226 protein-coding genes, 4 tRNA genes, 1 pseudogene and 2 riboswitches (2 of these 233 running past the window's edge) are annotated in these 223542 nt (G+C 69.9%); of the genes and pseudogenes, 90 read left to right on the forward strand and 141 right to left on the reverse strand.

Translation table 11 applies throughout. The features are described from left to right. The 4 genes from pstA to JOB34_RS09485 form a co-directional block, all read left to right on the forward strand. A protein-coding gene (gene pstA, locus JOB34_RS09470) for a phosphate ABC transporter permease PstA (protein WP_208052497.1) crosses the window boundary here: on the forward strand, positions 1–154 show its end. Its footprint begins 800 nt before the window's first position; only the last 154 of its 954 coding nucleotides appear in the window; the start codon falls outside the window, past its left edge; it ends in the stop codon at positions 152–154. 32 nt (positions 155–186) lie between these two features. Then, on the forward strand, positions 187–963 hold the full coding sequence (pstB, locus tag JOB34_RS09475; RefSeq protein ID WP_208052498.1) for a phosphate ABC transporter ATP-binding protein PstB: 777 nt from the start codon (positions 187–189) through the stop codon (positions 961–963). Positions 964–1296: 333 nt separating this feature from the next. Continuing rightward, a complete protein-coding gene (locus JOB34_RS09480; protein WP_208052499.1) occupies positions 1297–1563 on the forward strand; it encodes a hypothetical protein in 267 nt (88 codons plus the stop codon). A 303-nt stretch (positions 1564–1866) separates the two neighbouring features. Then, on the forward strand, positions 1867–2475 hold the full coding sequence (locus tag JOB34_RS09485; protein ID WP_208052500.1) for a flavin reductase family protein: 609 nt from the start codon (positions 1867–1869) through the stop codon (positions 2473–2475). Between the two features lie 121 nt (positions 2476–2596). On the opposite strand, the gene JOB34_RS09490 is transcribed toward JOB34_RS09485, so the two are convergent. The 5 genes from JOB34_RS09490 to JOB34_RS09510 form a co-directional block, all read right to left on the reverse strand. Further along, complete coding sequence (locus JOB34_RS09490) at positions 2597–3223, reverse strand: hypothetical protein (protein ID WP_208052501.1); 627 nt, start codon at positions 3221–3223, stop codon at positions 2597–2599. 6 nt (positions 3224–3229) lie between these two features. Continuing rightward, positions 3230–4963 (reverse strand): malto-oligosyltrehalose trehalohydrolase, encoded by a 1734-nt coding sequence (treZ, locus tag JOB34_RS09495; protein ID WP_208052502.1) that lies wholly within the window; start codon positions 4961–4963, stop codon positions 3230–3232. Beyond that, complete coding sequence (gene treY / locus JOB34_RS09500) at positions 4963–7371, reverse strand: malto-oligosyltrehalose synthase (RefSeq protein ID WP_347813810.1); 2409 nt, start codon at positions 7369–7371, stop codon at positions 4963–4965. Before treY ends, treZ begins: the two co-directional genes overlap by 1 nt. A 79-nt stretch (positions 7372–7450) precedes the next feature. Further along, positions 7451–9991, reverse strand: a complete 2541-nt coding sequence (locus JOB34_RS09505) for a DEAD/DEAH box helicase (protein WP_208052503.1) — start codon at positions 9989–9991, stop codon at positions 7451–7453. 53 nt (positions 9992–10044) lie between these two features. After that, positions 10045–11319 carry an alpha/beta hydrolase-fold protein gene (locus JOB34_RS09510; RefSeq protein WP_208052504.1) on the reverse strand — a complete coding sequence of 425 codons (1275 nt, stop codon included), beginning with the start codon at positions 11317–11319 and terminating at the stop codon, positions 10045–10047. 212 nt (positions 11320–11531) lie between these two features. On the opposite strand from JOB34_RS09510, the gene JOB34_RS09515 reads away from it, so the two are divergent. Then, positions 11532–11604, forward strand: a tRNA-Lys gene (locus tag JOB34_RS09515). Positions 11605–11866: 262 nt separating this feature from the next. Here JOB34_RS09515 and JOB34_RS09520 read toward each other — a convergent pair. Together JOB34_RS09520 and JOB34_RS09525 are read right to left on the reverse strand one after the other, a co-directional pair. Next, positions 11867–13024 carry a site-specific integrase gene (locus JOB34_RS09520; protein WP_208052505.1) on the reverse strand — a complete coding sequence of 386 codons (1158 nt, stop codon included), beginning with the start codon at positions 13022–13024 and terminating at the stop codon, positions 11867–11869. After that, entirely contained in the window at positions 13017–13520 is a 504-nt protein-coding gene (locus tag JOB34_RS09525; RefSeq protein WP_208052506.1) for a helix-turn-helix transcriptional regulator, read from the reverse strand. The genes JOB34_RS09520 and JOB34_RS09525 overlap by 8 nt, the downstream gene beginning before the upstream one ends. A gap of 154 nt (positions 13521–13674) precedes the next feature. Between JOB34_RS09525 and JOB34_RS09530 the strand changes: the two genes are divergently transcribed. The 10 genes from JOB34_RS09530 to JOB34_RS09575 all read left to right on the forward strand — a co-directional run bounded on the left by JOB34_RS09530 (position 13675) and on the right by JOB34_RS09575 (position 21037). Further along, positions 13675–13860, forward strand: a complete 186-nt coding sequence (locus tag JOB34_RS09530; protein ID WP_208052507.1) for a helix-turn-helix domain-containing protein — start codon at positions 13675–13677, stop codon at positions 13858–13860. 2 nt (positions 13861–13862) lie between these two features. Further along, positions 13863–14111 carry a helix-turn-helix domain-containing protein gene (locus tag JOB34_RS09535; protein WP_208052508.1) on the forward strand — a complete coding sequence of 83 codons (249 nt, stop codon included), beginning with the start codon at positions 13863–13865 and terminating at the stop codon, positions 14109–14111. Positions 14112–14413: 302 nt separating this feature from the next. Next, a complete protein-coding gene (locus JOB34_RS09540; protein WP_208052509.1) occupies positions 14414–14770 on the forward strand; it encodes a hypothetical protein in 357 nt (118 codons plus the stop codon). Then, the gene (locus JOB34_RS09545; protein ID WP_208052510.1) at positions 14767–16164 is read left to right on the forward strand and encodes a hypothetical protein; all 1398 of its coding nucleotides are present in this window, start codon (positions 14767–14769) and stop codon (positions 16162–16164) included. Before JOB34_RS09540 ends, JOB34_RS09545 begins: the two co-directional genes overlap by 4 nt. A gap of 606 nt (positions 16165–16770) precedes the next feature. After that, a complete protein-coding gene (locus JOB34_RS09550) occupies positions 16771–17163 on the forward strand; it encodes a hypothetical protein (RefSeq protein ID WP_208052511.1) in 393 nt (130 codons plus the stop codon). Between the two features lie 489 nt (positions 17164–17652). Next, complete coding sequence (locus tag JOB34_RS09555) at positions 17653–18069, forward strand: helix-turn-helix domain-containing protein (protein WP_208052512.1); 417 nt, start codon at positions 17653–17655, stop codon at positions 18067–18069. Next, positions 18066–18623 carry a hypothetical protein gene (locus JOB34_RS09560; protein ID WP_208052513.1) on the forward strand — a complete coding sequence of 186 codons (558 nt, stop codon included), beginning with the start codon at positions 18066–18068 and terminating at the stop codon, positions 18621–18623. The genes JOB34_RS09555 and JOB34_RS09560 overlap by 4 nt, the downstream gene beginning before the upstream one ends. Next, a complete protein-coding gene (locus JOB34_RS09565) occupies positions 18608–18853 on the forward strand; it encodes a hypothetical protein (RefSeq protein WP_208052514.1) in 246 nt (81 codons plus the stop codon). The genes JOB34_RS09560 and JOB34_RS09565 overlap by 16 nt, the downstream gene beginning before the upstream one ends. Before the next feature lie 2 nt (positions 18854–18855). Beyond that, positions 18856–20379, forward strand: coding sequence for a terminase family protein (locus JOB34_RS09570; protein ID WP_208052515.1), 1524 nt, complete (start codon positions 18856–18858; stop codon positions 20377–20379). 214 nt (positions 20380–20593) lie between these two features. Continuing rightward, the gene (locus JOB34_RS09575) at positions 20594–21037 is read left to right on the forward strand and encodes a hypothetical protein (protein ID WP_208052516.1); all 444 of its coding nucleotides are present in this window, start codon (positions 20594–20596) and stop codon (positions 21035–21037) included. Here the strand turns inward: JOB34_RS09575 and JOB34_RS09580 are convergent. Beyond that, complete coding sequence (locus JOB34_RS09580) at positions 21021–21317, reverse strand: hypothetical protein (RefSeq protein ID WP_208052517.1); 297 nt, start codon at positions 21315–21317, stop codon at positions 21021–21023. The two genes, JOB34_RS09575 and JOB34_RS09580, sit on opposite strands and share 17 nt — an antisense overlap. 4 nt (positions 21318–21321) lie before the next feature. After that, positions 21322–21930: a sensor histidine kinase gene (locus tag JOB34_RS09585; RefSeq protein ID WP_208052518.1), complete on the reverse strand. Its 609-nt coding sequence runs from the start codon at positions 21928–21930 to the stop codon at positions 21322–21324. Positions 21931–22768: 838 nt separating this feature from the next. Here JOB34_RS09585 and JOB34_RS09590 point away from each other — a divergent pair. The 3 genes from JOB34_RS09590 (at position 22769) to larC (ending at position 26267) form a co-directional block, all read left to right on the forward strand. Further along, a complete protein-coding gene (locus JOB34_RS09590) occupies positions 22769–23791 on the forward strand; it encodes an Abi family protein (protein WP_243757907.1) in 1023 nt (340 codons plus the stop codon). A gap of 64 nt (positions 23792–23855) precedes the next feature. Further along, on the forward strand, positions 23856–24224 hold the full coding sequence (locus JOB34_RS09595; protein ID WP_208052519.1) for a helix-turn-helix domain-containing protein: 369 nt from the start codon (positions 23856–23858) through the stop codon (positions 24222–24224). An 813-nt stretch (positions 24225–25037) separates the two neighbouring features. Beyond that, entirely contained in the window at positions 25038–26267 is a 1230-nt protein-coding gene (gene larC, locus JOB34_RS09600) for a nickel pincer cofactor biosynthesis protein LarC (protein ID WP_347813811.1), read from the forward strand. 18 nt (positions 26268–26285) lie between these two features. Here the strand turns inward: larC and larB are convergent, their stop codons facing one another. Genes larB through JOB34_RS09615 form a run of 3 tightly spaced genes read right to left on the reverse strand, consistent with a single transcriptional unit; the run spans position 26286 to position 29125 of the window. Continuing rightward, positions 26286–26984, reverse strand: coding sequence for a nickel pincer cofactor biosynthesis protein LarB (gene larB, locus JOB34_RS09605; RefSeq protein ID WP_208052520.1), 699 nt, complete (start codon positions 26982–26984; stop codon positions 26286–26288). Next, positions 26977–27813, reverse strand: coding sequence for an ATP-dependent sacrificial sulfur transferase LarE (gene larE, locus JOB34_RS09610; protein ID WP_208052521.1), 837 nt, complete (start codon positions 27811–27813; stop codon positions 26977–26979). Before larE ends, larB begins: the two co-directional genes overlap by 8 nt. A 4-nt stretch (positions 27814–27817) precedes the next feature. Further along, the gene (locus JOB34_RS09615) at positions 27818–29125 is read right to left on the reverse strand and encodes a lactate racemase domain-containing protein (RefSeq protein WP_208052522.1); all 1308 of its coding nucleotides are present in this window, start codon (positions 29123–29125) and stop codon (positions 27818–27820) included. Positions 29126–29215: 90 nt separating this feature from the next. Between JOB34_RS09615 and uxaC the strand changes: the two genes are divergently transcribed. The 3 genes from uxaC to JOB34_RS09630 all read left to right on the forward strand — a co-directional run bounded on the left by uxaC (position 29216) and on the right by JOB34_RS09630 (position 33347). Next, positions 29216–30649 (forward strand): glucuronate isomerase, encoded by a 1434-nt coding sequence (uxaC, locus tag JOB34_RS09620; protein WP_347813812.1) that lies wholly within the window; start codon positions 29216–29218, stop codon positions 30647–30649. Beyond that, positions 30646–32031, forward strand: a complete 1386-nt coding sequence (locus tag JOB34_RS09625) for a mannitol dehydrogenase family protein (RefSeq protein WP_208052523.1) — start codon at positions 30646–30648, stop codon at positions 32029–32031. Before uxaC ends, JOB34_RS09625 begins: the two co-directional genes overlap by 4 nt. Positions 32032–32291: 260 nt before the next feature. Then, positions 32292–33347, forward strand: coding sequence for a M15 family metallopeptidase (locus tag JOB34_RS09630; protein WP_208052524.1), 1056 nt, complete (start codon positions 32292–32294; stop codon positions 33345–33347). Between the two features lie 68 nt (positions 33348–33415). Here the strand turns inward: JOB34_RS09630 and JOB34_RS09635 are convergent, their stop codons facing one another. Further along, positions 33416–34279 (reverse strand): oxidoreductase, encoded by an 864-nt coding sequence (locus tag JOB34_RS09635; protein ID WP_347813813.1) that lies wholly within the window; start codon positions 34277–34279, stop codon positions 33416–33418. Between the two features lie 59 nt (positions 34280–34338). On the opposite strand from JOB34_RS09635, the gene JOB34_RS09640 reads away from it, so the two are divergent. Further along, a complete protein-coding gene (locus JOB34_RS09640; RefSeq protein WP_208052525.1) occupies positions 34339–35628 on the forward strand; it encodes an alpha-hydroxy-acid oxidizing protein in 1290 nt (429 codons plus the stop codon). Between the two features lie 67 nt (positions 35629–35695). On the opposite strand, the gene JOB34_RS09645 is transcribed toward JOB34_RS09640, so the two are convergent. The 4 genes from JOB34_RS09645 to JOB34_RS09660 form a co-directional block, all read right to left on the reverse strand. Beyond that, on the reverse strand, positions 35696–36163 hold the full coding sequence (locus tag JOB34_RS09645) for an SRPBCC family protein (RefSeq protein WP_208052526.1): 468 nt from the start codon (positions 36161–36163) through the stop codon (positions 35696–35698). A 43-nt stretch (positions 36164–36206) separates the two neighbouring features. Continuing rightward, the gene (locus tag JOB34_RS09650) at positions 36207–37217 is read right to left on the reverse strand and encodes an NAD(P)H-binding protein (RefSeq protein ID WP_208052527.1); all 1011 of its coding nucleotides are present in this window, start codon (positions 37215–37217) and stop codon (positions 36207–36209) included. A 19-nt stretch (positions 37218–37236) separates the two neighbouring features. After that, positions 37237–37983 (reverse strand): CPBP family intramembrane glutamic endopeptidase, encoded by a 747-nt coding sequence (locus JOB34_RS09655; protein ID WP_208052528.1) that lies wholly within the window; start codon positions 37981–37983, stop codon positions 37237–37239. A gap of 195 nt (positions 37984–38178) precedes the next feature. Then, positions 38179–38487: a DUF1330 domain-containing protein gene (locus JOB34_RS09660; RefSeq protein ID WP_243757951.1), complete on the reverse strand. Its 309-nt coding sequence runs from the start codon at positions 38485–38487 to the stop codon at positions 38179–38181. A 154-nt stretch (positions 38488–38641) separates the two neighbouring features. On the opposite strand from JOB34_RS09660, the gene JOB34_RS09665 reads away from it, so the two are divergent. From JOB34_RS09665 to JOB34_RS09675, 3 genes are read left to right on the forward strand one after another with little or no spacing between them, the layout of a single operon-like run. After that, positions 38642–39874 carry an MFS transporter gene (locus JOB34_RS09665; protein ID WP_208052530.1) on the forward strand — a complete coding sequence of 411 codons (1233 nt, stop codon included), beginning with the start codon at positions 38642–38644 and terminating at the stop codon, positions 39872–39874. A 10-nt stretch (positions 39875–39884) separates the two neighbouring features. Next, the gene (locus JOB34_RS09670) at positions 39885–40364 is read left to right on the forward strand and encodes a hypothetical protein (protein ID WP_208052531.1); all 480 of its coding nucleotides are present in this window, start codon (positions 39885–39887) and stop codon (positions 40362–40364) included. A gap of 2 nt (positions 40365–40366) precedes the next feature. Further along, positions 40367–41332, forward strand: coding sequence for a threo-3-hydroxy-L-aspartate ammonia-lyase (locus tag JOB34_RS09675; RefSeq protein ID WP_208052532.1), 966 nt, complete (start codon positions 40367–40369; stop codon positions 41330–41332). 131 nt (positions 41333–41463) lie between these two features. On the opposite strand, the gene JOB34_RS09680 is transcribed toward JOB34_RS09675, so the two are convergent. Continuing rightward, on the reverse strand, positions 41464–41928 hold the full coding sequence (locus JOB34_RS09680; protein ID WP_208052533.1) for a hypothetical protein: 465 nt from the start codon (positions 41926–41928) through the stop codon (positions 41464–41466). Positions 41929–42254: 326 nt separating this feature from the next. On the opposite strand from JOB34_RS09680, the gene JOB34_RS09685 reads away from it, so the two are divergent. The 6 genes from JOB34_RS09685 to JOB34_RS09710 all read left to right on the forward strand — a co-directional run bounded on the left by JOB34_RS09685 (position 42255) and on the right by JOB34_RS09710 (position 44693). Then, positions 42255–43292 carry a PHP domain-containing protein gene (locus tag JOB34_RS09685; protein WP_208052534.1) on the forward strand — a complete coding sequence of 346 codons (1038 nt, stop codon included), beginning with the start codon at positions 42255–42257 and terminating at the stop codon, positions 43290–43292. A 95-nt stretch (positions 43293–43387) separates the two neighbouring features. Next, positions 43388–43460, forward strand: a tRNA-Glu gene (locus JOB34_RS09690). A 28-nt stretch (positions 43461–43488) separates the two neighbouring features. After that, a tRNA-Asp gene (locus tag JOB34_RS09695) sits at positions 43489–43562 on the forward strand. 15 nt (positions 43563–43577) lie between these two features. After that, positions 43578–43650, forward strand: a tRNA-Phe gene (locus JOB34_RS09700). 101 nt (positions 43651–43751) lie between these two features. Next, positions 43752–44351: a copper resistance protein CopC gene (locus JOB34_RS09705; protein ID WP_208052535.1), complete on the forward strand. Its 600-nt coding sequence runs from the start codon at positions 43752–43754 to the stop codon at positions 44349–44351. A 135-nt stretch (positions 44352–44486) separates the two neighbouring features. Further along, a complete protein-coding gene (locus tag JOB34_RS09710; protein WP_179483024.1) occupies positions 44487–44693 on the forward strand; it encodes a DUF3073 domain-containing protein in 207 nt (68 codons plus the stop codon). Positions 44694–44800: 107 nt separating this feature from the next. Here the strand turns inward: JOB34_RS09710 and purM are convergent, their stop codons facing one another. The 3 genes from purM to JOB34_RS09725 form a co-directional block, all read right to left on the reverse strand. After that, entirely contained in the window at positions 44801–45913 is a 1113-nt protein-coding gene (gene purM / locus JOB34_RS09715; RefSeq protein ID WP_208052536.1) for a phosphoribosylformylglycinamidine cyclo-ligase, read from the reverse strand. 185 nt (positions 45914–46098) lie between these two features. Continuing rightward, a complete protein-coding gene (gene purF, locus JOB34_RS09720; RefSeq protein WP_208052537.1) occupies positions 46099–47700 on the reverse strand; it encodes an amidophosphoribosyltransferase in 1602 nt (533 codons plus the stop codon). Between the two features lie 33 nt (positions 47701–47733). Then, the gene (locus JOB34_RS09725) at positions 47734–47973 is read right to left on the reverse strand and encodes a hypothetical protein (protein WP_179483030.1); all 240 of its coding nucleotides are present in this window, start codon (positions 47971–47973) and stop codon (positions 47734–47736) included. Between the two features lie 69 nt (positions 47974–48042). On the opposite strand from JOB34_RS09725, the gene JOB34_RS09730 reads away from it, so the two are divergent. Then, entirely contained in the window at positions 48043–49926 is a 1884-nt protein-coding gene (locus tag JOB34_RS09730; protein ID WP_208052538.1) for a hypothetical protein, read from the forward strand. A 59-nt stretch (positions 49927–49985) separates the two neighbouring features. Here the strand turns inward: JOB34_RS09730 and JOB34_RS09735 are convergent, their stop codons facing one another. Then, positions 49986–50849: an LLM class flavin-dependent oxidoreductase gene (locus tag JOB34_RS09735; RefSeq protein ID WP_208052539.1), complete on the reverse strand. Its 864-nt coding sequence runs from the start codon at positions 50847–50849 to the stop codon at positions 49986–49988. Between the two features lie 9 nt (positions 50850–50858). Beyond that, on the reverse strand, positions 50859–51227 hold the full coding sequence (locus JOB34_RS09740; protein ID WP_208052540.1) for a sterol carrier family protein: 369 nt from the start codon (positions 51225–51227) through the stop codon (positions 50859–50861). Positions 51228–51336: 109 nt separating this feature from the next. Here JOB34_RS09740 and JOB34_RS09745 point away from each other — a divergent pair, with 109 nt between their 5' ends. Further along, positions 51337–52134, forward strand: a complete 798-nt coding sequence (locus tag JOB34_RS09745) for a fused MFS/spermidine synthase (protein WP_208052541.1) — start codon at positions 51337–51339, stop codon at positions 52132–52134. A 64-nt stretch (positions 52135–52198) separates the two neighbouring features. Here JOB34_RS09745 and JOB34_RS09750 read toward each other — a convergent pair whose 3' ends face one another. Continuing rightward, on the reverse strand, positions 52199–52489 hold the full coding sequence (locus JOB34_RS09750; protein ID WP_179483039.1) for a putative quinol monooxygenase: 291 nt from the start codon (positions 52487–52489) through the stop codon (positions 52199–52201). A 122-nt stretch (positions 52490–52611) separates the two neighbouring features. On the opposite strand from JOB34_RS09750, the gene JOB34_RS09755 reads away from it, so the two are divergent. Next, a complete protein-coding gene (locus tag JOB34_RS09755; RefSeq protein ID WP_208052542.1) occupies positions 52612–53031 on the forward strand; it encodes a PPOX class F420-dependent oxidoreductase in 420 nt (139 codons plus the stop codon). Positions 53032–53065: 34 nt separating this feature from the next. On the opposite strand, the gene purL is transcribed toward JOB34_RS09755, so the two are convergent. The 4 genes from purL to JOB34_RS09775 all read right to left on the reverse strand — a co-directional run bounded on the left by purL (position 53066) and on the right by JOB34_RS09775 (position 57261). Continuing rightward, entirely contained in the window at positions 53066–55354 is a 2289-nt protein-coding gene (purL, locus tag JOB34_RS09760) for a phosphoribosylformylglycinamidine synthase subunit PurL (protein WP_208052543.1), read from the reverse strand. Between the two features lie 16 nt (positions 55355–55370). Next, complete coding sequence (gene purQ / locus JOB34_RS09765) at positions 55371–56042, reverse strand: phosphoribosylformylglycinamidine synthase subunit PurQ (RefSeq protein ID WP_208052544.1); 672 nt, start codon at positions 56040–56042, stop codon at positions 55371–55373. Next, complete coding sequence (purS, locus tag JOB34_RS09770) at positions 56039–56296, reverse strand: phosphoribosylformylglycinamidine synthase subunit PurS (protein WP_179483050.1); 258 nt, start codon at positions 56294–56296, stop codon at positions 56039–56041. The genes purQ and purS overlap by 4 nt, the downstream gene beginning before the upstream one ends. A gap of 65 nt (positions 56297–56361) precedes the next feature. Continuing rightward, positions 56362–57261 carry a phosphoribosylaminoimidazolesuccinocarboxamide synthase gene (locus tag JOB34_RS09775; RefSeq protein ID WP_243757909.1) on the reverse strand — a complete coding sequence of 300 codons (900 nt, stop codon included), beginning with the start codon at positions 57259–57261 and terminating at the stop codon, positions 56362–56364. A 108-nt stretch (positions 57262–57369) separates the two neighbouring features. Between JOB34_RS09775 and JOB34_RS09780 the strand changes: the two genes are divergently transcribed. Then, the gene (locus JOB34_RS09780) at positions 57370–57582 is read left to right on the forward strand and encodes a CsbD family protein (RefSeq protein ID WP_347813814.1); all 213 of its coding nucleotides are present in this window, start codon (positions 57370–57372) and stop codon (positions 57580–57582) included. An 82-nt stretch (positions 57583–57664) separates the two neighbouring features. Here the strand turns inward: JOB34_RS09780 and purD are convergent, their stop codons facing one another. Continuing rightward, positions 57665–58930, reverse strand: coding sequence for a phosphoribosylamine--glycine ligase (gene purD / locus JOB34_RS09785; RefSeq protein ID WP_208052546.1), 1266 nt, complete (start codon positions 58928–58930; stop codon positions 57665–57667). Between the two features lie 358 nt (positions 58931–59288). On the opposite strand from purD, the gene JOB34_RS18110 reads away from it, so the two are divergent. The 3 genes from JOB34_RS18110 (at position 59289) to JOB34_RS09800 (ending at position 62953) form a co-directional block, all read left to right on the forward strand. Beyond that, a complete protein-coding gene (locus JOB34_RS18110) occupies positions 59289–60332 on the forward strand; it encodes a LuxR C-terminal-related transcriptional regulator (protein WP_208052547.1) in 1044 nt (347 codons plus the stop codon). A gap of 85 nt (positions 60333–60417) precedes the next feature. Further along, complete coding sequence (locus JOB34_RS09795) at positions 60418–62631, forward strand: UvrD-helicase domain-containing protein (protein ID WP_347813815.1); 2214 nt, start codon at positions 60418–60420, stop codon at positions 62629–62631. Further along, positions 62624–62953 (forward strand): chorismate mutase, encoded by a 330-nt coding sequence (locus JOB34_RS09800; protein ID WP_208052548.1) that lies wholly within the window; start codon positions 62624–62626, stop codon positions 62951–62953. Before JOB34_RS09795 ends, JOB34_RS09800 begins: the two co-directional genes overlap by 8 nt. Positions 62954–62985: 32 nt before the next feature. Here JOB34_RS09800 and lysS read toward each other — a convergent pair whose 3' ends face one another. Next, the gene (gene lysS, locus JOB34_RS09805; RefSeq protein WP_347813816.1) at positions 62986–64740 is read right to left on the reverse strand and encodes a lysine--tRNA ligase; all 1755 of its coding nucleotides are present in this window, start codon (positions 64738–64740) and stop codon (positions 62986–62988) included. A 142-nt stretch (positions 64741–64882) separates the two neighbouring features. Between lysS and JOB34_RS09810 the strand changes: the two genes are divergently transcribed. Beyond that, positions 64883–65743 carry an NAD(P)-dependent oxidoreductase gene (locus tag JOB34_RS09810; protein WP_208052550.1) on the forward strand — a complete coding sequence of 287 codons (861 nt, stop codon included), beginning with the start codon at positions 64883–64885 and terminating at the stop codon, positions 65741–65743. A gap of 24 nt (positions 65744–65767) precedes the next feature. Here the strand turns inward: JOB34_RS09810 and JOB34_RS09815 are convergent, their stop codons facing one another. From JOB34_RS09815 to JOB34_RS09845, 7 genes are all read right to left on the reverse strand, one after another. Then, positions 65768–66919, reverse strand: coding sequence for an MFS transporter (locus tag JOB34_RS09815; RefSeq protein WP_208052551.1), 1152 nt, complete (start codon positions 66917–66919; stop codon positions 65768–65770). 12 nt (positions 66920–66931) lie between these two features. After that, positions 66932–67177, reverse strand: a complete 246-nt coding sequence (locus JOB34_RS09820) for a hypothetical protein (RefSeq protein ID WP_179483070.1) — start codon at positions 67175–67177, stop codon at positions 66932–66934. Then, entirely contained in the window at positions 67174–68481 is a 1308-nt protein-coding gene (locus JOB34_RS09825) for an adenylosuccinate synthase (protein ID WP_179483073.1), read from the reverse strand. Before JOB34_RS09825 ends, JOB34_RS09820 begins: the two co-directional genes overlap by 4 nt. Positions 68482–68639: 158 nt before the next feature. Beyond that, positions 68640–69596, reverse strand: a complete 957-nt coding sequence (locus JOB34_RS09830; protein WP_208052552.1) for a helix-turn-helix domain-containing protein — start codon at positions 69594–69596, stop codon at positions 68640–68642. A gap of 51 nt (positions 69597–69647) precedes the next feature. Next, positions 69648–70052: a DUF3151 domain-containing protein gene (locus JOB34_RS09835; RefSeq protein ID WP_179483079.1), complete on the reverse strand. Its 405-nt coding sequence runs from the start codon at positions 70050–70052 to the stop codon at positions 69648–69650. A gap of 63 nt (positions 70053–70115) precedes the next feature. Then, positions 70116–71141 (reverse strand): class II fructose-bisphosphate aldolase, encoded by a 1026-nt coding sequence (gene fbaA, locus JOB34_RS09840; RefSeq protein WP_208052553.1) that lies wholly within the window; start codon positions 71139–71141, stop codon positions 70116–70118. A gap of 121 nt (positions 71142–71262) precedes the next feature. Continuing rightward, a complete protein-coding gene (locus JOB34_RS09845; protein WP_347813837.1) occupies positions 71263–71889 on the reverse strand; it encodes a TrmH family RNA methyltransferase in 627 nt (208 codons plus the stop codon). Positions 71890–72020: 131 nt separating this feature from the next. Here JOB34_RS09845 and JOB34_RS09850 point away from each other — a divergent pair, with 131 nt between their 5' ends. From JOB34_RS09850 to JOB34_RS09860, 3 genes are all read left to right on the forward strand, one after another. Then, positions 72021–72629: a TM2 domain-containing protein gene (locus tag JOB34_RS09850; protein ID WP_208052555.1), complete on the forward strand. Its 609-nt coding sequence runs from the start codon at positions 72021–72023 to the stop codon at positions 72627–72629. A 55-nt stretch (positions 72630–72684) separates the two neighbouring features. After that, a complete protein-coding gene (locus JOB34_RS09855) occupies positions 72685–73962 on the forward strand; it encodes a GNAT family N-acetyltransferase (RefSeq protein WP_208052556.1) in 1278 nt (425 codons plus the stop codon). A 197-nt stretch (positions 73963–74159) separates the two neighbouring features. Beyond that, a complete protein-coding gene (locus tag JOB34_RS09860) occupies positions 74160–74843 on the forward strand; it encodes a VTT domain-containing protein (protein ID WP_208052848.1) in 684 nt (227 codons plus the stop codon). A gap of 30 nt (positions 74844–74873) precedes the next feature. On the opposite strand, the gene JOB34_RS09865 is transcribed toward JOB34_RS09860, so the two are convergent. The 5 genes from JOB34_RS09865 to JOB34_RS09885 form a co-directional block, all read right to left on the reverse strand. Beyond that, a complete protein-coding gene (locus JOB34_RS09865) occupies positions 74874–75608 on the reverse strand; it encodes a (2Fe-2S)-binding protein (protein WP_208052557.1) in 735 nt (244 codons plus the stop codon). After that, a complete protein-coding gene (locus tag JOB34_RS09870) occupies positions 75605–76471 on the reverse strand; it encodes a CbtA family protein (RefSeq protein ID WP_208052558.1) in 867 nt (288 codons plus the stop codon). The genes JOB34_RS09865 and JOB34_RS09870 overlap by 4 nt, the downstream gene beginning before the upstream one ends. A gap of 24 nt (positions 76472–76495) precedes the next feature. Continuing rightward, positions 76496–76723 (reverse strand): CbtB-domain containing protein, encoded by a 228-nt coding sequence (locus JOB34_RS09875; RefSeq protein WP_179483096.1) that lies wholly within the window; start codon positions 76721–76723, stop codon positions 76496–76498. Between the two features lie 7 nt (positions 76724–76730). Continuing rightward, positions 76731–76882: riboswitch (adenosylcobalamin (AdoCbl) riboswitch) on the reverse strand. Beyond that, positions 76876–77058, reverse strand: coding sequence for a hypothetical protein (locus JOB34_RS09880; RefSeq protein WP_208052559.1), 183 nt, complete (start codon positions 77056–77058; stop codon positions 76876–76878). Its footprint overlaps the riboswitch before it by 7 nt. Before the next feature lie 131 nt (positions 77059–77189). Continuing rightward, a complete protein-coding gene (locus JOB34_RS09885) occupies positions 77190–78440 on the reverse strand; it encodes an MFS transporter (RefSeq protein ID WP_208052560.1) in 1251 nt (416 codons plus the stop codon). A 46-nt stretch (positions 78441–78486) separates the two neighbouring features. Here JOB34_RS09885 and JOB34_RS09890 point away from each other — a divergent pair, with 46 nt between their 5' ends. Further along, positions 78487–79416 (forward strand): LLM class F420-dependent oxidoreductase, encoded by a 930-nt coding sequence (locus tag JOB34_RS09890; protein ID WP_208052561.1) that lies wholly within the window; start codon positions 78487–78489, stop codon positions 79414–79416. Between the two features lie 3 nt (positions 79417–79419). Then, positions 79420–79980, forward strand: a complete 561-nt coding sequence (locus JOB34_RS09895) for a helix-turn-helix domain-containing protein (RefSeq protein ID WP_208052562.1) — start codon at positions 79420–79422, stop codon at positions 79978–79980. A gap of 106 nt (positions 79981–80086) precedes the next feature. On the opposite strand, the gene JOB34_RS09900 is transcribed toward JOB34_RS09895, so the two are convergent. Genes JOB34_RS09900 through JOB34_RS09910 form a run of 3 tightly spaced genes read right to left on the reverse strand, consistent with a single transcriptional unit; the run spans position 80087 to position 82158 of the window. Continuing rightward, positions 80087–80824 carry a CbiX/SirB N-terminal domain-containing protein gene (locus JOB34_RS09900; RefSeq protein ID WP_347813817.1) on the reverse strand — a complete coding sequence of 246 codons (738 nt, stop codon included), beginning with the start codon at positions 80822–80824 and terminating at the stop codon, positions 80087–80089. Beyond that, complete coding sequence (gene pyrE / locus JOB34_RS09905) at positions 80788–81354, reverse strand: orotate phosphoribosyltransferase (RefSeq protein WP_208052563.1); 567 nt, start codon at positions 81352–81354, stop codon at positions 80788–80790. Before pyrE ends, JOB34_RS09900 begins: the two co-directional genes overlap by 37 nt. 21 nt (positions 81355–81375) lie before the next feature. Beyond that, positions 81376–82158, reverse strand: a complete 783-nt coding sequence (locus JOB34_RS09910; RefSeq protein ID WP_208052564.1) for an SDR family oxidoreductase — start codon at positions 82156–82158, stop codon at positions 81376–81378. A 155-nt stretch (positions 82159–82313) separates the two neighbouring features. Between JOB34_RS09910 and JOB34_RS09915 the strand changes: the two genes are divergently transcribed. Both JOB34_RS09915 and JOB34_RS09920 read left to right on the forward strand, forming a co-directional pair. Further along, positions 82314–84425, forward strand: coding sequence for a hypothetical protein (locus JOB34_RS09915; RefSeq protein WP_208052565.1), 2112 nt, complete (start codon positions 82314–82316; stop codon positions 84423–84425). After that, on the forward strand, positions 84422–85045 hold the full coding sequence (locus JOB34_RS09920; protein ID WP_208052566.1) for a hypothetical protein: 624 nt from the start codon (positions 84422–84424) through the stop codon (positions 85043–85045). The genes JOB34_RS09915 and JOB34_RS09920 overlap by 4 nt, the downstream gene beginning before the upstream one ends. Positions 85046–85128: 83 nt before the next feature. Here JOB34_RS09920 and JOB34_RS09925 read toward each other — a convergent pair whose 3' ends face one another. From JOB34_RS09925 to JOB34_RS09935, 3 genes are all read right to left on the reverse strand, one after another. Continuing rightward, positions 85129–85536 carry a hypothetical protein gene (locus JOB34_RS09925; RefSeq protein ID WP_208052567.1) on the reverse strand — a complete coding sequence of 136 codons (408 nt, stop codon included), beginning with the start codon at positions 85534–85536 and terminating at the stop codon, positions 85129–85131. Next, positions 85533–85766 carry a hypothetical protein gene (locus tag JOB34_RS09930; RefSeq protein ID WP_208052568.1) on the reverse strand — a complete coding sequence of 78 codons (234 nt, stop codon included), beginning with the start codon at positions 85764–85766 and terminating at the stop codon, positions 85533–85535. The genes JOB34_RS09925 and JOB34_RS09930 overlap by 4 nt, the downstream gene beginning before the upstream one ends. Before the next feature lie 220 nt (positions 85767–85986). Continuing rightward, positions 85987–86835, reverse strand: coding sequence for an SDR family NAD(P)-dependent oxidoreductase (locus JOB34_RS09935; RefSeq protein ID WP_208052569.1), 849 nt, complete (start codon positions 86833–86835; stop codon positions 85987–85989). 63 nt (positions 86836–86898) lie between these two features. Between JOB34_RS09935 and JOB34_RS09940 the strand changes: the two genes are divergently transcribed. The 3 genes from JOB34_RS09940 to JOB34_RS09950 all read left to right on the forward strand — a co-directional run bounded on the left by JOB34_RS09940 (position 86899) and on the right by JOB34_RS09950 (position 89472). Then, positions 86899–87864, forward strand: a complete 966-nt coding sequence (locus JOB34_RS09940) for a LysR family transcriptional regulator (protein WP_208052570.1) — start codon at positions 86899–86901, stop codon at positions 87862–87864. 176 nt (positions 87865–88040) lie between these two features. After that, positions 88041–88829, forward strand: a complete 789-nt coding sequence (locus JOB34_RS09945; protein WP_208052571.1) for an exodeoxyribonuclease III — start codon at positions 88041–88043, stop codon at positions 88827–88829. Positions 88830–88893: 64 nt separating this feature from the next. Further along, positions 88894–89472 (forward strand): superinfection immunity protein, encoded by a 579-nt coding sequence (locus JOB34_RS09950; protein ID WP_208052572.1) that lies wholly within the window; start codon positions 88894–88896, stop codon positions 89470–89472. An 18-nt stretch (positions 89473–89490) separates the two neighbouring features. Here the strand turns inward: JOB34_RS09950 and JOB34_RS09955 are convergent, their stop codons facing one another. From JOB34_RS09955 to JOB34_RS09965, 3 genes are all read right to left on the reverse strand, one after another. Continuing rightward, positions 89491–90510 (reverse strand): DUF2891 family protein, encoded by a 1020-nt coding sequence (locus JOB34_RS09955; RefSeq protein ID WP_208052573.1) that lies wholly within the window; start codon positions 90508–90510, stop codon positions 89491–89493. Positions 90511–90597: 87 nt separating this feature from the next. Next, positions 90598–91098 (reverse strand): hypothetical protein, encoded by a 501-nt coding sequence (locus tag JOB34_RS09960; protein WP_208052574.1) that lies wholly within the window; start codon positions 91096–91098, stop codon positions 90598–90600. Between the two features lie 86 nt (positions 91099–91184). Further along, positions 91185–92366 carry an alpha/beta hydrolase-fold protein gene (locus JOB34_RS09965; protein ID WP_208052575.1) on the reverse strand — a complete coding sequence of 394 codons (1182 nt, stop codon included), beginning with the start codon at positions 92364–92366 and terminating at the stop codon, positions 91185–91187. Between the two features lie 107 nt (positions 92367–92473). Between JOB34_RS09965 and JOB34_RS09970 the strand changes: the two genes are divergently transcribed. Continuing rightward, positions 92474–93985 carry an NAD(P)/FAD-dependent oxidoreductase gene (locus JOB34_RS09970; RefSeq protein WP_243757910.1) on the forward strand — a complete coding sequence of 504 codons (1512 nt, stop codon included), beginning with the start codon at positions 92474–92476 and terminating at the stop codon, positions 93983–93985. Here the strand turns inward: JOB34_RS09970 and JOB34_RS09975 are convergent. Next, positions 93940–95598, reverse strand: coding sequence for an MFS transporter (locus JOB34_RS09975; RefSeq protein WP_347813818.1), 1659 nt, complete (start codon positions 95596–95598; stop codon positions 93940–93942). The genes JOB34_RS09970 and JOB34_RS09975 overlap by 46 nt on opposite strands. Before the next feature lie 52 nt (positions 95599–95650). Next, positions 95651–96379: an LppX_LprAFG lipoprotein gene (locus JOB34_RS09980; protein WP_208052577.1), complete on the reverse strand. Its 729-nt coding sequence runs from the start codon at positions 96377–96379 to the stop codon at positions 95651–95653. Between the two features lie 155 nt (positions 96380–96534). Between JOB34_RS09980 and JOB34_RS09985 the strand changes: the two genes are divergently transcribed. After that, a complete protein-coding gene (locus JOB34_RS09985) occupies positions 96535–97356 on the forward strand; it encodes an alpha/beta hydrolase (protein ID WP_208052578.1) in 822 nt (273 codons plus the stop codon). A gap of 79 nt (positions 97357–97435) precedes the next feature. Here JOB34_RS09985 and clpB read toward each other — a convergent pair whose 3' ends face one another. Further along, positions 97436–100009, reverse strand: coding sequence for an ATP-dependent chaperone ClpB (gene clpB / locus JOB34_RS09990; protein ID WP_208052579.1), 2574 nt, complete (start codon positions 100007–100009; stop codon positions 97436–97438). Between the two features lie 201 nt (positions 100010–100210). Beyond that, positions 100211–101317 carry a hypothetical protein gene (locus JOB34_RS09995; protein WP_208052580.1) on the reverse strand — a complete coding sequence of 369 codons (1107 nt, stop codon included), beginning with the start codon at positions 101315–101317 and terminating at the stop codon, positions 100211–100213. Positions 101318–101549: 232 nt separating this feature from the next. Here JOB34_RS09995 and JOB34_RS10000 point away from each other — a divergent pair, with 232 nt between their 5' ends. The 5 genes from JOB34_RS10000 (at position 101550) to JOB34_RS10020 (ending at position 106513) form a co-directional block, all read left to right on the forward strand. Next, positions 101550–103520, forward strand: coding sequence for a primary-amine oxidase (locus tag JOB34_RS10000; RefSeq protein WP_347813819.1), 1971 nt, complete (start codon positions 101550–101552; stop codon positions 103518–103520). 41 nt (positions 103521–103561) lie between these two features. Next, positions 103562–104668 carry an SGNH/GDSL hydrolase family protein gene (locus JOB34_RS10005; RefSeq protein WP_208052582.1) on the forward strand — a complete coding sequence of 369 codons (1107 nt, stop codon included), beginning with the start codon at positions 103562–103564 and terminating at the stop codon, positions 104666–104668. 193 nt (positions 104669–104861) lie between these two features. Continuing rightward, positions 104862–105008 carry a hypothetical protein gene (locus JOB34_RS10010; RefSeq protein ID WP_208052583.1) on the forward strand — a complete coding sequence of 49 codons (147 nt, stop codon included), beginning with the start codon at positions 104862–104864 and terminating at the stop codon, positions 105006–105008. Positions 105009–105174: 166 nt separating this feature from the next. After that, on the forward strand, positions 105175–105651 hold the full coding sequence (locus JOB34_RS10015) for an SRPBCC family protein (RefSeq protein WP_208052584.1): 477 nt from the start codon (positions 105175–105177) through the stop codon (positions 105649–105651). Between the two features lie 58 nt (positions 105652–105709). Continuing rightward, a complete protein-coding gene (locus tag JOB34_RS10020; RefSeq protein WP_208052585.1) occupies positions 105710–106513 on the forward strand; it encodes a trypsin-like serine protease in 804 nt (267 codons plus the stop codon). An 18-nt stretch (positions 106514–106531) separates the two neighbouring features. Here the strand turns inward: JOB34_RS10020 and JOB34_RS10025 are convergent, their stop codons facing one another. The 4 genes from JOB34_RS10025 to JOB34_RS10040 all read right to left on the reverse strand — a co-directional run bounded on the left by JOB34_RS10025 (position 106532) and on the right by JOB34_RS10040 (position 109161). Beyond that, positions 106532–106795, reverse strand: coding sequence for a ribonuclease E inhibitor RraB (locus JOB34_RS10025; RefSeq protein WP_208052586.1), 264 nt, complete (start codon positions 106793–106795; stop codon positions 106532–106534). Positions 106796–106859: 64 nt separating this feature from the next. Further along, positions 106860–107678, reverse strand: coding sequence for a PfkB family carbohydrate kinase (locus tag JOB34_RS10030; protein WP_208052587.1), 819 nt, complete (start codon positions 107676–107678; stop codon positions 106860–106862). 56 nt (positions 107679–107734) lie between these two features. Further along, positions 107735–108445: an SDR family NAD(P)-dependent oxidoreductase gene (locus JOB34_RS10035; RefSeq protein WP_208052588.1), complete on the reverse strand. Its 711-nt coding sequence runs from the start codon at positions 108443–108445 to the stop codon at positions 107735–107737. Next, a complete protein-coding gene (locus tag JOB34_RS10040) occupies positions 108442–109161 on the reverse strand; it encodes a hypothetical protein (RefSeq protein ID WP_208052589.1) in 720 nt (239 codons plus the stop codon). The genes JOB34_RS10035 and JOB34_RS10040 overlap by 4 nt, the downstream gene beginning before the upstream one ends. A 54-nt stretch (positions 109162–109215) precedes the next feature. On the opposite strand from JOB34_RS10040, the gene JOB34_RS10045 reads away from it, so the two are divergent. Continuing rightward, complete coding sequence (locus tag JOB34_RS10045; RefSeq protein WP_208052590.1) at positions 109216–109674, forward strand: MarR family transcriptional regulator; 459 nt, start codon at positions 109216–109218, stop codon at positions 109672–109674. Positions 109675–109678: 4 nt separating this feature from the next. Here the strand turns inward: JOB34_RS10045 and JOB34_RS10050 are convergent, their stop codons facing one another. After that, complete coding sequence (locus tag JOB34_RS10050; protein WP_208052591.1) at positions 109679–110272, reverse strand: TetR/AcrR family transcriptional regulator; 594 nt, start codon at positions 110270–110272, stop codon at positions 109679–109681. A gap of 92 nt (positions 110273–110364) precedes the next feature. On the opposite strand from JOB34_RS10050, the gene JOB34_RS10055 reads away from it, so the two are divergent. Next, on the forward strand, positions 110365–111639 hold the full coding sequence (locus JOB34_RS10055; protein ID WP_208052592.1) for an MFS transporter: 1275 nt from the start codon (positions 110365–110367) through the stop codon (positions 111637–111639). 24 nt (positions 111640–111663) lie between these two features. On the opposite strand, the gene JOB34_RS10060 is transcribed toward JOB34_RS10055, so the two are convergent. Next, entirely contained in the window at positions 111664–112518 is an 855-nt protein-coding gene (locus JOB34_RS10060) for an alpha/beta hydrolase-fold protein (protein ID WP_208052593.1), read from the reverse strand. A 53-nt stretch (positions 112519–112571) separates the two neighbouring features. On the opposite strand from JOB34_RS10060, the gene JOB34_RS10065 reads away from it, so the two are divergent. After that, the gene (locus JOB34_RS10065) at positions 112572–113615 is read left to right on the forward strand and encodes a S66 peptidase family protein (protein WP_208052594.1); all 1044 of its coding nucleotides are present in this window, start codon (positions 112572–112574) and stop codon (positions 113613–113615) included. A gap of 57 nt (positions 113616–113672) precedes the next feature. Here the strand turns inward: JOB34_RS10065 and JOB34_RS10070 are convergent, their stop codons facing one another. From JOB34_RS10070 to JOB34_RS10095, 6 genes are all read right to left on the reverse strand, one after another. After that, positions 113673–114107 (reverse strand): helix-turn-helix transcriptional regulator, encoded by a 435-nt coding sequence (locus JOB34_RS10070; RefSeq protein ID WP_179483151.1) that lies wholly within the window; start codon positions 114105–114107, stop codon positions 113673–113675. A gap of 5 nt (positions 114108–114112) precedes the next feature. Continuing rightward, the gene (locus tag JOB34_RS10075; RefSeq protein WP_208052595.1) at positions 114113–115102 is read right to left on the reverse strand and encodes a DnaJ C-terminal domain-containing protein; all 990 of its coding nucleotides are present in this window, start codon (positions 115100–115102) and stop codon (positions 114113–114115) included. 117 nt (positions 115103–115219) lie between these two features. Continuing rightward, entirely contained in the window at positions 115220–115957 is a 738-nt protein-coding gene (locus tag JOB34_RS18115) for a nucleotide exchange factor GrpE (protein WP_208052596.1), read from the reverse strand. Further along, on the reverse strand, positions 115954–117843 hold the full coding sequence (gene dnaK / locus JOB34_RS10085; protein WP_208052597.1) for a molecular chaperone DnaK: 1890 nt from the start codon (positions 117841–117843) through the stop codon (positions 115954–115956). The genes JOB34_RS18115 and dnaK overlap by 4 nt, the downstream gene beginning before the upstream one ends. Before the next feature lie 305 nt (positions 117844–118148). Next, a complete protein-coding gene (locus JOB34_RS10090) occupies positions 118149–119384 on the reverse strand; it encodes a cysteine desulfurase-like protein (protein ID WP_208052598.1) in 1236 nt (411 codons plus the stop codon). A gap of 47 nt (positions 119385–119431) precedes the next feature. Further along, positions 119432–119905 carry a DUF1801 domain-containing protein gene (locus tag JOB34_RS10095; RefSeq protein WP_208052599.1) on the reverse strand — a complete coding sequence of 158 codons (474 nt, stop codon included), beginning with the start codon at positions 119903–119905 and terminating at the stop codon, positions 119432–119434. Between the two features lie 232 nt (positions 119906–120137). Here JOB34_RS10095 and JOB34_RS10100 point away from each other — a divergent pair, with 232 nt between their 5' ends. The 3 genes from JOB34_RS10100 to JOB34_RS10110 all read left to right on the forward strand — a co-directional run bounded on the left by JOB34_RS10100 (position 120138) and on the right by JOB34_RS10110 (position 122299). After that, positions 120138–120593: a DUF4440 domain-containing protein gene (locus JOB34_RS10100; protein WP_208052600.1), complete on the forward strand. Its 456-nt coding sequence runs from the start codon at positions 120138–120140 to the stop codon at positions 120591–120593. Positions 120594–120628: 35 nt separating this feature from the next. Continuing rightward, positions 120629–121768, forward strand: a complete 1140-nt coding sequence (locus JOB34_RS10105; protein WP_347813838.1) for an epoxide hydrolase family protein — start codon at positions 120629–120631, stop codon at positions 121766–121768. 96 nt (positions 121769–121864) lie between these two features. Continuing rightward, on the forward strand, positions 121865–122299 hold the full coding sequence (locus JOB34_RS10110; protein ID WP_208052602.1) for a VOC family protein: 435 nt from the start codon (positions 121865–121867) through the stop codon (positions 122297–122299). 21 nt (positions 122300–122320) lie between these two features. Here JOB34_RS10110 and JOB34_RS10115 read toward each other — a convergent pair whose 3' ends face one another. Then, positions 122321–123175, reverse strand: a complete 855-nt coding sequence (locus JOB34_RS10115) for a PRC and DUF2382 domain-containing protein (protein WP_208052603.1) — start codon at positions 123173–123175, stop codon at positions 122321–122323. A 154-nt stretch (positions 123176–123329) separates the two neighbouring features. On the opposite strand from JOB34_RS10115, the gene JOB34_RS10120 reads away from it, so the two are divergent. Further along, positions 123330–124427 (forward strand): hypothetical protein, encoded by a 1098-nt coding sequence (locus tag JOB34_RS10120; protein WP_208052604.1) that lies wholly within the window; start codon positions 123330–123332, stop codon positions 124425–124427. Between the two features lie 12 nt (positions 124428–124439). On the opposite strand, the gene JOB34_RS10125 is transcribed toward JOB34_RS10120, so the two are convergent. Then, entirely contained in the window at positions 124440–125012 is a 573-nt protein-coding gene (locus JOB34_RS10125) for a hypothetical protein (RefSeq protein WP_208052605.1), read from the reverse strand. Positions 125013–125144: 132 nt separating this feature from the next. Between JOB34_RS10125 and JOB34_RS10130 the strand changes: the two genes are divergently transcribed. Then, positions 125145–126710, forward strand: coding sequence for a nucleobase:cation symporter-2 family protein (locus tag JOB34_RS10130; RefSeq protein ID WP_208052606.1), 1566 nt, complete (start codon positions 125145–125147; stop codon positions 126708–126710). Between the two features lie 34 nt (positions 126711–126744). Here the strand turns inward: JOB34_RS10130 and JOB34_RS10135 are convergent, their stop codons facing one another. From JOB34_RS10135 to JOB34_RS10180, 10 genes are all read right to left on the reverse strand, one after another. Beyond that, positions 126745–127071, reverse strand: coding sequence for a lycopene cyclase domain-containing protein (locus JOB34_RS10135; protein WP_208052607.1), 327 nt, complete (start codon positions 127069–127071; stop codon positions 126745–126747). Continuing rightward, positions 127064–127426: a lycopene cyclase domain-containing protein gene (locus JOB34_RS10140; RefSeq protein WP_208052608.1), complete on the reverse strand. Its 363-nt coding sequence runs from the start codon at positions 127424–127426 to the stop codon at positions 127064–127066. The genes JOB34_RS10135 and JOB34_RS10140 overlap by 8 nt, the downstream gene beginning before the upstream one ends. Positions 127427–127515: 89 nt before the next feature. After that, positions 127516–128394 carry a phytoene/squalene synthase family protein gene (locus JOB34_RS10145; protein WP_208052609.1) on the reverse strand — a complete coding sequence of 293 codons (879 nt, stop codon included), beginning with the start codon at positions 128392–128394 and terminating at the stop codon, positions 127516–127518. Further along, a complete protein-coding gene (gene crtI, locus JOB34_RS10150) occupies positions 128391–129872 on the reverse strand; it encodes a phytoene desaturase family protein (protein WP_208052610.1) in 1482 nt (493 codons plus the stop codon). Before crtI ends, JOB34_RS10145 begins: the two co-directional genes overlap by 4 nt. Beyond that, positions 129869–130558: a DUF998 domain-containing protein gene (locus tag JOB34_RS10155; protein ID WP_208052611.1), complete on the reverse strand. Its 690-nt coding sequence runs from the start codon at positions 130556–130558 to the stop codon at positions 129869–129871. The genes crtI and JOB34_RS10155 overlap by 4 nt, the downstream gene beginning before the upstream one ends. Further along, positions 130555–131676 (reverse strand): cytochrome P450, encoded by a 1122-nt coding sequence (locus tag JOB34_RS18120; protein WP_208052612.1) that lies wholly within the window; start codon positions 131674–131676, stop codon positions 130555–130557. Before JOB34_RS18120 ends, JOB34_RS10155 begins: the two co-directional genes overlap by 4 nt. Next, entirely contained in the window at positions 131673–132752 is a 1080-nt protein-coding gene (locus JOB34_RS10165; protein ID WP_208052613.1) for a glycosyltransferase family 2 protein, read from the reverse strand. Before JOB34_RS10165 ends, JOB34_RS18120 begins: the two co-directional genes overlap by 4 nt. After that, complete coding sequence (locus JOB34_RS10170; protein ID WP_208052614.1) at positions 132749–133405, reverse strand: 1-acyl-sn-glycerol-3-phosphate acyltransferase; 657 nt, start codon at positions 133403–133405, stop codon at positions 132749–132751. Before JOB34_RS10170 ends, JOB34_RS10165 begins: the two co-directional genes overlap by 4 nt. After that, positions 133402–134028, reverse strand: coding sequence for an isopentenyl-diphosphate Delta-isomerase (gene idi / locus JOB34_RS10175; protein ID WP_179483171.1), 627 nt, complete (start codon positions 134026–134028; stop codon positions 133402–133404). Before idi ends, JOB34_RS10170 begins: the two co-directional genes overlap by 4 nt. A 225-nt stretch (positions 134029–134253) precedes the next feature. Further along, complete coding sequence (locus tag JOB34_RS10180) at positions 134254–134412, reverse strand: hypothetical protein (RefSeq protein ID WP_208052615.1); 159 nt, start codon at positions 134410–134412, stop codon at positions 134254–134256. Between the two features lie 299 nt (positions 134413–134711). On the opposite strand from JOB34_RS10180, the gene JOB34_RS10185 reads away from it, so the two are divergent. Beyond that, positions 134712–135119: a hypothetical protein gene (locus JOB34_RS10185; protein WP_208052616.1), complete on the forward strand. Its 408-nt coding sequence runs from the start codon at positions 134712–134714 to the stop codon at positions 135117–135119. 21 nt (positions 135120–135140) lie between these two features. Here the strand turns inward: JOB34_RS10185 and JOB34_RS10190 are convergent, their stop codons facing one another. Then, a complete protein-coding gene (locus tag JOB34_RS10190; protein ID WP_208052617.1) occupies positions 135141–135716 on the reverse strand; it encodes a GNAT family N-acetyltransferase in 576 nt (191 codons plus the stop codon). 116 nt (positions 135717–135832) lie between these two features. Here JOB34_RS10190 and JOB34_RS10195 point away from each other — a divergent pair, with 116 nt between their 5' ends. Then, the gene (locus JOB34_RS10195; RefSeq protein ID WP_208052618.1) at positions 135833–136966 is read left to right on the forward strand and encodes an ABC transporter permease; all 1134 of its coding nucleotides are present in this window, start codon (positions 135833–135835) and stop codon (positions 136964–136966) included. An 11-nt stretch (positions 136967–136977) separates the two neighbouring features. Here the strand turns inward: JOB34_RS10195 and JOB34_RS10200 are convergent, their stop codons facing one another. Further along, a complete protein-coding gene (locus JOB34_RS10200; protein ID WP_208052619.1) occupies positions 136978–137466 on the reverse strand; it encodes a MarR family transcriptional regulator in 489 nt (162 codons plus the stop codon). Between the two features lie 99 nt (positions 137467–137565). Here JOB34_RS10200 and JOB34_RS10205 point away from each other — a divergent pair, with 99 nt between their 5' ends. Continuing rightward, positions 137566–138114 carry a YceI family protein gene (locus tag JOB34_RS10205; RefSeq protein WP_179483184.1) on the forward strand — a complete coding sequence of 183 codons (549 nt, stop codon included), beginning with the start codon at positions 137566–137568 and terminating at the stop codon, positions 138112–138114. A gap of 85 nt (positions 138115–138199) precedes the next feature. Here JOB34_RS10205 and JOB34_RS10210 read toward each other — a convergent pair whose 3' ends face one another. The 4 genes from JOB34_RS10210 to JOB34_RS10225 all read right to left on the reverse strand — a co-directional run bounded on the left by JOB34_RS10210 (position 138200) and on the right by JOB34_RS10225 (position 140418). Next, the gene (locus JOB34_RS10210; RefSeq protein ID WP_208052620.1) at positions 138200–138823 is read right to left on the reverse strand and encodes an MSMEG_1061 family FMN-dependent PPOX-type flavoprotein; all 624 of its coding nucleotides are present in this window, start codon (positions 138821–138823) and stop codon (positions 138200–138202) included. 119 nt (positions 138824–138942) lie between these two features. Next, the gene (locus JOB34_RS10215) at positions 138943–139281 is read right to left on the reverse strand and encodes a tetratricopeptide repeat protein (protein ID WP_208052621.1); all 339 of its coding nucleotides are present in this window, start codon (positions 139279–139281) and stop codon (positions 138943–138945) included. A gap of 46 nt (positions 139282–139327) precedes the next feature. Beyond that, entirely contained in the window at positions 139328–139849 is a 522-nt protein-coding gene (locus JOB34_RS10220) for an OsmC family protein (protein ID WP_208052622.1), read from the reverse strand. 38 nt (positions 139850–139887) lie between these two features. Beyond that, entirely contained in the window at positions 139888–140418 is a 531-nt protein-coding gene (locus JOB34_RS10225) for a winged helix DNA-binding protein (RefSeq protein ID WP_208052623.1), read from the reverse strand. A 48-nt stretch (positions 140419–140466) separates the two neighbouring features. Between JOB34_RS10225 and JOB34_RS10230 the strand changes: the two genes are divergently transcribed. Beyond that, a complete protein-coding gene (locus JOB34_RS10230; RefSeq protein ID WP_347813820.1) occupies positions 140467–141339 on the forward strand; it encodes a class III extradiol ring-cleavage dioxygenase in 873 nt (290 codons plus the stop codon). Positions 141340–141360: 21 nt separating this feature from the next. Here JOB34_RS10230 and JOB34_RS10235 read toward each other — a convergent pair whose 3' ends face one another. Together JOB34_RS10235 and JOB34_RS10240 are read right to left on the reverse strand one after the other, a co-directional pair. Beyond that, entirely contained in the window at positions 141361–142899 is a 1539-nt protein-coding gene (locus JOB34_RS10235) for a S53 family peptidase (protein ID WP_208052625.1), read from the reverse strand. Between the two features lie 108 nt (positions 142900–143007). After that, positions 143008–143811 (reverse strand): DeoR/GlpR family DNA-binding transcription regulator, encoded by an 804-nt coding sequence (locus JOB34_RS10240; RefSeq protein ID WP_179483190.1) that lies wholly within the window; start codon positions 143809–143811, stop codon positions 143008–143010. 312 nt (positions 143812–144123) lie between these two features. On the opposite strand from JOB34_RS10240, the gene JOB34_RS10245 reads away from it, so the two are divergent. The 4 genes from JOB34_RS10245 (at position 144124) to JOB34_RS10260 (ending at position 148806) form a co-directional block, all read left to right on the forward strand. Next, positions 144124–145206, forward strand: a complete 1083-nt coding sequence (locus JOB34_RS10245; protein WP_208052626.1) for an ABC transporter substrate-binding protein — start codon at positions 144124–144126, stop codon at positions 145204–145206. A 71-nt stretch (positions 145207–145277) separates the two neighbouring features. Further along, positions 145278–146834, forward strand: a complete 1557-nt coding sequence (locus JOB34_RS10250) for a sugar ABC transporter ATP-binding protein (protein WP_208052627.1) — start codon at positions 145278–145280, stop codon at positions 146832–146834. Next, positions 146831–147805 carry an ABC transporter permease gene (locus tag JOB34_RS10255; RefSeq protein ID WP_179483193.1) on the forward strand — a complete coding sequence of 325 codons (975 nt, stop codon included), beginning with the start codon at positions 146831–146833 and terminating at the stop codon, positions 147803–147805. Before JOB34_RS10250 ends, JOB34_RS10255 begins: the two co-directional genes overlap by 4 nt. After that, complete coding sequence (locus JOB34_RS10260) at positions 147802–148806, forward strand: ABC transporter permease (RefSeq protein WP_243757912.1); 1005 nt, start codon at positions 147802–147804, stop codon at positions 148804–148806. The genes JOB34_RS10255 and JOB34_RS10260 overlap by 4 nt, the downstream gene beginning before the upstream one ends. Before the next feature lie 25 nt (positions 148807–148831). On the opposite strand, the gene JOB34_RS10265 is transcribed toward JOB34_RS10260, so the two are convergent. Further along, positions 148832–150121, reverse strand: coding sequence for an MFS transporter (locus JOB34_RS10265; protein ID WP_208052852.1), 1290 nt, complete (start codon positions 150119–150121; stop codon positions 148832–148834). A 102-nt stretch (positions 150122–150223) separates the two neighbouring features. On the opposite strand from JOB34_RS10265, the gene JOB34_RS10270 reads away from it, so the two are divergent. Then, on the forward strand, positions 150224–150880 hold the full coding sequence (locus JOB34_RS10270) for a hypothetical protein (RefSeq protein WP_208052628.1): 657 nt from the start codon (positions 150224–150226) through the stop codon (positions 150878–150880). Positions 150881–151003: 123 nt separating this feature from the next. Here the strand turns inward: JOB34_RS10270 and JOB34_RS10275 are convergent, their stop codons facing one another. Further along, the gene (locus JOB34_RS10275; protein ID WP_208052629.1) at positions 151004–153271 is read right to left on the reverse strand and encodes a heavy metal translocating P-type ATPase; all 2268 of its coding nucleotides are present in this window, start codon (positions 153269–153271) and stop codon (positions 151004–151006) included. Positions 153272–153416: 145 nt separating this feature from the next. On the opposite strand from JOB34_RS10275, the gene JOB34_RS10280 reads away from it, so the two are divergent. Continuing rightward, complete coding sequence (locus tag JOB34_RS10280; protein WP_208052630.1) at positions 153417–155093, forward strand: fatty acid--CoA ligase; 1677 nt, start codon at positions 153417–153419, stop codon at positions 155091–155093. Positions 155094–155163: 70 nt separating this feature from the next. Here the strand turns inward: JOB34_RS10280 and JOB34_RS10285 are convergent, their stop codons facing one another. The 3 genes from JOB34_RS10285 to JOB34_RS10295 all read right to left on the reverse strand — a co-directional run bounded on the left by JOB34_RS10285 (position 155164) and on the right by JOB34_RS10295 (position 158216). Next, positions 155164–155583 (reverse strand): hypothetical protein, encoded by a 420-nt coding sequence (locus JOB34_RS10285; protein ID WP_179483201.1) that lies wholly within the window; start codon positions 155581–155583, stop codon positions 155164–155166. Between the two features lie 147 nt (positions 155584–155730). Beyond that, entirely contained in the window at positions 155731–156852 is a 1122-nt protein-coding gene (locus tag JOB34_RS10290) for a hypothetical protein (protein ID WP_208052631.1), read from the reverse strand. Positions 156853–157019: 167 nt separating this feature from the next. After that, entirely contained in the window at positions 157020–158216 is a 1197-nt protein-coding gene (locus JOB34_RS10295; protein ID WP_208052632.1) for a S53 family peptidase, read from the reverse strand. A 238-nt stretch (positions 158217–158454) separates the two neighbouring features. Here JOB34_RS10295 and JOB34_RS10300 point away from each other — a divergent pair, with 238 nt between their 5' ends. Then, positions 158455–159249, forward strand: a complete 795-nt coding sequence (locus JOB34_RS10300; RefSeq protein WP_208052633.1) for a thioesterase family protein — start codon at positions 158455–158457, stop codon at positions 159247–159249. A gap of 42 nt (positions 159250–159291) precedes the next feature. Here the strand turns inward: JOB34_RS10300 and JOB34_RS17565 are convergent. From JOB34_RS17565 to JOB34_RS10315, 4 genes and pseudogenes are all read right to left on the reverse strand, one after another. Further along, positions 159292–160278, reverse strand: a pseudogene (locus JOB34_RS17565) (phosphatase PAP2 family protein); the annotation flags it as partial. Then, the gene (locus JOB34_RS10305; protein ID WP_208052634.1) at positions 160244–161251 is read right to left on the reverse strand and encodes an ABC transporter ATP-binding protein; all 1008 of its coding nucleotides are present in this window, start codon (positions 161249–161251) and stop codon (positions 160244–160246) included. The pseudogene JOB34_RS17565 and the gene JOB34_RS10305, both read right to left, overlap by 35 nt. After that, positions 161251–162909, reverse strand: a complete 1659-nt coding sequence (locus JOB34_RS10310) for an iron ABC transporter permease (RefSeq protein WP_208052635.1) — start codon at positions 162907–162909, stop codon at positions 161251–161253. Before JOB34_RS10310 ends, JOB34_RS10305 begins: the two co-directional genes overlap by 1 nt. Positions 162910–162919: 10 nt before the next feature. Continuing rightward, complete coding sequence (locus tag JOB34_RS10315) at positions 162920–163981, reverse strand: thiamine ABC transporter substrate-binding protein (RefSeq protein WP_347813821.1); 1062 nt, start codon at positions 163979–163981, stop codon at positions 162920–162922. A 17-nt stretch (positions 163982–163998) separates the two neighbouring features. Then, a riboswitch (TPP riboswitch) is annotated at positions 163999–164102 on the reverse strand. Between the two features lie 88 nt (positions 164103–164190). Between JOB34_RS10315 and JOB34_RS10320 the strand changes: the two genes are divergently transcribed. Further along, entirely contained in the window at positions 164191–164511 is a 321-nt protein-coding gene (locus JOB34_RS10320) for a DUF4235 domain-containing protein (protein ID WP_208052636.1), read from the forward strand. Positions 164512–164524: 13 nt separating this feature from the next. On the opposite strand, the gene JOB34_RS10325 is transcribed toward JOB34_RS10320, so the two are convergent. From JOB34_RS10325 to hutH, 10 genes are all read right to left on the reverse strand, one after another. Next, the gene (locus tag JOB34_RS10325; protein ID WP_208052637.1) at positions 164525–164830 is read right to left on the reverse strand and encodes a hypothetical protein; all 306 of its coding nucleotides are present in this window, start codon (positions 164828–164830) and stop codon (positions 164525–164527) included. 39 nt (positions 164831–164869) lie between these two features. Continuing rightward, on the reverse strand, positions 164870–165748 hold the full coding sequence (locus tag JOB34_RS10330; protein ID WP_347813822.1) for an oxygenase MpaB family protein: 879 nt from the start codon (positions 165746–165748) through the stop codon (positions 164870–164872). A gap of 82 nt (positions 165749–165830) precedes the next feature. After that, on the reverse strand, positions 165831–166865 hold the full coding sequence (locus JOB34_RS10335) for a hypothetical protein (RefSeq protein WP_208052639.1): 1035 nt from the start codon (positions 166863–166865) through the stop codon (positions 165831–165833). A gap of 43 nt (positions 166866–166908) precedes the next feature. Further along, positions 166909–168078, reverse strand: a complete 1170-nt coding sequence (locus JOB34_RS10340; RefSeq protein ID WP_208052640.1) for a hypothetical protein — start codon at positions 168076–168078, stop codon at positions 166909–166911. A gap of 217 nt (positions 168079–168295) precedes the next feature. Further along, on the reverse strand, positions 168296–168676 hold the full coding sequence (locus JOB34_RS10345; RefSeq protein ID WP_179483212.1) for an ankyrin repeat domain-containing protein: 381 nt from the start codon (positions 168674–168676) through the stop codon (positions 168296–168298). A gap of 21 nt (positions 168677–168697) precedes the next feature. Beyond that, positions 168698–169861, reverse strand: coding sequence for an imidazolonepropionase (gene hutI, locus JOB34_RS10350; RefSeq protein ID WP_208052641.1), 1164 nt, complete (start codon positions 169859–169861; stop codon positions 168698–168700). Further along, the gene (locus tag JOB34_RS10355; RefSeq protein WP_208052642.1) at positions 169858–171177 is read right to left on the reverse strand and encodes a formimidoylglutamate deiminase; all 1320 of its coding nucleotides are present in this window, start codon (positions 171175–171177) and stop codon (positions 169858–169860) included. The genes hutI and JOB34_RS10355 overlap by 4 nt, the downstream gene beginning before the upstream one ends. Further along, positions 171174–172346, reverse strand: coding sequence for an allantoate amidohydrolase (locus JOB34_RS10360; RefSeq protein WP_208052854.1), 1173 nt, complete (start codon positions 172344–172346; stop codon positions 171174–171176). The genes JOB34_RS10355 and JOB34_RS10360 overlap by 4 nt, the downstream gene beginning before the upstream one ends. Positions 172347–172385: 39 nt before the next feature. Next, positions 172386–174041 (reverse strand): urocanate hydratase, encoded by a 1656-nt coding sequence (gene hutU / locus JOB34_RS10365; RefSeq protein WP_208052643.1) that lies wholly within the window; start codon positions 174039–174041, stop codon positions 172386–172388. Between the two features lie 52 nt (positions 174042–174093). Beyond that, a complete protein-coding gene (gene hutH, locus JOB34_RS10370; RefSeq protein ID WP_208052644.1) occupies positions 174094–175653 on the reverse strand; it encodes a histidine ammonia-lyase in 1560 nt (519 codons plus the stop codon). A gap of 112 nt (positions 175654–175765) precedes the next feature. Here hutH and JOB34_RS10375 point away from each other — a divergent pair, with 112 nt between their 5' ends. After that, positions 175766–176533, forward strand: a complete 768-nt coding sequence (locus tag JOB34_RS10375; RefSeq protein WP_347813823.1) for an IclR family transcriptional regulator — start codon at positions 175766–175768, stop codon at positions 176531–176533. A gap of 89 nt (positions 176534–176622) precedes the next feature. On the opposite strand, the gene JOB34_RS10380 is transcribed toward JOB34_RS10375, so the two are convergent. Together JOB34_RS10380 and JOB34_RS10385 are read right to left on the reverse strand one after the other, a co-directional pair. Continuing rightward, positions 176623–176991 (reverse strand): DUF427 domain-containing protein, encoded by a 369-nt coding sequence (locus JOB34_RS10380; protein WP_179483218.1) that lies wholly within the window; start codon positions 176989–176991, stop codon positions 176623–176625. Positions 176992–177047: 56 nt separating this feature from the next. Beyond that, positions 177048–177515 (reverse strand): SRPBCC family protein, encoded by a 468-nt coding sequence (locus JOB34_RS10385; RefSeq protein ID WP_208052646.1) that lies wholly within the window; start codon positions 177513–177515, stop codon positions 177048–177050. A gap of 121 nt (positions 177516–177636) precedes the next feature. Here JOB34_RS10385 and JOB34_RS10390 point away from each other — a divergent pair, with 121 nt between their 5' ends. Next, complete coding sequence (locus tag JOB34_RS10390) at positions 177637–178209, forward strand: NTP transferase domain-containing protein (protein ID WP_208052647.1); 573 nt, start codon at positions 177637–177639, stop codon at positions 178207–178209. Further along, the gene (locus JOB34_RS10395) at positions 178206–179183 is read left to right on the forward strand and encodes an NAD(P)H-quinone oxidoreductase (RefSeq protein WP_208052648.1); all 978 of its coding nucleotides are present in this window, start codon (positions 178206–178208) and stop codon (positions 179181–179183) included. The genes JOB34_RS10390 and JOB34_RS10395 overlap by 4 nt, the downstream gene beginning before the upstream one ends. Before the next feature lie 77 nt (positions 179184–179260). Here JOB34_RS10395 and JOB34_RS10400 read toward each other — a convergent pair whose 3' ends face one another. The 3 genes from JOB34_RS10400 to JOB34_RS10410 are packed head-to-tail and all read right to left on the reverse strand — an operon-like array spanning position 179261 to position 182657. Then, complete coding sequence (locus JOB34_RS10400) at positions 179261–179773, reverse strand: NUDIX domain-containing protein (RefSeq protein WP_208052649.1); 513 nt, start codon at positions 179771–179773, stop codon at positions 179261–179263. A gap of 3 nt (positions 179774–179776) precedes the next feature. Further along, entirely contained in the window at positions 179777–180961 is a 1185-nt protein-coding gene (locus JOB34_RS10405; RefSeq protein WP_208052650.1) for an AI-2E family transporter, read from the reverse strand. A 28-nt stretch (positions 180962–180989) separates the two neighbouring features. Beyond that, positions 180990–182657 (reverse strand): FAD-binding dehydrogenase, encoded by a 1668-nt coding sequence (locus JOB34_RS10410; protein WP_208052651.1) that lies wholly within the window; start codon positions 182655–182657, stop codon positions 180990–180992. Positions 182658–182757: 100 nt separating this feature from the next. Here JOB34_RS10410 and JOB34_RS10415 point away from each other — a divergent pair, with 100 nt between their 5' ends. Continuing rightward, positions 182758–183576: a hypothetical protein gene (locus JOB34_RS10415; RefSeq protein WP_208052652.1), complete on the forward strand. Its 819-nt coding sequence runs from the start codon at positions 182758–182760 to the stop codon at positions 183574–183576. Between the two features lie 27 nt (positions 183577–183603). Here the strand turns inward: JOB34_RS10415 and JOB34_RS10420 are convergent, their stop codons facing one another. From JOB34_RS10420 to JOB34_RS10430, 3 genes are all read right to left on the reverse strand, one after another. Further along, positions 183604–184419, reverse strand: a complete 816-nt coding sequence (locus JOB34_RS10420; protein WP_208052653.1) for a hypothetical protein — start codon at positions 184417–184419, stop codon at positions 183604–183606. Between the two features lie 208 nt (positions 184420–184627). Continuing rightward, the gene (locus JOB34_RS10425; RefSeq protein WP_208052654.1) at positions 184628–185173 is read right to left on the reverse strand and encodes a hypothetical protein; all 546 of its coding nucleotides are present in this window, start codon (positions 185171–185173) and stop codon (positions 184628–184630) included. Positions 185174–185219: 46 nt separating this feature from the next. Then, positions 185220–186125 (reverse strand): alpha/beta hydrolase, encoded by a 906-nt coding sequence (locus JOB34_RS10430; RefSeq protein ID WP_208052655.1) that lies wholly within the window; start codon positions 186123–186125, stop codon positions 185220–185222. Positions 186126–186153: 28 nt separating this feature from the next. Between JOB34_RS10430 and rraA the strand changes: the two genes are divergently transcribed. Continuing rightward, positions 186154–186630: a ribonuclease E activity regulator RraA gene (gene rraA / locus JOB34_RS10435; protein WP_208052656.1), complete on the forward strand. Its 477-nt coding sequence runs from the start codon at positions 186154–186156 to the stop codon at positions 186628–186630. A 77-nt stretch (positions 186631–186707) separates the two neighbouring features. Here the strand turns inward: rraA and JOB34_RS10440 are convergent, their stop codons facing one another. After that, positions 186708–187448 (reverse strand): histidine phosphatase family protein, encoded by a 741-nt coding sequence (locus JOB34_RS10440; protein WP_347813824.1) that lies wholly within the window; start codon positions 187446–187448, stop codon positions 186708–186710. 60 nt (positions 187449–187508) lie between these two features. Here JOB34_RS10440 and JOB34_RS10445 point away from each other — a divergent pair, with 60 nt between their 5' ends. Together JOB34_RS10445 and JOB34_RS10450 are read left to right on the forward strand one after the other, a co-directional pair. After that, positions 187509–187799: a hypothetical protein gene (locus JOB34_RS10445; RefSeq protein ID WP_208052657.1), complete on the forward strand. Its 291-nt coding sequence runs from the start codon at positions 187509–187511 to the stop codon at positions 187797–187799. A gap of 41 nt (positions 187800–187840) precedes the next feature. Then, complete coding sequence (locus JOB34_RS10450; protein WP_208052658.1) at positions 187841–188560, forward strand: histidine phosphatase family protein; 720 nt, start codon at positions 187841–187843, stop codon at positions 188558–188560. A 21-nt stretch (positions 188561–188581) separates the two neighbouring features. On the opposite strand, the gene JOB34_RS10455 is transcribed toward JOB34_RS10450, so the two are convergent. Next, complete coding sequence (locus JOB34_RS10455) at positions 188582–190354, reverse strand: long-chain-acyl-CoA synthetase (protein WP_208052659.1); 1773 nt, start codon at positions 190352–190354, stop codon at positions 188582–188584. A gap of 860 nt (positions 190355–191214) precedes the next feature. Here JOB34_RS10455 and JOB34_RS10460 point away from each other — a divergent pair. Together JOB34_RS10460 and JOB34_RS10465 are read left to right on the forward strand one after the other, a co-directional pair. Continuing rightward, complete coding sequence (locus JOB34_RS10460) at positions 191215–192126, forward strand: sigma-70 family RNA polymerase sigma factor (protein WP_243757914.1); 912 nt, start codon at positions 191215–191217, stop codon at positions 192124–192126. 632 nt (positions 192127–192758) lie between these two features. After that, a complete protein-coding gene (locus JOB34_RS10465; RefSeq protein WP_208052661.1) occupies positions 192759–193295 on the forward strand; it encodes a hypothetical protein in 537 nt (178 codons plus the stop codon). 93 nt (positions 193296–193388) lie between these two features. Here the strand turns inward: JOB34_RS10465 and JOB34_RS10470 are convergent, their stop codons facing one another. From JOB34_RS10470 to JOB34_RS10485, 4 genes are all read right to left on the reverse strand, one after another. After that, entirely contained in the window at positions 193389–194153 is a 765-nt protein-coding gene (locus JOB34_RS10470) for a GAF and ANTAR domain-containing protein (RefSeq protein ID WP_208052662.1), read from the reverse strand. Between the two features lie 51 nt (positions 194154–194204). Then, positions 194205–194921: a GAF and ANTAR domain-containing protein gene (locus tag JOB34_RS10475; protein WP_208052663.1), complete on the reverse strand. Its 717-nt coding sequence runs from the start codon at positions 194919–194921 to the stop codon at positions 194205–194207. Between the two features lie 361 nt (positions 194922–195282). Further along, entirely contained in the window at positions 195283–197103 is a 1821-nt protein-coding gene (gene glmS, locus JOB34_RS10480; protein WP_208052664.1) for a glutamine--fructose-6-phosphate transaminase (isomerizing), read from the reverse strand. Between the two features lie 12 nt (positions 197104–197115). After that, on the reverse strand, positions 197116–197376 hold the full coding sequence (locus JOB34_RS10485) for a hypothetical protein (RefSeq protein ID WP_243757915.1): 261 nt from the start codon (positions 197374–197376) through the stop codon (positions 197116–197118). Positions 197377–197520: 144 nt separating this feature from the next. Here JOB34_RS10485 and ligD point away from each other — a divergent pair, with 144 nt between their 5' ends. Next, positions 197521–198495 (forward strand): non-homologous end-joining DNA ligase, encoded by a 975-nt coding sequence (ligD, locus tag JOB34_RS10490; RefSeq protein WP_208052665.1) that lies wholly within the window; start codon positions 197521–197523, stop codon positions 198493–198495. A gap of 22 nt (positions 198496–198517) precedes the next feature. Here ligD and JOB34_RS10495 read toward each other — a convergent pair whose 3' ends face one another. After that, complete coding sequence (locus tag JOB34_RS10495) at positions 198518–199348, reverse strand: dolichyl-phosphate beta-glucosyltransferase (RefSeq protein ID WP_243757916.1); 831 nt, start codon at positions 199346–199348, stop codon at positions 198518–198520. Between the two features lie 37 nt (positions 199349–199385). Then, positions 199386–201476, reverse strand: coding sequence for a glycosyltransferase family 39 protein (locus JOB34_RS10500; protein WP_208052666.1), 2091 nt, complete (start codon positions 201474–201476; stop codon positions 199386–199388). A 238-nt stretch (positions 201477–201714) separates the two neighbouring features. Between JOB34_RS10500 and JOB34_RS10505 the strand changes: the two genes are divergently transcribed. Next, entirely contained in the window at positions 201715–202119 is a 405-nt protein-coding gene (locus JOB34_RS10505; RefSeq protein WP_208052667.1) for a hypothetical protein, read from the forward strand. 58 nt (positions 202120–202177) lie between these two features. Here the strand turns inward: JOB34_RS10505 and JOB34_RS10510 are convergent, their stop codons facing one another. From JOB34_RS10510 to JOB34_RS10535, 6 genes are all read right to left on the reverse strand, one after another. Next, a complete protein-coding gene (locus JOB34_RS10510) occupies positions 202178–203053 on the reverse strand; it encodes an SDR family NAD(P)-dependent oxidoreductase (RefSeq protein ID WP_208052668.1) in 876 nt (291 codons plus the stop codon). Positions 203054–203083: 30 nt separating this feature from the next. Beyond that, on the reverse strand, positions 203084–203389 hold the full coding sequence (locus JOB34_RS10515) for a DUF1905 domain-containing protein (RefSeq protein WP_208052669.1): 306 nt from the start codon (positions 203387–203389) through the stop codon (positions 203084–203086). Between the two features lie 17 nt (positions 203390–203406). Next, on the reverse strand, positions 203407–206667 hold the full coding sequence (locus tag JOB34_RS10520; RefSeq protein WP_347813826.1) for a DEAD/DEAH box helicase: 3261 nt from the start codon (positions 206665–206667) through the stop codon (positions 203407–203409). Between the two features lie 135 nt (positions 206668–206802). Beyond that, positions 206803–207300 (reverse strand): hypothetical protein, encoded by a 498-nt coding sequence (locus JOB34_RS10525; RefSeq protein ID WP_208052670.1) that lies wholly within the window; start codon positions 207298–207300, stop codon positions 206803–206805. Further along, complete coding sequence (locus JOB34_RS10530) at positions 207284–209329, reverse strand: NAD(+) synthase (protein ID WP_208052671.1); 2046 nt, start codon at positions 209327–209329, stop codon at positions 207284–207286. Before JOB34_RS10530 ends, JOB34_RS10525 begins: the two co-directional genes overlap by 17 nt. Before the next feature lie 302 nt (positions 209330–209631). Then, positions 209632–210186, reverse strand: coding sequence for a DoxX family protein (locus JOB34_RS10535; RefSeq protein WP_208052672.1), 555 nt, complete (start codon positions 210184–210186; stop codon positions 209632–209634). Between the two features lie 186 nt (positions 210187–210372). On the opposite strand from JOB34_RS10535, the gene JOB34_RS10540 reads away from it, so the two are divergent. Both JOB34_RS10540 and JOB34_RS10545 read left to right on the forward strand, forming a co-directional pair. Continuing rightward, complete coding sequence (locus tag JOB34_RS10540) at positions 210373–211590, forward strand: MFS transporter (protein ID WP_208052673.1); 1218 nt, start codon at positions 210373–210375, stop codon at positions 211588–211590. Between the two features lie 36 nt (positions 211591–211626). After that, positions 211627–212142 (forward strand): GNAT family protein, encoded by a 516-nt coding sequence (locus JOB34_RS10545; protein WP_208052674.1) that lies wholly within the window; start codon positions 211627–211629, stop codon positions 212140–212142. 49 nt (positions 212143–212191) lie between these two features. Here JOB34_RS10545 and JOB34_RS10550 read toward each other — a convergent pair whose 3' ends face one another. From JOB34_RS10550 to JOB34_RS10575, 6 genes are all read right to left on the reverse strand, one after another. After that, positions 212192–212752: an NUDIX hydrolase gene (locus JOB34_RS10550; RefSeq protein WP_208052675.1), complete on the reverse strand. Its 561-nt coding sequence runs from the start codon at positions 212750–212752 to the stop codon at positions 212192–212194. After that, positions 212749–213540 carry a crotonase/enoyl-CoA hydratase family protein gene (locus JOB34_RS10555; RefSeq protein ID WP_208052676.1) on the reverse strand — a complete coding sequence of 264 codons (792 nt, stop codon included), beginning with the start codon at positions 213538–213540 and terminating at the stop codon, positions 212749–212751. The genes JOB34_RS10550 and JOB34_RS10555 overlap by 4 nt, the downstream gene beginning before the upstream one ends. 4 nt (positions 213541–213544) lie before the next feature. Beyond that, entirely contained in the window at positions 213545–214819 is a 1275-nt protein-coding gene (locus JOB34_RS10560; protein WP_208052677.1) for a low temperature requirement protein A, read from the reverse strand. Between the two features lie 39 nt (positions 214820–214858). Continuing rightward, on the reverse strand, positions 214859–215308 hold the full coding sequence (locus JOB34_RS10565; protein ID WP_208052678.1) for a cysteine dioxygenase family protein: 450 nt from the start codon (positions 215306–215308) through the stop codon (positions 214859–214861). A 224-nt stretch (positions 215309–215532) separates the two neighbouring features. After that, positions 215533–216147: a nitroreductase family protein gene (locus tag JOB34_RS10570; protein WP_208052679.1), complete on the reverse strand. Its 615-nt coding sequence runs from the start codon at positions 216145–216147 to the stop codon at positions 215533–215535. A 9-nt stretch (positions 216148–216156) separates the two neighbouring features. Beyond that, positions 216157–216915: a dienelactone hydrolase family protein gene (locus JOB34_RS10575; protein WP_208052680.1), complete on the reverse strand. Its 759-nt coding sequence runs from the start codon at positions 216913–216915 to the stop codon at positions 216157–216159. A 110-nt stretch (positions 216916–217025) separates the two neighbouring features. Here JOB34_RS10575 and trxA point away from each other — a divergent pair, with 110 nt between their 5' ends. After that, a complete protein-coding gene (trxA, locus tag JOB34_RS10580) occupies positions 217026–217382 on the forward strand; it encodes a thioredoxin (protein ID WP_208052681.1) in 357 nt (118 codons plus the stop codon). A gap of 6 nt (positions 217383–217388) precedes the next feature. Here the strand turns inward: trxA and JOB34_RS10585 are convergent, their stop codons facing one another. The 7 genes from JOB34_RS10585 to JOB34_RS10615 form a co-directional block, all read right to left on the reverse strand. Then, the gene (locus tag JOB34_RS10585) at positions 217389–218984 is read right to left on the reverse strand and encodes an APC family permease (protein WP_208052682.1); all 1596 of its coding nucleotides are present in this window, start codon (positions 218982–218984) and stop codon (positions 217389–217391) included. Between the two features lie 214 nt (positions 218985–219198). Continuing rightward, positions 219199–219750: a type 1 glutamine amidotransferase domain-containing protein gene (locus tag JOB34_RS10590; RefSeq protein ID WP_208052683.1), complete on the reverse strand. Its 552-nt coding sequence runs from the start codon at positions 219748–219750 to the stop codon at positions 219199–219201. A 74-nt stretch (positions 219751–219824) separates the two neighbouring features. Further along, positions 219825–220916 carry a CoA transferase gene (locus tag JOB34_RS10595; RefSeq protein ID WP_208052684.1) on the reverse strand — a complete coding sequence of 364 codons (1092 nt, stop codon included), beginning with the start codon at positions 220914–220916 and terminating at the stop codon, positions 219825–219827. A 29-nt stretch (positions 220917–220945) separates the two neighbouring features. Beyond that, positions 220946–221422 (reverse strand): DUF2599 domain-containing protein, encoded by a 477-nt coding sequence (locus JOB34_RS17570; RefSeq protein WP_243757917.1) that lies wholly within the window; start codon positions 221420–221422, stop codon positions 220946–220948. Continuing rightward, a complete protein-coding gene (locus JOB34_RS10605) occupies positions 221391–222002 on the reverse strand; it encodes a class I SAM-dependent methyltransferase (RefSeq protein ID WP_208052686.1) in 612 nt (203 codons plus the stop codon). Before JOB34_RS10605 ends, JOB34_RS17570 begins: the two co-directional genes overlap by 32 nt. Further along, a complete protein-coding gene (locus JOB34_RS10610; RefSeq protein WP_208052687.1) occupies positions 222002–223063 on the reverse strand; it encodes a prenyltransferase in 1062 nt (353 codons plus the stop codon). Before JOB34_RS10610 ends, JOB34_RS10605 begins: the two co-directional genes overlap by 1 nt. Continuing rightward, positions 223060–223542, reverse strand: partial view of a class I SAM-dependent methyltransferase gene (locus JOB34_RS10615; RefSeq protein ID WP_208052688.1) — the 3' portion only. The gene runs 228 nt beyond the window's last position; only the last 483 of its 711 coding nucleotides appear in the window; its start codon lies beyond the right edge, outside the window — the gene reads right to left on this strand; the stop codon is at positions 223060–223062. Before JOB34_RS10615 ends, JOB34_RS10610 begins: the two co-directional genes overlap by 4 nt.

A 223542-nucleotide genomic window follows, 5' to 3' on the forward strand; every position in this document is an offset into this window, starting at 1 on the left:
GCTGCCGACCCTGGTTTACAACCAATCCGCCTACATCAACATCCCGGTCTCGGCGGACCGCGTCTGGGGTGGTGCTCTGACCCTCATCCTGCTCGTCCTCGCCATCAACCTGCTCGGCCGGCTCATCGGTCGCCTCACCCGGGTCAAGCGCTGACCTACCTCGACGAAAGCGATTGAATCAACCTCATGGGCAAGCGAATCGACGTTCAGGACCTGAACGTCTACTACAGCGCCTTCAAGGCCGTCGAAGACGTCACGATGACGATCGAGCCGCGATCCGTGACGGCCTTCATCGGGCCGTCGGGCTGCGGCAAGTCGACCTTCCTGCGCACCCTCAACCGGATGCACGAAGTGACCCCCGGTGGCCATGTCGAAGGCAAGGTGCTGCTCGACGACACCGACCTCTACGCGCCCGGCGTGGATGCCGTCGGCGTACGTCGCACCGTGGGCATGGTCTTCCAGCGGCCCAACCCCTTCCCCACCATGTCCATCCAGGACAACGTGACGGCGGGTCTGCGGCTCAACGGCATCAAGGGCAAGAAGCTGCTCGAGGAGAAGACCGAGCAGTCGCTGCGCGGCGCCAACCTGTGGAACGAGGTCAAGGACCGTCTCGGCAAGCCCGGGGCCAGCCTGTCCGGTGGTCAGCAGCAGCGGCTGTGCATCGCGCGGGCCATCGCGGTGGAGCCGCAGGTGCTGCTGATGGACGAGCCGTGCTCGGCGCTCGACCCCATCTCGACGCTGGCCATCGAGGACCTGGTCACCGAGCTGAAGGACCGCTACACGATCGTCATCGTCACCCACAACATGCAGCAGGCGTCGCGGGTGTCGGACAAGACGGCGTTCTTCAACCTCGCTGCGACCGGCAAGCCGGGTCGCCTGATCGAGATGAACGACACCCAGAAGATTTTCAACAACCCCGAGGTGAGTGCGACGGAGGACTACATCTCCGGTCGCTTCGGCTGACCTGAGGAGCGCGCAGCGAAGGGTGGGCCGAGCGAAGCGAGGTCCCGCCCGCAGCGGAGCGCGACGAAGGTCAGCCGAGAAGGCGCGGCTGACCTCGTCAGGAGCAGCGCTCCGCCGCAGCCCTCCTATGTATAGCGAGGTGCGCGGTTTGCGTCGGTGGCCAGTGCTGCAGCACTGGCCGAGAACGCAAAACCCCCACGGGCCGAGCGACGTACGACGGTGTGCGCGGTTTGCGTCGGTGGGCAGGGCGGCAGCACTGGCCGAGAACGCAGAACCCACACCTCGGCCTACGGGCCGTGACGGGCAGGCCGCAGCGGCGTGCACAATTGCGGGGTGGCGAAGGACAAGTCCAAGGAAAAGGACAAGGACAAGAAGAAGCGGAAGAAGTCAGCTTCTTCTGAGGATCCCGCCCCTGTCGTCGAGCCCGACAGCTCCACCAAGGACGACGGCAGCTTCGCCTACGGATTCTGCAAGAGCTGCGACTGGCGCGGCCGGGCGCGCCGCTCGCGGGACAAGGCCAGGGCCGACGTCAAGGACCACGAGCAGTCCTGCAAGGGCACCCACAAAGTCAAGCTGAAAACAACCGACCATCGCAACTGACGGGTGCGCCGTCGGGGCGGTCCCCCACGGCCTGAGCAAGGCTGCGAACGCCCCACACGCGGTGCAGGGAGGACGCTCCGGCGAGGAAGTGTGCACGTCGGGCCGGGAGCGCCTCACGGCGCGTGGCCGCTCGTAGCGGCTTTATTTGGGACCCGGGGCTGCCGCGGCCCGACGCACACCAGAGCCTAACCGGGTCACCGCTTCGGATGTTCCCCACCGGGCCGGTCTGTGGACGAAGCAGTCCAGGTCGCGCATCGGGGTCCGGCCGATTCCGGCTGGAATGGCGGCGCATACGGTTACGGCATGCGAACCGTGATGCGCCCTGGTGACGATGGCGTCAAGTCCTATCCGCTGCTCAACTCGCTCGTCGTACCGCGTCCCATCGCCTGGGTGTCGACGGTGTCCGGCGAAGGTGTCGGCAACCTTGCGCCGCACTCGTTCTTCACGGTGGTGTGCGCCGACCCGCCTATGGTCGCCTTCTCCTCGGTCGGCGAGAAGGACACGGTCCGCAACGTGCGCGAGACCCGCGAATTCGTGGTGAACGTCGCGACCGAGCGGCTGAAGCACGCCGTCAACAACAGCTCGGCGCGCTTCGACCCCGCGGACGACGAGGCCGCTGAGCTCGGCCTCACCATGGAGGACAGCGACACGGTGCGGCCGCAGCGGGTGGCCGCCTCGCCGGCGTCGATCGAGTGTGTGATGCACACCATGCTCCAGCTCGGCGACTCCACCCTGATCATCGGCCGGGTGACCGCGTTCGCGATCGATCCGGACATCCTGGACGGCGACCACCCCACCTTCGAGGGGCTGGCACCGATGTCGCGGCTGGGCATCAACGAGTGGGGTATGCCCCCGGAGGTCATCCGCCTCGACCGGCCCGGACCGCCGTCGGACATCCACCAGTTCGACTGACCGGCAGGATCACGAAGCCGCACGCTGACGGCGTTGGCGACGGTTGACGGCGTTCGAACACCGTCAATGAACGCAAACGCCGTCAGCGTCGTACAGCACCGCGCCTGCCGCCTGCCTGCCGTCAGTCGAGCTTGCCCGCCCTCCACAGCGCGGCACAGCGGGACAGGTCGGATGCGGTGGTGAGCAGCGCGGCCGCCCGAGTGGTCTGTGTGGACGCCGTGCTGTCCTTGTCGTCGACCCGGTGGGCGCGGCCGACGGAAACGACCCTGCAGAACGCCGATGCCCGCTCGAGCGCGACCGCCAGGTCCCCCTCGAAGACGCCCGCAAGGATCTGATCGGTCAGCTGCTGGAGGGCCTCCGGCGTCGGCGGCTCGGCCGAACCGGCCACCGCGTGCGCGACCTCCGCGCTCCCGCGGCCGGCCTCGTAGTCACGCGCCGCGCCGACCGGGTCACGACGCACCCACTCCCGCAGCGTGTAGAGACGCCACAGAGCCCCGGGCAGACTCGTCGCCGGCCGGTCCGCCCACAGTTCGGCCAGCGTCGAGATGCCCAGCTCGTCCACCAGGTTGACCAGCTTCGCGGTCACCTGCGGGTCGTGCGCCGCCCGGCCCGTGCCCACGAGGGCGGATGCCGTCTCGTGCGCGGCCTCGGACAACTGCGCGGGATCACTCGAACCGGCGTACGCCTCCAACTCTCCCGACGAACGCAGAGCAGGACGCCGTGGCGGGCGAGAATCATTGTCGGACAATCGATCTCACTCCTCCATAAGAGGTCCGTAGATGGCTGATCCGTCCGCCGCGACGGTCAAAACGCCGTCGCCGGCCTCGGCGTCCCATCCAGCCAGGAGGTGGCTAGTCCCGTCGAGAGGATGCGCAATCTCCGCGGTAGACAGATTGACGACGACTGTATAGCCGCCTCGCGCGTACGTGAGCACATCGCCGTCACGGCGTACGTCGGTCACGCCCAGCGCGGGATCGGCGAGGGCGGGCACCGCTCGACGCAATCGGAGCAGCTCGCGGTACCACTCGAGCAACCGCGCATGCTCCGGCTGCGACACCTCGTCCCACCGGAGCGTCGAGTCATGAGCGGTCGAGGCCGCTTGCGGATCGGGCACCGCGTCGCCCCATCCGTGCTCGGCGAATTCCCTGCGGCGCCCCTCGGAGACGGCCTCGGCAAGCTCCGGCTCCTGGTGGTCGGTGAAGTAGGCCCACTTCGTCGAGGCACCCCACTCCTCCCCCATGAAGAGCATCGGCGTGTACGGCAGGGTCAGCAGCAGCGTCGCCCCGGCGGCCAGCCTGCTGCGGCCGACCAGTTGCGACAGCCGCTCGCCGGTGGCCCGGTTGCCGACCTGGTCGTGCGTCTGCAGGGAGGCCACGAACTTCCACCCCGGAGTGAGGGCGGGTACGACGGGCCGGCCGTGGTCACGCTGGCGGAAGCTGGACCAGGTGCCGTCGTGGAAGAACGGTGTGCGCCCGATCTTGGCGAAGGCACCTGGGTCGGTGAAGTCGGCGTAGTAGCCCTGCGACTCCCCGGTCAACAGCACGTGCAGCGTGTGGTGCACGTCGTCCGCCCACTGGCCCGCCAGACCGAAACCACCGTCTCCCCCGTCGGCGCGGGCCGTGACGGTGGCAGGGTCGTTGCGGTCCGACTCTGCGATGAGCGTCAAGGGTCGACCCGAAGACGTTGCCAAATCGTCGGTTTCGGCGGCAAGCTGCTCGAGCATGTGGACAGCCCGCTCGTCCACCAGCGCGTGCACCGCGTCCAGCCGGAGGGCATCAAGGTGGTAGTCGCGGAACCACATCAGCGCGTTGTCGATGATGAAGCGGCGCACCTCATCGCTACCAGGAGCGTCCAGGTTGACCGCTGCTCCCCACGGTGTCTGGTGCCGGTCGGTGAAGTAGGGCCCGAACTCCGAGAGGTAGTTGCCGCTGGGCCCCAGATGGTTGTAGACGACGTCCAGGCACACCCCGAGACCCTGCGCGTGGCAGGCGTCGACGAACCGCGCGAGGGCCTGCGGACCGCCGTACGCCGCGTGCACCGCGTAGAGGTCGACCCCGTCGTAGCCCCAGCCGCGGTCGCCCGGGAACGTCGCGACGGGCATCAGCTCGACCAGCGTCACCCCGAGGTCGACGAGGTGGTCGATCCGCTCGATCGCCGAGTCGAGTGTGCCATCCGCGGTGAAGGTGCCGATGTGCAGCTCGTAGATCACCGCGGTCTCGAGCGCAACGCCTTGCCACGCGTTGTCGGTCCAGGCGAAGGTCGTCGGGTCGACGATCTGCGACGGGCCGTTCGGCCCCTCGGGCTGATACCTGGATCGGGGGTCCGGGAACGGTCCCGCGCCGTCGACCCGGTAGGAGTACCGCTGGCCGTCCGCCGCCGCACGGTCGGTCGTCCACCGGTCGCCCGCCCGCGTCATCGCGACCGTCTCCTCCGGCAGCACGAGCTCCACGCGCTCGGCGGCCGGTGCCCACACGTCGAAGCTCGGCATCAGGCGACCTTCTCCAGGAAGAGGACAGGCGTCCCAGCGAAAAGATCTGCCGCAGTGACGCGTTCGTCGACATCGAACGACCGGCCACTCAACAGATCGGTCCAGGTGCCGGACTCCAAGGTCACCGTCTCACCGGTGAAACCGCCCTCGCGCTCCCACCGCGAGGGCGCGCGCAGCACCAGGGTCGCGAACGTGGCCCGACGGCCACGGTGCAGCACCCCGGACACCAAGCCCGGTGCGTGGGCGCGTACGAACCCCACCACGTGTTCGGAGTCGGACTGGACCGGTGTGTACGACGACTCGGCACCGAACGCGGCCGGCTCGCGGCGACGCGCGGCGAGCACGGCCGCCACCAGCTGCAGTTTCTCCACAGCCAGGTCGGAACGGTCCGTAGCGGCCAGAGCCTGCGCGCGTGCTGCGTAGTCGACGGGGCGCCGGTTGTCCGGATCGACCAGGGACAGGTCCACGGACTCGCACCCCTGGTAGGTGTCGGGCATCCCCGGCATCGTCAGCTGGATCAGCTTCGCGCCGAGGGTGACGGCCCGGATCGCGCCGGCGTTGGCGGCGACGGCACGATCCAGCGCATCGTGCAGTGGCCCCTCGCGCATCGCGGTCGTCGCGAAGTCGATGACGCGCTGCTCGTACTTCTCGTCGCCGTCGACCCAGGCGGTGTGCTCCTTGGCCTCGCGCAGCGCCTTCTGCAGGTAACCGCCCAGCCGCTCGTCACCGATGTCACCGACCCCGAGGAGGGTCTGCCACACCAGGTGCGCCGTCGGCAGATCGACATCCGCCGTGACGGCGAGTTCTCTTGCGATCCGCGATAGTTCGGACCACGCCGCGGGGTCGCCGGCGACGGCGAGGATGCGTGCGCGGGTGTCTTCGCTGCGCTTGGTGTCGTGGGTCGACAGGGTGGTCATCGTGTGCGGCCAGTGCTCCTGCTGCCACGCCGCCCAGTCGTGCAGTGCCGTCGGCGAGGCATCACCGAGCACGGTCGGGTCGCTACCGACCTCGTTGAGCGCGACGAGGCGATGCCACCGGTAGAACGTCGTGTCCTCGATGCCCTTGGCCATCACCGGACCCCAGGTCTGCTGCAGGCGCACCGCGAAATCCGTTGCCGCGTCGTCGTCCTCAGCCATCACGGTGAGGGGCACGAGGGCCTCGAGCGTGGCCGCGAGATCGGGCCGGGCCTCCATGGCGCGCCCGAAGGCCTCCGCCAACCGTTCGCGCGCGACCCTGCTCATCCGGTGTTCCGGCCGCACGTACGCGCGGTAGACCTCGCCGGCGACGAGCAATTCCACGATCGCCTCGCGCAGCGGCTCCGTCTCCAGGTCGGGCAGCGCCTCGCGTGCCCGACGGATGAGGCGCTCGACCTCGGGAGCCAGCGACTGCGCCACGACCTGACGCTTCGCGGCGAGCACCTCCTCCTCGAAGTCGGCGTCGCCGCCGGTGGCGGCCCACTCCTGCGCGATCACTGGCGCGGCCACGGGATCGGTCAGGGCCGCCTGCAGCACGCGCAGGCCGTCGTACCCGGTGGTGCCGGTGCACGCCCAGTTGCTCGGCAGGCGTTCGTCGCCCTCGAGGATCTTCTCCACCCAGATCGGCGTGCCACTTCGGCAGGCGCGGGTGAGTCGCTCGAGGTACTCGACCGGGTCGGCGAGGCCGTCCGGGTGGTCGATGCGGAAGCCGTCGATGAGGCCGCGGTGGTGCAGCTGCAGCAGCAGCGCGTGGGTCGCGTCGAAGACCTCCTGGAGCTCCACGCGTACGGCGATCAGTCCGTCGACCTCGAAGAACCGGCGGTAGTTGAGCACCTCGTCCTTCTCGCGCCAGCTCGCGAGCCGGTAGTGCTGCCGGTCCAGCAGGGCGGCACAGTCCTCGATGTGCTCCGAGCCGAGTGCCAACGGGAAGACGTGGTCGAAGTAGCGCAGCACCGGCTCGCCGTCGAGCTCGTCACGGGTGATCTCCCCCGCGTCGATCACCTCTTGGAGCGACGACCCGAGGATCGGCAGGCCGAGACGACCGCCGCCGGCCTTCCAGTCCACGTCGAACCACTCCGCGGTGGGGGCGTCGCGTCCGTCGCGCAGCAGCTCCCAGACCGGGTGATTGACGTTCTCGGGCGCCACGAACGACATGTGGTTGGGCACCACGTCGACCACGATGCCGAGGTCGTCCGCGTGCGCCGCGGCCACCAGGGCCTCGAAACCCGCGAGCCCGCCGAGATCCGCGCTGATGCGCGAGTGGTCCACGACGTCGTAGCCGTGCATCGAGCCCGCGGCCGCCTGCAGGATCGGCGACAGGTAGAGGTGGGAGACGCCGAGGGAGCGCAGGTAGCCCGTCTGCTTCGCTGCGTCCGCGAAGGTGAAACCGGCGTGCAGCTGCAGGCGATAGGTGGCGGTGGGGGTCGGGCTCACATGTCCTCCGGTTGAATGCTGCGCGGATCGCTCGATGCTGCCCGCACCTGCCACGGCGCGCTCGTCGCCTCCACCACGTTCAGTGGTCGAGCCGGTTGAGGCCGAGGACCACGACGACCGCGGTGCCCGCATCGTCGCACGCGGCAATGGGCAGCTGGGCATCGATGCCCCAGTCGTGGTCACCCGCGGGATCGTCGATGACCTGGCGCACCTCCCAGGTGTCCTTACCCTCGCGGATCTGCAGGTATGCCGGCCCGCGTGCTGCCGGCCCCGCTCCCATCTCGTCGTGATCGGCGAAGTACGCCGCGAGATCCTCGACCCACGCCTGCTCGTCCATCACGATCTCGGTGGGCGGCTCGGTGGCCGCAGCCGCGTCCCGGTCCAGGGCGGCGAGCGCGACGATGTCCCGACGCGCGGCGAGCTGAACCCTGCGGAACATCGCGTTGCGGATCTGGACTCGGAACGCCCTGGGATTACTGGTGATCGACCGCTTCTGCGGCGGCGCGGGGGTCGCGTCGAGGAGCTGAGCGGCGGGATCGTTCAGGCGGTCCCACTCGTCGATGAGGCTGGAGTCGGTCTGCCGGATCACCTCGCCGAGCCATTCGATGAGGTCGGCCAGCTCCGGGGTCTTGCGGGAGTCCGGCACCGTCTGGCGCAGTGTGCGATAGGCGTCGGTGAGGTAGCGCAGCACGATCCCCTCGGACCTGCTGAGTTCGTACTGCTTGACCAGGTCGGCGAAGGACCACGCGTACGAATACATCTCGCGTACGACGGCTTTGGGTGAGAGCGCGTTGTCGCCCACCCACGGCTGGTTGCTCCGGTAGGTCTCGAACGCTGCGTCGAGCAGCTCCGCCAGCGGCCGGGGCCAGGTGACCTCCTCCAGCAGCTCCATCCGCTCGTCGTACTCGATCCCCTCGGCCTTCATCCGGGCCACCGCCTCGCCCCGGGCGCGGAAACGCTGCCCCATCAGGATGGGTCGGGGATCCTCCAGCACGGCCTCGATCACCGAGACCGCGTCGAGCGCGTACTCGTCGGACTCGGGGTCGAGCAGCTCCAGCGCAGCGAGCGCGAACGGCGCCATCGGCTGGTTGAGCGCGAAGTTGTCCTGCAGGTCGATCGTGAGCCGCACCCCGCGTCCGTCGACCTCGGGGGTGTCCAGCCGCTCGACGACACCCGCTGCCAGGAGTTCGCGGTAGAGGTCGATCGCCTTGCGGGACAGACGTGCCCGCCGTCGCGGGTCCTCGTGGTTCTCCCGCATGAGCCGGCGGACACCGGCGAACGGGTCGCCGTCGCGTGCGATGACGTTGAGCAGCATGGAGTGCGTGACGCGCATCCGGGATTGCAGCGCCTCGGGCTCGGCGCCGACGAGACGCTCGAACGTCTCCTCGGTCCAGTTGACGAAGCCCTCCGGCGGCTTCTTGCGTTGCACCTTGCGCAGCTTCTTGGGGTCGTCGCCGGCTTTGGCGACCGCCCGGGCGTTCTCCACGGTGTGCTCCGGGGCCTGGACGACGACCGACCCGCTGGTGTCGAAGCCGGCGCGCCCCGCGCGGCCGGCGATCTGGTGGAACTCCCGCGCCTTCAGCACCCGCTGGCGCGACCCGTCGTACTTGGTGAGGCCGGTGAAGAGCACGGTGCGGATCGGCACGTTGATGCCGACACCGAGGGTGTCGGTGCCGCAGATGACCTGCAACAGTCCCGCCTGGGCCAGGGTCTCGACGAGGCGGCGGTACTTCGGGAGCATCCCCGCGTGATGTACGCCGATCCCGTTGCGCACCAGCTTGTTGAGCGTCTTGCCGAAACCGGCCGAGAAGGGGAAGTTGACGATCGCCTCGGCGATGCGCTCCTTGTCGGTTTTGCTGGTGATGGTGATGCTCAGCAGCGCCTGGGCCCGCTCCAGCGCCGAGGCCTGGGTGAAGTGCACGACGTAGACCGGCGCCTGGTGGGTGCTGAGCAGCTCCTCGATCGTCTCGTGGATCGGGGTCATCGCCCAGGAGAACGACAGCGGCACCGGACGGTCGACGCCGGTGACGACGGCGGTCGACCTGCCGGTGCGGGCGGTCAGCTCGCGCTCGAAGAGCCCGACGTCGCCGAGCGTCGCCGACATCAGGACGAACTGCGCCTGCGGCAGCTCCAGCAGCGGCACCTGCCAGGCCCAGCCGCGCTCGGGCTCGGAGTAGAAGTGGAACTCGTCCATCACGACCATGCCGACGTCCGCCTTCGCGCCCTCGCGCAGGGCGATGTTGGCGAGGATCTCCGCGGTGCAGCAGATGATCGGGGCGTCGGCGTTGACCGACGCGTCACCGGTGAGCATCCCGACCTGGTCGGCGCCGAAGACCTCGCAGAGCGCGAAGAACTTCTCCGACACCAGCGCCTTGATGGGCGCGGTGTAGAAGGACACTCGGTCGTCGGCGAGCGCCGCGAGCAGCGCGCCCGTGGCGACGAGGGACTTCCCGGAGCCGGTGGGGGTCGACAGGATGAGATTGGCACCGGCCAGGATCTCGACGACGGACTCGTCCTGATGCGGATAGAGCGTCAGTCCCTGCTGGGTGGCCCAGGTGGTGAACGTGGCGTAGACCTCGTCGGGCCCGGCGTCGGGCGGAAGGGCGTCGAGGAGGTTCATCACCCCCAGTTTCCCCTACCTGCAGCGCCCCGCGGACCACTCAGGCAGCCGGATCAGGCGGGTCGCGCGTCTTCCTTGCGTCCGCGCAGCACCAGACGGTCGTCGCTGCGCGCACGCGGCGTGCCGTGTGTCACCCCGTCCCCGATGACCCCGTGGAAGCCGGGCTCGGCGTGGCTGAGCCACTCCAGTGCGACCGGCATCACCGCCTGCCACACGTCGAACCGGTGACCGGCCCCGGGCAGATACACCGACGTCACCGACATCCGCCCGTGCGCAGCGTTGATCAGACTCCTGCTCGGGGGCCCCGCGAAGCGATCACCCTCGGACACCTCGATCCACACGTCGACGGGGGGCGGGGTCTGTCGCACGACGTTGAGCATGGAGTAGCGCGCCGGCCAGATGCTCCGACGACCGTAGGGCGTCCAGTTGCCCCAGCTGGGGTTGTTGTAGGTACCGAAGAGCATCACCGACCCGTACTGCTGGGGGTGCAGGAACGCGCTCACCTCGGCGCAGAAGCCGCCCGCGCTGAAGCCCATCACGGACCACGACTCCTTGTCGGGACGCACCCGCAGGTGTCGCACGGTCCACGCGGGGACCGTCTTGGTGAGCCAGGTCTCCATGTCGATGCCGCCGCTGTTGGTGCACTCGGTGTCGATGCCGGACGGCGTGTAGTCCGGCACCACGACCACCGGCTCGATCAGGCCGGACTTCTGGTGGGCTCGCACGATGATGTTCTGCAGGCCCATCCGCTTCTGGTAGTCCGCCGGACTGCCGGGAATGCCGGCATACGCCTCGATGACGGGGTAGGTCGCCTGGGAGGGCCCGTCGACGTACGCGGGCGGCAGCCAGATCATCGCCTTCCCGGCGCCACGCCCTGCCGCCTTGCCGAGACCGGGGATGACGACGTGCACCCACTGGCCGTGCGGACCGGGCGCGACATGCAGTTTCGCGTCGCGCACGAACACTGCGCGCTCCGGACCGAACAGCCGCTGCGCGCGCAGGTCGGCCTCGGCGGCGGCACTCGCGCTGTACTGCCCGGCCGTCTGCAGGTCACCCTTCACCGCCACCCGCTGCACCGAGGGCGGCGTACCCATCAGGTCGCGACCCAGATCGGTCCAGGTGCCGTACCAGCCGTTCTGCTGATTGAGGGTCGCCGCGGCCGCGAGCACGACCAGGGCCGAGGCACCCACCTGGGTACCGAGCCTGCCGAGCAGCGCCAGCGGACGACGCCGCGCCAGTCTCGGCCACAGCACGACGACAGCGACCACCGCGGCCGCGAACGACACCCACAGCAGCACCACGAGTGCCACGCTGTTCGGCTCCAACATCTCAGGGGACCCCGCCTCGATCTGCGCGCCTCGTCGCGCACGACGACATGCTCACTCGGATACCTGAGAAAAAGGTGGGTGCGCGCTGCATGAACGGCGACCTCGTCGGGACGTGCGCGGCGTCCCCCGGTGAGCCCGGCGATGTTCCCGGCCACGGGGTTTCGCGGCGGCGAACGGGTGCAACTACGCTGTCGGGGCGCTACACGCGTCACGGGCCTTTAGCTCAATTGGTAGAGCTGCGGACTTTTAATCCGTAGGTTCCGGGTTCGAGCCCCGGAGGGCCCACCTACATAACCGCAGGCCAGAGCCCTACGCAGGGGATTCGAGCCGGGCGCCTGGCGCGTCTCTGCTAACAAACTGCTAACAACCGCCTCGAACGGGCGTGCGGGCAGTCATCGAGGCTCTTCTGAGGCGCCGGGCGCGGGCCGCCCCTACTCGGTGCGTTGCGACGCCTCGCGTAGGTCGTGCGCAAGGTCACATAGGACTCGGTCGGGTATCGGGCCGTGTCCGGCGATGGCCCGGGAAGCCCATTCCTACGCGGTCTCGCTCATGCGCCCCACACCGCTCTGGAGAACGTATCCACTGCGCGGCCGTCGTCGTCAGGCACAGCGTCGGCGTACACGTTGAGAGTCACCGAAGGGTCACGGTGCCCGAGACGCTTCGCGACGATGTGCACCGGGGTGCCGTCGCGCAGCAGAATCGTCGCGTGCGTGTGGCGCGCCTCGTGCAGCTTCAACCGACCCAGCTCTGCGCCAGCCTGGGCGGCGATGAACGCCTTGGAGACGTAGTCCGGCGGGACCGGGGTGCCGTTCTCCCAGGTGAAGGCCACCGGATCGCTGCCGTCGTACGCGGCGCCCCAGGCGAGCCGCTCCGAGGTCTGCGTCTTGCGCCATGCCCTCAGCCCGGCCACGGTGCGCGCGTCGATCGTCACGTCCCGCCGCTCGTGATTCTTTGGGGTTGAGTAGATGCGCGTAGTGGCCTGTACGGTCACCGACCGCTCTACGTGGATGACACCGGCCTCTAGGTCGACATCGGACCACCGCAGGGCGCAAAGCTCGCCCCGGCGCATGCCCGTCGCGAGGGCCAGCGTCCACAACGCCTCGAACCGAGCGCCGGCGACGTGCTCCAGGAATGTGTGCGCCTCAGCGCCGGTCCACGTCGAGTGCTTCGGCTTGTGCACCCGCGGCCGCTTCGTCCCCACAACCGGATTGACCTCGATGATCCGGTCGAGCATCGCGTCCTGCATAGCGCGCCGCAGCACAGACCGGGCGAACTCCACCGTCCGCGGCGACAAGGGCTTGCCGCCCTGCCCGCCGTGCTCGTGTAGGTCCTTGAACACCACCGACAGCCTGGTCGGCGACAGTGCCTGCAGCCGCTCGGACCCGATGGCGGGCTTCAGATAGCGCTCGATGTTGTCCCGGTAGGACTTCTCCGTCGACGGCTTCAGCTCCACAGCATGCGCAACAATCCACCGGTCGAGGTACGCGCTGACGGTCGTGTCCTGCGGAGGGACCCACGTCCCGCGGTGCACGTCGTGGCGGGCCTTGTCGCGGGCTTCCTTCGCCGCCCTGATCGTGGGGAATCCTCCGACCCAGCGGGGCCTGGTCTTGCCCGTCGCGTGGTCCTTCTCGCGCACCACGTAGGAGTAGGTGCTCCCCCGCTTGATGACACCGTCCCGCATGCCGGGCCGCGTCGCGTCAGCCATCACTCTTCCTCGTCTTCTCCAAACGTACGTTCACGTCGTGGGCAAACTTGAGTTCGTCCTTATGGCCCAACCCGTCTGCATGCTTCTGCTCCAATTCCGCGAGCGCATCGCTGAACGCTGGGAGCAAGGACGCGTGCTCGTCCGCGAGTTCACGCGCAAACTCGCGCACTTCGCTTTGGTATCGCTGTTGAACCGCTGCCACCGAGACTGCCGAGCGTGCGCCGCGGGCGATTACCTCGTTTACGACATCGCCTGGGTCGGTGTCGAGTCGCGGCTCGAAGAGGTCAGCGGGCTTGATCAGCAGCGCAGTCGCGAGTGCAACCACCTCGGCCGCGGCGAATGCGCGTCCGCCAGCCTCGGCTGCCGAGACCGCTTGACGCGTCCACGACTTGCCGAGAAGGCCCTCCATGTCCACGCCGAGATCACTCTGAGAAATCCCCAGCGCCTCCCGTGCCTGCCGCACGTTCGCGCCAATCCGTTCTTCAATCTTGCCCACTGCTACCCCTCAGCCCTCGCCGCCATGTCATGACTCATCATGACACGAACTGCCAAGCTTGACAAGAAATCCCAACGGTGCAACTCTGTCAATCGGGAGAGTTACAGGACTCTCCAGCAATGACATCATCAGCTCGGACGGAGTGCCTCTCCTGATGGATCACCACCTACTCGACACACAAAGCGCGGCCGATCTCCTCGGCATCAGCGTTCGGAGCATCTACCGCCTAAGCGCATCAGGCCAGTTGCCGCAATACCGAGTCGGCCGGCAGCTGCGTTACGACGAGGCCGAACTTCGCGCCGTGCTGAAGAGCCGACACGCCCGACCGACGGCCGTCTAACCATGACACCCACGCTGCCGGACTGGCTTGACGGCCGGCTCACGATCACAGTCCCCCAGGCTGGCGAGCTGCTCGGCATCGGTCGTGACGCGGCATACAGGGCAGCCGCGACCGGCGACATCCAATGTCTTTCCCTTGGCCGGCGTCTCGTTGTCCCCGTCGCGCCACTGCTTGCGCTTCTTGGCTTCGACATCACCCAGCGTGCACCGATCTGGCCTGCCGACCCGGACGACGCACCCCCGGCCGCCTGACCCCAGACATACGGAAGGCCCGCGCACCACCGCGAGCCCACCGCCACCCACGAGGAGAAAGACCCTCGCATGATCAGCATGCCACGCGTGGCCGGGCGCGCAGGACTCAAATCCGCTCAATCAGGGCCCCTCCCGGGTCCAATCTGGGCAGTCACCAGTGTCCGGCTCCACGCCGGTCACCCGGAGAAGCTCACCCGGCTATTTCGCCACCGCGCCGCTGCGGACAGGTACGCGCGTCGCCAACAGGCAGTCGGGCACGTCCCGGTGGCGCTCTGGTCAACAGGCACTCAGTGGGTGCGGCCATGAGCGACGACGCTCCAATCGACATTGCCGATCTCGACGCGCGTGACTGGCGGCTTTGGATGGACGGATTCACCGTGGGGAACGCTCGCGGCGTCGAGTCCGGCTATGAGCGGGGCCGCGAGGCCGCCGACGCAGACGCTTGCGCTCGATACACGGCCGCAGCCGCTGTCCTCACGGGCGCATCGGCTCGCCCACCCCTGGACGGCACCGAGCGGTTGATGACGGACACCAGCCAGCAGCTCGCCGCCGCCGCGGTGGAGCGACGCGCCGCCAGCATCCGCCGCTTCCGAGAGGCGAATGGACGCCGTCGCGCCGAGCACCCAACCCCCCACCGCGAACCGCAGACGAGCCGATGACCGCCCAGCAGTCTCACGAGCCATGGAGCGACCTCGCGGACCTGGACGACCTCGCGCAGCGACAGGCCGAAGCGGACGCCGAACGCCATCATGAGCCCCCCACACCTGCACTCGCGTTCGACTTGGAGCGTCCGGAGTTCTGGGAATCCCGCCCAGAACTGGCCCATCTGCACCAATTCGCTCGCTCCCGTATCGCCTCCCCCTGGGCCGTCCTTGGTGTCGCCCTGGCCCGCGTCATCGCCCACGTCGCGCCGCACTACACGCTGCCGCCCATCGTGGGAGCCGAAGGATCGCTCAACACGTTCTACGCACTCACCGGCGCCTCAGGAAGCGGGAAGGGCGCAGCCACCGCGTGCGCGGGCGACGCGATCACCTTTGGCTCCCTCGCGCGGCCCGAGGAGCCCAGTCTCGGCACCGGTGAGGGCGTTGTGGCCACCTTCGTGCGACGGGTCAAACCCATCGGCGGGCAACCCGGCGGCGTTGAACAACACACCACCCGCGCACTGTTTCACTGCGCTGAGGTAGACACGCTCAGCGCGCTCAAAGGTCGGGTCGGCTCCACCGTCACATCCGTGCTCCGGAGCGCCTGGAGCGGCGAGCAGCTGGGATTCCAAAATGCCGACCTAGAGCGTCGCCTGGTCGTAGGCCGCCACGCCTACCGGCTCTGCCTCGTCGTCGGCGTGCAGCCCGAGCGGGCGGGTGTCCTGCTCGACGAGGCGGACGGCGGGATGCCCCAGCGGCTCGTATGGCTGCCCGCAACCGACCCCGGCATGCCCGACCAGCGTCCACCCGAGCTTGGCCCGATCGAATGGCGGCACCCCGACCCCACGGGGCACGTCGCGCACCCCGGCACCGGCCGCTACCGGCTACCCGTCTGTGACGCCGCGACCACCGCCATTGAGCACGCCGCCCGCGCTCGTGCGCGCGGCCAAGTCGACGCACTCGACGGACACGCACTGCTGTGCCAGCTGAAAGTCGCCGCCGCGCTGGGGTTCCTCAACGGCCACGCCGAGGTAAGTGACGACGACTGGGACCTTGCGGGCGTCGTCATGGCCGTCAGCGACCACACCCGCGGCCAGATTGTCGCGACACTCAGCGCGAAATTTCGCGCTGCCTCAGACGCCCGCGGACGCGCCGAAGGGCAACGCGCGATCGCCTCCCAGGAAGTCGTGGATGAGGCCGCTACGAAGCGCGTCGCACACCGCCTACGAGCCAACCTCACCGACGACTGGACCACCCGGTCGACAGCCCGGCGGCTCCTCCCCAGCCGCGACCGGGACCACTTTGAGGACGCCATCGACTCACTCCTCCGCGTCGGCGACATCGATGTCGAGGAGGCCGACTTCCGGGGTCAATTGCGGACTCATTACCGGCTCGCACGGGGTGCCCGTTGAGAGGGCCACTAAGGGGTGGACGGGTGGACATTGTCCACCCCTACCTCCCGGGAAACAGGAGGCCAGACACTGAAAAACCCTCTAAAACACTGAAACTCCATCCCCACGGGGGGAGAGAGCGCCGTAGGCAGGGGTGGACATGTCCACCTGTCCACCCCTTAACCGGTTTTGCCCTCTCCCGACCCCTCCACGGGAGCACCCCGAAGCCGCACTTGCGACAGGGAGAAACACCGACGCACACCACCGCCCGCACGCTCACGACAAGACATCCCGACACCCCTCGCGGCCCATCCCGCGCCGACCTCCACGGGCTTCACGCCAGCCTCGGCAACTACCACAAAGGAGCACCCATGACCCCCCATCTGCATCCCCCACAGCTACCGCCCGCCGCCTGGTGCGCCATGTGCCCGGCCGTGGTTGATGAACCTCATGTAATTAGGGGGCGGGCTGATGCCTGAGTGCGGTGCGATGTCTCACCGGCCTGGTGAGCCGTGTCATGCGTGGGCGATCCGGGGAACCGATCCCCCAAGGTGTCGTCATCACCTTGGAAAGCGCTCGGCGACAGTGATCGCTGAGAGGGACATCCGGGAGGGTGCGCAGCGGGCCTTGGCGAAGCTGGGCGAGGCAGCTCCGATCGTGGACCCGCTCGGCCGGCTGCTGGACCTGGCCGCTGAAGCCGCGCAATGGCTCGACGTGATCCGGGAGCGCGTCAAAGTGCTCCAGGACGTCCGCTATGAGGCTGTGGGTGCCGGGGAGCAGGTCCGCGCGGAGATCGTCCTGTACGAGCGTGCGCAGGACCGGCTCGGCAAGTTCCTGACGGATGTTGCCCGTCTAGGCATCGAGGACCGCCTGGCGCGGGTGTCGGAGGTGCAGACGGCGGCGATGTTCGCTGGGGTCACCGGCGCCTTACGCGAGCTGGGCGTTGATTACCGAGACGACCAGGTCCGGCAGCTGTTGCGCAAGCACATCGACCTGGCGTCGAGAGGGCGGTCGTCGTGAGTCGGCGGACTAATGATCCGTTTACAGGTGCATCACCGCAGGTCAGGCGGGGGCCTGCTAACACCCTGCTACGCACCCACCCGCCTGAATTCGCCATCTGTGGGGCATCACGGGTCGCCCACCGGGTAGATAAACCTATTCGCAGGCGCTCGCGAGCATCCTGCGCCGCCTGGACGCCTCACAGCACGCCCCGAAGCTCACGCACCGCCCTGAGGCGGCCGTACGGCGCCCGTTGGTCTTGCGGCGCGTCCTGGCGGGCGTGCAGCGCGTCCTGGCCGCGGGGCGGTCCATCGTGACCACGACCGAGGCGGACTACTACGTCATATGCCGACCGTGCGGTCGCCGCTTCGAAGATGTGACGGCCCGGACCGGTCATCGGGTCCTGCTGAGGGCACGCGCTGGTGGTCACGGACCGAGATGGCGGTGCCTGCATCCCGGCTCCTACCGGGTCGGCCAGCACCTCTGTGGCGGCGTCTGGGGGTGGTGGGAATGACCAGCGGCCCTTTGACCGGGTTCGCCATCCCGTCGGACCAGGTTGCGTTGGTGGCACTGGCGCTGCAGAAGCTCGCCGCCGAGCGCAAACGGAACGGGTCGCCGCTGCCTGCTGATGCGCTCGCCCTGGTGGTGGACCTCGCGGCGGCTGCAACTGCACGCGCTGCCGCGGGCGGCAGTGATTCGACGCCGACTGCGGCAATGGCTCCATCCTCAGTGTCGAGGCCGCTGGAGATCACCACACGCCAAGCCGCTGACTTGCTGCATGTGCAGCCACGGCGGGTCCGGCAGCTGTTGGAATCCGGCGAACTGGCAGGGCAAAAGGTCGGCGGGTCATGGCTCACCGCCCGGCAGGACGTACGGCACTACCAACAGGGAACATCCGGCATCGACAACGAAAGGAGCAGCGCATGAGCACTCTGACAGAAGTTCGAGAACGAGAGCAGCGCCTAGCCGGTGCTGCGGCGCAGGTTGCCAGCAACGTCACCAGCGCCCGCCAACGGGTAGCTGACGCGAACACGGCAGCGGCTGATGCGGTGGCGTCGTTCGACACAGAGGCCGGGACAACGGCCCATGAGCAGCGCGCCGACGCCGAGAGGGTGCTAGCCCAGCACGAGGCGCACGCCGCGCAGATTAAAGCCGAGCAGGCACGGGTGGTGGCAGAACGGGGCGTGTTGGAACGGGCAGGCCGCGCTGATGCGCTGCGGGCCCAGATCGCCGTCGCGGCAGACCGAGTAACCGAGCAGGTGGCAGAAGCCAAGCTGCAGGCCGCCGCGGCGCTTGCGTCGGTGCGCGCTGCTGAGCGGGGAGTGGAGTCGGCTGGTCGCCTGGCCAGGGAGCTGGAGTCCTTGGACGCTTTGGCCGAGGGTCGCGCGGCACGCCAGTTCGTGAGCAACCCGGTCGTGAAGGCGTTCGACCCGGTTGGGATCGACCCGCTGCTGCAGTCGCTGCTGTGGGCGTCGCGATGAGCGCGGGCGGCTTCGACCCCGACAAGTTCGCTGCAGCGCTCCAGCGGGCACAGGCGGACGGTGCCGTCGCCGATGCTGCCGCGGCCCTGGACTCGGCGTCACGCCAGGAGGTGTGGGACGCCCGCGGGGATGTGGTGGCCGCGGCCCTGCTGGCCCCGGACGGGCGGGGAACTGCGTTCGATGATTGGGCGGCGCAGGTGGCCGCGGACGAGCAGAAGGGCAGGAGCTGACCGTGTCCGCGTCGGGGAGTGACCCGCTGGCCGGTTTGGCTGCGCTGTTGGACCCGGTGGATGTGACTGCGGATGTGTTCGCGGCCATCGGGTACACCCCCACGCCGTTGCAGCAACGGTTCCACGACGCCACTGAGCACGACGTGCTCTTCGGTGGCGCGGCCGGCGGTGGCAAGTCGGCCGCGCTGGTCGCGGATGACTTGCGGGACGCGGTCCGGTACGCCGGTGTGCGTATCGCGGTGTTCCGTCGCTCCTATGACGAGCTGAACGAGTCGGTAATCCGGCAGTTGGCGTCGTTCGGGTTCGGGGAGGCGCTTGGGGCTTCCTGGAACGCGTCGGATCGGGAGCTGAAGTTTAAGAACGGCAGCGTGATTCGGTACCGGTACGCGGAGACCCTGGTGGACGCCAGCCGCCGACAGGGTGGCGAGTTCCAGAAGCTGTCTCTGGATGAGCGGACACTGTTCGCGCCGGGCATTGTGGACATGTTGCAGGAGCGGCTGCGGTCTGGGTCTGGCATGCCGGTGATCGGGGTGCGGTCTACGACTAACCCGGGTGGGCCCGACCATGCTGCGGTGCGGGCCCGGTACGTGGACGCCACCGACCACGGCGCGAATGTCGTGCGTGATGGGCAGGGCCGCAGCGTGCGGTTCATCCCCGCCAAGGTTGGGGATAACCCGCACGTGGACGCTGGCTACCGCAGGCAGCTGGAGGCGATCCCTGACCCGGCGCGGCGCGCGGCGATGCTGGATGGGTCGTGGGACCAGTTCTCGGGGCAGTTCTTCACCGAGTGGGACAGGGACCGCCACCTTGTACCGACCTTCGAAGTTCCCCAGTCCTGGGCGCGGTGCGCTGGGATCGATTGGGGGTACGCGGCCCCCTGGGGATGCCTGTGGCTGGCGATGGACGAGGACGGTCGTGCGTACGCCTACCGGGAGCGCTACGGGGCCAAGGTCGGGGAGGTGGAGCAGGCCCAGCAGGTCCTCGCGGCCGAGGACGAGGACGAGGACGTGGTGCGGTTCGCTGACGACGCGATGTGGACGTCCCGTGGGTCGGCCAAGTCTGTTGCCGAGGTCTACGCCGAGCAGGGTTGCCACATCATCACCGCGCACAAGGGTGAGCGGGCCAGCGGCTGGGCGCGAGTGCATTCCTACTTGGGTGAGGCCCCAGCGTGCCTGTATCACCGGGAGATGGGGTGGGAGACGTGCCCGAAGCTGCACGTCCTGGACGGCAGGTGCCCGAACCTGGTGCGGACATTGCCTGCGATGTGTCACGACCCCCGCAAACCTGAGGACCTGGACACCCGCGGCGACGATCACATCATCGATTGCCTGCGCTACGCACTGATCAACGTCGCACGGCCAACCATCGAAGGTTTCCTGATGCCCGAGCCGGCCGCTCCCCTGTCCGAGTGGTCTCCCAGCACCCCCGAGGAGGACTACTGGGCGTTGCGGGCGGCATGGGGCACTGAGGGTGACCCCGTCTACCCACCCGACACCGGGTGGCAGCACCTGTTCCATCAGTGGTAGCGAGACGCAGCAGCCGCGGGTGCCTTGCAACACCGAGGCTGGCCCGCCAACATGACCACCCACCGGGTGGCGGCCTCACCTCACGGGTCTGATGCCAGGAGACCACGATGACGCCGCCTGACGGTTAGATTGAAATGCGGGGTCAAACTACACTCACCCGCACGCGGTGTTTTGCACGCGTGGGGATGTTCCGACTGCGCAGGGGGCCTGAACGGTGAGTATGTGGGATGTCGTGGTCGGCGGGGGCCTTACTCTTGCCGGCACGGTCGTCACACAAACTGTGGCGGCGCGGATCGCGACGAAATCTAGAAGGGCTGAACGCCGAGCAGCTAGCGACGAGTACGACCGAACCGCCATCGCCCTCGTCCAGGACGCTGCCAAGGATTACCGGAGCGCACTCGTCCGCTACAACACCCCGGTCATCAGCGGTGAAGTAGACCCCGATGCCGAATCCGAGCTGAAGGCGGCTCGCATGGGTTTCCAGGCGGTCCTGCATCGAGCGCCACCCAAGGTCGTTGCCAGGCTCGAACGTTGGCTCGCTGTTGCGCTCAAGTGGTCGCAGGAAGAGCAGTCGGCCGAGACTGAGGCAGCGACATGGGATGCGGCCATGAAAGCTTGCGGCGCAGCCGTTCGCTCGACTCTCAGTTCACGAAAGTGATCGACGCACTGACGTCGAGGTCCCTCGCGGCATCTTGTAGGTAGCCTCCGAACGCAGGTCCGGCGTACTCGACGACGAGTCTGTCGGCGCCACCCTCCAGCAGCACGCGCCGCACGATCTCGTCGGCGAACGACGCCGTGCCTGCAACCAACTGCCTGCAGTCCAAGCGGACCTGCTGCTCGCGCATCCTGCCCTGCAATGGGCTAGCCAGCGCACGAGCCCGCGCGCGGCCGCCACTGAGTTGGGGCATCTTCACCGAAGGAAGAACCTGGGTACTCATGCTGTCAGTCTCCCACCTGCCGACGGAGCCGTGCTTGGGCCACCGTACCCAGAAACGGATTGTCCGTCACGGTGACTCGCGGATCCCAGTTGCCACCAACGAATTCGCCGTAAGCGGTCCCGCTCACCATGGTCATAGCGCCGTGATTCTTCCCAGTCAGCTCGATCACCTCGGTGATGCCCCGTCCGCGACCCGGCTCAGACTTGCTGGTGGCGTACTTCCGTGCCGCTTTCCCGATTGCGGCCTGGTCGGTCGCAGAACCCAGCCGGGACCGTAGGCCTACACCGGAGTCACCCACGGCGAAGGCGACGTCCTCTGTCTTTGGATAGGACTGCAGCGCAACAAACCCACCGCCCTGTCCACTGTGCTGCACCGCGTTCACGGCCAGCTCGAAAAGACAGCTGTATAGCGTTTGCACGACACCCCACCCGGCATCTCGGTAGAGACGCACGATGGTTTCTGCAACCTCTTCGAGCTCGTCCTCGCTATCAAAACGCCGAAGCTCGCACAACTGGTGGCCGACGTCGTGGGACGTCACAACGCCGAGATCGTGCCGAATATCAAGGCCGTCCAGGTGAGCGCCCAACTGCATCCGCGCAAGGTAGTTGCGCACGTCGCTGTTCCTCGGTCCCCGCACCTGCACACGAGTGCCCTCGCGAATGGCACGATCTACCCCCGCGGCAATCGCAACGATGCCAGCTGGTTCTACGAACCTGGCGTTTCGCAGGTCAACCTCGTACGTGCCCAGCGTCGGCACACACGCCGCTCCTATGGACGCTGCTGTGAGCTTTCCGGACGCAGGAACAACTATGCTCACCCGCGGGCGCCATAGAAAGACAAGGCCGAGGCTCGGTGCACGCCGTCATCCTAGGCACATCCTGGCATTGCGGCTGCCTGTGAATCATTCCGATGTACGTCCTCAGCGTCAACCCACACTCCCTGCACGGGTGCCACGCGTACGTGCCACATCAGCACCCAGACGCACCTCCCTTGCCACCGTGCGGCCCGTCCCACGACGTACTCGTCGCCATGAGGCCACTGCAGCCGCACCCGCACCGGGATCGGCACAGCGGCGCGCGTAGCTGTCCTGGGGTGCGGTGGCCAGCACGCGTTGAGCGGCTCTTCCGGGCCGTCGGGATGTCCTCCAGTGCCTGAACCGATCACCTGTCACAGCCTATTTATCGCCCATGACAACCACGCCCGGGTCTACCGCGGAGCCCCGCCGTGGAGCTTCCTGCAGCGCGCCGCAATCCATGAGCAACGCCGCGCGAGTGAACGACACTGTGGGTACGACGTCACGGCACACCGAATCGGCAACTGAGCGCACCCCCTCCATCGGTCCGCTTCTCTCAGCCCAACGCCCGTCGCTCGCGTGTTACGTTTTACGCACTACATCCCCCACGCCTCTCCACGATGCGCACTTGGGGGATTTTTAACGCCTAGGAGACGCATTGGTCCACAGCCGCAGCCGCGAACGCGGTGGCGCCCGCTACGCCAAGCCGCCTCTGACCCACAAGATGCTGGTCGAGCGGATGGTCGAGCGGGGACTGCTGGTGCCCGACGCAGCGCGCGCAACCCGGTACGTGCGTCACCTGGGCTACTACCGGTTGTCCCCGTATCTGATCCCCCTGCGAAACCCTCACTTGGAAACCTTCAGAGCAGGCACGACGTTCGACCAAATGCTCGATCTGTACGTGTTCGACCGTCACCTGCGGTTGTTGGTTCTGGATGCGCTGGAGAGGGTCGAAGTAGCTGTCCGATCTGCTCTGACTGACCACATGTCGCTGCAACGAGGTGGTCCCTTTTGGTACGCAGACCCCACGCTCTTTCGAGACAGGCAACGTCACTCGCAGTTCATCGACCTGGTTCAGAAGACGTGTCGCACCCAGCTCGATTCTGCCCCTGAGGTCGCTGACGGCGCCTACGTGCATCGCTCCGCCCTGGAGCACTATTTGGTCACCTACGCGGATCCACTTCCGCCATCCTGGTTGATGGTCGAAACGCTTACGATGGGCCAGCTGGACCGACTTGTGCAGAACTTGGCAGTACGGGCAGACCGAAGCGCGGTTGCGAAGCCCCTCGGGATCACGGAACCGCTCCTTCTGTCGTGGATGCGATCGTTTGTGCGGGTGCGCAACATCTGCGCGCATCACGGCCGGTTGTGGAACGCTGCCTTAGGCGTATACCCAGCGTTGCCCCAATCGTCGAACGTTGCTTGGCTTGATGATGCATCGGCGCTGACAAACGACACTTACCGCAGCAAGCGGCTCTACCCCGTCCTCGTCGCGCTTCAAAGCATCCTGGCGACGGTGTCGCCCCGCAGCACCTGGGCACAGCGATTGAGCGACATTTTGGACAAGCATCCCGATGTGCCACTTTCGGCCATGGGCGTTCCCGAGACCTGGCGACAGGACAGCTTCTGGTCTATGCGTCTCGATGCCAGGACCGAACCGTTAAACGCATCTGGTGCCTGAACGAAGAGACCTCCAAAGTTTCGTACGGCCGCCACAAGTAGTCATCCCGCATTACGGTGCGTCGATGGACTCCCGCGGCCGCGGCCGGCCACCGATCGAGCACTTCCCCTCGGACCCGAGCGGTGCCGCATGGCCAGAACAGAGCGTGCGGGACTGGATGCCCATCGAGGAGTCGCTGACCCTCGCGCGGAAGTTCGCGGTGCTCGCGACCGCCGGCCGTCTCTATGTGCTCGGCATCCTCGCCCGGCAGGGCCCGCTCACACTGCCGCAGCTGGCCGAGCTCGCCCAGATGACAGATGTAACCACCCGGCGGTGTCTGCACGACTTGCGACGGGTCGGGCTCGTCGAGCAACTCGGTCTGCCGAGCAAGTACCGACGTTCGTGGACTGTCACTGATGGCGCGTCGGAGCGACTCGCGGACTACCTGCGGTGACGGAGTCAACGGTCACGGTTCATTCGCATGGGCATCCTGTCCCCACTGCTTTCACACTCGCGGACGCACTCTTCATGCCCTGCGATGTCGACATCAATCACTGGATCGTTCGCGGTTCCAGGGCCAAAGTAGCTAACCACCCTGGCCCGTATTGACCGCCCGCACATCGGGCACGTCCGGACCTCAAACCTTTCGCTCCCCATCAGCTCCCGGCTTCAGTCTCGAAAGCCCGCTTGGCCTGCGCTTCCAGCTGCGCTTTCCAAGCTCGGAGAGACTCCGAGCCCTCATTTCCACCGCATGCCAGAGCGGTGTGGCCGCCAGCGTAGTCGACTCGGTTGATCTGCTGCCGGCCCGTACCACCTGCCATCGACACGTCGAACTTGCCGAGGAACGTCTGACCGTCAGTGGGGCACGTCACCCAAGTTGAGCGATTCATCCGGCCATCATTCCAGGGCCGGCGAGGGCTACACGCCCATGTCACAGCGCTCCACGATGACCTGCTCGGCCCACTCTTCGAGCATTTGATGTGACATTGCCACCCTTCCGTCGGGGTTTGCCGGGCGGCCAGCTTGCTAACACTTTGCTACGCGACCCCCACGTATGGGGTGCCACTAGCGCGGATGTAGTGGACCGCAAACCGCGCCATTCCGGGCCAGGACGCGCCAATCCCAACAGCTCGGGATGGGAGCAAAGCGCCTTTTAATCCGTAGGTTCCGGGTTCGAGCCCCGGAGGGCCCACTTCAACCGGTCCCGAGTGGCCGGTGCGCCGCCCAGTTCGGCCAGGGGGCGGGGCGTCGACGGTAGTTTGGCGGCGTGGCTGAGCCCGGACGGCACGCGTGGATCGACGCCGGAGCCGGCATCGCCGGCGACATGCTGCTCGGCGCCCTGGTGGACGCCGGGGCACCCGTCTCTATGGTCCAGGATGCCGTGGACGCCTTCGCGCCAGACGCCGTGCGGGTGACCGCGCGCGAGGTCACCCGTGCCGGCCAGCGCGCCACGAAGGTGGACGTCGCACCGGTCGCCGCCGACCAGCCGCACCGCCGGTGGAGCGACATCCGGGACCTCATCGATCGGGCTCCCCTCGAACCGGCCGTCGCGGCATCGGCGCAGCGGGTCTTCGAGACGCTGGCAGCCGCCGAGGGCCGCGTCCACGGGGTGGAGGCCACGCAGGTGCACTTCCACGAGGTGGGCGCCTGGGACTCCATCGCCGACGTGGTCGGGGTCTGCGCGGCCCTGCACTGGCACGCCGTGCGGTCCGTCAGCGCCGGACCGATCGCGGTCGGATCGGGCCGGGTGACCGGCGCGCACGGCGACCTGCCCGTGCCGGTGCCCGCGGTGCTCGAGCTCGGCACCGGTTGGGAGTTGCGGGCGGGCGGCACCGGCGAACTGGCCACTCCCACTGGCGTCGCCCTCGTACGCGCCCTCGCGGCGACCTGCGAACCCCTACCGCCGATGCGGGTGCGGGCGGTCGGCGTCGGCGCGGGCTCACGGGACACTCCCGGGCGGGCGAACGTCGTACGCGTCTGCATCGGCGAGCGCACCGAGACGGCCGGACAGCCGGCCACCGAACAGCTGTGGGTGCTCGAGGCGAACGTCGACGACCTCGACCCCCGGGTGTGGCCCACGGTCCTGACGGCGCTGCTCGAGGCCGGCGCCGCGGACGCCTGGCTGACCCCGATCCTGATGAAGAAGGGGCGACCCGCGCACACGTTGTCCGTCCTGTGCGCCGGCGGTGACCGGTCGCGGATGGGCGACCTCGTCCACTCGCTCACCAGCACCTTCGGCAGCAGGTCATACGCGGTCGATCGTGTTGCGCTGCAACGTGACTGGCGCATCGTTCAGGTCCACGGCCACTCGGTGCGGATCAAGATGTCGCTCGACGGCTCCGGGCGGATCGTGCATGCGACGCCGGAGTTCGAGGACGCCGCGACGGCCGCCCGAGCCGTCGGGCTGCCCGTTCGGAGACTGCTCGACGACACCGCGGCGACTGCGACAGCACAGGGCCTTCGGGCCGGCTCGCTCCTCCCGCCGATCGACTCCTAGGAGCGATCGGCCTGGTGGTCAGTCGGAGGATGCAGCGGGCGCGGCGATCTGCGCGGCCAGGTGGCCCGCGCCGTACCCGTTGTCGATGTTGACCACGGCGACTCCCGGGGCGCAGGCGTTGAGCATGGCCAGCAGCGGTGCGATGCCGCCGAACGCCGCGCCGTACCCGACCGAGGTCGGCACGGCCACGACCGGCGCCGACACCAGCCCCGCGACCACGCTCGGCAGTGCACCGTCCATGCCCGCGACGACCACGATGACCCGCGCGGCCCGCAGCACCGGCAGCCGCGCGAGGATCCGGTGCAGCCCGGCGACTCCGACGTCCACGACGAGTTCGCAGTGCCGTCCGAGGTAGGTGGCGGTCAGCAACGCTTCGCGCGCGACCGGTAGATCCGAGGTGCCGGCGCACACCACGACGACCGGGCCACCGACCGGCGCGGGCGGCGCCGACGGCCAGGCGGCGAGACGCGCGGTCTCGTCGATGGCCGCGTCCGAGAAGACGTCCGAGAGCACGTCCAGATGGTCGTCCGAACACCGGGTGAACAGCGTTGCTCCACCTGGCTTCTCACCCTGATCGGCATCTCGCACCGCCTCGGCGATCGCGCGCACCTGGTCCGGCGTCTTGCCCTCGCAGTAGACCGCCTCGGGGTATCCCCTGCGCGCCGCCCTCTGCAGGTCGAGCTCGGCCACTCCCTCCAGGGGATCGGGCTCACCCACCGGTTACCGCCACGAGCGGCAGGCTGAACGCGCCGGACTGGATCCCCACGAGGTCGAGCGCCACGAAATCGAACCCGGCCGCCCGCCCGGCGGCCACCACCTGCTCGCGCAGCGGCGAGGCGACCGCTCGGATCAGGTCGTCAACGGTCACCTCGACGCGGGCGACCTCCCCGTGATGACGCACCCGGCAGTCGGCGAATCCGAGCTGCCGCAGCGTGTGCTCGACCGCCTCGACCTGGGCGAGCTTTGCCGGGTCGACGGGAGTGAAGTGCGGGATGCGCGACGCCAGGCAGGGCGCGGCGGGTTTGTCGGCGTTGGGAAGTCCCAGCTCGTGCGCCAGCGAGCGTACGTCGGCCTTGGTGAGTCCGAGGTCGGCGAGCGGCCGCAGCACGCCGTGCTCGGTCGCTGCGCGCGAGCCCGGCCGATCCGGGCGACGGGTGTCGTCGGCGTTCTCGCCGTACGCGACGGCTGTCAGGCGGTGAGCGGCGATGACATCGCTCCCGATCCGGGTGAAGAGCTCGTCCTTGCAGTGGTAGCAGCGGTCAGGGCCGTTGGCCCGGTACGCCGGGTTGTCGCCCTCGTGCGTCGCGATCTCGACGACGGGTACGCCGATCGCGGCAGCGACGTCATGCGCACCGGCGCGTTCGTCCGCGGCCAGCGACGGGGAGACACCGAGGACCGCGACCACCCGGTCCGGGCCGAGCGCGCGCACGGCCAGCGCGAGCAGCAGGGAGGAGTCGACGCCGCCGGAGTAGGCGACCCCGAGGCGTTGCACACCGTCGAGCGCGCGCTCGACCTGCGGGGTGATCGACGCCAGATCTCGATTCATGACCTCAGCCTCCCTGATGCCCTGGGGTGAGCCGGAAGAGCACCTCCCCGGCGTCGGGCACGACGAAGCTGCCGGCGGCGATCTCCGCGTCCAGGTCGATCGAGTCCGGGTCCAGATAGCCGAGATTCGCGGCGCGACACACCTCCTCCGGGATCCGGGTCGCGAGGGAGACGTTGACGCGGAACCGCTCCGTACCGGTCTCGGGGTCGTAGCTGCCCGCGCCTCTCAGGTGGGTGGAGTGGGCCAGGGTGCTCCAGTGCACGTCCTTGAAGCGGTCCCACTGCTTCACGAAGTAGTCGCGGCAGTGGTAGCCGATGGTGTCGATCTCCGGGTGGCTGGCCGAGATCTGCGTGATGTGAGGGGCATAGAGCATCACCTCGCCGCCGTCGGCGACCGCGGGCTCGAGCTTGTAGAAGCCCTTCGCGCCGGTCCAGATGTCGTCGTACATGGTCGGCACCAGCGAGATGACGCGCCGCACCGGCTCGTCGAGGTACGTCACGTGGGTGGCGGCACAGACCTCCGCGGAGTCGGCCCACGCCGAGATGGTGTCGCCGAAGGAGATGGAGTGCAGGTCGTGGGTGCCGGCGGCTCCGACGAAGCAGAACGCGAGCTTCTCGGCCGGCACCAGCGCTGCGCCCTCGTTGATGAGGGCCCGGACCGGGGTGACGTCCGTCGTGCCGATGATCTCGGCCGAGGTGATGAGTGCGCCGATCCAGTGGGACACGTCGATGATCTGCTGACCAGCGACGCCCGGGAAGAAGTACTTGTTGCCGCCGGAGATGCCCACGACCTCGTGGGGCAGCACCGGGCCCACGACCAGCGCGACGTCGTGCTCGACCACCGCCTTGTTCAGCAGCACCGGCACATCGAGGCTGAGCCGGCCCTCGGACAGTTCCTCGAGGCGCGCGGCCGGGATCGTCCCGAGATCGGCGAAGGTCTCCGGTCGCCACCACTCGTGGTTCAGCACGGTCATCCCCGGATAGGTGTCCTGCAGGGCACCCGGTGCGTACCCCAGGTGCCGGGCGATCGACTCCTCGCTCATCGCCTGGTGGGTGCCGAGGGCGATCAGCACCGTCATCCTCTCCACCCGACCGGCGAGCGCGCTGTGGACGGCGCCGAGCAGCAGCGGCAGTGGGCAGGTGCGGGTCCCGTCCGGCACCAGGACGCAGACGCTGCGCCCGTCGAGATCCACCGAGTCGAGCCGTTCCCGGACGAACCGGCGCACCTCGTCCTCGCCCAGCACACCCTCGACGCCCCCGACCCGCGTGGCCGGCAGGTGGGTCTGTGCGGGTCCGTCGGCGAGGCTCGTCATGCGACCACCTTCACCCGCCACCCCGTCGGCGGCAAGCACGACAGGCGACCCGTCGCCCTCCAGCCGGGCGGCAGGGCGACGATGGGCGTCATGACGTCCATGCCCGCGCCCGCGGATCGACTCACGCTCTCACCCGACCGGCTCCTCCCCGCCGACCCCGGCACCCGGGCGATCGCGCGGCGGCTGTACGCCGCGGTGCGTGACCAACCGATCATCTCCCCGCACGGTCACGTGCCCGCGCAGTGGCTGGCCGACGACGTACCGTTCGAGGATCCGGCCTCGCTCCTCCTGTCGCCGGATCATTACGTCTTCCGGCTCCTGCACGCACAGGGCATCCCCCTGGAGCAGCTCGGGGTCGGCCCGGGCAGCACCCTGGACACGGACAGCGCACGTCATGCCTGGCGGTTGTTCTGCGGTCAGTGGGGTGCCTTTCGCGGCACGCCGAGCCGGTTCTGGATGGAAACGGTCCTCGCCGACGTCTTCGGGGTGGCGGACCGCCCGTCGGCGGAGTCCGCCGACGCGATCTACGACCGGATCGCCGACGCCCTGGGGCGCCCGGAGTTCCGGCCGCGGGCGTTGATGAACCGATTCGCCATCGACGTCCTCGCCACGACGGACGACCCCGTCGACGACCTGAGCTTCCACGCCGCATTGCAGCAGGACAGCGGGTTCTCCCACCGGGTGGTGCCGACGTTCCGCCCGGACAAGTACCTGGAGCCCGCCCGGCCGGACTTCCCCGCGCTGATGGACGCGCTGGCGCGGGCGTCGGCGATCGACACCGGCTCGTACGCCGGGTACGTCGCGGCGCTGGCGGACCGGCGCCGCTATTTCAAGGATCACGGCGCCGTCTCCTCCGACCACAGCCACCTCGACGTGGTCACGCTGACCCTGGACGACGCCGAGGCGACCCGGATCTACAGCGACGCGATCGCCGGGCGCGTGAGTCCGCAGGACGCCACGGCCCTGCGTCGGCACATGCTCGTGGAGATGGCCCGGATGGCCACCGAGGACGGCCTGGTGATGACGCTGCACCCCGGCGTCCACCGCGGCCACCACACCGAGACGACGCGGCGCTTCGGCCCGGACACCGGCAGCGACATCCCGGTGGGCGTCGAGTTCACCCGCGGGCTGCAGCCGCTGCTGGACGAGTTCGGGACGACGCAGGGCTTCCACCTGATCCTCTTCACCCTCGACGAGACGGTGTTCTCCCGCGAGATCGCACCGCTGGCCGGCTTCTACCCGAGCGTCTACGCCGGAGCTCCGTGGTGGTTCCTCGACGCGCCGGACGCCGTGCGCCGCTTCCGTGCCGCCACGACGGAGACCGCCGGTTTCTACCGCACCTCCGGGTTCGTGGACGACACCCGGGCGTTCCTGTCCATCCCGGCCCGACACGACATGTCGCGCCGCCTGGACGCGGGGTATCTCGCCCGGCTGGTCGCCGAGCATCAGCTCGAGGAGGACGAGGCGCTGGAGACCGCCCTCGACCTCGTCACCACCGTGCCGACCACGGCCTTCAAGCTGTGAGCGCGTCGCTGCGCGCGCTCGACCGGCGCAAGGACGGTCGCCCCCCTGCGCCCGTGCGGCTGCTGCACCTCGGGCTCGGCAACTTCTTCCGTGCGCACGCCGCCTGGTACACCGAGCATGCCCCCGATGCAGCCGCATGGGGCATCGCCGCATTCACGGGCCGGTCGCCGGCGGCCGCGGTCGCCCTACGGGCACAGGACGCGCTCTACACGCTGCTCGTCCGCGGCCCGGACGGCGTCCGGCCCGAAGTCGTCTCGAGCGTGAGCTCGGTACACGCGGCCGACGACCTGGTGGCGCTGCGGGCGTACTTCGCGAGCACCGATCTGGCGGTCGTCACGGCGACCGTGACGGAGGCGGGCTACTGCCGGTCGTCGTCTGGCGACCTCGATACGGGGTTGCCGGCCGTCCGTCGCGACATCGCGGCGCTGGCCGCCGACCCGGTCGCCGGGCCGGCCGACACCGTTCCGGGACGCGTGGTAGCCGGACTGCTCGCCCGACGGGCTGCGGGCGCCGGCCCGCTCGCCATCGTCTCCAACGACAACCTCCCCGACAACGGTCAGGTCATGGCCCGTGTCGTGAGCGGACTCGCCGTAGCCGTCGATCCCACCCTTCTCCCCTGGATCGAGGACACCGTCTCGTTCGTCACCACCGTGGTCGACCGCATCACCCCCCGCACCACGGACGAGGACCGCGCCGAGGTGTCCCGGCAACTCGACGTCGACGATCCCGAGGTCGTGCCGACCGAACAGTTCACCGAGTGGGTCCTCGCCGGGGACTTCCCGAACGGCCGGCCCGCCTGGGAGGGCGCCGGCGCGCGATTCGTCCGCGATGTGCGCCCCTTCGAGCAGCGCAAGCTGTGGCTGCTCAACGGAGCGCACTCGCTGATGGCGTACGCGGGGTCGATCCGCGGCCACGAGACCGTCGCCCAGGCGATCGGCGACCCCGTGGTGCGCGGGTGGATCGAGGAGTGGTGGAGCTGCGCCTGCGCCCACCTCGAACTGCCCGCCGCCGAACTCGACGACTACTGCACGAGCCTGCGGAGCCGTTTCGGCAACGCCGCCATCCGGCACCTGCTTGCACAGATCGCCGCCGACGGTTCGCAGAAGGTGCCGGTCCGCGTGGTGCCGGTGGTCCGCGCCGGACTGGAGGACGGCCGGGTCGACCCCGGCGCGACCCGTCCGGTCGCAGGCTGGATCGCGCACCTGCGCGGCCACGGCGCCCCGGTCACCGACGTACGCGCGGACGAGGTGACCGACCTGGCGAGAGGCACCACGCAGGAGGCGGTCGCCCGGGTGCTGAGGTGGCTCGGTGTCACGGACGAACGGGTGACGCGGATCGTCGCCCTCCAGGTGGCCGATCTGGAACAGCCCTCGAGGGCGTGACGGAGACCTCGCGAACGAGGTGCTGCGATGCCCTCGACCGACGCGCCGGACCGCGATACTTGACGAACCGTATTCCATCCTGTACTGCGAAGATGAATCTGCCGTCGGTCAACCGCAAGTAAAGAGGGCATACAACCAGTCCGAATTCCACGCGACACGCCGATAACCGCCCAATTCACCAGGATTACAACGGCTATCAATGCGCTTCCGCTCCTTAGGTTTCGTGACCTCACCAGTCACGCCCGCCTCAAGGAGCATCAATGGTCATCGCCATCCGCCGCGCCGCCGGCGCGGCCATCGGCATCGCCGCCCTCACCGCACTCGCAGCCGGCCCGGCCCAGGCCGCACAGCCCCACCCCGACGCCAGCACGCAGACCGCAACCGCACCCGCGGCCGTCCGGCACTCGGACTCGCAGGTGTGGACGCTCTACACCGGAAGCGCGGGCGCCTCGTTCCGCGCGAACTCGTCCAACACCGCGACCTTCGTCGCGAGGCCGGGCACCGGATACCAGTTCACGGGCGTCCTCGGCAGCGGCAGCACGGCCGGGTGGGTGCAGGCCACCTCGGGCACGTACACCGGGCAGTGGATCAGCGCGTACAGCGTCACCACCACCAACCCGGCACAGCCGCTGGGCTCGGGCGCAGGCTCCAGCGCGGTGGTGTCCACCCCCAACGTCACCCGGTACGTCGTCACCGGCTGGGCGACTCCCAACATCCGTGCGTCCTACAGCTACCGCTCGGCGATCGTGGCGACCGTCAAGCAGGGGGTCGCGTTCACCGGCACCTACGTCAACTACGCGTGGTTCCGGATCACCTCCGGGACGTACGCCGGCCGCTTCATCAGCACGGCGATGCTCCAGACCTCGCCCAACCAGGCGTCGTACAACGGCGTGATGCCGGCGGCGGAGATGTGCGCGGCCGACAGCGCCCTCGGCACGTCCTGGGAGCCCACCACCCCGCGCTACCTGGCGTGTGCCGCACGGGATTCGTTGGCCAACATGAATGCCGCGTTCAAGGCCGCCTTCGGCTACAACCTGTCCATCTCCGAGGCGTACCGGCCGTTGGTCAAGCAGCAGTTCTACTACGACCTGCTCGGCTCGCAGGCCGCTGTGCCCGGTACGTCCAATCACGGGCTGGGGCAGGCGATCGACTTCGACACCCAGACCACCAAGGGCGGTTCGACCTCGATCTACTACTGGGGTACGCCCCAGGACAAGTGGCTGACGGCGAACGCGCTCAACTGGGGTTTCCAGCGCCCCAAGGAGTACTCCACGCCGGGCGTCGGGGAGTACTGGCACTACACGTTCGTGGGCTGAGACAGGTGTGAACGACGGCGGCGGTCCGGGGCACGTCCCCCGGACCGCCGCCGTACGTCGGCACCGGCTCAGCCCGCGAGGTCGCCCTCGGCCAGCTCGACGTCACCGGTCGCGATGTTGTCCTCCAGGTGTGCGACGGACGACGTGCCGGGGATGAGGAGCACGTTCGCCGCACGGCGCAGCAGCCACGCGAGCCCGACCTGCGCCGGCGTGACGCCGAGCCGCTGCGCGACGGCCTTGACCTGGTCGTCGTCGGTGACCTTGGGCATCTGCGGGAAGGCCGAACCCAGTGGGAAGTACGGCACGTAGGCGATGCCCTGCTCGGTGCAGTAGTCAAGTACGTCGGCGTCGCTCTGATCGACATAGCTGAAGGCGTTCTGCACACAGACCAGCCCGACGCTCTCGTGCGCGGTGCGGACCTGGTCCAGCGTCGCCGTCGAGATGCCGATCCCGGCGATCTTGCCCTCGTCGCGCAGCTGCTTCATCGCCTCGAGCTGGGCCGCCAGATCGTCCTGCGGCTCCGCGTCGTGCACCGAGCCGTCGTCCTCGTGCAACCGCAGGTTGACCGCGCCGAGCTGCTCGGTGCCGAGGGTGCGCAGGTTCTCCTCCACGTCCTCCTTCAGCTGCTGGGGCTGCAGCGCGGGAAGCCATGCGCCGGCGGCATCCCTGCGGGCGCCCACCTTCGACACCAGGACGAGATCGTCGCCGTACGGGTGCAGCGCTTCTCGGATCAGTTCGTTCGAGACATCCGGGCCGTAGAACTGGGCGGTGTCGATGTGGTCGACGCCGAGCTCGACGGCCCGGCGCAGGACGGCGATCGCCTGGTCGTGATCGCGCGGCGGTCCGAACACTCCGGGACCAGGCAGCTGCATGGCACCGAAACCGATGCGGTGGACGTCGTGGCCGGCAAGGGGATATGTGGATTTCAGCACTCCCGAAACGCTACTCCGGGGCGCCGCCTGGCCGGTAGGGCTGTGCGATTGTGAGCGCCATGAGCATCTCCCTGCGGGACATCGGCCGCCGCGTGCAGTCGCAGATCTATCAGGCGGGCGTCTTCGGCACCACGCCGAAGGTGCCGGTGAGTCCGGATCGGCTGGAGCACGACGGGCTGCGCGCGATGAGCGGCGACGCCCGGTCCTACGTCGAGACCGGGGCGGGCACAGGGCGCACGATCATCAACAACCGCAACGCTTTCGCGCACTGGCAACTCGTGCCCCGGGTGCTGCGCGACGTGTCCGAGCGCGACCAGTCCATCGAGTTGTTCGGCCGGCGGCACCCCAGTCCGTTCCTCACCGCGCCCGTCGGCGTGCTGGAGATGTGCCACCCGGACGGCGACCTCGCGGTGGCGCGTGCGGCGAGGGCCAGCGGCGTGCCCATGATCATCTCCTCGCAGGCGTCGTACCCGATGGAGGCGATCGCGGACGAGCTCGGCGACCACGAGCGGTGGTTCCAGCTCTACTGGAGTGCCGACGACGACCTGGCCCGCAGTTTCGTACGTCGCGCGGAGGCGATCGGCGCGAGCGCCATCGTCGTCACCCTCGACACGATGCTGCTGGGTTGGCGCACGCTGGATCTGGACCGCGCGTACTCCCCGTTCGCCCGGGCCCGCGGCATCGCCAACTACACCTCCGACCCGGTCTTCCAGGACATTACGCGGAAACGATTGCAGGAGGGGCAGATTCCCTCCGTCGACCGGCGGCCGACCCCCTCAGCGGTGCGCTCACTCGGGACGATCGCGCGCGCCCACCCCGGTGACTTCCGGGCCAACCTGCGATCCAAGCTGCCGATGGCCTCGATCCGCACCTTCCAGGAGCTCTTCGGGCGCCTGTCGCTGAACTGGGAGGAGCTGGCGTGGCTGCGCGACCTGACCGACCTGCCCATCCTCGTCAAGGGCATCCAGTCGCCGGAGGACGCGGAGCTGGCTCTGAAGTACGGCGTCGACGGCATCATCGTGTCCAACCACGGCGGCCGCCAGCTCGACGGTGCGATCGGCTCGCTGGATGCGCTGCCGGCGGTCGTCGAGCGCATCGGCGACCGGGTGCCGATCCTCTTCGACAGCGGGATCCGTTGCGCTGCAGACGCGTTCAAAGCACTCGCGCTGGGCGCCACAGCGGTCTGCATCGCCCGGCCGTACGTCTACGGCCTCGCGTTGGCCGGTGAGGACGGTGTGCGCGAGGTGCTGCGGAACTTCCAGGCCGAGTTCGACCTCAGCATGGCGGTCGCCGGGCTCACCTCGACCGACCAGTTCACCCCGGACATCCTGGTGCCCGCGACGCATTGACGACAGGTTCGAGGATCGGGAGTACGCGCCCGCCGGATCGAGCGCGCGTACTCCCGATGTGGCGGACTCAGCGGGTGGCGTCCAGATGCTTGAGCAGGTTGGTGGCGAACCTGCTGCCCATCGCCGCCATCACCGTGTTCATCCCGGCCAGCACGCCCGGCTTGGCGAGCTTGGGCAACGGCAGGTCCACTGAGACCTCCAGGTCGATCGCCAGGTGCGTCCGCGCGCCGTTCGGCGTGAGCGTGTAGGAGCCCTCCGCTCCCGCCTGCTCGTCGGTCTTGCTCGGGTCGTGGGTGAACGTGATGTGCGTCATCGGCTCGAAGGTCATGACCTCCGTGAAGCTCGGCGAGATCTGCTTGGTCAGCACCGGGATCGAGGCCAGCGTCCACACCCACTTGCCGTCGATGACGTCGATCCGCTTCAGGAAGGGCGTGAGCCGGGGCAGCAGCTCGGTGTCGGTCAGCGCCGTCCAGATCTGCTCCTGCGACGCGTCGACATCGGCGGTCGAGTGGTTGTGCGCGGTGAATCGGGTCATGGTGTCCTTCGAGATTCTCGGTGAGAGAGCAGGATCGGGCCGCTCAACCGGCCCAGGTGGGGTCGGCGGACGTCCGGTACGCCGGGTCCTGGGCGCCCGGCTCGGGCAACCGACCGGGCTCGCCCCGCCCCTCGTTCTCCAGCGCGGCGAGCACGGCCAGCTCGAAGCTGAGCAGGCCGCCGAGCTCCGGCTCGATCAGGTCCTCGATGTCGTGCTCGTGGCAGATGACCTCGTGCACCAGGCTGCCGACCAGCGGCGCGGCCACGCCCCGGGGCACCGGCGTCAGCCGTCCGACCACCTCGCCGGCGATGCCGGTCAGCAGCTTCGGGGCCTGCAGCGTCAGCAGATGACGGCGGCGCAGACCGGCGATGTCGGCGTACTGCAGGACCATGTCGCGGTAGCTGAGCACATCCGGGCCGCCGATGTCGAAGGACCGGTTGACGTCCGGCCCCATTGCGGCGCTCTCGACCAGGTAGTGCAACGCGTCACGGATCGCTATGGGCTGCAGGCGATTCAGCACCCAGTCGGGCGCCGGCGCCACGATCAGCCGAGCGCTCAGGTGCCGCAGCAGCTCGAACGACGCCGAGCCGGCCCCCAGCACCACCGCCGCCTGCAGCACCGTCGTCGGCACCTCGCCGGCGAGCAGGATCTCCCCCACCTCCACCCGCGAAGCGAGGTGCGGGCTGAGCGGACCGCTCGGGTGCAGCGCCCCGAGGTAGACGATGCGTCGTACGCCCGCGTCGGCGGCCACCTGCGCGCACACGTCCGCGAGTTCACGGTCCCTCTGGGCGAAGTCGCCGGTGCCGTCCATCGAGTGCAGCAGGTAGTAGACGACGTCGACGTCCGCGCAGGCGGTCGCCATGTCGTCCGCACTCGAGGCATCGCCGCCGACGATCTCGGCCCGGGCGCTCCAGGCACGGTCGGTCAGACGCTGGGGGTGCCGGCTCATGACCCGCGTGGACCACCCGGCGTCCAGCAGCTGCGGCACGAGCCGGGAGCCGACGTACCCGGTGGCGCCGAGCACGAGGGCCCGGCCGGGAGTCATGGTGTCCATGCGGTCTGCACGGCCCGCCTCAGCGGCGGTACTCGATGAGCGGTGGCAGCACGAGCAGCATGCCCGTCGACCAGGTGAGGTGGATGATGATCGGCCCCTGGACGCCGCCGGTGGTGCGCCGTTCGATCGCCACCAGGAGGCCGAGGACCCCTGCGGCGAAGACGAGCATGGGGTTGCCGGTGATGCCGGTGGCGACGGTGTAGACAGCTGTCGTGACGGCGATCTGGTGCGGTTGCTTGGTCGCAGCGTAGAGCGCGCCACGGAAGAAGAACTCCTCACCGACCCCGGTGATGAGGGTGAGGGGCACGACCACCGGCAGCGAACCGAAGCGCGCGTGGTTGAGGACGGCGAGCACCGGGCGACGCAGGGCCGGGATGCGGGCGATGACCGCCGCGCCGGCGGCGAAGAAGACGACGGCGCCGGCACCGATGGCCATCGGACGCACGACGGGCCGGGTGTTCTTGCCGGGATTGCGGGTGCTGCTCCACCCGGCGTGCAGCGGACCCGACGCGAACGCTCCACCGGCCCAGATGCCGGCGAGGACGAGGGTGGAGGCGTAGAACTCCCGGCTGCCCGGCTTGCGGGACAACGCGTAGCGCAGCACCGGGGTCCCGACCGCGAGTGTGACGACGGTGACCTTGCGGCGGTGCTGGAACTCCCGCTGCGTCTCCCAGTGGTCGCGCTCGATCGGCACGACCCACGACAGCTGCGAACCCTTGCCCACCCAGTCGCGGGCGCGCGCCACCACGGCATCCCACGCACTCATGCCCTGGAGTCTGCCAGCCGGTCCTGCGGCCGCGGGGCCCCACCAGCCCAGATCAGCACGGGCGACCCTCAGACGGACGAGTTCGACTGCGTCCACGCCGGTGGGTCGATGCCGTTCAGCCCGGGGGCCGATCGAGCCTCACGGCCCGACGCACCGACAGCCGCACCCCGGTCGCCACCTCACTCCGGGGGCGGATCACCGACCCGGTTGGGGTCCGTCGTATCCCTCGATCACGATCAGCTCGATAGCCGCCGCATCCTCCCGCAGGGCGCGCGCCGCCTGGTAGAGATCTGAGCGGTAGCACGCCAATGCTTGCTCGTACGAGGGGAACTCGATCACCACGTTGCGCGACCGGGCGGCGCCTTCGACGGCCTCGAAATCCCCGCCACGCACCAGCAGCCGACCGCCGTACGCCGCGTACGCGGCACCGTTGGCCGCGGCGTACTCCGCGTACCGATCCGGATCGGTGACATCGATCCGGCCGATCCAATAACCCTTCGCCATGCTCTGCACGCCCCTCGAATCTCCCGGTCCCGCGCCGCCCATGATGCGCGGACGCCTCCGATCATGCCGGTAGAGTCGGTGGCGCACAGGGAACATGGCGCGACCGTTGGGTGGGAGGTCGCGCACCGGACCGCACCATCGGAGTCACCTGAGCATGTCCCCCGTCGCGTCCTATCGGGCGCTCTTCGCCATCAGTGGCCGCCGCTACATCGCCATCGCCTTCCTCGCGCGCCTGCCGCTCGCCATGAGCCAACTCGGCGTCCTGCTGCTCGTGGCCGGACGCACCGGCAGCTACGGCATCGGCGGCGGCTGCGCCGGTGCGCTCGCCCTCGCCAACGCAATCGGAGCGCCGCTCTTCGGCTCTGCCGCCGACCGCATCGGCCAGCGACCCGTCGCGTTCTTCCAGTCGGTCGCCGGTGCGATCGGGCTGGCGCTCGTCGTGCTCCTCACCCGCTCGGGGACCGCGTGGCAGGCCGACGCCGCGATCTGCGCCGTCACCGGCTTCCTGCTGCCCCAGGTCGGACCACTGGCGCGGGTGCGCTGGCGGCCGATCATCGCCCGGCGCGGGCATCCGGTCCGCCTGGTCGACACGGCGTTCTCCTACGAGGGCGCCGCCGACGAGGCGTCGTTCGTGCTCGGCCCGGCGTTCGTCGGCATCTTCGGAGCCCTCGCGGGGCCGCAGTTCGCGCTCGAGGGGGCTGCGGTGATCCTGGCGGTCTTCGGCTCCTGGTTCGCGTTGCATCCCACGGCGGCGCTCGCCCGGCGCGCCATCTCCGGCGACTCGCCCCACACCCGCCTGGTGACCAGGTCGATCGCCGTCCTCTGCGTGGCGCAGCTGCTGATCGGTGCCGTCTTCGGTTCGGTCCAGACCGGCACGACGGTGATCGCGACGAACGCCGGGCACGCACCTCTGGCCGGGCTCTTCCACGCCCTGCTCGGAGTGGGCAGCGTGCTGGCGGGCATCGGCATGGCCGCGGTCCCGGCGTCGTTCGGGTACGCCGTGCGCCTGCGGGTCGCCGCCGTCGCCCTCTTCGTGCTGTCCACCCCGCTGCTGCTCGTGCACTCACTGGTGACGCTGGTGCCGGTGCTGCTCGTGCTGGGCCTCTGCGTCGCGCCGTACATGATCACCACCTTCACGCTCGGTGAGACGCTCACGCCTGCACCGCGCGTCGCCGCTGCGATGACGCTCCTCGCAGCAGCCACCGGGCTCGGATATGCCTGCGGGACAACGGTCGCCGGGCACCTCGCCGACGCGCACGGTGCCACCGGGGCGTTCGCGACCACCGTGTCGGCCTGCGCACTGGCCGCAGTCCTCGCCGTCACCGCCCGGGGCGCGCTGCACCGGCCCAGCTCGCAGGTGGACGAGACGGCGTACGCCGCGGCATAGGCTGACGCGCATGGCCTCTACCGACCTGTTGCGCTCCCCGATCGTCCAGAACGCTGCCGCGGCCACCGCCGCCGGGGCAGGTGTCTTCCTGCGGCCCGCACGGCTGCCGAAGTGGGGCCGCCGGGGGTTGCGGCTCGCCAACACGGCCGGCACCGCCGGCTCGGTCTTCCTGGCGTCGCGCGGCAACTCCGACGACGGCGGCGACCTCGGCACCAAACCCACGCGCACCCGCGCGGCCACGGCCGCGTCCGCCGGGTCCGCCATCGCGGCCGCGGCGGGTGGCCTGACCCTCATCAGCTCCGGCTTCGGCCTCAAGATGGACGCGCGAGCCGAGAAGTTCCTGGTCGGCAAGGGCATCAAGCACCCGCGCATCTGGATGGCGGTCGGCACCGTCGTCATCGTCTTCGCTGCCAAGCAGGCGCAGGACTACGGCACCAAGAAGGCCGAAGCCGCGGCGCGCAAGCAGCTGGAGAAGCAGCAGAAGTCCTGACCGTGCCCGAGCAGGTCCGCAGCACGCCGGACATCGCGGCCGTACGCGCCGCCGCCGGGCGGCTGGAGGGCGTCGCGCATCGCACGCCGGTGATCACCTCCTCCCGGCTGGACTCCGACCTCGGCCTGCGCCTCTTCCTCAAGGCCGAGCACCTGCAGCGCACCGGATCGTTCAAGTTCCGCGGCGCGTACAACGCCCTGAGCACCCGGGTCGGACCGGCCGGTGTGGTGGCCTTCTCCTCGGGTAATCACGCGCAGGCCGTGGCGCTGGCGGCACGGGTCCTCGGCGTACCGGCCACCATCGTCATGCCGTCCGACGCGCCCGCCATCAAGCTGGCCGCGACGCGGGGGTATGGCGCCGACATCGTTCTCTACGAGCGGCATACGCAGGACCGGGCAGCCATCGCGGCCGAGATCTCCGAGCGCACGGGTGCCATGCTGCTGCCGCCGTTCGACCATCCCGACGTGATCGCCGGACAGGGCACCGCAGCGCTGGAGCTGCTGGATCAGGTCGGGCCGCTGGACGTCGTGATCACCCCGCTCGGTGGCGGCGGGCTGCTGGCGGGCACCTGTCTCGCCGTCCGGGCGACCTGCCCCGATGCCGTCATCTACGGCGCTGAGCCGGCCGCCGGCGACGACGGCAAGCAGTCCCTGGACGCCGGCCGGATCGTGCGGATCGACGTGCCCCACACGCTCGCCGACGGCGCGCAGACGACCGCCCTGGGCGAGCTGACCTTCCCCGTCATCCGCCGAGAGGTGCGCGACATCGTGCGGGTCGACGACGGCGAGCTCATCGACGCGATGCGCTCGCTCGCCGCCACCTGCAAGGCCGTGGTGGAGCCGACCGGCGTCCTGGCGTACGCCGCCGCCCGGAGCCTGCGCTCCGAACTCGCCGGCCTGCGGGTCGGGGTGATCCTGTCCGGCGGGAACGTCGACCTGGCCCGGTACGCGGCCCTCATCGCGGACTGATCGACGGTCGCCGCGGACGGCGTCGGACCCGACGGTGTGCGCCCGCGCCGGCGGTTTGCGTTGGTGGCCAGTGCTGCAGCCCTGGCCGACGACGCACACCGCGCACCTGCGCCAACCGGCCATCCTGCCGATCAGTCGATGTGGTGCCAGAAGAGCACGTAGACCGCCGCCAGCATGACCACCGAACCGGCGATGGCGTACGGCCGCCCGGCGCGCGCGATACGGTCCGCCACCCGCGCGGGCGCGCCGAGGTCGACCATCCGTTGCTGCGGGGTACGCCGCAGCCGGGCCGCGGTGCGCACGGGCGCCAGCATCGCGGCGTACGGCACGTAGAGCGCCAGGACGAGCACCGCTGCCGGGATCCGCACGTAGAACGCTGCCCAGAGTTGCTCGCTCAGGACGCCCAGGGCGAGCACGCCGCAGGCCAGGATCAACGCGGCCGATTCCGCGCCGACGGTGACGGTGCGGGCGCGGGTGATGTCACCCCTGGCACGCCGCACCAGCCAGGCCAGGTGCCGCTCCTGGAAGCGGCGACGGGCCAACCACACCCACAGCAGCACGGCGGCGAGACACCCGACCACCAGCGCTGCCTTCACGACCGACGACCCTACGTGGCCGCTACGCCCGCGGACGAGAGCGGCGCCGTCGGAGCGCAGCGGTATCGAAGGGCAAGCGGAGGAAGCGAAACTTCGTGGGGTGACGTGTCGGGGTCCTCGCGAAGTATTCGCTGGAGGAGCGCAGCGGAGGAAGCGAAACTTCGTGGGGTGACGTGTCGGGGTCCTCGCGAAGTATTCGCTGGAGGAGCGCAGCGGAGGAAGCGAAACTTCGTGGGGTGACGTGTCGGGGTCCTCGCGAAGTATTCGTTGGAGGAGCGCAGCGGAGGAAGCGAAACTTCGTGGGGTGACTAAGGCATGGTGGGGGCATGGCTGCCAGTGACGACGCCGCGATCGAGCCGGTCGACGCCCTGCGTCGGATCGCCTTCCTGCTGGAGCGGTCCCGGGCCGGCACCTACCGCGTGCAGGCGTTCCGCAAGGCGGCGGACACCGTGCTCGCGACATCGCGCGCGGACCTGGACCGGCACGCGGCGGAAGGGTCGTTGCAGAGCCTGCCGGGCATCGGCAAGGCCACCGAGGCGGTGGTGCGCGAGGCGCTGGCCGGTGAGCAGCCGGCGTACCTCACATCGCTGGAGGAGAAGACGTCCGGACCGCTCGTCGAGGGTGGTGAGGAGTACGCCGCACAGTTGCGAGGCGACTGTCACTGTCATTCCGATTGGAGCGACGGCGGTTCTCCGATCCCTGAGATGGTCGCGACCGCAATGGAACTCGGGCGGGAGTACCTCGTCCTCACCGACCACTCCCCTCGCCTCCGCGTCGCCAACGGCCTGTCCGCCGAGCGGCTCACCCAGCAGCTGAAGGTCGTCGACACGATCGACCGGCACGTCGAGGACTTCCGACTGCTGCGTGGCATCGAGGTCGACATCCTGGACGACGGCTCGCTCGACCAGAGCGAGGACATGCTCGGACGGCTCCAGGTGCGAGTGGCGTCCGTGCACTCCAAGCTGGCCATGAGCAAGGACGCGATGACCCGGCGGATGATCGGCGCGGTCCGCAACCCCCGGACCAACATCCTGGGCCACTGCACCGGACGCCTGGTGGAGGGCGACCGCGGGAAGCGCAAGCAGTCCACCTTCGACGCCAAGGCGGTCTTCGAGGCGTGCGCCGAGCACGACGTGGCGGTCGAGATCAACTCCCGGCCGGAGCGCCGCGACCCGCCGGACGAGCTCATCGCCCTCGCCATGGAGGCCGGCTGCCTCTTCTCGATCGACAGTGACGCGCACGCGCCGGGTCAGCTGGATTTCCTGGTCTACGGGGCCGAACGGGCCCAGCGCCTGGGGGTGCCGCTGGAGCGCATCGTGACCACCTGGGAGGCCGATCGGCTGCTCGACTGGGCCTCCGGGTGACCTTGGTTTGGCGCGCACCGGAGCACCCCCTATAGTTGCGGTCGTCCTCAACGGGTCCGAAGCTGCGGCACGCGGTGGTGATCCTGAGAAGGCGGGTCCCCATCGTCTAGCGGCCTAGGACACCGCCCTTTCACGGCGGCAGCACGGGTTCGAATCCCGTTGGGGATACGCAGTAACGCAGGTCTTGCTTTGTCAAGGCCCCGTAGCGCAGTTGGTTAGCGCGCCGCCCTGTCACGGCGGAGGTCGCGGGTTCGAGTCCCGTCGGGGTCGCTTTGTTTTGTACCGGGCCAGATAGCTCAGTTGGTAGAGCGAGCGACTGAAAATCGCTAGGTCGGCGGTTCGACCCCGTCTCTGGCCACCCGAACGCGAAGGCCGTCCCGCATCGCCGGGCGGCCTTCGTGGTTCCCACGCGCCGGACCCCTGGGTCAACGACCTGCAGGATGACCGAAGATGGCCCGTGTGACCCATCGCCGCGCCCGTCCTCTCGCGCTCCTCGTCCTGCTGCTGCTACCGCTCCTGTGGGGTTCGTACGCCGCCCCCGCCTTCGCGCACGACCGCCTGGTGAGTACGACGCCCGCGTCCGGTGTCAGCGTCACCTCGCCGACGTCGGTGCAGCTGAGGTTTGCCGAGAAGGTCGTCTCGACCGGCACCCGCATCGAGGTGAAGGACCCCCGCGACAAGGTCGTCTCCAGCGACCTGCGAGTCACCGGCGACGTCGTGTCGGTGCGGTTGGCGCAGCCGACGACCGCGGGCACCTACCGGGTCGTCTGGCGGATCACCTCCGACGACGGGCACCCCGTCAGCGGCGGGTTCTCCTTCCGAGCGGCGCCTGCCGCGGGAGCGACGGCCACGGCCACCTCCAGCACCACCACGTCCTCCGCCGGCGCGTCCTCCAGCAGCAGTCCGGTGCCCACCCAGCAGGTGCCCACCAACGCGACCAACAACGCACCGTGGTTGATCATCGGCGCGGTCGTGATCGCCGTTCTGGCCATCGCCGGCGGCGTCGTCGTCTCACGCCGCCGGCTCAAGGACGACGAGCCGTCCAACGGCGCCACCTGAGCACCGTCCGGAATACCAGGGCCGGCGTCGCGGTTCGCGGGAGGTGGACGCGGGTCGCGACACGTCGGGCGACCAGCCTGAGGTACCGTTGAGGCCACGACAAATTACCAGGAATCGACATGAGGGGGTCTCGCCATGGGGCGTGGCCGGGCCAAAGCCAAGCAGACCAAGGTTGCCCGGGAGCTGAAGTACTACTCTCCCGACACCGACCTCAGCGCTCTGCAGCGCGAGTTGCGTTCGCACGAGACGAACGGCGTGCAGCCGACCCGTGCGGAGGAGCGCGACGACTCCGACGATGACGGCCAGGGCGACTATTCGCAATGGTCCTCCGGCAGTCGCTGACGCGAGTCAGACCCGTACCGTCGGGCCTGTGAACGTAGCCTGAGCGCCACACCCGCCGGTGTGGCGCTCAGCTGTGCCGGCTGGGCCGGCCCAGGTACGTTGGTCGGTCAGGAACGGTGTCGGCCGATGAGCTGTGCGCCGCCGCCCGTGGTGCCCTTGGCACCCGTGACCACCTGCGCTGCGCGGCTGTCGACCTGCTCTGCCGCCTCGATGCGTCCGAGCGACCATGCATCCAGGCCGAGCGCATCGAGTACGCCGATCGCCTGCTCGGCTTGCTCGGCCGGGAGCACGACCACGAAGCCGACCCCCATGTTGAGGGTGCGCTCGAGGTCCTCCTGCGGCACGCGGCCCAGCTGACCGACCACCTGGAAGACCGGCGGCGGTGACCAGGTCGACCGGTCCAGGACGGCAACGGCACCGGTGGGCAGCACCCGCGCGACGTTCGCAACGAGCCCGCCACCGGTGATGTGGGAGAGCGCGTGGACGTCGACGCCGTCGGTGCGGATCAGCTTCAGCAGGTCGGCGGCGTAGACACGGGTCGGTGTCAGCACCTCCTCGCCGAGGGTGCGGCCGAACTCCGCCACCTCGCGATCCCAGGCCCATCCGGCGGAGGCGACCACGCGTCGTACCAGGGACAGCCCGTTGGAGTGCAGGCCGGAGGAGGCGACGGCCAGGACCGCGTCGCCCACGCGCACCCGGTCCGGGGTGAGCAGGTCGGCGTACTCCACGACACCGGTGGCGGCGCCCGCGACGTCGTACTCGTCGGGCTCGAGCAGGCCCGGGTGCTCCGCGGTCTCGCCACCGACGAGCGCCACCCCGGCCTGCGCGCAGGCGGCGGCGATGCCGGAGACGACCGCGGCGATCCGCTCCGGGACGACCCTGCCCGTCGCGATGTAATCGGTCATGAAGAGCGGCTCCGCGCCGCAGACGACGATGTCGTCGACGACCATCCCCACCAGGTCGAACCCGATGGTGTCGTGCTTGTCCATGGCCTGCGCGACGGCGACCTTGGTGCCGACGCCGTCCGTGGAGGTGGCGAGGACAGGCCGGGTCATCCCGGCCAGCGCGGACGCGTCGAACAGGCCGGCGAATCCGCCGAGACCTCCGATGACCTCTGGGCGCTGCGCGCGCCGCACGGACGCCTTCATCAGCTCGACTGCCTTGTCGCCGGCTTCGACGTCGACTCCGGCGCCGGCGTAGGTGATGGGGGCGTCGGTCATGGTGTCCTCGGATGGTTTCGTCGGATTACGGGGAGTCTGTCGGTTCCCGAGCGCAGCGGAGAACTTCGTGGGGTCTCGGTCGGGGTCCCCCGCAAAGTATCGGAGCGGAGCGGAGAACTTCGTCGGGTCTCGGTCGGGGTCCCCCGCAAAGTATCGGAGCGGAGCGGAGAACTTTGTGGGGTGTCTTACGGGTGCAGCAGGGCGCCGCTGCCGCCGCCCGCGACTCCCACATTCACCCCGTCGGCGTCCCGCCGGCCGTCGACCTCGCCCCGGTCCGCCGGGGTGTGCTCGATCGAGGCGTCGTGGCCGGTCCGCAGCTCGATCGGCAGCGTCTCCAGCAGGTGTTTGCCGATCCGGCCGTCCTCCGGCAGTGCGATCGGGTAGTCACCGGTGAAGCAAGCGCTGCACAGCTCGCTCGCGGGCTGGTCGGTCGAGGCGATCATGCCGTCCTCGGAGATGTAGCCCAAGGAGTCGGCGCCGATCGAGGCTCGGATGGCCTCCGTGTCCAGGCCGTTGGCGACCAGCTCGGCCCGGGTGGCGAAGTCGATGCCGTAGAAGCACGGCCACTTCACCGGCGGGCTGGAGATGCGCACGTGGATCTCGGTCGCGCCGGCCTCGCGCAGCATCCGGATCTGGGCGCGCTGGGTGTTGCCGCGCACGATGGAGTCGTCGATGACGACGATCCGACGCCCGCGGATGGCATGTTCGAGGGGGTTGAGCTTCAGCCGGATGCCGAGCTGGCGCAGGGTCTGGCTGGGCTGGATGAAGGTGCGGCCGACGTACGCGTTCTTCACGAACCCCTGACCGAACGGGATGCCGGCCTCCTGCGCGTACCCGGTGGCGGCGGGCACGCCCGACTCGGGCACCCCGATGACCAGGTCCGCCTCGACGGGGTGCTCGCGGGCCAGCTGACGGCCCATCTCAACGCGCGCCTCGTGGACGACGCGGCCGCGGATGACGGCGTCGGGGCGGGCCAGGTAGACGTACTCGAAGACGCAGCCCTTGGGCTTGGCCTCGGCGAACTTATGCGACCGCAGACCGTTCTCGTCGATCGCGATCAGCTCGCCGGGCTCGATCTCGCGGACAACGCTCGCGCCGATCGTCTGCAGCGCCGCGGTCTCCGAGGCCACCACCCAGCCGCGCTCGAGCCGGCCCAGCGCGAGGGGTCGGACCCCCTGCGGGTCGCGGGCGGCGTACAGGGTCTGCTCGTTCATGAAGACGAAGCAGAACGCGCCGCGCAGCTTGGGCAGCACATCCAGGGCGACATCTTCCAGCGAGCGCTCGGGGTGCTCGGACAGCAGCGCCGTCACCAGTGCGGTGTCGGAGGTGTTGCCGCGGCCGATCTCGCCGCCGATCTTGCGACCGGCGTGCTGCTCGTCGACCAGGTCGCGCAGCTCGGCGGTGTTGATCAGGTTGCCGTTGTGCGCGAGGGCGACGGTGCGTTCCTCGCTGCCGCCGAGCGTGGGCTGGGCGTTCTCCCAGGTGCTGCCGCCGGTCGTCGAGTAGCGGTTGTGCCCGATCGCGAGGTGGCCGCGCAGGGAGGAGAGGCTCGACTCGTCGAAGACCTGCGAGACCAGGCCCATGTCCTTGTAGATCAGGATGCTCTCGCCGTCGCTGGTCGCGATCCCGGCGGACTCCTGGCCGCGGTGCTGCAGCGCGTAGAGGCCGAAGTAAGTCAGCTTGGCGACGTCCTCGCCGGGTGCCCACACCCCGAACACCCCGCAGGCGTCCTGGGGATTCTCCCCCGGCATCAGATCGTGCGAGAGCCTGCCGTCACCGCGCGTCACGTCGACAAGTGTCCCACGGCTCGGCGGGTGCGCTCAGCGCAGGGACCGGTGGTCCATCAGGACCGCCAGTAGACCGCCGATGACCGCGCCGATGACCGCGCCGGTCACGGCGAGGAGACCGACCGCCGTACCGTGCGAATAATTGCCGGTGCTGGCGCGTACGCCGATCAGCGAGCCGATGGCGATGCCGATGACAGCGCCGGTCAGCAGGAACGCGACGATGTTGGGGGCGCGGCGCACCGGACGTAGCGGGGGCGGACGGTGGTCGGACACCCCTCAACCGTAGGTGACGTTTGGCTAGGGTGACGACGTCCCCCACCACACCCGTAGAAGTGAGTTCGCATGATCTGGGCCGTCCTCGTCCTGGCGATCATCGCCGTTGCCGAAGGTCTGTACATCGCGCTGCGCGATCCCAAGCGCGGCGGTTCGATCGGCATCCACGGTGTCTCCGGCGACCGGAAGGCCAGTCCGGAGGTGGCGGAGGCGCCCGCGGCCGAGCCGCAGTCGATCGAGTCCGGTGGGTCGCAGTCGCGTACGCCGGCCGAGAAGCCCCTTGAGAAGCAGCCGGCCGCGGAGCAGCAGGCCGCGAGCATGCAGGACGAGGAGGTCGCGAAGGCTCAGCCGGAGTTGGCGCGCACCCCCGACGAGAAGGACGAGTCGGCTGCGGCCGGTGGCGACGATTGGGACGCCGCACCTGCGGCCGTGGGCGACAGCGCACAGCCGGCGGCCGAGAAGACTCCTGAGAAGGCCGCCGAGCCCGCGAAGTCCGAGCCGGCGGAGTCCGAGCCCGAGGAGAAGCCGGCGCCCCCTGCGCCCGCAGTCGGCGGAGGCGACGACTGGGACGCCCCGCCGCCCGCCCTGGACGACAGCGCCCCCGCCGGGAAGTCGGCGGAGAAGGCCCCCGAGCCGGCGATGTCCGAGCCCGAGGAGAAGCCGGCGCCCCCTGCGCCCGCAGCCGGCGGAGGCGACGACTGGGACGCCGCGCCGCCCGCCCTGGACGACAGCGCACCCACCACCGAGAAGCCGGCCGAGGAGCCCGCTGAGGCCGCAAAGGTCGAGGAGAAGCCCGCCGAGGCCGCCAAGCCCGCGGTCGAGGAGGAACCGGCCCCCGCTGCCGCGGCCGCGCCCCCCGCTGCTGGAGGCGACGACTGGGCCACCCCGCCCCCGCCGCTGAACGACAGCGACCCCGCCGCTGAGAGGCCGGCCGAGGAACCCGCTGAGGCCACGAAGGTCGAGGACAAGCCCGCCGAGGCCGCCGAGCCCGCGGCCGAAGAGGAACCGGCCCCCGCGGCCGCGGCCGCGCCCTCCGCTGCTGGAGGCGACGATTGGGCCACCCCGCCCCCGCCGCTGGACGACAGCGCCCCTGCCGCTGAGAAGCCGGCCGAGGAGCGCGAGAAACAGACTGAGGAGCCGGCCGAGGAACAGCGCGAGGACACCGACGACGACCAGGCCGAGGAGCGCACCGAGCGCGCTCACGAGGCCCCCGCCACGGAGCAGGTCTCGGCGTCGACGACCGCGGACGCCGGGGCCGAACCCGCCCCGGCCGGCACCCCGGCAGCCGATGCTCCTGCCGCGGGCGGTGGCGACGACTGGGCCACCCCGCCCCCGCCGCTGGACGACACCGCTCCCCACGCCGCCGAGCCGGCCGCGGAGGCAGCACGGCCCGAGCCCGCACGGGACGAGGACCGCGAGCTGGCTGCTGACGAGCAGCGCGAGGACACCGACGACGACCAGCCGGAGGAGCGCACCGAGCGGGCCCACGAGGCCCCCGCCACAGAGCAGGTGTCGGAGTCCACGACAGCCGACGCCGGGGCCGAACCCGCCCCGGCCGGCACCCCGGCAGCCGATGCTCCTGCCGCGGGCGGTGGCGACGACTGGGCCACCCCGCCCCCGCCGCTGGACGACGCGCCGTCGACGAGCCAGGCCCCGCAGGAGGCCCCGGCCGCCAGCAGCCCGGTCTCGGATCGCGCCGCCGAGCACGTCTCCGACGGCTCCGACGAGGCATCCGCCGGCGATGAGGAGGACAGCCCCCTCGGCCCGGGATCCGCGGCTCCGGCCGAGGACGGCTCGGGGCCCGAAGGCTGGGTGAAGGGCGACGACAACGACATGTCCTTCCACACACCCGAGTCGCCCGGTTTCGACGACGCCGAGGCCAGCGTGTGGTTCAAGGACGAGGCGGCCGCCCGGCGCGGCGGTTTCCGGCATTGGGACCCCAGCAAGCGCTAGGTCTCACCATTCGGACATGCCGGGCGGGTCACCTGTGACCCGCCCGGCATGTCCGTTTTTCAGGGGCGAGTGAGGTAGCGGTCGGCGACCGCTTCCAGGACGTCGCGTGAGCCGGCATACGGCCCATCGGGGCGCGGCCAGTGCGTGATCACATCGGTGAAGCCGAGCTCCTCCGCACGTCCCACCATGTCGGCGAAGTGCTCGACGCTGGAGAGGGCGTACGCGCCGCCGCCGTCCAGGTTCAGGTGCCGTTCGAAGTCGTCCTCACGTTCGCGGGCCGCGAGCGCGCGAGTCATCCGCTCCGACACGTCGGCCAGGCCCGCCCACCACGTCGGCTCGTCGGCCGGCTTGCCGTACGTCACCCAGCCGTTGCCGCGCTCGGCGGCGATCGAGATCGAGCGCGGTCCGTTCGCCGCGAGGATGAACGGCGGTCGCGGGCTCTGCACCGCGCCGGGCAGCGTCCGAGCGTCGTTCGCGCGGAAGTACGCGCCGTCGTACGACACATGGTCCTCGCGCAGCACGGTGTCCAGGCGGGTGACGAACTCCTCGTAACGGTCGACGCGCTCCCGCGTGCTCAGCGTCGGCTGCCCGATGACCTGCGAGTCCCGGTCACCCCCGACCCCGATGCCGACGATCAGACGACCGGCGGAGATGTCGTCGACGGCCAGGATGTCGCGCATGAACGTGACCGGGTCGCGGAAGTTGGGCGAGCTCACGAACGTGCCGAGCCGGGCCCGCGAAGTGACCATGGCCGCCGCTGTGAGGGTCGGCATCGTCCCGAACCACGGCGAGTCCGGCAGCCCTCCCCACGTGAGGTGGTCGTAGGTCCAGAGGTGGTCGAAGCCCAGCTCCTCGGCGGCCCGCCAGAGGGATGCGGCGTCCGACCAGCGGTGCTCGGGCAGGATCGTGATTCCGAAGCGCATGGCCGCAGCCTACGAGCGACGTACGAGGGGCAGGTAGGCCGACAGGTCCGCTCGACCACCCGACGCGCTCAGCCGACCGCTGGACTCCGCTTCCGACCAGGTCAGGTCGCCGACAGCCAATGCGAGCCACGAGTCAGCCTGCAGCTCAACGACGTTCGGGGGCGTGCCGCGCCGGTGCGTCGTGCCCTGGATGACCTGCACGGCACCGTACGGCGGCACGCGCACCTCGACGCTGCGGCCCGGGGCCTGCAGGGACAACTCTTCCAGCGTGTAGCGCACGGCGGTCGCGAGCGTCGCACGGTCCAGGGACCTCGGATCGGCCATCCAGGCGCGCAGCGCGGCTTTGCCTGTGGCCGGATCGATACGTCGGCGCGGCATCCGTCCATCCCACCACGAGCCACCGCCGCGGGTGTCCGCGGTTTCGTGCGGACGGGTGCGCGATAGAGCGGACAGTCGGGGTTCGCGAGGGTTCCAGCAGACTGTGCGGATGGCCGACATCGAGTTCGTCACCGACGAGCGCGGTGGGGTGACCGTGATGCGCGACGGGCACCCGCAGTCCCATGTGCAACCCGACGATCCGCGGCTTCTGGTCTTCGAGTACGTCCAGCACTTCGCTCTGGTCCTCGATCTGCTGCCGCCCGGCCCGCTACGGGTGACGCACGTCGGGGGCGCCGGCCTCACCCTGGCTCGCTACCTGCAGGCCATCCGCCCCGGGTCGCCGCAGATCGTGCTCGAACCCGACGTCGAGCTGACCGAGTCGGTGCGACGCGAGATCCCGCTCCCCCGCCAGCACCGCATCCGGGTGCGCCCGGCCGACGGTGCCGCGGGCGTCCGGGCCCTGCGGGACGCGAGTGCCGACGTGATCGTGCTCGACGCGTACGCCGACGGCAGGGTGCCCGCCGAACTCACGGGGAGCGCGTTCCTCGCCGAGTGCGCACGGGTGCTCGCGCCGGGCGGGCTGCTCCTGGCGAACCTCGCCGACGAGCCGGGCATGCGGTACATCCGCCGGGTGGTCGCGACCCTGCCCGCCTCGCTGCCCGAGGTGGCGCTCCTCGCGACCAACGAGGTGCTGAAGGGGCGCCGGTTCGGCAACGTCGTGCTGCTCGCATCGGCGGCACCGATCGACGTACGCGGGCTGCGACGAGCCGCAGCCCGCGCCGACTTCCCGACCGGCCTACGCGCCGCTGCAGAGGTCGCGGCACTGGTGCGTGGCGTCCCGCCGTTCGGCGAGACCGGTGAGCGCTCCCCCGCGCCCCCGGAGCTGGGCGGCTGGCGGGTGCGCTGAGCGGCGCGTCCGTCGACGGTCGGGGATGCGCCAGAGCGATCTGGGCGCAGCCCCGACCCGTCGGTTACGCGTCCGCCAGCGGGTAGATCGCGGGCTGGCCGGCCATGAGCGGCCCGGCGACCGAGAACGCCTTGGCGATGTGCTCGGACTTCATGTGCTGATCCAGGTCGTCACGCGAACGCCACTTCTCGATCGTGATGAACGTGGTCGGTGCGTCGGCAGCGACTCGCAGTTCGTAGCTGACACAGCCCTCTTCGGTGCGGGTCGCGGTCACCAGCTCCTCCAGCGCAGCCTTCACCTCCGCCTCGTTCCCCGGCTTGGCTTCGATCACGGCAACGACATCCAGATCGGACACGGTGACACCTTCCAACTCGTGCGGGATCGACGTCGACCCCGTCTCCGCGCAGTCTGACAGGCTGCCCGCGCGGGCGTCCGGAGATGGTGACGCCTCGGGTGGTCATGCGGCAGGCTGCAGGGATGAGCGACGACGCACTGCGGACCCTGATCGCGGACTCCCGGATGGCAAGCCTGGCGACGATCAAACGCGACGGGCGGCCGCAGCTGTCCAACGTGGTCTATCTCTACGACCGCTCGCGCGACATGTGCACCGTGTCGGTCACCGCCGACCGCGCGAAGACCCACAACCTGCAACGTGATCCGCGTGCCAGCCTCCTCGTCAACGCCAAGGGCGGCTGGCAGTACGCCGTGGCGGAGGCTGACGCCGAGCTGATGCCCGTGAGCGCCGACCCGCAGGACCCCAGCGTGGAGGAACTGGTCGACCTCTATCGCGCGCTACAAGGCGAGCACGACGACTGGGACGACTACCGGGCGGCCATGGTCCGCGACCGGCGCCTGCCGCTGCACCTCCACATCACGCACCTCTACGGCTCCGCCTGACCCTGCCCCACCCGCCGAGTGAGGGCCCCGTCGATCAGCCGAAGACAGCCGGCAGGGTGTCGGTGTGAGCCCGACGCAGTTCTTCGAGAGTCATCGAGTCGACGCCCTCGATCTGCAGACCGTCGAGCTCGGCCGCCGTGACGCCGATCGCCGACATCTCCACGCCGTGCTCGACGCACAACGACGCGAGTGCGTCCGCGTGCTCCGGCGCGACAGCGACCACCGCGCGTGCGGCCGACTCGGAGAAGAGGTCGGTGAAGACGCTGTCGGACAACGAGATCCGCGCACCGATCCCGTGTCGCAGCACACCCTCCATCAGCGCGACCGCGAGGCCGCCCTGCGAGAGGTCGTGCGCTGCTGCGAGGACGCCGTCCCGTGCTCCCTGCACGAGGACGTCCGCCAGCGCACGTTCGGCGGCGAGATCGACTCGCGGCGGTGTGCCGCCGAGGTGGTCGTGCACGACCCCGGCCCACTCCGAACCGTCGAACTCCTCGCGGGTCGCGCCGAGCTGGAAGAGGTAGAGACCGCCCGTCGACCAGCCGGACGGCGTACGCCGCGCGACGTCCTCGAGCACGCCCAGCACCGACAGGACAGGCGTCGGGTGGATCGCGGTGGCGCCGGTCTGGTTGTAGAACGACACGTTTCCACCGGTCACCGGTACGCCGAACGCCCTGCAGCCGTCGACGATCCCGTCGACCGCCTGGGAGAACTGCCACATCACGCCGGCATCCTCGGGCGAGCCGAAGTTGAGGCAGTCCGAGACCGCTACCGGCAGCGCGCCGGTGGTCGCGACGTTGCGGTAGGCCTCGGCCAGCGCGAGCTGTGCACCGGCGTACGGATCGAGCTGCGCGAAGCGGGCGTTGCAGTCGGTCGAGAGCGCGACGCCGAGCCCGGTCGACTCGTCGACGCGGACGACACCGGCGTCGTCGGGCATCGCCAGCGAGGTGTTGCCGCGCACGTAGCGGTCGTACTGGTCGGTGATCCACGACTTGTCGCAGATGTTCGGCGACGCCAGCACCTGCAGCAGTTGCTCGCGCAGCTGGGCCGGGGTGGACGGGCGTGCTAGACCGACGGCTGAATCAGCCTGCAGCGCATCGAGGTACGCCGGTCGCTGCATCGGTCGCTCGTAGACCGGTCCGTCGTGTGCGACCGAGCGCGGCGGTACGTCGACGATGGTCTCGCCGTGCCAGCTGATGATCAGGTTGGTGCCGTCGGTGACCTCGCCGAGGACCGTCGCCTCGACGTCCCAGCGGTCGGTGATCGCCAGGAACTCCGCGAGCTGATCCGGAGCGACAACCGCCATCATCCGCTCCTGCGACTCGGACATGAGGATCTCCTCAGGCCGCAGGGACGCGTCGCGCAGCGGCACGGTGTCGAGCTCGATCGTCATACCGCCGTCGCCCGCCGACGCTAGTTCACTGGTGGCACAAGACAATCCGGCGCCACCGAGGTCCTGGATGCCTTCGACGACACCGGCGCGGTAGAGGTCGAGGCAGCACTCGATGAGCACCTTCTCCGCGAACGGGTCGCCCACCTGCACCGACGGTCGCTTCGTGGGTCCGGCCGAATCGAAGGTCTCCGACGCGAGCACGGAGACCCCGCCGATCCCGTCCCCGCCGGTCTTGGCGCCGAAGAGCACGACCTTGTTGCCGACACCGGTGGCCTTCGCCAGGTGCAGGTCCTCGTGCCGCAGCGCGCCGACGCACAGCGCGTTGACCAGCGGATTGCCCTGGTAGCACTCGTCGAAGACGACCTCGCCGCCGATGTTGGGCAGGCCGAGGCAGTTGCCGTAGCCGCCGATCCCGGCGACCACGCCCGGGAGCACCCGCAGGGTGTCGGGGTGGTCGATCGCGCCGAACCGCAGCGGGTCCATCACCGCGATCGGGCGGGCCCCCATCGCCATGATGTCCCGCACGATGCCGCCGACGCCGGTCGCGGCGCCCTGGTGCGGCTCGATGTACGACGGGTGGTTGTGCGACTCGATCTTGAAGGTGACCGCCCAGCCCTGGCCGATGTCGACCACGCCGGCGTTCTCGCCGATGCCGGCGAGCTGCTTGCCGATCGGCGTCTCGGCCGGCAGGTCGCCGAAGCGGCGCAGGTGCACCTTGGAGGACTTGTAGGAGCAGTGCTCGCTCCACATCACCGAGTACATGGCCAGCTCGGCGCTGGTGGGGCGACGACCGAGGATCTCGCGGATCCGCGCGTACTCCTCTTCCTTCAGCCCCAGCTGGGCCCACGGCTGTACGACGTCCGGTGAGTCCGCTGCCCGGCCGACCGTGTCCACGCCCTCGGTGGACGGCGCCTGGATGATGTTGTCCGTCATAGCTTTTCGTAAGACCTCACGCGTCGACGAGCGAGTGCAGCACCGACGTGAAGAACGCCAGGCCGTCGGTGCTGGGCCCGAATCCGGACTCCACACAGTGTTCGGGGTGCGGCATGAGCCCGACGACGTTGCCGCGCTCGTTGGTGATGCCGGCGATGTCCCGGTAGGACCCGTTGGGGTTGGCGCCGAGGTAGCGGAACGCCACCCGGCCCTCACCCTCGAGGGCGTCGAGGGTGGCCTCGTCCGCGACGTAGCCGCCCTCGCCGTTCTTCAGGGCGATCAGGATCTCCTGGCCGCTCTCGAAGTCGCCGGTCCAAGCGGTGGAGTCGTTCTCGACCCGCAGCCGCTGGTCGGTGCAGATGAACTTGCGGTGGTCGTTGCGGATCAGCGCGCCGGGCAGCAGGTGGGACTCGCACAGCACCTGGAAGCCGTTGCAGATGCCGAGCACCGGCAAACCGCCCTGCGCGGCAGGCACCAGCTTGTCCATGACGGGCGCGAACCGGGCGATGGCACCGGCGCGCAGGTAGTCGCCGTACGAGAAGCCACCCGGCAGCACGACGGCGTCGACCTCGTGCAGATCGGCGTCCGCGTGCCAGAGCGACACGGCCTCGCCGCCCGCCAGGCGGATCGCTCGCTGCGCGTCGTGGTCGTCCAGGGATCCCGGGAACGTGACGACGCCGATCTTCACGCGTCCGACTCCAGCGCGTGCACGCTCACGACGTCCTCGATGACCGGGTTCGACAGGAGCGTGTCGGCCGCCTCGCGGGCCTGGGCGAGGACCGTGTCCGTGACCGGGCCGTCGACCGCGAGCACGAAGCGCTTGCCCTGGCGTACGTCGGTGAAGTCACCGAAGCCGAGCCGGGGCAGGGCACCGGCCACCGCCTGGCCCTGCGGGTCGAGGATCTCGGGTTTGAGCATGACGTCGATGACGACGTGTCCCATTGCTGTTTCTCCCACGGGGGCCGGTGACGCAGACCTGATCGAACCCGGTAGATGCTACCGGCGGCTCAGGGGCGGAACGTGCGGCCGGTCAGCTGCTCGTACGCCTCGACGTAGCGATCGCGGGTCTGCCCGACGACGTCCTGCGGCAGCTCGGGCGGCTCCTCACCCGAGGCGCGGTCCCATCCCGAAGCCGGTGAGGTGAGCCAGTCGCGCACGTACTGCTTGTCGTACGACGCCTGCGGGTGGCCCGGCTCCCAGGACACCGCCGGCCAGAACCGGGACGAATCGGGCGTCAGTACCTCGTCGGCCAGCACGATCTCGCCGTCGGCGCGCACCCCGAACTCCACCTTGGTGTCGGCGATGAGGATCCCCCGCGGTGCGGCGATCTCGTTGCTGCGGTCCAGGATGCGCACGGTCAGGTCGCGCACGCGCGCCGCGAGATCGGTGCCGACCTTCGCTGTCACCTCGTCGTAGGTCATCGGCAGGTCGTGCTCGCCGAACGGAGCCTTGGTGGTGGGGGTGAAGACGGGCTTCGGCAGCCGGTCGCCGTCGACCAGCCCTGCCGGCAGCTCGACACCGCTGACCGCGCCGTCCCGCTCGTACTCCGACAGGCCACCACCGGTCAGGTAGGCGCGGGCGATGCACTCGACCGGCACCATGTCGAGGCGTTCGACGAGGACGGCCCGCCCGGCGACCTGCTCGGGCACGTCGGTGGAGACGATCTGGTTCGGCACCAGGTCGGCCAGCTGCTCGAACCACCACAACGACAGCTGGGTGAGCACGGCGCCCTTGTCCGGGATCTGCGAGCGCAGCACGAAGTCGTAGGCCGAGATCCGGTCCGAGGCGACCAGCAGCAGCCGGTCCGTACGCGGCGCACCGTCGTCGTCCAGCGGCGCGTAGAGGTCGCGGACCTTGCCGGAGTAGACGTGCGCGAAACCCGGCAGCGTGAGCGTCATGGCGCGCATTCTGTCAGTGCGGGGGAACCGCCGAGGGTGGCCACCCGTTGGACGGGTAACAGGCAACCTGGCTCACGAGGGGACATACTCGTAGCTACGTGCACAACAATTGGAGGAATGATGGGCATTGGCGACAAAATCTCGAATCTCGTGCAGCAGGGCAAGGGCAAGGCCCAGGAAGCGGCCGGCAACGCCACCGACAACCCCGACCAGGTAGCCGAGGGCAAGGCCAACCAGTCCGGCGGCGAAATGAAGCAGGCCGGCGAGAACATCAAGGACGGCGACCTCAAGGGCGCCGCGTCGGACGCCAAGGACGCTTTCGACCACTGATCTCATAGCAGAGCCCCCGGCCGTCAGGTCGGGGGCTTTCGCATGCCCGCCCGCGTGATGGGGCGAGCTCGAGGATCCGGGTTCAGGGCACGTTGACCTCGCCGCGCTCCGCGGCCAGCGCGATGTCGGTGCGGTGCTGGCTGCCGCGCATGCGGATGCCGTCCACGCACGCGTACGCCGCGGCACGCGCCCCGGCGAGGGTGTCGCCCAGCGCCACTACGGACAGCACCCGACCGCCCGACGACACCAGTGACCCGCCACGTCGCGCGGTCCCCGCGTGCAGCACCGAGACCCCGTCGGAGACGTCGATGCCGGTGATCTCGTCACCGGTGACCGGGCTCGCCGGGTAGTTCTCCGCGGCGATCACGACCGTGACCGCGCTCTGCTCCCGCCACACCAGTGGGTGCTGGTCGGCGAGAGCCCCGGTGGCAGCCGCGTACAGCAGCGCGCCGAGCGGTGTGCGCAGCCGCGCGAGGACGACCTGGGTCTCCGGATCGCCGAAGCGGGCGTTGAACTCGATCACCCGCGGGCCGGCCGAGGTGAGCGCCAGACCGACGTAGAGCACGCCGACGAACGGGGTGCCGCGTCGGCGCATCTCATCGACGGTGGGCTGGGCGACCCGGCGTACGACGTCGTCCACCAAGCCGTCGGGCGTCCAGTCCAGCGGCGAATAGGCCCCCATTCCACCGGTGTTGGGGCCTTCGTCACCATCGAGCGCTCTTTTGAAGTCCTGCGCGGGTGCGAGCGCGCGGACGGTCTCGCCGTCGGTGAGGCAGAAGAGGGACACCTCCGGACCATCGAGGAACTCCTCGACGACGACCTCGCTGCCGGCGGCCAGGCAGGCCCGGCCGTGCTCCAGCGCCGCGGTCAGGTCGTCGGTCACCACGACGCCCTTTCCTGCCGCCAGGCCATCGTCCTTCACGACGTACGGCGTGCCGGTGGCGTCGAGCGCGTCGCGCACCTGCTCCTCGGTGCGGCACACATGGCACCGGCCGGTGGGTACGTCGGCAGCGGCCATCACGTCCTTGGCGAACGCCTTGCTTCCCTCCAGCCGGGCAGCCTCGCCGGACGGGCCGAAGACGGCGAAACCGGCCTCGCGCAGGACGTCGGCCACCCCGGCGACGAGCGGCACCTCGGGTCCGATGACGACCAGATCCACGGCGGCTTCCTCGGCGATGGCCCGGATCGCGTCGGCGTCGCGCGCATCGGGCAGCTCACGGCACTCGGCCAGCTCGGCGATCCCCGGATTGCCAGGTGCGGCCACCACGCGCGTCACGTCCGGATCGATCACCAGCCCCTGCACGAGCGCGTGTTCGCGGGCACCGGCACCGACCACAAGGACCTTCACGAGCACAGAGCCTAGGGCGACCCGGGCGAACGAGGGCCACCGCGGCCAGCCGCGGGCGCGCGCCGTCCATAGAGCCGCAGGCAGAGGTGGGGAAGGTGGTGGGACCCTCCCGAAAGTCAGGGGGGAGGTCTTTCGGGAGGTTCCCACCGCGAGGTGCGGTGGTCTGCCGAGGGGGGTCGGCGACGCTTCCGCAGGCTCGCACAGCCCGAGGGCTGCAGGCACAACTATGCGGTCCCGGCTCTAGCGTTTCAAGTCGGGCGTTGTCGGATAGCGTCATTGGCGAAGACCCGCCAATCGTCGGACCCGGGACGGCCCCGTGCCCGCCTGGTGGGCTTCGGCAACGGGAGGAGTGGCTGTCGTGGCACCTGAGGAAGAGAGCGACCGGAGTGACTTCCGGACCGGCGCGCCCACGAGAGACGGCGGTCCCGACGATCCCCTGGGCGACGCGGACCTGACCGACATCTACCTGGCGGCGCTGGCGCATCCCCTGCTGCGGCGGGAGGATCTGCTGGCCGGCGGTTTCAACGAAGCGGACATCAACGACACGCTCCCCCTGCTCGAGGCGCGCGGGATGATCCAACGCCTGGACCGGTCCAGTTGGCGGGTGCTTCCCCCGGACGTCGTGCTGCCCGCGTTCGCCGCGCGACTGGAGGACCGGGCCCGTTCGGTGCGGTCGTCGGCGGCGGCGATGACGCGTGTCTTCCAGCAGCACCAGGAGCGGCCGCAGGACCGCGACCCGTTCGAAGGCGTGCAGATCGTGACGTCGTTCGCCGGGATCAACCAGGCACTGACCCGGCTCATCGGCACCGCGCGTCGCGACGTGATGATGGTCTACGCCGACTCCCCGATCGCCCGGATGCTGCTCGACCAGCCCATGGCGGCCCATCAGCGCGACCTGGTCAACAGTTCCGGTGCGCCCGTGCACGTGCAGGCCAACTACTCCGACACCCTGCTGGACCACCCCAACTTCCCCGAGATGCTCCGGGTGCGGGCCGCCAAGGGTGACGAGCAACGCGTCACCCCGGGCATGCGCCTGACCACCCTGGTCAACGACGTGGGGTTCGCCATGGTGGATCTGGAGGACGACCAGGGTCAGCCGCACGGGCTGGTCGTGACCGACAGCGCCTTCTCGACCGCGATCGCCGAGGTCTGCCGTTGGGGGTGGCAGATCGGGGTGCCCTGGCGGATGGGCGCCGACGGCACGAACACCATGGGTGCCGCCGACCAGGAGCGGGCCATCCTGCAGATGATGGCCGCGGGCGCTTCCGACGCCGCCATCGCCCGGCACCTGAAGCTGTCTCAACGCACCGTGGAGCGCAGGGTGCGTGCGCTGATGGACCGTCTCAACGCGACGACGCGCTTCCAGGCGGGGGTGCTCGCCGTACGCCGGGACCTGCTCTGAGCATCCGCCCACCCAGCGGCGACGATCCGCTCACGCACGGTGACTACAGTTATCGGTCTTTGGCGTCGACGTCTTCTGGAGCAACGTGAGCGTGACCCACCGCCCGGCCACCCCACCGATCCCGCCGCAGCTCGCGGCCGAGATCGCGCACGAACAAGAGCATGTCGATCGCGTCTACGTCGAGCTCGGCAAGGCCGGCGAGCGCGCGCGGCTCGTGGAGGCCGAGGGCCTCGGCCGCGGGTTCAGCGACCGCGGCGGCGCGATCCGCGATGACGAGGTGACCGGCCTCTTCCAGCGGGATGCGCTGGTGTTCAACGCCGGCCGTCGGCGCCAGGCGCTGGAGACCCAGTACGAAGGCCTGGTCTTCGGACGCCTGGACCTGCAGGACGAGGTCCGGTACGTCGGCCGGCTGGGCGTGCGCGACGACGAGTACGAGCCGCTGGTCATCGACTGGCGCGCTCCCGCGGCGTCGCCGTTCTACCGCGCCACCCCGGTCGACCCGCACGGCGTCGTACGCCGCCGCGTGCTGCGTTGCCGCGACGCCCTGGTGCTCGGGGTCGAGGACGACCTGATGGTCCCCGAGGCACCCGAGGGGATGGTCGTCGTCGGCGACGGCGCCCTGATGGCCGCCCTCAGCCGCTCGCGGGGCGGCCGGATGCGCGACATCGTCGCGACCATCCAGCAGCACCAGGACGAGGCCATCCGTGCGAGCGCGCGGGGGGTCACCGAGATCACCGGCGGCCCCGGCACGGGCAAGACGGTCGTGGCCCTGCACCGGGCGGCGTACCTGCTCTACTCCAACCGCCGGCGTTTCGAGAGCGGCGGCATCCTGGTGGTCGGGCCGTCCAGCTCGTACACGGCGTACATCGAGCGCGTGCTGCCCTCGCTCGGCGAGGACAGCGTGTCGTTGCGCTCGCTCGGCGACGTCGTGGGCGGGATCACCGCGTACCGTCTCGACGATCCCGAGGCGGCCCGGGTCAAGGGTTCGCTGTCGATCCGCCAGGTGCTCGCGCGGGCGGCGCGCGATGTGCCGCCGGGCAGTCCCGATCAGCTCCGCACGATGGTCGCGGGGTCCCCCGTGCGCATCGAGGGCGCGGCGCTGGACAGGATCCGTCGCCAGGTGCTGCGCGGCCACCGGCACAACACCGGCCGCAAGGCCGCGCTGGAGGCGTTGACGGAAGCGGCCTGGGCGCAGGTGCGCACCGGGGAGCGCCCCGAGTTCGTCGACCAGTTCCAGGAGCACCGTGAGGTCGAGGCCTTCATCGAACGCTGGTGGGCGCCGCTCGACCCGCGCGAGGTGCTGCTGTGGCTGGCCGATCCCGAGCGCCTGCACCGGTACGCCGGCGACGTGCTCTCGGCATCCGACGTCGCGGTGCTCGGCCGGTCGATGGCCGAGACCCTCGAGACCGGCCAATGGTCGGTCGCGGACATCGCGCTGATCGACGACCTGGTGACCCGGCTGGACACCCCGCCGGAGGCACCCCAGGAGGAGCGGGGTTTCTACGAGATCGAGGAGCTGGACGACGTACGCGGTCACGGTGTCGCCGAGCTCGGCACCGTCGGGGGTCCGGTCGGAGCCCAGCGCACCAGTCGGTCCGAACGGATCGCCGGCGATCCGCGAGAACGCCTGATGCGGGGGCGGATCGGAGAAGCCGAGGAGTACGCGCACGTCCTCGTCGACGAGGCGCAGGACCTCTCGCCGATGCAGTGGCGGATGGTCGGGCGGCGCGGCCGTTACGCGTCCTGGACCGTCGTGGGCGACGCGGCACAGAGCTCCTGGCCGGGGCCCGCAGAGGCCGAACGCGCCCGCGAGGAGGCCTTCGGCACTGCGCCGCGGCAGCGCTTCCACATGGACACCAACTACCGCAACGCGCGGGAGATCTTCGACTACGCGGCACGTGTGGTCCGCGCGCAGGTGCCGGACGCCGACATCCCCGATGCGGTCCGCGAGACCGGCGTCGATCCGCTGGTGCTGCAGTCCGATCCGGCCGGTGTCGGCCCGCTGGTCGACGACGCCGCACGTGACCTGCTCAGGGAGGTCGACGGACTGGTGGCCGTGGTCAGCCCCGCGGCACACCGCGCCGCGCTGACGGCCGCCCTGGCGTCGGACCCTCGGGTCGTCCTGGTCGACCCGATGTCGACCAAGGGCCTGGAGTACGACGCCACGGTCGTGGTGGACCCTGCGGAGATCACTCGCGAGTCCCCCGGCGGCGTCCGGGTCCTCTACGTGGCGCTCACCCGCGCCGCCCACCGGATGACGATCGTCGAGGTATCCGAGGATGGAGCACGCCATGAGTGACGACGACGCCCTGCACGCCTCGACCGAGACGCCCGACGTGGCCCCGGACGGGGTCCTCACGTCGTACCGGCAGTCGATCGACAACATCGACGCGGCGCTGATCCACCTACTCGCCGAGCGCTTCAAGATCACCCAGGCGGTCGGGGTCTACAAGGCCGAACACGACCTGCCGCCGGCGGATCCCGCCCGTGAGCAGCGTCAGGTGGCACGGCTGCGCGGGCTGGCGAGCGCGTCGCAACTCGACCCGGAGTTCAGCGAGAAGTTCCTGCGCTTCGTGATCGACGAGGTCATCCACCACCACGAGCGCCTGCGCGACGACTGAGGCCGCTCGGCGGCACCCGTCGGGGCCTCCGGTCAGGGGGCGAGCAGCGCGCGGACCCGCTCCGGGCCGATCGCGAGCAGCAGCGTGGGCAGCCGCGGGCCGGTGTCCCTGCCGATGAGCAGGGTGTAGAGCAGCGTGAAGAACGCCCGCTGGGCCGCGCCGAGCTCCTTGTCGCCCTTCACGATCTGGTCCGCCGCGAGCCCACGCTGCACCTTCGGCACCCCGTAGACCTGATGGGTGAGAGTGTCCAGCGACCACCCGTCCTCCAGGCGTCCGAGGTCGGCTCCGTTGCCGTCCAGGAGGATTTGCACTGCGTCGCGCTCCTGGTCGGTGAGGGTCGCCAGGTGGTCCAGGTCCGGTTCGCCGCGTACGACGGTCCGGTCGGACGCGGGCATCTGGGTGGCCACCCAGTGCTCCACGCAGTCCAGTCGCGGGCGCAGGTCGTCCAGCGACCGCACCTGCTGCGAGGGGTCGAGCTGCGCGACGATCCGCAGCGTCTGCTCCTCGTCGCCGGTCGTGATGTCGACGATCGAGGCGAGCGTGCGATAGGCGACAGGGATCGGCGTCTGCGTCAGCAGGCCCTCGGCGGTCGAGGTCGCCCGCGTCCATGCCGCCACGTCACCGGGCTGACCCTTGCCGTCGGCGACCTTGCGGCACAACGCATCCCACTCGTCGTACATCCGCTGCACGTCGGCGTCGAAGGCCACGCTGAAGGACTGGTTGGGGCGACGCCGGGCGTAGAGCCACCGCAGCAGGGCCGGCTCCATGATCTGCATGGCGTCCGACGGGGTGGGCACGCCACCGCGCGAGGACGACATCTTGGCCATCCCCTTCATCCCGACGAAGGCGTACATCGGGCCGATCGGACGCTCCCAGCCGAAGACGGGCGCGAGGTCCTTGCCCACGACGTACGACGATCCGGGCGACTGGTGGTCGACGCCGGAGGGCTCGAAGACGACCTTCTCGTAGGCCCAGCGCATCGGCCAGTCAACCTTCCAGACCAGCTTGCCGTGGTGCTCGGTGTGCAGGTCGATCGTGTGCTCGTCGCCGTCGCTGCGGTAGGTCAGGGAACCGGTCGCGTCGTCGTACGCGGTCACGGTGGTCTCGTCGGTGCCCGTGGTGGCGCTGTACGGACGGTAGGGGAAGTACCCGGACCCGCTGGATCCGTCGTCCTCCGCGGCGGCTCCGGAGCCCGCCTCGGCCTCGGCCACTGCGGCCGCGTCGTCCTCGGAGATCTTCTTCTGCTGCTTCTGCTGTGCCGGCTTCGGATCGTCCGTAGCCGACAGCGTGCGGTACTGGTCGAGCACTTCGTCGATCCGATCGCGGTGACTCATCGCGAAGAGCACCTGGTCGGTGTAGGCGCCGCTGGTGTACTGCGCGGTCTGGCTGATGCCGCGGTAGACGATGCCCAGCTGGGCCAGACCCTCCTCGCACCGGGCGCGGAAGTGCTCGGCCCAGGAGGTATAGGGCGACCCGCTCGGCGGCGGGACCGACGTCAGCGGCTTGCCGATGTGCTGGGCCCAGGAGTCGTCGACGCCGGGATAGTTCGGCACCTTGCGGAAGCGGTCGTAGTCGTCCCAGCTGATGATGTGCTCGCACTCGACGCCGCGCCGCTTCACCTCGTCGGCGACCAGGTGAGGGGTCATCACCTCGCGCAGGTTGCCCAGGTGGATGGGGCCGGACGGAGACAGACCGGAGGCGCAGACGACCTTGGTGTCGCGTCGTTCTGCCTCCTCGATCACCTCGTCGGCGAGGCGGGAGACCCAGTCGTCCAAACGTTCCGTCACGGGAGGCGAGTCTACGGGCGGCGCCGCACCCGCCTTCGCGAGTGTCCGCAGTCGCGGGCCGACGCCTGCACGGTTCCGCGGACACTCGCGGTGCGTCGTCGCGGCTGGGAAGAGCAACGGTGGCGAGGCGGTTACCTCTGACATGACTGAAGAGACGACACAGCGGGTGGCAGTGCTCGGCACGGGCGTGATGGGCGCGGGGATGGCGCATGCGCTGCGGCGCGCCGGGCATGACGTGGTGGTCTGGAACCGCACCCGGTCGAAGGCCGAAGACGTTGCGACGGAGGGGATCTCGGTCGCGGACTCGGTCACGGACGCAGTGCGTGGTGCCGACGTCGTCGTCACGATCCTGTTCGACGCCGACGCGGTCGTGCAGGTCGCCCGCGAGCTGGTGCCGGCGCTGGGATCGGACACGGTCTGGCTGCAGAGCACGACCGTCGGCCCTGCGGGGATCGCACGCATCGCGGCCGAGAGCGGCAGCGACCGGATCGTCGACGCATCGATGCTCGGCACCAAGGCGCCGGCCGAGCAGGGCAAGCTCGTGGCGCTCCTGTCGGGCCCGACCGCGCTCATCGACGCCGCGCGACCCGCCCTGGAGGCGATGACCGCCCGCAGCGTCGTCGCGGGCGAGGCGCTCGGCAAGGCCAGCGCCCTGAAGCTGGTGTGCAACGCCTGGATCGTGTCCATCACCGCGGCCACCGCACAGTCGGTCGCGCTCGCCGAGGGCCTGGACATCGACCCGGCCCTCTTCCTCGCCTCGATCGAGGGCGGCCCCACGGACTCGGCGTACGCGCAGCTGAAGGGCAAGGCCATGATCGGAGCCGACTACAGCCCATCGTTCGCGGTGGACGGCGCGTTGAAGGACACCGGGCTCATCCGGGACGCCCTGGCCGGTGCCGAGCTGCGCACCGACCTCGCGGACGCCGTGCTCGCCCTCTTCACGCGGACCTCGAGCTCCGGGCAGGGCGACGACGACATGTCGGCGGTCCGAACGGCGTTCTGAGGCGGGGCGTGCGGGCCGATCGGACTAGAGGTTCACCCGGCGCACGCCGACGAGGTAGACGAGGAACGACGCGGCCACCAGGATCGCCCCGATCCACCCGAGCGCGGGCACGGCGACCACGCCGAGCAGCCGGGAGCCGATCAGCGCCCCACCTGCGATGCCCAGGTTCGTCGTCGCGTTGACCAGGGAGCTCGCGGCATCCGTCGCGTCTCCCGCCGCCCGCAGCATGACCGTCTGCGTCAGCGTGGGGAAGGCCCCGAACGCCACCCCCCACAGGGCGACGACCGCGATGATGCCGCCGCTCGAGCCGATCACGGCCGCGAGCACCAGGCTGAGGCACATCAACACGATGTCGGCGACCAGCGCCAGGCCCGGACGGCGACTCACCGCCCATCCCGCGGCCACCAGCCCGACGACGCCGCCGCAGCCGTAACCGAAGAGGACCGCTCCCACATCGGGGTGGGTGATCCCGTCGTGCAGCAGCAGTGGGCTCACGTAGGTGTAGAGCGTGAAGTGCCCGAGCGCGAGCAGGGTGATCACCACCGACATCACGATCACGGCCGGGCGCCGGATACCCGTCATCACGGGGATCCGTGCGTTCGTCCGCGGAGGGTCGCGCGGCGGAAGCACCCGCAGGACCGCTACGGCGAGCCCGCTCAGCGCGACCGCGATGACCACGAACGCCCACCGCCACCCGAGCGCCGTGCCGAGCACGGTCCCGAGCGGCACCCCGAAGACCAGGGCGATCGCGTTGCCGGTCAACACCACCGCGATGGCCCGGCCCGAGGACGCGGGGTCGACGAGGGACACCGCTGCGGCGATCGCCACCGCGAAGAACCCTGCGTGGGCCACCCCTCCGATGACCCGGGCGACCATGGCGACGGCGTCGTCGGGTGCCGCGGCGAAGATGAGGTTGCTCACCGCGTAGGTGGTGAGCAGGACCGCCAGCACGCGCCGACGTGGCCACCGCTCCGCGACCGCCGCGATCGGCACCGACATGATCGCGACGATGACGGCGTACGACGAGACCAGGATGCCGGCCGTCGAGGCCGAGATGTCGAGCCCCGCCGCGATCTGGGGCAGCAGCCCGACCGGGAGCATCTCGGTGCAGATCGCGAAGAAGACGCACGTCGCGAGCAGGGCCAGTGGCGCTCTCGGCAGGTCTCTCAGCGGCATGCGGACGGCGTCTCAGCTCACCTGGATCGCCCAGTAGAGCAGGAAGATCCCGAAGAGGGCGGCCGGCACCCCGCCGACCAGCAGGCACCCCGCCTGCGCGGCCCTGCCCTGCTCGCGTTGCTCCGGCGACAGCGACCGCAGCTTCCAGCTGGCCACCAGGGCTCCCACCGCGATGACCAGGAAGACGACGGTCAGTGCCCACAGCGTGATCAGGAAGCCGGTCGGCGGGCGGTTGCCGCTGACCGTCCTGGTGATCACCGGGTTTCCAGCAGGTCGTGGCGTACGACGACCTCGTCGCGCCCCGGGCCGACCCCGATGACGCTGATGCGCGCGCCGATCCGTGACTCGACGAACTCCACGTACTCCCGGCACGCCTCCGGCAGGTCCTCGTAGCGGCGCGCGTGGGAGATGTCCTCGAACCACCCGGTGAGCTCTTCGTAGATCGGCGTCGCGTGGTGGAAGTCGGACTGCGACACCGGCATCTCGTCGTGGCGCACGCCGTCGACGTCGTAGGCCACGCACACCGGCACCCGCTCCAGACCGGTCAGCACGTCGAGCTTGGTGAGGACGAAGTCGGTCACGCCGTTGACCCGGGTCGCGTACCGCCCGATGACCGTGTCGATCCACCCGCAGCGCCGCGGACGGCCGGTGGTCGTGCCGTACTCGGCGCCCGTCTTGCGCAGGAACTCCCCACTGTCGTCGAGCAACTCGGTCGGGAAGGGGCCTTCGCCGACCCGCGTCGTGTAGGCCTTGAGGACGGCGATGACCGAGTCGATCCGCGTCGGCGGGATGCCGGCGCCGGTGCAGGCGCCGGCGGAGATCGCGTTGGACGAGGTGACGTAGGGGTAGGTGCCGTGGTCGACGTCGAGCAGCGTCGCCTGGCCGGCCTCGCACAGCACGCTGTCGCCGCGGTCGAGTGCCTGCGAGAGCTCCAGCGAGGTGTCACGCACCATCGGGCGCAACCGCTCGACGTACTGCAGCAGCTCCTGCACGGTCTCCTCGACCTCGATCGCGCGCCGGTTGTACATCTTGACCAGCAGTTCGTTCTTCACGTCGAGCGCCGCCTCGACCTTCTGTCGCAGGATCGACACGTCGAACAGGTCCTGCACCCGGATGCCGATGCGGCTCATCTTGTCGGCGTACGTCGGTCCGATGCCCCGGCCTGTCGTGCCGATCCGGCGCGAGCCGAGGAAGCGCTCGGTGACCTTGTCCAGCGTCTTGTTGTAGCCGGCGATCACGTGCGCGTTGCTGCTCACGATCAGCCGCGAGGTGTCGATGCCGCGCGCGTTGAGCCCGTCGATCTCCTCGAAGAGCACCGCCAGGTCGATGACCACGCCGTTGGCGATCACCGGCACCACGCCGGGCGTGAGGATGCCGCTGGGCAGCAGGTGCAGCGCGTACTTCTCGCGGCTGCCGTCGGGCTGCTCGATGACCACCGTGTGCCCGGCGTTGTTGCCGCCGTTGAACTTCACGACGTAGTCGATCCGGTCGCCCAGCAGGTCGGTGGCCTTGCCCTTGCCCTCATCGCCCCATTGGGCGCCGACAAGCACGATCGCTGGCATCGCAGGTTTCCCGTCCGTGGTCGGTGCTGGCTCCGGCGTGGCCAGGAGGCCGACGCGAGTGTGCGTGCGCCATACCGCCGGTTGGCGGCCTGACCCACGCGACTCCCGAGCCTAACGGAGCGGTACGACGGGCCCGAACCGTGCGCGGGCCCGCCCGCTCAGTCGGCCCGACCGCGGCGTTCGGCGAGGCGCAGTGCCAGCTGGAAGCGGGTGTCCACACCGTGCTCGGCCATCAGCGCGGCGACCCGGCGTCGTACCGTCCGCAGCGAGATGCCGAGCACCCGTGCGATCGCCTCGTCCTTCAACCCCTGCCGCATCAGCTCGAGCAGACCCTCGGGTTCGTCGGCTGCCGGTTCGAGGGCGGCCGAGGCCAACCACAGCCGGTCGAAGAGCTCGACGAACGCCGCGACCACCATCGGGTCGCGCAGCACGACGAAATCACCGTCGGACCGGCCCCATTCGGTGCTGCCCAACGCGACGTCGGTGCCGAAGACGACGAAGTCGGACGGCAACGTGCGTGAGACCCGCGCGGCCTCGCCGGTCTGCGCCCACGCCGCGCGCCAGGTCGCGCAGCGCTCCACGACGTCGGAGGCGTAGAGGGACCGCAGCTCCCGGCCCTCCTGCACCTGATGGCGCAGCGTGGGGTAGCCCGCAACATCCTGGCTCGGTGCCGTGCGCGCGGCCTGCCGCACCGCACCGACGGTCGAGGCGGCCAGGTGCTCGTGCACGGCGACCAGCTCGGCGCGGTCCACCCGCTCACGATCGGGCGCGGACGCCGACGACAGCTCCCGCCCGATGCGGTGGTCTGCGGCGAACTGGTCGATCGAGTCGCGCACCCGCGCCAGGTCCTGCCTGCGGGTGGCGAGACGCGCCTCCTCGGCGCTGACCAGCCGCTCGAGCGCGGCGCGGGGATGATCGGTGACGAGCTCGCCGCCGGGGCCGACGCGTACGAGTCGCTGGGTGCGTAGCTCCAGCAACGCCGCATCGCCCTCGGCGTCGGTCCACCCCAGCCGACTGCGGTGCGCCGCGAGCTCGAGCCGCGGCATGCGCAGGATATTGCGGTAGAGCGCCTCGGCCTGCTCCCCCACCCCGAGCACGGCCAGTCGCGCAGTCACCCGTTCACCGTATGCCGCACCGCGCGCCCCGTCCCCGGCGAGCCGGTCGCCCTACAGGCCGAGAGCCCGCGCACCCGTGGCGCTGGAGTCGTGCAGGAAGTCCGCGCACCGGCGCTGCTCGTCGGTCTCGCCGATCACGCCGGCCGCTCGGGACAGGGCAGCGAGTGCGCGCAGGAATCCGCGGTTGGGCTCGTGCTCCCAGGGCACCGGACCCTGCCCTCGCCAGCCCGACTTGCGCAGCGAGTCCAGGCCGCGGTGGTAGCCGGTGCGGGCGTACGCGTACGCCTGGACCGGTTCGCCCGCACCCAGCGCGGCCTCGGCGAGCTCGGCCCACGCCAGCGACGAGGTGGGGTGCTCCCTCGCGACCTGGGTGGGGTCGGCGCCACCGGCGAGCAGGGCGGCGGCGGGGTCGACGGGCAGGCGGGTCTCGGGGATGCCGAGCAGGTTGTCAGTCACCCGCCCATCATCGCGCAGCCCCGCCGACCCCTCGCCACCCCTCGAGTGCGTCGTGCGGTCAGGTCAGGCGTGCTTGCCGGCGGAGCCGAGGCTCTCGCAGGCCTCGACGACCCGGGCGCTCATGCCCGCTTCGCCCGCCTTGCCCCACGCGCGCGGGTCGTACTTCTTCTTGTCGCCGACCTCGCCGTCGATCTTGAGGACGCCCTCGTAGTTGCCGATCATCCAGCCGGCGACCGGCCGGGTGAACGCGTACTGGGTGTCGGTGTCGACGTTCATCTTCACCACGCCGTACGAGACCGCCTCCTTGATCTCCTCGGCGCTGGAGCCGGAGCCGCCGTGGAAGACCAGGTGGAACGGCTTGTCGGTGTCGGTGTGGAACTCCTTATGGACGGCGTCCTGGGCCTTCTTCAGCACCTCGGGGCGCAGCTTGACGTTGCCCGGCTTGTAGACGCCGTGCACGTTGCCGAAGGTGAGGGCCGTCATGAAGTAGCCGTTCTCGCCGGTGCCGAGCGCCTTCGCGGTCTCGATCGCGTCATCGGTCGTGGAGTACAGCTGCTCCCCGCCGCCGCCCTCGACGCCGTCCTCCTCGCCGCCGACCACGCCCACCTCGATCTCGAGGATGATCTTCGCGGCCTTGCACTTCTGCAGCAGGTCCTCGGCGATCTGCAGATTCTCCTCCAGCGGCACCGCCGAGCCGTCCCACATGTGCGACTGGAAGTAGGGCAGCCCGCCGCCCTTGACCCGCTCCAGGGACGCCTGCAGGAGCGGCCGGACGAACCCGTCGAGCTTGTCCTTGGGGCAGTGGTCGGTGTGCAGGGCGATGTTCACGTCGTACTTCTTGGCGATCTCGTGGGCGAATGCCGACATCGCGAGGGACCCGGCGACCATCTCCTTGACGCCCTGCCCGGAGAAGTACTCCGCCCCGCCGGTCGACACCTGGATGATGCCGTCGCTGCCCGCGTCGGCGAAGCCCTTCATGGCCGCGTTCAGGGTCTGGCTGCTGGAGACGTTGATCGCCGGGAAGGCGTAGCTGTTCTTCTTCGCACGGTCCAGCATGTCGGCGTAGACCTCGGGCGTTGCGATGGGCATCTGCTCACTCCTTCGTGTGGAACGACGGCGTATAGGGCGGCGCCGCCGCGGTGGGCCGTCCGTCGGGAGGCCCGCTGCTGGCACTGTCCGAATTCGAGTGCAGTCTCGCACGCCCGAACAATCAGGGGGACTGGTCGAAAACGTGCCGCCGGGCCCACGCGTGCATCGAGATCGCGGCGGCGGCGCCCGCGTTGATCGACCGGGTCGAGCCGAACTGCTCGATGTGCAGCACCACCTGGCACTGCGCCCGCATCGCGTCGCTGAGACCGGGGCCCTCCTGCCCGAAGACCAGCACACAGGACCGCGGCAGATCGAACGTCTCCAGGGGCCGGGATCCCGGCAGGTTGTCGATGCCGATGAGGGGTATGCCGCCCGCCTCCTGGCGCGCCCACGTCGCGAGCGCTGCGGCGTCGTCGTGGTGGTGCTCGTGCTGGTAGCGGTCGGTCACCATGGCCCCCCGCCGGTTCCACCGCCGTCGGCCCACGATGTGGAACGCTGCGGCGTTGAACGCGTTCGCCGTCCGCACCACGGACCCGATGTTGAAGTCGTGGCCCCAGTTCTCGATGGCGACGTGGAACTCGTGCCGCCGGGTGTCGAGGTCCGCGACGATCGCGGCCATCGTCCAGTAGCGGTAGCCGTCCTGCACGTTGCGGCGGTCGCCGTCGCGCAGCAACTCGGCGTCGTACCGCGGGTCGATGCCACCGCCCGGAGTGACGGGCCATGGACCTGGCCACGGTCCGACGCCGATCGCGTTCGCGGGAATCGGGTCGGTCACGGCACGAAGCGTGTCATGCTTCGCGGCTGAATCCGATGGAACCGTTCGGTCGCGGGACGCATCGGAGCCACGCGAACGACCCACGATCCGGAGAGGGCACCCACATGAGCACCGACGACCCGTACGGCACCGGCGGATCCCAGTCCAGCGGCGACGGACCCGATCTGAACAAGCCCGGCAACACCGGACCCGGTCAGGGTCCCCAGCAGGGCGGGTACGCCGGACCGCCCCCGTCGGGCGGGCCCGGTGGCTACGGCCAGGGACCGCAACAGGGCGGGTACGCCGGACCGCCGCCACCCGGGCCCTACGGCCAGGGACCCCAGGGTGGGTACGGCCCCCCGCAGTCCGGTGGGGGTGACCAGTTCTTCGCCTTCGTCGACGGCGCGGAGCGCGGCCCGTTGAGCATCGCCGACTGTCAGCGACTCGCCGTCGACGGTGCCCTGCACGGCGACACCCCGGTGCGCACGACCAGCGGCCAGCAGATCCTCGCCCGGCAGATCCCGGGGGTCTTCTCCCACCGCGAGTGGCTGACCGCGCTGCTGCTGTCGATCTTCCTGGGGGGTCTCGGGGTCGACCGCTTCTACCTGGGCCAGACCGGCCTCGGGGTGCTCAAGCTCATCACCTGCGGCGGCTGCGGCATCTGGAGCATCGTCGACCTCATCCTGATCATCCTGCGCAAGCTGCCCGACGTCGACGGCAAGGCGCTCGCCTGACGCACGCTGGGAATTGCGGTGGCGCGAAGGGGTGTACGTCCGATGGGATGAGCCGGTGCCCTCCTCGCGAACAACCAGCCCGAAACGTCTGCCCGAGCCGCCGCACCTGGCGCAGCCGAAGCTGACGCAGGTCACCGACCGCACCTGGACCTCGTGGCACGACATGGTGATCGCCGGGTTCCAGGGGAGCGCCGAGACAGAGACCACCGCGCTCAGCCGGGACCTCTTCCCCCCGCCGGGCTGCTTCGGGCTGCGGGTGGGCCGTGCCTGGGTGGCGACCGCGTCGAGCACCGTCCGGTCGCTCTCGGTGCCCGGCGGCGAAGTGCCCTGCGCGGCGGTCTCGGACGTGACGGTCGCGCCTGCGTACCGACGCCGGGGCCTGCTGAGCGCGATGATGCGCCACCAGCTCGATGACCTCGCCGCCCGGAAAGTGCCGGTGGCCGCGCTGTGGGCGAGCGAGTCGGGGATCTACGGCCGGTTCGGGTACGGCGTCGCCACCTGGTCGGCCACGCTGAGCGGCTCGACGCACGAGAGTGCCTTCCTGCCCGACATCGTGACGGACGGGTCGGTCGTCGAGGTGAGCGCCGACCAGTGGCTGGCGGCGGCGCGCCCCGTGCACGAGTCGGTGCGCGCGGAGCAGCCGGGCATGTTCGACCGCCCGGGCCGCTGGTGGGAGATGGAGACCGTGGATCCCGAGCGGTGGCGCGAGGGCCGCTCGGCGCGGCGCTACCTCGTGCACTTCGACGCGGGCGGCACGGTCGACGGGGTCGGCACCTACCGCTTCAAGGACGACTGGAACCGCACGGGTCCGGCCGGAAAGGTCAGCGTGGGGCCGGTCCTCGCCAGCACACCCACGGCGTACGCCGGCCTGTGGCGCTATCAGCTCGACCTCGACCTGGCCCGCACCTTCAGCGCATCCGGTGCGGCGGCGCAGGAGACCCTGTTGCACCTGCTGGCCGACCCGCGGGCCCTCGACATCCGCCCGGCCGACGGGCTCTACCTGCGGATCCTGGACGTCTCCGAAGCGCTGCAATCCCGGAGCTACCTCGCCGATGCCGCACTGGTGCTCCAGGTCGCGGATCCGGTGCTCGCGAGCGTCGACGGGCGCTACTCGCTGAGGATCACTGGTGGCCACGCCGAGGTCGCCCGCACCCGCAAGGCACCCGATCTGACCCTGAGCGCGCGCGATCTGGGGGCGGTCTACCTCGGCGGCGTCTCGGTCGGCGATCTGCACCGGGCCGGACGGGTGCGTGAGCACACGGCGGGCGCGGTGCGGGAGGCGGCCGGAGCCTTCGGGTGGACGCGCTCGCCGTACTGCCCCGACAACTTCTGAAAGCGACCACCGGATCCGCCGTACCTCCGACACGGTCGTCGCGCGTCCGTGGTGACGGTGTGCGTCTGTGGCCAGGGCTGCAGTCCTGGCCACAGACGCACACCGCAGTACTCGTCGCCCGGCGTACGAACCGCACGGCGCGTCCGGGCAGCCGGCACAGCGTGTGCTCAGTGGATTCCCCGTAGCCTGGAGCGGTGATGCATTCCCTCGGCCCGAGCTTCATGGACCCCAACTACCTGCTCGGACAGTTCGGTGGTGCGTTCTTCTGGTTCTCGATACTGATCGTCTTCATCGAGTGCGGGGTGCTCTTCCCGTTCCTGCCCGGCGACTCGCTGCTCTTCTCGATCGGACTCTTCACCGCGACGTCCAGCACCAGCGGCTTCCACATGCCGCTGTGGCAGACGATGCCGCTGCTGATGATCGCGGCGTTCGCAGGCAACGTGGCGGGGTACGAGATCGGCCGGGTCGCAGGTGCGCGGCTCTACGAGCGCGACGGCCGGGTGGTCAAGCGCAGCCACTTCGACAAGACCAGCGCGTTCTTCGATCACCACGGCAACAAGGCCCTGGTCATCGGTCGTTTCGTGCCGGTGGTGCGCACCTTCATCACCCTGGTCGCCGGTGCGTCACGGATGGACCGTCGGCGGTTCTTCACCTGGAGCGCCGTGGGTGCGGTGCTGTGGGTCGCGATCGTCACGCTCGCCGGGCTCGCGCTCGGTAAGACCTTCCCGGGCCTGGGCAAGAACATCGACGTCGTGATCCTGGCCGTCGTCCTCGTCTCGCTGCTGCCGGCGCTCTTCGAGTGGTGGCGTCACCGCAAGGCCACGAAGGAGCTCATCGACGAGTCCGCCGACGCCGTCGAGAAGGTCGCCCACCGCGACTGACGAACCCGCTCGACAGCCCGATCGCCCGGGTCAGGACATAGGGAGGATGCAGTCGCCGCAGACCGCGCGCGGCCGTGCGTCACCCCCGACGCGGTAGATCAGGCAGCAGCTTCGGCGCCGAAAACCCGAGGTCCCGACCCGGCCCGTGTGCACGCCGGCTCCTCCCGGGCCGGGCAGCCCTGCCAGCAGTGCGTCCGCGACGGTACGCAGCCGAGCGGACAGCTCGGGGTGCGTGGCCGACCCCGCGATGACCGCACCGTTCACCGCCGAGGCGGTGTTGCCCCACAGCACCGACGGCGATCCCTGCACGGCGTCCACCAGAGGAGCCAGCAGATCGCGGACGAGCTCGACCGCCCACGCGTCGAGCGGACCCGGCCGCGCTCGATCCAGCGCCCGCGAGGCGACCGACAGCTCGAAACCGCCACCGAGCGACGGGATCCACCACAGGTCGTCGACTCCGACCGGCAGGAGGATCCCGTCCCGGGCCGCCAGGCCCACCCACGGCGAGACCAGGCGCGCGACGAGGCCGAGGTGCATCACCGAGGCTGCCACTCGCAGCTCGACCCCCGACGGGTCGGGGCCGACGCCCGAGGCGAGGTACGCGCGTACCTGCTCCACCCGTGGCGCAAGATCGGCCAGCAGGTCGGTGACCGGGCTCCACGGCGCGGGTGGCGGACCTTCGCCGTGAGTACGCACCACGAAGAACGGCCCCAGGTCCCGCAGTGCATCGAGGGATCCGGGACCGAACGGTCGTGCGTCGGTCACCTCAGGGACGCCGGCGCCGTGTCCCGCCGTGCCGGCTCGGGCGCGCTCGGAGGTGTGAGGACGCGTTCGGCCATCGGCGCGAACACCAGCCCGATCGCGCCCCACAGGATCACCTGCGCGAGCAGCGAGTAGATCCGGAAGGTCGCCAGGGTGTCGGCCGGGAAGCCGGGGTAGACGATGCGGCCCTGTGCGTCCTTGAGCGGCAGCGGCGTCTCGGTGGCGTGCCGCCCGAACGTGTGCACGTTGGCCGCCAGCTCGCCGAACGACGGCAGCAGCGCCATCACGATGCCGACCGCGACGACGTACGCCGCGCCGGCCGCCAGTGCCGCGTTCCAGGTGCCGAGCCGCGCCTGCAGCCACCGACCGAGCAGTACCGCGCCGATCAGCAGCAGTACCGCCGCCAGCGTCATCGTCAGGTAGAGCACCGACCGACTGCGGATGGTGTCCTCGTGCCCGATGGCCGGGGGGTTGGCGGGGTACTTCAGGAACGGGACGACGTACATCGACAGCAGCCCGCCTCCGGCGACGAGCAGGGCGAGCGTGCGTGCCCGCACGCCGCCGACACGGCCGAGGCAGATCGTGTAGGTGACCGCGAAGAGCAGGCCCATGGCGACACCGAAGAAGACCATGCCGACGCCGATGCCGACGTTGGCCTGGACCGTGCGGCTGAAGATGTCCGGGCCCATCGCCGGGACGGCCTGACCGGCCGCCTTGTCCAGCGCGTCCTGGGCGGCGTCGCGCCCGCTCTCGTAGCTGATGGCCGCGGAGATCTGCGGCTCAGCGAAGATTCGTGCGAAGACGAATGCCAGGAGCCCGCCGACGGCGCCCGCGAGGGCGCCGCGCAGGATCAGTGCGCGTTCCATATCGAGTTGTCCGTCCGACCGGGGTCAGTGGCAGGGGAACCCGAGGAAGTGACGCGAGTCGTGGACGAACTCGTGGATGTGGGTGTCGCTGCCGAAGACGGAGAACGCGCCCTGGTCGACGCCGATGAAGTAGTAGAGGGCCAACGCGACGATGGCGGCGCCGAAGATCCACGCGAACGCGCGCGCCTCCGAGGTGACGACGGGCGTGGCGGATGCGCGCGCCGTGGGGGCGGTGTTGGGGATGGTGCTCATGGTGGTACCTCTCAGCAACGGGATCGTGCGTCCCTTGGCAGAAACAGAACAGCGACGGGTGAGTTCCTGACTGCGGGGACCGGAATCCCCTCTCACAGTGGCGCGACCGTGCCGGATTCTCACCGGCTTCCTCGGTCCCGTCGCGGGGTCAGTCAACCACCCCCGGACCCGGGCGTCGAGGCGCCCCGCTCCCACGCACCGTCGCCCGGTCGCGCAGGCACCTGGACGCCGACGGCGTACGCCATGGTGGACAGGCGGAAGACCTGTGCGGCACGCCAGATGGGCAGCGTGCCGTCGGTGTCCCGCGCGCTGTCGGGCCGGACGGTGGAGCTCACGCACACGGTGTAGCACCTCGGGGGCTGCGCGCGCGCCCGCTCGCTCGGGTCCGTCACCCGACCGTGGCACAGGTAGGCCCGAGAGCCACAGGTCGTCCTGTGGCTCTCGGACCTACCTGCGTCAGGGTGGGTCAGGGGGCACGGACGGGCAGTGGGACGTCCGCGACCGGCTGGGGCACGTTCTCGGTCGACGTACGCGCGAGCACCGCGGCGCCGATGGCGAGGACCGCGAGACCCGCGACGCCAGACACCATGAACGCCGGACGGACGCCCAGCAGGACCCCCAGCAGTCCTCCCAGCGCGATGGCGGCGGTCGACGACGTCTGCATGAGCCCGTTGACCGCCGCGGACACCCGGCCGCGCAGCTCCGACGGCGTGCGGATGATGAAGAGGGCGCCGAAGCTGGTGTTGGAGACGCCCACCCCCGCCCCGACGACGACGAGCAGACCGAAGTACGCGATCACCGTGGTGGCCACGCCGAGGACTCCGAGCGCAGCGGCCGCGACCGACAGACCGGTGAGCATCGCCCACGCGCGGGTCCGATCACGCGCGATCCGTCCGGCGAGCGCTGCGCCGGCGACCGTGCCCACGCCCGCGGCGATCTCGGAACAGCCGAACTGCGCGGCGCTCACCCCGATGTCGTGCCGCGCCAAGGAGACCTCGAGGACGTTCAACCCCTGCAGGACCACGACCAGCGGCACCATGCAGGAGAGCAGGCACCAGAGCAGTCGGTCGCGGCGCACCGCGCCCAGGTCGGGCATCAACAGCTGCCGGAGTCCGGGTCCGATGGCTTCGGCGGCCAGGGCCCGTCGGCGCACCTTCAGCCGCAGCGCCACCACAGCCAGGTAGAGGTAGCAACCGGCGGCGACCAGCATCGCGCCGCCACCGCCGACGGAGCTGTAGAGGACTCCGCCCGCCCCAGCCCCGACGGGAGCCAGCGCCGCGGTGAGTGCCTGCTGCGCGCCGACGGCTGCGCCGACGCGCCCCTCCCCCACCACGATCGGGACCAGCACGCTCCACACCGGCGCGACCAGCGAGGTCCCCACGCTCAGCAGCGCGATCGCCGCACAGGTGAGGGCGAAGCCGGGCACGGTGGCGAGCACCAGGCAGGCAGCGACCTGCGCCGCGATGCCCACCGTGAGCACGCCTCGGGAATCGCGATGGTCGGCGGCTCGCCCGATCGGGCCGGCACAGAGGATGGCCGGTACCACCTCGGCGAGGAGCAGCACCATGATCCGGCCCGAGCCTGCCCCCTGCGCGGTCAGCCGGAGCAGCTGCACGATGAGCACCATCCCCGCCCCCGCGGCGGCGACGGAACGACCGACGGCCAGCCTGCGGAAGTCGCGAATGCGCCAGACAGAGGCGTGAAGGATTTGTTTCATATTATGAAGTTACTGCTTCACGTCGTCGTCTGCAAGAGTTGTAGCCATGGATCTGCGCATCTTCACCGAACCCCAGCAAGGCGCGTCGTACGACGACGTGCTGCGCGTCGCCCGAGCGACCGAGGACCTGGGCTTCGACGCCTTCTTCCGTAGCGACCACTACCTGCGGATGGGTGACGGCAACGGAGCGCCCGGTCCGACCGACGCCTGGATCACGCTGGCCGGACTGGCGCGGGAGACTTCCCGCATCCGGCTCGGCACACTCGTCACATCAGCGACCTTCCGCCACCCCGGTCCGCTGGCGATCTCCGTGGCCCAGGTGGACCAGATGAGTGGCGGCCGGGTTGAATTCGGTTACGGAGCAGGCTGGTTCAGCGCCGAGCACGCGGCGTACGGGATCCCCTTCCCACCGGTGAAGGAGCGCTTCGACTGGCTCGAGGAGCACCTCGCCGTCATCACCGGCCTGTGGTCGACGCCGGCGGGCGAGACCTTCTCCTACGACGGTGCGCACCTGCAGCTGCACGATTCCCCGGCCCTGCCCAAACCGGCGCAGGACCGGGTGCCGGTCATCATCGGCGGCCACGGCAAGCGACGCACGCCGGCGTTGGCGGCGCAGTACGCGACGGAGTTCAACGTGCCGTTCTCCAGCCTGCCGGACACGTCCGACATCTTCGAGCGGGTGCGAGCCGCCTGCGCCGAGCGCGGCCGGGACGCGGGCGAGCTCACCTGGTCGGCCGCACAGGTCGTGTGTTGCGGCAGAACCGAAGAGGATCTTTCACGACGCGCCACGGCGATCGGCCGCCCGCTGGGCGACCTGCGTGAGCACGGCCTCGCCGGTACGCCGTCCGAGGTCGTCGATGCGCTCGGCCGGTTCGCCGAGGCGGGCGTGCAGCGCGTCTACCTGCAGGTGCTCGACCTCGCCGACCTGGATCACCTGGAGGTCATCGCCTCCGACGTCCTGCCGCAGGTCGGCTGAGCCATGGCGCGTCGGGAGCGAACGGAGCGCACGCTCACCGATGTCCGTGCGCTGCGCGCACTGGCGCATCCGGTGCGTCAGCAACTCGTCGAGGATGTGCTGAGCACGGACGAGCCTCTCACGGCGACGGAGGCTGCGGCCCGGTGCGGGATCACCCCGTCGGCGATGAGCTACCACCTGCGCGCGCTGGAGAAGTGGGGGATGGTCGAGCGGGTCGACTCCGGCGACGGGCGCGAACGGCCGTGGCGCAAGACCGCGGACGGGTTCAAGATCGACAACTCGGACGGCGCCGACATGCCGCTCGCCGAGCAGGAGACGGTGGTCACCGAGTTCCTGCGCTCCGCCACCCAGAACCTGGTGTCCGGGATGCGTGAGGACGACGACTCGCTGACGCTCTGGCGCGCGAGCCTGCTGCTCACCGAGCAGGAGACCAACGAGCTGGACGCTGAGCTCTCCCGGCTTGTCGACAGGTACCGCGACCTGCACGAACCCGGCGACCCGGGCGTGAAGCGGCGTCGTACGTTCTGGCTCAATGCCTCCGCGGAGCCGCGACCGACCGACTGAGGGCCGCCCCCGTCGTCGAGCGGAGGGGTCCGGCACAGAGCGGAAGGGTCATGTCCCTTCCGCTCGAGCGTGAAGGCCTCCGCTCGATGGCGAGGAAGGTGCGCGGTCAGTCGAGGGCGGCGCGGTAGCGGACGACGGCCTGTTGCACGAGCCGCTCGTCGGCGCCGAGGGGTGCGGTGACGAGGTCGGCACCGGCGTGGTGCAGCTTGTCGTGGAAGTGTCCGGGGCCGAGCAGGTAGGCCGCGATGGCAACCCGGCTCGCGCCGTCGGCACGCAGCCGGGCGACCGCTTCGGGGATGCTCGGCGAGCTCGCGGATCCGTAGCCCAACAGCACCGGGCCGGACCCGGCGCGGCGTTCGGCGAAGAGAGCAGCGGCCTGCTCGGCGTCCCGCGCCGCCTGCGGCCGGCTCGAGCCCGCCGCTGCGAAGACCACCGCGTCGCTCGGCTCGACGCCCGATTCGGCACACCGCGTGATCATCGTGTCGGCGAGCAGGGGCGCCGGGCCGAGCGCACTCGTCGCCCGGGTGCCCGGATGGGCATGGACCACCCGGTCGATGTCGACCTCGACGTGGTAACCGGTCGAGAGCAGCAGCGGCACGATCACGGGCGGGTCGGACGCGTCGTACAGATCGGCGACGACGTCGCCCGGGCCGGGTGCCTGGACGTCGACGTACGCCGCCTCGACGCGGACGCCAGGTAGCTGCCGGCGGGTCGCGGCGAGCAGATCGAGCACGACCTGCTGACCGGCCGGGTTGGCAGTGCCGTGCGCGCAAAGAACGAGCGGCGGCGTCCGGATCGCGTTGTCGTTCAGGAGATTCCGAGATCGCTCGGACCGTACGCCCACAGGTAGGGCACACCGCCGTCGGCCTGGATCCGCTCGGCGGCACCGGTCGCGCGGTCGGCGATCACCGCGACGGCGACCACCTCTGCGCCCGCCTCGCGCGCGGCGGTGACCGCGTCGAGCGCGGACCCGCCGGTAGTGGAGGTGTCTTCGACGATCAGCACCCGGCGACCCTGGATCGAGGGACCCTCGACGCGTTGCTGCAGCCCGTGCGACTTGCCCTGTTTGCGCACCACGAACGCGTCCAGCGCCCGGCTGTCGTCGTCGGCGGCAGCCGCGTGCAGCATCGCGGTGGCGACCGGATCGGCGCCCATGGTGAGCCCGCCGACCGCGTCGTACGCGAGATCGCGGGTGAGGTCGAGCATCACGCGGCCGACCATCGGGGCGGTTAGCCCCGAGAGGGTGATCCGGCGAAGGTCGAGGTACCAGTCGGCCTCCTTGCCGGACGACAGCGTCACCCGGCCGTGCACGATCGCTCGCTCCTGGATCTGCTGCAGGAGGTTGCGGCGGTCGACTTCCACGGAGTGCGTCACGGCGAAGGAGCCTAGCCGGGGTTACTTCTGCGGGCGGTGGGCGGTCGCCAGGCGGCCGCGGCGTACGAGCGGACGCGGGACCGTGCGCAGCGCGGTGGTGATGACCTTGTACTGCAGCCCGGGCACCGAGATGACCTTGCCCTTGTCGACATCGGCCAGGCAGTCGCGCACGAGCCGGTCGGCCTGCAACCACAGGAACTCCGGCGAGCCCTTGTGGTTGATGCCGGCGCGCTCGTGGAACTCGGTGTGCGTGAAGCCCGGGCACAGGGCCGTCACGGTCACGCCGGTGCCGGCGAGCTCACCGGCGAGGGACTCCGAGAACACGGTGACGTAGGACTTGGCGGCCGAATAGGTGCCGGAGGCCATGAAACTCGCCACCGACGACACGTTGACGATCGCGCCGTGGCCGCGTTCCTTCATCGCGAGCGCCGCCGAGTGCGAGAGCACCATGACGGTGCGCACGAGGATGTCGAGCGAAGCGATCTCGTCCTGCACGTTGTTCTCCAGGAAGCGCTTCTTGAGCCCGTACCCGGCGTTGTTCACGAGTAGATCGACGGGCCGCTGCGGTTCGCTGAGCCGCCAGGCGACCTTCTGCACGTCGAGGGGATCGGTGAGGTCGGCGGTCACCACCTCGACGCTGACGCCGTGCCGCGCCTCGAGGTCGGTCTTGAGGGCCTCCAGCCGGTCGGTGGAGCGCGCGACGACCACCAGGTCGTAGCCGCGCTCGGCGAGCTGGGCGCAGAACGTGGCGCCGATGCCCGCACTGGCCCCGGTGACGAGGGCGGTCTTCGCGTGGTTACTCATGGGTTCGGAGTGTAGGCAGCCTGACGCGCCCGACGTCCGGTCGGCGCCCGCCCAACGGGCTCGAGGCGAGGTCCGGGACGGTTCACGCATCGTTCACGCCGGGTTCAGCAAACGACGGTGGCGAGCGCGGATGCACAGTCGTTAGACAGGCCATCATGCGAACCCTCACGACATTCAGCCGGTGGAAGCGACGGGGCGTGACCGCCGTCGTCGCCACTGCGCTGGTCAGCGGCGGCCTCGCGGCCACGTCCGCGGCGTCCACCCCCACGGTCCAGAAGGGCCTCACGATCTCCAGCACTGGCCTGCGTCCCGGGCAGATCAAGCACGTCTGGCTGATCATCCTGGAGAACAAGTCGTACGACGCGACGTTCACCGGCCTCAACCAGAACAGCTACCTGTGGAAGACCCTGCCCAGCCAGGGCGTCCTGCTGAAGAACTACTACGGCACCGGGCACTACAGCCAGGACAACTACATCTCGATGGTGTCCGGGCAGGCGCCCGAGCAGGACACCCAATCGGACTGCAGCGTCAAGGACTTCGATTTCGGTAGCAACAAGGACATCGTCAAGACGGGCGTCGACCGAGGCCAGGTCGCCTCACCGGCGAAGGCGAACGCCGCCAACGGACTGAACGGCTGCACCTACCCCCGCGACACTCCGACCCTCTTCAACCAGCTCGACGCGGCGCACGAGAGCTGGAAGGGCTACGCGCAGGACCTGGGCAACCAGGCCGGCCGCGAGGACGCGGCCTGCGGCGGTCCGGGCACCTCGGCGAACGACCCCACGACCAACCCCCGCTACATGAGCGCCGACCCGGCACACCCGCTGCCGCCGGGCGTCACCAGCCTCACCGGCGCCCAGGCGAACGACCAGTACGTCGCCAAGCACTTCCCCTTCCCGTGGTTCCACGGCGTGACCGGCACCAAGAACGCCGACGGCAGCACCACCCCGGGGTTGACGACGCCGGCCGGCGGTGGCTCGGACTGCGACTCCAAGCACATCGCCAACCTGGACAACTCCGGCAACGGGCTCTTCCACGACCTGCAGAAGTCCTCGACCACCCCGGCGTTCTCCTGGATCACGCCGAACAACTGCAGCGACGCGCACGACGCGATCTGCAAGGGCAACAACCTGTCCGGGTCCTTCTCCTCCACCGGCCAGCCGATCTACCAGTCGCCCACCCCGAACCCGGAGTCGACGACGCCGAAGAACTACACCGGCGGTCTCTACGCCTCCGACCTCTTCCTCAAGTACTACGTGTCGATGATCGAGAAGTCGCCGGCCTTCAAGGACGGCGGTCTGATCGACGTCACGTTCGACGAGGCCAACCCGCCGTTCACCTACACCGGCAACAGCTTCAACAACGCCAACTCCTACGGGCCCACCCAGGGCGACCAGCCGAACGCGACCGCAGGCATCACGGCGGACGCGGCCGGGCAGAACATCAACGGACGCAACGTGAACACCGAGCCGACCGGTCCGAACTCCACGCTGCAGACCGACGCCTCGGGCAACCAGCTCTTCCCCGGCCCCGGCGACAACGGTTTCATCGACCGACCGCCGACCTGCACCCAGACCACTCCCACCCGAGTGCCGGCGAACTGTGTGCCGGGAATCGTTCGCGGCGGCTCGGGTGACACACCTGGAGCGCGCACGGACGGCGCAGCGGCGGGCGCGAGCTCGTCGTACGTGCTGGACAGCTCGATCGTGGCGGACGACACCGGGCGTGAGGTCACCGACACGACCGACAAGACCGGTCCTGGCGGCGCGAGCCCGATCCCGGCGGGCAGTTTCGTCGGCACGGTGAGCGACACCGGCCCGCAACCGGCCGCCTCGCCGAAGGGCTCGGTCATCGACGGCTCCTTCCAGCTGGTGGACGAGAACGGCAAGCCCGTCACCCCGACCGGTGCGGTGAGCTCGGTCTCGCTCAGCGCCGAAGGTGCGCCCGGCCAGCTGGCCGCCGGTCAGACGGCCGACCCGTTGTACGACGCGAAGGACGCGACGCCCGGCGGCGGCGACACCGGCAGCGTGCTGATCAGCCCGTACATCAAGCCGGGCAGCTCGAGCACGACGTACTACAACCACTACAGCTGGTTGCGCACCATGGAGGACATCTTCGGTGTCGGCCAGGGCAAGGACCACACGCCGCTGACCGTCGGCACCGTGTCGGGCGGGCTGGACGGCAAGGGCCACCTCGGGTTCGCCGCCCAGGCGGGTCTGACGCCGTTCGGTCGCGACGTCTTCAACAACGCTCGGCGCGCTTGGTGAGCGACGCACCGGCCCGCAGGCACGGCGCATACGCGCGTCGTACCTGCGGGCGCGTCGCCCTCGCGCTGGCCGGCGGGGCTCTCACAGTGGCTACGGTGGCCGGCTGCGGATCGGCTGGCTCCGGTCACACCGCCACCCATCCGGCGGCCCCGCAGACCTACGGGAGCCTGCCGTCCTGGCTGCCGCCGGACCCGGTCCGCGCCGGTGATGTGGCGGTCGGCACCCCGACCCGTCCCGCACTGGCGGCCCAGGGCGACACGGTCGACGTGCGCCCTGCATCCGGGGGCACGGTGCGCGCCACGGTCGTCGGACCGGCAGTCCCCGCCGAAGGGCTGCCGTACGAAACCCCGTCCACGACATGCACCTTCACCGTGACGCTGCACGCCGGCGCGTTGCCGGTGCCGGTGCGGGTGTCGGACTTCGGGACGAGCGATCACCTCGGGGCCACCTACGCCGTGCGCCTCGCGGGGTCACGCAAACCGCCGGCGGTGCTGGCCGCCGGGCGGTCGACGACGTTCCAGCTGCGCACCTCGATGCCCACGGGTGAGGGCGTCATCAAGTGGGCACCGGATGGGCGCCGTGCGGCGGTGTCCTGGGACTTCGTGGTCGAGACCGACTGATCCCGTCCAGGGACAGAGAAATGCTCGAGGGGTGGGGACCTGTCCCCACCCCTCGAGCATGTTCCACCCCCTCGGTGAAGGGATCACGTACGACGTACGACCCGACGTGCAGCCACGCCGAGGAACGGCAGGAGAGAGCGCGCCGACCGGGGCCGAACGGCCGCGCTGCCGGTGACGACGCGACCGATGACCGACCGCTCTCCGTCCCCGATGCTCACGATCACTCCGCGAGGGCCCTCGACATCGAGATGAAGCTCGGCATCGGCCATGGCGCGGGCCAGCCGACCGATCGCACGCGGACCGCTCACGTCCCCGACCGAGTCCGGCAACGACGCCTGGGTGAGCGCGGACCACATCGCCTGGGGGTGCTCGCTGTGAAGGACCATCCGCCGACCATCACCCGCGAGATGGGAGAAAACGCCGTCGATCTCGATGTCCAGATCGGCGGTCACCGAGAGCGGCCGTTCGCGACTGCCCTCGGTGCGCGTCACTTGGCGGTGGCCTTCTCCAAGGTGGTGATGCGCAGGGTGCCGTTGAGCTTCCAGGAGGCGCGCGCGGCGTCCGCACCGGTGGTCTTCGGCACCTCGACGGTCATGTCGACGAACTGGTAGTCGATCGCGGCGCCGCGACCGGTGAGGTAGGACCACAGGTCCTTGCCCAGGTCGGCGAAGCTGGTGACGTCCGTCGGCTGACCGGACGGCGGGGTCGTGTGCTGGCTCATGGATGCTCCGAACTCGAAAGGATCGCGACAGTCGAACCGCCGCACCGGCACTCGAACGGTGCCAGACATTTTGTACATTAACAGACAATTAGTTCACTAATTTGCAACTTGTCTTCACACCACCTGCAAGGAACTCGAGGACAGGTCGAGTACGAAGACCACCACGGCTACGACGCGTGGAACGGCGACGAGCGCACCATGCGTCCGGCAGGTGCATCGATCAGATGCTGGACGTGGCGGGCGCGTGCGGATCCCCGAATGCGGCCAACGATGTCGGCTGCCACTCGCGCCAGGTGCGCAAACGCTCTGCGTAGTCCTGCTCTATTCCTTCGAGGGCGCGGCCGAACACGATTCGCTGCGGCGGTTCCTCGGCATCGACCACAGCGAGCATCGCCTGTCGCGTCGCTGTCGGATCGCCCAAGAGCCAGCCACCGCGGTCGATGCCGTCGCGCACCACGTCGTACTCGGCTATCGACGCGCTGCGGCGCAGGCCGCTGCTTCCGAATCCGGTGGCGTAAGGCCCGGGTTCGACGCAGGTCACGCGGATGCCGAAAGCCGCCACCTCCAGTCGCAGCGACTGCGACAAGCCCTCGACCGCCCACTTGCTGGCGTGATAAGCCCCGAATTGCGCGAATGCCGTCACACCACCCTCGCTGGTCACCTGCACGATGTGGCCGCTGCCCTGTGCGCGCAGGGCGGGCAGGACGGCCTGCGTCACCCACAGCGTGCCCAGCAGATTGGCGTCGAGTATCGCCCGGATCTCCTCGGGACTGATCTCCTCGACCATTCCGAGCTGACCGAAGCCGGCGTTGTTGACGACGACGTCGATTCCTCCGAAATGGCGCAATGCCTCGGCGACGGCGGCGGTCACCTCCTCCCGATCAGTCACGTCGAGCGTCAGCGCAAGAACCGAGTCGCCGTACAGCCGTGTCAGGTCGGCGAGTCGATCGACGCTCCGTGCCGTTGCCGCCACGCGATCACCACGTTCGAGAGCCGCTTCGGTCCATTCCCGTCCGAATCCCCCCGATGCTCCGGTGATGAACCATGTTTTGCCATTCGGGCTGGTCATTGTTCGTCTCCTCGATCGGTTGGTCGTCTCCACCATGCGTCATATGTGCTCTGACCTGTAGCGATGGTTCAGCGCATCTGCTCTGCGCTTCACGCATGGCAGGATCGACGGGTGATGGAGAACGTAACGTTCTTGGGCCTACGCGTCCTGCGACAGGTGGCCGCTACCGGGTCCTTCGCCGCCGCGGCCGTTGAGCTGGGCTACACCCAGTCCGCGGTGTCACGCCAGATGGCGGCCCTGGAGAGCGCCGTGGGCGAGCAGCTGTTCGAGCGTGGGCGACGCGGCGTGACCCTGACACTGGCCGCACAGATCGTGCTGTCAGGTGCCGGCCGTGCGCTGGCCGAACTCGACACCGCGGGCCAGCAACTGGCCGGGCTTCGCGACCGGGTCGGGGGGCGATTGGTGATCGGAGCATTTCCGACGGCTTGTTCGGTGCTGGTGCCTCGAGCAGTGGCGGCTCTGCGTGACGGGTATCCCGCCCTGACCGTGATCATCGATGAGGCGCCCACGCCGGTGTTGCTTCGCCGGATGTCAGCTGGGCGGCTCGACGTGGCGCTCGTCGCGCTGAGCGAGGAATCGACCGACCGCGACCTCAAGGATCTTGCACGGTTCCCTCTGCCGATCGTGGGCATGCATGTCGCCGTTCCGGCGGAGCACCCTCTGGCGAGGCGCCCGACGGTGCGGCCGGAGGACCTCCTCGACGAGCCCTGGATAGTCGGGGTCGGCGGTTCGGGCGATCCTCAGTTCGGCCCATGGCCAGGCATCGCGAACCCTCCTATCGCGTTCTCCGTCCGCCACTGGACCACCCGACTGGGTCTCGTGGCGGCCGGCTTGGGCATCAGTGTGTTGCCCGGAACCATGGCGGTCGCAGTCCCGCCGGGCGTGCGTGCCATCGAGGTGGACGACCCGTCCCACGCCGAACGCAGCAGCGTGCTGCTCGCGCGCAACGACGCCGGGCCCAGAACCCGCCTGGCTGTGAGGGCCCTGCTCGCCCAAGCCACCGCGTTGCGAGCCGAGCTCGTCCACTGAGCCACCCATCCGGATACCTACGCTCCCGCGAGGGGCAGGAGCAGCCCGCCCTCGATCTTCGGGTGCACGCACGTCGCGAACGCCGGTTCACCACGCAAGACCTGATCTGGCGCGGCGCACGAGTGCGCAGCGATCTGACCCGGCGGGTGTCGGGGCGGGTCATTAGGGTGGCTCGCGTGCGTATCGCGACCTGGAACGTCAACTCCGTCCGCTCCCGCATCGACCGCGTCATGGGGGTGCTGGAGCGTCACGATCTCGACGTGCTGATGCTGCAGGAGACCAAGTGCCGCGACGACCAGTTCCCGGCCATGCCGGTGCAGGCGGCCGGCTACGAGCTCGCGCACGTCGGCTACAACCAGTGGAACGGCGTGGCGGTCATCTCCCGCGTCGGCATCGAGGACGTGCAGGTCGGTTTCGCGGACATGCCGACGTACGGCGACCCGGCGGTGAGCGAGGCTCGCGCACTGGGGGTGACCTGCGGCGGCGTCCGCGTGTGGTCGCTCTACGTGCCCAACGGCCGCGAGGTAGGGCACGAGCACTACGACTACAAGCTCGACTGGCTCGAACGACTGCGGGTCGACGCGGCGAAGTGGCTCGCCGACGACCCGCAGGCTCAGATCGCGCTGGCCGGTGACTGGAACATCGCACCCACAGACGCCGACGTGTGGGACACCGAGTTCTTCGAGGGGCGCACCCATGTGACCCCGCCCGAGCGGGCCGCGTTCCAGGGCATCGTGGACGCCGGGTACGCGGACGTGGTGCGCCCGTACACCTCCGAGCCGCGCACCTTCACCTACTGGGACTACACGCAGCTGCGCTTCCCCAAGAAGCAGGGGATGCGCATCGACTTCGCACTGTGCTCCCCCGCGCTCGCCGCCCGGGTGACCGGGGCGTCCATCGACCGCGAGGAGCGCAAGGGCAAGGGCGCCTCCGACCACGCGCCCGTGCTGGTCGATCTGGACTGAGCTCGGACCGACGCGTCCGCCGGCGCCTAAGCTGGCCACATCGATCGCCTCCAGGGGGACGCAAATGACCGACGACGACCGCACACGGGGCATCCCGCAGACGACGCACACCAACCCGATCCCGCTGCGCGAACCGCAGCAGCCGCCCACCGATCCGCAGGGTGGGCACTCGGGTGCCGTGGTCTTCGAATCCCCGGCGTCCCAGCCCGTCCAGGGGTATCCGCAGCAGGGGTATCCGCAGCAGGGGTATCCGCAGCAGGGTCAGGCACACCCGCAGCAGGGCCACGGGTATCCGTCGCGGGGCTATGCGCAACATCCGGCCCCGGGTTACGGACCCGTCCAGGGGTACGCGCCGCAGTACGCGTACGGCTCGACGACGATGGTGGCCCGTCCGGCGCCGAATACCGCCCTCATCGTGGTCGCCTGGGTCGTCACGGTGATCACGTTCTTCTACATGCTGCCGTGGGCGATCGCGGCGACGCGCGGCAAGTCCAACCAGTTGGCGATCGGCCTGATCAACTTCCTGCTCGGATGGTCGTTCATCGGCTGGATCGTGGCGCTGGTGATGGCGTGCGGCGCCGAGCACCACAAGACGATCGTGGTCCAGCAGAACAACTACGCGCCGGGGCCGTACCGGCACTGAGCGCCATGGACGGCCCGGTCAGGCGGTCGCCGCGAGCAGGGCGAACGACACCAGCCAGTGGGTCGACATGAAATCGCCCGCCACGATCTCGCGTTCGACGTGCGCGACCTGCCGTGCGCTCGCCCGGGCCACGCGACCGGACCGGTCCGGCGGAAGCAGGCCCTGCAGACGGCGAAGCTGCCAGGCACGCGACAGGGCCAGGCCGAAGAGGTGCACCGCATGCCCGTCGGAGCGGTCCCGCACCTCGGGCAGCTCCAGCAGCGGGTCTTCCGGTGCGCCGAGCCCGGGCAGGAACGCCGCCAGCCACGCCTCGTACTCCGGCGCCGGCAGCACCCGTCCCATCAGGTCGGCTTCGCAGAGGGCGGGCGACAGAAAGTCGCTGCCACCCGGCTCCCACGCCACCGGGTAGCCGCGGTCCGCGCCGAACCATTCGCGAGCGTGTGCCGCGATGGCGTCGGCCACGCCGGGACGCCCCAACGCGGATGCCGCCTCGTGCACCAGAGCAAGCGCGAACGCCGTGTTGGCGTGCGTGCCGTGCCGCACCGGATAGGCGAGTCGAGGCAGCCACGCCAGCACCAGATCGGCGACCACGTCGAAGAGCGGACGGGTCGCGAGCGCCCAACCGTGCGCGCCGGGCTCCTCGGACTGCTCGGCCGCGAGCGCGGCGGCCCAGCCCCAGCCGTAGGGCCGCTCGAAGCTCGTGCGCTCGCGCAGGTACGCCGCCTCGCGAGCCAAGTGTTCAGAGGTGAGCCGCGCATCGAGGACGGCCCGCAGCCGCGCACAACGCTCGGTGCCGAGCTGCTCCGGTGCAAGGGTGAGCAGCCGCACCGCCGACCACTGCATGTGCACCGACGAGTGCCAATCGAGGCAGCCGTGGAACGCCGGGTGCAGACGGTCCGGCGTGACATCGACGTCGTCCGGCCCCAACGACTGGTGCGCGGCGCCGTACGGGTAGGTCGTGGTGAGGACGCTCGCGATCGTGTCGGCCCACGGCGCAGCACACCGCTCGCGCCAGTCGGTGCTTCGGTCGTCGGTCACGCGGATCGCACTCCTCGGGACGGGACCCCCGAACGTACCTGCCGATGAGTCACGGCACGTGCGGCTCCGGCAGCGACCATGACCAGCTCACCGTGCCGCGGACGGCGTCCTACGGATCTCCCGCACCGCGGTCGGCCACAGGCCGGACCCGGCGATGGCCAGGCCGCCGAGCGCGATGGCACTCACCGCGACGTCGACGCTGAGGCGTCCCTGCTTGGCCCAGTAGACGTCCTGCAGGTCGATCAGCAGCGCCGCTTCGTCGGCGATCAGCGCCGTGCCGACGCCGTACGCCAGAGCCGTGCTGGGGTGACGCCGATGCCGCTCCTCGCCCCGGATCGCGACCGCACCGATGCCGGTCAGCAGCGCGATCCCGATGTTGTAGTGGTGGAAGTGCCGGCCGCCCACACTGATGCCGCCGCCGCTGGGTCCGTGGCCGTCACGCAGCCAATGGGTGAGGGCACGGACGCCGACGAACGTCCCGGCGAACGACGCCCACGCCAGCGTGGCGGACTGCTCCCCGTCGTCGAGGTGGTCGCCCCAGGCCCGTCGCAGACGAGCCCCCAAGGAAGCGTTCGCGGTCGTCGTCATGTAAGTCCCATCAAGTGTGGTCGGCGGGCGGGCCCCATCGTGACGCTGCTTGCTGGGAGCCCGACGGGAAATGGGTGCTGGAACTCTCAGCCCGGTCGCGGATCACCCTGGCGTCCCTGTGCCTGGAACGCCGGCTGCTGCGATCCCGCTGCACCCAGGTGATCCGACAACCATGCAAGGGCGGTACCGCGCACGGATTGGTAGTCGTGGAAGTTGTGCGCGCCGTTCTTCACCACGACCAGTCGGGCCGTCATCGGGGGCCGGACCAGGCCGATGAACTGCTGCGCTCCCGGCAGGCCTTCGATGCCGGGTTCGAGGGAGCCGATCGTGACCAGCAGCGAGATCGCCGGGGCGGGCAGGTGGGCCAGTCGCCAGTCCAGGTCGTTGAGGTCACGCCGCTCGATGCTCCCGCCCCACAGATCTCCCGTGGTGGAGTCGTGACGTGCGTTGTAGTACCCCGAGAGCGAGACGGCGGTGACGAACTGGTGCGGTGCCATCATCGCCAGCTTCGCCGCGCAGTATCCGCCGGTCGACTGTCCCATGACCCCCCAGCCGCCGGACGTGACACGCAGATTGGCATGGAGGTCGGCGGGCACGTCCTGCGTGAGGAATGTGACGACCTGCGGGCCGCCGGCGACGTTCGTGCACTCGGTGTCGCGGGGCAGCACCAGGGACGGGTTCAACATGACCAGGATCATCGGTCGCAGACGGTGGGCCCGGATTCCGTCGAGCAGGGCGCTCGGGAAACCCAATCGCGTGACCAGCTGCTGCACCTCCCCGGGGTATCCAGGGAAGACCTCGACGACGGGGAAGCGTGCACCGGCGTCTGCCGGGTCGAAGTACTGCGGCGGGAGATAGACCAGGGCGCGGGCGCGCTGACCGGAGCGCCGCCCGGCCAGCTCGACGGATCCGAGCTCACCCTTCTGTGCGTACTGCTTCGCATCAGACCAGTGGGTGGGTTGCAGCGCGGGTGCGCCCCCGCCCGCGTGGGATTCATCCCAGGCGGAGTGGCCACCGGCAGCGGTGGTGACGACACCGGTGGACCCGCCGAACAGATCGGACCAGGACCCGTAGAACGAACCCCAGTCGTTGACGGCGAGACCGACCATGACCAGCGCGACCACCTGCGCGCTGAGGACCAGGACCGTGCGCTGTACGACGCCGACCCACCGAGGCCCCCACCGGGGACCTCCCATGACAGCCCCGACCGTTACGACGACCAGGACGATTCCGACGACGACCAGCAGGGGTCCCCCGACCAATGACACAGGCGGATCATAGATACCCCGTCTGATGATTCGACGAGCAATCGGCGAGAACCACCTGACTCCCGAGGTCCCCGCACCCGTCGTACGCGTGGGTAGCCTGACCGGTCATGGACCCCATGCAGACCCCGGTCGATCACGACGTCGTCATCATCGGCAGCGGTTTCTCCGGCATCGGGATGGCGATCGCCCTGCAGCGGTCGGGCCGTTCGTTCACCGTCCTGGAGAAGGCGCACGACATCGGCGGCACCTGGCGGGACAACCTCTACCCCGGGTGCGCGTGCGATGTGCCGAGCCACCTCTACTCCTTCTCCTTCGAGCCGAACCCGTACTGGTCACGCGCCTACGCCACCGCCGATGAGATCCAGGACTACCTGCTCTATGTCGTGGAGAAGTACGACGTGCGCAAGGACGTGCAGTTCGATGCCCAGGTGACCCGTGGCGTCTACGACGAGAGCCTGCGGGTGTGGCATCTGACCGTCCTCGGCTCCGACGGCGTGGAGACGCACCTGGTCGCGGGCGCGGTCGTCCTGGGCGTCGGTGCGCTGCACGAGCCGTCGCTACCCGACATCCCCGGGCTGGAGACGTTCGCCGGCGAGGTGATGCACACGGCGTCCTGGGATCCGGGCGCCAGCATGTTCGGCCGCAAGGTGGGCATCATCGGCACGGGCGCCAGTGCGGTGCAGGCGATCCCGCTGCTCGCGGAGGATGCCGACCACCTGACCGTCTTCCAGCGCACCCCGGCGTGGGTGCTGCCCAAGGTCGACCCGGAGTACCCCGACGCGCTGCAGGACGCCTACGACAAGCGGCCGTGGTTGATGAAGCTGCACCGCGCCAAGATCAGGACCGCGAACGAGCTGCGGGCGATCGCGTTCACCCGGGCGCCCGCGCTCCTGAAGGCCGCTTCGGCCGGCGCCGCGGCCAACATCCGCAGGGCGGTGAAGGACCCCGAGCTGCGCCGCAAACTGATCCCCGACTACACGATGGGCTGCAAGCGGATCACCTTCTCCAACGCCTACTACCCGGCCCTCGCGCGCGAGGACGTGCACGTCGAGACCGAGCACATCACCGGTGCGGACGCCCGCGGGCTGGTCACTGCCGACGGCGCCCGTCACGACCTCGACGTCCTCGTGCTGGCCACCGGCTTCGACGTCGCGGGCTCCTACCGGCACCTGCATTTCACCGGTGCCCGCGGCCACGACCTCGGCGAGGACTGGGACGCCGGCATCACGTCGTACTACGGGGTGACGGTGCCGCACTTCCCCAACCTGTTCTTCCTGCTCGGCCCCAACACCGCGCTCGGGCACACCTCGGTGTTGATGATGATCGAGTCGCAGATCACGCTGACGCTGCGGCTGCTGGACGAACGCGACCGGCGGCGGGCCGGTGCGGTGCAGGTGCGCGAGGCGGTGGCACAGGCGCACATGGCCGCGCTCGATCGGCGTACTCAGCGCACGGTGTGGATCGCGGGCGGGTGTGACAGCTGGTACCTGGACCAGTTCGGCCGCAACCGGGTGCTCTGGCCCGGCAGCGTGCCGGAGTACGAGCGCGCGACCCGGCGCACCGAGATGGTCGACTACGAGTTCACCGGTTCCCGGGCGTCGGTCTCCTCGATCAGGTGATGCACGGGGATCCGGCGGATCCCCAACGCGATCGCGATGAGCGCCGCAGCGAAACCGGCGATGGCGGCGCCCAGGAAGATGGTCTGCACCTGCACGACGGCCGCGGCGGCGATCTGCGTGTCGGTGGCATTCGGGATCTGCGCGACCCGGTCGTAGAACTGGTGCAGGCCGAGCGCCGTCAGCAGACCGAGACCCACCACCATCCCGATCATCCGGCTCACCACGACCAGCGCCGAGACGACGCCCTGCTGATCGGGGGCGGCATCGTGCAGCGCCGCGTCGTTGATGGGCGCGATCGACAACCCGATGCCGAATCCCACCGCGATCAGGACGAACCACGCGGGCAGGCTCTCCAGTGACCCGTTGCCCCAGGTGGACATCACGAGCAGACCGACCGCAGCGACCGCGAGGCCCACCGGAGCGATCAACCCGGGCCCGAATTGGCGCAGCAGCAGACCGCCCACGAGTGCGCCGACCGGCACGGCGACGAGGAAGCGCAACAGGATGAGGGCGCCGTCGCGTTCGGTGCTGTGCGCGACGGTGAGCTGCGCGAGCAGTGGGACGTCGACCACGATCGACACCAGCGCGGTGCCGGCGAAGAGCGAGCACGCGAGCGCAGGGGTGACCCGCCGGCGTACGACGCCGGATGCGACGAGCGGGTCGGAGACGGACCGTTGCCGCCAGACGAAGAGCCCGGCGGCGACGGCCGCGACGGGCAGCAGCCACAGACCGAGCGGGCCGATCACCTGCTTGGAGGGGTCGGACGTGGCGAAGGTGAGGATGAGGGCGCCCAGCGCGACGCCGATCAGCGCCGCGCCCGGCAGGTCGACCCGGGCGAAGGTGCGCCACAGGAGCGGGACGGTCAGCACGAGCGCGATGGCGAGCGCGATCATCGCCCACACCCCGATCGGCGTGATCATCCGCGAGGTGTGCGCGCCGTACGGCACGAACGGTCCGCCCCAGCGGATCGAGGAGGTGAGCGCCGAGGGCGCGGTCAGGGCGAGCGTGAGCAGGACGGCGCCGGCCACGCCGGCGACCGCGGTGACCGCCGCGACGGGCCGCCACCAACGCGGGCGGGTGCCGGGCGTCGGACGCACCGGTCCCCCGATGACCCGGACGGCGACCGCGAGCAGCACCCCGGCCACGGCGTTGACCCAGAAGATCGCGCGCCAGTCCCAGATCGTCAGGATGAGGGCGCCGAGCAGCGGGCCCACCACGCTGCCGATCTCCTGGACGGCGCCGACCACGCCGAGCGGTGTGCCACGTTTGCCGGGCGGCCACAGCTGGGCGACCAGGGCGAGGGTGGCGGGGACGAGCCCGCCACCGCCGAGACCCTGCAACACACGGCCGACGACCAGCACGGAAAGCTCCGGTGCCATGGCGGTGATCGCCGAGCCCACCACGAAGATGGCCAGGCAGCCGAGCAGGATCCGCTGGCGGTCCAACAGGTCGGCGAGCCGGCCGATCAGCGGGAGCACGGCGACGTAGCCCAGCAGGAAGCCGGAGATGATCGGGGTCGCCTTCTGCAGGGAGTCGATGCCGACCCCGACGCCGGTCATCATGTCGGTGAGTGCGAGGACGACGACGTAGGTGTCGGCGGCTGCGAGCGCCACGGCGATCGAGGCGACCCCGAGGAGCGCCTTCGGGCTCCTCTCGGCTGTCGACCTACGAGGGCTTGCTGACATCGACTTTCTCGCCGTACTTGGTGAAGCGCGTGAGGTAGGACGTCGTCCCGCCGGCCGTGTAGAACGGGCCGGTCACGCGGACCTGGCGCAGTTGGTTCGTGCTGGTGATCTCATACTCCACGTTGTAGTCGAGGCCGGTGGAGTCCTTGCCGAAGCCCAGGGTCTTGTGCACGGCACTCGAGGGCAGCGTGCCGGTGATGGTCTGCACGGTCTCACTGCCGTCGCGCTTCTGAGATCCGTACGCGGCGCCCTGGGTGATGGGGAGCAGCGCCGACAGGCCGCCCGGGCCGGAGGAGAAGAGCACGTTGGGGTCGGGCGCGCCGTACGTCGAGGGGTTGATCGTGGAGTAGGCGTTCGCGAACGGCAGCTTGGCGTAGACGACGTTGCCGATCGCAACGACGGGGACGCTGGCACTGGCGCCCGCGATCTGGACCCTGAGGGCTCCCTTGAAGGCGGGGGCGTGCGAGCCGTCGCCGCTGCCGGACAACAGGCCGCTGGCCGTCGAGGGGACGTTCGCCGAGGAGAGCTCGATGTGGAAGCCGGTCGCGGCATCCACCACCTTCTTCACCGCCTGCAGCCGCTGCACCGCCGTCTCCCCCGCGGTGGTCTTGGCCGCCGCCTTGCCTGCGGTGCTGCTGCATCCGGTGAGCGTGAGGGCACCGACCAGCAGGGTGGAGCCGGCCGCGGACAGGGCGGTGCGTCGTTGCATGCGGTCAACCTATACGCGCGAGTAGGGAAAGGGACTCCTGCTCCGACGTCCGGACCGGCTGCGCGGGTTCCGCGTCGGGGGCCTGCGACCGGCGCCGGTGGCGCGGCCGTGGTTGGCTGCCCCTCGTGCCGACAACGACATTTGCCCATCGCACCGTGACCACCGCCGACGGGGCCCGCCTCGCGGCGTACGTCCGCGAACCCGTCGACCCCGAGGCGACCACGGTGGTCCTCTCGCACGGGTGGACCCTCGCGCACCAGTCGTGGGACCTGGTGGCCGAGCGGCTGCCGGGCGACCTGAGAGTGGTGACGTACGACCAGCGGGGACACGGGCACTCGACGTTCGGACGGGGCAGTAAACGCCCGAAGGACGAGTCCGTGCGACGTCTCGGATCCGACCTCGACGCCGTCATCGACCAGTGCGTGCCGGCCGGGTCACCGCTCATCCTCGGGGGTCACTCGATGGGCGGGATGAGCGTGATGGCGTACGCAGGAGCGCACCCCGGCGCGTTCGACGGGCGGGTGCAGCGGGTGCTGCTGACCTCGACCGCCCTCAGCGGTCTCACCGGCGCCGGGGTGCGCGGCGAGGCCGTCGCCATGCAGCTGCTCGCCTGCACTCCCGGGCGGATGGGCAGGCTGGTGACCCTGAAGGGTCAGCGCACGCTCTACGGCAAGGACCCCGACCCCGCGCTGCTGGAGAGCTCGCGCGCGCTCACCGCCCGTACGTCGATGCGCGCGTTCGGCGCCTTCCACGGGGCCTTGATGCAGCACGACGAGACCGCTGCCGCCGCGACGCTGGCGAAGGTGCCGGTGACCGTGGTGGTCGGCACCCGCGACCGGCTCACCTCCAAACGGCTCGGCACCGCCCTGGCGAGCGAGATCCCGGGTGCCCGCCTGGAGGTGCTCGACGGCATCGGTCACATGACGCCGTACGAGGTGCCCGATCTGCTGGCCGGACTCCTGGTCGGCACCGCCTGACCCGCTGCGCGCTCGCCGGTTGTCCGCATTTTCGTGTCGACGGGTACACGGAAGTGCGGACAACCGACTCCTAGGGCGGTCAGGCGAGAGTGAGGCTCGGCTCGCCCTGCGGCTTGTCGACCGTGACGGTCGCGCCGTCGAGCACGCCTCCGGCGAGGATCGCCTTCGCCAGCCGGTCGCCGATCTCCTTCTGCACCAGCCGCCGCAGCGGCCGCGCGCCGTACGCCGGGTCGTAGCCCTCGTCGGCCAGCCACTGACGAGCCGCGTCGGTCACCTCCAGCGAGATGCGCCGATCCGACAGGCGCCGGCCCAGGGCCGCGACCTGCAGGTCCACGATGCGCGCCAACTCCGCCTTCGACAGCGGGTCGAAGATGACGACCTCGTCCAGCCGGTTGAGGAACTCCGGCTTGAACGAGGTGCGGACGGCGGTCATCACCGATTCGCGCTTAGCCTCCTGCGACAGCATCGGATCGATCAGGAACTGCGAGCCGAGGTTGCTGGTCATGATCAGGATGACGTTGCGGAAGTCGACAGTGCGACCCTGCCCGTCGGTCAGCCGACCGTCGTCCAGCACCTGCAGCAGGATGTCGAACGTCTCCGGGTGCGCCTTCTCGACCTCGTCCAGAAGCACCACGCAGTAGGGCCGCCGCCGCACCGCCTCGGTGAGCTGACCGCCCTCCTCGTAGCCGACGTACCCGGGCGGTGAGCCGATCAACCGCGCGACCGCGTGCCGCTCGGAGTACTCCGACATATCGATGCGCACCATCGCTCGCTCGTCGTCGAAGAGGAAGTCCGCGAGCGACTTGGCCAGCTCGGTCTTGCCGACACCGGTGGGTCCGAGGAAGAGGAACGACCCGGTCGGCCGGTCGGGGTCGGCGACACCGGCACGCGAGCGGCGTACGGCGTCCGATACCGACTGGACGGCCGCGGTCTGACCGATCAGCCGCTCGCCGAGGAACTCCTCCATCCGCAGCAGCTTCTCGGTCTCCCCCTCGAGCAGCCGCCCGGCCGGGATGCCGGTCCACGCGGAGATGACCTCGGCGATGTCGTCGGCGCCGACCTCGTCCTTGACCATCGGGCCCTCGCCCGCGACCCCCGCCGTGGACGACGTGGCCTCGGCGGCCTGGGCCTGGTCGAGCTGGGCCTCCATGGCCGGCAGGTCGCCGAAGCGGATCTTGGACGCCTCACCGAGGTCGCCGTCCCGCTCCAACCGGTCCGCCTGGGTGCGCAATTCGTCGATCTGCGCCTTGAGGTCGCCGACCCTGTTCAAGCCGGCCTTCTCCGACTCCCACCGGGCGTTGAGCGCCGCGAGCTGCTCCTGGCGGTCGGCCAGGTCGGCACGCAGCCGCTCGAGCCGGTCCTTGGACGCCGCGTCGCTCTCGTTCTGCAGGTGCAGCTCCTCCATCCGCAGCCGGTCCACCGCGCGCCGCAGCTCGTCGATCTCGACCGGGGAGGAGTCGATCTCCATCCGCAGTCGGGACGCCGCCTCGTCGATGAGGTCGATCGCCTTGTCCGGCAGTTGCCGCGCAGTGATGTAGCGGTCCGACAGGGACGCCGCCGCGACGAGCGCCGCGTCCGCGATCGCCACCTTGTGGTGCGCCTCGTAGCGCTCCTTCAGCCCGCGCAGGATCGCGATGGTGTCCTCGACGCTGGGCTCGCCGACATAGACCTGCTGGAAGCGCCGCTCCAGTGCGGGGTCCTTCTCGATGTGCTCACGAAACTCATCGAGCGTGGTCGCGCCGACCAGCCGCAGTTCGCCGCGCGCCAGCATCGGCTTCAGCATGTTGCTGGCGTCCATCGCGCCCTCGCCGGTCGCGCCCGCCCCGACGACGGTGTGCAACTCGTCGATGAACGTGACGACCTGGCCGCCGGCGTTCTTGATCTCCTCCAGCACGGCCTTGAGCCGCTCCTCGAACTCGCCGCGGAACTTCGCCCCCGCCACCATCGCGCCGAGGTCGAGGCTCACCAGTCGCTTGTCGCGCAACGACTCCGGCACGTCGCCGGCCACGATCCGTTGCGCCAGACCCTCGACCACAGCGGTCTTGCCGACCCCGGGTTCGCCGATCAGGACCGGGTTGTTCTTGGTGCGGCGCGACAGCACCTGCACCACCCGCCGGATCTCCGAGTCGCGCCCGATGACCGGGTCGAGCTTGCCCTCGCGCGCGACGGCGGTCAGGTCGGTGCCGTACTTCTCCAGCGCGTCGAAGGTGCCCTCCGGCTGCGCCGACGTCACCTTCGCGCCGCCGCGGGTCGCGGGTACGGCGGCCTGGATCGCGTCGGCGTCCAGGCCGAACTCACCCGTGCGGGCGAGCGCCAGCAGCAGATGGTCGGTGGAGGTGAAGGTGTCGCCCATCGCGGTCATCGCGGCGCGGGCCTGCTCCAGCACGTTGACGAACGCGCGCGACATGCTCGGCTGCGCGACCGAACTCCCGGTCGCGGCCGGCAACGCGGCGATCGCCGTACGCGCGGCGGCAGCCACCGCCGTGGTCGTCGTCCCGACCGCTTCCAGCAGCGGTGCGGTCGTCGTCTCGGTCTGCTCGGCGAGTGCGAGCAGCAGGTGCGCCGGCTCCACCTGCGGGTTGCCGGCGCTCGAGGCGCCCTGGACGGCGGTCGAGACCGCCTCCTGCGCCTTGGTGGTCAGTTGAAGGTCCACATGATCTCCCTGGTCGGACAGCTGTGTACGACGCTCCGCTCCGAGCGTGCCACTCGGCCACCGGTTACGGAATCGTCTTCGGTCATCTGCCAGATGCAACGCAGGAGAAGTTGAGTCGATTCCGCTCAACCCGAGATCGCTCGAGCGAGGAACGCCCGCCCACCCGAGACGGGTGGGCGGGCGCGAGCAGGGACGGGGTGCTCAGCGATCGCCGTCGATCGTGACCCCGCCGAAGTACAGTCCCCCGCCTGTCGTCGCGGAGCCGGCGAGCGTCTTGCGCGCACCGGAGTTCACGTCGTAGGTGGAGATCGTGCCGCCGTTCGCGATGTCCGACGCCACGGTCAGGACTGTCCCGCGACTCCCCGTGAGGTCCGCGTAGTAGTCCAGTGGCAGCGTGCGGTTCCCTGTGGAGGCGTGCAGGACGAACGGTCCTTGCCTGATCTCCCCGTCGGTTCCCGCCACGACGCCCGCCGACGTCGGCCATGCACCGCCACTGGCTTCCCCCGTTCCGACCAGCGTGGTGGTGGTCCCGTCGGATCCGACGCGGTACGTGCGTCCGTCGCCCAGTCCGTTACCACTGCACTGCACCTCGAACGATTCGGGCGTCCAGGATCGCGCGACGGAGCAGTTGCCGTTCGCGGCCGCGGGCGGTGGGTTGACCGACTTGAGCACCTTCCCCGTGGCGGCGTCCCGCAGATAGAGCTGCTTCGCGCCCTCGAGGAGGGTGCGACCGTCGGGCGACACCGCGATGCCATCCGGGCCACCGGTCGCGACCGGGAGGTCGGCGTACCGGGTCCGGACCGTTCCTGCGAAGGTGCGGACGGTAACCCCCTTGCCCGAGGCCGGTGCCACCAGGATGCCGTTGCCTGCGAAAGCCAGCGTGTAGCCGGTGCCCGAGAGCCGGAAGTAGTACGGCTTCCGGGTGTGCGCGTCCCACGCCGTCACCCGCGTCTGGTCGCCCTGCGAGGTGCTGCCGAAGACCTCCCGGGCCGTGATCACGTAACGGCCTCCGAGGGTGACGTCCTCGATGCGCGCGTCGTTCGAGACGTCGCCCACCTGGACGATCCCGCCGGCAGGAGAGACCATCACCAGCCGGGCGTGGTCGTCGTCGCGACCGGTCTGGTGCTGCACGGCAGCGGTCCAGCCGATCGCGTTCCCCGTGGCCGGCAGCGTCGCGCCCGGTGACGCAGCGGGGGCGTGCCCGAGGCCGACAGCCGATGCGGACTGCTGGGCCGCGGGGAGCGCGACGAGTGCTGCGGCGACACCGAGCGCGACGCCGGTTCGTCGGGAGATGCGTGTGGTGGTCATCGGATTCCTCCGTCTGCGCCGGGCCCTGCCCCGACACCTGGGATGTGCGGACTCCCCCAGTGCACTATCCGCCCGCGCCGTAGGACTACAGGACTGAGTCCTAACCATGACCGGTCCAAGGTCTTAGGCCCTCGCTGGTAACGGTGCGTGCCCCGAGGCCGCCCCCGTACGGGAGTACGCGTGCGGTGCGATGCTGGGCTCAGCACACCTCCCACCATCCGCCAGGAGCACCGTGACCGACGCCGCTACCACGAGCACGGCCCATCCGCTCGACCCCTTGTCGGCAGAGGAGTTCCGGGCCACCACGGCGATCCTTCGTCGTGACAGGGGATTCGGGCCGGGGTGGCGTGTTGCGTCGATCGAGCTGCGCGAGCCGTCGAAGGGCCTCGTCCGCGAATTCGAACCGGGACAGGACGTCGCGCGTGAGGCGCGCGTCGTCCTCTGGGATCGGGCCGACGGGACGGCGTACAAGGGGGTCGTCTCGATCACCGAGGACCGGGTGCTCTCGTGGGAGGCCGTGCCCGGTCACCAGCCCAACGCCACTACCGACGAGTGGCACGACTGCGACCACGCGATGCGCGAACACCCCTCTGTGGCAGCGGCGCTCGCGAGTCGTGGCGTGACCGACATGTCGCTGGTGCTGATCGACCTGTGGACCTACGGCGGCTTCCTGGTGCCCGAGCAGTACCGCGGCCGCCGGGTCGGCTGGTGCGACGTGTGGGTGCGAGACGCGCCCACGTCCAATCCGTACGCGCACCCGGTCAGCGGCCTGAAGCTCATCGTGGACATGAACACGATGGAGTTGCTGGAGATCGAGGACACCGGTGCACCCGCGTCGCTGCCGAACGGGTTCGCGCCCGTCGACGGTGAGTACGCGCCCGAGCACATCGCCGGATACGACGCCCGCACCGACCGCACGCTGCTGGAGATCACCCAGCCCGACGGGGTGAGCTTCCAGCTGCGGGGTAACGAACTACGTTGGCAGCGTTGGCGACTGCGACTCGGCTTCAACTACCGCGAGGGCCTGGTGCTGCACCGGGTCGGCTACGAGGACGGCGTCGACGAGGGCGGGCGGCCACGGGTGCGCTCCATCGCCGACCGGCTGTCGTTCGCCGAGATGGTGGTGCCCTACCGCGACCCCACGCCCAACCACGTGCGCCGCACGGCGTACGACATCGGCGAGTGGGGTCTGGGCTTCATGACCCGGTCGCTGGAGCTCGGCTGCGACTGCCTGGGCGAGATCGTCTACGTCGACGCCACCCTGCACGACACCGCCGGCGAGCCGCGCGAGATCCCGCACGCGATCTGCCTGCACGAGGAGGACGCCGCGGTGCTGTGGAAGCACGTCGACGAGCGGGCCGGCGCGCAGGTGCGCCGGATGCGCCGGCTGGTCGTGTCGTTCCACGTCACCGTCGCCAACTACGAGTACCTCGTCTACTGGCGCTTCTACGAGGACGGCAACATGGAGTGCGAGGTGCGCGCCACCGGGATCATGGTGACCACGCCGTACGACGGTGACACCCCGCCGCCGTACGGCACCGTCGTGGACCACCAGACCTACGCGCCGATCCACCAGCACTTCATCGTGGCCCGCCTCGATCTGGCGATCGACGCGGACGGCGACCCGGACACCGCGGGCAACACCGTCGTGATGTCCGAAACGCAACGGCTGCCGACGGATTCCGGCAATCCCTACGGGCTCGCGCTCACCCAGGCCGATGTGCCGTTGCGCACCGAGTCCGAGGGCCGCCAGGACTACGAGTGGTCCACCCAGCGGTCCTGGAAGGTCACCAACCCGGGCCGCACCAACAAGGTGGGCGGGCCGGTCGCGTACAAGCTCGTGCCGGGTGCCGCGGTGCCGCCGATGTTCGATCCCGACTCCCCCGTTCTGGCGCGGGCACGCGTCCTCGAGCACGCCGTTTGGGTGACGCCGTACGACGCCGAGGAGCGTTGGCCCTGCGGCGAATTCGTCAACCAGAGCACGGTCGACGAAGGGCTGCCCGCATGGACGAGCGCAGACCGGTCGATCGAGGACACCGACGTGGTGCTCTGGTACACCTTCGGCATCCACCACGTGCCCCGGATGGAGGAGTGGCCGGTGATGCCGGCCGACACCGTCTCGTTCTGGCTGAAGCCGGCGGGTTTCTTCGACCAGAACCCGGCGCTCGATGTCGCGCCCACACCCGGGAAGGCCTGCCACTGAGATCGCACCCGCGACCGGGCGCCCGCACCCGGATCGCCGCGGTGGCGCTCGCCGGCGCGCTGCTCGCCGCCTGCTCGGGCGGATCGTCCGCGCCGTCGTCCTCCGCCGGCACGTCGACGACGCCGTCCGCACCGACGACGTCCACGCGCACCGCCACGCCTTCGGTCCCGCCCGGCACCGGCACCGCTACCGGCACCAACTCCTATGTCGCCTTGGGTGATTCGTATGCCGCGGGCGTGGGCTCCGGCGGGTCGACCGGGGTCTGCTACCGCTCCGCGCATGGTTGGGCACCCCTCCTGGCTGAGCGCTACGACCTGCAGCTCAGCTATCAGGCGTGCAGCGGCGCGACCACCGCGTCGATGGGCGAGGAGCAGCTGTCCACCCTCGGTGCCGGCACGTCGCGGGTGTCGATCACCATCGGCGGCAACGATGTCGGCTTCGCGTTCGTGCTCTTCACCTGCGCGAGCCCGTCGTGGCTGAGCGACTGCAGGGGAGCGATCAGCGCGGGCCGCAGCACGCTGCGCACCCTTCTGCCGGGGCGCCTGCGGGCCCTCTTCGCCCAGGTCCGCGGCCGCGCCCCGCACGCGAAGGTGACCGTGGTCGGATACCCGCACGTGCTGGGCGATCAGGACTGCAACGCGCTCACCTTCTTCAGCTCCCAGGACCGCTCCGGTCTCGACGCGGGCACCGACGAACTGGACGCCCTGCTGCGCACGACCGCCGCGTCGTACGGGTTCGGTTTCGTCGATCCTCGGTCCCGCTTCGCCGGCCACGCTCCCTGCGCGTCCGCGCCGTGGATCAACGGGCTGAGCCTGCCGATCGGTGACTCCTTCCATCCGAACCGCGCCGGGCAGCAGGCGTACGCCGGTCTCGTGGGTCCCGTGCTCGACCCGACCTCCACAGCGTCCGCGCCCCGGGTCTCGGTCACCGCGGCGCCGTCGGATCCGCGAGCCGCGGCCGCTGCGGTGCTGTCCATGCAGCTGGACCAACCGCAGAACCTGCGCCAGGCACAGGCCGCGGGTGTCTCCACCTCCTTGCTCAAGCAGTACGTGCAGGATCTGCGCTCCGGCGACACCGCCACCGTGGCGCGAGGACTCGCGGGCCTTCGCGCGTTGGATCAGGCGCACGCCGACCGGGCATCCGGCTGACTGAGCCTCCCCCGCTCGGTTGTCAGCGGGTTTACGGGGTCGGCGCCAGATATCCGCTGACAACCGGTGTGGGCACAGTCGACGACTCTGTGTCCTGACTCACAGTCGCCGGTTACCGTGGGTCGACTCCTACCACCCGAACAAGGCCGGGAACGTCGGCTACGCGACGCTGTTCAGCCCGGCACTCACCGGCGTGGCGTACTCGGCACTGCGCACGGCGGCTGCCGCGCCGTCCGGACCGACGCTCCGAGTGCAGGCCGACAAGGTGCTGGCGATGGGCCTCACGACGCCGGTCAACCTGCGGCGCGCACGTGCAGCAGGCGTCGACCCCCCCAAGTGAACCGATTGATGTCGGCGCTGCGGTCGGCGGACAGTGTGACGGTGGAGAGGGCGCTCGCGCGATTGCACGCCCTCGACCGCCACGCCACAGCAGTGCTCGCCGCGCGCATGACGGTCCGCCATGGACATGCATTGCGTTCGGCACGTCCGCGAGTAAGGGTGGAGTCATGAGTGATGACAAGAGAATCGTGGTCCAACGACAGATCGACGAGCCCGCGCAGGTGATCTTCGAGGTGCTCACCGATCCACGCCGCCACAAGGAGCTGGACGGCTCCGGTTTCGTGCGCGGCGTCGACAACCCCCAGCGCATCACCAAGGTCGGCGACGTCTTCACCGTCGACATGGAGGGTGATCACATGGGTGGGGAGTACCAGACCGACAACCACGTGACCGGCTATGTGCCCGACAAGCTGATCGCCTGGAAGACCGCTCCGGCCGGCACCGAACCGCCCGGGTGGGAGTGGATGTACGAGCTCGAGCCGCAAGGCCCGGATTCGACGAACGTCACCCTCACCTACGACTGGAGCAAGGTGACCGACAAGGACCTTCTGTCCAAGATCACCTTCCCCCTGGTCCCCGAGAAGGACCTGGAGGCGTCGCTCGGCAACCTCGCGTCAGCCGTTTCGGACGCGAAGCACGTCTGAAAGCTCCTTCACAGCAACGGTGCCCGCGCCTCCCAGGCGCGGGCACTAGCTTGTTCTGGTGCCGTCGACGCAACTCGCGATCGCCGCCGCCATCGCGGCGGTCGCTCTCGGTCTCCCGCCCGGTGAGCTCTTCGCTCCATCGGACCAGTCCGATCAGCCGCACTCCATCAGCGTGCGGGCCTTGCCGACCGTCGCGGCGCTCTTCGCCGGCGGCGACGTCAGCCAGGACCACACCTGCACGGCCAGCGTCGTGTCGAGCACCACCGGTGACCTCCTGATCACCGCAGCCCACTGCGTGTCGGGGAACGGCAAGGGGATGAAGGTCGTGCCCGGTTACGACGCCGGCGACGCGCCGTACGGCGTCTGGCCGGTCACGGCAGTCTTCGTGGACAGCGCCTGGCGATCGGATACGAGCGAGGCCGACGACGTCGCCTTCCTGCGGGTGGCTCGCACGGTGGTGGGGGGCACCATGCGCCGGCTGCAGGACGTGACGGGCGCGAACACACTGGGCGACACGCCCGCGCCCTCGACCAGCATCACCGTCCAGGGGTTCAATGCCGGCCGCGACGATCACGCCGTGTCGTGCACGGTCGGCCTGGACATGACCGTCACCGACCCGACGTTCCGCTGCGGCGGCTACGTGTCCGGCTCGAGCGGCAGTCCATGGTTGGCTACCGGGGCCGACGGGGTCACCCGGGTCACCGGGGTCATCGGCGGCCCGGATGAAGGCGGCTGCACCGACGCCACGTCGTACAGCCCGGTCTTCGCCGCGAACACGGCCGCGCTGCTCGCACGTGCGGAGCGCTCGGGCGACGACGGTGACACCGCCCCGGACGCCGGCCCGGCCTCCGACTGCAGCTGAGGCACTACCGCCGGACGCTCAGACGCGTTCGTCCAACCACCCGTCATGCTCCTCGGCGAGCGCCGTGAAGCGTTCGACCAGAGCACGTGCTGGGGCTGAGGCGCGGTCGTCGATCGTGTCGAGTCCGACGTAGACGGCCCACTCGTGGGACTCCGAATCGTCCTCTCCCGCGAGCGCTTCGCGAGTGACCCGCACCTGGGTGAAAGCCTCCTCGGCGCGCAGCTCCTCGGCCACGTCCTCGGCGTCCTCGCGTTCGGGGAAGATCAGCAGGTACTCGATCACGACCCCACCATGCCAAACAGACCGGTCGCCGCGCGGTCGACACCCGGGCACCATGGGCACGGCATCAGAAATGCCAGTCCTGCGCGCCCTCGTGCAGCACCGCCACCGCCCCGGCCCGCACGCCGGCGACGAGCGCCGCACGCCGATCGGCTCCCCCCGCAAGAGCGGCGGCAAGAGCTCCGGCGAAGGCATCACCAGCGCCGGTGGTGTCGACGGGATCCTCCACCCGCTCTGCCGGCACCACCACGTCACCCCAGCGCACGTCGCCGGATCCTGCGGTCACGACAGCGCGCGCCATGTCGAACCCCGCCTCGCGCAGCTCCTCGGCCTCGACCGCGTTGACGATCACCGTGTCGCAGGCGTCCAGCAGCTCGTCCTCGAGGCGCCGCCACGGCGAGGGGTTCAGCAGGACGGTGCACCCGACCGCCCGCGCCTGGCGCACCGCATCGCGCACCGCTTTGACCGGCACCTCCAACTGGAGCAGGAGCACATCGGCGGGCTGCAGGCGCAGGGCCTGAACCTCGGCGTCGCCGACCTGCTCGTTGGCTCCCGGCACCACCACGATGGTGTTCTCGCCGGCGTCGTCGACCGTGACGAGAGCGTGCCCGGTGTCGACGTCCGGCGGGACGCGCACCCCATCGACGTCGACGTCGCGCTCGGCGAGGGCCGCCCGATAGGCCGGCCCCTCGTCGCCGTCGCCCACGCAGCCGATCAGTCGGGTGACCACGCCTGCCCGCGCGGCGGCGGCTGCCTGGTTGGCGCCCTTCCCGCCCGGTCGGCGTTCGACGGACGTGCCCGTCACCGTCTGGCCCGGTGTCGGCAGCCGCCGCGCCCGCACGACCACGTCGATGTTGAGCGAGCCCAGGACGACGACGTCTGCCATGCGATCGATTCCACCACGGCACGGGCACCCCCGACACTTCGCCGGGGTCTGCGCGACTAGGCCGTCTTTCCCCCGTCGACCGAGAGCGTGGTGCCCGTGACGTACCCGGCCTGCGGGGAGGCCAGCCAGGTCACCGCGTTCGCGACCTCCTGGGCGGAACCCATCCGTCGCAACGGGATGTACCCCCCGACCCGTTCGCGGACCTCGGGGCCCAGCGCCATGATCGGCCCGGATTCGATGGGACCGGGTGCCACCGCGTTGACGCGGATGCCCTGCTCGCCGTAGTCGATGGCCGCGGTGCGGGTGAGTCCGACGACGCCGTGCTTCGCCGCGGCGTAGGCCGACATCCCCGGCGTCCCCGACAGACCGGCACTGGAGGCGACGTTCACGATCGCGGCCCCTGCACTCATGTGGCCCAGTTCGAACTTCATCGCCGCTGCCACCGCACGCAGCGTCGTGGCGATCACGCGGTCGAACTGCTCGAGGTCGAGCTCGGTCAAGGGAGTCGGTCGGTGGCTCAGGCCCACGTTGTTCACCGCCACCCGCAAGCCGCCCTCCGCCTCGGCCGCCTGCGCGATGGCGGCTTCCAACGCCGCGTCGTCGGTCGCGTCCAGGGGCACGGCGGTGATCCGGGCCGATGTCGAGGAGGCCAGTCGTTCCAAGGCTGCGGCGTCACGACCCAGCACCCAGACGGCATGGCTCCGGGCCAGGGACAGAGTGACGGCGTTGCCGATCAGGCCGTTGGCGCCGACGACGACGGCACTCATGCGGGCACCTCGTCCTGGCGCGACCGCCGCGACGCGGGGAGCAGGAATCCTGCCGCCACGAGCCAGAGCAGTCCGCCGAAGCGGCCGATCGGGAAGAGGAACTGCAACGGCTGCGCCACCATCGCCACGAAGCTGAGCTCGCAGCACGCGGCGAGCACCAGGCCGACCCAGGTCAACCACCTGGGGAGCAGTCGCAGCAGATGCCCGGGCACGGCGAGAGCCGCGACGAGCAGTCCCATGCCGAGGACGAAACCCACGCTGCCGGTGATGAAGGACACGAAGCTGAGGGCGTGCAGCAGGGTGGGGTCCGTGGCGAGTTCATGTCGGCTCGAGACCCACCCGATCAGGCCGGAGAGCATCAGCATGGTCGAGGCGAGAAAGCCCCCGAAGACGCCGATGACCGGCCCGGGCACCCGGACGCCGAGCTTCTGCTGACGCACGTAGAGCGTCGCGCTCAGGATGCCGAGCGGTACGGCCGAACCGACCTGGATCCACGCCATCACCCGGGTCGCGGACCGGTACTGCCCGATCCTGTGGGCGAGATGCTGCGATGAGGTGAACGGCGACTCCAGCGCATGGCCCTTGGACATTGCCGCACCGACGACCAGTCCCAGCAGCGTGAGAAGCAGCGCGACGAGGGCCACGATCCCCGGATGCGGACCGCCCGGACGACGGCCGATCGAGGGCGCCGCCCGGCGTGCGATATTTTCAGTCATGATCAGAATCATTCATTTGCAGAATGATTCTGTCAACGTCGATATACTTCTGACGTGCCCGGCCCTTCGCGAACCGCCTTCCGACTGTCTCAACTGGGGCACTTCGCTGCCGCCCGGTTCGCCGAGCGCACCCGTTCCCTCGGGCTCACGCCGAGCGATGCAGGAGTACTGCGGCTCCTCGGGCGCGAGCCGGGCATCAGCCAACGCGGCCTGGCGGACCGGCTCGGCGCGGTTCCGAGCCGAGTGGTGGTGCTCATCGACTCGATGGAACGTCGCAGCCTGGTGACGCGCACCCGGAGCAGCACCGACCGGCGCACCCAGGAACTGACGCTCACCGAGCAGGGCCAGCACGCGCTGCTGCAGTTACGCGGACTCGCCCAGGAGCACGACGCAGCCGTCCTCGCGCCGCTCACGCAGGAGGAGAGGGAGCAACTGGTCGCGCTGCTCGCCAAACTCTCCGAGGGGCACCGTCTGGACCCGGACGTGCATCCCGGCTACCGCGACCGCGCCTGAGGACTCACCGACCCGTGGTCCGCGCGACCTCGCGCTCGGCGAGGGCGAGTACGTCGGCCGCGAGGCGATCCGCGTCGCTCTGATCGGTCGGGTGGCCCATCAGCACCCGGCCGTAGAGCGGCATCACCAGGTGGTCGATGATCTGCTCCACGCTCGGCGCGCGTTCGCCGCGAGCTGCAGTGCGCTCGATGAGTTCCGTTGCCATCACGCGGCGTTGAGCCAGGCACGGGCAGTCCGGCGCGAGTCCGTCCCGGGCGGCCACCATGGCCCTCAGATAGCGGGTGCGCTTCGGGGTGCCGATGTCCTCCAGGACGATGCGAGCCCAGGCCTGCAGGTCCCCCGCCAGCGAGCCGGTGTCCGGTGCGCGGTCGCCGTCCTTGGTGAGGGCCGCGACGGCGACCTCCTCCAACAGCTCGTCGATGTCCCCCCACCGACGGTAGATGCTCGTGGGGTTGACCCCGGCTCGCTCGGCGACCACCGGGATGGTCAGCCGGTCGGGCTTGCCCTCGCCCACCAGCTGGCCGACGGCGGTGTAGATGGCATCGAGCACGCGGGCACTGCGGCCACCGGTGCGACGAAGTGGTGCAGTGGACGTCATACGGGCATTATTGCAAAGATCTTTCCGTTAAGCCTCTGAGCCTGCTACGGTTGGCTAAAGCCAATCCCGTTGCGTTAACACTCGAGGTCACCGTGTTCACACCCCTGCACCGTCCCGCGGCGTTCGTCGTGGCAGGCGCGGCCGCCACCGCGATCTTCGCCGGTTCCGGAGCTCCGTCACCCATCTACCCGCTCTACCAGCAGCTCTGGCACTTCTCCCCGTCGACGCTGACCCTCATCTTCGCGGTCTACGTCTTCGCGCTGCTGCTCGCCCTCCTCACCGTGGGCTCGTTGTCGGACCACATCGGGAGGCGCCCGGTGGCCGTCAGCGGTCTCCTGCTGCTGGCCGTCAGCATGGCGCTCTTCATCGACGCCCACGGCACCGGCGGGCTGATGGCCGCCCGCATCGTCCAAGGGCTCGCGACCGGCGCGACGATGGGAGCGATCAGCGCACTCATCGTCGACCGACAGGCCACTCCCCGCACGGGCTCGGTCGTGACGTCGTCGGCGCCGGTGGCCGGCATCGCCCTCGGGTCGGCGTTCGCCGGTGCGCTCGTGCAGTGGGCCCCCGCGCCCCGGCTCCTCGTCTACTGGGTGCTGCTGATCGCCTACCTCGCCCTGGCGCTGCTGCTCGTGCGCATCCCGGATGCGCCACGCGCGGCGGATGCCGGGCGGCAGCCCGTCTGGCGCACCCTGCGCCCGAGCGTCGGCGTGCCCGCCGCGCTCCGCGCGACCTTCCTCGCCGCGGTGCCGATGCTCTGCGCCACCTGGGCGCTCGGGGGTCTCTACCTGTCGCTCGGCTCATCGGTCGTGGCGCGCATCCTTGGCGTCCAGAACCACTTCGTCGCCGGCCTCGTCGTCGCCACCAACTTCGCCGCCGGCGCGGTGGGCGCCGCGCTGGTCTCCAAGCTGCCGCAGCACCGACGCGAGGTGCTCGGGTTCCTCACGCTCGGCGGTGGACTCGCGTTGACCATCGCCGCCGTACTGGTCGAGTCGCTGCCGCTCTACGTGGTCGGCGCGGCGATCGGCGGGCTCGGCTTCGGCAGCTCGTTCCTGCTGATCCTGTCTGGCTTCGCCGTCCGCACGGAGCCGGAGCATCGCAGCCAGGTCTTCTCGTCGACGTACATCGTGAGCTATGTGGCGTTCAGCATCCCGGCCGTCGTGGCGGGCTTCGCGAGCCAGTCCTTCGGACTGCGTCCGACGGTGCTCGTCTATGCCGCCGTCGTGCTGGCACTCGTGCTGCTGGCGGCGGGGCTTGCGCGGCGGACCCACCTCGCGGGAGTGGGCGCCGAGCGCACCGCCGCAGTCGACGCCGGGCCGGTCCCGGTCGCCGCCTGCTCCTGCGACGTCGCGCCGTCGACCGACTGACGGGACTCGTCGACCGCCTGCGGATCAGTGCTGTGCCAGGAAGGTGAGCGCCGCGGGCAGGTGGGCCGCCCAGAACGACCCGTTATGGCTTCCTGGCGCGAATCCGCCCGCAGGAGGGGGCTTCAGGCGGCTTCTCAGGGTGTGCGTGGCGGACGCGAACGGGTCGGAGTCACCACAGTCGACGCGCAGCGGCACCCGCTCCAGGGCGGGAATGCGACCGAAGATCGTGTTGCGGTCGAAGTCCGCGGCGTCGTCGAACGCCCCGGCCGGGGTCTGACCCGCGGACAGCCACAACGCCGGTGACGCCGACGCGACGGCACGCACCATGGACGGGTAGCGGGTGGCGAGCAGCATTGCGCCGTACCCGCCCATCGACAGCCCGTAGAGCCCGACCCTGCCTGTCGACATCCCGCGCTGCGCGAGATGCGGCAGCAACTCCTGCATGACCATCGCGCCGGCGTCGGTGCCGTCCGTGCGTCGGTGGAAGTAGCCGTCGGCACCGCAGTCGACCGTGACCAGAGCCAGCGGCCGGCGGGCCGTGGCGTACGCGGTGTCGACGGCGGCCTGCGCGTGCAGGCCGACGATCGAGGTGTGGTCGCCGCCGCGCCCGTGCAGACCGATGACCACGCCGGCCGCACCGATCGAGGTCAACTTCGAGGGCAGCACGATCTGGTAGGTCGGTGTCGACTTCAGGTACGTCGAGGCGAAGCGGCCCTGCAGGGCGAACGTCGTCCGGCTGGTGCCACTGCTGCTCAGCACCCGCGCGGTGGGCGCCGACACGGTCGCTCGCGACGAGCACCCGGCGAGCGCCGCGACGGCTGCGCCGCCCAGCAGACCACGTCGGGTGGGGTGGGACGAGACGTGTGCAGGCGTCGGCATGTCCGCATTGTGCGTCACGAGAATCCGGTGGACGCGGCTTATAGCGTTCCGGCATGGACATCATCTCGCCGCGCAAGGCCGGCCCGGGGGAGAAGATCGCGGTGCTGTCACCGTCGTTCGCCGCCCCGGCCGTCGCTCCCGCGGTGCACGAGCAGGCTCTGCAGCGTTTGCAGTCGGTCACCGGACTGGTGCCCGTCGAGTTTCCGACGACCCGCCGCCTTGGCGCACCGGCCCGCGAGCGGGCCGATGATCTGAACGCCGCGTTCGCGGACCCGCAGATCCGCGCCGTGATCGCCACCATCGGCGGCGACGACCAGATCACGGTCATCCCGCATCTCGACGCCGGGCTCGTCACGCGCGACCCCAAGCCGTTCCTCGGATACAGCGACAACACGAATCTGCTGAACTGGCTCTGGACCCACGGCGTCGCCGGTTATTACGGCGGCTCCACGCAGATCCACCTCGGACCGGGGCCCGGGGTCGACCCCATCCACGAGGCGTCCCTGCGGGCGGCGCTGCTGACCGGGGACCGGCTGGAGCTCATCGATCCCGGAGAGTCCGAGGACATCGGGTACGACTGGAGCGACCCTCGCGCCCTCACGCAGTACGGCGATCGCGAACCGACCGAGCCGTGGGCCTGGTCCGGGCCCGCACGCCCGGTGACCGGCCGCACCTGGGGCGGGTGCATCGAGGTCGTGCAGTGGTTGCTGACAGCGGGTCGGTTCCCGACGGACGCATCCGTCCTCGACGGCGCGGTTCTGCTGCTCGAGTCGTCGGAAGAGCTCATCTCGGCGCGCGAGTTCGGTTACATCGCCCGGTCGCTCGGCGAGCGGGGCATCCTCGCCGCGGTCGACGCGGTCGTCGTCGCCCGACCGCCCACGTCGGACCTCACCACGCGACCTTCGACGCGGGAGCGGCGCGCGAGGCGGGACGAGCAACGCGACACGATCATCGACGTCGTGAGCGAATACAACCCCGATGCGGTCGTCGCGGTCGGGCCGCCCTTCGGTCACACCCGCCCGCAGTGGATCCTCCCGTACGGCGGCCGCGTCACGGTCGACGGCGCCACCCGGCGAGTGTTCGCGGACTACAGCTGAGTCCGGCGCCCGGCGGCTGCGCGATCGACGGCGCGCAGCCCGCGGACGCCTGGAGTGTCAGGTGCGCTGGCCCCAGACGACCAGGGACGTGCCCGACCGCGGGCGGTCGGCGCGCTGCCCTGGACGCAGGGCGACGATCTGACCGTCCGGCCCCACGGCGAAGGTACGGGCCTGCGCCACGACCCGCGCGTCGTCCAAACGCTCGGTGAGCTGATCGACCTGCCGCTGAAGGGTCTCGACCTGTTCCTCCAGCTCCAGGATCCGGGCGATGCCGGCGAGGCTGATGCCCTCCTCCTGCGAGAGCCGCTGCACCTCCCGCAGGAGCGCCACGTCCCTGCTGGAGTAGCGCCGGCCACCGCCACCGGTGCGTGACGGGGTCACCAGACCGAGCCGGTCGTACTGGCGCAGCGTCTGCGCGTGCATGCCCGCCAGCTCGGCGGCGACCGAGATGACGTAGACCGGGGTGTCCTCACCCGGACGGTTGGATGCCATGACGGTTAAGCGCGGGCCTTCGCGAACAGCTCCGCGCGCGGGTCGCCGTCGGCGTCCGTGGCGAGCGTCTCGATGGCGGCCCGGGTCTCGTCGGTCAACGTGGTCGGTACGACGACCGAGACCGTGGCGATCAGGTCCCCGGTCGTGGACGAGGTCTTCACGCCGCGGCCCTTGACCCGCAGCTTGCGGCCGGACGGCGTCCCCGCGGCGACCTTGACCTTCACCGGTGCCCCTTCGAGCGTCGGCACGGAGACCGTGGCGCCCAGCGCCGCCTCGGCGAACGTGACCGGCAGGTCCACGGTCAGGTTGTTGCCGTCACGGCCGAAGACCGGGTGCGGCTCGACGGTCACCCGCAGCAGCAGATCCCCGGCGCCCGCCTCACCGGGCTGGCCCTTGCCGCGCAGCCGGATCGTCTGGCCGTCCTTCACACCGGCGGGGATGCGCGTCTTGATGGTCGCGCCGTCTGCCGCCTGCAGCGAGACGGTCTGGCCCTCGGCCGCGGACCGGAAGCTGAGCGTCGTACGCGCCTCGAGGTCGGCTCCGCGGCTGGGTGCACCGAAGCCGCCGTACCCGCCACCGCCGAACGGCGATCCACCCCCACCGAACCGGCCCAGGATGTCGTCGAGGTTGATCTGCTGGCCCCCGGTGCCACCACCCGAGGTGCGGGCACCGCCGAACTGGGAGAAGAGGTCCTCGAAGCCGCCCGCTCCGCCGCCGGGCATCCCGCCCGGGCCGCCGGCCGTGAAGCGCGCGCCGCCACCGACCATCTGACGCAGCTGGTCGTACTCCTTGCGCCGATCGGGGTCGGACAGCACCGAGTTGGCCTCGCCGATGTCCTTGAACTTCTGCTCCGCCGCGGTGTCACCGGGGTTCTGGTCCGGGTGCCACGTGCGCGCCAGCTTGCGGTAGGCCTTCTTGATCTCCGCGTCCGACGCGTCCTGCGAGACGCCGAGAATCGCGTAGAAGTCCTTCTCCAGCCAGTCCTGACTCGCCATCCTCAGCGCTCTCCTTCCGTTGCCTGCTTCACCGAGCGGAGGGGTCCGGTCCCGAGTGGAGGGGTCGTGACCCCTCCGCCCGAGTGTGGACCCCTCCGCTCGACGGGGTGGGTGTTACTACGTCGGGTCGGCGACGGCGACCCGGGCCGGCCGGACGACGCGGTCGCCGATCCGGTAACCGGGCTGCATCACCTGGACGACGGTGGTGGCCGTGGTGCCGTCCGGAAGGTCGGCCTCCACGTTCATCAACGCCTCGTGCTGTGCGGGATCGAACGCCTCACCGGGCTCGCCGAAGCGCTCCAGGCCGTGTCGGCCCAGGGTCGTCTCCAGCTTGTCGGCAATCTTCTCGAACGGCGTGCCCGCCAGGTCACCGTGCTCACGCGCCAGGTGGAAGTCGTCGAGCACGGGCAGCAGGGACTCCACGATCCGCGCGGTCTGCGCGTCCCGCTGGGTCTCGCGGTCCCGGTCGACCCGGCGCTTGTAGTTGACGTACTCCGCCTGCACCCGCCGGACGTCCTCCAGCCGCTCCCGGGCGAGCACCGTGTCAGGGTGCTCGTCGGTCAGGGACGAGGCGTCGTCCGGCACGACGAACGACGGGTCCGTCGGCACGCCGGCATCCTGCGGGGACGACGGCTGCTTGCCGCCGGGCAGGTCGTCTCCGACCGCGCCACCGAAGGCGCTGTCGCTGCCGGAAGTCTCTTCCGAGTCGTTACTCACTGAATCTTCCTGCGCTTGCTGACCGCCCCGCACCTCCCCCGTCTTCGGGTCGAAGCGACGCTTGTCGCGGATGACGACCGGCTCGTCCGGTCCGTCCTCCTTGCCGGAGGACGGACCGGGACGGTCCTGGTCGGTCACTTGGTCTCCTCGTCGTCGACGACCTCGGCGTCCACGACGTCGTCGTCGGCGCTGCTCGCACCGTCGGCGGCACCCGTGGCACCGGCGCCCTCGGCTCCGGTCGCGCCGTCGGCGCCCTCGGCCTGCGACGCGGCGTACATGGCCGCACCCATCTTCTGGGAGACCTCGGAGACCTTGGCGCTCTTGGCCGAGATGTCCTCCGCGGAGGCGTACTCGTCCTTCAGCGCGGACTTGAGGGCGTCGTTGGCCTCGGTGACCTCGGTCTTGGTCTCGGCCGGGATCTTGTCGTCGTTGTCGGCGAGGAACTTCTCGGTGGAGTAGACCAGCTGCTCCGCGGTGTTGCGGGCCTCGGTCTCCTCACGCCGCTTCTTGTCCTCGGCGGCGTGCTCCTCGGCCTCCTTGACCATCCGCTCGATGTCCTCCTTCGGCAGGGCGGACCCACCGGAGATGGTCATCGACTGCTCCTTGTTGGTGCCGCGGTCCTTGGCGGACACGTGCACGATGCCGTTGGCGTCGATGTCGAAGGTGACCTCGATCTGCGGCACGCCGCGCGGGGCGGGAGCGATGCCGGACAGCTCGAAGTTGCCGAGCGGCTTGTTGGCCTTCGCGATCTCGCGCTCGCCCTGGTAGACCTGGATCTCCACCGACGGCTGGTTGTCCTCAGCGGTGCTGAAGACCTCCGAGCGCTTGGTCGGGATCGCAGTGTTGCGCTCGATGAGCTTGGTGAACAGCCCACCCTTGGTCTCGATGCCGAGGGACAGCGGCGTCACGTCGATGAGCAGGACGTCCTTGCGGTCGCCCTTCAGCACACCGGCCTGCAGCGCCGCGCCGACCGCGACGACCTCGTCGGGGTTGACGGTCTTGTTCGGCTCCTTGCCGCCGGTCAGGTCCTTCACGACGCTGGCCACGGCCGGCATACGCGTCGAACCACCCACGAGGACAACGTGGTTGATGTCGGAGATGGAGACCCCGGCGTCCTTGATGACGTTGTTGAACGGCGCCTTGGTGCGCTCCAGCAGGTCCTTAGTCATCTGCTCGAACTGCGCGCGGGTGATGGTCTCGTCCAGGTGGATCGGGCCGTTCTCACCCATGCTCAGGTACTGCAGCGAGACGTTGGTGCTGGTCGAGGAGGAGAGCTCCTTCTTGGCCTGCTCCGCCGCGTCACGCAGCCGCTGCATGGCGATCTTGTCCTTGGCCAGGTCGACACCGGTGGTGTTCTTCACCGTGGTGAGCAGATGCTCGACGATGCGCTGGTCCCAGTCGTCGCCACCGAGCTTGTTGTCACCGCTGGTCGCACGGACCTGGATGGTGGAGAAGCCGTCCTCGGGGTCCTTGCCGACCTCCAGGAGGGACACGTCGAACGTGCCGCCACCGAGGTCGAAGACCAGGATGAGCTCGTCCTCCTTGCCCTTGTCCAGGCCGTAGGCGAGCGCGGCGGCGGTCGGCTCGTTGACGATGCGCAGCACGTTGAGGCCCGCGATCTCACCGGCCTCCTTGGTGGCCTGACGCTCGGCGTCGTCGAAGTACGCCGGCACGGTGATGACCGCGTCGGTGACGTCCTCGCCCAGGTAGGACTCCGCGTCCCGCTTCAGCTTCTGCAGGATGCGCGCGGAGATCTCCTGCGGCGTGTAGGTCTTGCCGTCGATCTCGGTGGACCAGCCGGTCCCCATGTGGCGCTTGACCGACCGGATGGTCCGGTCGACGTTGGTGACGGCCTGGCGCTTGGCGATCTCGCCGACCAGCACGTCGCCGTTCTTGGCGAACGCGACGACGGACGGCGTCGTACGCCCGCCCTCGGCATTCGCGATGATCTCCGGGTCGTTGCCCTCCAGGACGGCGACCGCGGAGTTGGTGGTGCCCAGGTCGATACCTACCGCACGTGCCATGTTCGGTGCTCCTTGTTGCTCGGTGCGACCGGCTCTTCCCGCGGTCGCGGTTTCGTCTGATGCGCCGGGTGCCCGGCGAGCGTTCAGCCCACCGGCTCCGGTGGGTTGACTGCCTCCGACTCAACTCCGCGGTGGCCCCTCTTGTCAACTCGGGGCTGCGTTAAGTTGCGTCTACTTGACTCAACCCTCCGGAGCGGCGTGATGTTCCCGCTACAGAGCCCGTTCTGACGGGTGTTCCAGATGTCGGTTTCGGAGGGTCGGTGGGTCCGCGGACCCTCCGAAACCGACATCTCGCCCGACAACGATCAGCCGGCGGTCGAGGTCCCCGATGCGAGGTAGCCCGCAATGCCGTCGACGAGCCGGTCGACGTCGTTCTCGTCGTTGTACGGCGCCACCCCGATCCGCAGGCCGCCGGCCGCGCCGAGCCCGAGGTGGTGCGAGGCTTCCCACGCGTAGAACGAACCCGCCGGCGCACTCACGCCGAGTCCGGCCAGGTGGGTGCTGATCGGCGCGCAGTCGTGGCCGCCGAACGTGACGAGGAGCGTCGGTGTACGCCGTGCGGCGCGGGAGTGGATCGCGACGTCGGGCAGCTCGCTCAACGCGCTCTCGAGGATGCCCCGCAGGCGGTCCTCGTGCAGCTCCAGCGCGTGGGTGCTGCGCGCCAGCGCCTCGCGTCGGCTGCCCTCACCGGGCACCGCACCGGCGATGAAGTCGACCGCGGCCGTCGTGCCCGCCATCAACTCGTACGGCAGCGTGCCCAGCTCGAACCGCTCGGGCACTCGGTCCGCCGAGGGCAGCAGCTTGTCGGGCAGCAGCCCCGCCAGCAGGTCGGCCCTGCCGGTCAGCGCGCCGCAGTGCGGGCCGAAGAACTTGTAGGGCGAGCACGCGAAGAAGTCCGCGCCCAGGGCCTCGACGTCCACAAACGAGTGCGCGGCGTAGTGCACCCCGTCGACGTAGAGCAGGGCGCCGGCGGCGTGCACCAGGGAGGCGATCGCGGGGATGTCCGGCATCGTCCCGATGAGGTTCGACGCGGCCGTCACCGCTACCAGCCGGGTGCGCGAGGTGAGCAGCGCGCCGATGGTGTCGGGTTCGAGTTCCCCAGTGAGAGCGTCGAACTCGGCCCAACGCACCGTCACTCCCGCGGCGCCGGCCGCGAGGACCCACGGGCGGATGTTGGCATCGTGGTCCAGGCGGCTGACGACGATCTCGTCACCGGGCGACCAGGTGGCCGCCAGGGTGCGGGCCATCTCGAACGTCAGGGCGGTCATGCTGCGCCCGAAGATGACGGTGTCGCCCGGCACCCCCATCAGGTCACCCAACGCGGCGCGGCACTCCTGCACCACCCGATCGGCCCGGCGCTCGGGGCCGGTGTTCGTGCCGCGGTTGGAGATGTCGCTGAGCATGGTCGCGGCGGCGGCGCGGCCGACCACGTCCGGCGTCTGCGATCCGCCGGGCCCGTCGAAGTGCGCGGTGCCCTCTCGCAGCGACGGGAAGTGCGCACGCAGGGCGGGAAGGTCGAGGTCTGTCGTCGTGGTCGTCACATCGCCACGCTAGCGAGCCACCTCCGCGCGCTGCCCGCGCCGGGCGGTCACTGACGCGTCGCGCGCTCGATGAGCTCGGTGAACTGCTTGATGTCGGAGTCGGTCAACCGGGTGATCGCGTACTCCGTCGGCCAGACGTTGCCGGCGTCGAGGGTCGCGACGTCGCTGAACCCGACGGTTGCGTAGCGCGCGCCGAACTTCTCGGCCGGCTTGAAGAAGCAGATCACCTTGCCGTCCCGCGCGTACGCCGGCATGCCGTACCAGGTCTTGGAGTCCAGGTCGGGAGCCACGTCGGCGACGATCGCGTGGATCCGTTCGGCGAGCGACCGGTCGTCCGGGGCCATCTCGGCGATCTTGTCCAGGCAGGCCTGTGCCTCCTCCGCCTTCTTCTTGCCACCGCGCCCGCTGGATCGCAGCTCGTCGGCGCGCTCCTTCATGGCCGCGCGCTCGGCGGCGGTGAAACCGGACGCAGCCCCCTTGGTCGAGTCGGTCTTCTTCGTCGCTGCGGTCGTGTCGGCCATGCCGGCTCTCCTCGAATGTCGTTGTGATGGTGACGAACACGCTACTCAGCATCGATGACGCGGCTTCTCGATTCCTGACCGATTCGACATCCCGTCCGACGCGGGTCGACGGTGGCGAGCGCGGCAGCAGCGCGAGCGCCCGGCGCGAGGAAGGAGTCGGCGATCGCGTTGAACGGAGACGATCGCGGGCACCGTTCCTCCCGCGGTTGACGGCAGCGGCTACTTTCGACACATGTCGAGCACCGCCGGGACCGACCCGGGGGATCTGGAAGCGATCGACGAGATCGTCCGGGTCTACTTCGACGCGTTCACGTCGGGCCCGGACGTGGTGACCCGCCTGGCACGGATGCGAGCCTTCCTGCTGCCCGAGGCGGTGATCGTGCGGACCTGCGGCATGACACCGGCCGTCTACGACGTCGAGGGGTTCATCGCTCCCCGACGCGCACTACTGACGAATGGCACGTTGGTGGACTTCCACGAATGGGAGGTGTCCGGCCGCACCGAGATCTTCGGTGACATCGCGCAGCGGTGGAGCACCTACGCCAAGGCCGGTGTGCAGGACGGTGTTCCGTTCACCGGTCGTGGAGCGAAGACGCTGCAGTTCGTGCGGACACCGGACGGTTGGCGGATCAGCGCGGCCGCGTGGGACGACGAGCGAGACGGGCTTCGGCTCGACGAGGAGAAGTGACCGTGGATGCGAAGGTGACACTCGCACCGACCGCCGTGCGCTTCGACCCCGCTGTCATGACGGACCTGCGGAACCGGCTGGATCGCACCCGACGAGGCCCCATGTCCGACGAGGACTGGGCCCGCGGCGTTCCCGGCACGTGGCTGGACGGCCTCCTCACCGAATGGCGCGACCTGGACATGACCGCGCTGCAGGAGCGCCTCGCGCAGGTGCGTCACCTGCGCGCCGACATCGACGGTCGCGGCGTGCACGTGGTCATCGCGGAAGGTCGTGGACCGGACCCGTTGCCGTTGCTGCTGTGCAACGGATGGCCCAGCTCGTTCCTGGAGTACCTCGAGGTCCTCCCCCTGCTGACCGACCCGGGCGCGCACGGCGGCGACCCGGCAGACGCGTTCACGGTCGTCGCGCCCGCCCTGCCCGGTTTCGGTCTCTCCGACCCGCCGCCACCGGGCGGATCGAGTCAGGCGCAGACCGCGCAGCTGTGGCACGACCTGATGAGCCCGGGTCTCGGGCACCGCCGGTACGTCGCGCACGGCAGCGACCTCGGCGCCGGGGTCGTGATGCAGCTGGCACGTGCGCACCCGGACGCGGTCGCCGGCATCCACCTCGCGACACCGGGGCTGCCCCTTGCGGCGAGACCGTGGACGGAGGCCGAGGCGGAGTACGCGCGCGCCGTGGAGTCGTGGACGGCCGCCGAAGGCAGCTACGCCCACCAGCACGCCACCAAGCCGAACACCGTCGCGGCCGCGCTGCAGGACTCACCGGCGGGCTTGGCCGCGTGGATCGCGGAGAAGATCGTGGCGTGGAGCCCCCAGACGGACGCCGGCGACACGACCTTCCCAAGAGACCTTCTGCTCGCGACCCTGACCCTCTACTGGGCGACCGGCAGCATCGGCTCCTCGATGCTGCCCTACTGGAACTTCATGCACGGCGGCCGCGTCCTGCCCGACCCGGAGCAGCGGCCCGCGGTTCCGACGGCCGTGACCAACTTCGGCGGCGAGCGCATCCCGTTGCCGCCTGCGCCGAGGGACCTCGCGGAGAGATACGTCGAGGTGTCGGACTGGCGCGAGTACGACAGCGGTGGACACTTCCCCGCGGCCTGCGAACCACAGCTCTTCGCCGAGACCCTGCGCTCGGTGTTCCGCCCGGCGCGCACAGACGCCAACCCGTCCTGAGTTTCGCCGAAGCTCGTACCTCAGCAGGGCGATGCGCGAGAGTGGTCGGCAGGGACACCCCTCCCACGAGCTCACCCACCCACTCCAGGAGCACTCATGGCCATCGTCTCGTCCGACGGATTCGCCCACGTCCGACTGACCGTCACCGACATCGCACGCTCCAAAGACTTCTACACGCAGGTCTTCGGCTGGCCGATCGCCGCAGACCAGTCGGACCGGGTCAACGAGCCGGGTGTGCGCGAATCCCCCGAGCAGATCTACGGCGGGACCATCTTCTCGACCCCCTCGGGTGCGCTTCTCGGCCTGCGTCCGGTCGCCGCCGTGGGTGACACCTTCGACTCCGACCGCACCGGGCTGGACCACGTCAGCTTCATGGTCGCCTCGCGGGCCGACCTCGACTCGGCACGGGACGCCCTGGACGCGTTGGGAGCACCCCACGGCGAGGTCAACGAGCTCACCGATTTCGGCTTGGCGATCCTGTCCTTCTCCGACCCCGACGGCATGCACCTGGAGTTGACAGCGAAACTCTGAGTCTCGGACCCGGCGACGGCGTCAGTCGGCGTCGTCGCCGGCTAGGAACTCGCGTCGTACGTTCTCGCTGACCTGCTGATCGACGGTGACCGTGCGCACGCCGATGCGCACGGTCTCCACTGGTCGGCTCTGCATGATCACCACCGGCACCTCCTCGTGCAGCACGAGGACCCGAGGCGTGTCCGCGAGCGGGTGGACACCCAGACTCCCGTCCGCGCCACCGTCGGCCTCCGCGCCGCGCTCGGTCGCCGGCTCGTGCTCGACGACCAACTCCTCGCGACGAACGGCGACCGTGATCGTGCGCTCCTCGGTCACGACACGGGTGGTGATGCGCGTCCTGCCGGACACGCGTACGCGCGTTCCGACCACGAGACGCTCCTCCAGGCACGTGGTGTCCACAGGTGCGACGTCGTCCTCGTCCGGAGCCGGGGGGCCCGGCAGCCGGGCACGCTTCACACCGTCGAGGGGCGTCTTGTCCTCGCCGACCGAGTCCACCTGCCCGGCCTCAGGCTTCACATCTCCCGCGCGGGCGAACAGATCCTGTTCGTCCGCATCATCCAGATCGTCGTACTCCACTCCGTAGTGGTCGTAGAGGCGACGCTCCTGATCGACGTCCAGGTGCTCGCCGGGCGCGAGTCTCGGTGCGCGCGAGATCTGATCGTGGGTGTAGGGGAAGGCGATCTCGCCGTCGTCAACCCACGCCTCGTGCAGCGGCACGAACTGCGCGCCCGACCCCGACGCTGTCGCGACCGCGACCCAGGTCGGCGTACCGGTGCGGTCGTCGAGGTAGACCTCGCCGACCTCACCGACGACGTGGCCGTCCCGATCGACGGCATCCCTGCCGCCCCATGTCTGCACGTCATCGTCAGTGATCATCGGCCGCCGGTCCTCTACAACGTTCGCGCGAGCCGCCTTGCCGGCGACCCGTATTCACCTCATCCGTCACATCGTCAACACGCAGTGCGACGGTCTCCTAAATATGATGCGCGCAAGGTGCCGTCGGGGTCCTTCGAATCCTTATCTTCGAGAGATGCCTGCCAACGAAGACGGAGTGACCCGCCGCGGCGCGCTGGCCTTGGCCGGTGCCGGTGCGCTCACCGCAGCCGGTACGCCGGCCGCACTCGCCGCCAGCACGACGCTGCGTGGGCGCGAGGCCCCGAAGGTCGCGGACCCGGGGATCTGGCACGGCGACCTCTGGTATCCGTACGTCGCCAACGGCACGGTCTTCACCCGGAGCGTCGCCGCCATGCCGCTGGCGACGAACTCCGCGGCGATGGCGGCGCGGATGCCGAACCTGACCCAGAACTCCTACGGCGTGGTCACCTCGCTCAACACCACGTCGTACAACATCCCGACCTACGTCGTGGACTCGACGATCGCCGGCTGCCCGTTCACCACGATGACCGCCAGCAACGCCTCCGCGGGGAGCACCTTGGCCGCCCATGTGAACGGCCGGATCCCGTTGCCGCCGTATGCGACTCCCGCAGGTGGCGGTGACAGCTCGATGGCCGTCTACGACCGCGGCACCGGCATCATGCGCGAGTACTTCCTGTGCCGCAAGCAGTCCGACGGCACCTGGACGGCGGCGACAGGCGGTTACTACGTCGCCGCGCCACGCTTCACCAACCTGCCCACCGCCAACTACCCGATGGAGCTGACCGAGGGTTCATCGGCGGTCGTGGCGATGCTCAACCCGCTGATGCAGGTCGGGATCAGCGAGGCTCGCAACGGCGTGATCGGCCACGCGCTCGACTTCACGATCACGAACGCGCGCAGCGGCGTGGTCTCGTGGCCGGCCAAACAGTCCGACGGCACCGACTCCAACGTGGACACGCCCGCCGAGGGCCAGTGGTTCCGGTTCCCGCCGACCCTCAACCTGGACACGCTCGGCCTCCGGCCGTTCACGCTGCTGCTGGCACGGGCCGCGCAGAAGTACGGCGGGATGGCGGGCGACAAGAACCTGTTCTGCCACGCGTTCAACGTGGAGCACCCGGCCACGGAGATCCAACGCACCGGCAGCAACCCCTGGGCGACCGACATCCTGGCCAAGTACGGCTCCCTCGACGTCAACGACTTCCCGTGGGCGCACACCCAGTGGGCGCCGGTCGGGTGGGGCAAGCCCGCCTGACCGCCTCGAGCCTCACCCCTCGGTCTGCCAGCCGGGGTGTTCGCGCCCCAGCACCACCCGCAGGTCGCGCCAGCCGGCCGCATCCGCAGTACGCAGCGGGAGGAGTCCCGCGGGCCGCCCGCCCGCGAGGCGGTAGCCCCACTGGAAGCCGCCGAGCGGTTGCAGGCGGCGCGTGCGGCTGACATCGGGCAGTTGCACCAGGAACGTGTCGGCACTCCAGGTCACGTCCCGATCGCCGGGGTTGGCGGGGGCGTCCATGAACGTCGGCAGGTAACCGAAAGCGCAGAACGGCGCCATCCAGTCGACCGCATCGACCGCCCGGTGGATCTCGCCACGCTCGAGCCGCTGGGTCACCAGCTGCACCCACCCGAAGACCCCCGCCGGCCCGATGACGTCCAGGTGGACCGATGCCGTGACGACCGGGAAACCCTGCAGCGCAACAGGTTCGACGTCGGGCAACAGGCGAGTGTGGCCGGACGCGACGGGATCCTGGTTGCGGTGGACGCCGACCTCGATCGACCCCTCCAGGCCGTGCGAAGTGAACGGCACGGTCAGTCGGGCGCCGGTGACCTCGTAGTCGCTCACGGGCTCAGCGTAGGCAGTGGCGTTGCCGGCCCGTTATCGGAAAGGAACGTCGTCGAAACACGCTGCCGCCATAGTCTCGTAGGTCTCACTTCACGCCCGACCCAGAGGTTGCCGCAGCGGAAAGAGGAACCGATGTCGATACGGACGACGCAGAAGACGGTGGACCCGGTCGACGAGGTGCTGCCCGCGCCGCGCCTGATCGTGCTCGGCCTGCAGCACCTGTTCATCATGTACGCCGGCGCGGTCGCCGTGCCGATCATCGTCGGCGCCGCCCTGGGGCTCGGCAAGACCGACATCGCGATCCTGATCAATGCCGACCTTCTGGTGTCCGGCATCGCGACCATCATCCAGTCCGTGGGCATCTCCAAGATCCTCGGTGTCCGGCTGCCGGTGGTGGCCGGAGCGACGTTCACCGTGCTGAACCCGATGATCATCATCGCCACCCAGTACGGCACCAAGCCCGGCGCGGACGGCCACATCAAAGGCCTGCAGGTCGTGTACGGCGCGATGCTCATCGCCGGCGTCTTCGCGCTGATCATCGCCAAGCCGTTCTCGATGCTGGTGCGCTTCTTCCCGCCGCTCGTGACGGGCACCGTGATCGCCGTCATCGGTCTGTCGCTGATCGGCGCGGACGCCTCGCTGATCACCGGTAAGAACCCGACGACGCTGCCATTCGGCGGTAACGGGGCCGGCATCACCATCACCGACAAGGCCGAGGGCTTCACGGCCACGACCAAGGCGGGGTCCCAGGTCGTCGTACAGAACGGCGACTACGGCAAGGTCTCCCACATCCTGCTGGCTGGTCTCGTGGTGCTCGTGATCGTGCTCATCTCACGTTTCTTCAAGGGCTTCATCGGCCAGATCGCCGTGCTGCTCGGCGTCATCGTCGGCACGCTGGTCGCGTGGCCGATGGGCCTGCTCGACTTCTCCAGCGTCGGATCCGCCGACTGGGCAGGGGTGTCCGAACCGTTCCACTTCGGGCCGCCGCAGTTCGCCGCGGCCGCGATCGTGTCGATGTGCATCGTGATGCTGGTGACCTATACCGAGTCCACCGCCGACATGCTGGCGGTGTCGGAGATGGTCGACCGGCCGCTGTCCACCAACGACGTGGCGCGCGGCCTCGCGACCGACGGGTTGTCCGCGGTGCTGGCGGGGTTCATGAACTCCTTCCCGGACACGGCGTACGCCGAGAACGTCGGTCTGGTGGAGATCACGAAGATCAAGAGTCGCTGGGTGGTCGCGGTCTGCGGTGGGTTCCTGGTGCTCCTCGGCCTGATCCCCAAGATGGGCGAGCTGGTCGCGGCACTGCCCGGGCCGGTCATCGGCGGCGCCGGCACGGTGATGTTCGCGATGGTCACCGCGGTCGGCATCCGCACGCTGGCGAAGGTGTCCTTCGTGGACAACCAAAACCTGTTGATCATCGCGGTGTCGTTGTCGATCGGACTGCTGCCGGTCATCGCACCGGACTTCTACCGCAACTTCCCCGACGGATTCCAGACCATCTTCGGCTCGGCCATCACCTCCACGGTGATCGTGGTCTTCGTGCTCAACCTGATCTTCAACGAGTTCGGCGCGGGCGGGAAGGGACGCGAGAACGACCTGACCGGTGCCGCGGTCGACGCCGGCGCCATCAGCAATCAACCGGAGGACGGCGAGCCGTTGCGGCCCTTCGACGAGGACGACGGCGTACGCCGCTGAGCTCTCGATTGTCAGCGGATCCGTGGTGCCGGCATCAGGATTCCGCTGACAACCGGGCGTCGCGACGCTGCCACCGCACCCAACCGAGCAGCACCGCGGTGCACAGCACGAATCCGAACCCGAAGTCCTCGATCGGGATGCCCGGTGGGCACCGGATCCCGAGGTTCTGCGAATCGTCGTACGCGACAACGGGTCTCGACCCGCGGGTGAGCAGTCCGTCGACGAGCACCTGGAATCCGAGCACGATCGCCATGCTGACCCAGTAGCGCACCGACCGGAAGAGTCCGGTGCGCAACCACGCCAGCTCCAGCACCACCACGACCACCAGGCCGAGCACGACGGAGACGGTGTACTCAGGCATCGTGACCAGCGCCCACCCGCTCGGCCGGCTGCGCACCGCGGCCACGCAGGAGGCGCCCGCAGATGCCCACCGCCTCGAAGGTCAGCAGCGCGCACAGCGGCACCACCAGGAAGAAGAGCACCTCCTCCAACGGCAGCGACCCGAGGTGTACGCCGACCAGGTAGCGCGCGCCGTACGTCCACCAGCCGCGCGCCACTCCGATCAGGTCCCACCCGATGAAGATCAGTGCCGGCGGCACGATCGCGAGCGCCGCCCGCGTCGGCCGGCGCCACACCCGGGCACCGATCACGAACTCCAGCGGCAGAGTGAGGACGACGCAACCCAGCAGGATCAGGAGGTAGGTGAGGTGTCGCACCGGGCCAGCCTCTCAGGGCCACCGCGACTGTCCGCGGTCTCGTCCACCCGTCCGCGCGCATCTGCGGACACTCCGGCTCCCACCCCGGGTCAGCGCAGCAACGCGACCGGTGTCACCAGCAGCCGTGCCGCCAGCCCGGCCTTGCGCCAGGTCGGGAGCCGCACACGGGAGGAGAAAACGTCGTAGTCGGCGTCCTCGATGAGGTCCAGGATGCGCGCGTAGAGCCGTCGCGCGATCACCACGCAGCGAGCGGACGCCGGCGGCAGGTAGCGCATCCCGGTGTCGGCATGCGCGTAGAGCGCGCGGGTGCGCTGGATCTCGAAGCGCATCAAGGCCTTCCATTCATCGGTGGCGCTCCGCTGGTCGGGGTCGACGCCGAAGCGCTCCAGATCCTCCAGCGGCAGGTAGTGCCGGTCGCGGTCGAGGTCCTCGTCGACGTCGCGCAGGAAGTTGGTGAGCTGGAAGGCCAGGCCCAGGTCGCGCGCCGGCGCGTACGCGCGCGGATCGGTGGGCTCGAGAACCGGCAGCATCATCTCCCCGATGACCGCGGCGGAGCCCTCCATGTAGCCCAGCAGGTCGTCGTACGTCGGGTACGACGTGACCGTCAGGTCGCTCGCCATCGCCCCGAAGAACCGCTCGAAGCACTCCTGGGGGATGTCGCGGCGCTCGGCGGTGTCGGCGACCGCGCTCAGCACCGGGTCCTCGCCGATCCCGGCCCGGTGAGCCCTGAACGAGGCGGCGAAATCGGCCAGCCGAGTGCCGGTGTCGGCGCGGTGCTCGCCGTCGGTGGCGTGGGGCGCGTCCACGATGTCGTCGGCGAGGCGACACAGCGCGTAGACCGAGTAGACGTCGCGGCGCTGAGCTGCGGGCAGGGTGCGGGCACCCCAGTAGTAGGTCGTGCCGTAGTCGCGGGTCAGCACCGCGCTGCGGGCATATCCCTCCTGCAGGACCGCAGGGTCGGCGCTCATCTCGACTCCTCACTCAACTGTGCCAGGGCACGTTGCGCGGCCAGCTTGCCGCTGACCAGGACCATGGGCACCCCCACGCCGGGCGTCGTACCCGCACCGGCGAAGACCAGGCCGGGCGCGTCGCGCGCGACGTTGGTCGGACGGAAGGGCCCGGACTGGAAGAAGGTGTGCGCGAGCGCGAACGGAGTGCCGGCGGTCAGACCCTGGGCGGCCCAATCGCCGGGGGTGACCAGCTGTTCGCTCACGATGTCGGTCGGATATCCGCTCGTGGCAAGGAATTTCGTGAGTCGCTCCTTCATGGGCTCGCGCATCCGGTCCCAGTCCAGCGACCCACCCAGGTGCGGCGCGGGCTCGAGCACGTACATCGCCGCGCCTCCCGGCCGGGCACGGGACGGGTCGGTCACCGACGGCACCGACACCAGTCGGGACGGGTCGCGCATCAGCACGCGCTCGTCGAGCAGCTCATCGAAGGAGTGCGCCCACTCGTGCCCGAAGTGGATGTTGTGATGGCGCACGTCGTCCGGCGCAGGATCGGCGGTGCCGACGTGCCATACGACGGCCGAGGGTGAGTACCGCGGACGGCGCAACGGCAGCGGACGGCGTACTCCCGGCAGCAGCACGTCGTACATCGTGGGCAGGTCGCCGGTCGCGATGACCACGTCGGCGGCCACCACGTCGTCACCTGCGACGACCCCGCTGACGGCGCCGGACGGCGTACGCCGCAGCCCCGTCACCTCCTGCCGCAGCCGGATCTGCACCCCGGCCGCCTCGGCGGCGCGGGCCAGCGCGCGGGGCACGGCGTGGATCCCGCCCTCGGGGAAGAAGACCCCGCGGACGCTGTCCATGTAGGTGATGACCGCGAAGATGCCCATGGCCTGCTGCGGCGAGACGCCGGCGTAGAGCGCCTGGAAGGTGAAGAGCCGGTGCAGCCGCTCGTCGTCGAAACGGCTGCGGATCAACGGATCGAGGTGGCGCAGCCCGCCCATCCGCAGCAGCTTCACCGCCGGCCCGGGAGGATCGGCGATCTGCCAGGGCCGGTCGAAGTTGCGGTCGATGAAGCGCGGCATCTCCAACTCGTAGAGCTCGCGCAACCACACCACGAACTTCTCGTAGGCCGCCGCGTCGTGCGCGCCGCACGCGGCACGGATCTGGTCCGTCATGGCCGCGTGGTCGGCGAGTACGTCGAGGGTCGAACCGTCCGCGAAGCGAGCGCGGTACGCCGGGTCGAGCTGCCGCAGGGTCAGCTCGTCGTCCAGGCTCGTCCCGGCGGCCCGCAACGCGTCGTCGATGAGGTCCGGCATCGTGAGCACCGTCGGCCCGAGGTCGAAGGTGTAGCCCTCGTCGTGCCGGACGGCGGCGAGGCCGCCGACGCAGTCGCCGCGCTCCAGCACCACCACCTCGTGGCCGCTGCGGGCCAGGTGGCACGCCGCCGACAGTCCCGCGAGCCCCGCTCCGACCACCACCACCCTGCCGGTCATGAGCGCACCGCACGAGTGTCGGCGTCGTGAGTGGACCGAGCCCACGCGTCGTGCCGCACGGCACGAACGGTCCACGGAACGCTCGCGATCCACGCTGACACGAGCAGAATGCGCAACCGTTCGACCAATCCCATGTCGATGTTCACGAGCAGCAGGGCCAGGTCGGCGAGGCCGCACAGCCCGATGCCGGCGGCCAGGACGATGTGCACGCGCATCCATCCGGGGTGTGCGGGGTGGCTCGCCCGTGCGCAGCAAGCGGCGCCGATGCCGGCCGCCGCGAATCCGGCCAGTCCACTTAGCGTGTGCCCCACGATCAGCTGGTGCAGCAGGCCGGGCACGCTGTGGTCGCCCAGGTCGCAGGTCGTGCCCGTCCCGGACGCACAGTCCATCGACGTGCTGCCGTCGAGCAGGGATCCGGCCCCGACCACAGCGACCATGACGCACGCCCAGCGCACCGCCGTACGGACGTGACGGTCCGGCCAGCACAGCCAGGCGATCGCCAGCAGGGCGAGGCCGGCGAGCACGTCGGACGCGCGGTACCAGTCGGCGTACGGGGCGCCGGGGAGTTCGAGCTGGCTGACGAAGTCGGCATGCTGCCCCCGGCGCACGACGTAGGACAGCAGGAACGAGCTGTAGAGGACAGCCGCAACCAACGCGAGCGGCCAGGCGACCGTCCTGCGGGTCATGCCGCCACCAGTTCCAGCTGCTGCGGACCGGCCGGACTCAACGTGACGCCTGCTCGCATCGCCCCGTCCCCGTCGTGGAAGAGCAGGCGGCGATCGGCGAGCACCCGCAGCACCACGTGCAGCAGGAGCGTCGCGTAGTGCCGCCCGAGGCACGTGCGGGGACCGGCGGCGAACGGCAGGTAGCCCCAGGCGGGCACCTTGTCGGCGAAGCGGTCCGGGTCGAACTCCTGCGGCCGCTCCCACAGCGACGGGTCACGATGGGTGAGGAACGGGCTGTACATCACCAGACTGCGCGCGGGGATGGTGCGGCCCTCGAACTCGGCCGGGCGGCGAGTGACCCGGCTGCCCAGCCACCCTGCCGGATAGAGCCGCAGCACCTCTCTCACGACATGTCCGTGCCGTTCGGGTGCGAGGTGGGTGGGATCCAGCGCCACGTGTCGCAGCAGCCAGGCCAGCGTGTGCGCCGTGGTGTCGTACCCGGCACCGAGCGCGACCCGCATCTCCGGCACGCCGCCGTGGGCCGCGAACACCTCTGCCAGCGAACCACTTCGGGGATCACGCAGACGTTCGGCCAGGACGGCGTTCATCCGCCGGAAGCGCAGTGGCCGCGGCAGGAACGGCTGCGGCAGCGGCCGGCTCATCGGATCCAGGAAGTCGTCGAGCACCGGGTGGGTGCCGCCGGTGCCGAGGAAGGTGCGCGACAGGACGGCGCGCACCAGCCGTGAGGACCATGCGACGGCGTCGAAGCGGCCGGCCGGCAGCAGCGTGCGGACGACCTGCTCCATCTGCTCGTTGAGGGAGCCCACCGCGGTCCGGGAGAACCCCGGGTTGAGCGCGGCGCGGCGGTCGGCGTGCTCGGGGAAGTCGGTCTGCACGATGCCGTCACTGAGGTACGGCGACAGGCGGCTCATGCCGCCGCGGCTGCGGAACGTGTCGAGGTCGCCCAGCACCAACCTGTTCCACGCGGGGCTGAACCCGACGTACGCCGTGCGCCACAGCCGCAGTCGGAAGACCGGCCCCAGCGCGGCACCCTCCTGCATCAGGGCCAGCGGGTCGGTGCCCCACCGGCCCAGGTGCCCTGCGACCGGCTCGGTGCGCGGCTGAGGGAAGGTGCTCACGGGTAGGTCCGGCCCTTCCAGTGCTTGGTGCGCCGCACCGCGACCGCGGCGACGGGGATCGCGTAGAGCGGGGTCAGCGGCATGGTGAGCGACTGCCACCACTGACGTCTGCCGGTGGTGGCCTCGACGACGAGGCGCTCCGCGACGGCCAGCGCCCACGGGATCGCCCAGGCCGGCTGACGGCGGATCAGGAACGGCGGCACCGTGTAGGCGAGCAGGTGCCAGGCGGTGTAGACCACGAGCAGCGGCCTGTTGCCCATCACGGCGAGCAGGCCCTTGCCGAGGCCGGCGACGAGTTCGTCGAAGCCCTCGTACATCCGGGTGCTGATCAGGTCTCCGCCGAGCGCGAGGCCGAGTCGGTGTCCGGTGCGTCGGGTGTGCCGGGCCATCGCGAGGTCCTCGACGATCTCGGTGCGGACGGCCGCGAAACCCCCGAGCGCGTCGTAAGAGGCACGCGGGAACGCCATGATCGAGCCGTTGGCAGCGGCCGCGCCCTTGGCCCTCGGCTGCTCCAGCAGCTGGAAGGGCAGGCCGGTCAGCAGCAGGTCGTCGATCAGCGGCATCGTGACGTGCTCGGCGAAGGTCTTCGTCACCTGACGCGGGAAGACCGACATCAGATCCGCACGCTGGGCGTGCAGCTGACCCAGCACCGCGTCGATCGCTCCGTCCCCCAGCGAGATGTCCGCGTCGCAGAAGACGAGCACGTCGCCGAGCGCGGCCTCCGCGCCTTGCGAGCACGCCCATGTCTTGCCGACCCAGCCGTCCGGCATCGGCCGCCCTTGGACCACCCGCACGTGCGGGTGCTCGGCGGCGACGTCGTGCAGCAGCTGCGTCGTGCCGTCGGTCGAGCAGTCGTCGAGAAAGATCAGCTCCCGCACCTTCTGAGCGAGCATCCCCGGCAGCCGCGGCGGCAACCTGGCCATCTCGTCGCGCACCGGGACGATCAGCGACACATCGTCACCACCGCCCGTCGACGTCGCGGCGGCGTCGAGTACGGGGAAGGATCTCGAGTTCGACAGTCCCACAGCGACCTTCACCGTGATGTACGCCGTGACCACCGCGAGCAGTGCCCTCAACGCTGCACCTTCTCCGCGAGTTGGCCGATCCGTTCGTCGAACGACCGGCGTCCGGACACCACCTGCCGGAAACCCGGCAGCGGCTCGCGCGGGTCGGCGGTCGCGATCAGCTCGTCCAACGCGGTCAGCTGGGCCGCCATCACCGCGGCGAGATCGGCGCCCTGCACCGGCGCGCCCAGGTCGACGATCGCCTCGGGGTGCTGGTGCCCGCGGATGAGGACCCTCAATGAGACGGGCACGAGCGGCGCCGACGTGTGCTCGGCGTACCAGCCGGCTCCGCGGTGCAGAGGGCGCATCGGGCCGGGTCCGAGCAGTTCGCCCTCGGGGAGGATGACGAGCGTGCGGCCCTCCCGCAGCGCGGTGAGACCGGCCCGAGGCTGATCGCTGGGCACCAGGCCGAGCGGTTTGAGGAACCCGAACGACGCGAGGTTCTCCGCGTCCATCACCAGGGTCGCGTCGTGGTGCTCCCCGCGCAGGACGGATGAGGCCACGAACGCGTCCCACCACGAGTGGTGGTTGCCGGCCCAGATGACGGGCGCCGGCGGCAGGGTGCCGCGGACGCTGACCGAGCGCAGGTTGGATCGGACGAGGCGGTCGAATCCCGCCAGCAGCATCCGCGCGGACAACGGCGCCGCGCTCGCGGGCAACCTCACCAGCGGACCGCGGCCGGCAACAGGCCCGGCGACGCGTTGGGCCAACGGTCGGGGCTGTCACCCAATCCCGCCAGCGCCTCGACCTGCTCGCGGCACCACGGCGAGACGATGCGTTCGCCGCTCGCCACCTGCGAGGCGAACCGCGTCCACGGCTCCCACTGCAGGTCTGCGACCTCGTCCGGGTCGAGATGGGGCCTGCTGCCCAGGGCGTGGGCGACGAGGACGGGGCACAGCTCGTTCTCGGCGATCGAGTGCATCGAGGCGTAGTAGGAGAAGTCGGCCAGCACCAGCCGGGGCAGACCGATCGCCAACCCCAGCTCGCGGCGTACGCGCCGCATCACCGCCGCCCGCAGCGTCTCGCCGGGAGCCGGGTGACCGCAGACGGAGTTGGTCCAGACCCCGCCGAAGGTGCGCTTGTGCAGCGAACGCCGGGTGACCAGCAGGCGGTCCCGGTCATCGAAGATGTAGCAGGAGAAGCCGAGGTGCAGCGGCGTGTCCGCGCCGTGCACGGTGTGCTTGTCATGCGAGCCGATCGCGTTGCCGGCCGGGTCGACGAGCACCACCTGCTCGGTCTGCACGCCGGTGCCGGGCCGACGTCCGTCATCGTGCTGTCGGGCGTCCATCACTGCATCGTGCACTGCTCACGCTGCTCTCCAGAGAGTGTTCTGCTTGGTTCTGCCGACGTTACCAACGCGCGTGTCCCATCCCGTCCGGCAACCCGTTCGACCACGCGGCCCGCTCCTCGGGCGAACCCTCCCTCGTGCTGTACCCATCGGTCCGCGGTTCATTCCTCGAGGCGAAGCATGTCGTGGCTGCGGCATCATGCGGCGTGTGGTCATCGACATCGGTCAGGGTCTCGGGATCGACGAGGCCACGCTGACGACGGTGGTGATCGACGCGCGCGTCGTACGACGGCAGTTGGTCGAGTCCAGCGACCCGGCAGACCGCGTCGTGGCGGCTCTCGCGATGGGTGAGGTGCCGCTGGCCGCGTCGCTGCTGCAGTCCATGGACGACGACCGTGGCTTCCGCGCCACCGCTCTGCGGCAGAGGATCGGCGCGCCCCCGGACCAGATCAAATCCTCGGAACTGGCATGGCACTCGCGCTGGGATCGACGCCGCGTGACGGGACGGGGCCGACCGTCGAAAGGGCAACCTGAGATCATCCTCAGGATTCTCTCAGGTCCGGGCGTTGAGTCTGGACGATGCGTGCCAGTGTCGCGTTCGCCGGACTCAGCGTCGAGAGCCGGCCCATGCCATGTCCGCGTTCGTGCGTCTCGTGCCCACCCAACGTTTCCGGAGGTCTTCGATGTCCGCTCCCACACGTTCGACAACACCCGGCTCCGCCACCCACCACCGCGTCTTCGCCGCCCTCGTCGGGGTGGTGGCAGTGGTCGTCCTCTTCCAGGGCGTCTGGGCGGGCATCTTCATCCGCGAGTCCAAGGAGAACAACAGCAGCTGGGTGCAGGTGCACGCCCGCGGCGCCGACCTCGCCATCCTCCTCGCGATCGTCGCGGTGGTCTGGGCGGTCCTCAGGTTGCGCGAGCGCAAGGATCTACTCTTCGGCAGCATCGCGCTGGCCGTGGCGCTCGTCCTCGAGGCCTATCTCGGCGGCATCATCGGTGACAACCCCGGGGTCCAAGCAGTGCACTTCCCGCTCGCCATGGTGCTCATGGGGCTGTGCGTCTGGCTTCCGGTCCGCGCGGCGCGTCACTGACGGGGAGGGCATCCCGGCCGGTCAGGGTGCGGTGTTGCGGAGCCACTCCTCGGCCGTGATCTCGTAGACGACCTCACCTTCCTCGGAGCCCGGCAGCGGGTCGTCCCAGATCCGTACGTCGGTCCGCACGTGCCGCATGCCGATGCGCCGCATGACGCCGCGCGAACCCGCGTTGACCGCCATCGTCTCGGCCCACACCCGCCGTAGTTCCACCGTCTCGAACGCGTGCCGCAGCAGCTCCGCCGCCCCCTCGCTCGCCAGTCCCTGGCGCCAGCGGCGTCGTTCCAGACGCCACCCGATCTCCGCCTCGGCGAGGCGACCCGGCGAGCCGGGGGGCGAGTCACTGCGCCCGAGGTCCCACCACCCGAGGAACTCCCCCTCCTGGAACCCCACCCACCAGCCGACCCCCAGCTCGTCGGCAGCCGTGTCGGCGCAGCGGGGCCCCCAGAACTGCTCGATCTCGGCGGGCGTGCGTGCCCTCCCGATCAGGTAGCGCATGACTTCCGGGTCGGAGTCCAACCGGTGCAGCAGGGGTAGGTGCTCCAGCGTCATCGGACGCAGCTCGATCCGTGGGGTGTGCAGTACCGGGCGCGTCATGGGTCCGATCCTGGCCTGAGACAGGGCAGCATCGTACATTCGTGCGGCCTTTCGGCCGCAGGCGTCCGGTATCTTCACGAAGACCGGCCCACACCGGACCGGTGTCGGGAGGGCCCATGAGCACCAGCGAACCGGGGCACGGCGCCACTCGCCGGCCGCCCACGACCGGCCCTCGGCCCGGTTACGAGCGCAGCGCGGACGAATCCTTCCGCGGACGACTGCGCGATGTCCTCGGCCCCCGCAGCATCGGCGTGATCCTCGCCGTGCTGTTGGTCCAGCTGCTCTTCATCGCGTCGTACGTGGGCGCCTTTCACAAACCGCAGCCGCACGCGATCACCGTCGATGTGGTGTCGAGCAACGGTTGGCAGGGCTACGTCGCGAACAAGCTGAACGCCATCGACGGCAGACCTGTCGCCGCCTACGCCTCGAGCGATCGCGCGGAGTCGACCAAGGAGCTGCGCGAGGGTCGGCGGCAAGCGGTCTACCTCTTCAACCCGAACTCGAAGCAGGACACTCTGCTGGTCAACTCGGCCGAGGGATCCTCGATCACCGCCGCCGTCAACGCGATCTTCTCCCAGGTGGCCTCGAGCCAGAGCCGCACGCTGAAGACCCAGGACGTGGTGCCGGTCCAGGCCGGCGACAGCCGCGGGCTCACCAGCTTCTATCTCGTGGTCGGCTGGATGGTGGGCGGCTACCTGCTGGCATCGTTCCTCGGCATCCGCCGCGGCACCCGGGCACGCAACTTCCGCCGGATGCTGTGGCGGCTGGTGGGTTGCGCGGCGTACGCGGTCGCCTCCGGCATCGGCGGCGCGCTCGTGGTCGGGCCGATCATCGGCGCCCTGAACGGACACTTCTGGGCTGTCGCCGGTGTCGGCATGCTGGTCTCGCTGACCGCCTCGGTCTTCACGATGGGGATGGAGGCACTCTTCGGGATCATCGGGATCGGCATCTCGATACTGCTCTTCGTGGTGCTCGGCAACCCCAGCGCCGGAGGCGCCTACGGCTACGAACTGCTGCCCACCCTGTGGCGGGTCGTCGGGCGCTGGCTGCCGAACGGCGCGGGTGTCGACTCCGTCCGCAGCATCGTCTACCTGGGCGGCGACTCCCTGGGGCTGCACCTGCTCGTGCTCGTCTGGTGGCTGCTGCTCGGACTGCTGACCTTCTTCCTGGTCAGCAACAACACCTACTGGGGCTTCCGGCGCGATGACCCCTCTCCGCAGGATGCTGCCGAGGGCCGCTCAGAGGACTGAACGACGGGAGGTCACGCCCCGCAGCACAGGCCGCCTTCATCCTCCTGGCCCAACCGGGCGAGCAAGGTGGCGGTGATGTGGTCGAGCTGAGCGATCTCCTGCGGGCTGAGGACGTCGAACATCGCGGCCCGCACCTCGCGGACATGACCGGGGGCAGCGCCCTCCAGCGCGGTGAGGCCTGAGGGGGTGAGCGCGACGAAAGCGCCGCGCCGATCCTGCGCGCACTCCTCACGGGTCACCAGGTCGCGCTTCTCCATCCGCGTGAGGTGGTGGGACAGGCGACTGCGCTCCCACTTGATGCTGTCGGCGAGCGCCACCACCCGCATCCGGCGTTCGGGGGTCTCACTGAGCGTCACGAGCACCTCGAAATCCGGCAGCGACAGCCGCGACTCCTCCTGCATCTGGCGCGCCAGGTGGGCCTGGAGGCGCGAATTGGTCTGCAACCACTGGCGCCACACGCGCTGTTCCTCGTCGTCGAGCCATCTCACACCTGAAGTCATGCAGTCCACTCTACCTGGATAGTTGACACATCACCCAATCTTGGGGAAAGTTGTCCCCAGCACGTCATCCATACGTGAACATCTCGCAGAGGAGCACCCATGAGCACCGCCCTGAAGGACCTGAACGGCACCTACACCATCGACCCCGCGCACTCCGAGCTCGGCTTCGTCGCCCGCCACGCGATGGTCACCAAGGTCCGCGGCTCGTTCAAGGACATCGAGGGGACCGCCACGTCCGGCGCCGGCCTGTCCGACGCGAAGATCGACATCACCATCCAGGTCGCCAGCGTCGACACCCGTGATGAGAACCGCGACGGCCACCTGCGCACCGGAGACTTCTTCGAGGTCGAGAAGTTCCCCACCATGACCTTCCACTCCACCGACGTCACGGCGGTCGACGACGACACCCTGCGCGTGGTGGGCGACCTGACCATCAAGGAGACCACCAAGTCGGTCACCATCGACTTCGATTACAACGGCTCGGCCACGGACCCGTTCGGCAACGAGCGCGTCGGCTTCGAGGGCTCGACCACCATCACCCGCTCGGACTACGGCATCAACTTCAACGCCGCGCTCGAGACCGGCGGCGTGCTCGTCTCCGACAAGATCACCCTGCAGATCGAGATCTCGGCCATCAAGCAGGCCTGAGCTCGACCCTGCTCGACTCAGAACGGAGGGGTACGCACGGCGTACCCCTCCGTTTCGCACACTCCGCCGAATCGTGGGGGCCGGATCAGTAGAGCCCGGAACTGTATCCGGCGACCTGCTCGCTCTCGGTCTCCCGGATGAACTCATCGAGAGAGCGCGACGCACGGCTCGATCCGAGCCCGTCGACGGCTTGCGGCGCCCAGCCGTCCGGATGCCAGATACCCGAGCGCACCAGCGACTTCGCGCAGTGTCCGAAGACCTCCTCGACCTGCACAACCGCAGCGAGCACCGGTCGGCTGGCGCGCACCGTCAACCGGTCGAACCAGGGCGCGTCGCTGACGAGCTGCGCGCGACCGTTGACCCGCAACGTGTCGCTGCGCCCCGGGACCAGGAAGATCATCCCCACATGCGGGTTGGCGAGAATGTTGTGGTAGCCGTCCACCCTTCTGTTTCCGGGGCGTTCGGCGATGGCGACGGTGCGCCGGTCGATGACGTGGACGAGCGAGCCGGCCGGATCACCCTTCGGTGAGGCGTCGCACCGACCGTCGGCATCGCTGGTCGCGAGCACGCAGAACGGGGATGCCGCCAGCCATCGCAGGTCGGCGTCGGTCAACTCCGTGCGCACCTTGTGACGCGTGCGCTCCGAGGGTTGGCCGATGAGGGCCTCGAGCGCATCGGGAGTGGCTACTCGCGCAGACAGCGGATCCATTCGCCGATTATCGCGCCCCGCGGGCGGCCGCACCATGACGGCGTTCGCGTTCGTCGACGGCGTTCGTGTTCGTCGAGGGCGTTCGAACACCGTCGACCGTCGCGAACACCGTCAGCGCGTCACGCGTCGACACCCCAGATCTTGGCCATCTCCAGGAAGTTGCGGGCCTCGGCGTGCCGCGACTGGCGCTGCAGCGTGCGCCCGAGCAGCAGTGCGGCGTACCCCTCGGTGGGGGCGACGGCGAGCACGGCGCGCGCCTCACGTTCGGCGTTGGCCAGCTGCGCGGAGTGGAAGTAGGACCGGGCCAGCAGCAGGCGCGCGTCGGTCGTGCCGTGCGTCACGTCCGAGTGGTCGAGCAGCTTCTCCAGCACCAGGGCGGCCTCGGCGTAGTCCTTCTGCTCGTAGAGACTCTCGGCGTACTGCAGCTGGGAGTAGTCGCGACTGTGCATCTGGGACATCGGTGGCCTCCTGCCTCGATTGTGCAACGCGGACGCGCCGGTGTGCTCACCCCCGCTGCGGTTCGACGCGCGGGGCGGCGGCATCGGCCACCCGCACCACGGTCACGTCCTGACCCTCCACAACGATCGTGGCCTCGATCTTCATCCCACTGCGCAGCGAGCGGGCGATGAAGCATTCACGATGGGCGATCTCGACGAGGCGCTGCAGCTGATCGGTCCTGCTTCCGGCGGCGAGTTCGATGCGTGGCCGCAGTTGGATCAGCTCCACCCACGCCGGGCCGTCGCCCTGCGTCATCAACCCGGCCGCGTCGTCGTCGTACGCGAGGACGTCGAGCCGCGCGCGGGCGGCCACTGCGAGGAAGGACAGCAGCTGACAGCTGCTGGCCGCCATCACGAGCAACTGCTCGGGGTTGCGGGAGGCCGGATCGCCGCCGAAGTGGGGGTCACTGCTCATCCGCAGCGATTCGCCCGCGACCACGACCTCGTGCTCGCGCGGGTAGTGGTCGTACCCGACCCCGGTCGACCCCGACCAGCGGAGGCGCGCGGCGTACCGGTGCTCGATCACCATCGCCCCAGATTAGGTGCGCCATGCAGGCGAGCGATGCCCTAGGCCGTCGGCTGGGCCCGCTCGTGGGTGGGTTCGACCTCGATCGGCAGCGGCTCGGTGGCGGAGTCCGGATCGATGCGCGCCAGGATCCGGCCGAGCGAGGCGTGCAGGGCCTGCACATCGCCGGGCTCGAGCGGGTCGAAGACGGCGGCGCGCACCGTCTGCACGTGCAGCGGGGCCGCGCTGATCGTCAGGTCCAGGCCGGCATCCGTGAGCCGGACCAGCGTCCCCCGCCCGTCGTCCGGGTCGGGCAGTCGAGCGAGCAGCCCACGCTGCTCCAGCCGGCGTACGACGTTGGACAGCCGGGTCGCGGAGGAGTTGACGACGCGCGCGAGATCGCTGGCCCGCAGGGTGCGGGACCGGCGCTCGGACAGCATGGCCAGCACCATGTACTCGAAGTAGCTGACGCCGGCGTCGCGGCCGAGCTGGGCGTCGAGCACGGTGGGAAGTTTCACCACGATGCGCACGATGTCGAGCCAGGCCGCGCGCTCCTCATCGTCCAACCAGCGGGTGTCCTCGTCAGGTGCCATCCCTCTATGGTATTTTATTCAAGCTTGAACATTAAGAGTGGAGGACCTGTGAACGCCCCTGACCTTCCCGGCGCGGCATTCGACCGATTCCTGGTCTCCACCGCCCCGCGCAGCCGAGACCGCCGGCCCTGGACGACGGCGGACGGAGCGATGCCCGCGCTCTACCTCAGCCACGGCGCGCCCCCTCTCTTCGACAACGCTCGATGGATCGACCAGCTCTTCGCCTGGGCGCAGGCGCTGCCGACCCCGCGCGCGATCCTCATCGTGAGCGCGCACTGGGAGTCCGCCCCGCTCACCATCTCGGCCAGCGCGGCCGACACCCCGCTGGTCTACGACTTCGGCGGTTTCGCGCAGCGGTTCTTCCAGATGACCTACGCGACCCCGGACGCGAGCGAACTGGCCGCGAAGGTCGCGTCGCTGATGCCCGACACCGAGCCGGTGCACCAGGACACCCGCCGCGGCCTGGACCACGGGGCGTGGGTGCCGTTGAAGGTGATGTACCCCGACGGCGACGTGCCCGTCCTGCAGATGTCGATGCCGACGCACGACCCGCAGCGGCTGATGGATCTGGGCGCGCGCCTGCGCCCGCTGCGCGAGGAGGGCGTGCTCGTCATCGGATCCGGGTTCATGACGCACGGCCTGCCCTACCTGACCCGCGAGGCGTTCTTCGACAACCAGGTGCCGAGCTGGTCACGGGACTTCGACGAGTGGGCCGCCGACGCGCTGGCACGCGGCGACGTCGACCTGCTCTCGGCGTACCGCGACCGGGCGCCCGGCCTGCGGTTCGCCCACCCCACGGTCGAGCACTACACCCCGCTCTTCGTCACCATCGGCGCCGCGACCGCAGCCGACGCACCGGTGCAGACCACGATCGCGGGCTACGAGTTCGGCCTCTCGAAGCGCTCGTTCCAGGTCGCCTGACCCGCCCGATAAGCGTGCGGCTCAGGCGTCCTTGAGCCGGGCGAGCAGCGCGTCGCCGACCGGCACACCGAGACCGGTGCAGGCGTCCCAGCCGCGCTTGGCCTGGTAGGCGCCGTTCTTGCCGCTGGTGATGTCTCGGAAGCCCTCCGGCACGACGCCCGCGACCGCACCGGTGTAGAGCGTGGTGTGGACGTCGGTGAAGCGGCGTCCGGTCGCTTGCACCAGGCGTGCCGTGAGCGCTGCCCAGAGCGGTGCGACAGCACTCGTGCCACCGATCACGGTGTCGGTGCCGTCGATCCGCACCTGGTAGCCCGTGGCCGGGTCGGCGACGCCGGCGACGTCGGGTACGCCGCGTCCGGCACCCCCGCCCTTGCGAGCCGGAACGCCCACGCTCGCCTGGTACGCCGGCACTGGGAACGCGTCCGAGACACCGCCACCGGTGGCGCCACGTCCTGCCCCGTTGTTCCACACCGTCTCCGAACTGACCGTGGTGTCGGTCGCCTGCAGCGACGTGCCCCCGCAGGACAGGGCGTTCGGACTGGAGCTCGGGAAGTCGCAGTGCACCCCCACTCCGCTGTCGGAGGATCCGCTGTCACCCGCGGCCGTGGTGACGACCACCCCGAGCGCCCCCGCGTCGGCGAAGGCGGCGTCCATGGCCGTCCTCGCCTGCGCGGTCCACTGATCCTCGCTCTGACCCCAGCTGATGCTGACCGCCGCGGGCGCGGGTGACGCGTGCACGGCCTCCGTGACGGCGTCGAGGAAGCCGGCGTCGGTGTTGGGGGCGAAGTAGACCTTGATCTGGGACTTCGGTGCCAGCGCGCCGACGACCTCGATGTCGAGCAGCACCTCTCCGTCCGGCCCGTTGGCGTCACCGGTCGGTGCGTTCTCGGCCCCGTCGACCCCCACCGCGGTCACCGCGGGTGAGCCGACCCCGAGCTTGGTGAAGTAGGCGTCGAGGTCGTCCTGCTGGTAGCCGCCGCCCAACTCGATGATCGCGACCACCTGATCGGTCCCGTCGGTGCCCGCCGGGAAGTGGTAGATCTCCCCGAGCTGGATCGGTGTGTACGACGTCGCTGCCGCGCTGGCGTGCACGAACCGCTCGCGCGCCTGGTCACGATCGTCCAGACCCAGCACCGCGATCACCGCTCCGCCGAAGCCCGTCGGCACGGACAGCTCACCGGTGCGCATCCGGAACGACCCGCTGTCGCCGCGCGCCTGGGTCAGTTCGACGCCGAAGAGCTTCTTCAGCACCGCGTACGTACCCCGCACCATCACACGGCGACCGGCGGGATCCTCGGAGAGCACGTGGGCTCCCGCGTCGGTCACGACCGAACGCACGGCCTGCAGATCAGCCGGGTCGGCGCCGTACCGCTCGGCGAGCTCGGCGACGTCGATCGGATCGGAGGCGTGACTCGCGGACGGTAGTTCAGCGCGTCTGCGCAGCACCAACGTCACGTCGATCTCCTGGTCGTCCGGGACCGGGCCGGACGTCGTCACCCCTTCGACGGCATCTCGACCGCTGCCTTGCACCGTCGACCGGTCACCGGATTGGTTCGCCATAGCGCCCTCCACAGTCATGAGATCGAGCTACTCATAGTGCCCCCGATCACCGACAACGAGTGGACGTTTCGTCAGCTTCTACCGGTGTTCACGACCGGTCAGTTCCGCTCAACCGGTGCTGCCGGCGCCGGTGTCGGCGTCAGCGGTCACCTTGGTCGCGACGTGCACCACCACCCCGCGCTCGCGGAAGGCGGCGACGACGGCGCGATCCGCTCGCCAGTCCGTCACGAGGTGGGTGATCCGGTCGGTGTCCAGCGTGCGGCACATCGTGTCGACGCCCAGCTTCGTGTGGTCGGCGAGTACGACGGCCTCGGAGGCGGCGCTCACGATCGCCCGGTCCGAGCTCGCCACCTGCACGTTCGGAGTCGACAGACCGTGGTCGACGCTCAGACCGTTGCCCGAGAGGAAGGCCCGGTGCAGGCGCAGGTCGGCCAGACTGCGCTCCGTCTCGGCGCCCACCAGGGCGAACGTCGAGCCCCGCAGCGTCCCGCCGGTGACGATGACCTCGACCGAGCTTCCGGCCAGTTTCTCTGCAACCAGAAGGGAATTGGTCACTACCGTCAAATCGCGGAAGCCGGTGAGCTGCTGCGCGAACGCCTGCGTCGTGCTCCCCGCACCGAGCAGGATCGCGTCGCCCTCCTGCACCAGCCCCGCCGCTGCGACGGCGATGGCGACCTTTTCGTCGGCAGCCACCGAGGACTTCTGCAGATAGGACAGCTCGTGGGTCAGACCCCCGGGGAGGACGGCGCCGCCGTGGCTGCGGTTGAGCAGGTTCTCCTGCTCCAGGGACCGCAGGTCCCGCCGGATGGTGACCTCCGAGGAGCCCGTCGTCTCGACCAGCGCCCGTAGGGAGACCACTCCCCGGGACCGCACGATCTCCAGGATGGCTGCGCGCCGTTCGGCTGCGATCACTGCCCTTCACCACCTCTTGGACGCCGGATGAGCCGAACGCTACCGGAATTTGGGCGAAAGATGGTTCTTGATCGTATTCGATCGCAATGAAAACACCGCTTCTGCCGCTGAGCGACGCCTGTGTCGCGAGCTGAGGCGACATTGTGGCACTGATTCGCATCGTTAGGTGATCGTTATTGACCGCTCTCGTTCGGGCGAGTTAGATGAGGCTCACGCCGCGACGTGACGGCGATCACAGTGGAAGAGGTGTGCACGATGGTTCGACTGGATGGACGCGGCCCACGGAATCTAAGGTCGGCAGGGGTGGCGGCGGTGGCAGCGGCGTTGGTCCTCGGCACCGCCGGCTGCACGAAGAGCAGCAGCTCGGGGAACTCCTCCTCGGCGAGTGGCGGGAGCAGTAGCAGCGGATCGTCGTCCTCGAGCAGCAACGGAGGTCAGCAGCAGGTCCAGACACAGGCCGGCGGGTCCGGCCCCACCTGCACCTACACCAAGTACGGCGCCCCCAAGCTCGACCTGAAGGGCGTGACGGTGGGCTTCTCGCAGTCGGAGTCGACCAGCAACCCCTTCCGGGCGACAGAGACCAAGTCGATCACCGACGAGGCGAAGACCCTCGGCATCAAGCTGATCCAGCGCAACGCCAACGCCAACGTGTCGCAACAGAACACCGACATCCAGGACATGATCTCCCAGGGCGCCAAGGTGCTGATCGTGGCGCCGGAGAACTCCGACGGGCTCACCCCGGCGCTCTCGGCGGCCAAGGCCAAGCACATCCCGGTCCTCACCATCGACCGCACGGTCAAGGGCACCGCCTGCAGCGACTTCATCGGCTTCATCGGGTCCAACTTCTACAAGCAGGCCCAGATCGCGGCCGACGACCTCGCCGGCGGGATGGGCGGCAAGGGGCAGGTCGCCGTACTGCAGGGCACCTCGGGCAACAACGTCGCGACCGACCGCACCAACGGCTTCACCAGCCAGATCAAGGCCAAGTACCCGAACATCTCGATCGTCGCGTCCCAGACCGCCAACTTCGACCAGGCCACCGGGCAGAAGGTGATGGAGCAGATCCTGCAGAGTCACCCGAAGCTGACCGGGGTCTACGCCGAGAACGACACGATGGCCCTCGGAGCGATCCAGGCCATCCGTGCCGCGGGCAAGACGCCCGGTAAGGACATCAAGGTCGTCGCGATCGACGGCACGCAGCAGTGCGTGCAGGACGTCGCGAACGGCGTGATGGTCGCCGACGTCGAGACCAACCCGCGCTTCGGGCCGCTGGCGTTCGACGCGCTGCAGAAGTTCTACACCTCGGCCGGCGTCGCGACGAAGGTCATCATCGCCGACCACCACTTCACCAAGGACAACGCGAAGGCCGCGCTCTCCAACGGCGACGTGTACTGATCCTCGACCACGGAGGCGATGGGGCGAGGGACCCTGAGGTGCCCCGCCCCATCGCTGCTCGAAAGGCCCTGATGTCCGACTCTTCCGGTGTCGTGCTCCGCCTGGACGGCGTCAGCAAGTCCTTCCCCGGCGTACGCGCGTTGCGCGACGTCTCCCTCGAACTACGGGCGGGCGAGGTGCACGCGCTCGTCGGTGAGAACGGCGCGGGCAAGTCCACGCTCATCAAGATCTCGACCGGGGTCTACACCGCTGACGAGGGCGAGGTGCGGCTGCTGGACGAGCCCGTCAGCTTCACCGACCCGTTGCAGGCCCAGGCGGCCGGCATCTCCACCATCTACCAAGAGGTCAACCTCATCCCGCTGATGAGCGTGGCCCGCAACCTCTACCTCGGCCGCGAACCACGCCGCTTCGGCTTGGTCGACACGGCCCGGATGAACCGCGACGCCCGAGCCCGGTTGCGGGAGTTCGGCATCGACGTCAATCCCGCTCGACCGCTGCGTTCACTGGCGCTCGGCGCCCAGCAGATGGTCGCGATCGCCCGAGCCGTGGAGATCCACGCCCGGGTCGTCATCATGGACGAGCCCACGTCGTCGCTGGAGAAGCGCGAGGTCGAGACGCTCTTCACCGTGATCCAGCGTCTCGCTGCATCCAGGATTGCGATCCTCTACGTGAGCCACCGGATGGAGGAGCTCTACCGGGTCTGCGACCGGGTGACCGTCATGCGCGACGGACAGGTCGTCGGCTCCAGCGCGATGGAGGACATCGACCGGCTGCAGCTGGTCTCGATGATGCTGGGACGCGACGCGAGCGATCTGCGCCAACACGGCAGCACCGCGTTCGCCGAGGACCGCGACGTCGAGGACGACGTCGTCCTGCACACACAGGGGCTGAACGTGCGCCACACGCTGGAGGACGTGTCACTCGACATACGCCGCGGCGAGGTGGTCGGGCTGGGCGGGCTGCTCGGCGCCGGCCGCAGCGAGACCGCCCGGGCGATCGTCGGCGCCCTCCACGCCGAGTCCGGAGAGGTCGCCGTCAACGGCAAGCGCCTCCGGCGTCGTTCACCCGCCGCCGCGATCCGCGCAGGCATCGCGCTGCTGCCCGAGGACCGCAAACTCGACGGCATCGTGCCCGGCCTGTCGGTGCGGGAGAACATCGTGCTCGCAGCCCTGCCGCGGCTGTCCCGGTTGGGACTGGTGCAGCGCTCCAAACAGGATGAGATCGTCTCGTACTTCATCGAGCGGCTGCAGATCAAGGTCTCCAGTCCCTCCCAACGGGTCTCGGACCTGTCCGGCGGCAACCAGCAGAAGGTGCTGCTCGCCCGCTGGCTGTGCCTGCACCCCAAGGCCCTGCTCCTGGACGAGCCGACCCGCGGGATCGACGTCGGCGCCAAGGCCGAGGTGCAGGGTCTCATCGAGGAGCTCGCGCAGGACGGCCTCGCGGTGCTGCTCATCTCCTCCGACCTGGAGGAGCTGATCGAAGGCTCGGACCGCATCGTGGTGCTGCGGGAGGGCAAGGTCGTGGACAACCTGAGCGGTGACGCCGTCACCGACGAGAACCTGATGCAGGCGCTGGCCGCCGACCCCTCCATCTCCGACGACGTGCAACCGGCGAAGGATCCCTCATGACCGCCACCCTGACCTCGACGAAGGCCGAGCAGCCCGTGGGGCGCCGGCGCTGGGCGGCGCCGGTCGCCAAGTACGCCGTCTATGCCGGCATCGTCGTCCTCATCGCCGTCAACGCCGTGATGAGCTCCTCCTTCCTCAGCCTGGACAACCTGCGCGTGCAGCTCTACCAGGCCGTCCCGGTGCTTATCGTCGCGCTCGGCATGGCGCTGGTGATCGGCACCGAGGGCATCGACCTGTCGGTGGGAGGCGTCATCGCCCTCACCTCCGCGGTGCTGCCGCTCTACCTCGGGTACGGCGTCTGGGTCTCGATCGCCCTGGCGATCCTGGCGGGCGGTGTCTGCGGCGCGATCTCGGGGAGTCTGGTCGCCTTCGCCCGCGTGCAACCGATCGTCGCCACGCTGTCGTTGATGATCGGGCTACGCGGGCTCGCAGTGATCATGAACGGCGCCACGGCCAAACCGCTCAACGACCCCACCCTGCTCAACCTCGGGCTCACCGGATGGCTGGGGCTACCCCAGATGGCGTACATCGGCGCCGGGCTCGTGGCGATCATCGCCTTCGTGGTCCGACGGACGACGCTGGGCCGCAACCTGGTGGCCGTCGGCGACAACGCGTCGGCCAGCTTCCTCGCCGGGCTGCCCGTGCGTCGCATCCTGTTGTCGGTCTACGTGATGTCCGGCATGCTCGCCGCCGTCGCCGGTGTCCTGATCGCGGGGCATGGGGCCTATGCCGACCCGGCCAACTACGGGCTCAACTACGAGCTGCTCGCGATCACCGCGGTCGTTGTCGGCGGAACCCCGTTGAGCGGCGGTCAGATCCGGGTGATCGGCACAGTCGCCGGCACGATCTTCATGCAGCTGGTCTCCGCGACGCTGATCCAGAACAACGTCAAGAACTCCTACGAGCAGATGATCGAGGCCGTCATCATCTGCATCGCCGTCTTCATCGCCCGGGAGAGTGCGAACCGATGAGCAGCCAGATGACCGCGCCCGCCGAGGATGTGGCCGGCGGCGGGGTGACGGAGACCCCGCGCGAGCGGGTGTTCGCGCTGCTGCAACGCCAGGGCGGCCCGGTCGTCCTGGTGCTCGTGGTGCTGCTGGCCTGCATCTTCTCCTCGGGCTTCGCCTCGAGCGGCAACTTCTCGACCATCCTGGTCGGCAACGCGTACGTCTCCCTGCTGGCGCTCGCCGAGACCTTCGTCATCATCTCCGGCGGCATCGACCTGTCCGTCGGATCGATGTTCGCGCTCGGCGGGGTGCTCGCGGCCTGGGGGATGAATCACGGCGGCAGCGGCGTGGCGGTGCTCCTGCCGATCGTGGTCGGCCTGGTCATCGGCGTCATCCAGGGGTCGCTCATCGCCTACGCGCGGCTCGCGCCTTTCATCGTCACCCTGGCCGGACTGCTCTTCGCCCGCGGCCTGCTGCAGGCCATCAGCAACGAGGGGTCGACGACCTACCTGGTGCCCGGTCACTCCGTCTTCGCCTTCCTGGGCGACGGCACGTGGCGGCCGATCCTGACTGCTGTCGCCTTCTTCGCGATCGCCGCGGTGGTGCTGGTGCGCACCCGTTTCGGGCAGGCGCTCTTCGCCATCGGCGGCAGCGAGAACGCGGCGCTGCTGATGGGCGTGCGGGTGCGCCGCACGAAGGTGCTCGTCTACATGCTGTCCGGGACGCTCGCCGCGGTCGCCGGGATGCTCAACGCCTCGCGGCTGCAGTCCGGGGTGACGAACATCGGGGTCGGTTACGAGCTCACCGCGATCGCCGCGGTGGTGATCGGCGGCACGATCCTGACCGGCGGTTCGGGATCCATGTACGGCACCGCGGCCGGTGTCCTGCTGCTCGCGGTCATCCAGAACCTCATCGGCGTGCACCTGTCCCAGTACGGTTCGTCGGCCTCGGACCTGGTCAACGGCGCGTTCCTGGCCGTGGTCGTGGTGCTGCAGTCGTTCCTGGCCCGGCGTCGAGCACTCTGACCGGCATCGTGACGGGGTCTACCGGTCAGCCGCCCACCGGCATCGGCGCGGCCGCTTCCCGCACGACCCGGTAGCGCACGAACGCCGGCACCAGCAGCGCCGCGGCGATCACGAGGATCACCACCAGCACCCCACCTCCCGCGGCGGCAGCCGACGTGCCGACGAGGGCCGCGGCCCCGCCGTGCGCGACGTCGGCCAACCGCGGTCCACCCGCGACGACGACGGTGAAGACTCCCTGCAGCCGCCCGCGCACATCGTCGCTGGCTGCGCTCTGCAGCATCGTCGAGCGGAACGCCGCGGACGCCATGTCGGCGGCGCCGGACACGGCGAGCGCCACGAGCGCGACGATCAGCAGCACCCCGGCGTGGCTGCCGTGCGCGAAGCCGATGGCCACCCCGAAGACCACGATGCCGAGGCCCCAGACCACGATCGCGACGATGACGGCGTAACCCTGGCGCTCGGTACGCGAGACCCACCCGGAGAAGACACCGCCGAGGACGGCGCCCGCGGGGATGGCCGCGAACAGCAGCGCGAAGACCAGCCCGCCCTCGGCCGGACCACCGAACGACTCGTGGGCGATCTGCGGGAAGAGCGCACGCGGCATACCGAAGAGCATCGCGATGATGTCCACGAGGAAGGACATGAGCAGCACCTTGTGGTTGCGCAGGTAGGCGAATCCGTCGAGGACCGAACGCAGTCCGGCCTTGGGTGCGTTGCCGTCGGGCGGGAGCGGGGGCAGCGCGATGACGGCCCACAGGGTGGCGACCAGGGACAGGGTGTCGAGCAGGTAGAGCCAGGAGAAGCCGAAGACCGGCAGCAGCGCACCACCGACGAGGGGACCGGCGATCGCGCCGAACTGCATCACCGTCATGTTCAGCGAGTTGGCCGCCGGGAGCTCCTCCTCGGGCAGGATGCGCGGGAGCACGGCCGATCGCGTCGGCTGGTTCACCGCGAAGAAGGCCTGCTGCACCGAGAAGAGCACGAGCAGCACCCACACGTTCTGCAGGCCCATCAGCGCCTGCACCCAGAAGAGGCCGCTGCTCAGGATCAGGCCGACCGTGGTGACGCGCAGCAGAGTCCGCCGGTCCATCACGTCGGCGAGCGAGCCGCCGTACAGTCCGAACACCACCAGCGGGACGAGCCCGAAGACCCCGGTCAGACCGACGTACGCCGAGCTGCGGGTCAGCTCGTAGATCTGCGCGGGGACCGCGACGACCGTGAGCTGGGCGCCGATCAGCGTGACGATGCCCGCGGTCCAGAGCCGACGGAACTCCGGTGTGCGCAGTGGCCTCGTGTCGGCCATCAGGGCGCGCATGTTCGCCACGGACCCTCCTCGTCTCTGTTCTGCCATAGCCAATCTATGTGGCCGGTCCGTCGAGGGCTCATCGTGTCCACGGTGGGCCTAGATTGACCTCTCGTGATCGATCCCCGTCGTACGCCCGAGCGCTCGATGCGCCGATGGCCGATCTCGGTCGCCGTGGCCCTGGCGCTCGCACTGCAGCTCTTCCTGCCTCGGCAGGCGTCGATCGGTCCGGCCTGGCTGATGCCGGTGGCACAGGCGCTGCTGCTCCTGCCGCTCGTGCTGTCCGATCCGGTGCGACTGCGGCGGGAGGACACCACATGGCGGCGGGCCTCGTTGTGCTCCGCGCTCGGCGTCCTGTTCGTCAACGCGCTCGACCTCGCGCATCTGATCATCGCGATCGCGACGGGCGGCAAGGTGTCCGCCCGCGAGATGATCGTCGCTGCGGTCGTCATCGAGGTCACGAACATCGTTGCGAACACAGCGATCTTCTGGGAGATCGACCGCGGCGGGCCGTTCGCGCGCAATCCCGAGCACCCGCACCCGCCCGAGCACCCGGACCTGCTCTTCCCCCAGATGTCCGATGTGAACGACACGTCGTTCCTCACCTGCTTCACCGACTACCTCTTCACCGCGTTCACGCTCGCCACGGCGTTCAGCCCGACCGACACGATGCCCGTCAGCCCGCGCAGCAAGATGCTCTTCATGCTCGGCGGGACGGTGTCGGTGCTGTCCGTCACCCTGGTCGCCGCACGAGCGGTCAACCTCTTCTGACGTCGCCTCCCGACCATCGAGGGGCGACGAAATCACCGAGGGGTGGAAGAAACGACGAGGGTGGGGCTATTGCCCCACCCTCGTGTATTCGTCCGTCTACCCCCCGACGGAAGGAGCGGCGCGTCAGCGCAGGGTGCGGAAACGCCGCAACCGCAACGAGTTCAGCACCACGAAGATGGAGGAGAGGGCCATCGCGAGCCCGGCCACCATCGGCCCGAGCCGTCCGCTCACGGCCAGTGGGATCGCCGCCACGTTGTAGGCGAACGCCCACACCAGGTTCTGCTTGATCACCCGAAGGGTGCTGCGGGACAACCGGATCGCGTCGGCGACCGCGAGAGGGTCGCTGGACGCCACAGTGATGTCGCCGGCCTCGATCGCCGCGTCGGTGCCACCGCCCATCGCGATGCCCAGATCGGCCTGCGCGAGCGCCGGCGCATCGTTGACCCCGTCGCCCACCATCGCGACCGCGTGCCCCTGCTCCTGCAGCTCGCGCACGGCCGCCACCTTGTCCTGCGGCAGGACGCCGGCGATGACCTGCTCGATCCCCACCTCAGCCGCGACCCGGGCGGCCGCCCCGGCGTTGTCGCCGGTCAGCAGCACCGGGTGCAGACCGAGCGAGCGCAGCCGACGTACGGCGTCCGCGGACGTCGGGCGGACCGTGTCGGCGACCGCGATGACACCGCGCGCAGACCCTTCCCAGGCCACCAGCACCGCTGTGGCACCGTCGTTCTCAAGGCGACGCAGCTCGTCCATCAGCTGGTCCGGGACGGCGACCGACTGCTGCTCCAGCAGGGCGGGGCGGCCGACGAGGACGGTCGTGTCATCGACCATTCCGGTCACTCCGAGCCCGCTGACGTCCTTGATGCAGTGGGCGTCGACGCGCCCGGACGCCGCCGCGCTGATCGCGCGGGCGACGGGGTGGGTGAAGGAGTGCTCGACCGACCCCGCGCGGCTCAGCAGCTCATCGCGGTCCACGCCGTCGGCCGCGACCACGTCGCGCACCGTCATGACACCCGTGGTGAGGGTGCCGGTCTTATCCAGGAGCACCGTGTCCAGGGTGCGGGAGGTCTCGAGCACCTCGGGGCCCTTGATCAGCAGCCCGGCGCGGGCACCCCGGCCGGTGCCCACGAGCAGCGCCATCGGGGTCGCGAGTCCGAGCGCGCACGGGCATGCCACTACCAGCACCGAGACGGCGGCCGTGAAGGCCGCGGTGACGGAGCCGGCGAACGCCAGCCAGCCGATCAGGGTGGCGAGCGCGATGAGCAGGACGACGGGGACGAAGACGCCCGCGACGCGGTCGGCGAGCCGCTGCACGGCGGCCTTGCCGGATTGGGCGTCCTCGACGAGCTGCGCCATCTGCGCCAAGGCCGTGTCGCTACCGACCCGGGTGGCGCGGACCACCAGCCGACCTTCGACGGCGAGCGTCCCACCGGCGACGTGATCGCCCTCGCCGGCCTCCACCGGCAATGACTCCCCCGTCATCGCCGAGGTGTCGACCGCCGAACGGCCCTCGGTGACAACGCCGTCCGTGGCGATCTTGTCGCCAGGGCGCACGACGAACGCGTCGCCGACAGCCAGCTCCCCGATCGGCACACGACGTTCGCCACCCGACCGCAGCACCACCACGTCGCGCGCGCCGAGGTCGAGTAGAGCGCGCAGGGCGGCACCGGCGGCACGCTTGGACCGGGCCTCGATGTAGCGACCGGTGAGCAGGAACGCAGTGACCCCGGCAGCGGCCTCCAGGTAGATCGAGTCCGCCCCGCTCGAGGCGGAGACGGTGAGCTCGAAGCCGTGGTGCATGCCGGGCACCCCGGCGTCGCCGACGAACAGCGCGTAGAGCGACCACCCGAACGCCGCGAGAGTGCCGAGCGAGACGAGGGTGTCCATCGTGGCCACGCGGTGGCGGGCGTTGGCCCAGGCCGCGACGTGGAAGGGTCGCCCACCCCAGACCACGACGGGCGCGGCCAGGACCAGGGAGAGCCACTGCCAGTTGCGGAACTGCGCGGCCGGGATCATCGCGAGCACGATGACCGGCACCGTGAGGACCCAGCTGACGAGCAGCCGTTGGCGCAGGGATGCCACGTTGTCCGGCACATCGGGCGTGGTCGGTGCGTCCGGCGCGTCCGTGGCCACCGGCAGCTGCGCCTCGTACCCGGCGTCCTGGACCGCGCGCACCAGCTCAGCACCCGTGACGGCCGGGTCGTGCTGCACCCGTGCCTTCTCGGTGGCGTAGTTGACCTGGGCGTTCACGCCGTCGAGCGAGTTGAGGCTCTTCTCGATGTGCATGGCGCACGAGGCGCAGGTCATCCCGGTGATGACGAGCTCGGTCTCGGCGAGCGCGGTCGCAGCCTGGCGGGTCGTCAGAGTCACCGGCGTGGTGGTCGTGGGCATGGAACCTCCTGGATCACCCTCCACAATACCCCTAGGGGGTATAGCTGAGGCGATGTGGGGGCTCTTCGCAGCCGTTCCTCGCCCATCTCCGCTGATCCTTGGCGAGCCCTACGCGCGAGTCACTTCGGGGTGAGACGCTGATCACATGAAGAGCACCATGCAGACCACGCCTCTGCTCATCTCCCAACTCCTGCGCTACGGCACCACAGTCCACCGGGACAGCACCGTCTCCACCTGGACCGCCGACGGCGCGCGCACCTCGACGTACGCCGAGGTCGGCCAGGATGCCGCGCGCCTCGCGAATGCGTTGCGCGGCATGGGAATCACCGACGACCAGCGGGTCGGCACGTTCATGTGGAACAACACCGAGCACCTCGTCGCCTACCTCGCGGTGCCGTCGATGGGCGCGGTGCTGCACGCGATCAACATCCGCCTCTTCCCCGAGCAGCTGATCTACACAGCGGTGCACGGCGGCAGCGAGGTCGTCATCGTCGACGACAGCCTGGCCGAGCCGTTCAGCAAGGTGCTGCCCGAGCTGCCGGCGATCCGGCACGTGATCATCAACGGTGACGCGGTCAGCGACGAGGTGCGCACCGCCATCGCTCAGACCGAGCACGTCGAGAGCGTGCGCGGCTGGCGCGAGCTGCTCGACGAGCAGCAGGACACCTTTGACTGGCCGGAGGATCTGGACGAGAACTGCGCGTCGTCGATGTGTTACACCTCCGGCACCACCGGCAACCCCAAGGGAGTCGTCTACTCCCACCGCAGCAACTACCTGCACGCGACCGGAGTTGTGTCCGGTCTCGCGATGCGCCAGGCGGAGAACTTCCTGGTCGTCGTACCCCTCTTCCACGCGAACGCGTGGGGTTACCCGTACTGCGCGATGGTGTCCGGTGCATCGCTGGTGATGCCCGACAAGTACCTGCAGCCCGAGCCGCTCGCGCAGATGATCGAGCAGCTGAAGGTCACCACCGGCGCCGGCGTCCCCACCGTGTGGAACCCCCTGCTGCAGTACCTCGACGACCACGAGGACGCCGACGTCTCCAGCTGCCGGATGCTGATGGTCGGCGGATCCGCCGTGCCGTTGGCGCTGATGAAGGCCTTCCAGGAACGGCACGGCATCGAGATCATCCAGGGCTGGGGTATGACCGAGACCTCGCCCGTCGGAAGCCTCGCCGTCCCGCCGGGACGTGCCGAGGAGGGATCGGACGAGTACTGGCACTACCGGGCCGCCGCCGGTCGCCTGCTCTGCGGCGTCGAGGCGCGCATCATCGGACCCGACGGCGACGAGAAGCCGTGGGACGGCGAGAGCGTCGGCGAGGTCGAGGTGCGCGGGCCCTGGGTCACCGGCGCCTACTACTCCAACGGCACCGAATCCGATCAGCAGTTGGACGACGCGGCCGCCAAGTTCGACGACGGGTGGCTGCGCACCGGTGACGTCGGGCTGCTCACCCACGACGGATTCCTTGTCCTGACCGACCGCTCCAAGGACGTCATCAAGTCCGGCGGCGAATGGATCAGCTCGGTCGACCTGGAGAACCACCTCATGGGTCACCCGGACGTGGTCGAGGCCTCCGTGGTCGGCGTGCCCGACGACAAGTGGGACGAGCGGCCGCTCGCGGCCGTCGTACTCCGCTCCGGCGCTTCCCCCTCGGCGGACGAGCTGCGGGAGTTCCTTTCCGACAAGGTCGCCAAGTGGCAGCTGCCCGAGCACTGGACCTTCATCGACGAGGTGCCCAAGACCAGCGTCGGCAAGTTCGACAAGAAGGTGCTGCGCCAGCGGTACGCCGACGGCGACCTGGAGGTCAGCACCGTCGGCTGACCGTCATCGATCTCGCCATGCGCGACGGGGCGCATCTGCCCCGTCGCGCATGGCGAAAGTTCGAGCGGGGTCAGCGGTTGCGCTCGGGCAGACCTGCTGCCCACAGGGCCGCGGCGACGAGGGCCGGCTGGCCGAAGAGACGAAGAAGTCGCTTGGTGTCGGTGTCGAGTCCGAACGCGTCGGTGCGTTCGACGTACTGCGCGATGTTGCCGGGGAAGATCACGACATAGAACGCCGCGAGCGCGAGCCCGGTCTGACGTCGCTGCTCCGGCAGCAGGAGCATCGCCAGACCCAGACTGATCTCGACCACGCCGGATCCGAGCACGACCAGGTCCTGATCCATCGGGAACCAGTCGGGCACCTGCGCCTTGAACTCTCGGCGGGCGAAGGTCAGATGGGAGGTGCCCGCCAGCGTCATCACACCGCCCAGGACCCGCCTGGTCACCGTCTGCGAGGTCGTGGCCGGGCGTGAGGTCGACAAGGAGAACATTCCGCCAGCGTAGGGACTTGCGCAGGGCGGCGTCAGTGGTCGCGCACAGGCAAAGCCGCGGGTCCGTCCGGGCACAGCACGACGCCCCAGGGTGTCCCTGGGGCGTCGTGATCAATTCAGGTGTGGTGCACGCGGTGCTTCCATGCGCTACCGGTGTGCGGGCGGCTCGCCGGTCTCGTCGTCCCGCAGATGGGTGCGTTCGCCGGTCTCCTCGTCCCAGACGGGACGCTCACCGGCATCCTCCTGCCGGAGCTCGTTGCCCTCACCCTCCAGGTGCGACGGCTGACCCGACGCCTCATCCCGATAGGGGTCCCGCTGGCCGGTGCCCTGCTCACCGAACGCGGTGGGCTCACCGGCCCCCTGACCCTCCAGGTGCGACGGCTGACCCGAGGCCTCATCCCGATACGGGTCCTGCTGGCCGGTGCCCTGCTCACCGAACGCGGTGGGCTCACCGGCCCCCTGACCCTCCAGGTGCGACGGCTGACCCGACGCCTCATCCCGATACGGGTCCTGCTGACCAGCACCCTGCTCGCCGAACGCGGTCCGCTCACCGGCCCCCTGACCCTCCAGGTGCGACGGCTGACCCGACGCCTCATCCCGATACGGGTCCTGCTGACCAGCACCCTGCTCACCGAACGCGGCACTCTCGCCGGTGCGCTCGTGACCGACCTGAGAAGGCCGGCCGGTCGCCTCGTCCTCGTAGTGGGTCCCGCCGGTGGGAACCGGCGTGGCGTCCGCATCCGAACCATCCTCGTGAAGGGGTGCCGCCGCGCTTGCACCACGGTCGTCCTCTGCGGCCTCTCGGGCGGGCTCGTCGGAAGAGGAGGTCTGTCCCGCTACGGCCGCGGCGCCCGCGGTGTCGCGTGTGGTGTCCTCGTCGTTGCGCTTGTCATCGCCCACCCGGTTGCCGGCGCGGTCGGTCTGCACGTCGGGGTCGACCTTGTCGGCTTTGCGGAGCGTCTCATCGTGCTCGCGGTGGATGGCCGCCGCGGCCTCCTGCTCGTGCCGCGCCTCGGTCTCCAGCTCCTGGGCGCGCTGCTCCTGTGCATCCGCCGTGGCGCGGGCATCCTGCGCAGTCTCCGTCGCGGTCTGCGCGCGATCGTCGGCCCTGGCCACCGTGGCCTGACCGCGCTCTGCACGGTCACGCAGGTGGTGCGCCTCGCGTCGATGTGCCCGCTTGCGCGACCTGCTCATGACCGCGCCGACCACGGCAAGAACGACGACCACCACGACCACCGCAATGATGATCCACCAGATCTTCGAGTTCATATTGAGTGATCCTCCTACGTAGGGGTCGATCGGGCCTGCCGTTCGAAACTAGTGGGTAGGCGACCTCGGACGCACTTATGCGATCGATGCAGTGGCGGCGCTCGTGCCGCGCCGGAGCATCACAACGCCCCGCGGTCGACGTGCGACCGCGGGGCGAAGTGGATGGATCAGAAAGCGGAGGTGCCGTTCGGGGTACCGAGACCGGTCGGGCCGTCCCAGCCGCTCTGCGCGGAGCAGTAGTACGAGCAGGACCCGTTGCTACCGCTCGTCACGTCGAACAGACCCGAGGTGTGGGCGTAGGGAAGGGTGTTCGCGTAGCCGGCAGTGTTGCCGGACAGCGCGTAGACCGAGGCGACGATCGGCGAGGACAGCGACGTGCCGCCGTACTGCGCCCACGAGGACGAGGTCGAGCTGGTGGGTGCGTAGACCGCGAGACCCGTGTTGGGGTCGGCGACCGCGGACACGTCCGCCATGGCACGGCCGGAGCAGTGCGTGACGGCCGAGTTCTGGCCGCTCGGAGCGGTGTTCAGCGTGGTGCAGCCCGAACCGGCGCCGCTCCATGCGGACTCGGTCCACCCACGGGTGTTGGACGCGGTGTAGAGCGAGGTCCCGCCGACCGCGGTGACGTAGTGCGAGGATGCGGGGTAACTGGCGCCCTGGTAGCCGTCGTCACCTGTGGACGCCGTGACCGCGATGCCGGGGTGGTTGTAGTACTTGCCGTAGGTGGAGTCGGAGCTGTCGCCGCCGCCGTAGCTGTTCGAGATCGCGACGACACCGGACTTCTTCGCGGCGGTGTTGACCGCCGTGCCGAGGTTGGCGTTGGAGGCCGAGCTGGCCTGCACGAGGAGGATCTTGCAGTCGGGGCACGCAGCCGACACGGCGTCGAGGTCGAGCGCCTGCTCCTGGTCCCAGCCCACGTTGGTGGCGGGGAGGGAGGATGTGCTGCCGGACTGGTTCTCGATCGTGAGGCAGCCGTTGGCCTTCGTGCACGACGACAGACCGAACTGGCTGCGGTAGACGCCCAGGTCGCGCTCGGCGTTCGGGTAGCCGTATGCGTCGACGATGGCCACCGTGCGGCCGCCCGAGTTCAGACCGGCCAGCTTGTACGCGCTGCGGATGTCGGTCGGGGTCTTGCCGGAGATGGCCCTCGGGGTGATCGAACGGCCGGCGGCGTTGACCGCGGCACCCTTGGTGTTCTCCAGCTTCACCGCGAAGCAGGTGGCGTAGCCCTTGGCGACCTTCTGCGTACACGAATGTGCTTGCTGCACACCGGATCCGGCTGCAGACGCAGATGGGGTGAGGGCGCCGGTGAGCGCCGAGGCGGATGCCAGGGCGAGCGCGGCGATAACGGGGGACTTGCGCATTCGGGATCTCCTTGTTGCGAGGCCGTGCCGGGAATGACCGGCGAGCCGCAGCCTCTCGGGCCCCTCCACCGAGAACAAGAGTCGCCTACATCTCTGCACACTACTTAGACAGCCTCTTGACCAGATCCATAGGAAATTCCCAGGAAAGCCCCTGATCTGATCCAACCGTGAATGAAGTGAAGCGGATTCGCTGATGCCCGCTCCCGGCGGCCGGTCGGCTTCTCGTACCGTGCCCCGTATGACGTCCGCCGCCTCGGTGCCTGCCTTCTACACATCTCTCGGGTCGGGGCACTACCGGCCGAGCATCTCGGTGCAGGGCGCCTGGCGCCCCGACGAGCAGCACATGGCGCCGGTGAGTGGGCTGATCACGGAGGAGTTGATCCGGCACGAGCCGCGCGAGAGCATGCGCATCGCCCGGCTCAGCTTCGAGATCCTGGGGCTCATCCCGCTGCAGGACCTGCACATCGAGGTGCGCACGCTGCGCCCGGGGCGCACGATCGAGCTGCTGGAGGCCGACCTGACGATCGGCGGCCGCACCATCGTGCGGGCGCGGGCCTGGCGTCTGCAGCTCAGCGACACCGCCGACGTCGAGGGCAGCGAACTGCCCGCCATGCCGGCCCCGCAGGACTGCCTCGCCTACGCCGAGGGGGGCGCCGAGTGGCAGGGCGCGTTCATCGCGTCGCTGGAGTGGCGCACAGCGTCCGACGGGCGCGAGGGCCGCCGTGGGGTGTGGGTGCGAAGTGCCGCCGCGCTTCTGGAGGACGAACCGGCCGACCCGATGTCGTCATTCGTGATGCTCGTCGACGCCGCGAACGGCAGCGCCACCCGGATGCGCCCCACGCAGATGATGTTCCCGAACGTCGACCTGGGCATCCACCTGGTCCGCGCTCCCGATCCCGCGTGGGTGGGACTGGACACTGCGGTGACCTTCGGCGCGGACGGGGTGGGACTGACCTCCACCACCCTCAACGACGTCGCCGGGCCCGTCGGTCGTGCTGAACAGATCCTCACGGTGCGGCACTTCCCCAGCTGATCTCGCGCGCTGCAGCCGGGCGCGCCGCAGCAACCGCCAGCAGACCAGCACGCAGATCGCGAAGGCGACTCCCACCAGCTCGTCGATCACGTAGTGCTCACCCGCGTAGACCAGCGAGACCGCCATCAGCAGCGGGTAGCAGACCAGCAGGCACTTGACCCACCAGCGTGCGCCGAAGCAGAAGAAGCCGGCCACGAGGACGGTGAACGCCTCGTGCAAGGAAGGCATGGCGGCCACGAGATTGGCCTGCGCCTGCCCCACGGAGAGCGCGCGGGCGGCGAACTTCAGGTGCAGGTAGTCCCAGCCCTCTCCGCTGTAGCGGCCGACGGGCGCCCCGGAGATGTATCCCTGCTCGGACGCCAGCCACGGAGGCGACATCGGGAAGAGGAAGTAGGTCGCCAACCCCACGAGGGTCAGCCCGAGCACGCAGTAGACCCACGCACGGAACCGGTCCCGCCACCAGATCCACAGGGCGACTGCGACCAGAGGGGTGACCAGGAAGTGGCTGGTGTAGCTGAGGCTGAAGAGCACGGTGTACCAACGGCTGCCGCCGGGATGGTGCAGATGGGCCTGGAGCCACTGGGTCGGCAGGGTGCCGCCGAAGAGGAAGCGGTCGGCGTGGATCGGGAAGGTCGTGTGCAGGGGGAGACCGATGATGTTGTGGGCGCCGTCGCGCGGGGCCGTGCCGTCCGTGTCGTACTGGCCGACGAAACCCCGACTGAAGTCGTACGCCAGGAGAAGACCCTGGAACGGCAGCCAGTCCAGCATCACCTTTCCCCAGGCACGCCACCCGCGGCCGACGACGGCACACGAGACACCGGCGATGATCCACAGCATCAGGCCGACACGGTCCAGTGGCACCCCGAACAGCACGATGTAGCCGCTCAGCACCACGAGATACCCGACGACCGCGACCCGTCGCCACCACACCCAGTCGATCGACTGCGTCGCGAGACCGTCCTCCGCCGCTGCCATAGGCGAACAGAGTATGGACTCAATCTGTCCGGGAGGTGACCGACCTGCCGACATCGGGCAGCTTCGCGACCGACGAGAGCTGCACCCGCAGCCGCACCTGCGCCCCGCGCTCGGGCGCGGGCCCGTCGGTGACTGCGGGCAGATCGCCCAGGCCTTCGATCCTGACCATGAGCCGTACGCCGTCCGGGTCTGCCGCGCTCGACAGCACCGTGGCCTCGATGGGCCCGTCGCGGTCGAGCCGGAGTGCGTTGCGGCGCAGCGCTATCGGGGAACCGGGGTGTCCAAGCGACAGTCCCGCCTCAGCCGGCAGCACTGTGCGGTAGCCGAGGAAGCGCGCGGCATCGGCATCCACGGGGGCGCGCCAGACCTCCAGCGCGGGCCCGTGCTGGACGACGCGGCCGTCGCGCAGCAGCGCCACGTCGTCGGCGACGGCGAACGCCTCCTCCTGGTCGTGGGTCACCATGATCGCCGTCGTCCCGGTCGTCCGCAGCACGTCCCGCAGCTGGATCGAGAGCTGCTCGCGCAGCGCGGTGTCGAGGGCGGACAGCGGTTCGTCCAGCAGGAGGAGTCGTGGTTCGGCGGCGAGCGCTCGAGCCAGTGCGACCCGCTGCTGCTGGCCGCCGGACAGAGAGCCGGGCCGCCGGGCCTGCAGCCCGGCGAGGCCGACGAGGTCGAGCAGCTCCGCCACCCGGGCCCGCACGACCGCCCGCGGGAGCCGGCGACGACGCAGCGCGTACGCCACGTTCTGCGCGACGTCGAGATGGGCGAAGAGCTGGCCGTCCTGGAACATCAGCGCGAACCCCCTGCGATGGGTGGGCGTCTGCGTCAGGTCGACGCCGTCGAAGATCACCCGCCCGCGATCGGGTCGCTGCAGTCCCGCGACCACGCGCAGCAGGGTCGACTTGCCGCATCCGGAGGGGCCGAGCACCGCGAGCGTGTGACCGGCGGACACCGTCAGATCGACCCCATCGACCGCGGGCGACCCGTCGAAGCTGACACTGACGTCCTGGATCTGTAGCTCCCCCATCAGAACCGGCCCACCGATCCCACGCGCAGACTCTCCACCGCGGCCATCACCGCGGCGGTCATGAGGGCGAGCAGGACGGACGCCGCGAGCGCCATCCCGAAGTTGTCGCCGCCCGGATGCCCGATGAGCTGGTAGATGACCACCGGGAGGGTCGGATGGGCCGGGCGCGCCAGGAAACTGGTGGCACCGAACTCGCCCAGCGACACCGCGAAGGCGAAACCGGTCGCCGCGAGCAACGGTCGCCATACGACGGGGAGATCGACGGTGCGCACAACCTGCAGGCGGCCGGCCCCCAGGCTCGCCGCGGCCTGGCGCTGCCGGTCGTCGATGGCGGCCAGCGCGGGCGCCACGGTTCGCACGACGAGGGGAAGCGCAACCAATGCCTGGGCGATGGGGATCAGGATCTGCGAGTCGCGTAGGTCGAGGGGCGGTCGATTCAGAGTGACGATGAAACCGAATCCAACTGTCACCGCTGATATTCCGAGAGGCAACATGAAGACGGCGTCGAGTACGGCGAGTCGACGCCGACGGCGACCGCCTGACCGACCGCTCGGCCGGTAGGCGACGGTGATCGCCACGGCTAGCCCCAGCACCACTGACAACAGCGTGGCGTCGACGGCGATGCGCCACGAGCTGGCGATCGCGTCGCCGACCGGCACCAGCAGCGCACCACCATCACCCGTCGTGCCGAGGCGCCGGTAGTTCTCCAGACTCCATCCGCCGTCGGCATGCAGCGAACGCACGACCAGGCTCGCGAGGGGCAGCACCAGGAACACCACGACCGCGGCCGTCGATGCGAGGACGGGAAGGTCGCGACGGGTGGGGTGACGTCGCTGTCCGACCCCGGCGCGCGACGATTGGTGCCGCACGCCGGCGCGAGCGCGTTCGACCACGACCAGGAGCAGGATCACCACCACGAACTGGGCGATCGAGAGGACGGCCGCCGTGCGCAGGTCGAACACGTCGGTGGTCTGCTGATAGATCTCGGTCTCGATCGTGCTGTAGCGCAGCCCGCCCATCGTCAGCACCACACCGAACGCCGTGGCGCAGAAGAGGAAGACGATCGTGACCGCCGACAGGATCGTCGGCGCCAGCGCAGGGAGCGTGACGGTCGCGAAGACCCGCACCGGTCCGGCCCCCAGCGCCGCAGCGGCTTCCTGGGGGCGCGCATCCAGGCCGGCCCAGGCGCTGCCGACCGTGCGCACGACCACCGACAGGTTGAAGAACACCAGCGCCAGGGCGATCGCGATCCAGGTGCCGTCGAGACCGAGAAAGCCGAGGGGCCCGGAACTCACGAGCAGCGTGCGGAACGCGACGCCGACCACGACGGTCGGCAGCACGAACGGGGTGGCGACCAGCGCCCGAAGCACCCCGGCGCCCGGGATCCGAAGCCGGTAGAGCGCGTACGCGACCGGCAGGCCCAGCAGCGTGGTCACCGCTGTGCCGAGCGTGGCGATGCCCAGGGTGAAGAGGACGACCCGGCGCTCGCGCGGGCGACCGAAGACGGCGACGGCCTCGCCGAGTGCCCAGTGGCCGTCCGGATGCAGTCCGCGGGCGAGCATCCCGCCGACGGGCAGCACGAAGAAGACCGCGAGGAAGGCGAGCGGCACCACAGCGACCGCAGCCAGCCACCACCGGTGAAGACCGTTGACTCTCATACTTCGTCGCCTACGAGGTGACGTCCTGCCACTGGCTAATCCACCGGTCCCGCTGCGCGCTGATCTGCGAGGCGGGCAGGCTGAGGGGCTTGCTCGGCGTCTTCACGAAGGACTTCCAGTCGGCCGGCACCGCCGCGCCCCGGTCGACGGGGAAGACATACATGCTGCCCGGCATCGAGGTCTGGAACGTGCGCCCCAGCATGAAGCGGATGAACGCCTGCGCCCCGGCAGTGTTCCTGGCGCCCTTGAGCACCCCGGCGTACTCCTGCTCCTGGAAACAGCTGTCCATCAACGCCGAGGTGGTCGACTTGCCCGCCGTGACGGTATCGGCCGGAGACGTGTTGTAGGACAGCACGATCGGCCGATCACCCTTGCCGCCGCCAGCGGTGTAGTCGACTCCCCACGCGTCGCTCCAGCCGCTGGTGAGCTTGGCGCCGTTCGCCATCAGCTTCTTCCAGTACCCCTGCCAGCCGCCCTGCCCGTACTTCGCGATGGAGGCGAGCAGGAAGGCCAGGCCCGGTGATGAGGTGGCGGCGCCCGGGCTGACGAAGAGTCCCTTGTACGCCGGGCTGGTCAGGTCGGTCATGCTGCTCGGCGCCGTGCGGTGGTGCTTGGCGAACCACGCATCGTCGACATTGACGCAGACGTCGCTGTAGTCGATCGGCGTGAGCATCGCGGCCGGCGCACCGCTCAGCGCGTACGTGGCGGCACCGGCTGGTAGAGGCGGCGAATATGCCTGCAGTGCGCCCGAATCCGCCACCCGTGAGGCGAAGGTGTTGTCGATGCCGAAGGTGACATCGCCGGTGGGGTCGCCCTTGGTGAGCACCAGGGAGTTGGCGAGCTGGCCGGCGTCGCCGGAGGCCTGCACCTTGACCTGGTAGCCGGTCGTCTTGGTGAAGTCGGCGAGGACCGACGGGGGCACGGCCCACGAGTCGTGGGTGACCAGCACCACCTGACGGTCCTTCGCCGAGGTGTGGTCCGGCGGACCGGCGGCCTCACTGCCGCTCACCGCGCAGCCGGCCAGGGCGGGCAGTGCGATGACCGCGCATACGGACATGATGGTGAACTTCACTGGATTCGACCTCCTCTTAACGAGGGGCCCCGACTTCCTACACCGGTACTAACCGGATCAGGTTCGAGGGTCTGCGGCCGATCCGCACTCTCAGCGCTGCTGCGCTCCCCTGTCGTATCCGCCGCTCACGATACGCGCGCGCGGCGGGGCGCCACATTCGCAGGGTAGGTTTGACGAAGGTTTCCGATCCGTCGTCGAAAGGTGGGCTCATGGGTTCGATTGCGTGGAAGGTGCTCTCCGCGGCGACTCGGCTGGCCTCCACCCGAGTCGCGACCAAGGTCACCCAGACCGGGTGGCGCGCCGCGACCGGCAAGAAGGCGCCTGCCGACCGTTACGAGCCCGAGCGCTCGCATGCCGAGGCCACTGCGTTCGCCGTCATCTCGGCCGCGATGCTTGCGGGTGCTACGACCCTGGTCGAGCGCAAGGTCGCCGACTACTACATGCGCTCCACCGGCGAACTCGCCCCGCCGATGCAGAAGGCGATCGACAAGCGCGAGAAGAAGCTTCAGAAGGAAGCCGAGAAGCGCTGACGCTCGGTTTGCGTCAGCTGAGCCCGTCCCGGTAGAGCACCTCCACCTCGATGATCCGCTCAGGTGAGGTCTGCTGCACGTGGATCAGCAGGTAGCCGGCCCAGGACGGCTCGAGATCGATCGTCCACCGTTGTGGTTGCCAGGCGCCGTCCGGCCTCGGCACCGTGAAGAAGGTGTCGCAGAACGAATCGCCGCATCCGCACATCTGGGCGAATTCGAGGGTCGTCACCTGATCTGCGAGCGCTGTATGACCGTCCGCACGCAGCAACTCCTCCATCTCGCGGGAAATCTGCGGCCACAGCTCCATCACACGAGTCACGCTCGGATGGTGTCACTCACCGGGACGCGAGGGGCGTGTTCAGGCTGCGCGCTCTTCGGCGTCGCGCAACCCGGACATCGCCCAGGTGATCGTGGCGACGCTGAGCGAGCCCGCAACGGTGTCGGCTCGGCGCGCGACGTCCAGCCCGGACTGCCCGAGGCCGCGACGCGCCCAGTTGGGCAGTGCGGCGACTCCACCGCGTGCGACGAGGACGTAGCCCGGCCTGGCCGCTCGCGGAAGCGGCGGCTCACGCAGCAGGAAATGACAGGCGTCGACCGCGGCAGGCGTGGACCGTAGGACCGCCCGGTAGGAATGCAGCTGCTCGCGAAGCTCCGTCACGTCGGCCGGCAGATCGCGTGCGCCGAGAAGCGTGGAGGCTGTACGGGCCTGGGAGACATACGTGTCCGCCTCCTGCGCCGAGAGCCGTTCGCTAGCGCCGGCGTACATCTGGTAGGCCGTGAGGAAGCTGTGGATCTCGGCCACGTGGACCCAGCTCAGCAGATCGGGATCGGACGCGGCGTACGGCGTGCCGTCGTCGGTGCGACCACGGACACGCTCGTGGATCGAGGCGACGTGGGCGATGACCTCCTCGGCGTGCTCGATGGTGCCGAAGGTTGTCGCGGCGATGTAGTAGCTGGTGCGCTGCAACCGACCCCACGGATCGCCGCGGAAGCCGCTGTGGCCGGCGACCCCGGCCATCGCCGAAGGATGCAGTGACTGCAACAGCAGCGCCGCCACTCCGCCGGGGAACATCGCCGCGTGCTGGTGCACCCGCCAGATCGGGTCGTCCGGGGTGAACCAGCGCGGCCCCTCGGCCTCCCAGATGCCCTTGGCCTTGGCGGGGGCGTCGTCACCAGCCACCTTGGAGCGCAACAACCGGCCGAGCGCGCGCTGAGCACCGCCGGTCGGGACTCGCACGAGAGGAAGCATCCCTTCGAGTATGCGGCCCGGTGAGATCACGCCGTACGCCGACCGGCTCGACGGGCGCTCGGCGGCCCCGTCAGCGCGGGAGGAGCCCTGCCACCGTGGTGGCGAATGCGGAGAGGGACGGGTAATCGCCGGCGTCGATGGTGCCGTTGGAGATCGAGCGGCACCCCGTCTCCGTCAGCCAGAGGGAAGCACGCGCGCCGTCGGCGTAGCTGAACGCGACGACGGTGACGGATCCGTCGTCCATGGGGCAACTGGTGATGTCCCCGTTGGTGTGGGCGAGGCCGATCGTGGCCGCGCTGCGCGCCAGTCGACCCGCCTGCGTGGTGTCCAGCCGCGCCCGGGATCGCAGCGCGAACGCTGCACCAATGAGACCGTTGTAGGAGCAGATCAGCCCGGCCGTCGGTGACCCCGCCGGCAGGAGGGACGAGGACGGTCCGGGTGTGACGTCAGTGGCGCCCCGGTCGCTGCGTGGACAGCCGCTCGCCACCGTGACAGCCAGTCGGCTGCCGCCAGCGGGAGCCGGGGCCGGGGTGGAGTCCAGCCAGAGTGCGATCCCGTCGGCGCGCCATACGCTCGCCGAGGCGCCGGCGGGGGCGATCCCGATGTCGAGCATCGCGTTCTGCCCGTCGCTGCTCGGCCGATCGTCGGTGTAGGCGGATCCGACGCTCGTCACGACGGAGCCGGAGGTCGAGCTGGCGGAACCCGTTGCGCTCAAGCCGCCCGGCGCATGCGCAGCGAGCCACCTCTGGGACTGCTGCATGGTCATCGGCACGCGCCAGAACCGTGACGTGTCGATCAACGAGGCCGACCTCGGTGCTCCCATCACCGGACCGGCCAGCGCCGTGGGCGCGCCGGCCATCCGGGCCGCCCCGGCCGGGACCGTGACGAGGTCGATCAGGCGACGCGTCTCGGCGAGAGTGCGCGCTCTGTTGGTCGACGCCGAGGCGCGAGTGGGACTAGCCGTCGGAGTGGCTCCGTGGGTCACCTGGTGCTGATTCGCCGTGCTCGGGCTACCGGGGGCCCGCGGTGATGCCGAACCGCAGCCCGTCAGTGCCACACACGCGGCGCCCACCACCAGGAACGCCGGGGCGGTACGGACGCTCATCACACTTCTGAGACGCCGCAGCGCGCATGCCGGTTGACCATGGTCACTCCTGCGCGTCCTCAGGTTCGCTGATCCATGCGGAGAAGACGGGCAGACCCTCCCACGGATCGTCGGGTTCGGTCCCGTGCGCCGTGGCCACAACGGCGTACGGGTGGCCGAACCGCAGGGTTGCGGTGCGGTGCAGACCGGACGGCTCCGCTCTGCGAGCACTTGTCGCCATCGCGACGTGGGTGACGGCGGCGGCTTCGAACCCGCGGCGGCCGTACCGGGCGATCGCGGTCTGCTTGGCATCGATCGGTCCCTTGAGGCGGGCGAGCTGCTGAAGCGCCTGCCCGGCGGCGACGAACCCCAGCTTCGGCTCGCTGGCCAGATCGTGCGCGCTGTCGGCATGCCACGCAGGTAGCAGCGCATCCACGTGCTCGCCTGGGTTGACTCCCTCCTCCTCGGTGATCGTCCACAGCGCGTGATCGCCCAGAGGAAGATCGAACAGCGACACCGACACGGCGTCCGCGCCGTCCTGGGCCTGCGCGACGGCTACGTCGTGCGCGGCCGCGAGGACATCGCCCGGCGCCGCGGTGGCCTCGGCGATCACCGAGGTGACCACGAGCCCGTCGGCCAGTGCGCTGTGGACGGCGACGCGCCCGGCCCGTTCGGTCTCGGTGATGTACGCATCGTGTCCTGGAAGGCGAGATGCGCGCAGCACCCGGTGCAGGGTGCTGCTCCACGGCCCACGTAGGTCGGCCGCGTCAGCGGTATCGAACCGTGTCATCCAGGTGACCCGGGTCGCCAGCGCCGACACGAGCAGGACGGCGAGGTCAGAGGTGCCGACGGGGAACCGGTCGATGAGGCCGAGGGTGTGCTCTCGCGCCCATGAGTCGGCTTGACCCTGGGTCGGAATGGGGCCGGTCTCGACCTCTGCGGGCAGCGTGGACAGCCACGCGTTCAAACCGGGCAGGTCGTCTCTTCTCCAGGCAGCCACCGCCGCGGGCACCGCCGGGTGCGGGTGGGCGAGCAGTTCTTTCGCCGCGCGGTGCGCACTGTCGATGTCGGTGCCGAGCGCGTCCTCGATCTCCTTCGCCAGCTCACCGGACGCCGCGGGTCCGGCGAGGGCAAGCACGAGCCAGGCGCCCAAGGGAGAGGCGACGTGGTGTTCTCCACTTCCCAATGCGGCGAACCGCTCGGCGTAGCGACACATAAGGTCGGGGAGTCTCATGCGGGCCACTGTGCCCGCTCACCCGGTCCGATACGCGCGAATTGACAGCGTCAGCTGCTTAGAAGGCGTGCCGACCAACGGTTCGCAGTCATCCCAGCGCCCAGGTGAGTGTCGCTCGCGCGGGTTGTCGGCCGTGCGGTCACTTCCCGACGCCGCGTCCAGTACCCAGCGCGGGTCGTCGGCGGTGCGGTCACTTTCCTACGCCGCGTCCCCGCGCTCAGCGCAGCAGGTCGCCCTGGCCGAAGAGTTCTGCCGTCTGGGCTGCGGACGGGCTGCCGGCGTCGACGTCGGCGCCGGCCTCGAGCAGCACCCACACGATGGTGTCCTCACCCTTGAAGACGGCGCCGGCCAACGGCGACTGCCCCCGGTCGTTGAGCCGGTTGACGTCGGCGCCGCGCTCGATCAGCGCCTTCACCGCGGAGGCGTGCCCGTGGTACGCCGCGAGCATCAGTAGCGTGTTTCCCGAGGCGTCGGTGAGGTCCACCGGGACACCGCGGTCGACGTAGGCCGCGAGCCGATCGGCGTCGCCGGTCCGGGCGAAGTCCGCGCAGGCGTGACCGATCTCCACCAGGGCGGGGTCGGGAGAGGCGTCGGTCACGAAGGTAAGGCTAACCCGCGCTCAGCGTCCGTCCAGAATCACGTGAGTCAGCGGGACGCCGGGCCGGTAGGGCAGGTGTCGGTAGCTGGGGGCATCCAGGGCGGTGAGATCGGCCCGGGCACCGACTCGGAGCACGCCGATGTCGTCCCGACGCAGTGCTGCGGCGCTCCCGGCGGTCGCCGCTCGGACGGCCTGCGCGGGCGTCATCCCCATCTCGCGCACCGCGAGCGCGATGACGAACGGCACGGAGCTGGAATAGCAGGTGCCGGGGTTGCAGTCGGTGGCGAGCGCGACCCGCACGCCGGCGTCGAGCAGCGCACCCCCGTCGGGGTACGGCGAGCGCGTGGAGAACTCCACACCGGGCAGCAGGGTCGCCACGGTGTCGGATCCGGCGAGGGCCTCGACATCCTCGCCGGTCAGGTAGGTGCAGTGGTCGACGCTCGCCGCGCCGACCTCGACGGCGAGGAGCACGCCCGGACCGGGTCCGAGCTGGTTGCCGTGCACCCGGGCGAGCAACCCGGCGTCCTGCCCCGCACGCAGCACCCGCCGCGACTCCTCCCCGGTGAAGGCGTGCGGGCTGTGCGGCTCGCAGAAGACGTCGATCCAGCGGGCATGCGGCGCGCAGGCGGCCAGCATGTCGCCCGTCACCAGGTCGAGGTACGCAGCGCGGTCGTCACGCGCGTCGGGCGGGACGACGTGGGCGCCCAGATAGGTGGTCTCGGTGGTGAACTCCCCCGCGATCCGCAACGCCCGCGCCTCGTCGTGGGGGGTGAGCCCGTAACCGCTCTTGATCTCCACCGTGGTGGTGCCCTGCGCGCGCATCTCGGCGACCCGGCGCCCGACCAGGGCTCGCAGCTCGTCGTCGGTCGCCGCGCGGGTCGCCGCCATGGTGAGTGCGATGCCGCCCCCGTCGTACGGCGTGCCGGTCATCCGGGCCTCGAACTCCGCCGAGCGGTCGCCGGCGAAGACGAGGTGGGAGTGGCTGTCGACGAATCCCGGCAGTACACAACGGCCTTCGGCGTCGACGGACCGATCGGCTGCCGGTGCGGCGGATGCGCTGCCGATCCAGTCGATGCGACCGTCGGTCGCGATCAGTGCGGCGTCGTGGACGATGCCCAGCTCGTCGCCGCGGGTGCCGTCGACGGTGACGAGCTCGCCGATGTTGGTGACGATGGTGCTGGTCATGCGAGTCCCTCCCAGAGCGGGTCGATGGCCTCGGCGAGGAGGGTGCCGACGTCACCCAGCACGTGCCGGCCGTCTTCGACGACCATCTCGCCGTCGCGGATGACGGTGTGCACGTCGGCTGACGTGGCCGAGTAGACGATCTGCGCAGGATCCGAACCGGCCGTACGCGCCGAGTCCGTCGCCACGACAACGAGATCGGCTCGCATTCCCCGCGCGAGCGCACCCGCGTCGGGCCACGCCAGACTCCCGTGTGCGACGAGGGCGTGGTGCAGTCCCGTCAGAGTGAAACGGCCGCGCTCATGGGACATCAGGCGCTCGTGCATCTCCAGCGCCCGCACTTCCTCGAAGAGATCGATCACCGCGTGCTGATCGCTGCCCAGGCTGAGCGGCGCCCCAGCGTCACTGAGTCTGCGGGCCGGGCCGATGCCGTCGGCCAGGTCGCGTTCGGTGGTCGGGCAGAAGCACGCCGTGGTCTTCGCCTCGCCCAGCAGGGCGATGTCGTCCTGGGTCAGATGAGTGGCGTGCACGGCGGTCGTACGTGCCGTCAGAGCGCCGCCGTCGTGCAGCAACCGGGTCGGCGTCACGCCGTAATACCGCACGCACGTGTCGTTCTCGGCACGTTGCTCGGAAAGATGCGCGTGCAGCGGCCGGTCACCGGTGGCGGCCACCACGGTCGTTACGGCCTCGCTGGGCACGGCACGTACGGAGTGGATGGCAGACCCGATCCGGGTGTTGTCGTCCTCGCGCAACGCCCGCATGCGGTCGGCCCAGGCCTCGACGTCCCCGTCGCCGAAGCGCAGTTGCTCGGGGTTCAGCGGCTCGTGTCCGTCGTCGGTCAATCCACCGGCGAGGTAGCACGTGTCGAGCAGCGTGAGGCGGACGCCGGCGTCGCGGGCAGCCTGCCGCAACGCCTCACCCATCGCGTTCGGGTCGTCGTAGGGACGACCGCCCGGCGCGTGGTGCAGGTAGTGGAACTCCCCCACGCTCGTGATTCCGGCGAGCGCCATCTCGGCGTACGTCGCTCGCGCCAGCCGGAGGTAGCTGTCCGGATCCAGTTGCGCCGCAACGTCGTACATGCCGTCACGCCAGGTCCAGAAGGTCCCGCCACCGGTGTGGGTGCGCCCTCGCAACGCGCGGTGGAACGCGTGGCTGTGGCAGTTCGCGAGACCCGGCAGCACCACACCGGGCAGCCGGTGGGCGTCGCCCTCTGGCTGACCCGGCAGCACCGCGGTGAAGCGGCCGTCGTCGATGTCGAAGCGGACGTCGGCGGCCAGCCCGGTCGGCAGCAGCGCGTGCGCCGCCCAGTAGGCGGTCATCCGGCCAGGTCCTGCAGGACGGCGGTGAGGGCCCGTACGCCGACGTGACAGTCGGCCTGTTCGGCGAACTCCTTCGGCGAGTGCGAGACGCCGGTGGGGTTGCGCACGAAGAGCATCGCGGTACTGACGCCCGCATTGGAGAGGATGCCCGCGTCATGTCCGGCGCCCGTGCCGAGCATGGGCACGTCACCGAGGATGTTGTGCAGCCGACCCGCCAACGACGTGTCGAACGCCGTGGTGGGCGTCCACGACTCGCGGCTCACGTCGGCGGCGGCTCGCTCCGACAGCTCCTCGACCATCGCCAGGACGGCCGCCTCGTCGGCACCGCGGGCGTCTAGCCAGGCCGTCACGTGCGAGGGGATGGCGTTGACTCCGTTGGGTTCGACCTGCAGCTTGCCGATCGTCGCGACGCAGCCGTGCTTCTCGGCCAGGCCCCGCGCCTCGGCAACAGCCGTCGCGCACGCGAGCATCGCGTCGTGCCGGTCCTCCAGACGCGTCGTACCCGCGTGGTTGGCGATGCCCGCGAAGTCGAGCCGCCAGCGACCGTGCGGCCAGATGTCGGTGCCGATCGCCACGGCTGCGTGGTCCTGGTCGTAACGGTCGGCGTCGGCCATCGCCCGGCCCTGCTCGACGTGCAGCTCCACGAAGCTGCCGATCCGGCGTACGGCGGCCTCGTCCGTGCCGATCGAGGCGGGTCGTCCGGCACGCTCCAGCGCCTCCCCCATGGTGACCCCGTCGGCGTCGGTGAGGCCGAGCGCGCGGTCGGCGTCGAGCTCGCCGGTGATGACCCGGGACCCGGCGCAGGCAACCCCGAAGCGGGCGCCCTCCTCGTCGCCGAAGTTGACGACCCCGATCGGACGACTGGGTCGGAAGCCGCTGTCCCGTAACGCATCTACCGCAGCGAGGGCGCTGACGACACCGAGCGGGCCGTCGTACGCGCCGCCGTCCGGCACGGAGTCCAGGTGAGAGCCTGCGACGACCCCCGGTGTGGCGTCGGGATCGCCCCACCACGCCCACTGGTTGCCCATCCGGTCCTCGACCAGGTCCAGTCCGCGCGCCGCGCACTCGCCCGCGAACCACTCGCGCAGGGTGTGGTCCTCACGGGTCCACGCGAACCGCCGGTATCCGCCGGAGGAGACCCGGCCGACCGGCTGCAGGTCGGCCCACATCCGGTCGAAACCGGCGTACGACGCGTCGGTCGGCACCGCTCAGCCCTCGCGCATCGGCACGCGCACGCCGCGGGCCTGCGCGACCTCTTCCGCCCGGTCGTAGCCCGCATCGACGTGCCGGATGACGCCCATGCCCGGGTCGTTGGTCAGCACCCGGCGCAGCTTCTCGGCAGCCAGCGCGGTGCCGTCGGCGACGGTCACCTGACCGGCGTGCTGCGAACGGCCGATCCCGACGCCGCCACCGTGGTGGATGGACACCCAGCTGGCACCGGACGCGGTGTTGACCATCGCGTTGAGCAGCGGCCAGTCGGCGATCGCGTCGGATCCGTCTGCCATCGCTTCGGTTTCGCGATAGGGCGACGCGACCGAGCCGCAGTCGAGGTGGTCGCGACCGATGACGATCGGCGCAGACACCTCACCACTGGCAACGAGGTCGTTGATGGCGAGGCCCGCCTTGTCGCGCTCGCCGTACCCCAGCCAGCAGATCCGCGCGGGCAGCCCCTGGAAGGCGATCTTCTCCTTCGCGCCGCGCATCCATTTCTGCAGGCGGTCGTTGTCGGGGAAGAGGTCCATCACGGCCTTGTCGGTCGCGTAGATGTCCTTCGGGTCGCCGCTGAGCGCGACCCAGCGGAACGGGCCCTTGCCCTCGCAGAAGAGCGGCCGGATGTACGCCGGCACGAAGCCCGGGAACTCGAACGCACGGTCGTACCCGCCGAGTCGGGCCTCGTCGCGGATCGAGTTGCCGTAGTCGAAGACCTCGGCCCCCGCGTCCTGGAACTCCACCATGGCCTTCACCTGGCGCGCCATCGACGCGCGGGCTCGGTCGGTGAAGTCCTCGGGCTTCTTGTCGGCGTAGTCGTGCCAGTCGCCGAGTTCGACGTCGTCCGGGAGGTAGGAGAGCGGGTCGTGAGCGCTCGTCTGGTCGGTGACGATGTCGATCTCCACTCCGCGACGGAGTAGCTCAGGAAAGACCACAGCCGCGTTGCCCACCACGCCCACGGAGTACGCACGGCGGGCTCGCTTGGCGGCCAAAGCCTTCGCGACCGCGTCGTCGAGGTCGTCAGCGACCTCGTCGAGGTAGCGGTGATCCACGCGGCGTCGCAGCCGCGTCTCGTCGACGTCGACGATCAGACACACACCGTCGTTCAATGTGACAGCGAGTGGCTGAGCGCCACCCATCCCACCGCAGCCACCGGTCAAGGTCAGCGTGCCCGCCAGGGTGCCGCCGAAACGCTTCTCGGCCACCGCCGCGAAGGTCTCGTAGGTGCCCTGGACGATGCCCTGAGTGCCGATGTAGATCCAGGATCCCGCGGTCATCTGCCCGTACATCGTGAGGCCGAGGTGCTCCAGACGACGGAACTCCGGCCAGGTCGCCCAGTCCGGGACGAGGTTGGAGTTGGCGATGAGCACGCGCGGCGCCCACTCGTGGGTCTGCATGACCCCGACCGGTCGGCCGGACTGCACGAGCATGGTCTCGTCCTCGCGCAGTGTCTGCAGGGTGCGCACGATGGCGTCGAAGGACCGCCAGTCGCGCGCGGCGCGGCCGGTGCCGCCGTAGACGACCAGGTCGTCGGGGCGTTCGGCGACCTCCGGGTCGAGGTTGTTCATCAGCATCCGCATGGGTGCCTCGGTCGACCAGGACCGTGCGGAGAGAGTCGTGCCGCGAGGTGCGCGGACCGGGCGTGCGCCTTCCATCATTTCCTCCGTGCCGTGTGGATGTGCCTCATGGTTGTTGCTTCGTGGGGTGTCACGCGAGTCTCCCGACGACGCCCTCGGCGTGCCGCACCGCGTCACCGGAGCCCACCAGCCGCACCGCGGCCTCGATGTCGGGGGCGAGGAAGCGGTCGGGACCGGGCCCGGGCAACGCGCGAACGACGGCCGCCGTACCGGGCGAGGATGTGAGAGGTGCACGCAGCGCGATTCCCCGTGCGGCCGTGAGCATCTCGATGGCGAGCACCCGGGTGAGACCGTCGAGCGCGCGCCGCAGCTTGCGGCCCGCGGACCACCCCATCGACACGTGGTCCTCCTGCATCGCGCTCGACGGGATGGAGTCGACGCTGGCCGGTGACGCGAGCCGTTTCAGCTCGGAGACGATCGCCGCCTGGGTGTACTGGGCGATCATGTAGCCGGAGTCGACGCCCGGGTCGTCGGCCAGGAACGCGTGCAGGCCGGCGTTGCGCGCCGGGTCCAGGAAGCGGTCGGTGCGCCGTTCGCTCATCGACGCGACGTCGGCGATGACGATCGCGAGGAAGTCGAGCACGTAGGCGACCGGTGCGCCGTGGAAGTTGCCGTTGGACTCCACCCGGCCGTCGATCGTCACGACCGGGTTGTCGACGGCAGCGGCGAGCTCACGGGAGGCGATGAGCTCGGCGTGCGCCAGGGTGTCGCGCGCAGCCCCGGCCACCTGCGGTGCGCAGCGCAGCGAGTACGCGTCCTGGACCCTGGTGCACGCCGCCGGGTCGCGGTGGCTCTCGCGGATCTCGCTGTCGGCGAGTACGATCCGCAGGTTCGCGGCGCTGAGCTCCTGCCCGGTGTGGGGACGGAGCGCGTGCAGGTCGGCGGCGAAGACGTCGTCGGTGCCGAGCAGCCCCTCGACGCTCATCGCGGCGGAGATGTCGACGGTGGTGAGCAGGAGACGCAGGTCGATGATCGCCATGCACAGCATCCCGAGCATCCCGTCGGTGCCGTTGATGAGCGCCAGCCCCTCCTTCTCCTGCAGCTCGACCGGATCGATGCCGGCCTCGGCGAACGCCTCGCCGGCGTCCTTGACGTTGCCGGCGGCATCGCGCACCGGACCCTCGCCCATCAGGGCGAGCGCGCAGTGCGCCAGGGGCGCGAGGTCACCGGAGCAGCCGAGCGAGCCGTACTCGTGGACGACCGGAGTGATCCCGGCGTTCAGCATCGCGACGTACGCCGTCAGCGTCTCCTCGCGGATGCCGGTGCGGCCCGTGGCGAGTGTCGAGATGCGCAGCAGCATCGTGGCGCGTACGACCTCACGCTCGACCTCGGGCCCGGATCCCGCCGCATGTGAGCGGATCAGGCTGCGCTGCAACTGCCGACGCTGCTCCAGCGGGATGTGCTTGGTCGCCAGCGCGCCGAAACCGGTGGAGATGCCGTAGTGCGGAATGGTGTCGTCGGCCAGCCGGTCGATGATCGAGCGGCTGGCGCGTACCTCGGCGAGCGACTCCTCGCTGAGGCGGATGGCCGCGCCCCCTCGCGCCACGTCGACGACCTGCTCGATGGTGAGCGGACCGATGCCGACCTCCACCACGTTCTGGGTGTCCTGCTCGACTGCGGTGTCCGTCATGCCCCCATTGCACCGCGCTCGCGGTGGTCAGCACTACGACCGGAGGGCATATGGTGTCTCGGATCCGAGACATACCCATCGACTCCCGCCGCCTGAGAGGCCCCACGCGACCGTGCCCGCCGACAACGCACCGGCAGCCGGGCAGGTGCTGGCGATCCTGCAGGCGATGGCGGGGCATGCGGAGCCGGTGCCCGCGGCCACGATCGCGCGCGAGGTCGGCCTCCCCCGCTCCACGACCTACCACCTGCTCGCCACTCTTCGCCAGCGCGGTTTCGTCACGCATCTGAGCGAGGAGAAACGCTGGGGGCTCGGCGTTTCGGCGTTCGAGCTGGGGTCGGCCTACAACCGGCAGGCGCCGTTGCAGCGCATCGCCCGCGTGGCGCTCACCCGCCTGGTCGACACCACGACGCACACGGCGCACCTCGTGGTGCTGCACGGTCGTGACGTGCTCTACGTCATCGAGGAGCGCGCTCCTGGCCGTCCTTCGCTGGTGACCGATGTGGGCGTGCGGCTGCCCGCCCAGTTGACCGCCTCGGGGCTGGCCATGCTGGCCGCTCTCCCGGCGGCCCAGGTACGCGCCCTCTACCCCGACCGTGCGGCGTTCGTGCAGCGAGCGGCACGCGGGGCGACGTCACTGACGGCGTTGCGCTCGGAGCTCGCCCAGGTGCGGCAGCGCGGCTACGCGGTCGAGAAGGACTCGGTGACGAGGGGGTTCGCCTCCGTCGCGGCCGCCGTGCTCGACCACAACGCGCACCCCGTCGCCGGAGTCGCCGTCACCTATCCGCACGACAGCCTCGCCGGCGAGACGGTCGACGGGCTGGCGGGATCGACGGTACGAGCAGCAGCAGATCTGTCCCACCGCCTCGGCCACCGCCCCTGACCCCTCCCCTCGAGTGGCACACACATGTTTCGAGTGGCGCACTCACACCTACGCCGCTTGACGGGTATGTATGCCACTCGGCGGCCTGCTCAGTCCTCGACCGTGAGCTCCACCTTGTCGGGGTAGAAGGCCATGTGCCCCTCGATCGCGGCGACTGCGTCGTGCGGATGCTCGTAGACCCAGATCGCGTCGTGCACCGTGCCGGTGTCGGTCTCGATGTCGCGGTAGGTCGCATCCCCCTTGTACGGGCAATGGCTGGTGGTCTCGCTCGCGCGCAGCAACAGCGGGTCCACGTCGCTGGGCGGCAGGTAGTAGGCCGCCGGGTAGGTCGACTCCTGCAGCACGAGGGCCGACCGGGTGTCTGCCACCACGGTGTCCCCCACGCGGACGACGACGTGGCGGGTGGTCGGTTCGACGGTGATGGGGTGGTCCGGGCCGGGGATCAGGACATCGGGCATGGCGCGCTCCCTCTCATGAGAACTGCTGACACCGTCGACGCTAGACCCGTCCCGTGTCACGATTCAGCGAGCCTCTTGAGATTGAGCAGTTGGCGGCGCGCCATCACCAGGTCGCCCACGGACACCAGGGGCGCGATGAGCCGGCCCCGTGCCATCACCACCTTGAGCAGCAACCGGGTCGACCCGTCGACCGGCACAAGGACGTACGACATCACCGCGCCCATGATCTGGGCGGTCAACTGCTCGCCGTTCGCGACGGACAGGACCCGCCCCTGCGGCCGCCCGGCCACCGCGGTGAACGGATCCCCGACCACCGGCGGTGGCACATCGCTCAACCGGTCGGGCGATCGGCGACCGGCGTTGTCGATCCAGTCGTAGGAGTACGGCGCCAGCCTGATCTGCCCGATCCACGGCCAGACCCGCTCGACGGGCGCATCCACGGTCACGCCGCGCCAGGCCCGCAGCACGGGGTCGGGCACCTCGGTGTCGCAGGGGAAGGGCCGTGCGACCTCCGCAGCGGTCACGCCCCAACGGTCACCGATCACGTCGTCCCTCCCGTTCCGTGTGGCATGACGACTCCTGAGCGCGGCCGCGCGCCACAGGCAACATATGTCGGCCGCGCGGGGAGAGGCACAGACTGGGTGCATGCAACCGACGGCGATCGTGCTGTGCGGCGGGCGATCGTCCCGCTTCGGGTCCGACAAGACCCGGGCACCGCTGGACGGGCGGCCGCTGCTGGACCATCTGCTCGACGCGCTGCCCGGCATTTGGCCGATCGTGGCGGTCGGCCCGCGGCGTACGACGACCCGGGACATCACCTGGGTGCGCGAAGAACCGGCGTTCGCGGGGCCCCTCGCAGCCCTGGCTGCCGGGCTCGCTGACGTCGCAACGCCGACCTTCGTCCTCCTCGGCGGTGATATGCCGTACGCCGCCCGCGCAGCCGTCGCGCTCTCCGACCACTTGTCGCACGCGCCGCACGACGTCGACGCCGTCCTCGCGCGGACCCCGGACGGACGGCCGCAGCCGTTGCTGCTGGCGGGTCGCACCGAACCGGCACGGGACGCCCTGCCGCCGGACCCGGTCGGCGCGTCCCTGATGAGCTGGGCCCGCCGGCTGCGCTGCTCGGCGTACGACGTGGACGACACCGCGGCCCACGACGTGGACACCCCGCAGGACCTCGCGGGGCCGCCCCACGCCCCGACTACGGTCGAAGGATGAAGGCCATCACCCTCCCCCAATTCGGCGACGAAGACGTCATGACACTCGCCGACGTACCCGACCCCACCCCCGGCAGCGGCGAGGTCGTCGTCGAGGTTGCCGCGGCGGGCGTCAACCGCGCCGACCTGATGCAGCGCCAGGGTTTCTACCCGCCGCCGCCCGGCGAATCCGAGATCGTCGGGCTCGAGGTGAGCGGGCGCATCGCCGAGCTCGGCGACGGGGTCGGGGGCTGGCAGGTCGGGGACGAGGTCTGCGCGCTGCTCGCGGGCGGCGCGTATGCCGAGCGGGTCATCGTCCCGGCCGGCCAGCTGCTGCCCGTTCCGGCCGGAGTGAGCCTGGTCGACGCCGCCGCCCTGCCGGAGGTGGTCTGCACCGTGTGGTCCAACGTCTTCATGGTCGCAGGGCTGAAGAGGGCCGAAACACTTCTCGTGCACGGTGGTTCGAGCGGCATCGGCACGATGGCGATCCAGCTGGGGCATGCGTTCGGTGCGCGGGTGGCCACCACGGCCGGCTCACCGGACAAGCTGGCCGCGTGCCGCGCCCTCGGCGCGGACATCCTCATCAACTACCGCGATCAGGACTTCGTGGACGAACTGGATGCCGCGACCGACGGCCACGGCGCCGACGTGATCCTCGACGGCATCGGCGCCAAGTATCTGCCCCAGAACGTCGACGCGCTCGCCCCGCACGGCCGGCTGGTGACCATCGGGATGCTCGGCGGCGCCAAGGGCGAGCTCGACCTCGGCGCGCTGCTGCGCAAGTGGGGCACCGTGACCGCCACCGGTCTGCGTGCGCGACCGCGCGACGAGAAGGCGAAGATCGTGGCCGACGTCCGCGCGCAGGTCTGGCCGCTCATCGCCGACGGTCGTGTGCGGCCCATCGTGCACGAGCGGCTGCCGCTGGCCGAGGCGGCGCGGGCGCACCGGATCCTCGGCGAGTCCAGCCACATCGGCAAGGTCCTGCTCACGACCTGACGCCTCCGTCGAGCGGAGGGGTCCGTGCCCGGCGGAGGGGCCACGGCTTCCCGGCGCGACTCGAGCGGAGCAGGGGCTCAGTCGTCCGCGACCAGGACGCCCGGTTGCGGCGTCGTACGCGCCTGGAGGGCCCCTTGAAGGATCCGCTCGGTGGACTCGTCCGCCTCGCCCTGCGGCCAGTTCTCCGGGTCGACCCACTCGTAGCCGACGGCCTCGCTCGCGACCCGCACCTTCGGCTCCCGGTCGCATCGCACCCGGTAGATGACGTCGGCGATGCGCGTGCGGGGATCGAAGACGGTCGCGAACGCGTCACCGGGCGTGATCCGCAGGCCGGTCTCCTCCCACACCTCCCGCACGACCGCCTCGCTCGGGTGCTCGCCACGGTCGATATGACCTCCCGGCAGCGACAGCCCGATGCGATGGGTCTGGCGCAGCGCGAGCACCCGACCGTCGTACTCGATGAGTGCGACCGCGCCGAACCCCCACGACGGCAGCACCGCCCGCGTCACGACGTGACTGGGTCCGGCCGGCAGCACGCGGTACGCACGCAGCGCCAATCGCCGCAACGGCCCGGGATGCGCGTGCGACATCGATCAGGCCCTCTGTTCGGGCTCGCGACTGTTGCGGATCGCCTTGATCCCGTTGTTCAGCACCGCCACGAGCGGCACGGCCACGAAGGCGCCGAACGCCCCGGCGAGCAGCGTGCCCGCCGTGACGGTCACCAGGATCGCGAGCGGGTGCAGGTCGACGGCCTTGCCCAGGATGATCGGGTTCACGATGTTGCCGAAGAGCTGCACGATGAGCACCAGGACCACCGCCATCACGATCGCGGTCGCCACTCCCTTGGTGACCAGGGCGATGAGGCAGACGATCACCCCCGCGACGATGACCCCGATGAGCGGCACGAGCGAGCCGAGGAAGATCAGTACGGCGAGCGGCGCCACGAGCGGCAGCCCGGCGATCCACATCGCGGGCACCATCGCCAGGGCGTTCAGGCCGCCGAGGATCACGAGGCTGCGCATGTACGCCGTGAGCGTGCTCCACGCGGCCGCGCCGGCGGTCGCGACGTGGCCGCGGCTGTGGACGGGGGCCAGCCGGACCACCCAGCGCCACATCGAGCCGTTGTCCAGCAGCATGAAGAGCGTCGCGAAGAGGCAGAGCACCGCACCGGAGAGGATGCCGAGGGCCCCACTCGCCTGCGACGCGACCCCGGAGAGGATGTTGCCCTGGTTCTGGGCCAGGGTGTCGCCGAGGTTGGTCGTGTACTTGTCCGCCTGCTTGGGCGCGACGTGCAGCGGCCCGTAGACGAGCCAGTGCCGGATGGTCACCGCGGCGTCCTGCACCTGATTGACCAGCACGTCCTTGGCGTCCGCGATCTGCGAGAGCGCGTACCAGGTCAGGAACGAGATGGCGGCGATCCCGAGCACGAAGACCAGGAACGCGGCCAGCGGTCGGGGCAGTCCGATCCTGCGCAGGACGCGCACGGCGGGCTCGAGCAGCGCGCACAGCATCACCGCGATGGCGATCGTCACGGTGACGAGGTAGACGTGCGTGAGCAGCGCGCCGATCGCGGTGATCGCGGCCAGGATCAGCAGCACGCACAGTGACCACCAGGCGGCGACCTGCACGCCGAAGGTGACGTCGTCGATGGGCCGTTTGGGGCCGTCGCCCGCACCGGACGCACCGTCGGTCAACTGCTCGTCGACTCCCCCGGGCTCGGCGGTCCGGGGCGCCTCCCCGTCACCGTGCGCCCACGGCGGGGCCCAGCGCGTCGTCATAGCGGGAGCATCCCACGCAGTGGCTCCGTCACCCGACGGCAGCCGCCGCGGCGCGCCCGGCGGCGCGGCCGGAGAAGATGCACCCGCCGAGGAAGGTGCCCTCCAGGGAGTTGTAGCCGTGCACCCCGCCGCCCCCGAAGCCGGCCGCCTCGCCCGCCGCGTACAGGCCCGGCACAGGTGCGCCGTCGTGACCCAGCGCACGTGAGGAGAGGTCGGTCTGGATGCCGCCGAGCGACTTGCGGGTGAGGATGTGCAGCTTGATGCCGATGAGCGGTCCGGCCGCCGGGTCGAGGATGCGGTGCGGAGCGGCTACTCGCGCGAGCCGATCGCCGCGGTAGCGGCGAGCGGCGTTGATGGCGGTGACCTGAGCGTCCTTGGCGTACTTGTTCGCCACCTCGCGATCTCGCGCCACCAGCTGCCGCTCGATCAGGTCGTGCTCCAGCAGCGGCTCGTCGGTGAGCTTGTTCATCCCGTCGACCAGCTCGCGCAGCCCGTCGGCCACCACGAAGTCCGGCCCCTTGTCAATGAAGGCCTGCACCGGCGGCGGTGCTGCGGAGGTGACCCGGGAAGCGAGCGCGCGCAGGTCGCGGTCGGTGATGTCGGGGTTCTGCTCGGAGCCGGACAGGCCGAACTCCTTGGCGATGATCTTCTGGGTGACGATGAACCAGGAGTGGTCGTACTCGGCGAGGTCGGGCGTCGTACGCAGGTGCCGCAAGGTGGACAGCGTGTCGAAGCCCGGCCAGCAGGGCATCGGCAGCCGCCGCCCGAGGGCGTCGAACCACATCGGCGAGGGGCCGGGCAGGACGCGGATCGCGTGCTGGGGCCACACGGGCGCATAGTTGGCGATGCCTTCGGTGTAGTGCCACATCCGGTCGCGGTTGACGGTGCGGGCGCCAGCATCCTCGGCGACCTTGATCATCGCGCCGTCGACGTACGCCGGCACGCCGGTCAGCATGTGCTTCGGCGCGGTCCCGAGCCGCTGCGGCCACCACTCCCGAACCATGTCGTGGTTGCCGCCGATGCCGCCGGTCGTGACCACGACGGCCTGCGCGGTGAGCTCGAAATCGTCGACGACCTCCCTGCTGCTGGGAGCACCGCGTGGGGCGTCGTCGGGCGCGAGCACGTCGCCGCGTACGCCGGTCACCGCCCCGCCCTGCGTGACCAGCTCGGTCACCCGGTGCCGGTGGTGGAAGGTGAGCCGCCCGGCCTCGGCGGCCTGCAGGGCCGCGTCGACGAACGGTCTCACCACGCCGGTGCCCGTGCCCCAGGTGATGTGGAAACGGGGCACCGAGTTGCCGTGCCCCTCCGCGCGCCCGTCGCCGCGCTCGGCCCAGCCGACCAGCGCCAGCCAGCCCATCCCCTTGTCCTTCAGCCAGGAGCGCTTCTCACCGGCGGCGAAGTCGACGTACGCGCGGGCCCACTTCTGCGCCCAGGAGTCCTCATCGCCCAGCCGGTCGAACGCGGCGCTGCCCTGCCAGTCCTGCCAGGCCAGGTCGGCCGAGTCGTGTACGCCCATCCGACGCTGCTCGGGAGTGTCGATCAGGAAGAGCCCTCCGAACGACCACCAGGCCTGCCCGCCCAGGTTGGCGGCGTTCTCCTGCTCCACCACGGCCACCCGCTTGCCGGCCTCGACCAGCTCACCGGCGGCCACCAGGCCCGCGAGTCCCGCACCGACGACGATGACATCAGCATCCATGCCGCAAACCTACGTCGCGCGTGTCGCCGGTTCCCCGTTTCGGGCCGCGTCCGTGCCCGAAGATGCCCGGGCGGCCGCCCGGAAGCGCCAAGATGGGTGCGTGGCCGCCCCGACACTTCCTGACGCGGTCGCCCAGCTGTACGCCGGGCCGCCGGCGGACTTCGTACGCTCCCGCGACGCGCTGGTCGCTGCAGCGAAGGAGGCGCAGGACCCCGACCTCGCCAGGCAGATCAAGGCGCTGCGCCGACCGAGCGCCGCCGCGCACCTGATCAACCGGCTGAGCGCGTCGGGCGATCTCGGCGAGCTGGCCTCCCTCGGCGAACGGCTGCGGGCCGCGCAGTCGCAACTCGACGCATCGGCGATGAAGACCCTGGGCGTCGAGCGTCACCAGCTGATCGACGACCTCACCGAGCGTGCCTGCGCCGGGGAGCCGTCGGTGACGTCGGCCGTCCGGGAGCAACTGCGCGCCACCTTCACGGCCGCGCTCGCCGATCCGCAGGCGGGCCGGGCCGTCGAGAGCGGCGCGTTCGTGACGGCCCTCAGCTACAGCGGGTTCGGAGAGGTCGACCTCTCCGACGCGCTCGCGACCCCGCTGACATTGCTGCAGGGAGGCAGGAGCGAGGACGCGCCCGACGGGGACGAGGCGGCATCGGACGATGACCGGCGCAGGACGGCCCAGCAGGACGCCGCGCGCCGGGCCGCCGCCGCCCGGTCGGCGCGTGAACAGGCCCGCCTGGAACGTGCTGAGGATGCCGTCGAGGCGGCTCAGCAGGCGGTCGACCGGGCCCAGGCCCGGCTGGACGAGGCCCGCTCCGCGGTGCGCGACGCGAAGGCCACGCTGCAGCGGGCGGAGGCCGACCGGCGTACGGCGCAGGAGCGCGTGGCGCAGGCGGAGCAGGTGGACCCTGCGCGGTCCTGACCGAGACGCCGGCCGACCGTCACGTCCTCAGCAGGTGACCGTCAGGTAGAACGGGACATCGGCGAACGACGTGCCGGACTCGGCATAGACGAACACCCCGTCGGCGTTCCCGGAGCGAGGCTGTGCCCCGACCGTGTAACCCACGTAGAAGGGCGTGACGGCGTAATCGCACCCGGAGACGTTGCGGTCGAAGTCGATCTCGTACTGCCCGGTCGCGAGGTGCTGGGTGGCAGTCACCCGGTTCGCCGCGGTGGGGTCGAGGGTGCCGTCGAAGTTGATCTTGGCGCGCAACGGCTCGACGTAGTAGCCGGTGATGTCCAGGATGACGCCGGTGTTGCTGACACTGCTCCGGATCGACGCGAAGCTGGAGTGTGCAAGTGGGATCACTCCGCCGCTCGAGGCCGCGAAGCTGGTGCCGAAGTTCATGTACGAGCTCGCGGGCGCTGACGTGCCGTACGACCACGCCTTCAGATAACCGTTGTGGGTGGCGAGCGTGGTGATCGTGGTGGCCACGGCGGTCGCGTCGGCCGGCACTCCGCACCCGGTCGATGAACCACCCTGCGAGGCGAAGCTGGTCGTACCGACCACGCGGAAGTTGCGGGTGGTGTTCGCGGCGAGCGGACCGCCGCCGTAGCGGGTGTCCGCCGCGCGACACGGTGCGATCGGCGTGAACTTCGACTCGACGGTGTTGTCCACGGGTTGCGCGACCACAGCCGGGTGCGCTCGCCCGGCCGGCTGGTGATGTGCACCGGCAGCACCGCCATCCCCGGCAGCCCACGCGACTGCGCTGGTCCCGGCGACGGACAGACCGGCGACGGCGCCGATCAACAGGAAACGGTTCATGACATGACCTCCATCAGGGGTTGGGCCGGCGGGCGGCCACCCGTGATGTTCGGGGTGGGACATGTCGGGAGGTCGGGGGTCGACGAGCGTCGGCTCCTGGTGCCGGTGCTCGACATCATGGCCCTGGTCAGACCCCGATACCAGACTTTTTCCAGGAAAACATGTTATACGCCCATCGGTCCGCGCCCTGCTGGCGCAGGGCTCGTGGTCAGCCGACGACCTTGCCCTGGCAGTAGCTGACGAGGGCCTTGCTGTCACGGTTGAGCGCGGCGCCGGAGGCGGTCTTGCCCGCGGAGCTCAGGGCGGCCAGCGTCTCCATGTCCTTGGAGACCGCGCCGATGTGCGCGGTGTAGGTCTTGTCCGCCGCGCTCTTGGTCGTCGTGCGGACCGCGGCGGCCGCGGTGCGGTAGTTCTCGGCGGCCGGCCGGATCACGCTGGACTTCTTGGTCAGCAGGGCGGCATTCCACCGGATGGTGGCGGCGGCGACTCGCGCGGTCGAGGTCACGCACGCCTTGCTGAGGGCGGTGTTGGCCGTCGAGGTGGGGCTGGGGGTAGTGGTGGAGGAGCTGCTCGGGCTCGGGCTGGCCGGGGTCGGGGACGACGACGAGGTCGAGCTCGTCGCGACCGCCGAGCTGCTCGCGGCGGTGCTGCCGCCGTCGTTGCACGCGGACAGAGCCAGCGTTCCGGCGATGGCGGCGATGGCGGCGAGGGGCAGGGCGGGCACAGCGATGGTGCGTCGCAGGGATCGGCACATGCCTCCACTGTGCACAGACGCCCCGTGCGCGGCCAAATCCGCGGCCTCAGGCCCCGACGGGCGACCCCAGCCCAGGGCGGGCGTCCAGCCAGGTCAGGATCTGGCCCGCGGTCCAGTCCGGAAAATCGAACATCGGTGTGTGCCCTATGCCTTCGCCCTCCACGTAGGTCCAGGACGGGTTGCGCTTGGCGAGGGCGCGGGCCGAGCGCACATTGATGAGCTTGTCGTGGTCGCCGTGCAGCATCAGCACGGGCTTCGCGATCCTCCCGACGACGCTGTAGTAGCGCTTGCGGTGGCCGAGCATGGCCAGCAACGACCGGCCGGCGACCTCGAAACTCGCGCCCGCCCCGCGTTGCGACATACGGCGTTCGGATAGGCGCACGTGCCGCTCGATCAGCTCCGGGTCGATGTCGTCGTACCGGGTGGTCACCATGCGGATGGTGCGCTCCACCTCGTCCCGCACGGTGCTGGCCGCGAGCCGCTTGGCGGCGATGCGGGACAGGCCGGGCAGGGTGGTCATCGCGAAGTCCCTCACGACGTCGCGGTGCGGGTATCCCCGGAAGACCAGCGGGATGGCCGGGTCGATCAGGACGGCACCCGCGACGGCGCCGGGGTCACGCGCGGTGAGCTGAGCGGCGAGCAGGCCGCCCATCGAGTTGCCCGCGACGATCGCCGGCCGACCGATCATCTTCGCCGTGAACCGTTGCAGCAGCGCCAGATTCGCTGGGACTGCGGCGTCGCGGGGATGCACCTGGGTCAGGCCGAAGCCTCCGAGGTCGAGGCTGAGCACCGTGCCCCGCGCGGCGAGCATCGGCGCCACCGCTCCCCAGTTGTCGAGGGAGCCGCCGAGACCGTGCACGAGCACGAATGCCGGCCCGTCCGCTGGCCCCTCGTGCCGTTCGTAATGCACCCGTGTGCCGTCGAGATCCACATAGTCATCGCTGCCCGTCACGTTCCCATCTAAGCGGCATACTCCCCGCATGACCGAAGTCACCTGCACCGCAGATCTTTTCGATGAGCGTGGCGCGGAGCTCGACTCGTGCGAGCTGCAGCTGCGCCAGTACGGCGGTCGGGCGGCGTTCACCGGCACCGTGGTGACGATCCGGTGCCTGGAGGACAACGCCCTGGTGAAGTCGACGCTGGCGTCGGCGGGCGAGGACAAGGTGCTGGTCGTTGACGGCGCGGGCTCGCTGCGTACCGCCCTGATGGGCGATCTCATCGCCGGATGCGCGGTCGAGAACGGCTGGGCCGGCGTGATCCTGCACGGCTGTGTGCGCGACGTGGTGGCGCTGCGGTCGCTCGATCTGGGGGTCAAGGCGATCGGCAGCAATCCGCGCAAGAGCTCCAAGACCGGTGCCGGCGAGCTCGACGTGCCGGTGTCGTTCGGCGGCATCGCGTTCCATCCCGGCGCGCAGCTGTGGAGCGACGACGACGGGATCCTCGTCACCCGGGGCTGACCGCCCCGATGCGCGCGGTTGTCAGCGGATCTGTGGCGCCGACGCCACCTACCCGCTAACAACCGATGGGAAAGTCGTCAGCCGGCGCCGGTCGGGTCGGCCTCGGCGGTGTCGGGCAGGTCGTCCACCAGGCCGCCCGCCGGGGTCTTCTGCCACGAGACGAGTCGCCAGCCGGAGCTCTGGTCGCCCTCCAGGGTGACGATGCCGGTGTTGTCCAGCGGCTCCGCCGCGAGGTCGCCGGTGCCCGTGCAACGCAGGCCCGACCAGGTGCGGATGAGCGCACCGTGGCTCACCAGGACGGCAGACTCCAGGCCACGGTCGCAGACCGAACCAACCGCCGCATCAACGCGTTCGAGCATCTGGTGACCGTCCTCACCACCGGGTGTGGACGCGTCCAGATCGCCGTCGCGCCACAGCTGCAGCGTCGTGATGTAGGCCGTGATGCTGGTCTCGTCGGTACGCCGCTCGAGGGCGCCCGCCTGCACCTCGAACACGCCGGGCAGCACCTGGACCGGGAGGCCGCGGGCTGCCGCCAGCGGCTGCGCGGTGAGCTGGGCGCGGGTGGCCTCGGAGGCGAAGACTGCCTGCACGTCCTGACCGGCCAGCGCCTCGACCAGGGCCTCCGCCTGCCGAGCGCCGAGATCGGTCAGGCCGGGTCCGGGGAGAAAGGTGTCCAGGGAACGCTCGACGTTCGCGGGGGTCTGTCCGTGCCGCACCAGCATCAACCGCATGCGCTCATCGTCGCAGGCGAGCCGGATCCGGCCGAGTGGGACCGTGAGGACCAGGTCGATCTCGTTGAGCGACAACGAAGTCGGCATCATCCCCGCGTCACCGGAACGGCACAGCAACCCCACAGACTGCGCCGCCAACCTCTGCTCATGAACTCTTCTCCCGCCGCAGGCGCCACCACCACTTCCCTCTCGTCCAACCGGCTGCGCCGCACCCTTGCCGCCGTCGCTGCCGGCGCAGGCGTCGCCGTCGTCGGTGTCTCCGCGATGCCCGGCACGGCACACGCCGCCGGGGTCGCCACCGGCTACCGCTACGTGCCCGCGTCGTCGGACCGGGCCGCCTCGTCGGTCACGCCCACCGCGCTGCCCGCGCAGAACCTCGAGAGCTCCGCCGTCCTGCGCTACACCGTGACCGCCGACGGGTCGCTGCGCCGCATCTGACCCGCGCTCAGCGGCACCCGGGTGTCTGCGGCGATGGCCGCGTGCCCGATGTCATCATCTGCCGTATGACGCGCTCGGTCTTCCTGGTCCGCCACGGGCAGGCGTCGTTCGGCAAGGCCGACTACGACCAGCTCTCCCCGATCGGGCGACAGCAGGCACGGGCGCTGGGCGAGTCCTTCGAGCGGCGGGAGTTCCGACCGGACCGGATCGTCTGCGGGTCGATGAAGCGCCACCAGCAGACCGTCGCCGAGATCATGGCCGGCGCCCAGCTGGAGGACCTCGAGGTCGACAGCGACCCGGCCTGGAACGAACTGGACCACGTCGAGGTCATCACCGGCTACAAGCCGGCCTATCGCAACATGCTGGTCCTCAAAGCCGACATGGTCCGCACCCTGCGGCCGCGCGCCGCGTTCGAGGACATGTTCGTCAACGCGATCCTGCGCTGGGCGGGAGGGGAGCACGACGGGGACTACCGCGAGACCTTCGCGGCGTTCACCGACCGGGTCGCGGGCGCGCTCGACGGGCTGGCGGCATCCGTGGAGGAGGGTGAGCGCGTGCTCGTCGTGTCCTCGATCGGCGTGATCGCCTGGGTGGTCACACGACTGCTCGGCGGCCAGACGGACCCGACCTGGCGCGAACTGTCGATGGCCGGCTACAACACCGGTGTGACCCGCCTGCAGATCGACAGGTCGGGCCCGCACCTGCTGACCTTCAACGAGATCAGCCACCTCGAGATCGCCCGGCTGCTCACCCACCGTTGACGACGCGTCGAGCGCACGCGATCAGCGCAGCTTGGGCGCCTTGCCTGCCGCGACCTCGTCGGAGTACCCGTCGTAGAGCGGCACGTACTCCGCCTTGCCGAGCACGTAGACCTCGTCCTCGCCGGCGTCCTGGAATCCCTGGTCGCGCAGCTCGACCTTGCGGCTCTTGAAGGTGCTCGTGTGCTCCAGCGACGCAACCAACCGGATGAAGAGCGGCACGGCGTACGGCGGGAGGCTGTCGATCAGGTGGTCGGCCATCGCCCGCCCGTCGAAGCTCGCGCCCTCGACGAGCTGCACGGCGGCCATACCGGCCTTGCCGTCGGTGCCCGGCACCTCGACGCCGTAGACCGAGCAGTCCTCGACGTCGTGCGCATGCCCGAGCGCCGCCTCGACCTGGGTGGTAGCCACGTTCTCACCCTTCCAACGGAAGGTGTCGCCGACCCGGTCGACGAAGGCCACGTGCTGCATGCCCTGCTTGCGCACCAGGTCGCCGGTGTTGAACCAGCAGTCACCACTCTTGAACCCGTTGCGCACCAGCTTGCGCTCGGACGCGTCGTCGTCGGTGTAGCCGTCGAACGGCTGCCGGTCGGTCACCTTCGCCAGGAGCAGCCCGACCTCGCCGACCCGCACCGTCTCCAGGCGGCCGCGCGCGTTGCGACGCGGCTCGCCGGTCTCGTTGTCGTAGGCCACCACCTTGTGCGGCAGCGGGCACATGCCGGCCGTCTCGTCGACGTCGAGCGCGTTGATGAAGGCGATGTTGCACTCGCTGGCGCCGTAGAACTCGGCGATGCGCTTGATCGCGAAGCGCTCCTGGAACTCCTTCCAGATGTCAGCGCGCAGACCGTTCCCGACGATGACGCGGATCTTGTGCCGGGTGTCGTCCGGGGACGGCTTCTGGGCGAGCAGGTATCGGCACAGCTCGCCGATGTAGACGAACGACGTTGCGTCATAATGGCGTACGTCGTCCCAGAACCTGCTGGCCGAGAACTTCGGCGCGACCGCCATGGCCGCACCACCGTGCAGGACGGCGCCGAGCGCGACCGTCACGGAGTTGTTGTGGTAGAGCGGCAGGGAGCAGTAGAGCGTGTCCTCGCCGTTCAGCCGGACGCCGAGCGCGCCCAGGCCGCCGTACGACTTCAGCCAGCGGAAGTGGCTCATCACCGACGCCTTCGGCATGCCGGTGGTGCCCGAGGTGAAGATGAAGTACGCGCGTTCGTTGGCGACGATCTGGGCGGTGACCTTGGGGTCGTCGCTGGAGGCGCCGGCCGACATCTGCTTCAACTCCGACATCGTCATCACGTGCTGGGAGTCGACGATGTCCCCGGCGGTCGCGAGGTCGTCGCGCAGGTCGTCGCCGATGACGACCACGCGAGCCCCGAGGATGCCGATGCTGTGCGCGAGCACCTCGCCGCGCTGGTTGTAGTTGAGCAGTCCCGCCACCGCGCCGAGCTTCACGACCGCCAGCATCACCAGCAGGTTCTCGATGTCGTTGGCGGCCATCAGGCCGACCACGTCGCCGCGCTGCACGCCCTCGCCGATCAGGGTGTACGCGTACCGGTTGATCTGCGCATTCGCCTCGCCGTAGGTCACGACGCGGTCGCCGCCCTTGAGGAACGGGCGGTCCGGGTGTGCCGCCGCCTCATCCTGGAAGACCGAGCCGATGGACATCACGGCGGTCGGCTTGAGGGTCAGGCCCGGCCCCTTGGTGATGGTGTGGCGCAGCTCGGGGAGCGCGCGCAGGCTGCCCTTGGCGAAGTCGAGGAGGGTGACACGCTGACGAGTGGTGGTGCTCATGGAGTTCCTTCGCGAGACGCGGGGCAGGGTGCATGTTACGGATCAGTAACCTAGCCGATGTTAGCTGGATCACTCTGTCATGGCGACCTGTCCCGAACCCCGCAGCCGCGGTCAGCGCTCGCCCGGCCCACACTTCCGACCCGCCGACTTCCCATGTCGCGCCCAGAAGACCGAGGCTCTGGGTGACGTCCGGTGCACCCGACGAGGCAGCCGCCGTGAACGAGGGCACGGGCGTCCGGGTCTTCCATGCGGTGACCCTCATCCCCGGGGTCACCCCACGCTCCAGGCCGGTTCCGAGGTATGGCGGATCGCAGAACACCGGGTAAGGGCAGGGACTACGTGTCGCCACCTCGCACGGGGCGGCGTATCGCCCCAGACCATGGCGGCCCTCTCAGCTGCCCCCGCTGACGCGGTCGGTGAAGACCTCGGCGAGATCACCGATCGCGGCGAGCTGACGGTCGATGTTTGGTCGACCGTCAGCTCATCCGCACGCACCCGACAATCTGTCCCGGCATGTCTAGACCCCAGGACGGAAGTGTGCATCGAGGCCGGAAGGGGCTTGAGAGTCACGGAATTTCGCCACCAGCCGAAGTACGGCCCCCTGCAAGTTCTCCTGCCGGCCCGGTGAGGGCACGGGTAGAACGAGGTTGACGGGGGCCTTACCCGACCTATGCTGGTGCGGTCGTGTCGTGATCAGACGCGCGACTCTTCATTGCCCTGGCCCCGGCAACGCTTCACATGGCAGCAAGCGATGGGCCGGGCTTCTCAGGTAGCAGATCGTGCGGACGCAAGTTCCGCAGGTCGCCCGTCCGTCTCCCTTGCAAATGACGTTGACAGTCCTGAAGAAATGACGAGTTCTCATGGTTGTTTGCTCATGCGTTCGGCACGGTACGGCGGGTCGAGTAGACCTCACGGACACGACCGATGTCCTGAGTGGGTCTGCGGTGAGGTGCCCATCATTGGATAGGGCCCGGGATGGTGATGAGTCCTGGGCGTACGAGGGCACGACCACCGAGGAACTCCTGACCCAGGCACGCCGGGCACCCGAGGAGTCGGTCGCAAAAGCCCTACGGGCCATAGCCGTCGAAAGGAACGCAGGGCTCACTCGTTCGATCGCTCGGCGTTACGCCGGCCGGGGAGTCGAGACTGAGGATTTGGTGCAGGTGGCGGCCTTGGCTTTGGTGCTTGCGGCCAGCAGGTTCGACCCACAGCGTGGGAGCGCTTTCTCGGCGTACGCCCGAATCACGATCGCGGGAGAGCTCAAGCGTCACCTGCGTGATCACGCGTGGGCTGTGCGCCCACCGCGGGCGCTGCACGACGCCCACTTCGAGATAGCGCAGGCAGCCCAGGACCTGACGCAGTCGTTGGGCGCTATGCCCACCCGCTGCGACATTGCCGTCGCGTTGCACACCACCGTCGACCAGGTGCGTAAAGCACAAGAGGTTGCGTCGTCTTTCAGTGCGGCGTCGTTGGATGTCTTGCTGGTCGAGCGCCCGGACAGGTCACCGGGGGGTGAGTTGAACGTCGGCTCAGTCGGCAGCGTGGACGCGCTGGTGACCCGCATGGCCTTACAAGAAGGTGTGCGGTCGCTGGACCCACGGGATCAGCTCATCCTGCGGCTGCGGTTCGAAGAGGATCTGACTCAGATCCAGATCGGGCGACGGGTGGGCCTTAGCCAGATGCAGGTATCGCGCCGGCTCGCCGCGATCGTCAAACTCCTGCGGACCAGCCTGACGGGCGCCGACGGTCACCAGCTGTCGGCAGCTGGATAACGACCGTTTGACGCCCCTTGAGGGTTGGTAGAAGATTCTCTACACCGAGTCGTCGCACGTGCGCAGATGACCTTGCGCCGGTCGACACACCGAACGGCCCCAGACCCCGGCTGCCTTGAACAGCTATGCCGAGGACGGCCGTCATGAGTCACGATCAGTTAAGTGCCCCGCCCCTCACCACCGGCCGCGCGACGTCGCAGGCAATGGCCGATGACTGCATCGCGCGGCTTTCCCCATCCACCAAGGCCGGGTTCGGGCCGCTCTGAGTGGAGCCGACCTGCAGCACCTGGACGTCGCCGACGTGTCCGATCTGTGCGATCGGGTGGCTGGTCTGATCACCTTCACCGAATACCAGGGCAGAGCCCGCGCACGCCGGCGCCGCACCTCAGCCCGCTGAGCCCCGCCGTTCACCCGTCGCGAGTCTGGCGACCTGGCCATGGACGACTCATTGAGCGGCCGTTGTGCCTGGTGGCACAGCTGATGCCGAGTACGACGAAACCGCAACACCATGAACGGTTAGGCCTCGTTGTTCGCTACGGGGCGCCGGACGCCGCCGTGTAAGGACGACACCTGTGGCTGCGGGTCATCCCTACTTCTCTTCTTCATTCGCTCACTACAGAAAGCTGGACCGCATGCCTGCCTCCACCAACCTCATCTCCAGAGCCGCGCACGATCTGTCCCTTGCCACGTGGTTCGGCGGTTCCTTGATGGGGGCTGTCGGTCTGAACGGTGCGACCGCCAAAGCTAAGGACCCCTCCGAACGGCTGCGGCTGTCCACCCTGGGATGGGCGCGCTGGACCCCGGTGCAGATCGCCGCAGCTGCAGTGCACACCGTCGGCGGCATTGGCCTGATCGTCGGTAACCGTTCTCGTGTGGCCAGGGACCCCGGCTCGCAGGCCAACACGATCGCCAAGACTGTGATCACCCTGGCCGCGATGGGCGCTACCGGGTACTCCGGCTACCTCGGAACCAAGATCGGCAAGCACGCCGACGAGGGCGGCGCTGGGGCGACCGAACCGTCGGTATCCGCGTCCACGGAGCTGGCCTCGGCGCAGAAGCAACTTGCGGTCGTTCAGTGGGTCATCCCGGCGTTGACCGGTGTTCTCGTCGTCCTCGGGGCCCAGCAAGGTGAGCAGCAGCGCGGTCTGCGCGGCCTGCTCGACATCTGAGCATCCGCCACCTCGACAACTGGCCGCGCTCCCCCGGGGCGCGGCCGGTTGACGTTCGTTGACCTAGATGGCGGTGGGGGTTACCGCGAGTGGTCATGATGTGGGTTCTGATCCCGTCCTGGTCGCAGACGAGGATGATGCGGCTCGTAATTGGGCCGGGTCCAAGGTGCCATCGATGACCTGGCGGGCTATCTGCGCCAGGGGCTGGCCGGTGCGGCGCGCGTAGCTGCGCATCGCGGTGAACGCATCGGAGACAGACACGCCGAGTTGTGCGGCGATCATGCCCTTGGCCTGCTCGATCACGATGCGAGTGTTGAGAGCTCCCTGCAGTTGTTCGCCCAACAGCTGGCGCTCTTGAATGGCGCGTTCTTGCAAAAGTCCGATGGTGGCGATGTCGGCCAACCCCTGAGCCAGGGCCAGGTCGCGGTCCGACAGGTGCCCAGGTCGGGTCAGGAACAGGTTGAGCCCACCAATCGTCTGATCACGCAAGCGCATGGGAAGGGCGTGCACGGACCTGAAAGTGCCGGCCTGCACCTGGGCGGCGAACGCGGGCCAGCGCTGGCCGACCTCGGCGTGGTCGATGTTGGTCACGGGCAGTCCGGTGCGGTACACGTCCACGCAGGGTCCCTCGTTGTGTTGTAGCTCGAAAAGCTCCAGGTCGCGCATCTCAACAGACGAAGAGGCCAGCAGCTGCAGGTTCCCGCGCTGATCAGCCAGCATCAACCCGGCCGCGTCGGCCTCGAGCAGGTCCACGGCAGTGCCGGTCAGGGTGTGCGCAAAGTCGATCAGGTCGAACTCGGACACCAGGGTGTCGGCCAGCTCGACAAAGGCATCCAAGAGACGCTGCTGGGTGACCATGCTGATCCAACTTTCATACAGGACGGACTGACGGCAAGCGGCGACGACGCATCAATCATCGTCTTGATCGACAGGATGAAACCGGATGGTGGAAGCAAGGACATCGCAGGCCACCGCCGTGATGCTGCGATCGGTGCGGTAGGCCCGGGCGCGCAGCAACATCAAAGCTGCGGCCATGCTGACCTCGGCCTGCACGGCAATCATCCCGGTCGCCTGGTGCACCTGGGCTCGACCCAGCCCCGCTACCACCAAATCGGGGTGCAGCACGTCGCCGGCAGGCATCTGTGCCTGCAAGTCCAGCAAGATCTGGGTGGCGACGTCGGAGAACACCAGCGCCTGCGACACGCACTCGGGGGTCAATACCCCAGGGGCGTCGCGGTAGAGCGACAGCACTCCCAACCGAATCACGCCAATGTGCAGCGGGAATGCGAACACCGCCTCGATACCCGCGGCCAATGCCGCCGGGACGAACCCGGTCCACCGGTCGGGTCCGGCCCGGCGCAGCTGTGGCTGTAAAACGGGCTTGCCCAGGGCTGAGGCGTCCACGCACGGACCTTCACCCAGGGTGAACTGCAACTCCATCAGCGTTGTCGCCACCTCGTCGGTCGCGGCCACCACTTCCTCTGGCCCATGGGCACTCATGAGGGACATTCCCACCCCGGTCACCGGCACCGACGCGGCGCACGCCGCGCATAGTGCCTGCGGCAACGTGGCAACTCCCCGGTCGGTGCTGGCCAGGTCACGCAAGATCTGCTGAATCGTGTCCATCGCCACCTCCCCACCCAGCTTGTTGTCTGAACAACCGACTCCGGGTCTAGGGCCGTCGCGATGTAGACCACAACGATAGACCCGACTCGATGCAGGAGTCTGTGACTGCCATCCGCACCTTCTGACCTCGTACTCGGGCCGCGTCTCCAGAGTCGTCCTGGGGTGTACCCGGAGACGATCACTCCACGAAATGATGCAGCGTGCCGACTGGATGCGCAGCCTTGACAATGTATCTATCGCTGTCTAGCAAATAATTTATAACTTGGACATGACGAGTTGAAGTTTGGTCACCCCTGCTGCCGTTCGGTGCCAATGTTGAAGGAGTGATCCAGGTAGTCCTCGCCGCGAATCGTGAGGCAGGTCACTCCACGGTGACGGACTTGGCCAGGTTGCGGGGGCGGTCGATGTCTCGGCCCAGCGCCGCGGCAGCGTGATAAGCCAGCAGCTGCAACGGGATCGTCAGCACGATCGGGTCCAGCTCGACCTCGCCGTGCGGTACGACGATCCGCTCGGCCGCGAGGTCGCCGAACTCCACGCCGGGGTGGGTGACGGCGATGACCGGACCGCTGCGGGCAGCGATCTCGTGCAGGGCGCCCAGGTTGCGCTCGACCAGTTCGTCGTCGGGCACGATCGCCACCGTCGGCATCTGCGGTGAGATCAGCGCGAGCGGCCCGTGCTTCAGTTCGCTCGCCTGGTAGGCCTCCGCGTGCTGGTAGCTGATCTCCTTCAGCTTCTGCGCGCCCTCGCGCGCGACGGCGTACCCGCGCACTCGGCCGATGAAGAACGACGACGGAGACTGCGCCAATCCCTTGGCGACGACGGCGATCTGGTCCTCGCTGTCCAACACCTGCTGCACCTGACCGGGCAGCGCCCGCAGCCCGGCGACGATCCGCGCACCGTCGGCGTAGGACAGGTCGTGCACCCTGCCGAGCAGCAGCGCCAGGAGCGCGAACCCCACTCCCATGTGGGTGAGGACCTTGGTGGATGCAACGCTCACCTCGGGTCCGGCGTGCAGGTAGATGCCGCCGTCGCACTCGCGGGCGATCGACGAGCCGACCACGTTGATCAGCCCCACGACGCAGCCGCCCTTGCGCTGGATCTCGCGGACGGCGAAGAGGGTGTCGGCGGTCTCGCCGGACTGACTCACCGCGACGTAGAGGGTGTCCGGCTCGACGATCGGGTTGCGGTAGCGGAACTCCGAGGCCGCCTCGGCGTCCGCCGGGATGCGCGCCAGGTCCTCGATCATCGACGCGCCGAGCTGTCCGATGTAGAAGGAGCTTCCGCAGCCGATCGCCTTGACCCGCTTGAAACCGCGCAGTTCCCGGGCGTCGATCCCCAGGCCGTCGAGTCGTGCGGTCGCGAACCGGTCGTCCAGCCGGCCGGACAGCATCCGCTCGAGCGAGGTCGGCTGCTCGTGGATCTCCTTGTGCAGGAACGTGTCGTGGCCCTCCAGTTGCAGCTCGTCCGCCCGCAGGGTCAGCTCCTCGGGCTGCTTGGAGGTGCGAGCGCGGTCGGCGGTGAAGGTCTCGTACCCGCCGGCCGTGACGATGGCCAGCTCGCCGTCGTCCAGGTGGACGACCTGCGAGGTGTGCCGGACGAGCGCCGACGCGTCCGAGCCGACGAACATCTCCCGGTCACCGATGCCGATGATCAGGGGCGAACCCTGGCGGGCGACCACGATCCGGTCGGGCAGCTGAGCGTCCAGGACTGCGACGGCGTAGGTCCCGGTGATCCGCTGCAACGCCTCGATGACCCGGTCCTCCAGGCCGGGTGCCTCGGAGCGGCCGATGAGGTGCGCGAGCACTTCGGTGTCGGTGTCGGAGGTGAACTGCACTCCGTCCGCTTCGAGCTCACTGCGCAGGGCGGTCGCGTTGTCGATGATCCCGTTGTGCACGAGCATGATCCGCCCGTCCGCGCTGCGGTGCGGGTGCGCGTTCGCCTCGGTCGCCGGACCGTGGGTGGCCCACCGGGTGTGACCGATCCCGACCTTGCCGGACAGCCGCTTGGGCAGCGCGGCCTGCAGATCGCGCACCCGACCCACCGCGTGGGCGACCTTCGGCCCCGACCCGGTCAGCAGCGCGATGCCGGCTGAGTCGTAGCCGCGGTACTCCAGCCGCGTCAGGCCCTCCAGCAGGATGGGCGCCGCCTGCTCCGATCCGACGTATCCGACGATTCCGCACATGTTGCTCAGGTCCTATCCGTAGATCATCCGGCGCAGCTGCCGGGCTGAGAGCGAGGGTGGCGCGACGTTGCGATCGGCCAGTTCGGCGGCGATGAGATCGAAGATCTCCTCGTTGCGCCGGCCGTACGTCTGGTGGTGCGCGTGCCGCCGTCGCACGAAGTCCTCCACCGGCTCGGCGTACCAGGCGATGACGTCGTCGACGACCCGAGCCGCCTCCGACGGCGAGAGCCCGGTCGTCTCGACGACGCGGCGTACGAGCTCGGTATCGGGCACGTCGAGCATCATGGACCACAGTCCCCTCGAAATGCACGTTCCTGCCCGCGATCGGGCAGATCCGAGGCATTTGTGGTGGTCGAACTCGGTGCCACGGCCCGTCCGCGCAGTCAGCGGGGCGAGGGAGGGCTAGGTTCGGCAGGTATGGCGAGCAAGGGCAGTCCCGCGGTCGAACTCGAGGTGGGCGACAAGACCGTCCGCATCTCCAACCCCGACCGGGTCTACTTCCCGGCGCGCGGTGAGACCAAGCTCGACCTGGCCAACTACTACCTGTCGGTCGGCGACGGCATCGTGCGCGCGCTGCGCGAGCGGCCGTGCATGCTGCACCGGTTCCCGACCGGCGTCGAGGGCGAGAAGGTGCACCAGAAGCGGGTGCCGCGTGGCGCGCCGGACTGGTTGGAGACCGTACGGATCCACTTCCCCCGCTGGAACCGCACAGCCGATGAGTTGTGCGTCACCGAGCTCGCCAGCGTCCTGTGGGCGGTGCAGATGTCGACGGTCGAGTTCCACCCCTGGAACTCCCGTCGCGCCGACACCGAGCGCCCCGACGAGTGGCGCATCGACCTCGACCCGATGCCGCAGGCGTCGTTCGCCGCGATCCGACGCACCGCGCACACGGCGCACGAGGTGTTGGACGAGCTCGGCATCCGCGGCTTCCCCAAGACCTCCGGTGGCGACGGGCTGCACGTCTACGTGCGGATCGAGCCACGGTGGGAGTTCGGGGAGGTACGCCGTGCGGCGTTCGCCTTCGCGCGCGAGATCGAGCGGCGGATGCCGCGGGAGGTCACCACCACCTGGTGGCGCAGGGACCGCGACCCGGAAGCCGTCTTCGTGGATTACAACCAGAACGCCCGCGACCACACGATCGCCAGTGCGTACTCGGTGCGCGGCAATCCCGAGGCCACCGTCTCGGCGCCGATCGAATGGGGCGAGATCGACGACGTCGAGCCGGGTGACATGACCATCGCGACGGTGCCGGAGCGCTTCGCGCGCCTCGGTGACCTACACGCGCAGATCGACGACACGGCGTACAGCCTGGACACCCTGCTCGAGTGGGCCGACCGCGACGAGCAGGCTCCCCCGGAGAGCTCCGAAGGCACCGACGGCGACGCCGACTGATCAGCCGGCCTGCGGCAGCGGCTCATCCAGCCCTGGCAGGCTCACCCGTCCTCGCCCCATTCGAGCCTTGATCCCCGCCAGGCCGGTGTCGTCCGCGGCACGTCCGCGGCGCATCCTGCGTACGCCGCAGGTCGTCGATCGCCGTGCTGACCACGTCGACGCGGCTGTCCGGGTCGTCGTACCAGTCGACCGGCACTTCGTGGATCCGCAACCCGGCGCGCTCGGCGAGCACGAGCAGCTCGGTGTCGAAGAACCAGCTGTCGTCCTGCACCAGCGGCAGCAGCTCGCGCGCGACGTCGGCTCGAATCGCCTTGAACCCGCACTGCGCGTCAGTGAAGCCGGCGTGCAGCGACACGCGCAGGAGCCGGTTGTAGCCGCGCGAGATGACGTCTCGCTTGAAGCCGCGGACGACGTGCGCGCCGTGCGCGAGCCGGCTGCCGATGGCGAGGTCGGAGTGGCCCGACATCAGCGACGCCACCAACGGCGCCAGCGCGTCGAGATCCGTGGACAGGTCGACGTCCATGTATGCCAGCACGAGCGCGTCCGACATCGACCAACTCGCCCGCAGCGCCCGGCCGCGACCCTTCTGGTCCAGGTGGAGAGCCCGGACCCCCACGAGCTCCTGCTCCAGCCTCCGCCCCACTGCCATGGTCGCGTCGGTGGACGCGTTGTCGGCGACGGTGATCCGGAACGCGTAGGGGAAGTGCTCCTGCAGGTACCCGTGCACCGTCTCGACGCAGGCGGCGAGCGACTCCTGCTCGTTGTGGACCGGGATGACCACGTCGAGCACGGTCGTCGGCAGTCCCGCCGAATTACGTTGCCGGGTGCTGTGTTCGGAGATGAAGGTCGTCATGGCCGTGTCCGCCTCGTCCCTGTCGTCCTTGTACATCTCAATTCGAACTCGTGGGCTGAGTCAGGTCGTAGAACGTCGTGCTGCCGATCGTGACCTTCGTGTAGTGGGCCTCGACCCAGGAGGTGATCGAGCTTCCCGAACCGGACCCGCCGCCCATCCCGCCGCCACTGCTAGCGAGGAAGTAGTGGATCCGCCCGGCCTTCACATAGGCCTGGAACTGAGCCAGGGTCGGCGACGGGTCGCTGCCGTTGAAGCCGCCGATCGGCATCACCGGCTCCCCGCTGCCCAACTGCAGGCCCGCTGCGTTCTGGCTGCCGATCGCCGCCGCCGCCCAGGTGTACTTCGAGGCGTTCGACTGCAGCGCGGCGACGACCTCGGTGCTCGGCGTCGAGGCGTCGAGCAGACCGCCCATCCCGCCGCCGGTCCGGGCGCCTGCGGTGGTGCCGCCGGGCGCACCGCCCGGCGTCGCCCCGCCCGTCGTACCTCCGGGTGCGCGACCCGCGAAACCACCCGTGGTCCCGCCGGCGCGCGCCGCTGCGCGTGCGCCACCCGCGAAGCCACCGCCCATGCCGCCCATCCTCGACCCGCTGGGGCCTGCGACCACGATCGAACCGCTGTGCCCGACCGCCAGGGTGGACACGGTGTACGCCGTGGGACCGGCCAGACCCGCCGCGACCGCCGCCGCGATCACGAACGGCACGAACGTCGCGTGCATCCATCGAATCGCGAGCAGCAGCAACGCCGCTGCCATGCCGGCCGCCAGGATCGAGACGCGCAGCCAGTCGCCGTACGCCGTGACGCGGGTGAGCAGGACGAACGACCAGATCGCGGCGGCGGCGGTCGCGGCCGCCAGGGTGACGGTGCCGAGCACGGTGTGCCGCCGCTCCCACATCTCGATCGCGCCCGCGCCGACGAGGGTGGCGACGGCCGGTGCGAGCGCGACCGTGTAGTACTGGTGGAAGATCCCGGCCATGAAGGAGAAGGTCAGTCCGGTGACGATCAGCCAACCGCCCCAGACCAGATAGAACGCGCGGCGCAGGTCGGTGCGCGGCCGCCGACCACGCACGACGAGGCCGACACCGAGCAGGATCAGTGCGGTCGGGATCAACCACGAGATCTGGGCGCCGACCTCACTGCCGAACATCCGGGTGATCCCGGTGGTGCCCCACTGCCCGCCGGCGTTGCCGCCGCCTCCACCTCCGCCGACCGATCCGGTCTCGTTGCCGGACAACCGACCGAAGCCGTTGTAGCCGAAGGTGAGGTTCCAGAACGAGTTGTCCTGGCTGCCCCCGATGTAGGGCCGCATGCTCGCCGGGGTGAGGGAGACAATCGACACCCACCATCCCGCGGAGACCACCATCGCGGCGAGACCCGCTACGGCGCCGACGATCCGGCGGCGCAGCGTGGTGTTCGCGGCGACGAGGTACGCGATCCCGAAGAACGGCACGACCAGGAAGACCTGGAAGGTCTTGGTCAGGAAACCGAAGCCGATGAAGACACCGACCGCGATCATCCACTTGGCCGAACCCCTCTCGATGGCGCGCAGCGTCGCCCAGCCGCCGAGGGCCATCAGCAGGGTGAGCAATGCATCAGGGTTGTTGAAGCGGAACATCAGCACCGCGATCGGGGTGAGAGCGAGCACTGCGCCGGCGAGCAGCCCGCCCACAGCGCTGAAGTAGCGCTTCACCGTCGCGTACACGGCCGCGACCGCCCCGACCCCCATGAGCACCTGGGGCATCAGGATGGCGAACGAGTTGAGCCCGAAGACGCGCACCGACAGCGCCATCACCCAGAGCGCGGCCGGCGGCTTGTCGACCGTGATCGAGTTCGCGGCATCGGAACTGCCGAAGAGGAACGCCTCCCAGTTGACCGAACCCGCCTGCGCCGCAGCCGAATAGAACGAGTTGGCCCATCCGCTCGCGGTCAGGTTGTAGAAGTACGCGGCCGCCGTGACAACGAGCAGGCCGAAGAGTGCCGGCCGCGCCCACGTGGGGTCGCCGTCCGGGCCGCGCCACACCCGCCCGAAGCGGTCAGCGGCGAATGACGAGCGTGACGCACCGACACCGGACCGGCCGGTCGGTGCGTTCGCCGTGTGGGAGGAGCGCAGGTGCGCTGTCACGGAGTTCATGCGTGGAACCGTGACGGCACGCTCTGTGTGGTTGCTGTGCCGTGACCCTTACCTCCCGATGTGAGCCACGTGACCGCTGACGCGCGGCGGGAGTGCACCGCACCACCCTGCGCCCTACGTGTACGAATACCGCTGCCGACAGGACGAATCCGGATGACGGCGGAGCCACAGCCGGCCCACAGAAGCCCCCGCCACGATCGGCGACGTCAGAAGCCCCTGAGCAGGTGAGGAGTGCGTGATGTCGCACGAGCCCGAACGTGTCGGTCCGTCCGAGGACGACCCGACCCGACCCATGCCTGCGGCGTCACCCGGGTCGCACCCACACTCGGTCGGGACGGCGCCCGCCCTGCGCCGGCCGCGCTGGTCCGGCAAGAAGAGCGCCGTGGTCGCCGCCCTCGCGATCGGCCTGTCCTCGGCAGGTGCCATCGGCGCAGCGGCGGCCTCCCCCGCGGGCCAGTCCGGCGGAGGAGGAACGGCCCGCTGGGCACCCGGCGGCTTCGGCGGGACCGGTACCCGAGGTGGCACCGGCACCCACGACGGGACCGGCACCCGAGGCGGGGCACGCCCCCAGGGCGGAGGCAGCGCCGGTCAGGCGACACCTCCAGCTCCGGGGATCGGCACGGGCGCAGGCACGACCACCTGAGGCGCGTGCGGCTACGGCCCGGTTCTCCCTCGGGGGAAGGACCGGGCCGTTCGGGTCGTCACTTGGAGCGCTGAGCCATCCTGGCCTGCATCTTGGCCACCAGCGGTGGGATCGCCGGGCCGCCCTTCGCGAGACTCTTTCCCGCGCGCTTCATCGTCGCTGTGTAGACCGGACGGCTGAATCGCTTGCTGTTGTAGGCGATCCGCCCATCAGGGTCGGTGAGCACGATGAACTTGCCGGCTTTCATCCCGGCGTAGGCCGAGGCGGCGACCTCGACGGCGCCGCGAGGAGCCTTGGTGATCAGATCGACCGCCGTCTCCTCCATCTCGACGTCCTTGCCCTGCAGGGAGGACGCCAGGTTGGTGCGGAAGAAGCTCGGGCAGATGACTGTCACGACGATGTTCCATGATGACAACTCGTGCAGCAGTGTTTCGGACAGCGCCACCACGCCCGCCTTCACCGAGTTGTACGACGCCATCGCCGGGGAGTGCACGAGTCCGGCGAGCGATGCGGTGTTGACGATCTGCCCGCTCCGCTGCTCTTTGAGCATCGGGGTGAACGTGCGGCACCCGCGGACGACACCGAGCAGGTTGATGTCGACGATCCACTTCCAGTCGTCCATCGATGTCACATCGATCCGGCCGCCCGCCGCCACGCCGGCGTTGTTGACCAGCAGGTCGAGCCCCTGCCAATGGGTCTCGACCCACACTCGGGCCTCGTCCCACTGCTCATCGGACCTGACGTCGAGCTGCCGGTACTCCACCCCGGGCGGAAGGGTGCCCGCAGGCGCCTCCTCGTGCACGTCTCCGACCAGCACCCGGGCGCCCTCGGCGACCAGCAGCTTGACGAGTTCGAGGCCGAGGCCGCTGCACCCACCGGTCACCAGGGCCCGTGCGTCGGCGTACGAGCGCAGGTTCGTGCGTGAATTTCCCATGGCCGCGACCCTACTCGCGCGTAACCCTGATCATACCCAGCGACCGGACCGCACCGCCACGGTCACCTCGAAGTGTGCGGAGTCGCCGTCGCCCACACCCTCCGCCTCACGGACCTCCGCCTTCAGCGGCAGCGCGTACCGCCCCTCCCTGGGGAAGAGGGACGTCTCCCATGCGGTGTCGCCGAGCCGTGCGTGCACCGGGATCATCCCCCACCCGTAGCTGACCTCCTTCGCCAGCTCGCGCAGGTCTGCGCCGTCCTGCTCGGGAAGGTTCACGAAGTAGAACGGCGCCGGGCCCTTCCAGTACCAGATCTCTGCGTCGAATTCTAACTTCATCGCAAGGACAACACCTTTCACTCCAAGAGGGCTGCGATGTCCGCCGCGGTGACAGCGCCCGACACGGCGCCGCCGGCGTCCATCACCGAGGCGAAGAGATCGCGCTTGCGCTCCTGCAACACCACGACCTTCTCCTCCACGGTGCCCTGCGAGACCATCCGATAGACGGTCACCGGTCGTTCCTGCCCGATGCGGTGCACCCGGTCGATCGCCTGCGCCTCGGTGGCCGGGTTCCACCACGGGTCGAGCAGGTAGACGTAGTCGGCCTCGGTGAGGGTGAGTCCCACACCGCCGGCCTTGAGCGAGATCAGGAACGCCGTCTGGTCGCCGGATCGGAACCCGTCGATGACATCCTGCCTGCCCCGGGTGGATCCGTCGAGGTACGACGTGCGCACCCCGGCCGCATCCAGCGCGTCGCGCGCGAGGGCCAGGTAGGAGGTGAACTGGCTGAAGACCAGGGCGCGGTGGCCCTCGTCGGCCAGCTCGGTGAGGTGCTGGGCCAGCAGGGTCAGCTTGGCGGACTGCTCGGCGGCGGGGTAGTCGTCGTCGACCAGCCGCGGGTCGAGCGCCAACTGCCGCAGCCTGGTCAGCGACGCGAGGATCGCGACACGGTTGGTGTCGGCGTCCTCCAGCAGTCCGAGGATCCGCTGGCGTTCGCGCTGCAGGTGCCGGCGGTAGGTCGCCTCGTGGCGAGCGGACGGCTCGACGTGCAGCAGCTGGATCTGCTTGGCGGGCAGATCGGCGGCGACGGCCTCCTTGGTGCGCCGCAGCATCAGCGGCCGGATCCGGCGACGCAGCTGTTCCAGCAGCTCCGGTGCCTTCCCGCTCTCGATCGGGCGACGGTAGCGCTGCCCGAACACCTCCGGATCGGGATAGAGCCCCGGCGCGGCCAGGGCGAACATCGACCAGAGATCCATCAGCGAGTTCTCCAGCGGGGTGCCGGTGATCGCCAGCGTGAACGGCGCGTCGAGCCGCTTGGCGGCCTGGAACGTCTTGGACCGGTGGTTCTTCACCCACTGCGCCTCGTCGAGGATCAGCCCGCTCCATCCCAAAGCGTGGAAGTTCTCGGCGTCCAGGCGCAGCACGGCGTACGACGTCACGACGATCCGGGCGTCACCGATGGTGTCGGCGAGCGACCGCCCCCGCTTGCCGGAGGTCTGCGGCAGCGCCACGATCGGGACGTCGGGAGCGAACCGGGCGGCCTCACCGACCCAGGTGCCGACCACCGAGGACGGCGCGACGACGAGGACGGGCTCGGTCAGGTCGCCGCGCTCGTACGCACGCGCCAGCATCGCCAGGGTCTGCACGGTCTTGCCGAGGCCCATGTCGTCGGCCAGCACACCGCCGAGACGGGCATCCCACAACGTGCTCAGCCACGCGAATCCCTCGCGCTGGTAGGGCCGCAGCTGCGCCCGGAAGCTGTCCGGCAACCTCGGCGGCTCGAGCCGCCCGACGTCGCGCAGACCGCTGACCGCCTCCGCCCACCGGGTCGACTGCCGGCCGGGCACTCCCAACGCGACCAGCTCGTCGTAGAAGCCGACCTGGAAGCGACCCACCCGAAGGCCCTCCCCGGGCTCCCGGTCGACCAGGTCGCGCGCCTCCTCGATCAGCTCACGCAGCCGGTGCAACGACGGGTCGTCGAGGGTGAACCAGGTGCCCGACTGCAGCAGCATGCTCTCGTCACCACGGACGAGCGCCGCGAAGAGCGGCTCGAAGGGCACCTCCTCCCCGCCGATGCTGACGCTCACCCGCAGGTCGAACCAGTCGGTGCCGTCCTCCCGATCCTCGGTGCCGATCTCGATCAGCGGGGTCTCGGTGACCTGCTCGTACGTCGGCAGCTCACCCTCGAGCACCACCTGTAGGTCCTCGTGCTCACTCCACTGCGGCAGGGCCGCAGCGATCCGCACGGCCTCCCACCCGCTCAGCGTGTGCTCCGGGCGCGGCCACCAGCCGAGGCCGCCGACCGCCTCGAGTAGCCCGGCCGACCGCAGCAGCGGTCCGACCCGCTCGACCAGCTCCCGCTCGGCGATGCGATCGCGCCCGACCTGCGACCAACCGAGCGTGACGGGGTGCAGGCGCCGCGCGTCGTACCGGAATCCGGCTCGCACCCGGATCTGCTGGTCCGCCGGACTGTCGAGCGTCAGCTGCAGACGCAGCGGCTCGGCCGGGGCGGCGGCGTGCGGCACCCGGGGAAGTTGTCCGCTGTCGGTGAGCCGGGGCAGCGCCTCGGACCGGAACTCCGCGGCGTCCTCGGCGGGCACCCGCAGACCTCCGGACCGCAGCAGCTCCTCCATCGCGGGGCGCACCGGCGCGGTGAAGCCGGCGAGCGTCATCGCGCCGCCGCGCTCTATCACGGCGACGCCGTGCGCCGGCGATCCGATGAAGATGCGTTCGCCCTCGGGCAACTCGGGCAGCGCCGGCGCGAGCACCAGATCGGCCTCGTCGTCGTCCTGCACCACCTGCAGCTGCGGCGTCACCGGGTACGGCGCCACCTCCAGGCCCGCGGAGACACCGAATCCCTGCATGATCGCCACGCCTGCATCGGAGGCCTGGGCGAGCGCCGGCCACAGCGTGGCAGCGAACTGGTCGAGGTGCAGCTCGCTCGGCAGCAGGCCGCCGTCGGCGATCCGGTGCAGCGCCTTCAACGCGCGGTGCTGAGCGGGGTCCCACGGACGCACCGGGCTGTCGTAGAGCACGTCGTGCCAGGCGGCCTCCTTCACCCACCGCCCGGCCTTGCCGAGGTAGGTCGGCACGATCGCGATGCGCCGCGCGGGGGTGCTGTCGTGGATGGTGGACGGGCGGGTGACCGGCACCATCCGCAGCCCGAGGCGGCGGGTCGCCGCAGCCGGCTCGTCGGCGTACTCCTGCACGAACCGGCGCCACGACGCGGACCGGTCGACCTCGACCTCGCCGCCGAGCGACTCTCGGGCGACGAGCAGCAGGGTGGCCACGTGCTTGCACCGGACCTGCATCGGGCAGGAGCACCGCGAGGTCCATTGCGGGCGCGGGCCGGTGTCCTTGGTGCGGGTGACCAGCGTCGTGTAGTCGCGGTCGCGGCTACCGCCGATGACCCCGAGCAGCATCCGACCCTGGTCACCGGTGTTGATCGAGATCACCCGCTCGGCGTCGACGTAGCCGAGGGCGCGCTCGAACGCCTTGTTGCCGACGTACGCCTCGATGTCGGGGTCGGAGACCTCGCGCAGCCACTCGGCGCCGCGCACCTGGAAGGCGTGCGCGTGCTCGTACGCCGGGTGGTCACCGCCGAAACCATCCGCCACGCGGTACCCACCCTTCACGGCCACGACGTTACCGGCCGGGTCCGACAGCCGACGTGCTCCGGCCGGCCACCGTGGCGCAGGTAAGCGCGAGGGACACAGGTAGACCTGTATCCCTCGCGCCCACCTGTGTCACCGTCACACCTTGGTGGCCTGGAACGGGACGCCGTGCTCCTCACTCACCGTCCGCAGCCGCTCGGCGATGCCGTCGCCGTCGGGTTTGTCGAAGATCACCAGTGCCACGAACGCCGTGTCGTACGGATCGTCGTGCCGGCTGACCTCGACGTGCGCCACCGGTCGGGAGAACGCCGAGCGGGGCCGCACGAACTCCACGCCCGCCATCTGCGACCACGCCACGGAGTGCGACTTACCGCGGTGCATGCCGACCAGGCCGTCGGACGTCGCACGCAGATCCCGCCGGCCGCCGGACCGGCGCAGGTCCCACACCACCAGCACGATCAGGGCGGCCGCGACCGGCAGAATCCACCACAGCCGGAAGACGACGCCCGTGCCGATCGCGCCGACCAGGATGATCGCCACCCGCGGCCAGACACCCAGCGGCACACCGCCCCGCGGCGCCGCGATCACCGAGACGCCGGAGGCTTCGGTCGGGGCCACGTCAGACGTCGGGGACATTGCGGCGCAGCTCCTCCAGCCACACCGTGGCGTTGCCGTCGGAGGGGGCCCGCCAGTCACCGCGCGGCGAGAGTGCACCGCCGGCGACGACCTTCGGCCCGTTGGGCAGGGCCGAGCGCTTGAACTGGCTGAAACCGAAGAAGCGCTGCAGGAAGACCTCCAGCCAGTGCCGGATCTGACCCAGGTCGTACGCCGTCCGGTCACCCTCGGGGTATCCCGCCGGCCATACGCCCCGGGACACGTCCGACCACGCGTGCAGCGCGAGGAACGCGATCTTGGACGGCGCGAAGCCGTAGCGCAGCACGTGGAAGAGGGTGAAGTCCTGCAGCTCGTACGGACCGATGACGGCCTGCGTCGACTGCGGCTTGGCACCCTCGGCGGCCGGCACCAGCTCAGGGCTGATCTCGGTGGTGAGGATCGAGGAGAGCGTGGACCCGACGGCCGGCTCGAACTGCTCCGAGCTGACGACCCAGCGGATCACGTGCTGTATCAACGTCTTCGGGATGCCGGCGTTGACGTTGTAGTGCGACATCTGGTCGCCGACGCCGTAGGTGCACCAGCCGAGCGCCAGCTCCGACAGGTCGCCCGTACCGAGCACGATGCCGCCCTCGTGGTTGGCGATCCGGAAGAGGTAGTCGTAGCGCAGGCCGGCCTGCACGTTCTCGAATGTGACGTCGTAGACGGGCTCACCGCGCCCTGCCGGGTGACCGAGATCGCGCAGCATCTGGGTCGCCGCGGGGCGGATGTCCAACTCGGAGAACGTGACTCCCAGCTGGCCGGCGAGCGCGACGGCGTTCGCCTTGGTCTCGTCGCTCGTGGCGAAGCCGGGCATCGTGTAGGCGAGGACGTCGCTGCGCGGCCGCCCGAGGCGGTCCATGGTGCGAGCGGCGATGATCAGCGCGTGCGTGGAGTCCAGGCCGCCGGACACCCCGATGACGATCTTCGGCTGGCGGATCGCCCGCAGCCGCTGCATCAGGCCGGACACCTGGATGTTCCACGCCTCGTAGCAGTCCTGCGCGAGGCGTGCGGGGTCGTCCGGCACGAAAGGGAACCGGTCGACCGGGCGACGTAGTCCGATATCGCGGGCCGGTGCGTCGAGCGTGAAGGGAATGGTGCGGAACGAGCTGACCCGGTTGTCGTACGTGCGGGCGTTGTCGTCGAACGATCCGTCGCGTTGCCGGTCCTGCCGCAGCTGGTCCAGGTCGACGTCCGCGACGGTACGACGCGCGCCGTCCGGGAAGCGCTCTCCCGCGGCCAGCAACCGGCCGCCCTCGTAGACCATCGTCATGCCGTCCCAGGACAGGTCGGTGGTCGACTCGCCCTGTCCGGCCGCGGCATAGACGTACGCCGCGAGACACCGGGAGGACTGAGCCTGCGCCAGCATCCGCCGGTCGTTCTCGCGGCCGACCGTGATGGGGCTGCCGGAGATGTTGAGCAGCACGGTCGCGCCCGCGAGCGCGGCCAGGGAGCTCGGCGGCACGGGCACCCACATGTCCTCGCACACCTCGACGTGCACCGCGAGACCGCGCACGTCGACCGCGTCGAAGACCAGGTCGGGACCGAAGGGAATCTGCTTGTCGCCCAGCGTGATCCACTCGCCGGTCTGGTCGTCGCCGGCGGCGAAGTAGCGCTTGTCGTAGAACTCCCGGTACGTCGGCAGGTAGGCCTTGGGAGCCACTCCCAGGATCTGCCCGCGATGCACGACGACCGCGCAGTTGTAGACGCGGTGGCCCTTGCGCAGCGGCGCACCGATCACGACCAGGGGCAGCAGGTCGCAGGTGGCGGCCACGACGCGGTCGAGCGCGACCAGGACCGCGTCGAGCACCGCGTCCTGCAGCACCAGGTCGTCGATGGCGTAGCCGGTGAGGCACATCTCGGGGAACGCCGCCACCGCGACCGCATCGTCGTGACATCCGCGGATCTGCTCGATCACGGTGTCCGCGTTGGCGATCGGGTCAGCGATCGAGGTGGGCACGGTGCACGCCGCGACCCGCGCGAACCCGTGTGCGTACGCCGAGGTGAAGTCCACGGCGTCAGTCTCCCAGACCCCACCCCCGGCACCGACCGATCGGCCCGCTCCGAGTCTCGACAGCACGAAGCGTGGGTGCCGTGTCGAGACGCGGCCCACGACCGGGCGACGACAGGACGTCACCGAGATGGTCGTCCCCGCCCACGGACTCACGCGTAGACCGAGGAGATCGCACGGCCGCAGCCCGGTGCACTGCAGGAGCTCAGGGGCCGCGCTCCTGCTCGCTGAGCACCGCTCAGATACGAAAAGACGTGCCGGGCGGGGCCACTGCGCCCCGCCCGGCACGTCCGGGTGGTGAGAGATCAGGCTGCGGACCCGGTGCCGTCCTCGGGCGCGTCGGCCTTCGCCGCCTCGGCGGAGGCGACGGCCTTGCTGCGGCGGTTGATGACGAACGCGGCGGCGGGCACGACGGCCGCCATCGCCACGGCCCGCATCCACGGACGGTTCAGGGTGTGCCCGAGCGCGTGGTCCAGCGAGAGGGTGCCGGGGCCGGTCAGAGCCAGCGTCGCGGCGATGAGGCCGACCGTGGCGGGCAGCTCGTAGCCGCCGTTCTGGCCGAAGAACCCGTTCGACGCGTGCACGGAGCCCGCGACCGCCATGGTCCCGGTCACCGCTCCGGCCGCGGCCGGGGTCGCGAGACCGAGCGCGAGCAGCGCACCGCCGCCGGCCTCGCCGAGGCCCGCCGCGTACGCGTTCGCCTTGCCCGGCTTGAAGCCCATCTGATCGAAGAAGGCGCCGGTGCCCTCGATGCCGCCGCCGCCGAACGCGCCGAACAGCTTCTGGCTGCCGTGGGCCGCCAGGGCGCCTCCGACGCCGAGTCGAAGGGCGAGCAGGCCGATGTCGCGTGATGAAGTCATGGCCCGATCATATCGGTGACACGTCACCTTTCTCTATCCGAAGCAGTGTGACCTCCGTCTCCCTCATGCGTGCAGATTCTGTGCAGCCGGCAGCGGCGGCCCGGTCATCTGGGCGCGCCGGCGTGGGGTCCCCTCGGAATCGACCCAGGTACGGCGCGCGCGACCGGGACCGGGCACGCTGTGGGCATGCGCCTCCTCGCCCGCAACCCCTGGATGCGGGTGGCCCTCATGCTATTCGCCGTCGGCTGGGGCGCCAACCAGTTCGCGCCGCTGCTGCTGGTCTACGAAGCCCATCAGCACCTGACCGAGCAGGTCACGTCGGCGATGTTCGCGGCGTACGTCATCGGCCTCATGCCGGCGCTGCTGCTCTCGGCGCGGCTGGCGGGGCACTTCGGGCACCGCGCGATCATCCGGCCGGTGATGCTGCTCGCGATGGTGTCGTCCGGGGTGCTGCTGCTCGGGCACTGGAGCGAGGCGGCCCTTTTCGTGGGCCGGGTGCTCTACGGCGTCGCCACGGGTGCGGCCATGGCGCCGGGCACGACCTGGGTCAAGGAGCTGTCCGCGGACTCCGCGCCCGGCACCGGTGCACGACGGGCCGCCATGTCGCTGTCCGCGGGATTCATGGGCGGCCCCCTCGTGAGCGGCCTGGTCGCGCAGTGGCTCCCTGCACCGGAGATCCTCGCGTACGCCGTGCACATCGTCCTGATGGCGGGGGTGACGGTGCTCGCCTGGACCACTCCGCAGACCGGCTCGACCACCGACGCCGGGGACCACCGGGAGCACCCGACCCGGGGCCGGCACACCGCTCTGAGCCGAGCGTTCTGGGCCGGCATCGCCCCAGCCGCGCCGTGGGTCTTCACCTGCGCGTCGATCAGCCTCGTCGTGCTGCCCGACGTCGTGCGCGGTTCCGTGAGCAGCTGGGAGGTCGCGTTCAGCGGAATCATGGCCGGCCTCACGCTGGGCACCGGGGTGCTGATCCAGCAGCCGGCGCGCGGGTTCGAGGCCCGTCGCCCCGGCGTCACGACGCTGGCCGGGATGGGCTGCGCCATCGCCGGGTCGCTGCTGGCCCTGCTCGTCGCGCAGGTGAGCGGATGGGCCCTGGTGCCGGTCGCCGGGATCGTGCTCGGCGCGGGATACGGGCTGGTGCTCGTCGGCGGACTGACGGCGGTCGAGCGTCTCGCTCCCCCGCACCAGCTGGCGATGACGAACGCCGTCTTCTACTGCCTGACCTATGTCGGCTTCTTCATGCCCACGGTCATCGCCACGCTGGTGAAGCACTTCCCCACCACCGAGGTGCTCGGGCTCGTGGTCGTCCTGGCCGTCCTCACCACCGCGTGGGTGGCCCTGCGGGGCCGCCGGGACGCGCTCTCGGAGGCCGGGGCGGCATCCACCACGGCGCCCTGAACGACGCGCCGGCATCCGAGCGGCGACACTGTCGGGATGGGCGTCTTCCTCCGGCCGCAGATCCCAGCCGACCTTTCGTCGCTGACAGGGGGCGAGAGCCCGTACGACGATTTCGGGCCACGCGCGGCGCACACGTCGCCGAGGCCGCCGGAGCTGGACGCTCCGGGTGCCTTGTCCGTCGTCGTCACGGAAGACCGATCGCTGGCGGGCACCGTGAGCTGGATCTGGCAGCACTGGGGACCGAACGCCGCGTCGCGCAACCCGATGATCGGCATCTGGCTGCGCCCGTCCCACCGCGGCCGGGGCATCGGCCGCGACGCGCAGGCGCAGCTCGTCGACCTGTTCTTCCGACACACCACCGTCAACCGCGTCGAGGCACACACCGACGTGGACAACATCGCTGAGCAACGCGCGTTGGAGGCGGCCGGGTTCCAGCGCGAGGGAGTGACCAGGGGCGCCCAGTGGCGCGACGGCGGCTTCCACGACGGGGTGCTCTACGCGATCCTGCGTGCCGACCCGCGCCCCGCGGTCATCTCCCCGGCACAGTCCTAGCGCCGACGCTGCGTGCCTGCCTCACCACTCGGGCCGATAGCCGAGATCCTCAGCTCTCGCCAGGCAAGCCGGGGCGGATGCCCCGGCGGTGCAGGTCCGCGTACATCAGCGCCGCCACGCTCTCACCATCGGTGATCGCCCCGCCCGCCACGAGCTCGAGAGCCTGCGACCAGGGTACGGACACCACCTCGTGGATGCCTTCCTCGACGCGCCCACCGAGGTCACCGACCTGAGTGAGTCCCGTTGCCAGATAGACGTGTTCGGGTGCACGGCAGATCCCGTTCAGGGCGTTCATCCGCCCGATCGCGGTCCACTCCCCCGCCTGCAGGCCCGTCTCCTCACGCAGTTCCCGTCGCGCAGCCACCAGCGGCGGCTGGTCGTCGCACGCGCCGGCCGGCACCTCGAGCGACGGCCCGGTCGTGTAACGGGTCATCCGGACCAGCACGACCTGATCCGCGTCGTCGATCGCGACGACGAAGACGGCGGGCTGGCGCACCTGCACCACCCCGTAGATCCCGCGTTCACCGTCGGGCCGCACGACGCGGTCCTCGGTCACCTCGATCCAGCGGTTGCGGTAGACGGTCCGCGAGGACAGCTGCTCCCAGCTCATCGTCCCCGCGGCTCGTACACGGGGGTCTGGCGGGCGAACGCCGCCGCACGGGCGATCTTGAAGTTGCGCCCGGTCATCAGCCGCACCTGCTCGATACGCTCGCGGGCGAAGGTACGGCGGGGTCCGGAGTTCCAGCGCGTCTCGAAGAGCCGCTTGGCCGCGGCCAGCGCGTCCGGCGAACGGGTCGCGAGCTGGTCGGCGAGAGCGCGGGCGTCGGCGTACGGATCGGCGCCGACCGCTCCCACCAGTCCGATCTCGCGCGCGCGGTCGCCGGAGAAGATCTCGGCGGTCATGGTGAGCCGTTTGGCCTGCTCGATGCCGACCAGCTGGGCCAGCGACCGGACGCCGCTCATGTCGGGGATCAGCCCCCATTTGCCCTCCAGTACAGACCATCTCGCGTCAGGGGTGGTGATGCGGAAGTCGGCGCCCAGCGCGATCTGCACCCCGCCGCCGAAGCAGTGCCCGTGCACCGCCGCGATCACCGGCACCGGCAGGCGTCTCCAGACCCAGCACGCCTCCTGGAAGGTGTTGGTGCCCCATCGGGGGCGGGGCACGACCGCCTTGGTCACCTCGCGGGGCTGGCCGAAGGCTTCGGCGAAGTCCAGTCCGGCACAGAAGGAATCGCCCGCGCCGGAGATGACCACCGCGCGGACGGACCGGTCCGACCGAAGGGCGCGACCGGCGTCGACCAGTCCCCGCAGCATCGGCAGGGTGAGAGCGTTGAGCTTCTCCGGGCGGGCGAGACGTACGTCGGCGATCCCGTCGGCGACGTTGCAGGTGACGGACATGCGCCTACCCTACGAAGGCCCTCCGCCCGGGTCGGACGCCCGGCATCTCGATACCGGCCACGGTGACGAACGGCGACAGCATCACCACCAGCACGCACGCCGCGAGATCCACGTGCGCCACCGCCAGCGCCACCGCGACCAGCAGGACGGCGAGGCTGAGGGCAAGCAGGGCGACGTCGCCCGCGGTGGATCCGAGGAGGTAGGCCCGGACCGCCCAGACCGCCACCAGGAAGACGGCCACCGGGACGGCCACGACCGCGAGCGCGGTGGTCCTGCCGACGGCCTCATGCCCGTCGCCACTGGCACGCGCGGCGAGCTGCGAGCCGGCCACGTGCAGGCCGGCGCCCGTCGCGGCGATGGCGGCGAAGAGCGGCACGTGGCCGTAGCCGAAGACGAACTGCCCGGCCGGCCGCCTGCGCAACTGCCCGGCCACGTCTGCGGCGAAGTAGATCCACCACATCGCGAAGGTGAGGCCGATGCCCGCCACGACGACCGCGACCGCCTGCCACGTCCACCCGGCGACGCCCGGCCGGTGCAGCGCGAGCGACGAGGACGCGACCGTCCCGACCACCGCCTCCCCCAGGGTGATGATCGTGAAGAGCCCGTAGCGCTCGGCGATGTGAGCGGGGTGCCACGGCGTGACCGAGCGCCGCTCGACCAGCACCGGGATCGCCACCTCGAGCAGGCCGAGGATCACGAAGACGGGTCCGGCGACGGTCCAGGGCGGCGCGAGCAGCGCGAAGACGACCCAGCACACCTGCGCCAGGACGATCAGGAGGGCGTAGTGGCGGGCCTTGGAGCGCTCGGTGGCCGATTGACGCCCTGCCCGAACCCACTGCGCCACCAACGCGACCCGCATCACGACGTAGCCGGCGACCACTCCGGTGCCATGGAAGGACCCCTCGCGGGTGACCGACTCGAAAAGCCGCGGGATCCCGAGGGCGAGGACGACCACCCCGATCATCTGCACCATCGTGAGGATCCGGTAGAGCCAGTCGTCGGTGTCGAACGCTGAGGCGAACCAGGTGAAGTTGATCCACGCCAGCGCCGTCGCGAACATCGCCATCACGAACGCGCACAGCCCGGTGAGCAGGTGACTCTCGCCGATGCTCGTGGCGAGGTACCCCGCGGCGTTGCCGACCGCGATCACGAAGGTCAGATCGAACAGCAGCTCCAGCGGTGAGGAGACCCGCTCGCGTTCATCGGGGTCGCGCCCGGTCATCCGGGCGAGCGGGTGGGCCCGCGCCACCCGGACGCCGGAGGTCCTGGCCTCGGTCATCGGGTCAGTGTGGCAGCGACCGCAGTACGAGGCGGTGGCTCAGGTGATGATCGGCTCCGGGCGACCGGCACGCCATACGTGCGGGGTCATCTCCGACAGGCCCGGTGAGTACGCGTGCACCGTGAGCGCGAGATCGTCGCCGATGTTGGTCATGTTGTGCACCAGGCCCGGGGTGAAGCTGTACTCGTCGCCCTTGCGCAGATCGCTCTCGGTGAGCCGGCCGCCGCGCCACGTCTCCTGGGTGAGGCCCCCGCGGACCACGTGGAACGCACCGCTGGCGCCGCCGTGGTCGTGCCAGCCGGTCGTCGTACCCGCCGGCCACACCATGAGCCACACCTCGAGGTAGGCGGTGGTGTCCAGCTCGATGCGCACCCGCTCGGTCGCGTCGGGGTCGACGCGGGTCAACAGGTCGTCGTTGCCGGCGAAGAGCCGGGTGATGCGCAGCAACTGCTCGTCGCTGAACGTGCGGATGCCTAAGGAGGCTGTCATCTGGTGTCTCCGGACGGGAAGGACGCCGGGCGGGCCGGCGGGCTGTCGGACGAGTGAACGGGTGGGTTCAGGCGCGACAGCGATGCCACATCGCCGAGCGCGCGGTGCGGCGCATCGGCTGATGAATGGCTGTGTGGAACATGGCTTCACTACATCACGGCGGGGCTGGCAGCGACAAATAGTTTCGCTGTGCGAACGCTGTCTCTTCCGGCTGACCGCGGATCTCAGTCGTGCGGATGCAGCGGCAGCGGCTCGCCGAACCGGCTCCCGAAGGCGAACTCCGAGAAGGGTTTGCGATGCCGCTCCGGCAGCTCGCGCTCGGCGGTGGAGGGATCCACACCCGAGCGTTCGCGCACCGGCCAGGCCCGCCCGACGGCGATGCCCGAGACGATGCTCCACTCGTCCGGCACCTCGTACGCCGCGGCCAGCGCCTCATGGTCGAATCCGCCGAACTGGTGCACGCCCAGCCCCATCGACGCGGCCTGGACGCACAGGTGCGCGACGGCCTGGCCGAGGTCGTACCGCGCGTAGTCGGCGAGCGCGGGCTTGCGCTCCGGGGTCGTCCGGGCCGCGGTCACCAATACGGCACTGGCGGGCGGGACCCACCCCGAGTTGCCGCGGCTGAGCGAGCCCACCAGGACCTCGTGGGCCGCGTCGCCGCGCCGAGCGACCACGAACGCCCAGGGCTGCGCGTTGCCGTTCGACGGTGACCAGCGAGCCGCCTCCAGCAGGGAGGCGAGCTGCTCGTCGGACAGCTCGTACGTCGGGTCGAAGACGGAGGGCGATCTGCGCTCGCGCAGGAGATCCAGGATCTGCGGCGAGGTCGGGGAGGCCGTCATCGCAGAAGCCTAGGCGTCCACTTCGAGGCGCCGGCGCAGGAACGCCAGCACCGCGTCGACGCCCTCCTGCTGACGGTGTGCGGTGAGGGTCGCGTGCTTGGAGCCGGGGAACTCCACGGCGGTGAACGCGTCCCCCAACTCGCGATGCAGGGTCGCGAAGCGGGTGCCGGTCGCCCGGTCACCGGCGTACCGCAGCCCCAGCACCGGGCAGCCTCCGGCCGCCCGCGCCTTGACCGCCGCGAGATCTTTAGGACTGAGCGCCAGGTCGGCCGAGCGGCGTCTGCCGATGGCGAACGGAGTGGAGGGCTGGGCCACGACCGGGGCCGCGACCGAGTCGTCCACCATCATCGCGAGCGCGAAACCGCCGGTGAAGCACATGCCGACCACGCCGACACCGGGTCCGCCGAGCTCATCGTGCAGCGAGCGGGACAGTGACCGCAGCCATCCGGCGATCGGGCTGGTCCGACCCGTCGCGAACGTCGTGAACTCCTTGCTGACACACAGCTGCGGAACGATCGCGGCGGCGTACCCGGCGCTCACCTTGCGGCCCGGGTCGCCGAACAGATGGGGCATGACCACGGTGCACCCGGCCGCGACGACCTCGTCGGCGAACTCGATCACCTCCGGGGTCATCCCGGGGATCTCGTGAATGACGATGACTCCCGGCCCGGTCCCCCGGCGGTAGATGTCGTGGGTGCGCCCGTCGGCGTCGTACTCCGCCCTGGTCCAGCCGTCGAGGGGTGAACCGGTCCGCGCGAGAGTCGACATGGCGCCATCATCGCGGTCTCTCCGCGCCGAGGACAGGCCCTTGGAATCTTCCGGGCCCCGCGTGCGCTGAACCGGGTGAGCAAGAGACCGACACATCGCAAGGAGCGCTCATGAGCACCCAGACCCTGACCACCGACACCTTCACCGACGCCGTCAAGAACGACGGCATCGTGCTGGTCGACTTCTGGGCCGACTGGTGCGGTCCGTGCAAGCAGTTCGGCCCGATCTTCGAGCAGACGTCCGAGGAGCACGAGGACATCACCTTCGCCAAGATCGACACCGACGCCGAGCCGGCGCTCGGCCAGGCCCTCAACATCAGCTCGATCCCGACGGTGATGGCCTTCCGCGACGGCGTGATGGTCTTCGCGCAGCCCGGCGCGCTCAGCAAGCCGATGCTGTCGGACCTCATCCAGCAGGTACGCGGCCTGAAGATGGACGAGGTGCGCGCCAAGCTCGCCCAGAGCTGAGGGCTGCTAGACCGTCGGCGGGAGCTCCAGTTCGGGCTCGTCGGGCACGAGCGTGGGAGTGTCCCGGTTGAGGGTCTTGCCCTGGAAGAACGCCGGGATCGTGCGCATCAGCACGAGCATGATGATCACGCCGACGAGCATCGTGCCGACACCCAGGACGAACGCCCCGCCGATCACCCAGTGCAACCCGGGCACCGTGAAGCCGGTGTAGCTGGCGGCCGTGTCCTTCGCGGGGCTCAGCCAGTCGTCGTGCAGGCTCCAGATCAGCGCGAAGTACATGATGATGCCGCCGAGGGTGGGGATGATGCCGCGCATCCACAGGTCGCGCGTGGAGTTGCCGAGCGTCTTGCGGTAGTACCACGCACACGCGAACCCGGTCAGGCCGTAGTAGAAGGCGATCATCATGCCGAGAGCGGTGACGCAGTCGGCGATGACGTCGGCGGCGTTCGAGGTGTAGTTGAGGATCGCGTAGAGCACGATCGAGATGCCGCCGAAGCCGAGCGTGGCGACCGTGGGGGTGCGGAAGCGAGGGTGCACATCGGCGAACCGTCGTGGCAGCGCCCGGTAGACGCCCATCGAGAGCGCGGTGCGGGCCGTCGGCAGGATCGTGGTCTGCGTCGACGCGGCGGCGGAGGTCAGGACCATGAAGATCAGCAGGTGCGACATGATGCTGCCCACGTGGCCCGCGCCGAAGACCGCCTTGCCCAGCACCGAGATCACATCGCTGGAATTGTCGGTGTTGCCGAGCCCGATTCCCTTGCTGCCCACCCCCGCGAACGACTGTGCCGCGATGGTGACCAGCGTGTAGGTGACCACCAGCATCACCGTCGAGATGATGGCGGCCCTGCCCGGCGTACGGCCCGGGTCGGCGGTCTCCTCGTTGACCGAGACGGCGCTGTCCCAGCCCCAGTAGATGAACAGCATCAGCAGCAGACCGCGGAAGAAGGTCGAGAAGCTGTCGATCTGCATCGGGTTGAACCACGACCAGTCCAGGTGGATGGAGCTGGCGACCCCGTGACCGGTGTAGACCCGGGCCAGCGCGACGACGGAGAAGATCAGGAGCACGAACAGCTCGACGGTGAGCAGCACCTGCTGCAACCGGGCGGAGAGTTCGACCCCGATGTAGCAGATCGCCGTCATGAGCACGATCCAGAGGATCCCGACGAGCAGCACCCAGCCGCTGGTGGGGTTGGACCCGATGCTGTCGGCACCGACCAGGAGGAAGACGTACTGGCCGGCCACCTGCGCCAGGCTCGCCATCACCAGGATGTCGGCGGCGATGATGCCCCAGCCGCCGAGCCAGCCGGTCTTCGGCCCGAACGCCCTGGTGGCCCAGGTGAACGTCGTACCGCAGTCCGGGTCGGCCTTGTTGAGCTCCTGGTAGCCGATCGCCGTGAACAGCATCGGCACGAACGCCAGGATCACGATGATCGGCGATTGCAGGCCGACGCCTACGACGATGAAGCCGAGCGTCGCCGCCAGGCTGTAGGCCGGAGCGGTCGAGGCCACTCCGATGACGACGCTGGCGATGATCCCGAGGGTGCCTCCGCGCAGGCCCTTGTCGGCTGATCCGGACGCTGCGGGGGGTGCGGTGCTGGTCATCGGCTGCCTCTCGTCGAGCGGTGAACGCACTCAAGCTAGGGCACAGACGAGCGAATCGATGGAACAACGGGCCTGATGTGCGGAAAACAGTGTCGATCGGTCGCCGACCTACGAAATTCGCAGCCGCACGTCGGGTCAGGGGCCCGTTCGACGCCGAGCACCCGCGTATCGGGGATACGCGGGTGCTCGGGTGGTACGACGGATCGGCGTTCGGTCAGCCGAGCGCGTCGACGATCGCCGGAACGAAGTCGCCGAGGTCATCGGGGTCGCGCGAGGTGATCAGGGTCCAGCCCTCGGTCGGGCAGACCTTGACGGACTCATCGACCCAGCTGCCGCCGGCGTTGCGCACGTCGGTCTGCACCGAGGCGAACGACGTGAGGGTCTTGCCCTGCAGCACACCCGCCTCGACCAGCACCCACGGCGCGTGGCAGATCGCCGCGATGGTCTTGCCGGCGCCCGTGAACGCCTTCACGAGATCGGTGGCCTTCTCCTCGGTCCGCAACGTGTCGGCGTTGATGGTGCCGCCCGCGATCAGCAGCGCGTCGTAGTCCGAGGCGTCCGCGTCCGAGAGGGCGATGTCGGCCTCGACGTCCTTGCCCGGGTCCTTGTCGCCGACCAGGGTCTTGATGGTGTCCTTCTCGACGGCGGCGATGGTGACCTCGGCGCCCGCCTCCTTCAGCTTCTCGACCGGGACGACGAGTTCGTCCTGCTCGATGCCGTAGTTGGTGACGATCGCGAGGACCTTCTTGCCTTCGATGCCTGCCATGGCTCTCCCTCGTTGATGCGACGTTTGCGGTACCAGACTGCTACCCGAAGTGCGCGCCCGTCATTCGGCCAGCGTCATCCGCCCAGCGCGGGCGGCGCGCTGCGGTAGGTCGCAGGGGTCGCGGACAGACCGATGGGGTTGGCCACCTGACGGCCGCCGGCACAGTCGACGACGGCCGACAGGCCCAGCCGGTCGGCGTACTCGAACGCCTCGGCGAGATCGTTGACCGGTCCGGCGGGTACGCCGACGGCGGACATCCGCTCGTACCAGTCCTGCGCGTCCGCCGCGGCCAGCAGGTCGTTGACGACCGGGACCAATTCCTCGCGGTGTGCGACCCGCTGGGGATTGGTGGCGTAACGCTCGTTGTCGGCCAGGTCCGACTGACCGAGCACCTCTGCCAGGGAACGGAACTGGCGATCGTTGCCGCACGCGATGACGATCGGCTTGTCGCGCGCCTGGAACACCTCGTAGGGGACGAGTGACGGGTGCCGGTTGCCCATGGCCTGCGGGACCGCGCCCGCGAGCAGGTAGCCGCTGGACTGGTTCACCAGGCTGGACAGCAGGCACGACATCAGGTCGACCTCGACCCGCTGCCCCTCGCCGGTGCGGTCGCGATGGCGCAGGGCCGCCAGGATCCCGACCGCGGCGTGCAGGCCGGTGACCACATCCACCACGGCCACCCCGGCTCGGGTCGGCTCCCCCGGTCGCGGGCCGGTCATCGACATCAGCCCGCCCACTGCCTGCACCACGAGGTCGTATCCGGGCAGCGAGCTGTCCCGGCCGAATCCTGTGACGCTGCAATAGACCACGCCGGGGTTCGTTGCGCGTACGTCGTCATACCCGAGCCCCAGCCGGTCCATCCCGCCAGGCAGGAGGTTCTCGACCACGACGTCGGCACGGGAGACGAGGGCGGCCGCCTGCGCGCGGTCACTCTCGTCGCGCAGATCGAGGGCGAGACTGCGCTTGTTGCGGTTGACCGCCTGGAAGTAGGTCGCGACCCCGTCGGCGTCGAACGGCGGCCCCCACTGCCGGGTGTCGTCTCCACTGCCCGGGCGTTCGATCTTGACGACCTCGGCGCCCAGATCGGCCAGCAGCATGGTGGCGTAGGGCCCGGCGAGCACCCGCCCGAAGTCGGCGATGAGCAGTCCGTCCAGGGCACCCGTCATGCGGGCGACGGTATCGCCGCCGTCGTACGTCACCCCTCGGCGCCACCTGGGTTGCAGCGGGTGTCGAACATCGTCTGCGCGCTCACCACCGGTCGCCAGGTCTCCAGGTTCCACGACAGCTTCGACGGCTCGGCGATGCGCGCGTAGTCCCAGTGACAGTCGAACTGGGCGCGCATGGTGACGGTGTCGGCTGCCGGGGCGAGACGCACGACCTGCTGCCAGGCGGCCGCCCGCGCACTCGGTTCCTGCGTCGCCCGGGCCGCCGCGGTCGGGTAGACCCGCAGGCTGCGACCTCGCGAGTCGGGCACCCACCGCACCCGCGCGACGTACGCCGGCGAGCGAGCGGGACCGACGGACCGCGTCGTCACGCCCGTGGTGGGCGTCGGCAATACTGAGTCCGCGGTCGGCTGCGTGCTCCCCTCAGCACCCCGCGAACACCCCGCGAGCGACACGGCGCCCGAGAGGAGCGCGGCGCTAAGGGCGACGCAGCACGCGGAGCGAACCATGCTCGGCCACCTGCTCGAAACCGTGGGCGAGCGCGGCCTGGACGACGTGCCAGGGCGCCTGGCCGCCGTCGGCCGGGTCGGGGAAGACGTCGTGCACCAGCAGCAGCCCGCCCTGCTCCACGTGCGGGGCGAAGGCGCGGTAGTCGTGCTGCGCGGTCTCCTCCGTGTGGTTGCCGTCGAGGAAGAGCAACCGCAGCGGGGCCGTCCACCACTGCGCGACGACCTCGGTGCGTGCCACGACGGCCGTGCACACGTCGTCCAGCTCGTCGAGCACCGGCCTGAAGGAGGGCAGCGTGTCCAGCCGGCCGCTGCGCGCGTCGACCATCGAGGTGTCGTGCCACTCCCAACCGGGCTGGTTCTCCTCCGAGCCGTGGTGATGGTCGACGGTGACGAGGCGCGCACCCGCCACCCGAGCGGCATTCCCCAGCAGGTACGTCGACTTGCCGCAGTAGGTGCCGATCTCCAGCCAGGTGCCCGGCCCGGCCGCGCACCCCACGTCGTAGAGCGCCGCGCCCTCGTCGACGGGCAGGAAGCCGGTGATCTCCGCGACGCGCTGCGCGACGTCCGGTGGCACGGCCATCAGCTGGCCGCCCCGTCCGCGACGCCGTCCCGCACGAGGCAGGATCCCGCGTCGCGGAAGATGGCGGCGCCGCCCGTCGTCTGAGTCAGCGCGTCGGCGGCCAGCAGGATGGCGGCGGCCGACCAGCCGGTCTGCTCGATGGGGTAGACCTCGTCGTTGGGGATGTTCTTGCCGGTCCAGTAGCCGCCGGACTCCTCGTCCCGCAAGAACTGCACCTGTTCGAACATCGCTGTCGCCGCGGCGTTCTCGCCGAGCGCGTCCAGAGCGGCGATGAGCTCGGCCGTCTCCGCAGCGGTCACCCACGGCTCGTCGGCGACACATCGACAGCCGCGCCCGTCCCACACGAACCGGCCGGACGACTCCTGGAGTCGGGCCAGACCCGCCGCGCCGCGAACGATCCCGCACAGCACCGGGTAGTACCAGTCCATGGAGTAGCGGTCGCGGTCGGCGAAGGCGTCGGCTCGCTCGCGCAGAGCACTGTGGATGCCGTCGCGTGCCCACCGCCAGTCGGTGCGATCGTGGCCCAGCCGTTCGGCGATCAGCACCGCGCACTCCAGCGACTGCGCGGCGCTGGCACTCCCGGTCACCAGCGCGAAGTCCTGCACGGCCCCCGCCTCGGAGACCGCCCACGCGAGCGCTCCGGACGGCAGCATCGCCGTCAGAGCGAAGCGCACCGCCCGCTCGACCGTGGGCCAGAAGCGCGCCAGCACGTCGGTCTGCCCGGTCACCAGGTAGTGGTGCCACACCCCGGTGGCCACGTAGAGAGACTGGTTGGTATCGGCGGCGGCCTCCTCGACGCGGCCCTCACGCGTCGCCATCGGCCAGGAACCGTCCGCCCGCTGAGTGCGCGCCAGATAGTCGTACGCCGCGACCGCACCTGCGTGGTGGCCCGTCACCGACAGCCCCATCGCCGACTCGACGTGGTCCCACGGGTCCAGGTGGCTGCCGACGAACCATGGGATCGCGCCGTCGGGGGCTTGCTGGCGCACGATGAACTGCCCTGTCCTCGCGACCTGTTCGGCCGAGAGGACACCGGGCACCGCGAGGCGCGCGAGCGTCATGCCGGCTTACGCAGGTAGACCACGAAGCTCTTGCCCACCACCGGGTTCAGCGCGCGCTCGGCGACCCGGGTCACCGCGGGCGCCCGCATCATGTCCCACACCAGCAGGCGGTGGTAGCCGCGCGTGAGCGCGTTCTCGCGCTCGGTCCCGGAGGCGCACTTGATCCACCAGTACGGCGAGTGCAGGGCGTGCGCGTGGTGCTGCCCGATCGGCTCGAGCCCGGCCGCGGTGAGGCGCCGGACGAGATCGGTGGCCTTGAAGATGCGCACGTGGCCGCCCTCGACCTCGTGGTACTCCTCGGACAGCTTCCAGCAGATCTGTTCGGGCCAGTTGCGGGGCACGGTCACGGCGACCAACCCGCCGGGTCTGGTGATGCGCGCGATCTCGCCGATCGCGGCGTCGACGTCCGGGATGTGCTCCAGGATCTCCGAGGCCAGCACCCGGTCGAAGCTGTCGTCCGCGAAAGGCATCTGCGTCAC

Source organism: Allobranchiibius sp. GilTou38 (assembly GCF_017565325.1).
In the GTDB taxonomy this organism is placed as follows: Bacteria; Actinomycetota; Actinomycetes; order Actinomycetales; family Dermatophilaceae; genus Allobranchiibius; species Allobranchiibius huperziae.

What these genes read in the sequence shown, in the direction of transcription:
- pstB (WP_208052498.1), top strand. Translation starts at nt 187, where the DNA reads ATGGGCAAGCGAATCGACGTTCAGGACCTGAACGTCTACTACAGCGCC.
- JOB34_RS09485 (WP_208052500.1), top strand. Translation starts at nt 1,867, where the DNA reads ATGCGAACCGTGATGCGCCCTGGTGACGATGGCGTCAAGTCCTATCCG.
- treZ (WP_208052502.1), bottom strand. Translation starts at nt 4,963, where the DNA reads ATGCCGAGCTTCGACGTGTGGGCACCGGCCGCCGAGCGCGTGGAGCTC.
- JOB34_RS09505 (WP_208052503.1), bottom strand. Translation starts at nt 9,991, where the DNA reads ATGAACCTCCTCGACGCCCTTCCGCCCGACGCCGGGCCCGACGAGGTC.
- JOB34_RS09510 (WP_208052504.1), bottom strand. Translation starts at nt 11,319, where the DNA reads ATGTTGGAGCCGAACAGCGTGGCACTCGTGGTGCTGCTGTGGGTGTCG.
- JOB34_RS09520 (WP_208052505.1), bottom strand. Translation starts at nt 13,024, where the DNA reads ATGGCTGACGCGACGCGGCCCGGCATGCGGGACGGTGTCATCAAGCGG.
- JOB34_RS09530 (WP_208052507.1), top strand. Translation starts at nt 13,675, where the DNA reads ATGGATCACCACCTACTCGACACACAAAGCGCGGCCGATCTCCTCGGC.
- JOB34_RS09535 (WP_208052508.1), top strand. Translation starts at nt 13,863, where the DNA reads ATGACACCCACGCTGCCGGACTGGCTTGACGGCCGGCTCACGATCACA.
- JOB34_RS09540 (WP_208052509.1), top strand. Translation starts at nt 14,414, where the DNA reads ATGAGCGACGACGCTCCAATCGACATTGCCGATCTCGACGCGCGTGAC.
- JOB34_RS09545 (WP_208052510.1), top strand. Translation starts at nt 14,767, where the DNA reads ATGACCGCCCAGCAGTCTCACGAGCCATGGAGCGACCTCGCGGACCTG.
- JOB34_RS09555 (WP_208052512.1), top strand. Translation starts at nt 17,653, where the DNA reads ATGACCAGCGGCCCTTTGACCGGGTTCGCCATCCCGTCGGACCAGGTT.
- JOB34_RS09560 (WP_208052513.1), top strand. Translation starts at nt 18,066, where the DNA reads ATGAGCACTCTGACAGAAGTTCGAGAACGAGAGCAGCGCCTAGCCGGT.
- JOB34_RS09580 (WP_208052517.1), bottom strand. Translation starts at nt 21,317, where the DNA reads ATGAGTACCCAGGTTCTTCCTTCGGTGAAGATGCCCCAACTCAGTGGC.
- JOB34_RS09595 (WP_208052519.1), top strand. Translation starts at nt 23,856, where the DNA reads ATGGACTCCCGCGGCCGCGGCCGGCCACCGATCGAGCACTTCCCCTCG.
- larE (WP_208052521.1), bottom strand. Translation starts at nt 27,813, where the DNA reads ATGAATCGAGATCTGGCGTCGATCACCCCGCAGGTCGAGCGCGCGCTC.
- JOB34_RS09615 (WP_208052522.1), bottom strand. Translation starts at nt 29,125, where the DNA reads ATGACGAGCCTCGCCGACGGACCCGCACAGACCCACCTGCCGGCCACG.
- uxaC (WP_347813812.1), top strand. Translation starts at nt 29,216, where the DNA reads ATGACGTCCATGCCCGCGCCCGCGGATCGACTCACGCTCTCACCCGAC.
- JOB34_RS09630 (WP_208052524.1), top strand. Translation starts at nt 32,292, where the DNA reads ATGGTCATCGCCATCCGCCGCGCCGCCGGCGCGGCCATCGGCATCGCC.
- JOB34_RS09640 (WP_208052525.1), top strand. Translation starts at nt 34,339, where the DNA reads ATGAGCATCTCCCTGCGGGACATCGGCCGCCGCGTGCAGTCGCAGATC.
- JOB34_RS09645 (WP_208052526.1), bottom strand. Translation starts at nt 36,163, where the DNA reads ATGACCCGATTCACCGCGCACAACCACTCGACCGCCGATGTCGACGCG.
- JOB34_RS09650 (WP_208052527.1), bottom strand. Translation starts at nt 37,217, where the DNA reads ATGGACACCATGACTCCCGGCCGGGCCCTCGTGCTCGGCGCCACCGGG.
- JOB34_RS09655 (WP_208052528.1), bottom strand. Translation starts at nt 37,983, where the DNA reads ATGAGTGCGTGGGATGCCGTGGTGGCGCGCGCCCGCGACTGGGTGGGC.
- JOB34_RS09660 (WP_243757951.1), bottom strand. Translation starts at nt 38,487, where the DNA reads ATGGCGAAGGGTTATTGGATCGGCCGGATCGATGTCACCGATCCGGAT.
- JOB34_RS09665 (WP_208052530.1), top strand. Translation starts at nt 38,642, where the DNA reads ATGTCCCCCGTCGCGTCCTATCGGGCGCTCTTCGCCATCAGTGGCCGC.
- JOB34_RS09670 (WP_208052531.1), top strand. Translation starts at nt 39,885, where the DNA reads ATGGCCTCTACCGACCTGTTGCGCTCCCCGATCGTCCAGAACGCTGCC.
- JOB34_RS09685 (WP_208052534.1), top strand. Translation starts at nt 42,255, where the DNA reads ATGGCTGCCAGTGACGACGCCGCGATCGAGCCGGTCGACGCCCTGCGT.
- JOB34_RS09710 (WP_179483024.1), top strand. Translation starts at nt 44,487, where the DNA reads ATGGGGCGTGGCCGGGCCAAAGCCAAGCAGACCAAGGTTGCCCGGGAG.
- purM (WP_208052536.1), bottom strand. Translation starts at nt 45,913, where the DNA reads ATGACCGACGCCCCCATCACCTACGCCGGCGCCGGAGTCGACGTCGAA.
- JOB34_RS09730 (WP_208052538.1), top strand. Translation starts at nt 48,043, where the DNA reads ATGATCTGGGCCGTCCTCGTCCTGGCGATCATCGCCGTTGCCGAAGGT.
- JOB34_RS09735 (WP_208052539.1), bottom strand. Translation starts at nt 50,849, where the DNA reads ATGCGCTTCGGAATCACGATCCTGCCCGAGCACCGCTGGTCGGACGCC.
- JOB34_RS09740 (WP_208052540.1), bottom strand. Translation starts at nt 51,227, where the DNA reads ATGCCGCGCCGACGTATCGATCCGGCCACAGGCAAAGCCGCGCTGCGC.
- JOB34_RS09745 (WP_208052541.1), top strand. Translation starts at nt 51,337, where the DNA reads ATGGCCGACATCGAGTTCGTCACCGACGAGCGCGGTGGGGTGACCGTG.
- JOB34_RS09755 (WP_208052542.1), top strand. Translation starts at nt 52,612, where the DNA reads ATGAGCGACGACGCACTGCGGACCCTGATCGCGGACTCCCGGATGGCA.
- purL (WP_208052543.1), bottom strand. Translation starts at nt 55,354, where the DNA reads ATGACGGACAACATCATCCAGGCGCCGTCCACCGAGGGCGTGGACACG.
- purS (WP_179483050.1), bottom strand. Translation starts at nt 56,296, where the DNA reads ATGGGACACGTCGTCATCGACGTCATGCTCAAACCCGAGATCCTCGAC.
- JOB34_RS09775 (WP_243757909.1), bottom strand. Translation starts at nt 57,261, where the DNA reads ATGCGCGCCATGACGCTCACGCTGCCGGGTTTCGCGCACGTCTACTCC.
- JOB34_RS09780 (WP_347813814.1), top strand. Translation starts at nt 57,370, where the DNA reads ATGATGGGCATTGGCGACAAAATCTCGAATCTCGTGCAGCAGGGCAAG.
- JOB34_RS09800 (WP_208052548.1), top strand. Translation starts at nt 62,624, where the DNA reads ATGAGTGACGACGACGCCCTGCACGCCTCGACCGAGACGCCCGACGTG.
- JOB34_RS09810 (WP_208052550.1), top strand. Translation starts at nt 64,883, where the DNA reads ATGACTGAAGAGACGACACAGCGGGTGGCAGTGCTCGGCACGGGCGTG.
- JOB34_RS09815 (WP_208052551.1), bottom strand. Translation starts at nt 66,919, where the DNA reads ATGCCGCTGAGAGACCTGCCGAGAGCGCCACTGGCCCTGCTCGCGACG.
- JOB34_RS09825 (WP_179483073.1), bottom strand. Translation starts at nt 68,481, where the DNA reads ATGCCAGCGATCGTGCTTGTCGGCGCCCAATGGGGCGATGAGGGCAAG.
- fbaA (WP_208052553.1), bottom strand. Translation starts at nt 71,141, where the DNA reads ATGCCCATCGCAACGCCCGAGGTCTACGCCGACATGCTGGACCGTGCG.
- JOB34_RS09850 (WP_208052555.1), top strand. Translation starts at nt 72,021, where the DNA reads ATGAGCACCGACGACCCGTACGGCACCGGCGGATCCCAGTCCAGCGGC.
- JOB34_RS09860 (WP_208052848.1), top strand. Translation starts at nt 74,160, where the DNA reads ATGCATTCCCTCGGCCCGAGCTTCATGGACCCCAACTACCTGCTCGGA.
- JOB34_RS09870 (WP_208052558.1), bottom strand. Translation starts at nt 76,471, where the DNA reads ATGGAACGCGCACTGATCCTGCGCGGCGCCCTCGCGGGCGCCGTCGGC.
- JOB34_RS09875 (WP_179483096.1), bottom strand. Translation starts at nt 76,723, where the DNA reads ATGAGCACCATCCCCAACACCGCCCCCACGGCGCGCGCATCCGCCACG.
- JOB34_RS09885 (WP_208052560.1), bottom strand. Translation starts at nt 78,440, where the DNA reads ATGAAACAAATCCTTCACGCCTCTGTCTGGCGCATTCGCGACTTCCGC.
- JOB34_RS09890 (WP_208052561.1), top strand. Translation starts at nt 78,487, where the DNA reads ATGGATCTGCGCATCTTCACCGAACCCCAGCAAGGCGCGTCGTACGAC.
- JOB34_RS09895 (WP_208052562.1), top strand. Translation starts at nt 79,420, where the DNA reads ATGGCGCGTCGGGAGCGAACGGAGCGCACGCTCACCGATGTCCGTGCG.
- JOB34_RS09910 (WP_208052564.1), bottom strand. Translation starts at nt 82,158, where the DNA reads ATGAGTAACCACGCGAAGACCGCCCTCGTCACCGGGGCCAGTGCGGGC.
- JOB34_RS09915 (WP_208052565.1), top strand. Translation starts at nt 82,314, where the DNA reads ATGCGAACCCTCACGACATTCAGCCGGTGGAAGCGACGGGGCGTGACC.
- JOB34_RS09930 (WP_208052568.1), bottom strand. Translation starts at nt 85,766, where the DNA reads ATGAGCCAGCACACGACCCCGCCGTCCGGTCAGCCGACGGACGTCACC.
- JOB34_RS09935 (WP_208052569.1), bottom strand. Translation starts at nt 86,835, where the DNA reads ATGACCAGCCCGAATGGCAAAACATGGTTCATCACCGGAGCATCGGGG.
- JOB34_RS09940 (WP_208052570.1), top strand. Translation starts at nt 86,899, where the DNA reads ATGGTTCAGCGCATCTGCTCTGCGCTTCACGCATGGCAGGATCGACGG.
- JOB34_RS09950 (WP_208052572.1), top strand. Translation starts at nt 88,894, where the DNA reads ATGACCGACGACGACCGCACACGGGGCATCCCGCAGACGACGCACACC.
- JOB34_RS09960 (WP_208052574.1), bottom strand. Translation starts at nt 91,098, where the DNA reads ATGACGACGACCGCGAACGCTTCCTTGGGGGCTCGTCTGCGACGGGCC.
- JOB34_RS09970 (WP_243757910.1), top strand. Translation starts at nt 92,474, where the DNA reads ATGGACCCCATGCAGACCCCGGTCGATCACGACGTCGTCATCATCGGC.
- JOB34_RS09980 (WP_208052577.1), bottom strand. Translation starts at nt 96,379, where the DNA reads ATGCAACGACGCACCGCCCTGTCCGCGGCCGGCTCCACCCTGCTGGTC.
- JOB34_RS09995 (WP_208052580.1), bottom strand. Translation starts at nt 101,317, where the DNA reads ATGACCACCACACGCATCTCCCGACGAACCGGCGTCGCGCTCGGTGTC.
- JOB34_RS10015 (WP_208052584.1), top strand. Translation starts at nt 105,175, where the DNA reads ATGAGTGATGACAAGAGAATCGTGGTCCAACGACAGATCGACGAGCCC.
- JOB34_RS10030 (WP_208052587.1), bottom strand. Translation starts at nt 107,678, where the DNA reads ATGGCAGACGTCGTCGTCCTGGGCTCGCTCAACATCGACGTGGTCGTG.
- JOB34_RS10035 (WP_208052588.1), bottom strand. Translation starts at nt 108,445, where the DNA reads ATGAGTGCCGTCGTCGTCGGCGCCAACGGCCTGATCGGCAACGCCGTC.
- JOB34_RS10040 (WP_208052589.1), bottom strand. Translation starts at nt 109,161, where the DNA reads ATGACTGAAAATATCGCACGCCGGGCGGCGCCCTCGATCGGCCGTCGT.
- JOB34_RS10050 (WP_208052591.1), bottom strand. Translation starts at nt 110,272, where the DNA reads ATGACGTCCACTGCACCACTTCGTCGCACCGGTGGCCGCAGTGCCCGC.
- JOB34_RS10060 (WP_208052593.1), bottom strand. Translation starts at nt 112,518, where the DNA reads ATGCCGACGCCTGCACACGTCTCGTCCCACCCCACCCGACGTGGTCTG.
- JOB34_RS10065 (WP_208052594.1), top strand. Translation starts at nt 112,572, where the DNA reads ATGGACATCATCTCGCCGCGCAAGGCCGGCCCGGGGGAGAAGATCGCG.
- JOB34_RS10070 (WP_179483151.1), bottom strand. Translation starts at nt 114,107, where the DNA reads ATGGCATCCAACCGTCCGGGTGAGGACACCCCGGTCTACGTCATCTCG.
- JOB34_RS10075 (WP_208052595.1), bottom strand. Translation starts at nt 115,102, where the DNA reads ATGGCGAGTCAGGACTGGCTGGAGAAGGACTTCTACGCGATTCTCGGC.
- dnaK (WP_208052597.1), bottom strand. Translation starts at nt 117,843, where the DNA reads ATGGCACGTGCGGTAGGTATCGACCTGGGCACCACCAACTCCGCGGTC.
- JOB34_RS10095 (WP_208052599.1), bottom strand. Translation starts at nt 119,905, where the DNA reads ATGGCCGACACGACCGCAGCGACGAAGAAGACCGACTCGACCAAGGGG.
- JOB34_RS10100 (WP_208052600.1), top strand. Translation starts at nt 120,138, where the DNA reads ATGTCGAGCACCGCCGGGACCGACCCGGGGGATCTGGAAGCGATCGAC.
- JOB34_RS10110 (WP_208052602.1), top strand. Translation starts at nt 121,865, where the DNA reads ATGGCCATCGTCTCGTCCGACGGATTCGCCCACGTCCGACTGACCGTC.
- JOB34_RS10115 (WP_208052603.1), bottom strand. Translation starts at nt 123,175, where the DNA reads ATGATCACTGACGATGACGTGCAGACATGGGGCGGCAGGGATGCCGTC.
- JOB34_RS10120 (WP_208052604.1), top strand. Translation starts at nt 123,330, where the DNA reads ATGCCTGCCAACGAAGACGGAGTGACCCGCCGCGGCGCGCTGGCCTTG.
- JOB34_RS10130 (WP_208052606.1), top strand. Translation starts at nt 125,145, where the DNA reads ATGTCGATACGGACGACGCAGAAGACGGTGGACCCGGTCGACGAGGTG.
- JOB34_RS10135 (WP_208052607.1), bottom strand. Translation starts at nt 127,071, where the DNA reads ATGCCTGAGTACACCGTCTCCGTCGTGCTCGGCCTGGTGGTCGTGGTG.
- JOB34_RS10145 (WP_208052609.1), bottom strand. Translation starts at nt 128,394, where the DNA reads ATGAGCGCCGACCCTGCGGTCCTGCAGGAGGGATATGCCCGCAGCGCG.
- crtI (WP_208052610.1), bottom strand. Translation starts at nt 129,872, where the DNA reads ATGACCGGCAGGGTGGTGGTGGTCGGAGCGGGGCTCGCGGGACTGTCG.
- JOB34_RS10155 (WP_208052611.1), bottom strand. Translation starts at nt 130,558, where the DNA reads ATGACCCGCAGGACGGTCGCCTGGCCGCTCGCGTTGGTTGCGGCTGTC.
- idi (WP_179483171.1), bottom strand. Translation starts at nt 134,028, where the DNA reads ATGGACGCCCGACAGCACGATGACGGACGTCGGCCCGGCACCGGCGTG.
- JOB34_RS10180 (WP_208052615.1), bottom strand. Translation starts at nt 134,412, where the DNA reads ATGGACTGCAGCAGCGACGCGGCCAGCGGCACCTCACCCATCGCGAGA.
- JOB34_RS10185 (WP_208052616.1), top strand. Translation starts at nt 134,712, where the DNA reads ATGTCCGCTCCCACACGTTCGACAACACCCGGCTCCGCCACCCACCAC.
- JOB34_RS10190 (WP_208052617.1), bottom strand. Translation starts at nt 135,716, where the DNA reads ATGACGCGCCCGGTACTGCACACCCCACGGATCGAGCTGCGTCCGATG.
- JOB34_RS10195 (WP_208052618.1), top strand. Translation starts at nt 135,833, where the DNA reads ATGAGCACCAGCGAACCGGGGCACGGCGCCACTCGCCGGCCGCCCACG.
- JOB34_RS10200 (WP_208052619.1), bottom strand. Translation starts at nt 137,466, where the DNA reads ATGACTTCAGGTGTGAGATGGCTCGACGACGAGGAACAGCGCGTGTGG.
- JOB34_RS10205 (WP_179483184.1), top strand. Translation starts at nt 137,566, where the DNA reads ATGAGCACCGCCCTGAAGGACCTGAACGGCACCTACACCATCGACCCC.
- JOB34_RS10210 (WP_208052620.1), bottom strand. Translation starts at nt 138,823, where the DNA reads ATGGATCCGCTGTCTGCGCGAGTAGCCACTCCCGATGCGCTCGAGGCC.
- JOB34_RS10215 (WP_208052621.1), bottom strand. Translation starts at nt 139,281, where the DNA reads ATGTCCCAGATGCACAGTCGCGACTACTCCCAGCTGCAGTACGCCGAG.
- JOB34_RS10220 (WP_208052622.1), bottom strand. Translation starts at nt 139,849, where the DNA reads ATGGTGATCGAGCACCGGTACGCCGCGCGCCTCCGCTGGTCGGGGTCG.
- JOB34_RS10225 (WP_208052623.1), bottom strand. Translation starts at nt 140,418, where the DNA reads ATGGCACCTGACGAGGACACCCGCTGGTTGGACGATGAGGAGCGCGCG.
- JOB34_RS10235 (WP_208052625.1), bottom strand. Translation starts at nt 142,899, where the DNA reads ATGGCGAACCAATCCGGTGACCGGTCGACGGTGCAAGGCAGCGGTCGA.
- JOB34_RS10250 (WP_208052627.1), top strand. Translation starts at nt 145,278, where the DNA reads ATGTCCGACTCTTCCGGTGTCGTGCTCCGCCTGGACGGCGTCAGCAAG.
- JOB34_RS10255 (WP_179483193.1), top strand. Translation starts at nt 146,831, where the DNA reads ATGACCGCCACCCTGACCTCGACGAAGGCCGAGCAGCCCGTGGGGCGC.
- JOB34_RS10260 (WP_243757912.1), top strand. Translation starts at nt 147,802, where the DNA reads ATGAGCAGCCAGATGACCGCGCCCGCCGAGGATGTGGCCGGCGGCGGG.
- JOB34_RS10265 (WP_208052852.1), bottom strand. Translation starts at nt 150,121, where the DNA reads ATGCGCGCCCTGATGGCCGACACGAGGCCACTGCGCACACCGGAGTTC.
- JOB34_RS10275 (WP_208052629.1), bottom strand. Translation starts at nt 153,271, where the DNA reads ATGCCCACGACCACCACGCCGGTGACTCTGACGACCCGCCAGGCTGCG.
- JOB34_RS10280 (WP_208052630.1), top strand. Translation starts at nt 153,417, where the DNA reads ATGAAGAGCACCATGCAGACCACGCCTCTGCTCATCTCCCAACTCCTG.
- JOB34_RS10285 (WP_179483201.1), bottom strand. Translation starts at nt 155,583, where the DNA reads ATGTTCTCCTTGTCGACCTCACGCCCGGCCACGACCTCGCAGACGGTG.
- JOB34_RS10290 (WP_208052631.1), bottom strand. Translation starts at nt 156,852, where the DNA reads ATGAACTCGAAGATCTGGTGGATCATCATTGCGGTGGTCGTGGTGGTC.
- JOB34_RS10295 (WP_208052632.1), bottom strand. Translation starts at nt 158,216, where the DNA reads ATGCGCAAGTCCCCCGTTATCGCCGCGCTCGCCCTGGCATCCGCCTCG.
- JOB34_RS10300 (WP_208052633.1), top strand. Translation starts at nt 158,455, where the DNA reads ATGACGTCCGCCGCCTCGGTGCCTGCCTTCTACACATCTCTCGGGTCG.
- JOB34_RS10305 (WP_208052634.1), bottom strand. Translation starts at nt 161,251, where the DNA reads ATGGGGGAGCTACAGATCCAGGACGTCAGTGTCAGCTTCGACGGGTCG.
- JOB34_RS10310 (WP_208052635.1), bottom strand. Translation starts at nt 162,909, where the DNA reads ATGAGAGTCAACGGTCTTCACCGGTGGTGGCTGGCTGCGGTCGCTGTG.
- JOB34_RS10320 (WP_208052636.1), top strand. Translation starts at nt 164,191, where the DNA reads ATGGGTTCGATTGCGTGGAAGGTGCTCTCCGCGGCGACTCGGCTGGCC.
- JOB34_RS10335 (WP_208052639.1), bottom strand. Translation starts at nt 166,865, where the DNA reads ATGAGCGTCCGTACCGCCCCGGCGTTCCTGGTGGTGGGCGCCGCGTGT.
- JOB34_RS10340 (WP_208052640.1), bottom strand. Translation starts at nt 168,078, where the DNA reads ATGAGACTCCCCGACCTTATGTGTCGCTACGCCGAGCGGTTCGCCGCA.
- hutI (WP_208052641.1), bottom strand. Translation starts at nt 169,861, where the DNA reads ATGACCAGCACCATCGTCACCAACATCGGCGAGCTCGTCACCGTCGAC.
- JOB34_RS10355 (WP_208052642.1), bottom strand. Translation starts at nt 171,177, where the DNA reads ATGACCGCCTACTGGGCGGCGCACGCGCTGCTGCCGACCGGGCTGGCC.
- JOB34_RS10360 (WP_208052854.1), bottom strand. Translation starts at nt 172,346, where the DNA reads ATGTGGGCCGACCTGCAGCCGGTCGGCCGGGTCTCCTCCGGCGGATAC.
- hutU (WP_208052643.1), bottom strand. Translation starts at nt 174,041, where the DNA reads ATGGAAGGCGCACGCCCGGTCCGCGCACCTCGCGGCACGACTCTCTCC.
- hutH (WP_208052644.1), bottom strand. Translation starts at nt 175,653, where the DNA reads ATGACGGACACCGCAGTCGAGCAGGACACCCAGAACGTGGTGGAGGTC.
- JOB34_RS10380 (WP_179483218.1), bottom strand. Translation starts at nt 176,991, where the DNA reads ATGCCCGATGTCCTGATCCCCGGCCCGGACCACCCCATCACCGTCGAA.
- JOB34_RS10390 (WP_208052647.1), top strand. Translation starts at nt 177,637, where the DNA reads ATGCAACCGACGGCGATCGTGCTGTGCGGCGGGCGATCGTCCCGCTTC.
- JOB34_RS10395 (WP_208052648.1), top strand. Translation starts at nt 178,206, where the DNA reads ATGAAGGCCATCACCCTCCCCCAATTCGGCGACGAAGACGTCATGACA.
- JOB34_RS10400 (WP_208052649.1), bottom strand. Translation starts at nt 179,773, where the DNA reads ATGTCGCACGCGCATCCCGGGCCGTTGCGGCGATTGGCGCTGCGTGCG.
- JOB34_RS10405 (WP_208052650.1), bottom strand. Translation starts at nt 180,961, where the DNA reads ATGACGACGCGCTGGGCCCCGCCGTGGGCGCACGGTGACGGGGAGGCG.
- JOB34_RS10410 (WP_208052651.1), bottom strand. Translation starts at nt 182,657, where the DNA reads ATGGATGCTGATGTCATCGTCGTCGGTGCGGGACTCGCGGGCCTGGTG.
- JOB34_RS10420 (WP_208052653.1), bottom strand. Translation starts at nt 184,419, where the DNA reads ATGAACCGTTTCCTGTTGATCGGCGCCGTCGCCGGTCTGTCCGTCGCC.
- JOB34_RS10425 (WP_208052654.1), bottom strand. Translation starts at nt 185,173, where the DNA reads ATGTGCCGATCCCTGCGACGCACCATCGCTGTGCCCGCCCTGCCCCTC.
- rraA (WP_208052656.1), top strand. Translation starts at nt 186,154, where the DNA reads ATGACCGAAGTCACCTGCACCGCAGATCTTTTCGATGAGCGTGGCGCG.
- JOB34_RS10440 (WP_347813824.1), bottom strand. Translation starts at nt 187,448, where the DNA reads ATGCCGACTTCGTTGTCGCTCAACGAGATCGACCTGGTCCTCACGGTC.
- JOB34_RS10445 (WP_208052657.1), top strand. Translation starts at nt 187,509, where the DNA reads ATGAACTCTTCTCCCGCCGCAGGCGCCACCACCACTTCCCTCTCGTCC.
- JOB34_RS10455 (WP_208052659.1), bottom strand. Translation starts at nt 190,354, where the DNA reads ATGAGCACCACCACTCGTCAGCGTGTCACCCTCCTCGACTTCGCCAAG.
- JOB34_RS10460 (WP_243757914.1), top strand. Translation starts at nt 191,215, where the DNA reads ATGGTTGTTTGCTCATGCGTTCGGCACGGTACGGCGGGTCGAGTAGAC.
- JOB34_RS10465 (WP_208052661.1), top strand. Translation starts at nt 192,759, where the DNA reads ATGCCTGCCTCCACCAACCTCATCTCCAGAGCCGCGCACGATCTGTCC.
- JOB34_RS10470 (WP_208052662.1), bottom strand. Translation starts at nt 194,153, where the DNA reads ATGGTCACCCAGCAGCGTCTCTTGGATGCCTTTGTCGAGCTGGCCGAC.
- JOB34_RS10475 (WP_208052663.1), bottom strand. Translation starts at nt 194,921, where the DNA reads ATGGACACGATTCAGCAGATCTTGCGTGACCTGGCCAGCACCGACCGG.
- glmS (WP_208052664.1), bottom strand. Translation starts at nt 197,103, where the DNA reads ATGTGCGGAATCGTCGGATACGTCGGATCGGAGCAGGCGGCGCCCATC.
- ligD (WP_208052665.1), top strand. Translation starts at nt 197,521, where the DNA reads ATGGCGAGCAAGGGCAGTCCCGCGGTCGAACTCGAGGTGGGCGACAAG.
- JOB34_RS10495 (WP_243757916.1), bottom strand. Translation starts at nt 199,348, where the DNA reads ATGACGACCTTCATCTCCGAACACAGCACCCGGCAACGTAATTCGGCG.
- JOB34_RS10500 (WP_208052666.1), bottom strand. Translation starts at nt 201,476, where the DNA reads ATGAACTCCGTGACAGCGCACCTGCGCTCCTCCCACACGGCGAACGCA.
- JOB34_RS10505 (WP_208052667.1), top strand. Translation starts at nt 201,715, where the DNA reads ATGTCGCACGAGCCCGAACGTGTCGGTCCGTCCGAGGACGACCCGACC.
- JOB34_RS10510 (WP_208052668.1), bottom strand. Translation starts at nt 203,053, where the DNA reads ATGGGAAATTCACGCACGAACCTGCGCTCGTACGCCGACGCACGGGCC.
- JOB34_RS10515 (WP_208052669.1), bottom strand. Translation starts at nt 203,389, where the DNA reads ATGAAGTTAGAATTCGACGCAGAGATCTGGTACTGGAAGGGCCCGGCG.
- JOB34_RS10525 (WP_208052670.1), bottom strand. Translation starts at nt 207,300, where the DNA reads ATGTCCCCGACGTCTGACGTGGCCCCGACCGAAGCCTCCGGCGTCTCG.
- JOB34_RS10535 (WP_208052672.1), bottom strand. Translation starts at nt 210,186, where the DNA reads ATGACTTCATCACGCGACATCGGCCTGCTCGCCCTTCGACTCGGCGTC.
- JOB34_RS10540 (WP_208052673.1), top strand. Translation starts at nt 210,373, where the DNA reads ATGCGCCTCCTCGCCCGCAACCCCTGGATGCGGGTGGCCCTCATGCTA.
- JOB34_RS10545 (WP_208052674.1), top strand. Translation starts at nt 211,627, where the DNA reads ATGGGCGTCTTCCTCCGGCCGCAGATCCCAGCCGACCTTTCGTCGCTG.
- JOB34_RS10550 (WP_208052675.1), bottom strand. Translation starts at nt 212,752, where the DNA reads ATGAGCTGGGAGCAGCTGTCCTCGCGGACCGTCTACCGCAACCGCTGG.
- JOB34_RS10555 (WP_208052676.1), bottom strand. Translation starts at nt 213,540, where the DNA reads ATGTCCGTCACCTGCAACGTCGCCGACGGGATCGCCGACGTACGTCTC.
- JOB34_RS10560 (WP_208052677.1), bottom strand. Translation starts at nt 214,819, where the DNA reads ATGACCGAGGCCAGGACCTCCGGCGTCCGGGTGGCGCGGGCCCACCCG.
- JOB34_RS10565 (WP_208052678.1), bottom strand. Translation starts at nt 215,308, where the DNA reads ATGACAGCCTCCTTAGGCATCCGCACGTTCAGCGACGAGCAGTTGCTG.
- JOB34_RS10570 (WP_208052679.1), bottom strand. Translation starts at nt 216,147, where the DNA reads ATGACGGCCTCCCCGACCTCGCCGCAGATCCTGGATCTCCTGCGCGAG.
- JOB34_RS10575 (WP_208052680.1), bottom strand. Translation starts at nt 216,915, where the DNA reads ATGTCGACTCTCGCGCGGACCGGTTCACCCCTCGACGGCTGGACCAGG.
- trxA (WP_208052681.1), top strand. Translation starts at nt 217,026, where the DNA reads ATGAGCACCCAGACCCTGACCACCGACACCTTCACCGACGCCGTCAAG.
- JOB34_RS10585 (WP_208052682.1), bottom strand. Translation starts at nt 218,984, where the DNA reads ATGACCAGCACCGCACCCCCCGCAGCGTCCGGATCAGCCGACAAGGGC.
- JOB34_RS10590 (WP_208052683.1), bottom strand. Translation starts at nt 219,750, where the DNA reads ATGGCAGGCATCGAAGGCAAGAAGGTCCTCGCGATCGTCACCAACTAC.
- JOB34_RS10595 (WP_208052684.1), bottom strand. Translation starts at nt 220,916, where the DNA reads ATGACGGGTGCCCTGGACGGACTGCTCATCGCCGACTTCGGGCGGGTG.
- JOB34_RS17570 (WP_243757917.1), bottom strand. Translation starts at nt 221,422, where the DNA reads ATGGTTCGCTCCGCGTGCTGCGTCGCCCTTAGCGCCGCGCTCCTCTCG.
- JOB34_RS10605 (WP_208052686.1), bottom strand. Translation starts at nt 222,002, where the DNA reads ATGGCCGTGCCACCGGACGTCGCGCAGCGCGTCGCGGAGATCACCGGC.
- JOB34_RS10610 (WP_208052687.1), bottom strand. Translation starts at nt 223,063, where the DNA reads ATGACGCTCGCGCGCCTCGCGGTGCCCGGTGTCCTCTCGGCCGAACAG.